This is a genomic window from Gordonia paraffinivorans (genome assembly GCF_900683595.1).
GTDB classification, from domain to species: Bacteria; Actinomycetota; Actinomycetes; order Mycobacteriales; family Mycobacteriaceae; genus Gordonia; species Gordonia paraffinivorans.
The window spans coordinates 1322307-1552992 of record NZ_CAACYD010000007.1 but is presented as its reverse complement, the minus strand read 5'-3'; the positions used below and the strand labels follow the sequence as shown (position 1 = coordinate 1552992).

Sequence of the window (230686 nt, the reverse complement as noted above, 5' to 3'; positions counted from 1 at the left end):
ACCCCCAAGGCCCCGGGCAAGGCCGTCGAGGTCACCGGAGGCCTCCTCGACCGCGCGCAGCGCCTGCAGGCCCCGGCGGTCAAGAAGTACGTGGACTCGTTGCGGCGCAAGTATCCCGACGAGACGCCCGCGCAGATCATCGAACGCCTCGAGAAGCGCTACCTGGCCGCGGTGACGGGTTCGGGAGGGGCGGTCGGCGCCGCGGCGGCGATCCCCGGCGTCGGGACCATGACGGCGTTCGGCGCGCTGACCGGCGACACCGCGTTATTCCTCGAGGCGTCGGCCCTGCTCGCGCTGTCGATCGCCGAGGTCCATGGCATCGCGCTGCACGAGACCGAGCGTCGCAAGGCCCTGGTGCTGACGGTGGCGCTCGGCGAGGAGGGCGTCCTCGCACTCGGCCGGGTGGTCGGCACCCGTGGCGGCCCGCTGCGCCGCCTCGGCGGTGTCGCACTGCCGTCGGGCGCGATGACCAGGCTCAACAAGACCCTGGTCAACAAACTCGTCCGCAAGTACGCGATCCGGCGCGCGCCGCTCATCGTCGGCAAGCTCATGCCCGCGGGGATCGGCGCCGTCATCGGCGGCGCCGGCAGCCGGGCGCTGGGCCGCAAGGTGATCCACAACGCGCGGGAGGCCTTCGGTCCTCCGCCGCCGTTCTGGGTGCTCGACGCCGAGGTCGTGGGCGACTCCGACGGGTTGCCGCCCGGCTCGCGGTGAGATCGGAGCCCACCACGCCCGACGCCGCAGCACCCGACACCACCGTCACCAGCTCGCCCGGTTGGATACGCAAACTGCTGGGCGAGGCCTGGCGGTATCGGCGTATCGCCGTGGTGACCCTGACCGTCACCATGCTCGGAGTGGCCGCCGACGTCGTCCTGCCGCTCCTGGCCAAGGGGGCCATGGACCGGGCGACCGGCGTCGTCGACGACGACCTCGCACTGTCGACCTTCGTCACGGCGCTGGTCGTGTTCGCCGTCGTCCGTTATGCGTGCCACCTCGGTCGGCGCCTCTTCGCGGGCCGACTCGCGGTCAACGTGCAGAACGCGTTGCGACTGCGCCTGCTCGACACCCTCCTGCACCTCGACGGCCGCAGCCAGCACCGCATACGCACCGGCCAGATCGTGTCCCGGTCCATCTCCGACATCCAGGTGGTCCAGGGCCTGCTCGCCATGGCCCCGCTGTCACTCGGCGCCGCGGTGCAGCTGGTGGTCGCGCTGGTGATCATGGCCTACCTGTCGCCGCTGCTGACCGTGGTCGCGCTGGTGATCGCCCCGCTCATCGCGCTCGAGGTGTTCCGCACCCGGCGCCGCCTGTTCGCCGCGACCTGGTCGGCCCAGCAGGCGGCCGCCGACGTCGCCCAGCACGTCGAGGAGACCGTCACCGGGGTCCGCGTCGTGAAGGGCTTCGGGCAGGAGGACCGCGCCGTCGACACCCTCGTCGGCCGCTGCCGCGCGCTGTTCTCCCGACGGATGCGCGCCGCACGCATCAACTCCCGGTTCACCCCGACCCTCGCCGCCATCCCGCAGCTGGGGATGGTCGGCGTCATCGTCCTCGGCGGGCACCTCACGATGACCGGGGCGATCACAGTCGGCACCTTCCTCGCCTTCACCACCTACGTCACGACGATGACCGGCATCGCACGCCTGCTCACCAATCTCATCGTCAACGCCCAACTCGCCCGCGCCGCGGTCGAGCGCGTCTACGACGTCATCGACCATCCCCGCGATCCCGGAGAGGAGGCCACCGGGACCCTGCCCGACGGCCCGCTCGGGGTGGAACTGGCCGACGTGTCGTTCGCCCATCACACCCACGACGCCGACGATCCCCCCGCCGTCCTGCGCGGAATCGACCTGCGGATCGAGCCGGGCGAGTGCGTGGCGATCGTCGGCCCGCCCGGGTCGGGCAAATCGACCATCGCCGACCTCGTCAGCAGGTTCGAGCGGCCCGACCGCGGCACGATCGCGATCGTCGGCCCCGACGCCGAGTACCCGATCGAGGATCTCTCCCCGCGCGCGCTGCACAGTGCACTCGCCGTCGTCTTCGACGAGCCCTTCCTCTTCTCCGACACCATCACCGCGAACATCGCGATGGGCGCCGGAGTGGACACCTCCGATCACTCCCCCGCCGAACGGGCGGCCCTCGACGAGCGGGTGGCCGCGGCGGCCGCGGCCGCAGACGCCGCCGAGTTCGTCGAGGCGCTCCCGCAGGGGTACGACACCGTGGTCGGGGAACGTGGCCTCACCCTCTCGGGCGGGCAGCGCCAGCGCATCGCGCTCGCGCGCGCACTCTTCGCCGATCCGCGCATCCTCGTCCTCGACGACGCGACGTCGGCCGTCGACGCATCGACCGAGTCCCGCATCCTCGGCCGTCTGCGCGAGGAGAGGCGCACGATGCTCGTGCTCGCCCACCGCCGCTCGACGCTGGTCCTCGCCGACCGCGTCGCGGTGCTCGACGAGGGCAGGATCGCGGCGGTGGGCACCGTCGCCGAACTCGAGGCGACGTCCCCTCGCTTCCGCGAGCTGATGTCGTCGGTCACCGTCGACCCGAACGCCGACGACGAGATCCCGACACCGCCGGAGCCCACTCCGAAGGACATCGAGAAACTCTGGCCCACAACGCATCTCGCGACTTCGGACGCGGCCGGTCCGGCCGGCTCCCCCGCCACGCCCCGCCCCGGGGCACGGGGCGGGGGCATGGGCAGCGCGCTGGGCTCCATGCCCGAGACCCCCGAGCTCCGGCAACAACTCGACCTGTTGCCGCCCGCCGACGAGCAACCCCGGGTCGACGTGGCCGAGGTCCGGCGCGAGAACCCCGTGTTCACACTCCGCGGCCTCCTGCGTCCGGTCTCCTGGCTGCTCGCCGCGGCGCTCGTGGCCGTGGGCGTCGACACCCTCGCGGGCCTGGCCTTCCCGAGCATCGCCCGCTCGGTCATCGACGCCGCCGGCCACGAGGACGCGTTCACGCTCTGGTGGGCGGCACTCGGCGGTCTCGCCCTCGTCGGCGTCGGCTGGATCGCCGCCGCCGCACTCACCATGACGTCCACGCGGGCGGGCGAACGGGTCCTGTTCGGACTGCGCATCCGCAGCTACGCCCACATCCAGCGACTCGGCCTCGACTACTACGAGCGCGAGTTGTCCGGTCGCATCATGACGCGCATGACGACCGACATCGACGCGCTGTCGTCATTTCTGCAGACCGGCCTGACCTCGGCGGTGGTCGCGGTCCTCACGCTCGTCGGGGTGATGGCGGCACTGCTGATCACCGGCCCGTCCCTCGGCCTGCTGGTACTGCCGGTCTTCCCGTTCCTCATCGCTGCGACGGTCGCGTTCCGCCGGGTGGCGAGCCGCGCGTACACGCGCGCCCGCGAACTGATCAGCTCGGTCAACGCCGACTTCCAGGAGAACATCGCCGGCATCAAGACCACCCAGTCCTACCTCCGCACCGACGCGGCGCAACGACGCTTCGCGCAGCGGTCGGCGGAGTGGGTGGCCGCCCGCATGGTCTCCCAGCGCGCGATCGCCACCTACTTCCCGCTCATCACGCTGATGTCGGATCTCGCCACCGCCGTCGCGCTCGGCGTCGGCGCCGGCCTGGTGGCCGACGGCTCGCTCTCGGCCGGGACGCTGGTCGCCTTCGTCCTCTACCTGACGATGCTCTTCGGCCCGGTCCAGCAGCTGTCGCAGGTCTTCGACGGTTACCAGCAGGCGTCTGTCGGCCTGCGCCGGATCGGCGACCTGCTCCGGACCCGCAGTTCGTTGCGGACCGATCCGGACGGTGTTCCCGCACCCGCCGGCGGTTTCGCCGGGAAGGTCGACTTCGAGGGTGTCGGATTCCGTTACGAGGGCACCCGGGCCGATGCCCTGAGTGACGTCGATCTACACATCCCGGCGGGCACGTCGCTCGCGCTGGTCGGACGCACCGGCGCCGGCAAGTCGACGATCGTGAAGCTGCTGGCCCGCTTCTACGATCCGACGTCGGGGCGGATTCTCGTCGACGGCACCGACATCGGCGGCATCGTGCTCTCCGACTACCGCCGCCGGCTAGGACTTGTGCCGCAGGAACCGCACCTGTTCACCGGGACGGTGGCCGACAACATCGCCTACGGACGCCCCGACGCGGACCGCGCGACCATCGCCCGGGCCGCCGCCGCGGTCGGCGCGCTGCCGATGATCGCCGCTCTCCCCGGCGGGATGAACCACCCCGTCGGCGAACGCGGCCGCGGCCTCAGCTCCGGACAACGGCAACTGATCGCCCTGGCGCGGGCCGAACTCGTCGACCCCGACATCCTGCTGCTCGACGAGGCGACCGCGACCCTCGACCAGGCGACCGAGGCGAAGGTGCTGGCGGCCGGCCGCGCGATGACCCGGCGGCGGACGTCGGTGATCGTGGCCCACCGTCTGGCCACGGCGGCGCGCGCGGATACCATCGCCGTGGTCGATCGAGGCCGAATCGTCGAACGCGGAACACATGAGCAGTTGCTCGCGTTGGACACGTTGTACCGCGGTTTCTGGGAAGCCGGCGTCAACCCCGACGAAGCCCCCGACGTCGAACTCCCGAACCCGGTACCGCAGCCCGGTGCGGAGGCGTCCACCACCCCGGATCACGGTCCGGACAACAGCACGAGACAACTGGTGGACACCGACCCGCACGCGGGCTTTTGACAGGACGCGCAACGGCGCGCGTCGCCCCTCCACGTACCGAACCCTCTGCGCCGAATCACCCAGATCACGAACTGACTCCGTAGTAGCAGGTCGGTGGGTGTGACGCAGTAGACGACGCGTAGCATCGGCAGTTGGTTCACCGATAGTCTCCACAAGAGACGACAGCGTGGCGAAGAACCCGGCACCTTCAGGGAATTGAGGCGAGATACCGCTGTGAGCAGCAGTTCGACTTCTGACTTCGGACAGAACACCTGGCTGGTCGAGGAAATGTACCAGCAATTCAAGGAAGACCCGAGCTCGGTGGACCCCAGTTGGCACGAGCTCCTCGAGAACTATCAACCCGGCGGCGACTCCGCCTCCAACGGCAAGGCCCCCAGCGCGAAGGCCGCCCCCGCCTCCGCGAACGGGACCCCCGCCCCGAAGGCGGCCCGCCCCGCCCAGGCACCCCAGAGCAAGCAGGTCACTCTCGACCAGACCCCGACGCGGACCGCCTCGCCCCGCAAGCCCGCTCCGGCCAAGGAGTCGACCGCGACGAAGGCCGCGTCCGGCCACAGCATCGCCAGTCGCGACGGCTCGGCTCGATCCGCCTCGAAGCCCGCACCCAAGGCCGATGCGAAGGCCGCGGCCAAGGACGCCCAGGAGCCCGCGGAGACCAACAAGGCCCTCCGCGGCCCGGCCGCCACCATCGCCAAGAACATGGCGATCTCGCTGGAGATCCCCACGGCGACCAGTGTTCGCGCGGTGCCTGCGAAGGCGATGATCGACAACCGCATCGTCCTCAACAACCACCTCGCCCGCACCCGGGGCGGGAAGGTCAGCTTCACCCACATCCTGGGTTACGCGATCGTCCAGGCCATCAAGGCCTTCCCCAACATGAACCGGCACTACGCCGAGATCGACGGCAAGCCCCACGTCGTCACCCCCGCCCACACCAACCTCGGTCTGGCCATCGACCTGGTCGGCAAGGACGGCAACCGCACTCTCGTCGTCGCGGCGATCAAGAAATGCGAGCAGATGGGCTTCGCCGAGTTCTACAACGCCTACCAGGACATCGTCCGGCGGGCGCGTGACGGCAAGCTGACCGCCGACGACTTCACCGGCGTCACCATCTCGCTGACCAACCCCGGCACCATCGGCACCGTGCACTCCGTGCCGCGCCTGATGAAGGGCCAGGGCGCCATCATCGGCGCCGGCGCGATGGAGTACCCGGCCGAGTTCCAGGGCGCCAGCGAGGAGCAGATCGCCGAGCTCGGCGTCGGCAAGCTGATGACCCTGACCTCGACCTACGATCACCGGATCATCCAGGGCGCGGAGTCGGGCGACTTCCTGCGCACCATCCACGAGCTGCTGATCGACGACGCCTTCTACGACGAGATCTTCACGGCGTTCCACGTCCCGTACGAGCCGGTCCGCTGGCGCCGGGACATCCCCGCCGGACTCGTCGACAAGAGCACCCGCGTGCTCGAGCTGATCGCGGCCTACCGCAGCCGCGGCCATCTCATGGCCGACATCGATCCGCTGATGATGAACAGCGACGCCCGCAGCGCGCATCCGGACCTGGACATCGCGACCTACGGCCTGACCCTCTGGGATCTCGATCGCACCTTCAAGGTCGGCGGCTTCCACGGCCAGGAGAAGATGAAGCTGCGCGACGTGCTCGTCGCGATCCTGCGCGACGCGTACTGCCGCCACATCGGCGTCGAGTACACCCACATCCTCGAACCGGAGCAGCAGAAGTGGCTCCAGGAGCGCGTCGAGGTCAAGCACGTCAAGCCGCCGGTGGCCGAGCAGAAGTACATCCTGAGCAAGCTCAACGCCGCCGAGGCCTTCGAGACGTTCCTGCAGACCAAGTACGTCGGCCAGAAGCGCTTCTCGCTCGAGGGCGCCGAGTCGGTGATCCCGATGATGGACGCCGTCATCGACCAGAGCGCCGAGCACGGCCTCAACGAGGTCGTCATCGGCATGCCGCACCGCGGGCGCCTGAACGTGCTCGCCAACATCGTCGGCAAGCCGTACTCGAAGATCTTCACCGAGTTCGAGGGCAACCTGAACCCGTCGCAGGCACACGGCTCCGGTGACGTGAAGTACCACCTCGGTGCCGAGGGCAAGTACTACCAGATGTTCGGCGACAACGAGATCAACGTCTCGTTGACCGCCAACCCGAGCCACCTCGAGGCGGTCGACCCGGTTCTCGAGGGCCTCGTCCGCGCCAAGCAGGACCTGCTCGGCGACGACGACGAGGGCTTCCCCGTGCTGCCGCTGATGCTGCACGGCGACGCCGCGTTCGCCGGTCAGGGCGTGGTCGCCGAGACCCTGAACATGGCGATGCTGCCCGGCTACCGCACCGGCGGCACCGTGCACATCGTGGTCAACAACCAGGTCGGCTTCACCACCGCGCCCGAGCACTCCCGCTCGACCGAGTACTGCACCGACGTCGCGAAGATGATCGGCGCGCCGATCTTCCACGTCAACGGCGACGATCCCGAGGCGTGCGTCTGGGTCGCCAAGCTCGCCGTCGACTACCGCCAGAAGTTCCACAAGGACGTCGTCATCGACCTCGTGTGCTTCCGCCGCCGCGGCCACAACGAGGGCGACGACCCGTCGATGACGCAGCCGGCGATGTACGAGGTCATCGACACCAAGCGCGGTGTCCGCAAGAGCTACACCGAGGCCCTGATCGGTCGCGGTGACATCTCGACCAAGGAGGCCGAGGACGCCCTGCGCGACTACCAGGGCCAACTGGAGCGGGTCTTCAACGAGGTCAAGGAGCTCGAGAAGTACCGTCCCGAGCCCTCGCCGTCGGTCGAGGCCGATCAGACCCTCCCGACCAAGCTCGTCACCGCGGTCGGCAAGGACGTCCTGGAGACCATCGGCAACGCCTTCGTCGACGTGCCCGAGGGCTTCACGCCGCACCCGCGCGTCAAGCCGGTCCTCGAGCGTCGCGCCGAGGCGGCCCGCAACGGCAACATCGACTGGGCCTTCGCCGAGCTCCTCGCCTTCGGCTCGCTGGTCCTCGAGGGACGCACCGTCCGCCTGTCCGGACAGGACTCGCGACGCGGCACGTTCACCCAGCGTCACTCGGTGCTCATCGACCGGCAGAACGGGTCCGAGTACACCCCGCTCAACCACCTGAAGCCCCTCGACGGCAGCGACGACCTCGGCCGCTTCATGGTCTACGACTCCCCGCTGTCGGAGTTCGCGGTCGTGGGCTTCGAGTACGGCTACTCCGTGGGCAACCCGGATGCGCTCGTCCTGTGGGAGGCGCAGTTCGGCGACTTCGTCAACGGCGCGCAGTCGATCATCGACGAGTTCATCTCGTCCGGTGAGGCCAAGTGGGGCCAGCTGTCCGACGTCGTGCTGCTGCTGCCGCACGGCCACGAGGGCCAGGGTCCCGACCACACCTCCGGCCGCATCGAGCGCTTCCTGCAGCTGTGCGCCGAGGGTTCGATGACCGTCGCCCTGCCGTCGACGCCGGCCAACTACTTCCACCTGTTGCGCCGCCACGTCCTCGACGGCATCCGCCGCCCGCTCATCGTCTTCACCCCGAAGTCGATGCTGCGCAACAAGGCCGCGGTCAGCGCGGTCGAGGAGTTCACCGAGGGCAAGTTCCGCTCGGTGATCGACGACCCGCGCTTCGCCAAGGAAGGCGCCGACCGCAGCAAGGTCAAGCGCGTGCTGCTGGTCAGCGGCAAGCTCTTCTACGAGCTCGCCGCCCGCCGCGACAAGGACGGCCGCGAGGACATCGCGATCGTCCGCATCGAGCAGCTCTACCCGGTCCCGCACCGCCGCCTGCGCAAGACGCTGGAGCAGTACGGCAACGCCTCGGAGTTCCGCTGGGTCCAGGAGGAGCCGGCGAACCAGGGTCCGTGGCCGTTCCTCGGCCTGTGGCTGCCGGAGGTCCTGCCGGACATCCTCGGCGGTCTGCGCCGTGTGTCGCGCCGCGCGATGTCGGCTCCGTCGTCGGGCTCGAGCAAGGTGCACGCGGTCGAGCAGCAGGAGATCCTCGACGAGGCATTCGCCGAGTAGTCTCCGCGAGACATGAGAGAGGCCCTGCCGGATCATCCGGCAGGGCCTCTCTTCTTCGTCGTGCACCCGGTGCCGGGTGGGGCTCCGCGTCTACACCGCAGAGGCCGAGGCGCCGACCGCGGCAGTCGCGAGAGCCGGCAGCGCTCCGGTGATCAGGGCGAGCAGTTCCTCGCGGCTCACGGTCGGCTCGGTCAGCCAGCGGATCGCCGTCTCCTCCACGAACGCGATCCACCCGTGCACGCTCAACACGACCGCGGGACTCACCTCGACGCCGAAGCCCGGGGCGTGGTCGAGGACCCGCTGCACCATCACCTCGCGGGTGCGGTCGAAGACGTCGCGCATCGCGGGGTCGGAACTCGACGCACCCCGGATCAACGCCGTGTAGGCGGTCCGGTTCTCGCTCACGAAGTCGACGAACGCCTCCATCGAGGCGGTCAGGATCGCGATGGGGTCCCCGAGCGAGTCGTCTGGCTCGGTGCAGGCCAGCAGCCGGTCGGCCTGGGCCTGGGCGATGGCGACGTGGTAGTCCTGCTTGGACGCGAAATAGTGGAACAACAGCGCCCTCGACACCCCGGCCGCGTCGGCGATGGCGTCGATGGTGATCTCTTCGAGAGGGCGCTCCTTGACCATCTCCAGACCGAACTCGAGGAGCTGATCGCGCCTGGCCTCCGGGCTCATTCGGGTGCGCTTGGAAGGACTCTTGTTCTCCCTCACCGGGGCCTCGGACGTTCCTCTACTGGTCACCGGCCCAGATTACCTCTATTGAGTCTTGTTCAATAGCTATTGACACGTGTTCAGTATCACCCCTATGGTGTCACCATGACAACGAACGATGTAGAGATCGCCATCATCGGCGCCGGCTTCTCGGGGCTGGGTGCCGCCATCCGCCTCAAGCAGAACGGGTTCGACGACTACGTCCTCCTCGACCGCGGTCACGACTTCGGCGGCACGTGGCGCGACAACACCTACCCCGGCGCGGCCTGCGACGTGCCCTCCCAGCTGTACTCCTACTCGTTCGCGAAGAACCCGACCTGGTCGCGGTCGTACTCGCACCAGCCCGAGATCCACGCCTACATCAACGACGTCGCGGAGCAGCACGGCATCCCGGCCAAGGCGCAGTTCGGCACCGAGGTCACCCACGCGGAGTGGAACGAGGCGCAGGGTCGCTGGATCATCGACACCGAGCGCGACGGCGTGAAGGGCCAGGTCCGCGCCAACATCCTCGTCGGCGGCGTCGGCCCCCTCTGCGAGCCGAACCTCCCCGACATCGAGGGCATCGACTCCTTCGAGGGCAAGATCGTCCACTCGGCCCGCTGGGACAACGACTTCGACTACTCCGGCAAGCGCGTCGCGGTGATCGGCACCGGCGCGTCGGCGATCCAGATCGTGCCCGAGCTGGCCAAGATCACCTCGCGTCTCGACGTCTACCAGCGCACCGCCCCGTGGATCGTGCCCCGCACCGAGCGTCCGTACACCAAGCTCGAGCACTGGGCCTACAAGAACATCCCGGGCTACCAGTCCGCCGTCCGCGGAACCATCTATGCGGCCAACGAGGCGACCGCCTTCGGCCTCACCTACTCCCCCGCCGCGCTCAAGCCGGTCGAGTTGCTGTGCCGCGCCAACATCCTGCTCGGCGTCGGCCGCGACGCCGAGCTGCGTCGCAAGGTGACACCCACGTTCCAGGTCGGCTGCAAGCGCATCCTGCGCTCGAACGACTGGTATCCGGCCCTCGCCCGGCCCAACGTCGACCTGGTCACCGACGGCATCGAGCGGATCACGCCGACCGGCGTCGTCGCCAAGGACGGCACCACCCGCGAGGTCGACGTCATCGTCGTCGCCACCGGCTTCCACGTCACCGACTCCCCGGTGTTCGAGAAGATCGTCGGCTCGGGCCGGCGCAGCCTCGCCGACGTGTGGAGCGAGATCGGCATGCAGGGCTACAAGGGCTCGTTCGTCCACGGCTTCCCGAACATGATGCTGATGGTCGGGCCGTCGACGGGCCTGGGGCACACGTCGATGGTCTACATGATCGAATCCCAGCTCAACTACCTCGTCGACTACCTGAAGACCGTTCGGGCGCAGGGCATCACCCGCACCGAGGTGAAGCTGTCGGCCCAGCAGGAGTTCAACTCCGATATCCAGCACAAGCTGCGCAACAGCGTGTGGGTCAACGGTGGCTGCGCCTCCTGGTACAAGGACGCCAACGGCAACATCACCACGCTGTGGCCCGGATTCACCTTCGCCTTCCGCAATGCGACCCGCCACTTCGACATCGCTGCCTACGATGTGGTCCGCGGAGCGCGCCGCCTGCCCGCCCCGGACATCGACGGCACGACGACGAGCGATCAACCCGCGACCGTCACCGCCTGACCGGCACACCGACTCTCTCGATCGAGGAGAAACTCATGAAGGACTTCCGCGGCAAGGTCGTGGTCATCACCGGCGCTGGCTCGGGCATGGGCCGCGACATCGCAGTCAAACTGGCGAAAGAGGGTGCGCGCCTGGCGATCTCCGACGTCACCCCGGACGGGCTCGCCGAGACCGAGCGCCTGGTGAAGGCAGCCGGCGCCGAGGTGCACTCCCAACTGCTCAACGTCGCCGAGCGCGAGGCCGTGCTGACCTACGCCGACACGGTCAAGGACCACTTCGGCGTGGTCAACGTCGTCTTCAACAACGCCGGCATCGCGCATCACGGCGAGGTCGAGAAGATGGAGTTCAAGGACATCGAGCGGGTGATGGACGTCGACTACTGGGGCGTCGTCAACGGCACCAAGGCGTTCCTGCCCCATCTGATCGCCTCGGGCGACGGCCACATCGTCAACACGTCGTCGTTGTTCGGCCTGTTGTCCGAACCCGGTCAGGCCGCATACAACTCGGCGAAGTTCGCCGTCCGCGGCTTCACCGAGGCGCTGCGCCAGGAGATGATCATCGCCAAGCACCCGGTCAAGGTGACCTGCGTGCATCCCGGCGGCATCAAGACCGCGATCGCCCGCAACGCCACCGTGTCGGGTGACCACGACCAGAAGGCCACCGCCGCCTTCTTCGACAAGTACCTCGCGCGCATGTCGAGCGAGGATGCGGCCGACGTGATCATCAACGGCGTCAAGAAGAACAAGGCGCGCGTCCTGGTCGGCGCCGACGCGGTCGTCCTCGACCTCGCGGTCCGTCTCGTCGCGTCCAAGTACCAATGGGTGGCGGCGAAGGCGACCAGCTGGGCGCTGTCGAAGGCCAAGTGACGGGCGCGATCTGAGCTCACACGTCGGCGGGTCGGTCGGGGACCCGCCGACGTGTGTTTCTCTCTGTCCGTTCCGTCTAGAGGCCGTGCTCGGCCAGCCATTCCTGCGCGACCTCGCGCGGATCGCCGCCGGTCTGGACCTCACCTGCCATCGTGGCCAGGTCGGCGGTGGTGATCTCGCCGGCCACCTTGTTCATCGTCTTGACCTGGTCCCGGTTCAGCGCCGCCGTCCGGAACACCGGCACCAGCATCTCCGCTCGCGGTCCGGACACCGCCGCGTCGCGAGGCTTCTCGGCGGACCCGCCGGCGCGCGGCTCGTCGGCGTTCTCCCCCTCTCCCGCCGGGGTGCGAAGCGCCTGCACGTCCGACGACGCGCCCTCGGCGTCCTCACCGGCGATGTCGAGCGGCGCCAGCAACCCGATCGCGTCGCCCTGCGAGGCGCGCACCAGGACCTCCTCGGTGGTCGGGACCGTCTCCACCGGGCCCAGGCGGCAGCCGGCGTCGGCGAACGCCTTCAGCGTCGACGGCTCCGGGTCGGAGGTGACGACGACGGGCAGTCCGGGCGGCAGCAGAGCGCAATCGTCGAGGCCGGACACACCGAGGGTCCCGGCCAGTGTGGTCGAGACGAAGAGCTGCGGGGCATCCGACACCGGCGTCTCGTCGCCCACGGAGACCCCCTGTGGCAACGACCGGTTCAGGTCGACGTACACCTCCTCGGCACCGACCGCGGTCGATGACGGCGCGAGCAGCGACAGCAGTTCGCCGGTGAAGGCCGGGAAGAGATCGATCTCGGCACGGTCCATCTCCTCGAGAAGCGTCGCATCGTCGCCGAGGGGATGGTCGTCGGAGACCACCGACCCGACGTTGCGCAGTGCGCCCGTGTAGATCTCGGCCATCACGCGCATCGCCGGCTGGTCGGCGGAGCCGATCACCAGCGCGCGGGGCGCGCCCGCGTCGTCGCCGCATCCGGTCAGCCCGAGGACGAGCATCGCGACCAGTCCGGTCACCACCGCGAGACGTTTGCCGACGTGACTCTTTCGCACCCTGCCACCGTATCGGTTGCGCGGGCCCGCCCGTGTGCCGGAGCGTCCCCGGTCGGTCACGCCCCCTGGGCGATGAAGCCCATGATCGAGTCGGCGACGAGCTGGACCGCGATCGCCGCGAGCAGCAGACCCGCGATCTTGGCGAGCAGCGTGATGCCCCCGACCCCGAGGACCCGGATCAAGAAGGTCGAGTAGCGCAGGACGAGCATCACCACGATGTGGACGCTGACGATCGCCGCCGCGATCGCCAGATAGCCCGCCGCCTCGCCGTTCACACTGCTGACCTGGACGATGACGGCCGCGATGGCACCGGGACCGGCGAGAAGCGGGGTGCCCAGCGGCACCAGGGCCACGTTGACGTCCTCCGACGCCTTCGGGTTGCCGGCATTGCCCAGGCCGGTGAGCAACTGCAGCGCCACCAGCAGCAACAACAGGCCGCCGGCGCCCTGCAGCGCCGGGATGCCGATGTGCAGGTAGTTCAGGATCGCCTTGCCGCCGATGGCGAAGACGCTGATCACCAGCAGACTCACCATGGGCGCCTGCCACGCGGCGCGGCGCCGGTACTCCGGCGAGCGCTGCCCCACCAGACTCAGGAACAGCGGGATCTGACCGGGCGGGTCCATGATGACGATCAACGTGATCAGCGTCGTCGTGTACACGGTGACGTCGAATGGCACGGACGCGATGCTACTTGCCGTCGTCCTCGCACCGGCGGGGTTGCGGTCTCGACGCGCCCGGCTGTGCTGCCCGCGCGGGTAGCATCGGCAATCGTGGCGTCGATCCCGAGGTCAGGTCCCCGTGGCCTCTCATCGCGCCGGGCCCCGAGCCCGTCGCCCCCGCAGCCCCCGGCCTCGACCGGGGCCGTCGTCGACTGTGCCGTCTACGTCAACGGCCACCGTCAGCCGGGTGAGGTCGGCTATCGCGAGGCCCTGCAGCGGGTCCGCGAATCCGGCGAGGGTTTCGTGTGGGTCGGGCTGCACGCCCCCGACGACGCGCAGATGGCCGATGTGGGACGCACTTTCGGGCTCCACGAGCTCGTCGTCGAGGACGCCGTCCACGCCCATCAGCGCCCGAAGCTCGAGGTCTACGACGACACCCAGTTCCTGGTGCTGCGCACGGTCCAGTACGTCGAGCACGAGTCGATGGCCAAGGCGAGCGAGGTCGTGGAGACCGGCGAGATCATGGTCTTCGCCGGTCCCGACTTCGTGCTCACCGTGCGCCACGGCGAGCACACCGAGTTGTCCGGGATGCGTCGCCGCCTCGAGGCTCGGCCCGAACGCCTCGCACTCGGCCCCACCGCGGTCCTGCACGCCGTCGCCGACAAGGTCGTCGACACCTACCTCGCGGTCACCGAACGCATGGACGTCGACGTCGCGGCCATCGAGGAATCGGTGTTCAGCAGGCAGAACCGATGGCTCGACATCGACCCCGTCTATCTCCTGCGCCGCGAGGTCCTCGAGCTGCGGCGCGCGGTGACACCGCTCGCCGAGCCGCTCCGCATTCTCACCGTCAACGGAAATCCCTTGGTGCCCAAGGAGGTCCGGCGGCACCTACGCGACGTGTCCGATCACCTCACCACCGTGATCGACCGCGTCCTGGAGTACGACGACCTGCTGAACTCGCTGCTCCAGGCCGGGGCGGCCAAGGTCGGCATCCAGCAGACCACCGACATGCGCAAGATCTCCGCGTGGGTCGCGATCGCGGCGGTGCCGACGATGATCGCGGGCATCTACGGGATGAACTTCGAGTACATGCCCGAACTGAACCAGCCCTGGGGTTATCCCCTCGTCCTGGGACTGTTGGTCGCGGTCTGCGCGGTGCTGTTCGTGGTGTTCCGGCGCAGCCACTGGCTGTGAGGGCCGAGGGCGGCCCGGGCCTCGTCAGATGCGCAGACATCGTCGAGGCGGTTCCGAGCCGATCCCCGCAAGCAGCGCTGGTCGCCCGCGGGCACGGGATCGAACGCAGCGTGATTGACGACGGCCGGTGCCGGGTAGCCGACCGACCATGAGTTCCACCGAGATCGACGAGACCGTCGCCGAGCTGCTCGACCGCGCGGGCCGCACCTACGCCGACGAGGCCGGGATCACGCTGAAGAACACCCCGTCTCCCCTGTTCGAATTGCTGGTCCTGTCGTTGTTGCTGTCCACCCGGATCTCGGCCGGCATCGCGGTGGCGGCGGCCCGGGAATTCTTCTCGTCCGGGTACCGCACGCCGCAGACGATGGCGGACGCGTCCTGGCAGGACCTCGTCGACGCACTTGGCCGGGCGCACTACAAGCGCTACGACGAGAGCACCGCGACCCGTCTCGGCGAAGCCGCGCGGAAGGTCCTCGACGACTACCACGCCGACCTGCGGGAGCTCGCCGAACGAGGCGACCACGACCCCGAGCAGGTGGCCGATCTCCTCCAGGAGTTCACCGGCATCGGACCGGTCGGTGCGGACATCTTCCTGCGCGAGGTGCAGTCGGTCTGGACCTGGGCCGCCCCTCGGTTCGACGAGCGGGCACTGCAGGGAGCCGAAGAACTCGGCCTGCCCACCGACCCCGACCAGCTCGCCGCTCTCGCCGGCGGGAGACCCGAACTCCTCGCCGCGGCGCTGGTGCGGGCCTCGCTCGACGACGATCTCGTCGCCGACCTCCGATCGCGCTGACCGGCGTCGCTCTCCGGCCTACGCTGGAAGCACGCCGATCCGCCCGTACGCGCCTACCCGCGCGGCGAGGAGCGACGCGGCCCAGGTGGGGTTTGACCTGCGCCCGTTCGGGTAATCGGAGACGGTTCTGCGACCCGGTCCCCCGGGTCTGGGCGGACCGACCGGGAGGAGTGCTGGTGACAGCGAGTTCGATCATTTCCGACACGACGTCCGAGGTCTTTCGCGTGCCCGTCCTGCCCCGCGCGCGTGGTCCGCTGTCGAAGGCCGTGATCGACCTTCTCCGCAGCGACCCCGAATCCTCGACGGAGGCACCTGGTCTGGGCACCCACGTGATCGACGCCGATCCCAACGGTGAGGACCTGCAGCTGGCGCTCTACCTCTGTTACGAGATGCACTACGTCGGATTCGCCGACGTCGACGTGGCCTGGGAATGGAATCCTGCGCTCCTGTCGCTACGCGCCGCCCTCGAGAGCCGCTTCCGCCACGCCCTGCACCGCGACGTCCCGGCGTCCGACGAGAACGTCGACGACGTCATGGACGACCTGTGCATCGAGGACATCGACGGCGACGGCGCGTCGTATCACCTGCGCGACAACGGGACGTGGGATCAGTACCGGCAGATGTTCGCGCTGCGCTCGCTGTACCACCTGAAGGAGGCCGATCCGCACGCCTGGGCGATCCCGCGGCTGCGCGGACACGCGAAGGCCGCCTATGTCGCAGTCGAATTCGACGAGTACGGCAGTGGTCGGGGCAAGGCCGTCCACCAGGAGCTGTTCGCCGACCTGCTCCGCGCGTCCGACCTGTCGGCCGACTACCTGGGCTACCTCGACACCGTGCCGGGTGTGGCACTGACACCGGTGAACCTGATGTCGCTGTTCGGTCTCCACCGCCGATACCGGGGCGCGGCCGTGGGCCATCTCGCGGCCACCGAGATCACCTCGCCGCCCGGGTCGCAGCGCCTGCTGGCCGGCCTGGAGCGACTCGACGCCCCGGAGGCCTGCCGGCACTTCTACCGCGAGCACGTCGAGGCCGACGCGGTGCACGAGCAGATCCTGCGCACCGACGTCGTCGGCGATCTCGTCCGCTCCGATCCGAGCGCCGAGGCCGACGTGGTCTTCGGCATCCGCGCCTTCCTCTTCGTCGAGGACGCGCTCGGCGCCCACATGATGGATGCGTGGGAGCGCGGCGAGAGCGCGTTCCCCGGGATCTGAGCGCCGGCGACCTGACATACAACGGCTTCGACCCCGACTCGATGAGTCGGGACCGAAGCCGTTGATGTGGTCGGGTCAGGAAGTCTGCCGCCGCCTGCGCTTGCGGTGGCTGGTGTCGCACAGCGGGTAGTTCTTGCTGCGCCCGCAGGCACAGACCGCGACCATGAACCGGTCGGACTGCACGCGGCAGCCGTCGGGTAGTTCGATGTCCACCGGCCCCTCGACGAGCACCGGACCGCCGCGGACGACACGCACCCTCCTGCGCTCGGCGCCCGGCTGCGGGTTCTCGTCCACGGTCGTGCTCCTCACGGTCGACATGTCGGCGACGACGTCCTCGACGGTCATGACGTCTGCTGTTCGGTGTGATCGGTCGCCGGCGTGCGCGCAGCCTCTCCGGTCGCAGCGTCTCCAGGGGCCACGGCGACGATCGCGACGATCCGCTCGACGCGGCATCCCGGTTCGAGCAGTCCGCGCTCCTCCAGCCATCGGGCGCGGGCGGTCATCACCGGGCCGAACGGGATAACCCGCTCGTCGACGATCTCGGCGTGCAGCCCGCCTGCGCGCAGTGCGCGCACCGACTCCTCCTCGTCGGCGAACTCCGAGTGGACGAGCACGAACGCACCGCCGGGGACGAGCAGGTCCGGCACGCGGGCGCACAGTGGGTCGAGCACGGCCCGGCCGTCGATTCCCGCATCCCAGGCATGGGAGGGCCCGTTCAGGTGGTACTCCGGATCGGACACGTCGGGTGTCGGAACATAGGGCGGATTGCAGGTGACCACGTCGTAACGTCCGACGTGACGTCGCAGGTCCCCGAGCCGGACGTCCACGGACACGCCCGCGCGTTCGGCTCCGGCGCGCGCGTACGTCACCGCGTCCGCGGAGGCGTCGACCGCGGTGACCCGTGCCGCGCCGAGACGGGCTGCGGCGATCGCCACCGCGCCGCTACCGGTGCACAGATCGAGGACCGACGCCCCGGTCACGCCGCGCTCGCGCAAGGCGTCGACGAGCAGTTCGGTGTCCTGCTGTGGCAGGTAGACCTTGGCCGCCAGCGGATCGGTCGGGGCCTTGGGCCGGGTCAGTGCAAGTGGGTACACAGAGGTCACCGTCATCGGACCACCGCCGTGCATGCATCGTCTCGCCGTGTCATCTCGTCCGCCTTCCGACCGCGCCGTCACCGGAGAAGGCACTTCGCCTCTGGCTGTCGATACCCCAGCCGTGCCCGGGCCAAACCCGGCGAGTGACAGCGTCAGGCGGGGCTGGCCGACGCGCGGTCGGGCGCGGTGACGTCGATGCCGGCCTCCCGCCACGCCTCGCGCAACGCGTCGGCACCCTTCAGCCGCACCCAGGCGGCCTCGTTCGCGGTGATCGGGATCGCCCGCAGGAAGCGAACGGGGTCCATCGGCTCGGGCAGTGCCACCTCGCCGAGGTCGTCGTCGGCGAGCAGCACCGCGGTACACGACGACCCGTCCCACAGCGGTTCCCCGAGGTCGACCAGCGCGTCCGCGGTCAGGATCAGGCCCTCCACGGCCGGCGCGGCGGCCAGCGTCGCCATCCGCTTGTGCAGACCGGGCAGCGGGCTGTCGGGGCGCAGGCGCACCACCAGTTCGGCGCGGGGTCCGCGGAGCGGGTCGGCGTGCAGGTCGGTCGGATCGGTCATCGGGTGCCGCGCGCAGCCGGAGGTCACGTACACCAGTTCCTCGGGTCCGGCGTCGCCGGTCACGAACCGCAGCACGTCGATCGGCTCGACGCCGAGGAAGGTCACCGACGCACGCTGGGGTTCGACGCCGAGCCGGTCCAACAGGTACTTCCCGACGATGTCGGTCACCGATGCACTCACGTCCGACAGGCTACCGAGAGGCACTCCACGCCCCGGCGTCTCGTCTAGCCTGGGTGACATGGTCCGGGTTCTGGCGGTCGCCGACGAGGTGGTGGAATCCCTCGCCCTCGGCGTCGGCATCGAGGGCCGCCCCGACCTCGTGCTCGGTGCGGGCGACCTGCCGTTCGGCTACCTCGAGACCCTGTCCGAGCTGTGCGAGGCCCCGTGCGTCTACGTGCCCGGCAACCATGATCGCGACCTGCGGGGATACCGGCGGGGACGGACCGGCTGGACCCGCGCCGGTCTCCCGGCCGACGATCCCGGTCCGGCCGGCGCCGTCAACGCCGACGGCCGGACCGTCACCGTCGCAGGTCTCCGCATCTCCGGCCTCGGGGGGTCTCGCCGCTACAACGGCGGGTCGAACCAGTACACCGACGCCCAGCAGCGGCTGCGATCCCTGCGCCTGCGGTGCGGCAACGCCCTGAGCCGCGCGACGTCGAGGTCGGATCGCCCGGGTGTCGACATCCTCCTCACCCACAGCCCGGCCCGCGGCGTCGGCGACCGCGACGACGAGCCGCATCGCGGATTCGAGTGCTTCCACCCGCTCGTGCGGTCGCTACGACCGACGCTGCTGGTGCACGGTCACATCCATCCGTACGGCGACTGCCCCGCCGACCTGCCGATCGGCAAGCACACCACGTCGATGAACGTGGTCGGATACTGTCAGTTCGACATCGATCCCACTACCGGGAGGGTCGAGATCGTGAGGCGCAGACATGGCGCGTGACACCGGTTTCCCCGAGGCGGACGCGGAGAACGACTTCGCACGGTTACGCCGCCAGGCCGAACGTGCCCGTCTCGCACAGTGGTTCACGCGTCAGCCCGCCGACATCAACGCGATCCTGCCGTTCGACGAGGTGTGCGCGGCGCTCGGCGTGACCGGCAAGACCGTGCTCGGACTCCAGGTGGTGGAGGTGTCCTCCATCGTCGGAAGCGTCGACCGCACCAAGGATTTCGACCGCTACTTCCGGCCGACCTCCTCCCGGGTGCGCGAGCGGTGGCAGCGGCTCGCGGCCGCGCAGCGGCGCGGCGAGTCCATGCCACCGGTGCAGCTCTATCGCATCGGCTCGATGCACTTCGTCATCGACGGACATCACCGCGTGTCGATCGCGATCGCCCGCGGATACCGCACCATCGACGCCTACGTCACCGAGATCCACACGCGGATATCGCCGGAGGGCATCAACGCGCCGTCGGACCTGATCCTCAAGGACCACCGGCGGCTCTTCCTGTCCCGCGTGCCGCTCGAGGGCTCCCAAGCCGACGCGATCCGCCTGTCCGATCCCTTCGACTACGCCGAGCTCGCCGAGAACGTGGAGGCGTGGGGGTTCCGGCTCAGCCAGGAGATCGGCGAGTTCCTCAGCCGCACCGAGGTCGCGCGCCGGTGGTTCGGCGAGGAGTTCCTGCCCGTCGTCCGCATGGCGCGTCGGGCCGGCATCCGCGAGGACATCGAGAGCGACGCCGAGCTGTACCTGTGGCTCGCCTGCGAGCGGTACCGCCTGATCCGCCGGCACGTGTGGGACGAGAAGGTGTTCGACGAACTGCGCGACCACTCCCGCCGGCACCGCCGATAGGCCTGTCGGACACGACGAACGCCACCCCGGACTCGCTGGTGATCGCCCGCGAATCCGGGGTGGCGCTCGGCGTGGGTGTCGGTGACGCCGCTCAGCGACGACGCAGCGATTCGCCCGAGTTCTGGTCGAAGACCGCGACCTTCGACGCGTCGTAGAACAGCTCGGCGGTCGACCCGCGGGTGACCTTCGAATCCGGTGACAGGCGCGCGATGAGCTGGCTTCCGCCCAGGTCGGCGCCGGAGTCGGCGGACAGCTCGGCAAGCGCGTCGCTCGACGCCCGCGACCCCGAGCCGATCCCGAAGTAGGCGTAGATGTCCGAGCCCATCGACTCCAGGACGTCGATGTTCGCCGAGAACGTCGCCCCCTGGGCACGCGTGGTCGGGTCGACCAGCGCGGCGTCCTCGATGTGCTCGGGACGGATGCCGACGAGGACCTCGCCGCTGCTGCCGACGTCACCGGCCCGCGAGAGCACCGAACGGAGATCGTCGAGTGCGATCGTGCCGATCGGGGTGTCGATGCCCTCGGTGCTCAGCCGGCCGGGCAGGAAGTTCATCGCGGGTGAACCGATGAAGCCGGCGACGAACACGTTGGCCGGGTTGTTGTAGAGCTCCTGCGGGGTGCCGATCTGCTGGACGTGCCCGCCGCGCAGCACGACGACGCGGTCGCCGAGGGTCATCGCCTCGGTCTGGTCGTGCGTCACGTACACCGTGGTGGTGCCCAGACGCTGCTGCAGCTGCGCGATCTCCGTGCGCATCTGCACACGCAGCTTCGCGTCGAGGTTCGACAGCGGCTCGTCCATCAGGAACGCCTTGGGCGAGCGCACGATCGCGCGGCCCATCGCCACGCGCTGGCGCTGGCCGCCGGACAGGTTCGCCGGCTTGCGGTCGAGGTACTGCCCGAGGTCGAGTATGCGGGCGGCCTCGTCGACCTTCGCCGCGATCTCGTCCTTCGGCAGCTTCTGCAGCGTCAGCGGGAAGGCGATGTTCTCCCGGACGGTCATGTGCGGGTAGAGCGCGTAGCTCTGGAACACCATCGCGATGTCGCGGTCCTTGGGGGCGCGCTCGTTGACGCGCTCGCCGTCGATCCGCAACTCGCCCGAGGTGATGTCCTCGAGGCCCGCGATCATGTTGAGGGTCGTGGACTTTCCGCAGCCCGACGGCCCGACGAGGATCACGAACTCGCCGTCGGCGATCTCGATGTCGACCTCGTGGACCGCGACCGAGCCGTCCGGGTACTTCTTGGTGACCTTGTCCAGAACGATGTCTGCCATGGGTTATCCCTTCACGGCGCCGGATGTCAGGCCGGCCACGATTCGACGTTGGAAGAAGAGAACGAAGATGATGATGGGGATCGTGATCACGACCGCGGCGGCCGAGATCGATCCCGTCGGTTCCTCGAACTGAGAGCTGCCGGTGAAGTTCGCGATCGCCACCGGCGCGGTGATCGCGCGTTCGGTGGAGGTCAGTGACAGCGCCAGCAGCAGGTCGTTCCAGGCGAAGATGAACACCAGGATCGCCGCGGTCACCACACCGGGGGCCGCCAGCGGGGCGATCACCTTGGTGAACGCCTGGAACGGCGTGGCGCCGTCCATCTTCGCGGCCTTCTCGAGTTCCCAGGGGATCTCGCGGAAGAACGCCGACAGCGTGTAGATCGCCAGCGGCAGCGCGAAGGTGATGTACGGCAGGATCAGGCCCGGCCAGGTGTCGAACAGGCCGAGTCGGCGCTCGATGTTGAACAGCGGCGTCACCAGCGAGATCTGCGGGAACATCGCGATGAGCAGCGCCGCGCCGATGAGGACCTTCTTGCCCGGGAACTCCAGTCGCGCCACGGCGTAGGCCGCCATGGTGCCGAGGATGACCGCGATGAGGGTGGTGATCAGGCCGACACCGATCGAGTTGATCAGCGCCGAGGTGAAGGCGCTCGTGTCGAAGATCGACTTGTAGTTGTCGAGGGTCCATTCCTTCGGGATGAAGCTGCCGTCGGTCACGCTCGACGCGGGCTTGAACGACAGGCTGATGATCCACAGCAGCGGGATGAGCGCGTACAGGATCACCAGGATGTTGGCGATGGACCACCAGGCCTTCGATTTACCGCTCGCATTCACCGGCTTACCTCCCCTCGTCGTCGGAACCCGGTGCGGCGGTGCCGAACCCCTTGATGAACACGAATGCGATCAGCGCCACGCACAAGAAGATCAGGATCGAGATCGCCGATCCCACACCGAGGTTGAAGGCCTTGAACAGGTTGTCGTAACCGAGCATCGAGACCGAGTAGGTGCTGTTGGACCCTCGCGTGAGCACGTAGATGTTGTCGAAGACGCGGAACGCGTCGAGCGTGCGGAACAGCAGCGCCACCAGGATGGCCGGCTTCATCAGCGGAAGGATGATGCGCCACAATCGCGTCCACGCCCCCGCACCGTCGACCTGGGCCGCCTTCAGCAGGTCGTCGGGCACCAGGGCCAGACCCGCCAGCAGCAGCAACGCCATGAACGGCGTGGTCTTCCAGACCTCGGCGAGGACGATGATCGCCAGCGACGGCCACTGCTCGGTGAGCGGCGCGCTGCCGTCGGGCAGCAGGTTCGCCAGATAGCCGGTGCCCGGCGTCCAGGCGTAGTACCAGGAGAACGCCGCGGCCACGGTGACGATGCCGTACGGGATCAGGACCACCGTGCGGATCGTCCCCCGCCCGAAGATCGTCCGGTGCATCACCAGCGCGATGGCCATGCCCAGGACGAACTCGATGATCACCGACACGACCGTGATGCCCAGCGTGACCGAGAACGCGGTCCACCAGTAGCCGTCGGAGAGCACTGCCCCGTAGTTGGAGAACCAGACGAACTCGCGTTCACCCGGCGCGGACAGGCTCATCTTGTTCAGCGAGAGCCAGAACGCGTAGATGATCGGGTATCCGGTCACCAGCAGCATCATGATCGCGGCGGGGGCGATCAGCCAATACGCCAGCCGGCGCTCGGCCGATTTGCCCTCGCTCAGCCTGGCCTTCTTGGCCTTCTTCTCCTCGCGGGGACGTTCGGCGAGAGCGGTCGCGGCACCCGTCGCGTCTCCGGCCGGTGTCGCGGCACCCGGGGCGTTCCATCCGCCCGCGGAGCCGGAGGTGTCGGCGGCCTGCTGTTCGTGACGGCCGCCGGGCGGCGGCTTCCACAGTTCGGCGGACTGGACCGGCGGCGGCCCACCGACTATCGGGATGGGGCCGGTCTGCGGGGGCGCATCGTCGGGCAGTGCGTGGCGGCCGGCGCGGAAGCCGGACTCGTTGCCCGGATCCTCGTCGCGGGGCGTGTTCTCGTCGGTCACGGGATCAACCCTTCCCCGTTGATTGCCTTCTGGACGGCGTCGGCCAGCTCATCGACCAGGGTCTCCGGGTCCCAGGCGCCGACCGGACTCAGCTTCGCCTGCAGCAGGGTCGAGATCGCCTGATAGTCGGGCGACTTCGGACGCACCGCGGCGTGTTCGGGCTCCAGCTGCCGCTTGATCTCCTCCCACATCGGGTAGGCGAGCCGGAAATCACGGTCGTCGTAGATGGATTCGATGACCGGCGGCGGACCCGCGTTGAGCGAGAACATCTTCTGCGACGCCTCGTTGGTGATGCACTCGGCCGCCTGCCAGGCCAGATCCTGCTGCTTGGAGGTGCTGGCGACCGCGATGTTGAGACCGCCGAGGGTGGTCTTGGTCGGCAGGCCCTCGAAGCCCGGGTACGGGGCGAAGTCGAAGACCTTCTGCATCTCGCGGTTCACCGGGATGACGTCGCGGTCCGACGGCGGGTTGTTCGGGTCGGCGTACAGGTTGGCGAAGCGCTTCAGGTCGAGGAACGGGACGCTGCCCGCGATCGCGTTCTCGCGCATACCGGGGAACACGAAGGGCCAGTTGACCTCGTAGAGCGCCTTGCCGCTCTCCATGCCGAGCCGCGCGGAGCCCTCGTCGGAGTTGGACAGCGACGGGTCGTGGCCGGGCGCGGTGGCGACCGCCTTCAGCGTGCGCAGCGCGCGCACGGTCGCCGCGCGGTGCTCGGGGGTGTCGTTCAGCGTGACCTTGTCGGGGTCGTCGGGGTCGACGACCTGGCCGCCGGCGCTGACGAGCACCGAGTTGAACCACACCATCAGGCCCTCGTACTGCCGGCCCTGCACCATGATGTAGGTCGGACCGCCGTTGCGGCCGCTGATGAGCGCGTCCTCCAGCATGCCGTCCCAGGTGGAGGCCGGGCGCTTGCGACCGACCTTGTCCTCCAGGACGTCCTTGCGATACCAGAGCAATTGGGTGTTGGTGGAGAACGGGATCGCGTAGAGGCGCTCGTTCTCGTCGTCCTCGGTCTTCCACACCGCCGTGTCGAGCGGGCCGCCCAGGGAACGCTCGGTGACCGCGGCCGCCAACTCGTCGGGAACCGGCACCATCCAACCGGCGTCGGCGAATTCGGCGGTCCACACGACGTCCATGCCCATCAGGTCCAGGCCTGCGTCGTTGCCCGCCAGCCGCCGCGCGAGCTGTAGTCGCTGGTCGTCGGCCCCCTTGGGGAGGGGCGTCGTGACGACCTTGTAGGCGCCGCCCGACTCGGCCGAGCACTTGTCGCCGATCGCGGCGAAGGTGTCGGCGCCGTCGGCCGGCGGATAGAAATTCAGTACGCCCGCTTCGTATCCCGCCCCACAGGCGGAGACGACGGGCAGGATCGCCGCCGCGGCGACCGCGGCCGCGACGACCTTTCGCCTTACGCGGCTTGTGGTTCGGGAATTCTTCGGGCCGCTGCCCGACCGCCCGGCGCTGCCGGGTCGGCCCGATACATCAGTGCTCACCCTGCTCCGCACGCAGCCTCCTCGATGTCGTACGCGGCGCAACACGAGCGGGGTGCTCCGCCGTGAGCGTCCGAGGTGCAACGCTATACGTCACGATTCGTGACATGCAACACATTCGGCATGGGCGTGCCACTCCGTCCGGAATCGTGATCGTGCCGTGTCCGAATGCCGCCGACGGGCTCAGGGCTGCAGGCGCGCGAGCATGTCGCGCGCTTTTTCTGCGGATTTGGGATCGCAGAGGACGTCGTAGCGACCGGCGACCAACTGCATCGTGGACGCGAAGTCGCGCTGGCCCCGGGTCGCGGCGTAGGGAATCGTCGCGGAGATCACACCGAAGACCATGCCGCCGACGAGGCCGACGATGATCGGCCCGAGCGGGTTGCCGGTGAACACCAGGGCGACGAGGCAGCCGAAGAAGAAGCCGAGCCAGGCGCCCGACACCAGGCCGCCGCCGATGACCTTGCCCCAGGTGAGTCGACCGATGACCCGCTCGACCTGCATCAGGTCGACACCCACGATGGTCACGTCCTCGACCGTGAAGTTCTGGTCGGACAGGTAGTCCACCGCGCGCTGGGCCTCGGCGTAGGTCGAATAGGAACCGATCGGCCAACCCTTGGGCGGGGTCGGGAGCCCGGGCGTCTCGCGACTCGGGCGCATGGGATTCGTCATCTCGTCGAACCTTCCCCTTCTACAAGCGTCTCTTCGGGCGTCGACGCCCACGGGAGTCGACGTCGACCATGACGGTCGGGCGGTCGCCTCGACCGTCGGCCGTCGCATTGGCACTACCCTTACTTCCATGTCGTCGGTGAGCAAGGTTTTCGTGGCCAGATTAGTCGGATTGGCCGTCCTTGGTCCCGATGGCGAATCGATCGGGCGCGTCCGCGACGTCGTGCTCTCGATCCGGCTCTCCGGCCAGCAGCCGCGCGCCCTCGGCCTGGCCGTCGAACTGACCACGCGCCGAAGGATTTTCGTCCCGATGCTGCGCGTCACGAACATCGAGCCGCGCGCGGTCACGCTGAACACCGGCACGGTGAGCCTGCGCCGGCTCCACCTCCGCCCCGGCGAGGCGCTGGCGATCGGCCAGGTGCTCGACACGCGTGTGCGCGTCGTCGACCCGGATCTCCCCGAGCTCGCCGACGCCGACGTGACCGTCGTCGACCTCTGCATCGAGCGCACCCGGACCCGCGACTGGGTCGTCTCGCGGGTCGCGGTCCGCGCGGGGCGGCGCGGCCTGCGCCGGCGCCACGAGACCCACGTCGTGGACTGGTCCAGCGTGCACGGCATCACCCAGAGCGCGCTGAACCTGCCGGGACAGGGCGTCGCCCAGGCACTCCTGCAGTTCGAGGGGATGCGCGCGGCCGACGTCGCCAACGCCTTGCGGGAGTTGCCGTCCAAGCGGCGCGGCGAGATCGCCTCGGCGCTCGACGACGAACGGCTCGCCGACGTCCTGCAGGAGCTCCCGCCCGACGACCAGAAGGCGATGCTGGCGATCCTCGGCCGCGACCGCGCGGTCGCCATCCTCGAGGAGATGGACCCCGACGACGCGGCCGACCTCCTCGGCGAGCTGCCCGACACCGAGGCCGAGGCGCTGCTCGAGGAGATGGACCCCGAGGAGTCCGAGCCGGTGCGCCGCCTGCTCCTGCACTCCCCCGACACCGCCGGCGGTGTGATGACCACCGAACCGGTCATCGTCACCCCGTCGACGACGATCGCCGAGGCCCTGGCACGGGTCCGCGACCCGGATCTGACGCCCGCGGCGGCGAGCATCGTCTTCGTCGTGCGCCCGCCCACCTCGACGCCGACCGGCAAGTACCTGGGCTGCGTGCACCTGCAGGCCATGCTGCGCGAACCGCCCGCCCATCTCGTCGGCGGAATCCTCGACACCGACCTGGCCGTCCTGCGTCCGGAGGACTCCCTGGAGACGATGACCCGTTACTTCGCCACCTACAACCTCGTGTGCGGCCCGGTCGTCGACGAGGCGGGACACCTCCTCGGCGCGGTGAGCGTCGACGACCTGCTCGACGAGCTCCTGCCGCGCGACTGGCGCGAGACCGAGCCCGAGGACGTCGCGAATCCCGGCTCCGGCGGGGTGAGGCTCCGATGAGCGAGGGTCGCAAGCTCGACACACCCAGCACGCGGGGACCCCGCTTCTCCTTCAACCTCGACTCCGACGTCGTCGGGATGTACAGCGAGCGGATCGCGCGATTCCTGGGCACCGGTCGCTACCTGGCCATCCAGACCGTCATCGTCGTGGTGTGGATCGTGCTGAACCTCGCGGCCGTGGCGATCCGCTGGGACCCGTATCCGTTCATCCTGCTCAATCTCGCCTTCTCCACCCAGGCGGCCTACGCGGCGCCGCTGATCCTGCTGGCCCAGAACCGCCAGGAGAACCGGGACCGCGTGTCCCTGGAGGAGGACCGGGCCCGCGCGGCGCAGACCAAGGCCGACACCGAGTTCCTGGCGCGCGAGCTCGCGGCCGTCCGCCTGGCGCTCGGCGACACCGTCACCCGCGACTACCTCCGCCGCGAGTTCGACGAGCTGCTCGACGAGCTCACCGAACGGCTCAAGGCGAAGGACGCCGACGACGAAGTCGGCGACGACGCCGCCGAGAAGTCGCACTGACGAGCCCCCGGCGGCCGCATCCGGGAAGTTCACAGCACCGCGAGACCCACTCGGTACGTCACTCCGGTAACTTCTGTCCCATCGCATTCGCGTCGGTAACTTTCCGGGTCCCGTCAGCGAATTCACTGCCGATGATCAAATGTCGGGTTCGCCATTTGGTCATCGGACCCACTATGTATGGTGGGTCACAGTTTGGGCCAGACCGGTCCCACCTCACCGGTTTCCGGCCGGCGCATTCGCTCCCGGCTCACGGGCCGACGGACCCGGGACGTGCATTCACCGCGAATCGGGGGGGCAGACGTGTCGTGTGTTGACAACGGAGTTGATGTGAACGTGCATTCGATGCGGCAGGAACGGACGGCAAACCGTCCGACACGGTCGACGAGGTCGGTGGAGTGCCCAGCGGCGCCCGGGTCCGGGCGCCCCGAGCAGGACGCCGGCCGCCGATGAGCCCGGTGGATCTCGTGCGGCGGCGCCGCGGACCGCGCCGTCCCCGTCGCTTCCCCCGCCGCACCGCGACCGTTGCCGTCGGCGGCGCACTGGTCGGCGCGATGGTGCTCGGCACCACCGCGTCGAGTGCACACGGTGTGCTCGTCGCGTCGCCTGCCGAGCCCGCCGAACCCGTGGCGCTGGCCGAGGTCGTCGCCGGCTCCCCGGCCACGCTCCTCGGTTTCGCACCGCCGCCGGAGAAGCCGGCGCCCATCGCCCCGCAGTTCCGGCTCGCGAGCGACCTCCCGTCGGGTCCGCTCGGCATACCCGGCATCGTGCTGCAGGCCTACAAGCTGGCGGCCAACCGCGTCGGCGCCGAGAGCCCGCAGTGCAAGCTGCCGTGGTTCCTGCTCGCCGGCATCGGCCGCATCGAGTCCAACCATGCGTCCAACGGCTCCGTCGACCAGTACGGCACGACGATCAACCCGATCGCCGGCCCGGTCCTCGACGGTTCGCTGGCGGGCAACGCCGTCATCAAGGACACCGACGGCGGCCGCCTCGACGGCGATCCCGTACACGACCGCGCGATGGGCCCGATGCAGTTCATCCCCAGCACGTGGGCCGCGTGGGGTTCGGACGCCAACGGCGACGGCAAGGCCGACCCGAACAACGTCTTCGACGCCACCTACTCCGCGGGGCGCTACCTGTGCGCCGGGGTCACCGACATCATGGCCGAGGGCACCCGCGTCTCGGCGATCCTGCGCTACAACCGCTCGATGGAGTACGTCGTCAACGTGCTGACCTGGGCCAGTGCGTACGCGACCGGCGTGATGCCGACCAACCCGGTCCCCGAGGCCAAGCGGCTGGCGTCGAGCACGTCGAAGAAGAAGCCGAGCAGCTCGTCGTCGAGCACCTCGAGCTCACCGTCGGCGCCGCCCACCTCCGCGCCGCCGTCGACGCGCCGACCGGGCCCGCCGCCGCAGGACTGCTTCATCGTGTGCCTGCCGACGATCACCCTGCCCGGCCAGCCGGCCCCGCCGCCGACCAAGAAGGCGCCGACGACCCGCCAGGCCCCCGCGAATCAGCCCGGACCTGCGACGACCCCGGTTCCCGCCCGCTGACCTCCCGGCTCGGCGGGCGAGCCGGGACCTCCACCCGGCCCGGTCGTCGTCGCCGGTAGTCTGGATGCGATGACAACTCCAGTCGCGCCCTCCGAATCGGCGGTTCGTGCCGCTCTGGGCAAGGTCAAGGATCCCGAGATCGGCAAGCCCATCACCGACATCGGGATGGTCAAGTCGGTCACCGTCAACGACGATGCCAGCGTCGACGTCGCGGTGTACCTGACGACGTCGGGCTGCCCCATGCGCACCGAGATCTCCCAGCGTGTGGAGACCGCGGTCTCCGACGTGCCGGGTGTCGGAGCGGTCCGCGTGGAACTCGACGTCATGAACGACGAGCAGCGGACCGAGCTGCGCAAGAAACTGCGCGGCGACAAGGCCGAACCGGTGATCCCGTTCGCCCAGCCCGGCTCGCTGACCCGCGTCTACGCGGTGGCATCCGGCAAGGGCGGCGTCGGCAAGTCCAGCGTCACCGTCAATCTCGCGGTCGCCCTGGCCGAACGCGGGCTCAGCGTCGGCGTCCTCGACGCCGACATCTACGGCCACTCGGTGCCGCGCATGCTCGGCAGCGACGCCAAGCCCACCCAGGTCGAGCGGATGATCATGCCGCCGATCAGCCACGGCGTGCGCTTCATCTCGATCGGCCAGTTCACCGACGGCAACACCCCGGTCACGTGGCGCGGCCCGATGCTGCACCGCGCGCTGCAGCAGTTCCTCGCCGACGTCTACTGGGGCGACCTCGACGTGCTGCTGCTCGACCTGCCGCCGGGCACCGGCGACGTCGCGATCTCGATCGCGCAGCTGATCCCGAACGCGGAGATCCTGGTGGTCACCACCCCGCAGCAGGCTGCGGCAGAGGTCGCCGAGCGGGCCGGCGCGATCGCTCTGCAGACCCGGCAGAAGATCCTGGGCGTGGTGGAGAACATGTCGTGGCTCGAACTGCCCGACGGCACCCGGATGGAGCCGTTCGGGTCCGGCGGCGGACAGAAGGTCGCCGACCGGCTCAGCCACATGGTCGGCGCACCGGTGGAACTGCTCGGACAGGTCCCGCTGGAGACCGCGCTGCGCGAGGGCGGCGACGCGGGGGTGCCGGTCGTGCTCTCCGCACCCGACTCGGCGTCGGGATCGGCGCTGCGCGCTATCGCCTCGAAGCTCGCGGTCCGCAAGCGCGGCCTGGCCGGCATGAGCCTCGGCCTCGACACCGTCCGGCACGACTGAGACCCCTACGACGACACCCCGGCCGCCCGTCTGGGTGGCCGGGGTGTCGTCGTAGGTGTCTCGTGTGCGGGAGGGCCTAGGTGGCGTCCCAGTCGGCCACCGACGGGCGTCCGCCCTCCGACCGTCGCGGCGACGCCTCTCCCCCGGTGTTCACCGGGCTCGCAGCGGTCCCGGCTTCGGTCTTCTCCATGGACAGCGGCGCCGACACCGGCTTGATCGGCGGGGCCGGCGAGGTGGTGCGGTCGACCGTCGTGGCGTCCTCCCCGAGCCGGAAGAGCGAATCGTCACCGTCGAGCAGATGCTTGGTGACCAGCGTGCGCGGCGTCATGCCGCGTAGCTCGTTCAGGTCGGCCAGCGGCTTGCGGAGATCCTCGAACTCGGGCCCGAGTTCTTCCTTGAGCTGATTGGTCGCACCGGTCGCGTAGTCGCGGACCTTGCGGATCGACTGCATGGTCCAGGACACGGCACCGGGCAGGCGCTCCGGACCGAGGATCACCAATGCGGCGACCATCAGGATCGCGATCTCGCCCCATCCGATACTGCTGAACATCTACCTCGTCCCGGTCTCACTCACTCGATCGTCACGGCGCTCAGTCGCTCGCGGGAGTGATGGTGCCCTTGAACGTACGCCCGTCCCGCCAGTACTCGAACGGGACCTCCTGACCGATCTTCGCGGTCCGGATCGCCACATTCAACTCGTCGGCACTCTCGATGGCCCGATTGTTGAACGACGTGATGACGTCGTTCTCCCGGACCCCGGCCCGTTCGGCGGGGCCGCCGGCGACCACATTGCGCACCTGGGCGCCGAGGACGCGCTCGTTGCGCACCGAGCTCACGTTGACGCCGATCTGCGGGTGATTCACCTTGCCGTCGCGGATGAGCGCCTCGGCGATCGGCTTGGCGTCGTTGATCGGGATGGCGAATCCCAGGCCGATCGAGCCGCCGCCGGCACCGAGGCGCCCGGCGGTGTTGATGCCCACGACCTTGCCCTCGGCGCTGACCAGCGGACCGCCGGAGTTGCCGGGGTTGATCGCGGCGTCGGTCTGGATGGCGTCGATCACCGCGTCGGTGTCGGACTCGGCGTCCGGCGTGAGCGCCACCGGACGGTTGAGGGCGCTGACGATGCCGTGGGTCACCGTGCGGTTGAGACCGAGCGGCGATCCGAACGCGACGACCTCCTCGCCGATCTGCAGGTCGGCGGAGTTGCCGAGCACCGAGACGGTCGGGTTCTTGACGTTGTCGACCTTCAGCACCGCCAGATCGGTCTTCGGGTCGCGGCCCACGATCCGGGCCGGGACGCGCTGACGGTCGAAGAAGACCACCTCGAGCTTGGCGTTCTTGTCGCTGGCCGCGATCGAGATGACGTGGTTGTTGGTGAGGATGTAGCCGGCCTTGTCGATGACGAAGCCGGAACCCGTCGCGTAGGCGCCCGAGGCGCGGACGTCGATGGCGACCACGGACTCCTCCACCGACTGCGCGACCCCGGCGATCGACGACCGTGGTTCGTCGCCGCGGGTGGAGTCGTCGGTGGCGAGTTCGACCGAGTCCGTGGTGAGCGGCGCGGCCACCTCTGCGGTGTACCTGCCCATGAGCCCGCCGACGATCCCGATCAGCAGCGCGATCACGGCGAGCGTGGCCAGGGCGACCCAGCTGATCCGATTGCCCAGCAACACATCTCGAACGCCGAGCTTGGGGCCCGGGTCGGTCGGCGGTGCCGCCTCGGGCGTGGACAGCGCGGGTTCGGTGAGCCGGGCGGGCGACTCGGGATCGCGCCAGGGGTCCTCGGGACGGGGTTCGTCCTCGGTCTGCCCGTAGGCGGCGAGCGGGTCGCGCTGGAGCGTCTCGTCGGAACCGGGAGGACGCCCGAACGCCTCGGCGAGCACCGGGTCCGGTGGCGCGATCTGGGGTTGCGGCACCGAGTCGGTCCGGGTGTCGGTCGCGAACGAGCCACGCACGCCGGCGGGCCGGCCGAAGACCTGCGCGGTCTCGGGCGAGACCGGCACGTGCCCACGCCGGCCGGGGGTCAGGCGGTGCGAGCCGGGCGGGTTCTCGCGTCGCGCGAACTGCCCGTCGTCCACGGGGAGGTGCATGCCGTGACCGCCTGCCGCGGTCGTGTCGTCTCCGGTGTTCGAGTCCCGCTCGTGCCGCGGTCCGGGTCCGTTGGCCACGTTCACCGGCTCCGGCGACGGAGGTTGCGCCCGCGCCCGGCGTCACGGGCGAAGGGATTGGTGGCCGCCCGCAGCAGGGGGTTGCGGGCGGCGGGGATGTTGTCGGTCGGGGCCTGCGAGCCGAGATCGATCTCGCTGGTGGGGATCTGCGAGAGCTGGCCGAGCAGCGAGGCGGGCACGGACACCTGGCCCGACTCTCGCAGGCGGGTGCGGGCCAGGGACTGGGCCTCGACGGCCGAGACGCATTCCGGACAGAGAGCCAGGTGATGCGACGCGCGGGCATGGGCCGTCATACCGAGTTCGCCGTCGACGAAGGCGGCCACGGCCTCCGGCGCCAGGTGCTCGGTGGGGGCGAAACGGCGTCCACCGGCCCGGCCGGGCTCTCGATAGCCGCGATTGGGGAGGAACGAGGAGGGCGCGGGAGTCCACGCGTCGGTGCCGAGGTTGGATCGACGGCGACGGAGATTGGGGGTCGGGGGTTCGACACCGTTGCCCCGTGTCGCACGCCCGCGATCGCCGTCCGTCATCGTCGGTCACCCCTCTCCACGACGTCTACGCCGCAACTGTCGAAGTCTGCCACTCCTCGCGCCCCCGCCCTGTCGGTGGTCGCGATCGCCGGTCCGATAGCCACGGTACCCATCGACCGCGACCCTTGCCGGGACCCACGACGCGGCACTCGTGCGGCGTGGTGAAGCTTATCCGAGTCTGACAACGACGCCCGGCGCCGTGAGGTTCCCGGCGACGGGCGGTTGTGGTCGAGCTCGTGGGGCCGGTGCCCGGATCAGACCCGGGCGCCGACGACGACCGAGCGGCTGTCGGTGTGGCCCTGCGCGGCGAGGGCGTCGCGGATCGCCTGCCGGCCGCGGTGGATGCGGCTGCGGACCGTGCCCAGCTTCACGCCGAGCGTGGTCGCGATCTCCTCGTAGGACAAGCCCTCGATGTCACACAGCACGACCGCGGCACGGAACTCCGGGGCCAGCGAGTCGAGCGCGCGCTGCAGATCGGGATCGAGGTTCGCGGCGTCGAAGGCCTGCTGCGGATCGGGGGTGTCGGCCGGCACGCGGTCGTACTCCTCGGGCAGCGCCTCCATGCGGATCTTGTTGCGACGGCGGACCATGTCGAGGAACAGGTTGGTCGTGATGCGGTGCAGCCAGCCCTCGAACGTGCCCGGACGGTAGTTCGACAGCGACCGGAACACCCGGATGAAGGTCTCCTGCGTGAGGTCCTCGGCGTCGTGCTGATTCCCCGAGAGCCGGTAGGCCAGGCGATAGACGCGGTCGGCGTGCTCGCGCACGAGCTCCTCCCACGACGGCATGAGCAGTTCGTCGCCGGTGGCGTCGAAGCCTGCGGTGCCGGTGGGGACGGCAGCGACCTCGTCGATGGAATCACGGGGATCGGTCATGTTCGGTGGTCGGTTCCTCTCTCGTGAACACAGCCCGGTGACCAGAGCACTCACCGTTGTCCAACATCTCGACGACGGTTCGGTATTCCCGATTCGCCGGGACTTCACACCGGCCCGCCGGGAACGACCGGAACCGTCGACGCACTCACCCTCTCCCATCGGGGTGTGGTCGCCGTGTGAGCCGCCTGAGTGTTCCCTGAGGAAGTTGGGCGACCGACCGACATGGCCGCCCACCGGACGGGGATCGGCGCAGGTCGGCGTGCCGCGTCGCTGTTCACCGGCGCCGCGGTCTAACCTCGACGCGTGACCGAGTCAACCCCGTCCGACGTCCCCGACCTGATCGCCTACGCCGAGTCGGCCATCGTCGAGGACGACGCCGTCCTGGCCGCCCGCGCCCGCGCCGAGGAACTCGGCACGACGCCGGTCAGCCCGGCGGTCGGCGCGCTGCTGGCCCTGCTCGCCCGGACCGCCGGAGCGAAGGCGGTCGCGGAGATCGGGACCGGCACCGGCGTGAGCGGCCTGTGGTTGTTGAACGGGATGGCCGAGGACGGTGTGCTGACCACCATCGACCCGGAGCCCGAACACCATCGGGCGGCCCGGGCGTCGTTCGCCGGCGCCGACATCTCACCCGGCCGCACCCGGCTCATCAACGGCACGCCCACCGACGTGCTGCCGCGCCTGTCCGACGCGTCCTACGACCTGGTGTTCATCGACGGCCCCCTACTGGACCTGCCCCGCTTCGTCGCCGAGGCGGTCCGCATGCTGCGCGTCGGCGGCGTCGTCGTGGTGCACAACGCGACCGCCGACGGCACCGTCGGCGACCCCTCCCGCACCGAGCCGGCGACCGCCGCGGCCCGCGAGGCGGCGATGCTGATCGCCGACGACGAGTCGCTGCTGCCGGTGGTGATCCCGCTCGGCCCGGGCGTGCTGGCCGCCGTCAAGACCCGCTGAACCGCCGAACCCACCCGCCTTCGGCTCCTCCGCCCCACGCGAGGGCGGGTGTGCCGAAGACGGGTGGGTTCGTCGTCTGGTCTGCTCAGACGTCCGTCGAGAACCGCACGCCGTTGTCCGGGATCTGGATGCCCGGCCACACCCGTGCGCCGCGGAGGAGTTCGCAGCGCGCACCGATGTCGGCCCCGTCGCCGACGACCGTGTCGCGGATCAGTGCTCGCGGACCGATCCGCGCCCCGAAGCCGATGATCGAGCGCTCCACCACGGCGCCGGCCTCGATCACCGCGCCGTCGAAGACCACCGCGCCGTCGAGCCGCGCCCGCGGGCCGACCTCTGCCCCGCGTCCGACGACCGTTCCGCCGATGAGCAGCGCGCCCGGTGCGACGCCCGCACCCTCGTGCACCAGCGACTCGCCGTGCCGGTCGCCGAGCGCCGGGGAAGGGGCGATGCCGCGCACCAGGTCCGCCGACCCGCGGACGAAGTCCTCCGGCGTCCCCATGTCGCGCCAGTACGCGTGGTCGACGTGGGCGTGGACGTGCTTGCCCTCGGCCAGCAGCCGCGGGAACACCTCGCGCTCGACCGAGACCGGCACGCCGAACGGGATCGTCTCGATGATCTCGCGCGTGAAGACGTAGGTGCCGGCGTTGATCTGGTCGGTCGGTGGATCCTGGGTCTTCTCCAGGAAGGCGGTGACGCGACCGTCGTCGTCGGTCGGCACGCAGCCGAAGGCGCGCGGATCGCTGACCCGGACCAGATGGATGGTGACGTCGGCGCCGGCCTCGCGATGGGTCTCGATGACGTCGCGCACGTCGGTGCCGCCGAGCACGTCGCCGTTGAAGACGACGATGGTGCCGGCGGTCAGGTCGTCGAGCACGTTGCGGATACCGCCGCCGGTGCCGAGCGGCTCGTCCTCGGTCACGTACCGGAGGTTCAGACCCAGCTTGGAACCGTCGCCGTAGTACTCGCTGAACACCTCGGCCTTGTACGACGTGCTGAGCACGACGTCGCGGATGCCCGCTGCCCGGATGCGCGACAACAGGTGGGTGAGGAAGGGCAGGCCCGCGGTCGGCAGCATCGGCTTGGGGGCCGAGAGCGTCAGCGGCCGGAGCCGAGTGCCCTGCCCACCGACGAGGACGACGGCCTGGACGTCCTCGATGACCGGATCCGATTCCTCGACGGAATCGCTTTCGCGAACGGTGTGGTTGTCCACGTGGCCCGTCCCTTTCTCATGGTTGCTGGTACTCATCGAACACTCACCGGGTCGAACACTCACCGGCCGCTGTCACCCGCCGCGGCCCGCCGCGCGGCCCTCACGGCCAGGCGGGAGCGCACGGCGAGACCGACGCGAAGCGCGAGACGTATCGGCGCGCGCAGCACACCGGGATTGCGGTCCGCCTGGAATCGGTAGGCGCTCTCGTGGTGCGCGGGCAGCATCTTCTCGGGGTGCCGGCCGGCGCTGTGACCCTTGGTGTGCACGATCTCGGCACTGGGAACGTAGACGTTCTGCCAGCCGGCCTTGCCGAGGCGGTCGCCGAGGTCGACGTCCTCCATGTACATGAAGTAGCGCTCGTCGAATCCGCCTACCTCGTCGAAGGCCTTGCGGCGCACGAGCAGACACGACCCCGACAGCCAACCCACCGGTCGTTCCGACGGGGCGACGTCGTCGGCGAGGTAGGCCGCGGTCCACGGGTTGGACTTCCAGACGGTGCCGAGGATGGCGTGGCCGGTGCCCGAGATCAGGTCGGGAACCCGGCGGGCGGACGGGTACACCGAGCCGTCGGGCTCGCGGATCAGCGGCCCGAGGGAGCCGGCGCGCGGCCAGCGGCGGGCCGCGGCGAGGAGCTCCTCGATCGCACCCGGCTTCCATTCGACGTCGGGGTTGGCGAGCAGGACGAACTCGATGTCGGGATCGAGCTGCGCGACGCCGCGGTTCATCGCCCGGCCGTAGCCGAGGTTGCCGCCGGTGCGGAGCAGGGTGACCGACTCGTACTCCTGCTCGGCGCGCTCGGGCGCACCATCGGTCGACCCGTTGTCGGCGATGATGACCTGCGGCATCTCGTCGGTCACGGCGTCGAGGCTGCGGAGAAAGGTCGCGAGGTGGTCACCGGAGAAGTAGGTCACCGTCACGACGGCTAGCTGAGCGGGCACCGGCTCAGGGTAACGAACCGCCCGCGGACGCCGAATCGGCGATGGCGGCGTGCAGTGCCGCGCGCCACTCGCGCAGCGGGGTCAGTCCCGCGGCCGCCCAGGATCGGCCCGACAGCACCGAGTACGCCGGCCGAGGTGCCGGACGGGGGAACTCCGCGGTCGTGGTCGGGTGCACGCGGGCAGGGTCGGCGCCGATCTCGGCGAAGACCGCGGCGGCGACCTCGAACCAGGTGGCCTGGCCGGCGTTGGTCGCGTGCAGCACCTTCCCGGTCACCGCGTCGCGCGGGCCGGCGAGGACGAGTTCCCACAGTCCGTCGGCGAGGTCGCGGCAGTAGGTCGGCGAGCCGAGCTGGTCGTCGACGACCGAGACGGTGTCACGGGTGGCCTCCAGCCGGCGCATGGTCCCGACGAAGTCCCGGCTCTCCGGCCCACCGGTGTACACCCACGCGGTGCGGACGACGGTGGTGCGCCCGTCGGCCGCGAGTGCGGCACGTTCGCCCGCGAGTTTGGTCGCGCCGTAGACGGTCGCGGGCTCGCCGCGCACGTCGCCGGGTTCGTAACCGTCCGGACGGTCCTCCGCGCAACCGGCGCCCTCCCCGTCGAGGGGCGTGCCGGGGAACACGTAGTCGGTGGAGATGTGGACGAGCCACGCCCCGGCGGCCGCGGTGCGCGCGGCGAGCACCGCGGGTCCGGCGGCATTGACCCGCTCGGCACCCGCGCGGTCGGATTCGGCCCCGTCGACATCGGTGTACGCCGCGCAGTTGATCACGATGTCGGCCGGCCCGAGGTCGCCGAGGGCGGTCGCCACCGACGCCTCGTCGGCGATGTCGATGTCCGCCGAGGTCAACGGTCGCCACAGCACCTGCCCGGCGGCCCGGCCGGCCCGCTCCTGCAGGGCGGTGCCGAGTTGTCCGCCGGCGCCGACGATGTGGACGGTGGGGGTCTCGGGCGTGACGCGCATGCCGACCATCGTGCCGCAGGGCGGCCCGGCCGCACACCTCCGCCACCGTCACGGGTGGGACTGCGAACCGATCGACGGACGTGATGACCACTACTCGACTTCTCGGCGTTGCGTTCTCGAATTCTCGGATCACTTCAGTAGCCTGGCGAGGTACACATCAACTGACCCTGCTTTCACTTCTGTCTCGGAAACCACACGAGTTCAGGTCGGCCCCGTGGTCGCGGCGAGAGCAGGACGACGACTGTGAAAGGGACCGCTTACCAGTGGATTCACCATCCGACGGCGCACCCGGGCGGCCGCGCCCCCGGCGTGCGGGACCGCCGGAGCCCGGCGCCCGACGGTTCCCCGACGCCGACGGCGGCCGTCGACCGGTCCGCGGTGACCGTGGTGAGCGCATCCCTGGTGAGCGCATCCCCCGAGAACCCGTCCGCGGTGAACGCACCGGCGAAACCGGACGGCCCGTGAGCGGCGGACGGCCCCGCGGTGTGCCGCAGGAGGCCCCGGGCCCCCGCCGCCGTGTGCTCCGTACCGCCCCGGACGCCGATCCGCGGGCACAGGCACGCGTGCGGAGGCAACCGCCGCCCGAGCACCGCCGCCGTGACGCCGATGCGGCAGCCGCCGACCCGCGCCGTCGGGTCCCGCCGGGCAACCCCGAGGACCGGCGCCGGCGGGCGATGCCGGAGCAGGCGGAGCCGGGACGCCCCCGCCGCGGCGGCACCCCCATGGGCCGGCGCGCCTCGGGCGAGATCCACACCCGGTCGGCACCGGCTGATCCGGCACGTCGCCGACGCCCCGGCGCCGACGACCGCAGCGGCGCTCCCGAGCGCGCGGACAGGCCCGCCGACGACAAGCGGGTGAAGGGCGCCGAGGCGGACGCGACCAGGCGTGCCGCCGCGAAGAAGGCCGCGCCGAAGAAGGCGAAGCCGACCGGCGGTGCGGGGCCGAAAGTCGGCACGAAGGCGTCAGGTGCGAAACCGACGGGCTCGAAGCCGTCAAATGCAAAACCGTCAGGCTCGAAACCGGCAGGGGCGAAGCCGACGGGCTCGAAGCCCGGCAAGACCCCCTCGGACAAGACCCCGTCGTCGAAGGACACCACCCGGAAGAAGGCACCCGGCACCCCGGCAGGCCACGAGACGCCGAGGAAGCGCCGGCTTCGCGCCGGTGCGGCAGCCGCGAGCGCAGTGTCGGCCGCCGATCTTCCGGCCGACACGTCGGCCGGCGACTCGACGACCCCGCCGACCGGCACGGACATGCACACCCGCCGAGGGTGGGCGTCGGGCGCCGGCTGGGGCCGCGCCCTGATCGCGCTCGCCTCGGTCGCGGTCCTGCTGTGCACCGGCTACGCGTGGAACACGATGTCCGACCTCGAGTCGAGCATCACGCAGCTCGGCGGGCTCGGCCTCGGCGGCGCCGAGGACGGCGCCGTCGACATCCTCCTGGTCGGCACCGACTCCCGCACCGACGCGCAGGGCAACCCACTCTCCCCCGAGGAGATGAAGCTGCTCCGTTCCGGCGACGAGGTCGCCACCAACACCGACACCATCCTGCTGATCCGAATCCCGGAGGACGGCTCGTCGGCCACCGCCATCTCCATCCCGCGCGACTCCTACGTCGACGTGCCCGGGATCGGGATGAGCAAGATCAACGCGGCCTACGGCACCACCCGCGAGGGGGTGCGCGCCCGCGCCGTCGAGGCCGGCAAGTCCCCCGAGGAGGCGGAGAAGGAGGGCACGCTCGCCGGCCGGAAGGCGCTGGTGGACACCGTCGCCAAGCTCACCGGCGTCCACGTGGACCACTACGCCGAGGTCGGCCTGCTCGGTTTCGTCCTGCTGACCAACGCGGCCGGCGGCGTCGACGTCTGCCTCAAGGCCCCGGTCCGCGATCCGTACAGCGGCGCCCGCTTCCGCGCCGGGGTCCAGACCCTGGACGGCCCCAAGGCACTCAGCTTCGTCCGCCAACGCCACGGACTCCCCCGCGGCGACCTCGATCGCATCACCCGCCAGCAGGCGTTCATGGCGTCGCTGACGCAGAAGATGCTGTCGGCGGGCACCCTCACCGACCCCGGCAAGCTCCGGGAGCTGCAGGATGCGGTGGCCCGCACGATCGTCATCGACGACGGCTGGAACATCCTCGACTTCGCCGACCAGCTCAAGGACCTCAGTGGCGGCAAGGTGAAGTTCGCGACCATCCCGATCGTCACCGAGCAGGGCTGGAGCGAGGACGGGCAGCAGAGCGTCGTCGAGGTCGACCCGCAGGCGGTGAAGGTGTTCACCGACGAGCTGCTCACCCCCAAGAAGGACAACGACGTCGCCCGCGGCGACTACAAGGTGGACGTGGTCAACGCCGGCACCATCGACGGCCTGGGCGCGAACGTCTCGAACATCTTGACCAACAAGGGATTCCAGCCCGGCACCACGTCGAGCGGCAAGGCCGACACCAAGGACTCGGTGGTCTTCGCGAAGGAGAACAACGACGCCGCGCGGGTCCTCGCGAAGGACCTCGGCGGCGTGAAGATCGTCGCCGACGACTCGCTCGCCGACGACCAGCTCAAGGTGGTCCTCACCAACACCTACGACGGACCCGGCTCGATCAACGACACCGGCGATCAGGCCGACAACGTCCCGGCCAGCGAGCGCGTCGGCAACAAGCAACCCCCGATCACCGCGGGCACGAAGGGGCCGATGTGCGTGAACTGACCCCGAACACCGTCACCGACGCCGTCTTCGGCGCGGTCGCCGACCACTCGCGTCCGATGCTGACCTTCTACGACGACGCGACCGGCGAGCGGACCGAGCTCTCGGCGGCGACGCTGGGCAACTGGGCGGCCAAGACCGGCAACTACCTGCTCGACGAGATCGGCCTGGCCACCGGGGACATCGTCGTGGTCGACCTGCCCGAGCACTGGCAGACCGCCGGCATCCTGCTCGGCGCATTGTGGGCGGGCGCCGATGTGCACTGTGGCGGAAGCGATTCCGATCTCGACGCCGCCGTCGTGTTCACCTCGCTCGCCCGCCTCGACGATCATCCGGACGCCGACGAGGTCGTCGTCGCCTCGCTCGATCCGTTCGCGCTCCCGCTGCGCGACCTCCCGCCCGGCGTGGGTGACTACGGGTCCGCGGTCCGGGTGCACGGCGACCAGTTCGTCTCCCGCTCCCCCGCTGCGGCCGCCCTCCACGGCACGCCGACCGCCGAGGTGATCGCCGCGGCCCGCGCGGCCGCGGAGGCCGACGGCATCTCGCCGGGAACCCGGGTGGTCTCGGCCCGTCCCTGGCACACCGCGGACGGCGTCCGCGACCATCTGCTCGCCCCGCTGGTCGCCGGCGGCAGCCTGGTCCACGTGGCGGCCGGCACGCCGGAACGCCTCGCCGCCGTCGCCGAGGTCGAGAAGGCCGCACTCGTACTCTGATCCGTCCGGTTCGTCGCTCTCGCCCGACCCGATCGGCGACGTTCGCCCCACGGGCGCGCGTCTCGTGCGGCACAGTGGGGACATGCGACTGCCGAAAGCCCTCGCCCGATTCAACAAGGTCGTCACCAACCCGATCCAGAGACAGTGGGCCCCGCACCTGCCGCCGTTCGCCATGGTCGAGCACGTCGGCCGCAAGACCGGGAAGAAGTACTCGATCCCGGTGCTGGCCTTCGTCGAGCGCGACAAGGTGACCATCATCCTGACCTACGGCAGGCACACCGACTGGGTGCGCAACGTCCAGCTCGCCGGATCGTTCGGCCTGATCCGCAAGGACCGGCACTACCGGGTGACCGGCCCGCGCGTCGTGCCGTCCGATTCCCCCGACCTCGCGCGCGCGGCGAAGATCCCCGCGCTGCTGTTCGAATCGGCGCTCCTGGGCACCCTCATCGAGGACTGATCCGCGATGGCCGACGACCCGCTCGACGATTTCGCCTCCGAGGACGTGACCCTTCTCGGCCGGACACGACGCGTGCACCGCAAGGGCAGCGGTCCCGCGGTCATCGTCATCGCCGAGATGCCCGGCATCAGCCCGAAGGTCGCGAACGTCGCCCGACGCATCGCCGATCGCGGCGCGACCGCGATCATGCCGTCGCTGTTCGGCGTCGACGGCCGCGACCCTCGCCCGGACAACCTCGGCGTGGTGGGCGGGGTGACCAACATGCTCGGCACCATGGCCAGGGCGTGCATCTCCCGCGAGTTCACCGTCCTCGCAACGGGAAAGACCTCACCCGTCGCAGACTGGCTGCGGGAGCTGGCCGCCCGCGAGCACGACCGCTGCGGCGGCCCCGGGGTCGGCGCGGTCGGCATGTGCTTCACCGGCGGATTCGCGCTGGCGATGGCGACCGACGAGCTGATGGTGGCGCCGGTCCTCTCCCAGCCGTCGTTGCCGTTCGCCCTGCTCCCGGGACGCGGCCGCAGCATCGACGTCTCCGACGCCGATCTCGCCGTCGTGCAGGCGCGATGCGCACGGGGACTGCAGGTGATGGGCCTGCGTTTCGCCGGCGACCGCCTGTCCCCGGGGTCGCGTTTCGAGCACCTGCGCGAACTCCTCGGCGACGCCTTCCTCGCCATCGAACTGCCCGACGACTCGGCGAACCCGGATTCGTTCCTCCCGCAACCGCATTCGGTGCTGACCGAGGACCTCGTCGACGAGCCCGGCCAGCCCACCCGGGAGGCCTTCGACCGGGTTCTCGACTTCTTCGCCGACAAGCTCGACCTGTCCGGGCCGGGCGGCGACGACGCTGCCGACCGGGGCGGCGGCGTCCCGCCCTCGCGGTGAGGGCGGTGCCGACAGGTCTAGGCTACTCCCCGAGCAGCTTCTGCTGCAGCGCGGCGTCCTTCTCGAGCACCATCTGCTCGAGCCCCTTCTGGAAGGACACCATCCGTTCGCGCAGTGCGGCATCCGACGAGGCGAGGATGCGGACCGCGAGCAGGCCGGCGTTGCGCGCGCCGCCCACCGACACGGTGGCGACCGGGACGCCGGCGGGCATCTGCACGATCGACAGCAGCGAGTCGAGGCCGTCGAGATGACGCAGCGGCACCGGCACGCCGATCACCGGCAACGGCGTCGCCGAGGCGACCATGCCCGGGAGATGGGCCGCGCCGCCGGCTCCGGCGATGATGACCTCGATGCCGTTGTCCGCGGCGCCGGCCGCGTAGTCGAGCATGCGCTGCGGGGTGCGGTGCGCCGAGATCACGCCGACCTCGAACGGCACATCGAACTCGGCGAGGGCCTCGGCCGCCGCCTGCATCGTCGGCCAGTCGGAGTCGCTGCCCATGATCAGGCCCACACGCGGACCGGCCTTGAATTCCGTTGTCTCACTCATGAATGCACATCCCATCCATCGGTCCACGTCCCATGCGACATCCAGGTCGCCGCACGCTCGGCGCGCTCGCGCACCGCCTCCACCGTCTCACCCTCGCGGCCGACGATGTTCACGTGGCCGATCTTGCGGTCCTTGCGCTCGCCCTTGCCGTAGAGGTGCACCTTGGCCTCCGGCATGCGCGCCATGAGGTGGTGCAGGCGCTCGTCCATCGACATCTCGGGCGCTTCCGGCGCGCCGAGGATGTTGGCCATCACGGTGAGCGGCGCGCTCGGCGCCGGGCTGCCCAGCGGGTAGTCGAGGACGGCCCGCAGGTGCTGCTCGAACTGCGAGGTGACCGCACCGTCCATGGTCCAGTGCCCGCTGTTGTGCGGACGCATCGCGAGCTCGTTGACGACGAGCGCGCCGTCGACGGTCTCGAAGAGCTCCATCGCCATCACGCCGACCACACCGAGGTCGTCGGCGAGCCCCATCGCCATCTGCTGGGCGCGCGCGGCGACCTCGTCGTCGAGCTCCGGTGCCGGGGCGAGCACGACGGCGCATTGCCCGTTGCGCTGGATGGTCTCCACGACCGGCCATGCCGCACCCTGGCCGAACGGCGACCGCGCGATCATCGCCGACAGCTCGCGGCGCATCGGCACCTTCTGCTCGGCGAGAAGCGCAGGCGCGTCGGCCGGGTAGTCGTCGAAGACGGCCAGTGCCTGCTCGCGTCCGTCGACGAGCCAGACGCCGCGACCGTCGTATCCGCCGCGCACGGCCTTGATCACGATCGCCCAGTCGTTGGCCTCGCCGAACTCGACCAGCCGGGCGCGGGCGGCCTCGCGGTCGCCGGACAGGTCGGCGAAGGCCGGTACCGGCAGGCCGAGTTCGGCCAGCCGCGTCCGCATCGCGAGCTTGTCCTGGGCGTAGTGCAGGGCCTTCGACGGCGGGAGGACGGCGACGCCCTCGGCCTCGAGCGCCTGCAGGTGGTGCAGCGGAACACCCTCGTGGTCGAACGTCAGCCCGGCCGAACCGGCGGCGGCGCGACGCAGGTCGTCGAGTTCGTCGTGGGAGCCCAGCACGATGTCGGCGCTCACCTGCGCGGCCGGGTCGTCCTCCGACGCGGCGAGCACGCGCAGGCACTGACCGAGCGCGATCGCGGCCTGATGGGTCATGCGCGCGAGCTGGCCGCCGCCGATCATCGTGACCGTCGGCATCCCCGACGCCGACTTCTTCGCCCGGCCCGCCTCCGGGGCGGGCGGTACCGGAGAAGTCGAGGTCACGGGTGCTGCGTCCGACTCGGGTGAATTCACGCGAACCATCGTGGCATGCCCGCCGCGGCATGCGCACAGCCGCCCGCAGAACGGGTGCCGGGATTTTGTTTCGTACACTCGGATCTTGTGCCATTGATCGACGAGTTGATCGCTCGCCTCCCAGCGCCGGTCCGACGTCTCGTCCTACGGCACCACGAACTGATCAAGTTCGCGATGGTCGGCGGCACCACGTTCGTCTTCGACCTCGCGGTCTTCTACTCGTTGAGCCTGACGATCCTCGAGTCGAAGCCGGTGATCGCGAAGGTCATCGCGGGCGTGCTGGCGACCATCCTGAGCTACATCCTCAACCGCGAGTGGGCGTTCAAGAACCGCGGCGGCCGTGAGCGCCATCACGAGGCCCTGCTGTTCTTCCTCATCAGCGGCATCGGCGTCATCCTGCAGGCCGCGCCGCTGTACATCGGCAACAACGTCTTCGACATGCGCGCGAACCTCAGCGTCTCCGAGGTCGTGGTCGTCGACTTCGTCCTCGGCTACATCATCGGCAACCTGCTGCAGATGGCGTTCCGGTTCTGGGCCCTGCGGAAGTTCGCGTTCCCCGAGGAGCTGTTGCACGGCGGCGAGGCCGGATCGACCGATCTGCACCCGAGCATCGCCGACCTCAACGATGAGGAACTCGGTCACGCCTGAGGCCGTCCGGCCCGGCGCCGTCGGGAGCCGCGCCCGGCCCTGACTCGTCGCCGTCAGTGTCGTCGTCGTCCGTGTCGTCGCCGTATCCGCTCACATCCCGGGACGGCACGACGATGGCGAACACCGGCGGACGACGCTCGGTGAGCTCGAGCCGGCCGCCGTCGGCCTCGATCAGGGCACGTGCCAGCGACAGTCCCACGCCGCTGCGGCCGGCGCCCTGGCCGGCCGAGAAGCCGCGCCGGAAGATGTGCGCGGAGATCTCGTCGGGCACCCCGGGCCCCTCGTCGGAGACGGTGATGCGCACCAGGTCGCCCGACTGCAGGGTGCTCACGGCGATGCGGCAGGTGCCCTGCCCGTGTTGCAGCGCGTTGTCGACGAGGACGCTGACCGCCTCGCGCAGGCGACCCGACTGCGTGGTGAACGCCTGCGGAGACCCCTCGTAGGACACGGTCAGCTCCCGCCCCTGCGCCTCGAACGCCTGCCGGAAGTCCTCGGCGAGCGTCGTCAGCATGTCCCCCACGTCGACGATGTGGGGTTCGACGTCGGAGTCGTCGGCGCGGGAGGCCTCGACCAGCTCGTCGAGCTCGGTGGCGAGTCTCTCGACCTGGTCGAGCGCCGCCTCCGCCTCGGCGACGACGGCCGGGTCGTCGTGCAGGGTGAGTTCGTCGAGCCGCAGCTGGATCGCCGTGAGACGGCTGCGCACCTGATGCGACGCGTCGCCGGCGATCTCGCGCTCCCGTTCCAGCCGTAGCGCCAGCGCGGTGTTGGCGTCGGCGAGCGCCCTCGACACCCGGTCGAGTTCGGCGATGCCGTACATCTTCCACTTCGTCCGGAAGTCGGGGCGGGTGAGCGTGGCGGCCCGGTCGGCGAGGTGGGTCAGCGGTTCGATGATCCTGCCGGCGCTCACCGCCGCCACGACGGAGCCGCCGATGATCGACGCGACGGCCACCAGGATCACAGTGCCGGACGCGGTGACCTGGTCGTCGAGCACCTGGTCGCGCGGTATCGACAGCGCGATCGTGCCCGCGCCGCCGAGACCGATCGACTCCGTGACCGCGGGGCCGTCGAAGTCGTCGCCGATGACGGTGCGGTGGACCGTGCCCTGATCGTCGGGGTAGGTGATGACCAGGCGCTCGTCGGGCGGCAACAGCAACTCGAAGGACTCGCGGTCGACCGACTCGGGGGTGAGCGTGCCGTCGGCCCCCTCCTGGCGGATGAGCTGATCGGCGATCACCTTGAGCCGCCCGTCGAGCTCCTCCTGGGCGATGTCCGACACCCACCACCAGGCGACGACGCTGAGCGGGATGCCCAGCAGGCACCCGACCGCGACCAGGACCGTGATCATGGTCGTGATCAGGCGACCGCGCATCGAGCTCTGTCGCTTCACGGTGTCGGCCTCATCCCGGCGTCGGTGTCATCAGGGCGTCAGGCGTCGTCGGTGCCTGGAGGGCCGCCGGTGCCTCGAGTGCCGTCAGGGCGTCAGGGGTCATCACGGGCTCAGGGGTCGAACCGGAACCCGACGCCGCGCACGGTGACGATGTGCCGGGGCCGGTGACGGCGGTCGTCGCCGATCTTCCGGCGCAACCACGAGATGTGCATGTCGAGGGTCTTCGACGACCGGAGATCGGCCGAGCCCCACACCTCGGTGAGGATCTCCTCGCGGGTGACGACCTGGCCGGCCCGTTCCATCAGGAAGCGCAACAGGTCGAACTCCCGATTGGCCAGGGTGAGGTCCTCCCCGTCGACGACGACGCGGCGGGCCCGGGCGTCGAGCCGGATCGACCCGCCCTCGAGCACGAGATCGCCGTCGACCGGCTGTCGCCTGCGCAGCAGGGCCCGAACCCGGGCGAGCAGTTCGGCCAACCGGAACGGTTTGCCGACGTAGTCGTCGGCGCCGGCGTCGAGGCCGACGACGAAATCGACCTCGTCGGTGCGGGCGGTCAGCATGAGCACCGCGAGCGACGGGCGTCGGGCGCGGACCCGGCGGCAGACCTCGAGGCCGTCGAGGTTCGGCAGCCCGAGATCGAGGATGAGCAGTCCGTACCGCGGGTCGAGGGCCTTGTCCAGTGCATCGGTGCCGGTGGCCACCACGTCGCACTCGTAGCCCTCGCGTGTCAGGGCGCGCGCGAGCGGCTCGGCGATCGCGGCGTCGTCCTCGGCCAGCAGTACGTTCCTCATCGCTCGCGTACCCCACGCTCCCCGCGCTCGTCGGGCCGGCCGGCGACGCGGCCCGGGGGATCGTCGCGCGGGTCGTCGAAGCGGTCGTCGTCCTCGCCGTACATCTCGAGAACCTCGTGGTAGAGCAGGGCGTGGACCTTCTCCACCTGCGGGATGTCGTCGAAGGACAGCGGTTCGTCGGACGCCGACTCGATGACGAGCGTGCCCGTCCGCAGCATCCGGTCGACGAGGCCGTGCCGGAACTCGACGGTGTTGATCCGCCGGATCGGGATGTCGATGCCGGACCGGGTGAGGATTCCGTTGCGGAACATCACGCGTCGGTCGGTGAGGACGAAGTGGGTCGTCTTCCACGAGAGCAGCGGCCGCGCGAAGTACCAGATGAAGCCCAGCGCCCACATCAGGCCGACGATGATGCCGAGCACCGTCTTCGGGGTCTGCCCCAGCGACGACCCGACGATGACGCCCGCCAGGACGCCGCCCGCCGCGGTGATGACCGCGAACACCAGGAGCGGCGCCAGCAGACACTTCCAGTGGGGGTGCCGGTGGAGGACGACCCGTTCCCCAGGCGCCAGGTTCTCCCGCGGGTATGCCATGCGGCCCAGCTTAATCGGCACGGGCCCGCACCGGGCTGTGCTGAGTAGACTGCGAGACGACCGGTACCGATCGACCGCCGAGCACGTGGGCGGTCGGCGAGGAGAGTGGAATGAGCTACCAGGACCCGCGCGGCCCGCACCGGGATCCCGATCCCCGGACAGCCCGATACGAGCCCGGTTACAACCCGGATTCACGTGCGTACGGCCAGCAGGGCGACCCGTACGGAGGGGCGTACCAGGCCCCCTACCCGGGCGACCCCTACCCCGCCGACACCCGCGGGGCCGCTCCCTACCGCGCCGCGGACGGCTACGCCGAGAAGCCTCCGGCTCGCCGCGGCCCCCAGGTGAACCCGGCGACCTTCGCCGGCGGCGTGGTGATGACCGGCGTCGTCACCGGTCTGGCGGCGTGGCTGGTCGCCTGGATCATCTCCGCGTTCGTGGAGAAGGTGAACGAGTCCGGCAAGCTCGGCGTGTGGAATCCCGTTGCGAACAGCGAGATCTGGTTCGGCGTCGTCGGATTCCTCTGCGCGCTGGCCGCGGGGGCGCTCTGGTACGTGCTGCAGCTGATCACCCCGGCGCCCAACCAGTTCTATCGCTGGATCGTGGCGCTGCTGCTGATCGCGGCCGTTGTCATCCCGATCCTGACCTACCGTCAGGTGTCGGTGGGCATCGAGACCGCGATCGTGCATCTGGTCATCGGCCTGCCGTCGCTGACGATCATCCCCGCGATGGGGAACAAGAGCCTGCAGCGGTAGCGCCGCGGGCGGAGCGGCTAGACGGGCCGCAGGTGGGTGACGTCGCCCGCCGCAGCCACCACTTGACGCCCGTCCGCGTCGACGACGATCCGGCCCGACGCGTCCACCCCGGTCGCTGTCCCGATCACCTCGTCGTCGCCCGGGAGCACCAGCCGGACCCGGCGCCCGATCGTGTCGCTGTCCTCCCGATACCGCTCGGCGAGCCCGTCGACGTCGTGCGGCCAGAGGTCGAGCAGCTCGGAGAGCGCGCGCAGGTAGGCCGCGGCGAGCTCGGTCGTCGGCACGTCCTTGCCGGTCGCCAGCCGCAACGACGTGGCGGTGGGCACCGGCAGTTCGTCGGCGGCCATCGTCGTGTTGAGCCCGGTGCCGATCACCGCCACCCCTCCGTCTCCTCCGCGGGTGTGGGGCGAGCGGGTGTACTCCGACAGGATCCCGGCGGTCTTGCGTCCGTCGATCAGCACGTCGTTGGGCCACTTGAGGGCAGGGCGCACCCCGCACACCTCGGCGATGCCCTGCACGGCGGCCAGCCCGGCCAGCAGCGACAGCCAGCCGAGGTATTCGGTGTGGTCGCCGACGTCCACCGCCGCCGACATCGCCAGTTGCGTCCCGCGCGGCGCGGTCCACGTCCGCGCGTGCCGGCCGCGGCCCGCGGTCTGGTCGGTGGTCAGACGGACCGTTCCGTCGATCTCCTCGGTGGCCGCCCGGGTCACCAGGTCGGCGTTGGTCGACCCCGTCGCGTCGACCACCTCGATCCGGTGCCAGCGCGTGTCGGCGAGTCGTCTCCGGAGCAGGTCGGCGTCGAGCGTCATGTCTGAAGAACCTACCCCGGCCGCCCCGGGAGCAGACGACGGCGGACTCGGGACGGGCACACCCCCGCCGACCTGCGAAACCACCGCTGACCAGGGCACCGACCGATCGCTCGGGAACCTGAGGGATATCTCACGTTGATCCGGTTGACGTGGCTCACATCCGGGTCGTTAGCATCGTTGGTCATGACCACAGCTTCACGCGACGACTCCGCCGCTCCTGACATCCACACGACTGCGGGGAAGCTCGCAGATCTGCGTAATCGTCTCGAAGAGGCGAAGCACCCCGTGGGCGAGGCCGCCGTCGAGAAGGTGCATGCCAAGGGCAAGCTGACCGCCCGCGAGCGGATCACCCATCTGCTCGACGAGGGGTCGTTCGTGGAGCTCGACGCCCTCGCCCGGCACCGGAGCACCAACTTCGGTCTCGCCGAGCGTCGTCCGGTCGGCGACGGTGTGGTCACCGGCTACGGCACCATCGACGGCCGCGAGGTCTGCGTCTTCTCGCAGGACTCCACCGTCTTCGGCGGCAGCCTCGGCGAGGTCTACGGCGAGAAGATCGTCAAGGTCATGGATCTCGCGGTCAAGACCGGTCGCCCGCTGATCGGCATCAACGACGGCGCCGGCGCCCGCATCCAGGAGGGCGTGGTCTCGCTCGGTCTGTACGGCGAGATCTTCTACCGCAACGTCCGCGCCTCGGGCGTCATCCCGCAGATCTCGCTGATCATGGGCGCCGCGGCCGGCGGTCACGTGTACTCCCCCGCGCTCACCGACTTCATCGTCATGGTCGACCAGACCAGCCAGATGTTCATCACCGGCCCCGACGTCATCAAGACCGTCACCGGCGAGGAGGTGACGATGGAGGAGCTCGGCGGCGCGAACACCCACATGGCGAAGTCGGGCACCGCGACCTACGTCGCCTCCGACGAGGAGGACGCGCTTGAGTACGTCAAGGAGCTGCTGAGCTACCTGCCGAGCAACAACCGCGCCGAGCCGCCGCGACTTCCGGTCGCACAGCCGGCCGCCGGGTCGATCGAGGACACCCTCACCGAGGAGGACCTCGAGCTCGACACGCTGATCCCGGACTCGCCGAACCAGCCGTACGACATGCACGAGGTCATCCGTCGCATCCTCGACGACGACGAGTTCCTCGAGGTCCAGGCCGAGTACGCGACCAACATCATCGTCGGCTACGGCCGCGTCGACGGCCGCAGCGTGGGCATCGTCGCCAACCAGCCGACCCAGTTCGCCGGCTGCCTCGACATCAACGCCTCGGAGAAGGCCGCCCGGTTCGTCCGCACCTGCGACGCCTTCAACATCCCGATCGTCACCCTCGTGGACGTCCCGGGCTTCCTGCCGGGCACCGACCAGGAGTACAACGGCATCATCCGCCGCGGCGCCAAGCTGCTCTACGCCTACGGCGAGGCGACGGTCGGCAAGATCACCGTCATCACCCGCAAGGCCTACGGCGGCGCCTACGACGTCATGGGCTCCAAGCACATGGGCGCCGACGTCAACCTCGCCTGGCCGACCGCCCAGATCGCGGTCATGGGCGCCTCGGGCGCGGTCGGCTTCGTCTACCGCAGCCGCCTGAAGGAGGCCGAGCAGAAGGGCGAGGACGTCGACGCGCTGCGCCTCGAGTTGCAGCAGGAGTACGAGGACACCCTCGTCAACCCGTACGTCGCGGCCGCCCGCGGTTACGTCGACGCGGTCATCCCGCCGAGCCACACCCGCGGCCAGATCGCGACCGCGCTGAGGCTCCTCGACCGCAAGGTGGTCAACGTGCCGCCGAAGAAGCACGGGAACATCCCGCTGTGACCGGGACCCCCACGAACGAGGCAACTGTGAGCGACAAGAGCGAAAACGCTTCGGAGAAGCCGTTTCTGACGATCGTCAAGGGCAACCCGACCGACGAGGACGTCGCCGTGCTGGTGACCGTCCTCGCCGGTGCGGCCTCGGCCGGCGGCGATCAGCAGCCGCAGCCGCGTGACGACTGGGGTCGGCCGATCGACAAGCTGCGTCCCGCGCTGTGGGGCCAGCCGACGAGCTTCACCAACCTCCGCTGGTGACGGTGAACGACACGACAGGTGGGATCGGGCCGGATTCGTCCGGCCCGATCTTCGTTCTCGGGTCCGCCTCCCCCGCCCGGCTGAGGGTGCTGCGCTCGGCCGGCGTGGAACCGGTCGTCCGGGTGTCGGAGGTCGACGAGGACGCGGTGCTCGCCGCGCTGCCGCCGGACACCCCGGCCGACGTCGTCGTCGCCGAACTCGCGCGCGCGAAGGCCGAATCGGTGGCCGAGCTCGACGAGCTCGCCACGGCCGCCGCCGGCGGCCGGACGGTGGTCGTCATCGGGTGCGACTCGATGCTGCTCCTCGGCGACCGCCTGCTCGGCAAGCCGCACACCCGCGAACGAGCACTCGAGCAGTGGGCCGAGATGCGCGGCGGCAGCGCGGATCTGCTGACCGGCCACCATCTCATCCGGCTGGGCGGCGAGGACGGTCCCGTCACCGCCACCGGCACCAGCTCCACGCGGATCGATTTCGCCGATGCCGACGACGAGCTCGTCTCCCGCTACGTGGACAGCGGCGAACCGCTGAAGGTCGCCGGCGCGTTCACCCTCGACGGTCTCGGCGCCTGGCTCGTCGAGGGCATCGAGGGCGACCCGTCCTCGGTGATCGGCATCGGCCTGCCGCTGGTCCGACGACTGCTGAACGAGGTCGGGTTGTCGGTCGGCGACTTCTGGCCGCACTGATCGTCGGACCGGACCGGACCGGACCGAGACGAGCCCCGAGCCGCACCCCGGACGACGAGGGTCCGGCGGTGTCACCTCACGGAGTAGAACTCGGGCCAGTACTTCGTCAGGCAGTCCGACGGCTGTCCCTGCCGGTTGAACTGCGGACCGGTCAGCCCGATCGTCAGCGCCTTGGCGCGCTCGACCGCGGAGCCGTGCCCGGTCGCCCCGCCGGTGTCGCCGATGATCGGCAGCAGCGTCGCGACCTGCAGGATCTCCTTGGGTCCGAGCGCATCTCGCTTGTACGCGGTGGACGCCCAGTTCGACGCGAGGCAGTCGGCGAGCAGTTCGCTGTTCTTGCCCTGCGGAAGCCGTACCGCCGGGATGTCGAATCTCTCCGCCATCCGGTGGACGACGTTGTGACCGTACTCGTGGGCCACCACGATCGCGGCGGTGAAGTCGCCGACGATCGGCGACGGCACCCCGAAGACGTCGCCGTCCCAGATGGCGGCGAACGTGTCGACCGGCAGCACGACGCTGCCGACCGTGGACCGTCCGTCGCCGTCGGGTGCGCGGTCCACGCTGCAGAAGAAGGCGTTCGCCTCGTCCGACCGGATCCGCGGCGAGACCCCGTCCTCGTCGGTGCAGTCGGTGCGGTACGCCGTCCCCGACCGGATCAGGACCCGTCCCGGTGCCGGGTCGCCCCAACCGAGCTCGGTGAACCATCCTCCCCACGTCTCGTCGAGGTCGTCGAGCAGCGTCGTCAGGTAGCGCGGGACGGCCGTTCGCGCGTTGGAGCCGTCGACCCCGCTCCGCATCAACGACGTCGCCGGCGTCGCGAGCTTCGGGCAGTCGTCCGGGCGGCACCGGGTGGGATCGGCCTCGGACGATGACGGCGTCGGGGTCGGGATGCGCGAGCGTGACGCCGAACCCGGCGACGTCGATGTCGACGACGCGGTCGGCACCCGCGACGACTCGGCCGGCGAGGCCTGGTCGTCGGCGGGGATCAACGAGCACGCGCTCGTCGCGGCGAGCACCGCCACGACGCCCGCCGACAACAACCAACGCAGCGTCCCTGCGCCTCGCCGACGCGGCGCCGCGACGACGTCCCGGCGATCCGCGCGGGGTCCACTTCCTCGAGCCACCCGGCGAATCTAGCAGCCGGAGACCGTGTGACCTGCAGTTCGTCATCCGACCGAAGCACGTCCGCACCCTGGCCGGAGACCCGGAGCCGATCGGCAACCGGTCGGTAGGCGCGCCGATGCCCTACCCTTTGTATCCGGGACCGACGACCGGTCCGCGCGAGAGCGCAGAGACGTCCGTACAGCAAGCTGGAGAACAGACCTGTGAGTGTTGAAACCGACCCGAACCCGGCCTTCGCCGACTACGCCCATCCCGAGCGGTTGGTGTCAACGCAGTGGCTGTCGGCTCATCTCGGCGCCAAGGGCCTGAAGATCATCGAGTCCGACGAGGACGTGCTGCTCTACGACATCGGCCACATCCCGACCGCGCAGAAGATCGACTGGCATCTGCACCTCAACGACCCGGTCACCCGCGACTACATCAACGGCGAGCAGTTCGCAGAGCTGATGCGCAGCAAGGGGATCGAGCGCGACGACACCATCGTCATCTACGGCGACAAGTCCAATTGGTGGGCCGCGTACGCACTCTGGGTGTTCACGCTCTTCGGCCACGAGGACGTGCGCCTGCTCGACGGCGGCCGCGACGCGTGGATGGCCGAGGACCGGGAGACCTCCTTCGACGTCCCCGAGTACCCGCGTTCGGACTACCCGGTCGTCGAGCGCGACGACTCGCTGATCCGCGCGTTCAAGCCGCAGGTCCTCGACGCGATCGGCAAGGAGCCGCTGGTCGACGTCCGCTCGCCGCAGGAGTACACCGGCGAGCGCACCCACATGCCGGACTACCCGGAGGAGGGCGCGCTCCGCGGCGGCCACATCCCCACCGCGATCTCGATCCCGTGGGCCAAGGCGGCCGCGCCGGACGGCCGGTTCCGTCCGCGTGCCGAACTCGACGAGATCTACCGCGACCTCGATCCGGACACCCCGACGATCGCCTACTGCCGCATCGGCGAGCGTTCGTCGCACACCTGGTTCGTGCTGACCTACCTGCTGGGCTTCACGAAGGTCCGCAACTACGACGGTTCGTGGACCGAGTGGGGCAACGCCGTGCGCGTGCCGATCGCGGTCGGCGAAGAGCCGGGTGCCGCACCCGGCGTCGAGTAGGGCCGGCGACCGACGATGACCTTGCCCCCAGCCCTGGCAGAGATCGTCGAAGACTTTGCCGCACTTGGCGATTCCGACAAGATCACCTTGCTCCTGGAATTCGCCGCGGAGCTTCCCGACCTCCCCGAGCACCTGCAGCAGGAGGCGATGGAACCGGTACCGGAGTGCCAGTCGCCGGTGTTCCTGTCCGTCGACGCCGGTGACCCGGAATCGGTACGGCTGTACTTCACCGCGCCGACCGAGGCACCCACGACGCGCGGTTTCGCGGCGATCCTGCACCAAGGACTCGACACCGCGTCGGCGCAGGAGATCCTCGACGTCCCGTCCGACTTCTATTACGAACTCGGACTGGGCAGCGCGGTGAGTCCACTGCGCCTGCGCGGGATGGCGGGCATGCTGGCCCGGATCAAGGCGCAGGTGCGCACCCAGACCGGCATCGGCGGGTCCGCACCTCCCGGGTCAGGCCGACCCGGCGCATGAAGTTCATCCAGATCCGCGACGAACCGATCGCGCCGGGCGGTCTGGTGGAGTGGACGCCGTACGTTCCCGGCGAACTGAATTCGTGGGAGCCGGATCCCCGACTCACCTCGCACAATCACGAGGAGCACCTGCGGGCGGCGTCGGAGTACCGTGCGCGCACCCAGCGCGAGGGCGGGCGCGAGGCCTGGCTGGGCCTGTCGATCGAGTTCGACGAACCCCTGTCGATCCCCGCCATTCGCAAGGTGCTGACGCAGTGGATCGACCGGCACGAGGTCCTGCGCAGCCACGTCGTGGTCAAGGGGTCGGGCCTGCAGCGGCTGACGACGCCGCCGGGCACCGTGAAGCTCAAGATGGGCCGGATCGGGTGGTACTCCGAGCCCGGTCCGCTCGTCGAGCAGCTCGGCGGCGCCTTCGACCGCGCGACGGCGCCGCTGCACTGGCCCGCCTACCTGTTCGCCACCGTCGGCCGCGCGGACTCGTTCACCCTGTTGTTCGCCGCCGATCACTCGCTCGTGGACGGGTATTCGCTGATCATGGCCCAGCAGGAGTTGGTCACCCTCTACCGCGCCGCCCGCGAGCACCGCAACCCCAACCTCCCCGAGGTCGGCAGCTACGTCGATTTCAGCGCCGAGGAGCGGTGCCTGGCCGATCAGACCGGCGCCGACCACCCGGCCGTCGCGATGTGGTCGGAGTTCCTGCGGTCCGGCGGCGGCGACATGCCGGCGTTGTTGCGTTCCTCACAGACCTCCGCCGAGCAGGCCCGCGAGGAGCAGCAGTACATCGACGAGACGACCATCCCCCAGGAGTCCCTGTGGGGCGTCATCGCCGACGACGCGACCGCCAATCGGTTCACCGCGGTGTGTTCGGAGGCGGGCGGGACCCTCACCGCCGGAATCCTGGCCGCCTTCGCGATGGTCCACCACGAGATGACCGGCGACCCCGAGTTCCGCTGCGTGCTGCCGCGCCACACCCGCAACGACACCCGGTGGCTGGCCGCGCTGGGCTGGTTCGTGGGGCTGGCGCCGTTCTGGATCGACATGTCCGACTCCCCGACCTTCGACCAGGCGGTCGCGCGGTCCACCGAGATGCTCAAACGCGGGCGTCAGGGCGCCTCTCTGCCCTTCGAGCGGGTGGCCCAGCTGATCGGGTACAAGGGAGCCCCGCGGTTCGTGATCTCGTTCATCGACACCCGGTACGCGCCGGGCGCGGGTGCCGCCGACGCCGGGCGCGCGAAGGTCATCCGCAGCCACAGCTACTCGCCGCACGAGGTCTACATCTGGATCAACCGCACGCCGTCGGGGTTGCGGTACTCCGCTCGTTTCCCACGCGAGTCGCCACTGCACGCGTACGGCGTCGACGAGTCCTCGGCGGAGTTCCGGGCGACGGCAGGCCTCGACGGCGATCCTTCGCGGCCCCTGCCCGACGCCGACGCGGCCGACATCGACCCGACCCTCGGGCCCGTGCACGCCTACCTGCACGCTTTCGCCTTACTCGTGAGTCAGCTCGGTGATGCGAGCACATTCTCGCGCGCGATGTGACCCACGGCTCCACCGAACGATTGCTCGGTGGGCTAGGGTATTGGCCGGAAGGTCGCGATGCTGGACTCCCGGCGTCGTCCATCGCCCGAGCCGTCCGCATCCCGGTCGAGGAGGGTGTACCCCCGACTTGATCGTTGTCCGACAACCGTGTCGCACGCGCCACCGCGCGCCGCGAGCACCTGAGTACGAGTAAGGCCCAGGAGAACAAGTGCCCAGTACCTCAATCAGCAAGGTCCTCATCGCCAATCGCGGCGAGATCGCTGTTCGCGTCATCCGCGCAGCCCGGGATGCGGGCATCGCCAGTGTCGCGGTGTACGCCGAGCCGGACGCGAACGCGCTGTTCGTGAAGCTCGCCGACGAGGCATTTGCGCTGGGCGGCCAGACCTCGGCCGAGTCGTACCTGGTCTTCGACAAGATCCTGGACGCCGCGAAGAAGTCGGGCGCGGACGCCATTCACCCGGGCTACGGCTTCCTGTCGGAGAACGCCGATTTCGCCCAGGCCGTCATCGACGCCGGGCTGATCTGGATCGGGCCGTCGCCGCAGTCCATCCGCGACCTCGGTGACAAGGTCACCGCACGCCACATCGCGCTGAAGGCCAACGCCCCGATGGCCCCCGGCACCAAGGACCCGGTCAAGGACGCCGACGAGGTCGTCGCGTTCGCCAAGGAGCACGGCGTGCCGGTCGCCATCAAGGCCGCCTTCGGCGGCGGTGGCCGCGGCATGAAGGTCGCCTACACCATCGAGGAGATCCCTGAGCTGTTCGAGTCGGCGACCCGCGAGGCCGTCGCCGCCTTCGGTCGCGGCGAGTGCTTCGTCGAGCGCTACCTCGACAAGGCCCGCCACGTCGAGGCCCAGGTCCTCGCCGACCAGCACGGCAACGTCATCGTCGCCGGCACGCGCGACTGCTCGCTGCAGCGTCGCTTCCAGAAGCTCGTCGAGGAGGCCCCCGCGCCGTTCCTGACCGACGAGCAGCGCACCCGTATCCACGAGTCCGCCAAGGCCATCTGCCGCGAGGCCGGCTACTACGGCGCGGGCACCGTCGAGTTCCTGGTCGGCAACGACGGCCTGGTCTCCTTCCTCGAGGTCAACACCCGCCTGCAGGTCGAGCACCCGGTCACCGAGGAGACCGCCGGCATCGACCTCGTCCGCCAGCAGTTCCGCATCGCCAACGGCGAGAAGCTCGAGATCACCGAGGACCCGACCCCGCGCGGCCACGCCTTCGAGTTCCGCATCAACGGCGAGGACGCCGGCCGCAACTTCCTGCCGGCCCCCGGCCCCATCACCGTCTACCGCGAGCCGTCGGGCCCCGGTGTGCGCGTCGACTCCGGTGTGGTCGAGGGTGACGTCATCGGCGGCCAGTTCGACTCGATGCTCGCCAAGCTGATCGTGACCGGCGAGACCCGCCAGCAGGCCCTCGAGCGTGCCCGCCGCGCCCTGGCCGAGTTCCAGGTCGAGGGCCTGGCCACGGTCATCCCGTTCCACCGCCACATCGTGGAGAACCCCGCCTTCATCGGCGACGGCGAGAAGTTCGACGTCTACACCAAGTGGATCGAGACCGATTGGGAGAACCCGATCGAGCCGTACACCGGTGGCGAGGCCATCGAGGAGGACGAGAGCGCACCGCGCCAGAAGGTCGTCGTCGAGGTCGGCGGACGCCGCGTCGAGGTGTCGCTGCCGGGCGATCTCGCCCTTGGTGGCGGAGCGTCGGCCAACGGGGTCGTCCGCAAGAAGCCGAAGGCCCGCTCGCGCAAGAAGGGTGGCGGCGCCGCCGTTTCCGGCGACGCCGTGGCCGCACCGATGCAGGGCACCGTCGTGAAGGTCGCCGTGGAGGAGGGCCAGGAGGTCTCCGCGGGCGATCTGGTGGTCGTGCTCGAGGCCATGAAGATGGAGAACCCGGTCACCGCCCACAAGGACGGCGTGGTCACCGGCCTGTCCGTCGAGGCCGGCGCCGCGGTCACCCAGGGCACCGTGCTGCTGGAGATCAAGTAGTCCCCTGCGCCACTGCAGGCGCGAGGAGTGAACGCTGCGAGCCACGAAGGCCGGTGACCTGACGTCGCCGGCCTTCGTGGCTCGTCTCGCTTCCCCACATCTGCCCCGAGGACGTCGTGCAAGCAGTCGAGATCAACGCCGGGACGTGGTACCTGCGCGCGCTACGTGCGGACGACCGGATCACCGACGTGCCGGCGTTGACCGATCTCGGGGTCGCCTCCCCTGCCGGTTACGTGTCGGCCGCCGAGGCGGGCTGGGCATCGGAGACCCGCTTCGTGTGGGCGGTCTGCATCCCCACCACCGGCGAACTCGTCGCGCTCGTCGGCGTGACTCCGGAGGGCGGAGAAGGCCGGCTCTGGGGCCGGGCCCGCGAGGGCTACGACGAGGCGCTGGACGCCGCGGTCGGACCCGTGTCGAGGTTCGCCGAGGGCGCGCTGGGGTTGAGTGTGTCGGACGAGTTCGCGCGCGATATCCGCTGACGGCCCCGGCTGCCCGTCGCGGCCGTGCTGGGGCCAGGGGATGTCGCACGCGACATCACCTCGGATCGGCGACCTCGGTCGATGTCGCCGATCCTGATCCTGTCGCATGCGACATCGGTCCGTGGAATAGCGCGCGGTCTGCGACGCGGGTCGTGACGCCCAGAACGAGCAGCCTGCCGACGATCAGGATCGCCGACAGGCCGGCGACAGCCCGAGGCCCGGCGGAACCTGTCCGCCGGGCCTCGGGATTCGCTCGAGATCAGTTGTCGCGCATTCGCGCTCCGCCGGCAACACCCGGCGAGGGGATCCGCTACACCGTCGCGTTGGCGAACGACTCGAGGGTGCTGGTGGCCTCGATGTACTCGCTCACCCAGCGCTCGATGACCGCGGAGGTCTTCTCGACCTTCTTGAACTGCCCGACCACCTGGCCGACCGGGTTGAAGGCGACGTCGATGCTCTCGTCGGGGTACTTGTGCGTCGCCGCGACCGCCATGCCGGACACCATGTACTGCAACGGCATTCCCAGCGGATCCGGGTTGTTGGGGTCCTCCCACGCCTCGGTCCAGTCGTTGCGCAGCATGCGGCACGGCTTGCCGGTGAACGAGCGACTGCGCACGGTGTCGCGGCTCGACGCGTTGATGTAGGTCTGCTGCTGGACCGGGGTGTTCTCGGCCTCCTCGACCATCAGCCACTGCGAGCCGCTCCAGGCGCCCTGCGCGCCGAGCGCGAGCGCGGCCGCGATCTGCTCACCGCTGCCGATGCCGCCGGCGGCCAGAACCGGCCGCGGCGCAACCTCTTTCACGACCTGCGGCCACAGCACGATCGAGCCGACCTCGCCGCAGTGGCCGCCGCCCTCGCCACCCTGGGCGATGATGATGTCGACACCGGCGTCGGCGTGCTTGCGGGCCTGCTTGGGCGATCCGCACAGCGCCGCGACCTTGCGGCCGGTGGCCTGGATCTTCTCGATCATGTCCTTCGGCGGCGTGCCGAGCGCGTTGGCGATCAGGGTGACCTTGGGGTGCTGCAGCGCGATCTCGACCTGCGGGGTCGCGGTCGCCTCGGTCCAGCCGAGCAGCTGCAGCGAGTTGTCGTCCTCCTCGTTGAGCGGGACGCCGTGGTCGACGAGCAGCTTGCGACCGAACTCCAGCGTCTCCTGGGGAACCATCGACTGGAGCATCTTGGTGAGCTCCTCGGCCGACATGTTCGCGTCCATGCCCTCGTACTTGTTCGGGATCACGATGTCGACGCCGTACGGGTGGTCGCCGATGTGCTCGTCGATCCAGTTCAGCTCGATCTCGAGTTGCTCGGGCGTGAATCCGACCGCGCCGAGCACGCCGTAGCCGCCGGCCTTGCTCACCGCGACGACCACGTCGCGGCAGTGCGTGAACGCGAAGATCGGGAACTCGATGCCGAGCTCGTCGCAGATCGGGGTGTGCATACAGACTCCTCGCCGGTAGGAATTAGAACGTGTTCTAATCTGGATACCAGGCCGGGCAACCACGGACAACCGTTTCGCCGAACGCTCTGTGATCTCGGCACCAGACTTGTCGGACCCCTGTCCTATCCTGCAGTTGTCAGGTGATCCTCCCGGTTCCGGTGAGGCGCCTCCCGCCCCACCTCGGGGCAGCGCAGTTCCGCCCCCGCTCGGGGCACCCCACAGTTCCGCCCCGGCCTCGGGGCGCTCAGAGCCGGCCCGTGTGCCGCGCCGGGTCCACCCGGTGCCGGGATGCCGGCTCGGAAAGGGGAACGTCATGTCCGACAACCACTTCGACCCCCCGTCCTTCGACGGCCCCGGCCTCGACAGCGCGGTCGAGAACGCCTGGCGCGAGTTCGAGGCTCGGCTCGCGCGGCGGCTGGCGACGCTCGGGGACTGCGAGATGGTCTTCATCACGCCGTCCGCCGAGATCGCGAACGACCGGCGGTTCGCGATCCGCGCAGGACGGCCGGGCGGAGTCCGGGTCACCGTCGCCTGCCCGGTCGACGAACCGCGGCGACTCGTCGAACTCGGCTGGAGATCCACCGCGGACGGCCGACTCATCCGCGAGGAGCCGCCGAGCCGGGCCGACGTGATCGCCGGACTCGTCGAGCGGACACTGCGCGAGCACTGGTCGATGCCCGCGCCGGCGTTCCTCGCCGACACCGGCCGTCCGCACCCGGATCGGTGCCCGATCGTCGCCGCCGAGGAGATGGGACCCGATGCCGTACGCGACCTGGTGAAGCACGACATCGAGACCTGGTTCGGCGGGCACCTCCCGCTCCGCGCCGACGGCACCCTGCAGCTGCCGACCGGACCGGTCGAGGCGTCCATCGGCGTCAGCCACGAGGAGCCGCGGATCGACGTCTTCGCTCGGGTCGCGACCGACATGCACCCGCGCTTCGACCACTACGCGACAGGCGCACCGCTGCACGGCGAATCCCCTCGCGCGGCGCACGACTCGTCAACCGCGTGCCGTCCTTGCGGCCGCCGGCAAGCGCACATTGAGACCCCCACGTCAGACCCGACAGGAAAGGCGACGATGACCGACAACGTGCACAGCCAACCGCGCAAGAAGATCCTCTACGTCGACATGGACAACACCCTGGTCGACTTCCGCTCCGGCATCGACAAGCTCAGCGAGGCCGAACGCAAGCGCTTCGACGGCAGCCTCGACGAGGTGCCCGGCATCTTCTCTCTCATGGACCCGATGCCCGGCGCGATCGCGGCCTACCGCGAACTGGCAACGCTCTTCGACACCTACATCCTCTCGACCGCGCCGTGGGACAACCCGATGGCGTGGACCGAGAAACTGCTCTGGGTCAAGATGCACTTCGGTCGCGACGAGAGTTCACCGGCCTACAAGCGGGTGATCCTGTCGCACCACAAGAACCTCAACCACGGCGACTTCATCATCGACGACCGGACCGCGCGCGGGGTCGACGCTTTCGTGGGCGAGCACATCCACTTCGGTCAGGCGCCCTTCGAGGACTGGGAGAAGGTCCTGGAGTACCTGCGCGGCAAGGCCTGAGCGCCGGCACATCCCGGGATGAGGGCCGCGGATGGGCCGCGGTGTGCCGTGTCCGCGGCGATGGGTGGTCGCGTCTACCTCTCCCAGTGCCCGTAGGGCGTACGCGCTGTCTCGGTGTCGCCGTAGATGATCGCGCGCTCACGTCGTGAGCCCGTCAGCAGCGTGGCGCTCCAGTTCATCACGGTGCCCATCCGGTTGCGGGCACCGGCCAGGAACGCGATGTGGATCACGCCCCACGCCAGCCATCCCGGAAGGCCCCGCATGTGGAGCCGGCCGGACTGCACGACGGCGTGACGCCGCGCGATGTAGGCGGCGGTGCCGAGGTCCCGGTACTTGAACGGCGCCCTGTTCGCCTTCCCCGCAACCTCATCGGCGATCACGCGACCCGCGTGATGCCCGCTCTGCATGGCGACCTCGGCGACCCCGGGCAGATTGTCGTAGGCCATCATGTCCCCGCAGACGAAGACCTCCGGGTGCCCGGGCACGGACATGTCGTCGGTGACGGGGATACGGCCCGACCGGTCCTGCTCGACGCCGAGCGCCCGCGCCAGGGTGGCCGCGAACGGCACCGCCTCGACGCCGGTCGTCCACAGCGTGGTGCGTGCCGGGTAGATCTCCTTGTGCTTGTCGGATTTCCGCGTCGTCTCGACGAAGTCGTCACCGACGCCGGTCACGTGCACGCCGAGGACCGTCTCCACCCCGAGCTTGTCGAGGGCCTTCTGCGCACTCGACGACAGGTGCTCGTCGAACGACGGCAGCACCCGGTCCCCGCCGTGCAGGAGCAGCACCCGCGCCCGCGACGGGTCGATGGAGTCGTACTCGCGTTCCAGCGCCCGGGTGGCCAGCTCCCGGATCTGACCGGCCAGTTCGACCCCGGTCGGCCCGCCGCCGGCCACGGCGAAGGTCAGCCACGCCGACTGCTCCTCCGGGTCGTCGATCGTCTCGGCCATCTCGAAGGCGGTCATGATCTTGCGCCGGATGACGTGGGCGTCGTCGAGGGTCTTCATGCCCGGCGCGAACCTGGCGAACCGGTCGTTGCCGCGGTAGGCGGTGCGCATGCCCGCGCCCACGACGAGATAGTCGTACGGCACCCGGAACCTCGACAGGTCCAGCCGGTCGACGACGACCTCCCGCGCGTCGACGTCGATGTCCGCCGCCTCGCCGAGCACCACGTCGAGGTTGCGGTGGCGTCGTGTCAGATGCCGGATCGGCGACGAGATCGCGCCCTCCGACAGCAGGCCCGTGGCGCACTGGTACAGCAACGGCTGGAAGACATGACTCGTGCTGCGGTCGATCAGCGTGACATCGACCTGCGCCTTCTTGAGCCTCCGGGCGCAGTGGATGCCGGCGAATCCTGCACCGATGATCACGACTCTGGGTCTCGCGTGGGCCATGCGCAGATTGTTACAGACAGGCCGGTCGGGCCGCCGGACATCGCGCCCCGATTCGACGCCGTGGCCGACCGCGTGGTTTGGACGGGGGCATGCCGGGTACCCACGCGAACGTGGAAGCCACGGTTTCGCTCTCCGTCGACGGCGTACAACGCGACGTCACGGTCGACACACGCACCACCCTGCTGGACTGCCTGCGCGACCGGCTCGGCGTCTTCTCCCCGAAGAAGGGCTGCGATCACGGTCAGTGCGGCTCGTGCACCGTGCTCGTCGACGGCCGGCGGATCATCAGCTGCCTGTCGTTCGCGGTCATGTACGACGGCGCCACGATCGTGACCGCCGACGGACTCGCCGACGGCGGACTTCATCCGGTTCAAGAGGCGTTCATCGACGCCGATGCCTTCCAGTGCGGTTACTGCACGCCGGGCCAGGTCTGTTCGGTGGTCGGCATGATCGACGAGGCGAAGGGCGGCCACGCCAGCCACGCCACCGAGGACCTGGACCCCGACGCGTCCTCCGAGCCTCTGACGGACGACGAGATCCGGGAGCGGATGAGCGGCAACCTGTGCCGCTGCGCCGCGTATCCGAACATCCTGGCCGCGATCCGACAGGTGGTCGGCGGATGAGACCGTTCGCCTACGAACGCGCCACCGACGTCGCCGGGGCCGTCGCCTTCCTCGCCGACCATCCGGGCGCCCGGGCGATCGCGGGTGGCACCAACCTCGTCGACCACATGAAACTCGGCGTCGCCGATCCTCCGGCGCTCGTGGACATCTCGCACCTCGACCTGGATCGGATCTCCGAGAACCCCGACGGCTCCCTGCGTCTCGGCGCCACCGCCCGCAACGCCGACACCGCCGCCCATCCCCTCGTCCGCCGCCGCCATCCGATGCTCGCCCGCGCCTTGCTGTCCGGCGCGTCACCCCAGTTGCGCAACCTGGCGACCAACGGCGGAAATCTGCTGCAACGCACGCGGTGTGTCTACTTCCAGGACGTGACGACGCCCTGCAACAAGCGCGAACCCGGCACCGGCTGTTCGGCTCTCGGCGGGCACACGCGCCAACACGCCATTCTCGGCGCCTCCGACGACTGCGTCGCCACCCACCCGTCGGACATGGCCGTCGCGCTCGCCGCACTCGACGCGCGGGTGGTGGTCCACGGCACCGACGGCGAGCGCAGGCTCGACCTGCGCGCGCTGTACCGGCTTCCGGGCGCCCATCCCGACCGTGACACAGTCCTCGAACCGACCGACGTGATCGTCGCCATCGAGGTGCCCGCGCCGCGCCCGGGTTCGGCGTCGACGTACCGCAAGGTCCGCGACCGCGCGTCGTACGCGTTCGCCCTCGTGTCGGTCGCCGCAGAGGTCAGCACCGACGACGGCGAGGTGATTCGCGACGCCCGCATCGCCTTCGGGGGTGTCGCACACACGCCGTGGCGGGCCGAACGAGCCGAGGCCGTCCTGCGCGGCAACCGCCCGTCGGCCGAGCTGTTCGCCGCCGCTGCTGACGCCGAACTCGCCGACGCGCGTCCCCTGGACGGCAACGCCTTCAAGATCCCGTTGCTGCGGCGCACCCTCGCGTCGGTGCTGAGGGACCTCTGCCAGACCGAGGAGCAGCCGAGATGAGCACGATCGGCACCTCCAGTCCCCGAATCGACGGCGCCGGCAAGGTCCGCGGCACCGCCCCCTACGCGTTCGAGCACGTCTCCGACGCCCTGTACCTGTGGCCGATCACCGCGACGGTGGCCCGCGGCCGGGTCACGTCCGTCGACTCCTCCGTCGCCGTCGCCACCGATGGCGTCGAACTGGTCCTCACGGTGTTCGACGCGCCGCGCCTGGCCGACACCTCGGACGGAGATCTCACCATCCTCCAGTCCCCCGAGATCTCCTATCGCGGTCAGCTGATCGGCGCCGTGGTCGCCCGGACTCCCGAGATCGCCCGAGAGGCAGCGGCATCGGTGCTCGTCGAACATCTCTCCGAGGACCACGACACCGTCTTCCGCGCCGACCACCCCGATTCCCATCGCCCGCAGAAGGTCAACGGCGGATTCGAGACCACCTCTCGGACAGGCGAACCCGACCGTATCCTCGACGACCCGCCGGCGGACACCGTCGTCGTCGACGAGTGGTATTCGACTCCCGAAGAACACAACAACCCCATGGAACCGCACACCGTCGTCGCGATCTGGGCACCGGCGGAGCAGGTCCTCACCCTGTACGACTCCACCCAGTCGACGCAGGGCGTGGTGTCGTCTCTGGCACCGGTCCTCGGACTCGAACCCGAGCAGATGCGCGTCATCGCACCGCATGTCGGGGGCGGTTTCGGCTCCAAGGGATCACCGCACTCCCACGACGTCCTCGCCGCGATGGCCGCCATGCGACTACCCGGGCGGGCCGTCAAGTTCGCGGTGCCGCGGCAGCACATGTTCGCCTACGTCGGCCATCGCGCATCGACTCGCTCGCGCATCCGCCTCGCTGCCGGACTCGACGGCCGAGTCTCCGCGCTCGTCCACGAGGCGTGGGTCCACAGCGCACGGGCCAAGGAGTTCGCCGAGCAGGCGGCCGTCTCGTCGCGGATGATGTACACCGCCGACCACCGCCGCACCGACCACCACGTGGTCCCGCTCGACGTGCCCCCTCCGTTCTGGATGCGGGCCCCGGGCGAGGCGCCCGGCATGTTCGCCGGCGAGGTGGCGATGGACGAACTCGCCGAGCGGCTGGGCATGGACCCGATCGAACTGCGGGTCCGCAACGAGCCGGCCGACGACCCGGAGTCCGGCAAGCCGTGGTCGTCGCGGCGTCTCGTCGATTGTCTTCGTCTCGGAGCAGACAGGTTCGGCTGGGATCGACGCCCTGCGCCCGCGGCCCATCGGGACGGACGATGGCTGGTCGGGTACGGCGTCGCGTCGTCGACCTACCCGCACATGGTGAATCCCGGCAACGAGGCGGCGATCTCCCACCGCAGCGGACGCTTCTCGGTCAGGATCGCGGCCACCGACATCGGAACCGGCGCCTGGACCGCGCTGACCCTGATCGCGGCCGACGCACTCGGTGTCGCCGCGGACCGGATCGACCTGCAGATCGGCGACAGCGTGCTTCCGAAGGCCACCGTCGCGGGCGGATCGTCGGGCACGTCGTCGTGGGGTTCGGCGATCGTGTCGGCGGCCCGGCGATTCCGCGAGCGATACGGCGAGAACCCACCTGAGGCGGCGGAGGTCACGGCCACGACGGAGCAGAACCCCGACACCGAGAGGTTTCGGATCTCCTCGTTCGGTGCGCATTTCGTCGAGGCGCACGTCGACGCCGACACCGGCGAGATCCGTATCCCGCGCATGCTCGGCGTGTTCTCGATAGGACGCGTCATCAACCCGCGGACCGTGCGGTCACAGCTGATCGGCGGCATGACCTTCGGCATCTCGATGGCCCTGCACGAGGAGAGCGTCCGGGACCCGCGGTTCGGTCACGTCGTCACCCAGGACCTCGCCGAATACCACATCCCGGTGCACGCCGACATCGCCGACGTGGACGCCGTCTGGCTCGACGACGCGGACGAGCACGCGACTCCGATGGGTTCGCGCGGCGCAGGCGAGATCGGGATCGTCGGCAGCGCCGCCGCGGTGGTCAACGCGGTCCACGACGCGACCGGTGTGCGGGTCCGCGATCTCCCGGTCCGTCTCGACGACCTTCTGTACGGTCTCCCCGACCGGTAGCGCCGGCGCTCTTCGCCCGTGCGAAGTCCGTGCCCAGCTCGAGCGTTGGCATGTTGCCCGGCCGCCGGGCCCTCGTGGCCGACAGACCCTCTCGGTGGACGGAGACCTGTCGGCGGATGCCTGCCTGGATGATCGACGGCCCCTCAGACCGCTCCAGGGTATGCCGACCATCCCGGCACCGACGGCGCCGTCGGCCACGGTTGGTCGCCCTCCGTGGGCAGCCACCGCGGCAGGGCCGCCGGAGTCGTTGCGTCGCACGCCTTCTGATCCGCAGTCGGCGTCGGGTAGAGCGCGGCGAAATCGTAGCGCGAGGTGTACCAGCCGCCGAACACATCGGTGCCCGGAGTACGTTCCCCACCTCGGGGAGCGGCACTCGGTTCATCGCCGACCCGCCGGATGTCGATCTCCACCGGTCGGGGTGTGTCGAACCCGATGGCCCATCGCCCGGCGTGCTGTACCGACCGATACCCATGGCGGCACAGGATGATCCGCGTCCTGTCGACGTCGTCGCCCCGGCGCAGCCCGGTGTAGAACGCGGTGCCGACCTGACGTCGGTCCGGCGTCACCTCCGTCGGGTACGCCGTGATCATCTGGTCGATGTTCGACGGTGCCGCCTCGACGAATCCCGGGTATCCCCAGGCCGGAGATGCGCCCGCGGTGGCGAGTTCGAAGGATTCCACCCAGGCGCGGACGAACGTCCCTTCCGAGGACTGCGGGTCCAGGACCGGCGTCGACGGCCACCGGAAGGTGATGTCGAGGCCGGGTGGCATGTGTTCGTCCTGCACCGAGTGCGCCGAGTGGCGGGTGTCCGGCTCGGACGATCCGACGAGCACTGTCAGCCCCAGCCCGCCTACGACCGCGGCGGCCACCACCATGAGGAGTCGACGGCGGTGCGCTCGCGTCATGCTGATCACCTTCTTCGGTGACGGGGCCTTCCGATGACCACATTTCTCGTGCTCACCCGATTCTTTTCTGCACCCTATTCATCGTCGTGCGACAGATATGCCTTCTACAGGCAGCGGATCGGCGACGAGAAGGTCTCGAATCGGCAAAGGCGACGGGAGCGCTGACAGATTTCTCGTCGAACGACGCCGCAATTCCCTGACACGAGTCCCCAGGCACCGGAGGCAACCGACGACGGGAATACGGATGTTCGCGACGAAGCGGAACGGCCGCACGGCTCCCGATAAGCCCTCCGAGATCTTGTGGATGAGCTCTGCGGGGCTCCTGGCCCCCATCTGCAATCGAACATGCATTCGATATACAGAGCTTTGGGGGTGAGCGTCGTGACCGACACCGTTGCAGTTGACATTTCCGTTCATTCCGACGGACCCGCCGACGCCGCCGAAATTCTCGATTCGATTCACGGGCTCATCGACAGGCTTCTGCAGGCCGAGCTGACCCCGCTGACCGATGCGTGGAGTTTGTGGCCGCCGAAAACCGAGCGCGCCAGAAACCGTTTGGCGTTCGCCGGGGATCAGCAGGTGGTGGAGGTCGCCGACGGCGTGCCGCAGCCGGCAGACATCAGGACCGCGATTCGTCATACTGATTATTCGTCATACCGAATTGTCTCGATGTCCCGCGAAAGGACGCCATGGTCCCCGCCGCCGCGATCTTCGTCGGCTTCCTCCTCTCCAACATGGCCAGTCCGGTGTACCCGCTGTGGCAGGACGAACTCGGGTACTCGGCCGCGTTCACGACGGTGATCTTCTCCGGCTACCCCGCCGGCGTGTTCGTGGGACTGCTGGGCCTCGGCCGACTCATCGACCGAATCGGGTGGGCGCGTGCGCTCGCCGCCGCGCTCGCCTGCTGCGTGATCGGGGCGTCGATCTTCGCCGCCGCGCCCAGCCCGTGGTGGCTGCTGGCCGCGCGGTTCGTCAGCGGCATCGCCGCGGGAATCTGCGCATCGTGCGGGGCGGCCGCGGTGACCGAGAGTTTCGAGCGCCGGGGCAGCAGGGCCGGCCCGTCCGTCGCCGGGCTGAGCATCTCCGCCGGTCTGGCCTGCGGTCCACTGTTGGGCGGCATCTTCGCGGACCTGCCGCTGTGGCCGACGCAGCTGATCTTCGTCATGGAAGCCGCGCTGGCCGCCGTGATCGGAGTCCTCGTGATCACCATGACGCGGTCGGGCGGGTCGGCCTCGCCGCGCCACCACGACGGCCACGCGCGCATACCCGACGACACCCCCGCCGATCCCGAACGGCGTCGGCAGGTGTTGACCGCCGCGTGTGCACTCGCATTCTCCTCCGGCATCACGTGCGCGATCTACATGTCGATCGGTTCGGGATTCCTGCGCGACACGCTCGGCACCACGAGCACGACGGCCGCCGGACTTCTCGTCTTCCTGGTGTTCGCCTCGGCGGTCTCCGGGCAGCTGCTGTTCGCCCGCGCATCGTGGACAGCACAGGGCGGGACGGCGCTGGCCGTCGGAGCTATCGCCGCGGCCGCTCTTGTCGTCGGCGTGGCGACGTCGACCGCATGGGTGCTGTTCGTGTCCGCGTCGTTCTCCGGCGCGGCCCAGGGGCTGGCTCAGATCGCCGGTCTCTCGATGGTCCGTTCGGTGACGAACCTTGCGCGACTTCGCGGCGGGTACGCGCTCTTCAACGCCGCGTCGTATCTCGGAGGCGGCGGGAGCGTGCTCGTCGCCGGCGGTCTGCTGACCTTCACCGCGATGGGCACGACGATGGTGATCCTCGCGGTGTCCGTCGGCGTGCTGACGGCGATGTCGGCGGTCATGCTCGCCACGCTCGTCAGGACGCGGAATCAGTCCGGGACGTCGATGTCGATCCCCGACGCGAGGTCGGAACACTCGACCTCGCGCACCTCATGACCCCGCAGATACGGCTGCGCTCCCACGTCTCCCCCGATGACCTCGACCGCCGGCCGCAGATGATCGGCACCGAGGTACACCGGGTGCCCGGGCCTGCCGTCGAAGACTGCCCGGACCAGCGCATCCGCACGATGCCCGGCAGCGTCGAGAACCCGGCTCACCACCGCGCCGCCGACGTCCGGCGTGTCAACGGTGTGTAACAGGACGCTGTACCTCCCAGACCTCGCCAAAGCCTCACCGAGCATCGCAGCCACCGAGTGCCCGACCCCCTTCGACCAGTCCTCGACGATCAGAGCAGAGGCCCCGCGGGGCGGCTCGACGATGGCCGCGCCCATCGCGACGACCACCTCGTCGCATCCGCCATCCCGCAGCGCCGCGACCGCCAGACCCAACCAATCACCGTCATGGGCAAGGATTTTCGGTTCTCCATAACGGCTGCCCGCGCCCGCGGCGAGGACCGCGCCCAGCACCTTGGCCCCGGGGGCTTCACCGCTCGTCGAGTGGTCGATCGCGTCGTCGTGCACGGACCCACTCTTCCCTACCCGCGTCCACCGACGCCAGGTAAACGCTTGTGAAATCTTCGGTCCCCGACGAGCGGACCGCGCCGCACGGCGCCACCATTTACCCTGCCGGGCCGACTCGGAAACGAGTCGCGGAATCGAGCCGCACCGACCGGGACGGTCGGTGGGGAGGGGATGAGGCAGCGATGGCCACCGACGCAGCATCCGCGGGTCAGCAGCGGAAGAAGAAGGTCCACCCCGTCGACCAGGTGCCCCCGGTCGGCAAGATGATCACGCTCGGCGTGCAGCACGTCGTGGCGTTCTACGCCGGCGCGGTGCTGGTGCCGCTGCTCATCGCCCGGGCCATCGACCTCGATTCCGAGGCGCTGACGATGCTCATCACCGCCGACCTGTTCACCTGCGGCATCGCGTCGCTGTTGCAGGCGGTCGGCATCTGGAAGATCGGCGTCCGGCTCCCCCTTCTCCAGGGCATCACGTTCGCCACCCTCGCACCGGTCATCAAGATCGCCAACGACCACGGCGGCGGCCGCGTCGGCCTGCAGACCGTCTACGGCGCGGTCATCGCCGCGGGCCTGTTCACGTTCCTGATCGCGCCGTTCTTCGCGAAGCTCATCCGCTTCCTGCCGCCGGTGGTGACCGGCACCCTCATCGCGATCATCGGCATCTGCCTCTTCCCGGTGGGCGCGGGCGACGCCGTCAGCGACCCGGACACCCACATCCATGACAGCTCCAACCCGAGGTGGGTCCTCTACGCGCTCGGCACCATCGTGCTCATCGTGCTCATGCAACGGTTCCTACGTGGATTCATGGGCACGATCGCGGTACTGCTGGGTCTGGTCATCGGCACCGCCGTGGCGTGGCTCCTGGGCGACACCGGGTTCGAGATCGTCGGCGAGGCGTCCTGGGTCGGCTTCACCCCGCCGTTCGCGTTCGGCTGGCCCCGCTTCGACATCGTCGCCATCGTCTCGCTGATCGTGGTGCTGCTGGTGGTGGCCGTGGAGTCGACCGGATCGGTGTTCGCGACCGGAGAGATCGTCGGCAAGCGCATCAAGAAGGAGGACATCGCCGCCACCGTCCGCGCCGACGGTCTGGCCACGATGATCGGCGGCTCGTTCAACTCGTTCCCGTACACCGCGTTCTCCGAGAACGTCGGCCTGGTCCGGCTGACGGGGGTCAAGAGCCGCTGGGTGGTCGCCGCAGCCGGCGTCATCATGATCCTGCTCGGTCTGCTGCCGAAGGCCGCCAAGATCGTCGAGTGCATCCCCGCGCCGGTGCTCGGCGGCGCCGCGTTGATCATGTTCGCGACCGTCGCCGTCGTCGGCATCCAGATGCTGACCTCGGTCGACTTCACCGACCACCGCAACCTGATCATCGCGGCCACCTCCCTGGCGGTGGCGCTGTACGTCCAGTTCTCGCAGTCGTCGGGCCCCTCGCAGGTCATCGACGTCGACGGCAACGTCGTCGACACCCCGGCCACCCCGGGCGTCGACCAGGCGATACCGAACATCTTCCTGCAGATCCCGTTCTCGACGGGCATCACGATGGGTGCGATCACCGCGATCCTGTTGAACCTCTTGTTCTTCCACGTCGGAAGAAGGGGTCCGGCCGTTGCCGGCGCGGGGTCGATCACCCTCGACGAGGTGAACGAGATGTCGCTGGAGAAGTTCCGCGAGACCTTCGGCCATGTCGTGCAGGACGTCGACTGGGTCCTCGACCGCGCCTACGCGCAGCGGCCGTTCGAGGATGTGCACGATCTGCGCAGCGCCTTCCAGGAGGCGATGCTCACCGGCAACGACGCCGAGCAGCTCGAGCTCATCCAGGCCTTCCCGGATCTCGGGGCGGAGGACGAGTCGGGCGAGATGGCCGCCGTCGACCATGTGGCGCTCTCGCAGCTCGACGAGGCCGAGCACCAGAACGTCGTCGATCTCGCGACCGCATATCGCGAGCACTTCGGTTTCCCGCTCGTCATCTGCGCCCGCGAGGCCGAACGCTACGACCGCGTGCTGCGCAACGGCTGGTCACGCATGGACAACTCGGAGAGCAGCGAGAAGTCGTTCGCGCTCATCGAGATCGCGAAGATCGCGAACCACCGGTTCGACGATCTCGTCGCCGACGCCAACCCGCTCACGTCCGCCCGGTTCGGCCGCCGGCCGGAACTCTCCTAGGCTGAGCGCGTGCGACGAGTCGACTGGCGTGGAGTCCCCAGCTTCAACGAGCTGACCGAGAAGCAGGCGATCGCAGCGCTGTACGAGTGCTGCAGTTCGACGATCTGGGCACTACGCGTCGCCCGGGCCCGGCCTTTCGCCGACGAGGAAGCCGTCCTCGAATACGCCGACCTCATCCTCGCCGAGCTCACCGAGTCCGACCTCGACGAGGCGCTCGCCGGGCACCCCCGCATCGGGGACCGCCCGGACAACGCGTCGTCGGCGCGCGAGCAGTCGGGAGTGACCGGCGCGGACGCCGCCGTCCTCGAGGACCTGAAGAAGTACAACAAGGAGTACGAGGACAAGTTCGGGCACGTCTATCTCGTCTTCGCCAACGGCCGCCCGGCCGAAGAACTCCTCGCAATCCTCGAGGAACGCCTGCGCAACGACCCCGAGACCGAACGCCGGGTGATGCGGATGGAGCTCGCCAAGATCAACCGCAGCCGCCTGAAACGTATGCTGGCACCGGCAGTACGAACCGACGAACCCGACGCCGGAGGTGCCCGCGGATGACCGGTCTGTCCACCCATGTACTCGACGCGACGTCGGGCTCGCCCGCGGTCGGGGTCGAGGTCTCGCTCCAGGACGCATCCGGCACCGAACTGTCCTCGGGCCGAACGGATTCGGACGGACGGATCGGGCAGGTCAACGACGAGCCCCTCGTCCCCGGCATCTACCACCTGGTCTTCGACACCGGCAACTGGTTCGCCGACAACGACGTCAAGGGCTTCTACCCCGAGGTGGACATCTGCTTCGAGGTCGACGATCCGGATGGGCACTATCACGTCCCGGTCCTGCTGAGCCCGTTTGCGTATTCGACGTATCGGGGCAGCTGAGCGGCGTGTCCGTCGCCGACGCGATCGATTCGCTGCTCGCCGGGACCGACGCCCGCGTGATCGTCGGCATCACCGGGCCACCCGGCGCCGGCAAGACGACGCTCGCGCGATCCCTCGTCGAGGACTTCTCGACGCGACTCGGCGACGCCGGGGTCGGATACGTCCCGATGGACGGGTTCCACCTGTCGAACGCGATACTCGAAAGGCTCGGCCGCCGGCACCGGAAGGGCGCGCCCGACACCTTCGACGCCGCCGGTTTCGTCGCGGTCCTGCGTCGGGTGGCCGATGCCGATCACGATGTCTACGCGCCCGACTTCGACCACACGGCCGGCGAACCGATCGCCGGGTCGCTCCTCGTCCCGGCCTCCGCGCGGCTCGTCGTCGTCGAGGGCAACTATCTCGGACTCGACGCTCCCCACTGGCGTGAGGTGCGGCCCCTCCTGGACCTGCTGGTCCACGTCGACGCCGACACCGAGATCCGCGGCGAGCGACTACTGAGGCGACACGTGGCGGCCGGGAAGACCGGGGCGCAGGCGCGTGCGTGGATCGAGTCGGTCGACGAGCCGAACGCGGCGCTCGTCGCGCAGACCCGCGTACGGGCCGATGTCGTCGTCGAGAACAGCTAGGCAGCAGCCGTTTCCGACGACGCCGGCTTCCAGCCGCTGATCGGGTCCGAGGAGCGGAAGACAAGCCTCGCCGCGGGAACCGAACCGTCTCAGCCGATCTCGATCAGCAGATCTCCCGGCGCGACCTGCGTGACGGGTCCGATGGCGACGCGCGTGACCTTTCCTGCGACCGGCGCGGTGATCGCGGCCTCCATCTTCATGGCCTCGATGGTGCCGATGGCGGCGCCCGCCGCGACCTCGTCGCCGACGCCGACCGACAGCGAGACGACGCCCGCGAACGGCGCACCCACGTGGTGCGGGTTGGAACGGTCGGCCTTCTCGGCGGAGGCGACCGTCGAATCGACGCTGCGGTCGCGGACCGCGATCGGACGCAACTGGCCGTTGAGCACGCACATCACGGTGCGCATGCCCTTCTCGTCGGCGTCGCTGATCGCCTGGAGACCGATCATCAACTCGACCCCGGGCTCGAGCGACACCCGGTGTTCCTCGCCGTACCGCAGGCCGTAGAAGAACTGGTTGGCCGTCAGCCTCGAGGTGTCGCCGTACGTCTCGAAGTGCTCCTCGAATTCCTTTGTGGGACCGGGGAACAGCAGATGGTTGAGCCGGACCTGCCGTTCACGGCCGGGCTTGTCGAGGATCGCCTCGTCGTCGGCGGTCAGCTCGGCGACCGGCGGGGCCGCCGCCCGCCCCTTCAGCGCGAGGCTGCGCAGCGGTTCCGGCCAGCCGCCCGGCGGGTCGCCGAGTTCGCCGCGCAGGAAGCCGATGACCGAGTCGGGGATGTCGTAGGCCGACGGGTCGGCGGCGAAGTCGGCGGCGGTGATCCCGCGGCCGACCAGCGCCAGGGCGAGGTCGCCGACGACCTTCGACGACGGGGTGACCTTGACCAGGCGTCCCAGGATGCGGTCGGCGTCGGCATACGCCTGCTCGACGGCCTCGAAGCGGTTGCCCAGCCCCAGGGCGATCGCCTGCTGGCGCAGGTTCGACAGCTGTCCGCCCGGGATCTCGTGGGAGTACACGCGCCCGGTCGGCGCCGGAATCCCGGATTCGAAGGGCGCGTACACCTTTCGCAGGGCTTCCCAGTAGGGCTCGAGGTCGCAGACCCTCCCCAGGTCCAGGCCGGTGTCGCGGTCGGTGTGCGCGGCGGCGGCGACGATGGCCGACAGCGGCGGCTGGCTGGTGGTTCCGGCGAGCGCGGCCGACGCACCGTCGACCGCATCCGCGCCGGCCTCCCAGGCGGCGAGGTACGTCGCCAGCTGCCCACCCGGCGTGTCGTGGGTGTGCACGTGGATCGGGAGGTCGAAGTTCTTCCGCAGAGCCGACACCAGCTTCGACGCCGCCGGCGCGCGCAGCAGGCCGGCCATGTCCTTGATCGCCAGGACATGCGCACCGGCGGAGACGATCTCCTCCGCCAGCCGCAGGTAGTAGTCGAGGGTGTAGAGATCCTCCGCCGGGTCCATCAGATCGCCCGTGTAGCTCATGGCCACCTCGGCCACCGCCCGACCGGTCTCGCGGACCGCGTCGATCGCCGGTCGCATCGCGTCGACGTTGTTGAGCGCGTCGAAGATGCGGAAGATGTCGATGCCCACGTCGGTCGCCTCCGCCACGAACGCGGTGGTCACCTTCGTCGGATACGGCGTGTACCCGACCGTGTTGGCGCCGCGCAGCAGCATCTGCAGGCAGATGTTCGGGATGGCCTCGCGCAACTGCGCCAACCGATCCCACGGGTCCTCCTTCAGGAACCGCAGCGCCACATCGTAGGTCGCGCCACCCCAGCACTCCACCGACAGCAGCTCGGGCGTCAGCGCGGCGACATACGGCGCCACCGTGACCAATCCGGTCGTGCGGACCCGGGTGGCCAGCAACGACTGATGCGCGTCACGGAATGTGGTGTCGGTGATGCCCAGGCGCGGGTTCTCCCGAAGATCACGCGCGAAACCCTCCGGGCCGAGCGCCAGCAGACGCTGCCGCGACCCGTCCGGCGGCGACGCCAGCAACGCCCTCTCCACCAGGGGCAGCTTGTCGCGCGGATAGACGGTGGTCGGACGCTCGCCGTGCGGCTTGTTGACCGTCACGTCGGCCAGGTAGGCGAGGATCTTGGAGCCGCGGTCGGCCGAGGACCGCGACGTCAGCAGCCCGGGACGCTCGTCGATGAACGACGTGGTGATGCGCCCGGCCCGGAAGTCCGGGTCGTCGAGCACCGCCTGCAGGAACGGGATGTTCGTGGCCACGCCCCGGATGCGGAACTCCGCCACCGCTCGACGCGCCCGTCGCACCGCCGTCGGGAAATCCCGTCCGCGACAGGTCAGCTTCACCAGCATCGAGTCGAAGTGCCCGCTGACCTCCGCGCCGAGGTTCGCGCCGCCGTCCAGGCGCACGCCCGCGCCGCCCGGGCTGCGGTAGCCGGTGATCCGGCCGACGTCGGGCCGGAATCCGTTCGCCGGGTCCTCGGTGGTGATGCGGCATTGGAGGGCCGCACCGCGAATCCGGATCGACTCCTGCGACAGTCCCAGGTCCGCCAACGTCTCACCGGCCGCGATGCGCAGCTGCGAGCTGACCAGGTCGACGTCGGTGATCTCCTCGGTCACCGTGTGCTCCACCTGGATGCGCGGGTTCATCTCGATGAACACGTGCCTGCCCTGGTGGTCGAGGAGGAACTCGACGGTGCCCGCACACGAGTAGCCGATGTGTTTCGCGAAGGCGACGGCATCCGCGCAGATCTTCTCGCGCAGCTCGTCCGGCAGGTTCGGCGCGGGCGCCAGCTCGATCACCTTCTGGTGGCGACGCTGCAGACTGCAGTCGCGCTCGTACAGGTGGATGACGTCGCCGTCATCGTCGGCGAGGATCTGCACCTCGATGTGCCGCGGATCGACCACCGCCTGTTCCAGGAACACCGTCGGGTCGCCGAAGGCGGCGTCGGCCTCGCGCGACGCCGCGGCGATCGCCTCGGGCAGATCGGCCGGCTCGTCGACCCTGCGCATGCCGCGGCCGCCCCCGCCGGCGACGGCCTTCACGAACACGGGGAACCGCATGTCGGCCGCCGCGGCGAGGAGCTCGGCGGGATCGGCCGACGGCTCCGACGACGCCAGCACCGGGATCCCCGCCTCGCGGGCGGCGGCCACCGCAGTCGCCTTGTTGCCGGTCAGGTCGAGCACCTCCGCGCTCGGGCCGACGAAGGTGATGCCGTTCTCGGCACAGGCACGCGCCAGCCCCGGGTTCTCCGACAGGAACCCGTAGCCCGGATAGATCGCGTCGGCACCGCAACGCACGGCGGCCGACACGATCTCGTCGATCGAGAGGTACGCCCGCACCGGATGCCCCGGCACACCGATCTGATACGACTCGTCGGCCTTGAGCCGGTGCGTCGAGTTGCGGTCCTCGTACGGGTAGACGGCCACCGTGCGCGCGCCGAGCTCGTACGCGGCGCGGAACGCGCGGATCGCGATCTCGCCCCGGTTGGCAACCAGAACCTTCTCGAACATGGGGCGCTCCCCTTTTCCCGCTTCGACGGAATCGGCGTGTTCCCGGTGCCGCCGGATCGACGGACCAGTGCAGTACATCACGTGATCCTACTCACGCCGCAGCCCGCCCGACCCGACGCCCGACACCCGCCGCAGCACGCCTCGATGCAACTTCCGATCGCCCACAGCCATTGGGTGTCAACAACTCTCGACAGAAGCGCAACCCGCCACCGAACGCCGACACACCTACACGCCCGCCGGCCTCAGAGCTCCGGCGCCACACACCCCCGACCCCGACCGGCCGATCCCGTCGGGATCCACGGCCCGGCCGCCGCACGACCCGACCCCTCGGCCGTTCGCACCGCCCCTCACCGGTGACCCACGCCGCAGACTTTGGCTCGTCGCGTCGGCGCGAACTACTGTTCTCAACCGGTCGGCTCTAAGCCGATCGTCATAGTCGACCAGGAGGACCAGCATCGTGGGCTTCACCCGCTACGTCGCGTTGGGCGACTCGTTCACCGAGGGAGTCGGAGACGCGGACCCGACCCGCCCCAACGGGCTGCGCGGCTGGGCCGACCGGGTCGCCGAACAGCTCGCCCGGCACGACGAGGGCTTCGCCTACGCCAATCTCGCGATCCGCGGGCGCCTGCTCGACGCCGTCATCGCCGAGCAGCTCGAGCCGGCCGTCGCGATGAACCCCGACCTGGTGACGATCTACGCCGGCGGCAACGACCTCATGCGGCCCGGGCTCGACGTCGATGCGCTCGTCGACCGGTACGACACCGCCATCGGCAAGCTCGCCGCCACCGGTGCGACGGTCGTCGTCTTCACCGCCTACGACACCGGGTGGGCGCCGGTGTTCCGCAAGCTCCGCGGCCGCATCGCCATCTACAACGAGCTGGTCCGCGAGGTCGCCGACCGCCACGGCGTCATGGTCCTCGACTACTGGCGCCTGAAGGGCTTCGACGACTACCGCATGTGGGACACAGACCGGCTGCACATGTCCTCGCTCGGCCACACCCGCATGGCCGCCGAGGTCCTCGACCTGCTCGGCGTCGACCACGACATCACCCGCGTGGAACTCGAGGCCGCGGCCGAGCTGTCGCGGCGCGAACAACGTCGGCAGAACGCCGAATGGGCCCGCACATTCCTGGCGCCGTGGGTGATGCGACGCATCCGCGGGGTGTCCTCGGGCGACGGGATCACCCCGCGCTGGCCACAGCCGGTGTCGGCGGCCGAGCTTCTCGCACTCTGAACCCCGTGACCCCGGCTCCCTCCGACCGGGGTCTGGACTCGTCCGTTCGGACGGGATTCGCGCACGCCGACGTACTCGAACGACGCGGCACCGATACCCTGATCGTTCGGAGGTGTGAACGATCATGTGTACGACGAGCCGGACGGTCTCGTGACCAGGAGCACGGGGACCGGCGGGGTGTCCGGCGAGGAGACCCCCGACGCCGTCGAATCAGCGCTGGAGTCCCGTCCCGATTCCCACGAGGACGAGAAGCCCCACCCGCGTGCCGCGGTCGTGGTGCTGTGTCTCGCCGGCATCGTCGTGGCGGTGATGCAGACGATCATCGTCCCGCTCATCCCCGAACTGCCGACCCTGCTGAACGCCGAGCCCTCCAACACCACCTGGGCGATCACGATCACGCTGCTCGTCGCCGCGGTCGCGACGCCGATCGGCGGCCGCATCGGCGACATGTACGGCAAGCGCCGGGCGATCCTCGGCAGCCTCGGTTTCGTGGCCCTCGGGTCGGTGGTCTGCGCACTGGCCACGTCGTTGCCGCTGTTCATCCTCGGCCGGGGGCTACAGGGCCTCGGCTTCGGCATCGTCGCCCTCGGCATCAGCGTGATGCGCGACATCGTTCCGCCCAGACACCTCGGCACCGCCGTCGGAACCATGAGCGCGTCACTGGGCATCGGCGGCGCCCTCGGCCTGCCGATCGCGGCGGCGATCGCCCAGCACGTCAGCTGGCACGCGCTGTTCTGGGTGTGCGGGCTCACCGCGGCACTCGCGGCGCTCGGCGTCCTGCTGACCGTCCCGTCGAACACCGTGACCGCGGGCGGACGCTTCGACGCGATCGGCGCGCTCGGGCTCGGCGCGTTCCTGATGTGCCTGCTCCTGCCGCTCTCGAAGGGCGCGTCGTGGGGCTGGGGCAGCCCGCTCACCCTCGGGCTGCTCGGCGGCTTCGTCGTCCTGCTCGCTCTGTGGGCGGTCATCGAACTCCGTCGCGACAACCCGCTGATCGACCTCCGGATCCTGAGGACCAGGCCGCTCTTCCTGACCAACCTCGCGTCGATCGCCACCGGGTTCGCCTTCTACGCGATGCAGTTGATCCCCATCCAGCTGCTGATGGCCCCGACGTTCACCCCGGACGGCCTCGGCTACGACATGGTCCATGCGAGCCTCATCCTCGCGCCCAGCGGCCTGGTGATGTTCGCGATGTCCAATGTCAGCGGCCGGATGAACGCCGCCCTCGGCGCGCGCGTGTCGCTGGCCCTCGGCGGCGTGGTCATCGGGATCGGCTACCTCATCTTCATCGTCGGCGTCGCGGGACCGTGGGGCATCTCCTGGATTCACATGCTCGTCCTCAGCTGCTGTATCGGCGCCGGCCTCGGCATCGCCTACTCGGCGATGCCGGCCCTCATCATGCAGGTGGTCAGCGTCGAGCAGACCGGTGAGTCCAACGGCGTCAACGCCCTGATGCGGATCATCGGCACCTCCACCGCCTCGGCGGTCGTCGGCATGCTGCTGACGTGGTCGATGACGTCGTTCACGGGCCCGGACGGCGCGGCCGCCGCGGTCCCCACGACCGACGGGTACCTCTGGGCGTCGGTGATCGGCCTCGGCGCGTGTGCGGTCGCGGCGCTGGTCGCCTTCGCCATCCCGGCGCACAAGGGCATCACCGAGACCTCCGTCTGAGCCCGAGATGCCGGATGGGAGCCCGCTTCCCATCCGGACGTCGGGCTTCGTGACACGAGATGCGCGCGGGGTCGGATGCACGTAGCGTGACGCCGTGGCCCCCGCGATCCTGATCGAGAACACCCACGTGCTGACGCTCGACGCGCAGCGCCGGGAACTGCCCGGGGCGTCGGTGCTCGTGGACGGAACCCGGATCGCGGCGGTGTCCGCCGAGCCGATCCCGGCGGCATCGGTCGACGGCGACGTGGTGCGGGTCGACGGTCGCGGATGCGTCCTTACCCCGGGTCTGGTGAACACGCATCACCACCTCTACCAATGGATCACGCGCGGTCTCGCCGCCGACCACACGCTGTTCGCGTGGCTGCAGACCCTCTACCCGATCTGGGCCGGGATCGACGAGGAGGCGCTGCACGCGGCGGCCCTCGGCGGGCTGACCCAACTGGCGCTGTCCGGATGCACCACGACGACCGACCACCACTACGTTTTCCCCCGCGAGGGCGGTGACCTGCTCGGTGCCGAGATCGCCGCGGCGGGCGAGATCGGCCTGCGGTTCCACCCGACCCGCGGTTCGATGGACCTCTCGGAGAAGGACGGCGGCCTCCCCCCGGACTCGGTGGTCCAGACCATCGACGAGATCCTCGCCGCCAGTGCCGACGCCGTCGCCCGCTGGCACGACCCGGAACCCGGCGCGATGCTGCGGATCGCACTCGCCCCCTGTTCACCGTTCTCCGTCACGACCGACCTCTTGCGCGAGTCCGCCGTGCTGGCACGCGATCTCGGCGTCCGCATGCACACGCATCTCGCGGAATCGGTCGACGAGGACGCCTACTGCGCCGAGCACTTCGGCTGCGCCCCCTTGGAGTACATGGAGTCGGTCGGCTGGGTGGGCGACGACGTCTGGTACGCCCACGGCGTGGAGTTCGACGACGCCGCGATCGCCCGCCTGGCCGCGACGCAGACTGGTGTGGCCCACTGCCCCACCTCGAACGCCCGCCTGGGCAACGGGATCTGCCGAACCCGCGATCTCGTCGACGCGGGCGTCCCGGTGGGTCTCGGCGTCGACGGCGCGGCGTCGAACGAATCGGCCCGGCTCCTCGAGGAGGCCCACCAGGCCGTCCTGATGGCGCGTGCCCGCGGCGGCCCCACCGCCCTGACCACCCGCACCGCGCTCGAACTCGCCACCCGCGGCGGCGCACGCGTGCTCGGCCGGGAAGACGAGATCGGCTCCATCGAACCGGGCAAGTTCGCCGACCTCGTGCTCTGGGACCTGTCCACGGTGGCCCACCGCGACATCGACGACCCGGTCGCCGCGCTGGTGCTCGGAGCGATCCCGCCGATCAAGGCGTCGTGGGTGCACGGGCGCCGGGTGGTCGCCGACGGAGAAATCCTCACCATCGACACCGCCGCCATGACCGAGTCCGTCGCGGTCGCACACCGCCGCCTGATGGACAAGGCGCGCTGATGGACCTCGCCGCCGTCACCCGCTACCGGTTCGCACGCTCGCGCGAGGAGGTCTTCCCCGAACCCGGCGAGCAGATCGTCGCCGGCGGGACCTGGGTGTTCTCCGAGCCGCAACCCGCGACGACCGGCCTGGTCGATCTCAGCGAGATGGGCTGGCCGTCGTTCGAGGAGCTCTCCGACGGCGGCCTGCGCGTCGGCGCCACCTGCACTGTCGCCGAACTCGCCGCCCTCCCGCTACGTCCCGGCCTCCGCGCCCACCCCCTGTTCGCGCAGTGCGCGAACGCCCTCCTCGCCTCGTTCAAGATCTGGAACATGGCCACCGTCGGCGGGAACATCTGCCGCTCGTTCTCCGCCGCGTCGATGGTGTCGCTGGCCGTCGGCCTCGACGCGACCGCCCACATCTGGCATCGCGACGGCGCCGACCGCGACCTGCCGGTGGCCGATCTGGTGATCGGCAACGGCATCAACGTCCTCGGGCCGGGCGAGGTCCTGCGCGCCGTCGACTTCCCCGGGCACGCGCTGGCCGCGCGCACCGGGTTCCGGAAGATCGCCCTCGCCGAACTCGGCCGCTCGGGCGCGGTGGTCACCGGGCGCATCGACCCGGACGGCACCACGGTGTACGGGATCACCGCGGCCACCGAATGGCCCACGGTCCTGCGGTACCCCTCACCGCCGAGCGCCGACCGGCTGCGGCACGACATCTCCGCCGCGCCCGGCTACCACACCGACCCGCTCGGCTCGGCGGACTGGCGGCGGGCCGTCTCCGCGGTGCTCGCCGAGGAGATCCGTCTCGAACTCGAAGGGACGGCGTGACGATGGAATTCGAGATCAACGGAGAGCGCGTCGACGCCGAACCCGCACCGGGACAGTGCCTTCGGACGCTGCTGCGGCAACACGCCCACTTCGAGGTGAAGAAGGGGTGCGACGCGGGAGACTGCGGCGCCTGCTCGGTCCTCGTCGACGGCAAGCCGGTGCACTCCTGCATCTTCCCGGCGCAGCGCGCCGCCGGGCGGGCGGTCACCACGGTGGCGGGCCTCGGCACCCCCGAGGATCTCCACCCCGTGCAACACTCCTTCGTCGACCGCTTCGGATTCCAGTGCGGGTTCTGCACCGCCGGGATGATCGTCACCTCGTCGACGCTGACCCCCGCCGACCTCGACGACCTGCCGCGGCGGATGAAGGGAAACCTGTGTCGCTGCACGGGATATCGCTCCATCCGGGAGGCGATCGCCGGCGCCGTCACCGGCGAGTCGGGCCGGGCCGGCGCGCCCGACGCCTCCCCGGCCGTCACTCGACAGGCGGTGGGCACCTCGGTGACCCCGCCGGCGGCGCGCCGGGTGGTGACCGGGACCGAGCCCTACACCTTCGACGTGCCGCTGACCGACGCCCTGCACATCCACGTCCTCGGGTCGCCGCATCCGCATGCGCGCATCGTCGCCATCGACACCGCCGACGCCTCGGCCCTGCCCGGCGTCGAGCTGATCCTCACCCACGAGAACGTCTCCACGCCAAGGTTTTCCACCGCCCGCCACGAGAACCGCCTCGAGGACCCCGACGACACGCTGGTCTTCGACCCGGTCGTGCGATTCGTCGGCCAGCGGGTGGCCGCGGTGGTCGCGACCACGCCGGGCGTCGCCGAACGGGCGGCGCGACTGATCCGCGTCACCTACGACGTCCTGCCCGCGGTCTTCGACCCCGAGGAGGCACGCTCGCCCGGAGCGCCGCTCCTGCATCCCGACCGCACCCCCGAGGAGCGGGTCGCCGAACCCGAGCGCAATGTCGTGGCGACCTTCCACGAGGGCTTCGGCGGCGACATCGACGTGGCCCTGGCCGGGTCGTCGACGACGGTGCGCGGAACCTGGCAGACCCAGCGGGTGTCCCACGCGCAGTTGGAGACACACGGCTCGGTGGCATGGCTGGACGCCCAGGGTCGCCTGGTGGTGCGCACGTCCACGCAGGTCCCGTACCTGGTGCGTGACGAACTGGCCCGCATCCTCGACCTGCCGGTCGAGAGGGTGCGGGTGTTCAGCGGCCGCGTGGGCGGCGGATTCGGCGGCAAGCAGGAACTCCTCACCGAGGACCTCGCCGCCATCGCCACCCTGCGCACCGGCCGGCCCTGCGTCTACGAGATGACCCGCACCGACGAGATGACCCGCACCACCTACCGGCATCCCATGCGGGTGACGGTCGAACTCGGCGCCGACGACGACGGTCGGCTGGCCGCCCTGCGCGTGGAGGTCCTCTCGGACACCGGCGCCTACGGCAACCACGCGATCGGCGTCATGTTCCACGCCTGCGCGGAGTCGGTGTCGATCTACAACTGCCCCGTCAAGCGGATCGACGCCGAGGCCGTCTACACCAACAACCCGCCGTCGGGAGCCTTCCGCGGATACGGCCTCGGCCAGGTGATCTTCGCGGTCGAGTCCGCGATGGACGAGCTCGCCCTCCGCCTCGGCATCGACCCCTTCGAGCTGCGCCGCCGCAACGCGGTCGCCGACGGCGACCCGCTGCTGATCGCCCGGCCCGCACCCGAGGTCGACCTGGTGTACGGCAGTTACGGGCTCGACCAGTGTCTCGACGCCGCCGAGGCCGCGCTGCGGCGCGGCAACGGGGTCGCCCCGCCGCCCGGGCCGCGGTGGCGCGTCGGTGAGGGCATGGCCATCGCCGCGATCGCCACGATGGCCCCGCGCGGACACATCTCCGAGGTCACCGTCTCCGTCGATACCGGCGGGACCTACCACGTCGGCGTCGGGACGTGCGAGTTCGGCAACGGCACCACCACGGTGCACACGCAGATCGTCGCCACCGCACTGGCGACGGACGTCTCGCGGGTGTCCCTGCACCACGGCGACACCGACGCCGCGGCATATGACACCGGTGCGTTCGCGTCGGCCGGGACCACCGTCGCGGGCAAGGCGGTGCATGCCGCGAGCCTCGCGCTGCGCGACGCCCTCGTCGATGCGGCCGGCCGGCTCACCGGAGCCGATCCGGCGGAGATCCGGATGGGCCCGGACGGGGCGATCGTCGGCGAGGGTCTCATCGGCTTCGGCGACCTCATCGCCGCCGTGGACAGCCGCCACCGCCTCGACCTGCCCGACGGCGCCCGCGCCTACGCCGCCGGCGAGGAACGCGGCGAGATGCGCTCGATCGCGTTCAACGTGCAGGCATTCCGCGTGGCCGTGGACACCGATACCGGCAAGGTCGTGATCCTGCAGTCGGTCCACGCCGCCGACGCGGGCACCGTGATGAATCCCGAGCAGTGCCGGGGACAGGTGGAAGGCGGAGTGGCGCAAGGTATCGGGTCTGCGCTCTACGAGGAGATCATGCTCGACGAGGGGGTGCCCGTGACCAAGGTCTTCCGCACGTACCGGGTGCCGCAGATGGCCGACATCCCCTACACCGAGGTCTATTTCGCCGACACCGCCGACGAGCTCGGGCCGTTCGGCGCCAAGTCGATGTCGGAGTCGCCGTTCAACCCGGTCGCGCCCGCGCTGGCCAATGCCATCCGCCGCGCGATCGGCGTGCGGCCCCACGAGACCCCGATGTCGCGGGATCGGGTCTGGCGGCTGGCTCAGGCCGCGACCCCATAGCCCGAAGCCGCGCGGGGCGCGGCTCCAGGCCATGGAGCCAACGGCTCAGCCGCGCAACAGCCCCTTGGCGACGTGGGTCACCTGGATCTCGTTGCTGCCCGCGTAGATCATGAGCGACTTCGCATCCCGGGCGAGTTGCTCCACCCGGTACTCCGCCATGTAGCCGTTGCCGCCGAACAGCTGGACCGCCTCCATGGCGACATCGGTCGCCGCCCGCGACGAGTACAGCTTCATCGCCGACGCCTCGGCCAGGCTCAGCGGCTTGCCGGCCTTGGCGCGCTCGATCGCGTTGAACAGCATGTTCTGCACGTTGATCCGCGCGATCTCCATCTCGGCGAGCTTGAGCTGGATGAGCTGGAAGTCGCCGATCGGCTGGCCCCACAGCTTGCGGTTCTTGGCGTAGTCGACCGACAGGCGCTGCGCCTCGTTGATGATGCCCAGCGACAGGGCGGCGATGCCGATGCGCTCGGCGACGAACCCGGCCTTGGCGCCCTCGGCGCCGCGGGCGTCGGAGCCGGTGTCCTCGGTCTCGCCGAGCAGGCGGTCCTTGCCGAGGCGGACGTTGTCGAAGAACAGCTCACCGGTCGGCGAGCTCATCATGCCCATCTTCTTGAACGGCTTACCCTGCGTGAGACCGGGCATGCCCTTGTCGAGGACGAAGGTGAGCACCTTGCGGTCGCGGATCGGGGTGTCGCTGCCGTCGTCGAGCTTGGCGAACACGACGATGGTGTCGGCGTACGGGCCGTTGGTGATGAAGGTCTTCTGACCGTTGAGGATGTAACCGTCGCCGTCGCGGCGCACGGTTGTCTTCATGCCGCCCAGCGCATCCGAGCCCGAGTCGGGTTCGGTGATGGCCCAGGCGCCGATCTTCTCCATCGTCACCAGTTCCGGCAACCAGCGCTTCTTCTGTGCGAGGGTGCCGCGGCTGCGGATCGTCGACGCGGTCAGGCCCATGCTCACGCCCAGCGAGGCGACGAGGCCGAGACACACGCCGGCCAGTTCGATGTTGACCATCATGAACATCGAGCCGCCCATGGCGCCGCCACCGCCGCCGGACGACTCCTTCTTCTCCCCGGCGGCCTCGGCCGCGAGTTCCTTCTCCAGCGCGTCCTTGGCCATCTGGTCGACGCCGAAGGTCTGCAGCAGCTTGCGGGTGATGTCGTAGGGCGGGAGCTGGCCGGACTCGAGCTCGTCGACATGTGGCCGGATCTCCTTGTCGATGAACGCGCGCAGCGCATCCCGAACCATCAGGTCTTCTTCGGACCACTCGAACATCGTCACTCTCCCAGACCGGTAGCCACCGAGGTGGAACACGTTTCACTTTGCCGGTTCAACTGTGTCAGGAGTCACTGTCGATGTCTAGGCACATCACGGCGATTCCGTCTCTTCGTGTCTTCGCCGTGCGTCGTCTCACCCGCCGGTACGGTCCCGGGGCCACCGGTACACGGCCGCCGGCCGGACCTCGGTCCGGAAGTAGTCGGAGGCCTCTCGGCACAGCAGGGCCTGGGCGACGGGCATGGCCACGACGACCGCACGGCCGGCGATCTCGTCCATCATGTGGTCCCGCCAGGCGTGGAGGCGATCGACGAGGCCGGCGATGCTCTCCCCTCCGTGCGGTGTCGCGCCGGGGTCGGCGAACCAGGCCGCGAGGTGGTGCGGCGGGACCTGTTCCGGCGCGAGGCCGGCCCATGCGCCCACGTCCAGGGTGCGCAGCGCGTCGTCGACGATCTGCTCGACGGGTGCGCCGAGGAGACGGGCGCTCTCGAGGGTCGCCGGCTCGGGCCCACAGGCGACGACGGGTTCGATGCCGCCTGCCACCGCGACGACGTCCCGGCGCCCCCGGTCGTCCAGCGGCGCCTCACCGCCGAAGCGCACCGACCTGTTGGGGCCGGTGCGCCCGGCGGTGATGATCTGCATCAGCGGTGAGTGCACCCGGCCGCGCTCACCTCGAACCGGCGCCGACGACGGTCCGCCCGTCGCTCCTCGAACGCGACATCGCGCCGAGGGCCACCGCGAAGGTCAGCGTCAGGACGGTCCAGAGGATGACCTGGTTGGCGATCGCGTACACGCGGAAATCGCCCACCACGTCGGCCGGGAATCCCGGGAACACGATCTGCCCGGCGTCGTCGCGCAGGGGTTCGGGGACCTCGTGGAACGACGGCAGCACCGCGATGGTGACGCCCACGGCGACCAGATACGCCGCCGTGCCGACGATCCCCGAGACGAGCCCGCCGATCCGCGGTCGCAGCCACAGCGCGAGCACCACGGCCGCGATGGCGAGCACCACAGACGCCACGGTGATCGTCAGGAACGCCGCGGTCCGCTCGCCGATGGTCTCGTCGTCGCCGACCGCGGGCGGATTGCCCGGGTAGGCGAAGAACGGCACGCCGAAGACGGCGACGAACCCGATCACGCCGAGCGCGCCCGCGACCGCGCGCGGGTCGGTCGCCGGGTACCGCCTGCCGACGTAGGACCACAGGACCGTGAACGCGACCGCGAAGAACGCTCCCATGCAGAGTGCGAACACCAGAGTGCCGACACCGGCCCCGAGGTTCTCCTGCATGGCGCGGGTGAAGACCTCACCCTCCTCGCCGTGGTGGTGGTGTCCGCCCGCGGCGTGTTCGAGGGTCTCCTCGGCCTCCGAACGCGCGCCCTCGTAGTCGATGGCCTTGCCCACGACCGGTTCGATGAACATCCGGGCGAAGACGAACGAGATGATGCCGGCGATCAGACCCGACAGCAGGCCCGCGCCGATGAACTTCTTCTCCATGTGAACTTGTCCCCTTCCGCCGGTCGCTCAGTGGCAGGGGAAGCCGAGGAAGTGGCGTGCGTCGTGCACGAACTCGTGCACGTAGGTGTTCTCGCCGAACACCGACACCACGCCCTGGTCGTACCCGAGGAAGTAGTAGGCCAGTGCGGCGAGCAGCACGGTGAGGCTCAGCCAGAGCGCGGCGCTCGCCGCGGAGAGGTTCGGCACCGCGATGGCCCGCGGTGCGGCCGCGGCCGCTGTCGTGCCGGATACGGGGATTCCCTGATCAGGGGTTCCGATGGTCATGTGTCGGTGTCCTTTCGCCGATCTCGCGTCGGAGAGTTGTGGATCTCATCCGCCGGCACGGCATCCTGGCTCGCGTCGACATCGGACACCGTCGAGATACTCCCGACCGCGTCCGGTTGTCGTCGCTCACAGTGGCGCGACCGCTCCGGATTCTCACCGGATTCCCCGTACAGGCGTACGTCGACCTTATACGCACGCGATACGGCCGTCTGTCGCACCGGTGAGACATAGTGGAGAGATGCCCCGCCCCTCGGTGCTCGACCGCTTCACCGCCCCCACCCGGCGGTGGTTCACCAGCGCCTTCACCAAGCCCACCGCCGCGCAGAAGGGCGCGTGGACCTCCATCGCCGACGGCGCGAACACCCTCGTCATCGCACCGACGGGCTCCGGCAAGACCCTCGCGGCATTCCTGTGGGCCCTCGACCGGCTCGCCGCCGAGGCCGCCGGGCGGGCCGCCGAGCCGAGACGGACCGGTACCCGCGTCGTCTACATCTCGCCGCTGAAGGCGCTCGCGGTCGACGTCGAGCGCAACCTCCGCGCCCCGCTGACCGGCATCACGCGCGCCGCGCAGGAGCTGAACCTGCCCGAGCCGAACATCACCGTCGGCGTCCGCTCCGGCGACACCCCGGCGGCCGAGCGCCGCAGTTTGATCAAGTCGCCGCCGGACATCCTGATCACCACGCCGGAGTCGCTCTACCTGATGCTTACGTCGGCGGCGCGCGAGACGCTCACCGACGTCGAGGCGGTCATCGTCGACGAGGTGCACGCCGTCGCCTCGACCAAGCGCGGCACCCATCTCGCGCTCACCCTCGAACGTCTCGACGAGCTGCTCGAGAAGCCGGCGCAGCGCATCGGCCTGTCGGCGACGGTGCGGCCGCCCGAGGTGGTGGCCGGCTTCCTGTCCGGGGCCGCCCCGTGCACCGTCGTGAAGCCGAAGGCCGAGAAGACCTTCGACCTGCGCGTCGACGTGCCCGTCGAGGACATGGCGAACATCCCGCCGCCTCCGGGTCCCGAGGGTGCCGGCGCAGAACTCGACGACGCGTTCTCGCCGACCGCGGGATCGCTGTGGCCCTACGTCGAGGCCGCCATCGTCGACCAGATCGAGGCAAACCGCGCGACCATCGTGTTCGCGAACTCGCGCCGGCTCGCCGAGAAGCTGACCGCCCGTCTCAACGAGATCCACGCCGAACGTCACGGCTCGCCCGCCGAGCAGAAGGCCAACCCGTCGGTCGCCGGGGGCGCACCGGCGCTGGTGATGGGAAGCGGTGCCAGTTCGGGAGCCGAGCCCGTACTCGCGCGCGCCCACCACGGCTCGGTCAGCAAGGAACAACGCGCGCAGATCGAGGACGACCTCAAGTCGGGCCGCCTGCGATGCGTGGTCGCCACGAGTTCGCTCGAACTCGGCATCGACATGGGCTCGGTGGATCTCGTCATCCAGGTGGAGGCCCCGCCGTCGGTGGCCAGCGGCCTGCAGCGCATCGGTCGCGCCGGCCACCAGGTCGGCGAGATCAGCCAGGGCATCCTGTTCCCCAAGCACCGCACCGACCTGCTGCACTGCACGGTGACCGTCGAGCGCATGCTCGACGGTCAGATCGAGCAGATCAGCGTGCCGCAGAACCCGCTCGACATCCTCGCCCAGCAGACGATCGCGGCGGCCGCCGTCGACGACCTCGACGTCGACCACTGGTACGAGGTGGTGCGCCGCGCCGCGCCGTACCGGGAACTCGGTCGCGGGGTCTACGAGGCCACGCTCGACCTCATCGCGGGCCGGTTCCCGTCCGACGAGTTCGCCGAACTGCGGCCCCGCGTGAACTGGGATCGCGACGCCGGAGTCCTCACCGGACGCCGGGGCGCGCAACGGCTCGCGGTCACCTCGGGCGGCTCCATCCCCGACCGCGGCCTGTTCGGCGTCTTCATGGTCGGCGAGAAGGCCACGCGCGTGGGCGAACTCGACGAGGAGATGGTCTACGAGTCCCGCGTCGGCGACGTCTTCGCGCTCGGCGCGACGAGCTGGCGGATCGAGGACATCACCCACGACCGCGTGCTGGTGTCGCCGGCGTTCGGCCAACCCGGCCGGCTCCCCTTCTGGATCGGCGACGCGGTGGGCCGCCCCGCCGAACTGGGCGCGGCCATCGGCGCGTTCACCGGCGCGATCGCCGACGCCGAGAAGCTCGACGCCCACGTCGAACGGCTCGGCCTCACCGACAACGCCCGCACCAACCTCGCGAACCTGATCGCCGAACAGCGCGAGGCCACCGGGCACCTGCCCACCGACAAGACACTGGTGGTCGAGCGGTTCCGCGACGAACTCGGCGACTGGCGGGTGATCCTGCACTCCCCCTACGGCCTCCGCGTGCACGCCCCGTGGGCCAGCGCCATCTCCCAGCGCCTTCTGGCCACCCTCGGCATCGAGGGCGCCACCACCGCCTCCGACGACGGCATCATCATCCGCCTCCCCGACACCGACGACGACCCGCCGGGGGCCGGCGTCTTCCTGCTCGACCCCGACGAGGTGGAGCAACTCGTCACCGACGGCCTGGCCGATTCCTCGCTGTTCGCCTCCCGCTTCCGCGAATGCGCCTCGCGCGCACTGCTTCTGCCGCGGCGCGACCCAGGCCGACGGGCGCCGTTGTGGCAGCAGCGGCAGCGCAGCGCGCAGCTGCTGTCCGTGGCGTCGAAGTTCCCGGACTTCCCGATCGTGCTCGAGGCGGTGCGGGAGTGCCTCCAGGACGTCTACGACCTGCCCGCCCTGCTCGACCTGCTGGCTCGCATCCGGGCACGCCGCATCCGGGTGGTGGAGACCGAGACACCCAGTCCCTCGCCGTTCGCCGCATCGCTGCTGTTCGGCTACGTCGGCGCCTTCATGTACGCCGACGACGCCCCGCTCGCCGAACGCCGGGCCGCCGCCCTCTCCCTGGACACCAATCTGCTCGCCCAGCTGCTCGGGCGCGTCGACCTGCGCGAACTGCTCGACCCGGGAGTGATAGCCGACGTGATCGCCCGGCTGCAGCGGCTCGCGCCGGAGCGCCAGGCGCGTGACGCCGAGGACGTCGTCGACCTGCTGCGCTGGCTCGGACCGCTGACCACCGAGGAGGTCGAGGCACGCTATCGCGGCGAGGAGCCCGTCGCCGCCGTCCTGGCCGACCTGCATCGCAGCGGCCAGATCATCTCCGTCAACCACAACGGCCGCGCGCTGTGGGCGTCGATCGACGACACCGCGCGCCTGCGCGACGCCCTCGGGGTCCCGGCGCCGATGGGCGTGCCCGCCGCCTACCTCGAGCCGGTGCCCGACCCGGTCGGCGACCTCGTCGGGCGGTACGCGCGCACCCACGGCCCGTTCACCGTCGCCGAAGCCGCCGGCGCGCTCGGCATCGCGACCGCCGTCGTGCGCGACACCCTCGCCCGGCTCGCCGGCGAGCGACGCGTCGTCGAGGGAGACTTCCTGCCCGAGAACCGGACCGGTGATCCGGCAACCGATTCCGTCTCGCCCGCGGCGACGCAGTGGTGCCACACCGATGTGCTGGGCCAGATCCGCCGCGGGTCGCTGGCCGCTAGCCGGGCCGAGGTGGCGCCCGTCGGACCCGAGGTCCTCACCCGCTTCCTGCTCGACTGGCAGCACGCCTCCCCCGAGACCGCCCTCCGCGGCGTCGACGGGGTCGCGACGGTCATCGACCAGCTCGCCGGTTTCCCGTTGCCGGCGTCCGCCTGGGAGTCGCTGATCCTGCCCGCCCGGGTGTCGGACTATGCGCCGTCCATGCTCGACGAGTTGCTGAGCACGGGTGAAGTGGTCTGGTCGGGGCACGGCCGGATCGGCAACGCGGACGGCTGGATCGCGCTGCACCCCGCCGACGTCGCCGCGTTCACGCTGCCCGCTCCCGACCCGATCGACACCACCGCGGTCCACGAGGCGATCCACACCGCTCTGGAACCCGGTGGCGCGCTCCGTTTTCCGCAGTTCGCCTCCGGCATCACCACCGGCACGACCACCCCGTCGGCCGATGTCGAGAGCGCGCTCTGGGATCTGGTGTGGGCCGGGCAGGTCTCGAACGACACCTTCGCGCCGGTCCGCGCCCTGCTCCATCCGCGGAGAAGTCCGTCGGCCCCGCGGTCGGCCCCCGCCCACCGGGCCCGCGGCCGGGCGCCGCGACTCCGCGCAGGGCGGCTGTCCGCGCGGTACCTGGCCGGGCACGCCGAGGCGCCCTCGGTGTCCCCGACCGCGGCCGGCCGCTGGTTCGCCCTCGACCGCGCCGAGATCGACCCGACGGTCGCGACTCAGGCCCTGTGCGATCAGCTCCTCGCGCGGTACGGGGTGATCACCCGCGGCAGCGTCATGACCGAGGAGGTGGCGGGCGGGTTCGCGCGGGTCTACAAGGCGCTCAACGTCTTCGAGGACAGCGGACAGGTACGTCGCGGGTACTACGTCGACGGACTCGGCGGCGCGCAGTTCGCCTCCCCCGCCACCGTCGACGAGCTGCGCCGCCACGCCCTGCCCGACCGCAAACCGCCGCGCGAGGCGATCGTGCTCGCGGCCACCGACCCGGCGAATCCGTTCGGCGCGGCGCTGGAGTGGCCGCGCTCCCGCGACGCCGACGCCGGTCATCGGCCCGGCCGCAAACCCGGTGCGCTCGTGGTGATCGTCGACGGTGAGCTCGTGTGTTTCGTCGAGCGCGGGGGCAAGACGTTGCTGACGTTCACCGATGCCATCCCCGCCCTGGAGTCGGCGGCCGGCGCGCTGGTCGCGCTCGTGCGGGCGGGGCGGGTGTCGCGGCTGACCATCGACCAGATCGACTCGGAGCCGGTGCGCGCCACCGACTTCGGCAAGGTCCTCGTCGAGGCCGGTTTCGCGACCACGCCGCGCGGCATCCGGCTAAGGTACGGCACCCATGCCTGAGGGCGATACCGTCTACGCGGCCGCGTCCCGGCTCCGCGCGGTGCTCGAGGGGCGTCGACTCGTCTCGTCGCAGTTCCGCATCCCGTCGCTGGCCACCGCCGACCTGTCCGGACGCGACGTGGTGGCGGTCCGGTCGAGGGGCAAGCACCTGCTCATCGACGTCGACGAGAGCACGCCGGGCGCGGGTGACGCGGTGAGCGTCCACTCGCACCTGAAGATGGAGGGGGTCTGGCACGTCCACCCCATCGGACGCCGCTGGCGCCGCCCCGCCTACCAGGCCCGGGTCGTGCTGCGCACCGAGACCCACGAGGCCGTCGGCTTCGACCTCGGCATCCTCGAACTCCTGGCCGACCCCGACGCCGCACTCGCCTACCTCGGCCCGGACCTGCTGGCCGACGACTTCGACCGCGACGAGGCGATCCGGCGGCTCGCCGACGACCCGGACCAGCCCGTGGGAGCCGCGTTGCTCGACCAGCGGCTCATGGCCGGTGTCGGCAACGTCTTCCGCAGCGAGATCTGCTACCTGCGGAAGGTCCTGCCCACCCGGCCGGTGCGCGAGGTCGACCTGGGACCGATGGTCGACCTGAGCCGACGCCTGTTGTGGGCCAACAGGTTACGGTCCGCACGCACGACGACCGGCAACACCTCGCCCAATGGCCGGATGTGGGTGTACGGCCGCCAGGGCCAGCTGTGCCGGCGCTGCGCGACCCTCATCACACGCGGCGAGCTGGCGTCGACCGGTGGCGAGCGGTCGATCTACTGGTGCCCGCGCTGCCAGACGTGACACCACACCCACCCCTTTCGGCATATCCCCCGCACAGGGCTGCGGGTTCACCGAAAGGGGTGGGTGTGCGTGGCTCAGACCGGGTACCGCTCCGGCTCGGGACCGAATTCGAAACGGCGCGCGGAGATCTCGTCAACGGCGATCTCGACGTAGTTGTACTTCAGCGTCGGGATCCTCGGGCGTAACGGTAGCTTGTCGGCTTCCTCGATCTCGCCCAACCCGGTCAGGATCCGCGCCTCGCCCTTGGCTATGACGCTCCACCCGCCGGCATCGGTGTAGGCGTCGGTCTCGAACGCGACGCGGCCGTTGACCGCCAGCTCCGCGAGTTTCGTGCCCTCGCCGGAGCGGAAGGTGATCTTGCCGTCCGCGGCGTGGTAGTTCACCGGGAAGATGTCGGGAACACCGTCCACGCACGTCGCCAGGCGGCCCAGCTCGCCCGAGCCGAGAAGTTCCCAGGCCTCGTCGGAGCCGAGTACCTGAACCGGAGTCTCTGTCATGATCCGTCCCTTCTCTCCCCCCTGTTCCCGATGGTGCTCCCAGAACCGCTGTCGGAAAAGAGACCTAGGTCCCGCAGGTGACCGGTGTCAGTCGGGGACCGGAACCGGTTCGAGGATCTCCTTGCGGGCCTCGGGGGCCGCGGCCCGCAGGGCGTCGGCCGAGTCGTCGTCGGGCTGCTGCTGCGAGGCGACCTCGGCCTCGACGCGCGCCCGGTAGTTGGCGATCTCGAAGTCGCGTTGCTCGGGCGTCCAGTCGAGGATCGGCGCCAGCAGGTCGGCGACCTCCTCTGCGCAGTCGACGCCGCGGTGCGAGTACTCGATGGCAATCCGGGTCCGGCGGGCCAGGACGTCCTCGAGGTGCAGGGCCGCCTCGTCGATCGCCGCGTAGACCACCTCGACGCGCAGGTACTGCGGCGCGGCCGCGAGCGGCGCGAGCAGCGACCTGTCCTCCTGTGCGTAATAGAGGACGTCGTCGATGAGCGACCCGTACCGGTTGAGCAGGCGCCGGACGCGGTAGGGATGGAGCCCGTACCGTTGCCCCAGGTGCTCGCACTGGTTGATCAGCGCGTAGTAGCCGTCGGCGCCGAGCAGCGGCACGCGCTCGGTGATCGACGGCGCCACGCGGGTGGGGATGAAGTCGTTGCACGCGTCCACCGCGTCAGCGGCCATGACGCGGTAGGTCGTGTACTTGCCGCCCGCGATGGACACCAGGCCCGGCGCGACGGTGGCCACCGCGTGCTCGCGCGACAGCTTCGACGTCTCGTCGTCCTCCCCCGCCAGCAGCGGACGCAGACCCGCGTAGACGCCCTCGATGTCGTCGTGGGTCAGCGGCGTGACGAGCACCTCGTTGACCCGCTCCAGGATGTAGTCGATGTCCTTGCGGGTGGCCGCCGGATGCGCGAGATCGAGGTTCCAGTCGGTGTCGGTGGTGCCGATGATCCAGTGGGTCTCCCACGGGATGACGAACAGCACCGAGTTGGCCGTGCGGAGGATGATCGCGGTCTCGCTCACGATGCGGTCGCGCGGGACCACGATGTGGACGCCCTTCGACGCGCGGACCCGGAAGTGGCCGCGCTGCTTCGACAGCGCCTGCACCTCGTCGGTCCACACCCCCGCGGCGTTGATGACGCAGTGCGCCCGCACCTCGGTCATCTCGCCGGTCTCGGTGTCGCGCACACGGACGCCGAGCACGCGGCCGGCCTCGCGCAGGAAGTCGACCACCTGCGTCGAGGTCCGGATCACCGCGCCGTACTGCGCCGCGGTGCGCGCCACCGTGAGACTGTGCCGCGCGTCGTCGACAACGGTGTCGTAGTAACGGATTCCGCCGATCAGGGAGTTGCGTTTGAGCGCGGGGGCCACGCGCAACGCACCCGACCGCGTCACGTGGCGCTGCCCGGGAACAGATTTCGCCCCGCCCATGCGGTCGTAGAGGAACAGGCCGGCCGCCACGTACGGGCGCTCCCAGACGCGCCGGGTCAGCGGATAGAGGAACGGCAGCGGCTTGACCAGGTGCGGCGCCAGGAACCGCAGCGAGAGCTCACGTTCCTTGAGAGCCTCACGGACGAGGCCGAATTCGAGTTGCTCGAGGTACCGGAGTCCGCCGTGGAACATCTTCGACGACCGGCTCGACGTGCCGGAGGCGATGTCGCGGGCCTCGACCAGCGCGACCCGCAGGCCACGGGTCGCCGCGTCGAGCGCGCATCCCACACCGACCACACCACCGCCGATCACCACGACGTCGAACTGTTCCTCGCCGAACCGGCGCCACGCCTCGGCGCGGTACAGCGGCCCCATGTCGGCGGGCCGGTCCGGGTTGAACTCGGTGTTCATACTCGCCGAGCCTAATTGATCTCGGGCCGCACCACAACGTGCGACACTGACCGCGTGGGTAGTGCAGGGAAATACGTGGCGGCCATCGACCAGGGCACCACCTCGACCCGGGCGATGATCTTCGACCACGCCGGACGGGTCGTCGGCGTCGAACAGATCGAACACGAGCAGATCTTCCCCCGCGCGGGCTGGGTGGAGCACGACGCCGCCGAGATCTGGCGCAACACGCGCCGCGCCGGCGCCGCCGCGCTGGCCTCGGCCGAGCTGACCGCCGCCGACATCGCCGCGTGCGGCATCACCAATCAGCGCGAGACCACGGTGATCTGGGACCGCGAGACCGGCCGCCCGGTGCACAACGCGATCGTCTGGCAGGACACCAGGACCAACGAGCTGTGTGCGGAACTCGCAGGCGACGCCGGGGTCGACCGCTACCGAGACCGCACCGGACTGGCGTTGTCGACCTATTTCGCCGGACCGAAGATCCGCTGGCTGCTCGATCACGTCGACGGCCTGCGCGACAAGGCCGAGGCCGGCCAACTGTGTTTCGGCACAATGGATTCCTGGCTCGCCTGGAACATGACCGGCGGCGTGGACGGCGGTGTGCACGTCACCGACGTGACCAACGCGTCGCGCACCATGCTCATGAACCTCCACACCCTGGACTGGGACGAGGAGATCTGCGCCGAGATGGGCATACCGATGTCCATGCTGCCGGAGATCCGCAGCTCCTCAGGGCATTTCGGATATCTGCGCGGACAGGGCCCGCTGCCGGGTGTCCCGCTGTCCGGCATCCTCGGCGACCAGCAGGCCGCCACCTTCGGCCAGGCGTGCCTGGCCCCCGGCGAGGCGAAGAACACCTACGGCACCGGCAACTTCCTGCTGCTCAACACCGGCACCGAACCGGTGTTCAGCGACCACGGCCTGCTGACCACGGTCTGCTACCGCATCGGCGACCAGCCGGCCCGCTACGCGCTCGAGGGGTCGATCGCGGTGACCGGCTCACTCATCCAGTGGTTGCGCGACAACCTCGGGATCATCCGGACCGCCGCCGAGGTGGAAGAGCTCGCAGCCGGGGTCGACGACAACGGCGGCGCCTACTTCGTCCCCGCCTTCTCGGGCCTGTTCGCACCGCGCTGGCGGTCCGATGCCCGGGGCGTGATCGTCGGCCTGACGCGGTTCGTCAACAAGGGGCACCTGGCACGGGCGGCCTTGGAGGCCAGCGCATTCCAGACGCGTGAGGTCATCGAGGCGATGCAGGCCGACTCCGGGATGGAGTTGTCGACCCTCAAGGTCGACGGCGGGATGGTCGTCAACGAGCTGCTGATGCAGTTCCAGGCCGACATCCTCGACGTCCCGGTGGTGCGCCCGGTGGTCAACGAGACCACCGCACTCGGCGCGGCCTACGCCGCCAGGCTCGCCGTCGGCTACTGGGAGGGCGAGGACGAGATCCGCGCCAACTGGGCCGAGGACAAGCGGTGGAATCCGGCGATGGATCCCGGTGAGCGCGAACGCCTCTACCGGGAATGGAACCGGGCCGTGGAGCACAGCTTCGACCTCGCGTGAGGCCACCGGCGGCCGGGCTTTCTCAGACCACGAAGTCGGCGAGGACGCCCACCACGCCCGCTGTCCCACCCAGGGCTGCAGAGGCCTCGTAGGCGGCCTCCCGCAGTGCCGTGCGCGGGGCCTCCGCGGCGGTCGCGATCGACATGGCGGCGAGGACGCAGTCGATCGCCCGGGCGCGCCGGAAGCTGTCGCGCTGGGCGTCGACGTCGCCGCGCCGTTGATGGGCGAAGCCGTCGAAGTCGTGATGGGCGGACACGGCGCGCAGCGAGCCCACCCCGGCCTGATCGACGCTCCCGTGCTGACGCCACCGGCGGATCACCTCGCGCACCTCGGGCGTCGACGCGCCGGTCACGTCCATGACGGTGGCGACCAACAGCTGCAGGCACCGCACCACGTCCTCGTCCGGCACCTCGGAGACGAGTCGGGCGACCCCGCCCGGCAGGCGGTCCACTCGATTCGGCACTTCCCCTCCTCCGGGGTGCGGGCCGTGCCCGGACATCACGCGTCGTCCGATCGTCGGCTCGGTCGCGGCCCCGTCCCGGGGGTGTCGTCCACCGCGGCCGCGTCCTCGGGCGCCCCGTCCCTTCCGGTGGCGGGTTCGGGTCCCATGCCGGTTCGTCCCGGCGTGACCGTCGGGTCCTGCGGCGACGGAGCGGGTTCCCGGGCCGTGGCCGGGTCGGCGTATGGACCCGTCGCGGTGGTCGCGACGGGCAGCCAGTCCCCGACCACCGGCGGACCCACCAGCGGGAGGGCCCCGACGATCTCTGCGCCGTGCTCGCGGTTGTGCAGATACGGTGCGGTCTTGTGGCGCTCGTCGTCGGAGCCGCCGCGACGCCCCACCGGCGGTGCTCCCAGCGGCCCCGCAGCCGGGGTGATCGGCCGTGGTCCCGGTATGCCCGGCGATGCGGACGACGCGGCCGCACCGGCGGGCGGCGACGCCCAGGGCGGGACCATCGGCATGGGTGCCATCGCTCCCGGCAGCCCCTCGGCGCGTGGATCGTCCCCGAGGCCGCCGGCGCCGCCGTCGATCGCGCCCGCGCCGCCGACGCCCTCGGTGGACGGACCACCCGACGACGCGCGCTCGCCGGCGCCCTCGGGAGTGGCGCGGCCACCGCGCTGCAGGCCGTCCGGGTCGTCGCCCTGACCGCGGCCGCCGGACGTCGACGATCCGGGCGGGGTCGGCACCAGGGGGGTGGCCGGTCCCGGTGGCGGCCCGCCCGTACCAGGCGCAGGAGTCGGCACGGCCGCCGGGGCGGCCGGTGACCCTCGCCGACCGAAGTCGCCGGCGTCGACGGTGTTGGCCGCCTGGCCACGGGCGGAATCGGCGCCGGAGGACCCGGCGAACACCGAACCGCCTGCGCCGCCGAGACCCACGACGGTGGCGGCCGGGCCGTCGGATGTGGTCGAGATACGGTGCTGGACCCGCTGCATCGGGGACGAGTAGGTGGAGCCCATCAGCCGGTCGGCCTCGTACCGGACGCCGGGTGCGTCCTCCGGGCGCTCGCGGAGACGCCGCCGCAGCTCCTGCAGATGGCCTTCCTGGCCCCGCGCCGCTCCGACGACGGCCACCGCGTCGCCGAGCGCATCGCCGACGAGGGTGGCCGAGTCGAGCGTCGAGTGCATCGCGGCGGAGAGCTCCTGCCCGGCCTGCACCGCGGCGTCGGCGGCCCGGCCGCGCAGGCCGTCGTCGGCGAACAACCCCTCCAGCCGGTCAGCGGCGCGACGCACCGCCTCGATCGCCTGGAGGATGGTGTTGACGTCGCCGGCGGCGCTGCCGGGATCCATGGTGTGCAGGATGTCGATGATCTCGTCGATCCCCAGCCCGGCCCAGTCGGTCCGGCCGCCGCCGAAGGAGACCTCGCCGGGACCTCCGCGGCCGAGAGCCTGATACAGGCTGCTGTGCGGCTCCGTCACGACGCCTCCCCCGATCCCGTGTGCGCCCTCCCCCGAGCAGCTCTTGAGGACGGGTTGCCCGACCCTACCGCGCCCGGGGCCCGCGCCGAGCCGGGGAACGTCCGTTGTGGACAGCTCGCGGGACGACTCGGCCCGACGAACGCGACGGCGTCGTGTGTTCGTTCGTCGTGTGTTGGTTCGTCGTGTGCTCCTAGTCCAGGTCGTCGTGGCGGACGAGCTGGCGGGCGGCCTCGGTGATGGAACCGGACAGCGAGGGGTACACCGAGAACGTCTGCGCGAGATCGCCGACGGTCAGCTTGTTCTGCACGGCGAGCGCGATCGGGAGGATCAGCTCGGAGGCGTTGGGGGCGACCGCGACCCCGCCGATGACCACGCCGGTCGCCGGGCGGCAGAAGATTTTCACGAAGCCGCGGCGCAGGCCGCTCATCTTGGCGCGCGCGTTGGTCGCGAGGGGCAGCATCACGGTGCGGGCGGGGTACTCGCCGGCGTCGATCGCCTTCTGCGAGACGCCGACGCTCGCGATCTCCGGACGCGTGAAGATCGCGGACGCAACGGTTTTCAGCTTGATCGGGCTGACACCCTCGCCGAGGGCGTGGTAGACGGCGATACGCCCCTGCATCGCGGCCACGGACGCCAGCGGCAACAGACCCGTGCAGTCGCCGGCGGCGTAGATCCCGGGAACCGAGGTGCGCGAGACGCGGTCGACGCGGATGTAGCCGCCCTTGTCGACCTCGACGCCGGCACGATCGAGCTGCAGGTTCGCGGTGTTGGGGACCGAACCCACGGTCATCAGGACGTGGCTGCCGGTGACCGAGCGCCCGTCGGCGAGGTGCACGGTGACCGTGTCGCCGTCGCGCTCCACCTTGTCGGCACGGGCGTGCTTGACCAGTTCGACGCCGCGCTCGGCGAGTGCGTCCTCGAGGACCAGTGCGGCGTCCTCGTCCTCGTGCGGCAGCATCCGGTCGCGGCTCGACACCAGGGTCACCTTCACGCCGAGTTCGGTGTAGGCGTGGACGAACTCGGCGCCGGTGACGCCGGAACCGATGACGACGAGGTGCTCGGGCAGTTCCTCGAGGTCGTAGAGCTGGCGCCAGGTGAGGATGCGTTCGCCGTCGGGCCGGGCGTCGGGCAGGATCCGGGGCGACGCGCCGGTCGCGATCAGCACCACGTCGCCCTCGTAGCGCTCGGTGCTGCCGTCGGCGAGGGTGGCGATCACGCCGTGGGTCGCGACGCCGACCTGCGTCTCGTCGAGCACCGCGGTGCCCGACACCAGCTTCACGCCCTCGCTGACGAGGCGCGACCGGATGTCGGCGGACTGGGCGAAGGCGAGGTCGCGGACGCGCTGGTGGATCTGCGGAAGGCTGACCAGGGTGTCATCGGTCTTGATGTTGATGCCGAGGTCGACGGCCTTGCGGACCTCGGTGCGGATGCCGGTGGAGGCGATGAAGGTCTTCGACGGGACGCAGTCCCAGAGCACGCAGGCGCCACCGATGCCGTCGGAGTCGATCACCGTGATGTCGGCGCCGTAGGCCGCCGCGGCCAGTGCCGCCTCGTAGCCCGCCGGTCCGCCGCCGATGATGACGATTCTGGTCACTGTGCACTCCTGTCCTGCAACCGGTCTCGTCGCGGCGTCCTCGTGAGACACCGTGCGCCCCGGCGTACGTGTTGATCGGTGGGCGAACTGGTGTCGGACCGGGTCGGTGCCGACACCGTGGTGCCGGACCACCGGTCCGGGTCGAGCCGCGCGGGGTGGTGCGTGCTCTCCCGGGCGACCGTGGCATGGGGCCGCGCCTGATACAAACCTAGTCCCGCGGGGTGGCGGGCCTCCACGCGGATCGTGCCATATGCGGCACATGCCATACCCCTCGGCGCGCGGGCCACCTTCCGGACGGGCCGTCGACACACTAGGCTCCACCCGTGCCGATTTATGCAGCCTACGGATCGAACATGGATCCCGAGCAGATGGCGCAACGCGCGCCGCACTCGCCGATGTCGGGTACCGGATGGCTCAACGGGTGGCGTCTGACCTTCGCCGGCGAGGACATCGGCTGGGAGGGTTCCCTGGCCACCGTCACCGAGGACCGCGACGACCCGAACGCCCGTGTCTTCGTGGTGTTGTACGACGTCACGCCCGAGGACGAGGAGCTCCTCGACCGGTGGGAGGGCTCCGAACTCGGCATCCACCGCAAGATCCGGGCGCGTGTCGACACCGCGGACGGTCCGGTCCTGGCCTGGTTGTACGTGCTCGACGCCTATGAGGGCGGCCTTCCCTCGGCCCGGTATCTCGGTGTGATGGCCGACGCCGCCGAGGTCGCGGGCGCCCCGGCCGACTACGTGCAGGACCTCCGTCTCCGAGAGGCCCGCAACGTGGGCCCCGGCCCCGGCCCCATCGAGCCCTGACCCGCAGCAGACGGACGGCCGGCGCTGTCGTCCATGCGATGTGCGCCGGCCGCCCTCCATCGTTCTAGGCGCTCTCCGCCGCGTTCTTGGCGCCGAGCACCACTCCGGCGAGGGTGCGCACGCCGATCGCGAGAGCCCGCTCGTCGAGATCGAAGTTGGGTGCGTGCAGGTCGACCTGGGGTCCGATCCCGTCCCACACCCCCAGGCGCGCCATCGCGCCGGGAACGTGCTCGAGGTACCAGGAGAAGTCCTCGCCGCCCGGTGACTGCGGCGTGTCGGCGATGGCGTCGGGACCGATCGCGGCGACCGACCGCTTGAGCATCCGGAACGCCACCTCGTCGTTCACCACCGGCGGCACCCCGCGGATGTAGGAGAGGTCGTACCGGACGCCGAGGGGCGCGACGAGTTCGCCGACGATGCTGCGCACCAGCGGCTCCAGTGACGCCCAGGTCCCGTGGTCGCCGGTCCGCACCGTGCCGCGGAGCCTGCCTTCCTGGGGAATCGCGTTCGGGGCGCTGCCCGCGTTGGCCGCACCCCAGACCATGACCGTCCCCGAGCGCGGGTCGACGCGGCGCGACAGCACGCCGGGCAGCCCGGTGATGACGGTGCCCATCGCGTAGACGAGGTCGCCGGTGAGATGCGGCCGGGAGGTGTGGCCGCCGGCGGAGTGGAGTTGCAGGTCGATGTGGTCGGCCGCGGATGTGAGCGGTCCCTGCCGCAGGCCGACGGTGCCCACCGGCAGACGGGGGTCGCAGTGGAGGGCGAAGATCCGTCCGAGACCGCTGGTGACGCCGGCGTCGATGGCGTCGAGCGCACCGCCCGGCATCACCTCTTCGGCGGCCTGGAAGATGAGCCGCACACCCACCGGGAGCGGCTGCGACCCGGCCAGCAGCTTGGCGACGCCGAGCAGGATCGCGGTGTGGGCGTCGTGGCCGCAGGAATGGGACACTCCTTCGACCGTCGACGTGAACGCCAGGCCGGTGTGCTCGGTGACCGGCAACGCGTCCATGTCGGCACGCAGGCCGATGCGGGGCTCGTCGCCAGGGCCGATGTCGCAGACCACGCCGGTGCCCAGGGGCAGGCGGCGCGGCTGCAGGCCGGCCTCGGTCAGTTCGCGCATCACCAGTTCGGTGGTGCGGATCTCCTGCCGGGACAGTTCGGGATGGGCGTGGATGTCGCGGCGCCAGGCGACCAACTCGTCCCAGTGGGCGGCGAGCCACTCGTCGATGGGACCGCCGCCCTCGACCGCGATGGCCGGCTCCGTCCCCGTCATGCCAGCACCCCGGCCGGCGTCGGGATGGCGAGGTCGGCCAGCAGCGGGCCGCGCAGGCCGCGCTTGATGAGCGTCAGGTTCGCCCCGACGGTCGCGGCACGGCCGGCGGCCAGCTCGGCCGCGCGGGCGGCGAGGTCCTCGACGGGGACCGCCTCGTCGACGATCCCGGCGGCCACCGCGTCGTCGGCGCCGTACCGGCGGCTGCTGTACATCGCCTCGGTCGCGGTGCGGTCGGGCAGCCTGGTGCGCAACAGAGTCGCCATCCCGCGGGTGAACGGCATGTTCAGCGCGGCCTCGGGAAGCGACCAGAAGCCGCGCTCGGTGCGCATGACGACCTGGTCGGCGCACAGCGCCAGCATCGCGCCGGCGCCGAAGGCGTGACCGTTGATCGCGGCCACGGTCGGCACCGGGAGGGTGAGGATCGTCGTGTAGAGCGCATGCACGCGATCGAGGTAGGCCGGCAACTGGTCCGGCGCGGCGAAGATGTGGTCGGTGTCGAGGCCGTTGGTGAAGAACTTGCCGGTCGCGGTCACGACCAGCGGGCGCTTCGGGTCCGCGGTCACCTCACCGAGCAGCCGCTCCACCTCGTCGAGCCAATCCAGGCGGAAGCGGTTCTCCGGGTTCGTCTCGTCGAGCTCGGCGCCCGGCGCACCGAGGTGGAGTTCGACGACGTCGCCGGTCTCGTTGAGATATGGCATGACCTGACCTTATCGCCCCCTGCTGCCCGCGACCGGCACGACCGCCGACGTTCCGCGCCGCGCCCGGGGCCGTTGATTAGGGTTGGCGCATGGATCCGACCGTTGACGCCGACGCCGCGGCCATCGCCGCGGCCGCCACCATCGCCGCCGAGACCGACGCCGCCGCACACGAAGTCGCGGTCATCCTCGGCTCCGGCTGGGCACCCGCGGCCGACGCCTTCGGCACCCCGATCCGGTCGTTGCCGATGTCGTCGATCCCCGGTTTCACCCCGCCCAGCGCCGCCGGACACGGCGGGGTGATCCACTCCGTCCACATCGGCACCCGCCGGGTCCTGTTGATGCTCGGCCGGATTCACGCCTACGAGGGCCACGATCTCGCGCGGGTGGTGCACCCGGTGCGGACCGCCGCGGCGGCCGGCGCTCACACGGTCATCCTCACCAACGCGGCCGGCGGCCTGCGCGAGGACATGTCGGTGGGCCGGCCGGTCCTGATCTCCGATCACCTCAACCTGACCGCCCGGTCCCCGCTCGTCGGCGCGCAGTTCGTCGATCTCGTCGACGCCTACTCCCCCCGGTTGCGCGAGGTCGCTCGTCGGGTCGATCCGTCCCTCGCCGAGGGGGTGTACGCGGGGCTGCCGGGGCCGCACTACGAGACCCCCGCCGAGATCCGCATGCTGCGAACCCTCGGCGCCGACCTCGTCGGCATGTCGACGGTGCACGAGACCATCGCCGCGCGCGCCGCCGGTCTCGAGGTCCTCGGCGTCTCCCTGGTGACCAACCTGGCCGCCGGGATGACCGGCGAGCACCTCAGCCACGCCGAGGTCCTCGAGGCTGGCCGGGCGTCGGCGACACATATGGGCGAACTCCTCGCCGAGATCATCGGCGAGCTGTAGAACCATCTGACGTGTGTAGACCCACCCGAGGAGCACGATGACCTACCCACCCGACGGATCCGGCGGCTACGGCCCCGGCGGATACCCCCAGAACCCGGACCCCTACTCGCAGGGCGGCTACCAGCCCGGGTACGGACCCGCCGGTTACCCGCAGGGCCCGCCGCCGCGGTCGCCGTGGTCGTCTCCGGCCGTCCTCGTGGCCATCGTCGCCGGTGTCCTGTTGGTGGCCGTGGGCGTGCTCGCCGCGTTCCTGCTCATCCCCGCCGACGACGACTCCGAGGAGAAGTCGGCCGCGAGCAGCACGCAGGCCACGCCGGAGACCGTGACGAACACCGTCACGCAGACCCCGGCCCCCGTGAATCCGACCACGACCACGACCACCACGACGGTTCCGAATCGTCCGCTGCCGACGGTGCCGGGTGCGGACTGGCAGGGATTCACCAGCGGCCCGCGCTGCAACGCGTCCGACGATCCGGCGGTCGCCATCGGCATGACCTCGCGATCGCGGGTCGTCATCTGCCAGGTCGGCAACCAGACCGGACGCTGGTACTACAAGGGCGCGGCCCCGAACGGCACCATCGAGCTGCAGTACCCGACGCTGACCGGCGACACGTTCGAGGCCCGCAACGGCTCGGTGCGCTACCTGGTGTCGCCGTCGAGCCTGACCATCGTCGACGGCGGCCGGGTGCTGTCCGACGAACCGATGATCGCCTACTGGTCGCGCGGCTGAGGACTCGCAGGGACCGCCCGTCGGCGTGCGGCTGAGGAATCGCGGGGACCGCCCGTCGGCGCGCGGAACGAGGCGTCAGTCGGCCGCGGAGGTCCAGCGCGGGCCGAACTGCCGGTCGCCGGCGTCTCCGAGACCCGGGACGATGTAGTTCGCCTCGTCGAGCCCCTCGTCGATCGCGGCGACGACCAGGCGGCACGGGTGGCCCGAGCGCTCCAGCGCCTCCACGCCCTGCGGCGCCGCGACGACGCACACCGCCGTGATGTCGGTGGCGTTGCGGGCGACCAGCAACTCCATGGTGTGCAGCATCGAACCGCCGGTGGCGAGCATCGGATCCAGCACGAACACCGGGTGCCCCGAGAGATCGTCGGGCAGCGACTCGAGGTACGGGACGGGCTGGGCGGTCCGCTCGTCGCGGGCAATCCCGACGAACCCGACCTGCGCCTCGGGAACCATCGCGTGCGCCTGCTCGACCATGCCCAGGCCCGCACGCAGCACCGGCACCAGCAGCGGCGGCTTGGCCAGCCGCGATCCGGTGAACGGGGTCAACGGCGTCTTGATCCGGACGTCGGCCTTCGGCGCCCCCGCCAGGGCCTCGTAGACCAGCATCTGGGTGAGGTCCGAGAGCGCCGCGCGGAACCCGGCGTTGTCGGTGGTCTCGTCACGCATCGTGGTGAGTCGGGCGGCCGCGAGGGGGTGGTCGACGATCAGGCGTTCCATGCCGATCACCCTATTTCGTGGGCGTCACCGATGTGCGGGTTGGGAGGGGCCGGGGCCCCGCCGCCGACCGATGGAACCGGATCGGCCCGCGGCGCGTCGAAATCCCATGAGCCCGCACACCCCCGGCCCACGGTCCAATCCCTCGTCGACCGGTTCCACCGACGACGCCCGCCTGATGGTGGATTCCGCAGCGCTGCACCGGTTCTCGCAGACCCAACGCCACAGCGCGGCACTCGTGGGCGCCCATGCACCGGGCCACGACGACGCCATGACCGGCCTCGCCACCACGTTCGGCCTGATCGGCTTCGAGTTCCTCGGCGCCGCCGCCGAGTTCCTGCACCTCCACCAACGGACGCTGGAGGCCACCGCCCGGCGCCAGGAGGACCTGGCCACCACGACGCTGCGCGCCGACGCGGCCTACAGCTCGGGCGACTCCACCGCAGAGAAGGGGCTGAGCCTCTGATGTCGGGTGCCGAACTCCTCGTGGAGCCACTGCGCGCCCTGCTCACCGCCCTGGGCACCGGCGTCCTGGCACCGGGCAACCCGGCCGAGCGCCTGCACACCGCCGCGTCCGCGGTCGACGCCGCGCGTGCGGACTCACAGGCGGCGACGCGGGCGGCCCGCGACGGCTGGGCGGGCACCGGCGGCGCGGCCGCGTTCGCCACGGCCGAGTCGGTGCATCGCGGCATGACCGTGGTCACCGCCGACGCCGCCGAGTTCTCCCGACTGGTGCAGACGGCCGCCCACAAGGTGCACTCCGCGTCGACCCGCCTGCACGCACTGGTGGACTCGCTGGAGCGCAGCGCCGCCGCGCTCGGCGACCGGCTGTTCACGCCGGCGGGTCTCATGGCCCTCGTCCCGATCGCCGCCGACCACCTCGGGCGCGGCGTCGACATCGTCGCCCGCACCCGGGCGGAGCTGCAGGCCGACACCGAGGCGATGGCCGCACTCGGCCGCCGCACCGCACCCGCGGCTTCCGGGGCACCGGCCGACGCTGGGCGACTGTCGTCTGCGCCCGTGCCCGGCGGCGTCGCGGTGACGCTCCCCGACGGTTCGGTCGCCTACGCCCCGAACGAGCGCGCGGCGACGGCGGTTCGTGCCGCCCTCAGCCAGCGCGGGGTGCCCTACGTGTGGGGAGGGACCACGCCCGACGGCTTCGACTGCAGCGGCTTCACCCAGTGGGCCTACCGGCAGGCCGGGGTCGAACTGCCGCGCCTCGCCCAGGACCAGGACACCGCCGGGTACCCGGTGTCGCAGGCAGACCTGCAGCCGGGCGATCTCGCGGTGTGGTCGGGACATGTCGCGATGTACATCGGCAACGGCCAGCTCATCGAGGCGGGCGACCCGGTGGGGGTGTCGCCACTGCGGACCACCAATCTGGACCAGACCTTCGAAGGCTTCTACCGACCCCGATGACACCGCAGGTGAAGGGCGGCCGAGCGACGCCGAGGAGCGGGCCGTCGCCCTCAGTGCGGCCCACTACTGGATCCGGCGCCATCTATCGCTAGGCTGTGTCCCCATGGCCGGAGACATCGTCCCGATTGAGCTCGGACTCACCGACGGAAACAGCTTCACCCTGTGGGCACCCCGCTGGCGCGAGGGTGACGACGAGTGGGAGGCGTTCCTCGGACTCGACGAGGATCTCTACGTCCTGCCGGGCGTCGCCGAACTCGCGGCCTTCGTGCGCACCAACAACGACAACGACCTCGTCGAACACCCGGCCTGGCCGACCCTGGTCCAGGTGCAGGCCGAGGAACTCATCCCCGACGAGCGCCACACCTACGACCTCGTCGGCGTGCCGGAACTCGCGGCCGAGGACCCGACCCCCGAGGTCATCGCCGAGCTCGAGGACGCTCTCGAGATCGTGCGCATCCTGGGTGAGGTCTGCGAACTGGTCCCCATCACCAAGTTCTTCAACGGCAATCCGATCCTGGGCGCCGTGACCACCGGCACCCGTAACTTCGAGGGCCGCGAGGGCCTCGACCTCTGGGTCCGGATCGGCAGGCTCATCGCCAAGCACTGGGACGACGTCCTCGACGCCATCGACGAGGTCATCACCGTTCCCGAGGTCGACCCTAAGGCGGTCGAGACCGCCGAGGCCGAACTCGAGGCGGCCGCGTCCGCCGAGGACGAGGACGAGCCGACCGACGACGAGGACATCGAGATCGTCGAGACCCTCGACGCCGAGGACGACGATGAAGAAGACGACGACGACCTCGACGACGAGTACGACGACGACGATTTCTGGGCGTCCGTCGGTATCGACCCCATCAAGATCGTCACCCGCGGCGACGAGTACCTGACCCTGCGGTGCTACCTGGGTGACGACCCGGTCTTCCTCGGCGCCGACGGGAAGATCTTCGTGTTCACCTCCGCCCGCGCCCTGTCGCGGTTCCTCGCCGAGGAGAACGACCACGACCTGGCCGATCTCTCGACCTTCGAGGACGTCCGCGCGGAGGCGACCGACGGCTCGCTGGAGTTCGACGTCATCGACGACAACGTGTACGTCCTGCCCGGCATCTCCGAGGACATCGCCGACGGCCCGCGCCGGATCGATCGCGACCAGCTCGACCTCGCCGTCGAACTGCTCACCGACGCCGCCGACTACGCCGACGACGACACCGTCTCCGAGGCGCTGGGGTCGACCACTCCCCTCGGTTGGTTCATCGACTACGCGCTCAACCCCGACCCGAAGCGCATGGCCCCGAGCGGGCCGTTCGACAACGAGGCCGAGGCCTGGCGCGCACTCGAGCACGACTTCGAGGCCCGGCTGGTCAAGAAGGGCTAGCCGTACCGCCCGGGCAGCCGTACCGCCCGGGCGCCGGGCGCCGCGACCTAGCCCAGCAGCACCGCGTAGCCGGGCTTGATCACGTCGTCGATGAACCGCAGCCGTTCGTCGAAGTGGATGAACGCCGACTTCATGGCGTTCACGGTGAAGCGCTCGAAGTCGGCCCACCCGTAGCCGAAGTGCTCGGCCAGCAGGGCGAACTCCTTGGTCATCGAGGTGTCGCCCATGAGCCGGTTGTCGGTGTTGACCGTGACGCGGAACCGCAGTCGCGCCAGCACGTTGAACGGATGCTCCGCGAGTGAGGCGACCGCGCCGGTCTGCACGTTGGAGCTCGGGCACAGTTCGAGCGGAATCCGCTTGTCGCGCACCACGTTTGCGATCAGGCCGAGCTTCGCGCCGGTGAACGACCGATCGGCGGGATGCGCCCCCTCCGGCAGCTCGATGTCGTCGATGACCCGCACCCCGTGACCGAGCCGGTCGGCGCCGCAGAAGCCGATCGCCTCGTGGATCGACGGCAGTCCGAAGGCCTCGCCGGCGTGGATCGTGAACGGCGCCGAATTGGCCCGCATGTACTCGAAGGCGCCGAGGTGGCGGGTCGGCGGGTGGCCGGCCTCGGCACCGGCGATGTCGAACCCGACGACGCCGCGGTCGCGATACCTGACCGCGAGTTCGGCGATCTCGAGTGACCGCGCCGCGTGGCGCATCGCGGTCACCAGGCACCGGACGGTGATCTGCTTGCCGCGCTCGGCGGCGAGCCGCACCCCGTCGGCGAAGCCGCGCAGCACTGCCTCGACCACCTCGTCGAGGGTCAGCCCCTGCTCGAGGTGTTGTTCGGGGGCGTAGCGCACCTCGGCGTAGACGACGTTGTCGTCGGCGAGGTCCTCGACGCATTCGCGCGCCACCCGCTCGAGCGCGCCGACGGTCTGCATCACCGCGACGGTGTGCTCGAAGGTCTCCAGGTAGCGCACGAGCGAACCGCTGTCGGCGGCCTCGCGGAACCAGCGCGCAAGGCCCTCGACGTCGTCGGCCGGCAGCCGGTCGTAACCGGTCTCGGCGGCGAGCTCGAGCACCGTCGCGGGGCGCAGCCCGCCGTCGAGGTGGTCGTGTAGGAGCACCTTCGGTGCGAGCTTCAGGTGTGCGGCATCGAGCGTCGTCATCATCCGAACCTAACGCGGTCGATGATCAGCGGCCGGGTGTGCGCGGTGGCGGCGTCCGACGCCGCCGCGCCACCCGTGGCGATCCGCGCCGCTCGACGCAGGCAGGCCCGCACGGCCGGGATCCGGTCGTCGTCCTGCGTGTGCAGCGTGAACAGGGCCTGTCCGGCGCGAACCCGGTCTCCGGGCCGGACGTGGACGATCACGCCGGCCTCGGCGGCGACCGCCTCGCCCGGCTTCGACCGGCCGCCACCCGCCAGCCAGGCGGCGTCGCCGACGGCGCGGGCGTCCACCTCGACCACGACGCCGGCGGACTCGGCGGCGACGTCGTCGGTGTGCCGCGCGACGGGCAGGGGCGCGTCCGGGTCGCCGCCCTGCGCGGCGATCATCGCCCGCCAGGAGTCCATGGCCCGGCCGTTGGCCAGGTGCTCGGCCGGGTCGGCGTCGGGCAGCCCGGCCGCGTCGAGCATCTCGCGTGCCAGGGCGAGGGTGAGTTCCACGACGTCGTCGGGTCCGCCGCCGGCCAGGACCTCGAGCGACTCGGCGACCTCGACGGCGTTGCCGACCGCCCGCCCCAGCGGGACGCTCATGTCGGTGATCAGCGCACGGGTGTCCACACCGGCATCGACACCCAGTTCGACCATCGTCGACGCGAGTTCCCGGGCATCGGACTCGTCCGGCAGGAATGCGCCCGAGCCGGTCTTGACGTCGAGGACGAGCGCGGCGGTTCCCTCGGCGATCTTCTTGCTCATGATCGAGCTGGCCAGCAGCGGGATGGACTCGACGGTGCCGGTGACGTCGCGCAGAGCGTACAGCTTGCGGTCGGCGGGGGCGAGATCGGCGCCGGCGGCGCAGATGACCGCGCCGACGCGTTCGAGCTGGTCGAACATCTCCGTCGTGCTCAGCTCGGCCCGCCAGCCCGGGATCGACTCCAGTTTGTCCAGCGTGCCGCCGGTGTGCCCCAGGCCTCGGCCGGACAGCTGCGGGACGGCCACACCGAACGACGCCACCAGCGGTGTCAGCGGCAGGGTGATCTTGTCCCCGACTCCGCCGGTGGAATGCTTGTCGACGGTCGCGAGCGGCCGGCCGTCGCGACGCAGGCCCGACAGATCCATTCGCCGCCCGCTGTCGATCATCGCCTGCGTCCAGGTCGCGATCTCGCGTCGCGTCATCCCGCGCAGGTAGATCGCCATGAGAAGCGACGACATCTGCTCGGGGGCGACCTCGCCGCGGGTGTAGCCGTCGAGCATCCAGGCGATCTGCGCGTCGCCGAGCTCGTTCCCGCCGCGTTTGGTGGCGATCACCGAGACCGCGTTGATGACCTCGTCGGCGCCGGCCGAGATGCCGCGGGTGCCGGCGCTCACGGGACCACCTCGGCGATGTCGCCGGGCCCGAACGCGTCGGGAAGCAGGTCGGCGAGGGTTCGGGATCCGGAGGGATGATCGACGAGGAGACCGCGTCCGCCGTGCTCGAGGAGAACCTGCCGGCACCGCCCGCACGGCATGAGGACCTTCCCGTTGGCATCGGTGACCGAAACGGCCCGCAGCGTCCCCCGTCCGTGGGCGACCAATTGCGCGATCAGCGACACCTCGGCGCAGATACCGAGTCCGTATGAGACATTTTCCACATTGCAGCCTCCGAGGATTTCGCCCTCGGATGTGATCCCGGCCGCGCCCACCGGATAGCGCGAATACGGGGCATAGGCCCGCGACAACATTTCACTTGCTTTGTGGCGCAGGACATTCCAATCGATCACCGTATCCACGCCCACCTCCTCGCAAAAGCGTCGATCCGCCCGGATGCCGGGATTTCACCGGCGCCAGATCTTGGGTAAGGCAAACCTAAGTCGGAATCTCTTGTGTCTCAGTTTGGTTCGGGCAATTTATCACCGGTTCCGGCATGGGTTTAGAGTCTCTTGTCATGGGTCCATGGTCGAGTCGGAGCATGCCGATTCGACGCGTCCATCGACGATGTTGGAGGCCACTTTTCCGATGAGCACCTCGACCGAAGTCGCACCTGACCCGGTGCGTCGACGTTCTCTGTACCGCGGCGACCCAGGCATGTGGTCCTGGGTGCTTCACCGCATAACCGGCGTAACCATCTTCTTCTTCCTGTTCGTGCACGTGCTGGACACCGCGGTCATCCGCGTCGATCCGAACCAGTACGACGCGATCATCGAGACCTACAAGACCCCCATCATCGGTCTGATGGAGATCGCCCTCGTGGCGTGCGTCCTGTTCCACGCCTTCAACGGCGTGCGCCTGATCCTGGTGGACTTCTGGTCCAACGGCCCCAAGTACCAGCGGCAGATGCTGTGGGTCGCCCTGACCCTGTTCGTCGTCGTCTTCGCCGCCGGCGCCGTGCGCCTGCTGCAGATCCTGATCGACCACCTGTAGGAGCCACCAGAGATGACCACCTCGGAAGCCACGGGTGTCGCCAAGACCCTCGGCACACAGCACGACCGCCCCGCGAGCCTGGACAACCCGCGCTCGCCCCGCAAGCCCAAGGGCAACAACTTCGAGAAGTACGCATGGCTGTTCATGCGGTTCTCCGGCCTGATCCTCGTCTTCCTGACGATCGGCCACATGTTCATCATGCTCGCCTGGGACGGCGGCGTGCATCGCATCGACGCCTCGTTCGTCGCCGCTCGCTGGAGCTCGCCGGGCTGGCAGATCTGGGATCTGACCATGCTGTGGCTGGCCGAGCTGCACGGCGGCAACGGCGTGCGCACCGTCATCGCCGACTACTCGCGCAAGGACTCGACCCGCTTCTGGCTCAACACCCTGCTGCTGGTGTCGATCATCCTGACCCTCGCGCTCGGCACGTACGCGATCCTCACCTTCGACGTCAACAGCGTCGGCTAAAGGAGACCAGAAACCATGCAGGAACACCGCTACGACGTCGTCATCGTGGGTGCCGGTGGCGCCGGAATGCGTGCGGCCATCGAGTCCGCCCCGCGTGCACGCACCGCAGTTCTCACCAAGCTCTACCCCACTCGCAGCCACACCGGCGCGGCACAGGGCGGCATGTGCGCCGCACTGGCCAACGTCGAGGAGGACAACTGGGAGTGGCACACCTTCGACACCGTCAAGGGCGGTGACTACCTCGCCGACCAGGACGCCGTGGAGATCATGGCCAAGGAGGCCATCGACGCGGTCCTCGACCTCGAGAAGATGGGTCTGCCGTTCAACCGGACCCCGGAGGGCAAGATCGACCAGCGTCGCTTCGGCGGCCACACCCGCGACCACGGCAAGTCGCCCGTGCGTCGTGCGTGCTACGCCGCCGACCGCACCGGTCACATGATCCTGCAGACCCTCTACCAGAACTGCGTCAAACACGACGTCGAGTTCTTCAACGAGTTCTACGCGCTGGACATCTGCCTCGCGGAGAACGAGGACGGCGAGCTGGTCGCCAACGGCGTCGTCGCCTACGAGCTGGCCACCGGCGAGATCCACGTCTTCCACGCCAAGTCGATCATCTTCGCGACCGGCGGCTCGGGCCGCATGTACAAGACCACGTCCAACGCCCACACCCTCACCGGTGACGGCATGGGCATCATCTTCCGCAAGGGCCTGCCGCTGGAGGACATGGAGTTCCACCAGTTCCACCCGACGGGCCTGGCCGGCCTCGGCATCCTCATCTCGGAGGCCGTGCGCGGCGAGGGCGGCATCCTCCGCAACGCCGACGGCGAGCGCTTCATGGAGCGTTACGCCCCCACCATCAAGGACCTCGCGCCGCGTGACATCGTCGCCCGCTCGATGGTGCTCGAGGTGCTCGAGGGCCGCGGCGCCGGACCGAACAAGGACTACGTCTACATCGACGTGACCCACCTCGGCGAGGATGTCCTCAACGAGAAGCTGCCGGACATCACCGAGTTCGCGCGCACCTACCTCGGCGTCGACCCGGTCACCGAGTACGTCCCGGTCTTCCCGACCTGCCACTACGTCATGGGCGGCATCCCGACCAACGTCAACGGTCAGGTGCTGCGCAACAACGACGAGATCGTGCACGGCCTCTACGCCGCCGGCGAGTGCGCCTGCGTGTCGGTGCACGGCGCGAACCGCCTGGGCACCAACTCGCTGCTCGACATCAACGTCTTCGGCCGTCGTGCCGGCATCGCCGCCGCGGAGTACGCCAACAACGCGGACTTCGTCGATCTGCCGGAGCGCCCGACCGAGATGGTCGACAAATGGCTCGAGCTGCTGCTCAGCGAGCACGGCCACGAGCGCGTCGCCGACATCCGCTCCGAGCTGCAGGCGTCGATGGATGCGAACGCGTCGGTGTTCCGCACCGAGGAGACCCTCAAGCAGGCTCTCACCGACATCCACGCGCTCAAGGAGCGCTACGCCCACATCCGCGTCCACGACAAGGGCAAGCGCTACAACAGCGACCTGCTCGAGGCCATCGAGCTCGGCTTCCTGCTCGAGATGGCCGAGGTGACCGTCGTCGGCGCCCTCAACCGCAAGGAGTCGCGCGGCGGCCATGCGCGCGAGGACTACCCCGATCGTGACGATGTGAACTACATGCGCCACACCATGGCCTACAAGAAGGGCACCGACCTACTCGCGGACATCGAGCTGGACTACAAGCCCGTGGTGCAGACCCGTTACGAGCCGATGGAGCGTAAGTACTGATGACATCTGTTCTGGACAAGCCCACGCCCTCCTCCGACGAGCCGCCGCTGCCCCCGGTGCCCCCGGAGGCCCACATGGTGACGCTGAAGATCTACCGGTTCAACCCGGAGAATCCCGACGCCCAGGGCTTCGAGAGCTTCCGTGTCCCGGCGCTGCCGACCGACCGTCTGCTCAACCTGCTGCTGTACGTGAAGGGCTACCTCGACGGCACCCTCACGTTCCGCCGCAGCTGCGCGCACGGCGTGTGCGGCTCGGACGCGATGCGCATCAACGGCGTCAACCGCCTCGCCTGCAAGCTCCTGATGAAGGACCTGCTCCCCAAGGACAAGTCCAAGGAGATCACCATCACCGTCGAGCCGATCCGCGGCCTGCCGGTGGAGAAGGATCTCGTGGTCGACATGGAGCCGTTCTTCGACGCGTACCGCGCGATCAAGCCGTTCCTGATCACCACGGGCACCGAGCCGACCCGCGAGCGCATCCAGAGCCAGGCCGACCGCGCCCGCTTCGACGACACCACCAAGTGCATCCTGTGTGCGTGCTGCACCACGAGCTGCCCGGTGTTCTGGACCGAGGGCTCGTACTTCGGCCCGGCCGCGATCGTCAACGCGCACCGCTTCATCTTCGACAGCCGTGACGAGGGTGCCGTCGAGCGTCTCGACATCCTCAATGACGTCGACGGTGTGTGGCGCTGCCGCACGACCTTCAACTGCACCGACGCATGCCCTCGCGGCATCCAGGTCACGCAGGCCATCTCGGAGGTCAAGCGCGCACTGATGTTCTCGCGCTAGTTCCACGCTTTCTCTGCAGCCCGGCGACGGCCCGCACCGGTTCTCGGTGCGGGCCGTCGCTCTTTTCCCCGATGCAGCAGACCGTGACGGGGGGGGCGACACGAGCCGCTACATCTCGCGGGCGCCCGAGGCCCCGCCCCGGAAGATCCCCGCGATGATCGAGTCCACCAGCGCCGTCTCCTCCTCGGGGGCCGCCGGCCAGAGCAGCATGGTCAACACCGACCGGATCGCGAACCGTGCGGCGACGACGTCGTCGGGGTCGATGCCGATCAGTTCCGCGGCGACGGCCGACACGGTCGGTGAAGCGAGCACCGTCGGCGTCGTGGCGACGAGGCTTCCCGGCCGGAGGAACTGACGGATCACCCGGTCCGCGCGCAGCGCGCCGACCGCCGTGGTGATCGCGATCCGCGCGCGCTCCTCCCCCGTCGTGCCGGCGACCGCCGCGCGGATCGAGTCCAGGACCGGGGCGGCGGTCGCCGACAGCACCGCCTCGATCAACTGGGCACGGCCACCGGCATGTCGGTAGATCGTCGCCCGCGAGCAGTGCGCCCGGGCGGCCAGTTCCTCGACGCTGAACGCGTCGAGTCCACGCGAGGCGATCAGCGCCGCGGCCTGGGAGACGAGGCGCCTCCGTGCCGCGTCCCTCCGGTCGCCACCCACGAGCCAGTCGACCATGCGTACCCCTCCGTCGTCTGGTCTCATGATGAGACAGCCCCCGGACCTAAATGGCCGTTTTCTCGCAGTACAGAAGGCATCGGTGAGACTCCGATGGCGGAGGCCACCGTCCGCTGGTATCGACTTCGGAGCGAACCGTTGTCCCGGCTGCCCCGGTCGGCGACGCTGGACGCATGCTCACCCTCGACGACCCCGCGTTCCTCGCCCGCTTCCACCGCGGCCACCCGGTGCAGCGGCTCGGCGACTCGCCGTTCTACGCCGTCGGCACCTGGGATCTGATCGCCGAGGTCGTTCGTCGCCCGGCCGAGTTCTCGTCGAACCTCACCGCGACGATGATCTGCCACGACGACGGGTCGATCAGCGAGTTCCCGGTCGCGGGACCGGGTGACGCGATGCACGTGCTGGCCACGGCCGACGGTGCCCGTCACCGCCTCCACCGATCTCTGGTGATGCCCTCGCTGACACCGGCACGCATCCGCGAGCTCGAACCGCGTGTCGCGGAGGTCGTCGACACCGCGTGGTCCGAGGGGGTCGACGGAGACCAGCTCGACTGGTCCACCGCGGTGGCACGGCGGGTTCCGGTCACCGTGGTCACCGAGCTGCTCGGCCTGCCGGCCAGGGACGTCGACGACCTGTCCCGCTGGGCCCACGCCACCAACGTCCTCATCGACGGCGTGATCACCGGCGCCGAGTTGTCCACGGCGACCACCGCCGTCGCCGAGCTCACCGCCTATCTCGACGACGCCCTCGCGAGGACCCTGGGCGATCCCGGCGCCGGCGCCGGTGTGCTCGGCGACATCGCCACCGCCGTCTCCCGCGGCGACCTCGACCGCGCTGCCGCGGTGATGATGCTGCTGCAGCTCGTCGCGGCCGGTTCCGACTCGACGACGAGCCTGCTCGACAGCGCGGCCCGGCTGCTCGTCGAACACCCGGAGGTCACCGGACGCCTGCGCGGAGAACCCGAGGCCGTGCCGGCCTTCGTCGACGAGGCGCTGCGCCTGGAATCGCCGTTCCGCGGGCACTTCCGACACGTCGTCGAGGACACGGTGCTCGGCGACACACGTCTGCCCGCCGGCTCCCACCTGTACCTGATGTGGCGTGCGGCCAACCGGGATCCCGGGCAGTTCGACGACCCCTACCGCCTCGACCTCGATCGAGGGCGCGACGCCGGGGCCCGACGACCGGCCCGCTCCGCCCACGTCGCCTTCGGCAAGGGGATCCATCTGTGCGTCGGTTCCGGCCTCGCCCGCCTGCAGGGTCGGCTGACGGTGGAAAAACTCCTCGGTGAGACAACGGATTTCGCCGCCGAGGAATCGTCAGGGGCGCTGACGCTGACGCTCACCCGCTGAACTGCCCCACCGCTGCCGCGGAACCGGACACGGCGCGGATGCGTCCAAGAGACACATGCCGCCCACCGTCGTCGAACGGAGAATCCGTGATCCGGCCCCTGGCGTTCCGCCTTCTGCTCACCGTCGCCCTCGGCATCCTCGGGTGCCTGATCGTCTTCGTCCCCGCCACCGCACGATCGACTCCTCCGGCCTCTCCGACGCCGGTTCGGACGCCGAGCACGCCGCCTCCGCAGTCCGGTCCGGAGGCCGAAGATCGCGTGAGCATCACCTTCGTCTCCGACCGGCAGCACAACGGCGCCGCCGCATGGTCCGACGCGACCGGGAACCTGCGAACCCAGACGCATGTCCCACTCCTCCAGCGGGATTCGCAGAGCGGACTCTGGTCGGCCGCCCTCGTCTTCACACGGCACTCCCCGGACGCCCCGCTCCACGCGGTGTTCCGGTCCGGCGGGAGGTTCGCCCGCTGCGAGGTCCGGGTGAACGATCGGCTGGTGGCCGAGGACTCCGCGCACGGCGACCACCCGACCAGCACGTGTCAGCCGAACACGAATGAAATATGACCCGAACTTCCCACTTGGAGGGAGGAATCGGGGCGCCGACCGTACTCTGTCTCTCGTCATGAGCACATGAGCGGAGACCAGCATGGCGGAACACAGCGACTCCGGGGCCGCAAACCCTTCGGGAGCAGACCATTCCGGAGCGGGTGCGTCCACCGTGCTGCACGACCCCGGCGACAAGGGCCTGCGGATCGGCTCGATCGGCCTGCTCGGCAACGTGATCATCGGCCTGGCCGCGGTCGCCCCGGCGTACAGCCTCGCGGCGACCCTGGGCTTCGTCGTGGACAGTGTCGGCGAGAAGGCGCCGTCGATGTTCGTCCTCGCGTCCCTGCCGATGCTGCTGGTGGCCTTCGCCTATCGTGAGCTGTCCACCGACACCCCCGACTGTGGGACGACGTTCACCTGGGCCACAAAGGCATTCGGCCCGTGGATCGGGTGGATCGGCGGCTGGGGCGTGGCCGTCTCGGCGATCATCGTGCTGGCCAACGTCTCCGAGATCTCCGCGCTCTACCTGTTCCAGTTTCTCGGGCTCGACGCCCTCGCCGACAGCCTGTTGGCCCGGGTGTTGCTCGGGAGCTTCTTCATCATCACGATGACCTGGATCAGCATCCGCGGCATCGTCATCAGCGAGCGGATGCAGATGATCCTCATGTTCATCCAGTTCGCCGTGTTGATCGTCGCGAGTCTGATCGCCCTGGTCAAGGTGGGTCTCGACCGCGCCGGGCCGCAGGCGATCGATCCCGAGTGGTCGTGGCTGTGGCCCGGGGGCCTCGACCAGTCGCAGATCGCCGCGGCGGTCATCCTGTGCATCTTCATCTACTGGGGCTGGGATGCGTGCCTGGCCGTCAACGAGGAGACCAGGGATCCAGAGAAGACCCCGGGTCGCGCGGCCCTGCTCACCTGCCTCATCCTGGTCGCGACCTACGTCCTGGTCACCTACGCCATCCAGTCGTTCGCCGGGTTCGGCGACACCGGCATCGGCCTCGGGAACGACGCCAACGACGAGGACGTGCTGACCATCCTCGGTGAACCGGTGGCGGGCGCGGTCATGGCGTCGGCGCTGCTGCTGACCGTCTGCGTCTCCGCCCTGTCGTCGACGCAGTCCACGATCCTGCCGACGGCGCGCGGCAGCCTGTCGATGGCGGTGTACAAGGCGCTGCCCGAGAAGTTCGCGTCGATCCACCCCCGCTACATGACGCCGGCATTCGGCACCGCGGTGATGGGCGGCGCCGCACTCACCTTCTATCTGGTGTTGTCGCTGGTCAGCCAGGACACCCTCGCCGACTCGATCGCCTCGCTCGGACTGGCGGTGGCGTTCTACTACGGCATCACCGCGTTCGCGTGCGTCTGGTATTTCCGGTCGACGCTCCTCACCTCGGCACGCAACTTCTTCTTCCGAGGCCTCTTCCCGCTCGTCGGCGGCCTGGCCATGACCGCGGCCTTCGTCAGGTCGGCGTACGACATGATCTCCCCGGACTACGGCGCGACCTCGATCGGCGGGATCGGCGGCGTCTTCGTCATGGGTGTGGGCATGCTGGTACTCGGCATCCCGTTGATGCTGGCCTGCTTCGCGTACAACAGCGAGTTCTTCCGCGGGAAGACGCTGACCGCCGACACCGAGGTGAAGGTTCCCGATGTCTACTGACTCCCTCGCCGCCACACCCGACGACACCGCCGGCGACGCGCCGGTCCCCCGGCTCACCGTCGGCTACCTGGCGACGCGGTCGGGCGCCGACGGCATCGCCCTGGCTGTCGCCCTGGCCCGCGTGACCGGCGCAGACCTCGACCTCGTGTGCGTGGTGCGTCCGGTCCCCTACGACGGCTCGCCCGGCATCGCGCAGTACCAGAGACGCCTCGAAGACCAAGCCGCCGAATGGCTTCGCGAGGGCGCCGCCCTCATTCCGCCCGGCTTCCGGTACCGCACCATCGTCACCGTCAACGATTCCTTCGCCGACGGGCTGATCTCCCACGCCGTGGAGACGGGCGCGAAGATGATCGTCGTCGGCGGCACCGGCGACGGCCTGTTGCGGCGCCACACGCTCGGCACGGTCAGCAACGAACTCGTGCATTCCTCGCCGGTTCCGGTCGCGCTGGCGCCCCGCGGGTACTCCGACCGGGTCGACACCGTCCTCGGCACGGTGACCGTCGCGGTGCCCGTCGAGCCCGACGCCGACAACCCGCTGCCGTTCGCCGAGAAGCTCGTCGAACGCGCCAAACTGAACCTCAGGCTGCTGTCGCTGGTGTCGCTCGAATCCCCCTTCGACGACGACTCGTCGCGCGATGCCCGTCGAGCACAGATCGCCGTGGCCCGCGAACTCCTCGACAGGACCCGCGCCGAGGTGTCTCCCGAACTCGAGGTCGGGGTCGTCGTCGCCGACGGCGACACGCTCGACGAGGCCCTGGCCAACCTTCCGTGGGGCGACGACGACATCGTCGCGGTCGGGTCCGGCCACCTCGCGCCACCCCATCGGGTCTTCCTGGGCAGCACCGCGGCCCGAATCCTGCGCTGGACGACATCCCCAGTCATCGTCGTGCCCAGAAGCCGCTGAGCCCGGGACCGCCGTCCCCACGACCGAACCCCTGCCGACCGAACCGAGACACGTGGAGCCGCAATCGCCGTGAGCATCGATCCAGTGCGCGTGCTGGAGATCCGGCATGCCGAGACCGAGCCGCCCGGTTCCTACGGCCCCGCGCTCGACGAACTCGCCGACGTGACGACGCTGCGCATCTGGCGCGAGGACGTCCCCGACGACCTATCCGACGTCGAGGCGATCGTCACCCTGGGCGGCGCGATGGGCGTCGACGACGCACCCGCCATCGGCTGGATCGACCACGAGATCGTATTGCTGCGCCGCGCACTCGAACTCGGCATCCCGGTGTGGGGTGTCTGCCTGGGCTCGCAGATGCTGGCGGCGGCGCTCGGCGCGCAGGTGTACCGCGGCGACACCCCGGAGATCGGCGTCCACACCGTCACGCTGGACCCACACGCCATCGACGATCCGATCTGGGGCGTCGACCCCGGCGAACCGGATGCGGTGCCGACCGAATTCCGCGTGGTGCAATGGCATTTCGACACCTTCGACCTGCCCGCGGGCGCCACCCGACTCGCCTCGTCACCGTGGTGCGCCAATCAGCTGTTCCGCCACGGCGATTCGTACGGCGTGCAGTTCCATCTCGAGGCCGACGGTGGACTCGTCGGGGAATGGCTGGGATCACCGGAATCCCGCAACCTCGTCCGCGAGGCCATCGGCGCCGCGGCCACCGACCGGTTCGCGACCGACGCCACGGCCGCAGAAGTCGTCGCGGTGCCCCTGGCCCACACCGTGATGCGCCGATGGCTGCGCGGGATCGCCGAACGTCGTTGACGCGCAGCGGGTCAGCTGTCGAATCCCAGACCCGTGCGGTCCAGCAGGGACAGCCACGGTCCGCGGCGGCCCCCGCGCAGCTCGCTGCGGGCGATCTCCCGCCGGGTGAGTGTGATGCCGAGCCATCGGATCGGTTCGGGCGGGAAAGGCAGCGGCTTGCGTCGCACCATGTCCAGTTCGGTGCGCTCGGTGCGCAGGCCGTCGACGAGGTCGAGCGCGGTCGCCGCGGCGAAGTGCGAGGCCCCGACCCCAAGTCCGGTGAAGCCGACCGAGGTGACCACCCGGCCCCGGTGAGAGGAGTCCCAGAACGCGCAGAACCGCGAGCAGGTGTCGATGACCCCGCCCCAGGTGTGGGTCGCGTGAATCCCCTCCAGTTGCGGGAACATCTGCAGGAGATGTTCGCCGAGCAGCGCCCACTCCTCCGGGCGTCGTTCGTGTCGCGGGTCGTCGTCGGAACCGAAGTGGTACGGCGCGTCCCATCCGCCCCACAGCAAGCGGTTGTCGGCGGTGAGCCGGAAGTAGTGGAATCGCGGGCCGCTGTCGGCGAGGCCCTCGCGCCCCGACCAGCCCAGCGAGGACAACTGGTCGTCGGTGAGCGGCTCGGTCATCAGCGCGTAGTCCCACACGGGAACCGTGTAGAGCCGCAGCCGGCGCACGAGCGCACGACTCGCCGAGGTCGCCACGACCGCCCGCTCCGCTCTCACCTGCCCGTATCCCGCCCGCGCGCCGACCCCCTCGCCATCGGAGGTGAGTTCGAGGACCTCGGTGCCCTCGAAGATCCGCACCCCGAGTCGCTCCGCCGCGTCGGCGAGTCCGAAGGCGAGCCTGGCCGGGTCGATCATCATCACGTCGGGGTCGTAGAGGGCGCCACGGACCATCGGCGAGTCCACCCGCTCGCGGGCGGCGTCCTCGTCGAGAAGGTCCAGATGCGCTCCGATCGCCGTTCCCGCCTCGAAGGTCTCGGCGAGGGCCTCGAACTGCCAGTCGGTGATCGCGAGGTCGAGTTCGCCGGTGCGCTCGGCGTCGGCGTCGATGCCGAGCCGGTCCAGCGTCGCCTCGATCGCGTCGAGCGTCTCCCGGCCCATCCGCAGCAGCGCAGGCATCTCGTCGCCGAACCGGCTGATGCCGTTGGGGATTCCGTGGGTGAGGCTGGCCGCGCAGAAGCCGCCGTTGCGTCCGGACGCGTGCTCGGCGATCCGGTCGCGCTCGACGAGCACCACCGAGCGTGACGGGTCGCGTTCGGCGGCCTGCACCGCCGTCCACAGGCCCGTGAACCCGCCGCCGATCACCAGCAGGTCGGCGGTGACGTCATCGGCGAGTCGCGGACGCGGCGCGGGACGCAGGTCGCGGTCGAGCCAGTACGGCCGGGCAGCGGCCCGCGCGACCAGATCGATTCCCCGGTCGGTCGGCTGTTCCGCCCACGGCCGCGGGCTCACCCCTGGTCACTCCCGAGCCCGAACACCGTTCGGTGCCATTCCTTTTCGACCACGCCGTGCAGATCGCTCATCACGTGCTTGATCAGCAGGTACTCCTCGAGCGAGTACGTCGACATGTCCTTACCGAAGCCCGAGGCCTTGAACCCGCCGTGCGGCATCTCGCTGATGATGGGGATGTGGTCGTTGATCCACACGCAGCCGGCGTGGATCTCCCGCGAAGCCCGCTGTGCCCGATAGACGTCCCGGGTCCACGCCGAGGCGGCGAGCCCGTAGGGCGTGTCGTTGGCGCGGCGGATCGCGTCGTCGTCGTCGGTGAAGCGGCTGACCGTGAGCACGGGGCCGAAGACCTCGTCACGGTAGATCTCGGAATCCTCCGCGACATCGGCGACGAGGGTCGGCGGGTAGAACGCCCCGGGCCCGTCGGGGATCGTGCCGCCGGTGACGATGCGCGCGCCGGACGCGCGGGCACGGTCGACCATCCCGGCGACCTTGTCGCGATGCGCGTGGGAGATGAGCGAACCGAGATCGGTTGCCGGATCGGTCGGATCGCCGATGACGACCTTCGACATGAGTTCGGCGACGCCGGCGACGAAGTCGTCGTAGAGCGCCGGGGCGACGATCGCACGGGTCGCCGCGGTGCAGTCCTGGCCGCCGTTGATCAGCGATCCCGCGACCGCGCCGTGGATCGCCGCGTCGAGGTCGGCGTCGTCGAAGACCACGAAGGGCGCCTTGCCGCCGAGCTCGAGCTGGATGCGGGCACCGGTGGTGGCGGCCTGCGCCATGACCTGCCGGCCGACGGCCGACGAGCCGGTGAAGGTGACCATGTCCACGCCCGGATGGCCGGCCAGATGTGCACCGACCTCGGGGCCGGTCCCGACCACGATGTTGAGCACGCCGTCGGGCAGCCCGGCCTCCGAGGCCAGGCGCGCGAGGGTCAGGGTGGTCAGCGGGGTGATCTCGGCGGGCTTGAGGACCACCGCGCACCCGGCGGCCAGAGCCGGGATGACCTTCCACACCGCCATCTGCAGCGGGTAGTTCCACGGCGTGATGGTCCCGACCACGCCGACCGGTTCGCGACGGATGCTCGAGGTGTGGTCGGCCGAGTACTCGGCGGTGGCCTTGCCCTCCAGATTGCGTGCGACACCGGCGAAGAACTCGACGTTGTCGATCGAGCCCGGCACGTCGAACTCGGTCGCCAGACGCACCGCCTTGCCGGTGTGGGCCACCTCCTCGGAGATGAGCGTCTCGGACTCGGCGGCCATCGCGCGGGCCAGCGCGAGCAGCACCGAGGCGCGCTCTGCCGGGGTCGCGCGCCCCCAGGCCGGCTGGGCCGCCCGGGCGCCGGCGACCGCGGCGTCGACATCTGCCCGACCGGCGAGTTTCACGGTGGCCACCGGCTCATCCGTGGCAGGATTGACGACGATGTGATCGGCGCCGGTCGCATGATGGGGTTCACCGTCGATCCAGCCGGACGGAATGCTGGTGGAGGAGGCCATGCCCCCGGATACTACCGCCGCCGTTGCGGATTCACGCGCCGAAAACCCGAACAATTGCGGATTCCGTCGAATCTGTTGCTTTCAGTTGCGGAATCCGTCACGATCGTAGGGTGGCTGATCCTGCGTCCGCACCACTCGACGCCACCGCGAAGAAGATCATCGAACTCCTCCAGACCGATGGTCGGAGCAGTTATGCCTCGATCGGCAAGGCCGTCGGCCTGTCCGAGGCGGCCGTCCGCAACCGCGTGCAGAAGCTCAGCGAGAGCGGCCTCATGCAGATCGTGGCCGTCACCGATCCGCTGAAACTCGGCTTCGCCCGGCAGGCGATGATCGGCATCCGATGCGTCGGTGACACCCAGGCCCTCGCCGACCGCCTCGCCGAACACCGCGAGATCGACTACGTCCTGCTCACCGCAGGGTCTTTCGACATCCTCATCGAGGTCGTGTGCGAGGACGACGACCACCTGCTCGACATCCTCAACAAGAAGGTGCGCTCCAACCCCGAGGTCGTCGGTACCGAGACGCTCGTCTACCTGAAACTCGTCAAACAGCAATACAACTGGGGAACACGATGACACCGAACACACCCTCGACGTCCCCGCACTCCGGCGGCTCCCTCGGAGCCCGCAGTGCCGCCCACCTATGGGGCCACTTCGCCCGGCACGGCGAGGGCATCACGCCGCCGGTCATCACCCGCGGCGAGGGGGTGCGGATCTTCGACGACGCCGGCCGCAGCTATCTCGACGGCCTGGCCGGCCTCTTCGTCGTCCAGGTCGGCCACGGCCGCGAGGAACTCGCCCGGGCCGCCGCGAAGCAGGCCGAGCAGCTCGCCTTCTTCCCCCTGTGGTCGTACGCCACGCCACCGGCGATCGAACTGGCCGAGCGCCTCGCCGCATACGCCCCGGGCGACCTCAACCGCGTCTTCTTCACCACCGGCGGCGGCGAGGCGGTGGAGAGCGCGTGGAAACTCGCCAAGCAGTACTTCAAGCTCGTCGGGAAACCCGGTAAGCACAAGGTGATCTCGCGGGCGGTCGCCTACCACGGAACCCCGCAGGGCGCACTGGCCATCACGGGTGTGCCGGCGCTGAAGGAGGCCTTCGAGCCGCTGACGCCCGGCGCGTTCCGGGTGCCGAACACCAACATCTACCGCGCGGCCGAGGACCTCGCCGACGACCCGAAGAAGTTCGGCCGCTGGGCGGCCGACCGGATCGCCGAGGCCATCGAGTTCGAGGGACCCGACACGGTGGCCGCGGTCTTCCTCGAACCCGTGCAGAACGCCGGCGGATGCTTCCCGCCGCCGCCCGGATACTTCGAGCGGGTCCGCGAGATCTGCGACGAGTACGACGTGCTGCTCGTCTCCGACGAGGTCATCTGCGCCTTCGGACGCATCGGGTCGATGTTCGCGTGCGATGACTTCGGCTACGTGCCCGACATCATCACGTGCGCCAAGGGCATGACCTCCGGCTACTCCCCGATCGGCGCGATGATCGCCGACGACCGGCTGTTCGAGCCGTTCCGCGACGGCACGACGACCTTCGCCCACGGTTACACGTTCGGCGGTCATCCCGTGTCGGCGGCGGTCGCGCTGGCCAACCTCGACATCTTCGAGCGCGAGGGACTCAACGACCACGTCAAGACCATGGCGCCGGCCTTCCGGTCGACGCTCGAGCGCCTCGACGACCTGCCGATCGTCGGCGACGTGCGCGGCGAGGGCTTCTTCTACGGCATCGAACTCGTCAAGGACAAGTCCACCAAGGAGACGTTCACCGCGGACGAGTCCGAGCGCATCCTGCGCGGCTTCCTGTCGAGCGCGTTGTTCGACGCCGGGCTGTACTGCCGCGCCGACGACCGCGGCGACCCGGTCATCCAGCTCGCGCCACCGCTCATCGCCGGGCAGGCGGAGTTCGACGAGATCGAACAGATCCTGCGGTCGGTCCTCACCGAGGCCTACACGCTGCTCTGATACATCCGCCGGACACGCCTGCGCACGCCCTGATGAGGCCCGGCCGCGCTGGTAACGTGCGGGCGGTGACCTCGGGGTGGACGCGCCGGACCGTCGGCGCACTCGCTGCAGCGATCGTCGGGGTGTCCGTCGTCGCGGCCGCACCGGTGCTGCCCGGGTCGCTCATCGCGGGTTCGGCGACCGCCGACCCGCTCGCGCCGACCGGCCGGTCGGCCACCGTCACCACGCCGGTCACCGATCACTGCCCCCACCGGGTCGGGACTCCCCCGGCCGTCGACGAGTCGGAGGTCGTCCCACCGGGATCGCCGACACCGACGCCGCTACCGGTCCCGACGCCCGCTGTCGGCGGCGAGGACCTCGCCTACTGCGGTGTGGTCGCCGATCCCGAGGCCGGGCCGGTCCCGCCGGGTCTCACCTCGGCCGGGTGGCTGGTCGCCGACCTCGACTCCGGCCGCGTCATCGCCGCGAAGGACCCGCACGGCCGCTATCGGCCGGCGTCGACGATCAAGATCCTGCTGGCCCTCGTCGCCCTCGACGAACTCGACCTCGACGCGACGGTCGTCCCCACACCCGAGGACTGGAGCGCCGAGGGCGACTCCTGCGGCATGGGTCCCGGCGGGCACTACACGGTCCGGGACCTGCTGACCGGTCTCCTGGTGGTGTCGGGCAACGACTGCGCCAATGCCCTCGCCCGCGAACTCGGCGGGGTCGACGCCACGCTGGCCAAGATGAACGAACGCGCCCGCGAACTCGGCGCCACCGACACCCGGGCGGCCTCCCCGTCCGGGCTGGACGCGCCCGGGATGTCCTCCTCGCCCTACGATCTCGCACTCTTCTTCCGCGCCGCGATGGCGAACGACACCTTCCGGGAGATGATCTCGCTGCCGACCTACCGGTTCCCCGGGTATCCGCGCCGACCCGACGTGCCCGGCGACACCGACCATCCCGCCTACGAGATGTACAGCAGCAATCGGCTTCTGCTGGACGGATATCCGGGCATGCTCGGCGGCAAGACCGGTTACACCGACGACGCGCGCAAGACCTTTGTCGCCGCCGCCGAACGCGACGGCCGCCGGATCATGATCGTGAAGATGTACGGCCTGGCCATGGAGGGCAACCCCTACTGGGATCAGGCGAAGGCGCTGTTCGAGTACGGTTTCGCCACACCCGAGGACGTCGAGGTCGGACGCCTCGTCGACCCCGCCGGAGCTGCCGATCCGTCGCGGGATCCCGCGGCGTCGGCCGACCCCGACCTTGTGAGCACCGGTTCCGATTCGGCATCGCCGATGTCGGTGCGCGTTCTCGTCGGCCTGCTCGCGGCCCTGGCCGCCGTCGTGCTGCTCATGCTCGGCGTGCGCCTGTCCCGGCGCCGATGACCACGCGCCGGGAACCCGTCACCGGCGCCGGACGACCCCCATCAGGGCGGCAATTGCGGCCCCGGCACCCGCCGCGGCCGCCAAAGCCGCCGGACGCGGGGTCGGGTTCACGTCGACGGTCGGCGAGATGACCACCGGCCGTAGGAGTTCCGCGTCGGGCTCCTCGACTATCTGGTACTCGGCGTTGATCGGGTCGGTCGCGCACCAGGCGGCGGCGTACAGGACGATCCGCGAGGCCAGGTAGGCGAACACCATCACGCCGAGGACGGGACCGAACGCCACACCGGCCGGGCTTCGGAGAACCGACTCCAGGTAGATCCCGCCGACGGTCTTGACGACCTCGAACGCGACGGCGGTGATCAGTCCCGCTTTGAGGGTGTTGCGAAATGGCAGACGCACCAACGGGAGTCGCGCCATGACGAACGTGAACAGCCCCCAGGTGGCGAGCACCGACACCACCAGCGACACCAACCGCACCAGGATCGGCGCCCATGACGCGCCGTCGAGCCTGACCCAGCCGAGCACGGTCTCGGTCAGCCCCGAGTTCCCGAGCGCGGTGATGGCCATGGTCAGTGCGAACGCGATCCCCAGGCCGGCGAAGGCGACGAGATCCCAGACCTTCGACATCACCGCATTGCGCCGGACCCGGCCGCCCCACATCTCGGTCATGCCCGTACGGACGCCGGAGATCCAGCCGATCCCGGTGAACGCCGCGCCGATCAGGCCGACCACGCCCACCGTCGTGCGGGAGTCGATCGCCGAGGTGATGATGTCGGAGACCTGGTCACCGAGCTGTCCCGGCATCTTCCGCACGACGGTGTCCTGGATGTCCTGCAACACCTCGGGCTGCCGCGCGAGCACGAAGCCGGCGATCGCGAAGGCGACCATGATGATCGGGACGAGCGCCAGGATGCCGTTGAAGCTGATGCTGGCGGCGTACAGGTTCCCGCGCCGGTCGTTGTAGCGCTCCAGCGTCCGCAACAGGTGATCGAGCCAGGCCCAGCGCTCGCGCCGGTCCTCGTACGCCGACTTCGCCCGGGCCACCAGCCGTTTCGCCGACTCGCCCACCGTACTCACCGCCCCTCCTCGTCCGGGCCACCGCGAAGCGACCCATGCGGCATCAGACGTGCGGCATCAGGCCCTCGGTGGCAGGAATCCCACCTTGTCATAGACGGACCGCAGCGTCGCCGATGCCACCGTCCGCGCGCGCTCGGCGCCGCGGGCGAGGATCGCGTCGAGCTCGGCGGGATCGTCCATGTACTCGGCGACGCGCCCGCGCAGCGGGGTGACGAACTCGGTGAGCACGTCCGCGGTGTCGACCTTGAGGTCGCCGTACCCCTTGCCCTGATACTTGTCGACGAGCACGTCGATCGGGGTGCCGCTCAACGCCGACTGGATCGTCAGGAGGTTGCTGACGCCGGGCTTGTTCTCCGGATCGAACCGGATCTCGGTGTCGGTGTCGGTGACCGCGGACCGGATCTTCTTGGCCGACTTCTTCGGTTCGTCGAGCAGGTTGATGAGACCCTTGTCGGTCTCGGCCGACTTGCTCATCTTCGCGGTCGGGTTCTGCAGATCGTAGATCTTGGCGAATTCCTTGACGATGTGGGCCTGCGGGATCTTGAAGGTCTTGCCGAAGCGCGAGTTGAAGCGCTGGGCGAGGTCGCGGGTGAGCTCGAGGTGCTGGCGCTGGTCCTCGCCGACCGGGACCCGGTCGACCTGGAACGCCAGGATGTCGGCCGCCATCAGGATCGGGTAGGTGAACAGCCCGACGCCGGCCGCGTCGACGCCCTGCTTGGCCGACTTGTCCTTGAACTGGGTCATGCGGCTGGCCTCGCCGAAGCCGGTGATGCACTGCAGCACCCAGGTCAGCTCGGCGATCTCCGGGATGTGCGACTGCACATAGATGGTCGAGCGCTCGGGGTCGACCCCGACGGCCAGCAGCTGCGCGACCGAGCGGCGCGTGCGTTCGGCGAGGGTCTTCGGATCGTGCGGCACGGTGATCGCGTGCATGTCCGGGATGAAGTAGTACGCCTCGAAATCCTCCTGCAGCGCCACCCACTGTCGTACGGCGCCCAGGTAGTTGCCGAGATGGAACGAGTCGCTGGTGGGCTGGATGCCCGAGAGCACGCGGGCGCGGGACGCGCCGGACTCGGACGCGCGGGCAGAGCCGGATTCGGAGACGTCAGAACTCATTGCCCCATTTTCGCAGACCTCGAAAGCACGAGGTCCGCGGTGGGTCCCCTACCGCGTTGCAGCCGGGCCTCACTCGTAGATGACGGTCACCGGCGCGTGATCGGACCACCGCAGGTCGTAGGCCGCCGCCCGGTCGACCGTCGACTTCACGGCGCGCTCGGCGAGGGAACGGTTGGTCAGCTGGTAGTCGATCCGCCAGCCGGAGTCGTTGTCGAACGCCTTGCCGCGCCACGACCACCACGAGTAGGGGCCGGTCTCGTCCGGGTAGAGCTCGCGGGTGACGTCGCGCCAGCCATTGGCGAGCAGGTCGCCCACCCACGCCCGCTCGTGCGGGAGGAAGCCCGGGTTCTTGAGGTTGCCCTTCCAGTTCTTGATGTCGGCCTCGGCGTGGGCGATGTTCCAGTCGCCGCCGACGACCACGTGGCGGCGGCGGCGCACCAGGTTGCCGAGGTAATCGCCGAACTCGTCGAGGAACCGCTTCTTCTCCTCGTACTTGGCGGCGTCCTTGGGGTCCTCGGTGAGCGCGGCGCCCTTCGGGAGATAGAGGCTCGCGGCCGTGACCGGACCGAGGTCGGTCTCGAGGTCGACCTCGAGGTAGCGACCCAGTTCGTCGAACTCGTCGCTACCGAAGCCGATCCGGACGGTCACCGGGGCCGAGCGGGTCAGCACGCCGACGCCCGCGTGGCCCTTGACGGTGGATTCGCTCATCGTCAGGTGCCACCCGGCGTCGAGCGCCGGGGCGAGCGCCTCACGCGCCAGCTTCTCGCCGGCGCGGACCTCCTGCATCAGCACGACATCCGCGGTCGTGGCGTCGAGCCAGGGCAGGAAACCGCGGTTGTTCTCCGAGCGCTGCTTGACCGCGGCCCGGATTCCGTTGACGTTGACGGTCGTGATCTCGAGTGGCACGGGGCCACATCCTACGGTTCGTCGCCGACGCCGCGCGCGGTGAGGCGAGGTCGTCACATGCGACCCGAAAAAAGGTAAGGCAAGCCTTGCGAAGGGTGCCCTACTTATGTGAGCATTGCCTGACAGGTACGAGGTTAGGTTCACCAATGTTCGTTTGCATTTGCCGCGCGGTCACCGAGGACGAGGTGCACGAGCACTGCAACAACGGTGCGTACACGATCGACGACATCGCCGATCGATGCGGCGCCGGCGAGGGCTGCGGCACCTGCTTGGAACGCCTCGACGACATCCTGAGCGAAAGGGCGGGCATCGCCACGACCGCTGCATGACCTGACAACCGCCATCCACCTCGCGCGAGCCCACGCGCGAGGGGTTTCCTCGTGTTACCGTCGTCACACAGCACCACTCGGCGACGGAAGGCTGTCACATGCGTGGCGACGATGAGGTCATTGCACTGCTCAACGAGCAGCTCACCAGCGAACTGACCGCGATCAACCAGTACTTTCTCCACGCGAAGATGCAGGAGAGCTGGGGTCTCACCGAGATCGCGGCGAAGACCCGTGCGGAGTCCATCGAGGAGATGACCCACGCGGAGATCCTCACCGACCGCATCCTCTTCCTCGAGGCCCTGCCCAATTTCCAGCGCCTGCTGCCCCTCCGCATCGGACAGTCGATCCGTGAGCAGTTCGAGTCCGACATGGCCATCGAGGTCGAGGTCGTCGAACGTCTCCGGCCGGGCATCGCGATGTGCCGCGAGAAGGGCGACATCACCAGCGCGAACCTCCTCGAGAAGATCCTCGCCGACGAGGAAGAGCACATCGACTACCTCGAGACCCAGCTCGAGCTGATCAATCGGCTCGGGGAGCCGCTCTACCTGTCGAAGACGATCGCGACGCCGCCGACGAACCAGGCGTAGCCCCCACCCGTCCGGAGCTCAGACGGCGAGCCGGTCGCGGCGCCGCGCGCTGACGATGGCCACCGCGGCGACGCCGAGGCCCGCGACGGCGAGCACGGCTCCGACTGCTGCCGGTGCGCGAAATCCCCAGCCGGCGGCGACGACGACGCCGCCGAGGAACGCGCCGATCGCATTGGCGACGTTGAGGGCCGAGTGGTTGAGCGCTGCCGCCAGGGTCTGTGCGTCGGCGGCCACGTCCATGAGTCGCGTCTGCAGGGCCGGCAGCATCGTGGTGCCGGTGAGCGCCACGAAGTAGGTGAGGATCAGGGCCGCCCAGCCGTTCTGCGCGAGCAGAGCGAACGCCGTGAGCGCGACCGTGCTGCTGATGAGTCCGGCGAGGACCGCGAACGACACGTTGCGGTCGGCCATGTGACCGCCGACGAAGTTGCCGGTGACCATGCCCAGGCCGTAGAGCATGAGTGCGAACGGCACCACCGAGACCGACAGCCCGGACACCGACGTCAGTGCCGAGTTGAGATACGTGTAGAACGCGAACATCCCGCCGAAGCCGACGGTGCCGATCACGAGCGTGAACCAGACCTGCGACCGTTTCAGCGCGCCGAGCTCGGTCAGCGGATCGGTGATCGTCATGCCGGACAGGCTCGGCAGGACGCGCATCAGGGTGACCACGGTTGCCATTCCGATGACCACCACGATCGCGAACGCGGTCCGCCATCCGAAGGTCTCCCCCAGCCACGCCGCAGCCGGCACCCCGACGACGTTCGCGACCGAGAGCCCGAGCATCACCTGTCCGACCGCCTTCGCCCGGTCACCCGGCCCGGCGAGATGGGCGGCGACGAGTGCCGCGACGCCGAAGTAGGCCCCATGCGGAAGCCCCGCGACAAAGCGTGCGACCAGCAGCATTCCGTACGACGGCGCCAGGACCGTGGCGAGATTGCCGATGGTGAACGCCACCATGAGGGCGATCAGCAGGGCTCGACGCGGGATGCGGGCGGTGAGCGCGGCGATGACCGGCGCACCCACGACGACACCGAGCGCATACGCCGAGACGACGTGTCCGGCCGTGGGTTCGGACACCCCCAACGAGCCGGCGATGTTGGGCAGCAGGCCCATCGCGACGAACTCGGTGGTGCCGATGCCGAAGCCACCGAGCGCGAGCGCGAGGATGGTCGCGCGCCGGACCCCGGGCGACACCCGCGGGGAGGCCGCGTGCGCCGTCGGTCCGGGGTTCTCCCCGGTCGTCGGTTTCAGGTCGTCCGGTACACCGGCGGTAGTCGTGAGGGCGTCAGACACGCCTCATGCCAACCCCTCCGCCGCGGTGGCGATTCCCCCGGCAGAGGTGAGTTCGTTCACATCGCGAACGAACCCCGCGTCGTCGCCCCCCAAGGCGTCGCGCCGTGCGCGGCACCGGTCACCCCGCGCGGGTCATCGTGCCGGAGCGATCACTCCGAGTCTGCGTCCGAGCCGGAACCCGAGCTCGCACCCGAATCCCGGTCACGGCCCGACGTCGCCCCGCTGGTGCTCTTCTCACCGCTGTTGTTGTCACCGCTGCCGGTGTCGCCCCCGGTGTTGTCGGCCCCGGTGTTGTCGTCTCCGCCGGACGCACCGCCGCCGGTGGTGCCGGTCTCGCCTCCGGTGCTCTGGCCGCTGCCGTTCCCGCCACCGTTGCTCGTACCACCGGAGTTCGGCGCGCCGCCGCCACTGCCCTGGTCGCCGGCGGCAGGAGACGACCCGTTCTCGTCCTCGTCCTCGTTCTCCGGATCGGAGGTCGGTCCCGGATTCGACGGCGTGGTGACCACGGGAGCCCCGGTCTCCGGTGCCGGAGTGGACTCGGCGGGCGACTCGTTCGACTCGGACTCGGCGGAGGGGGCCGCCGCCGAGGCGAGGACGGCCTTCCCGTCCGACCCGTCGCCGGACTTGGTGTCGGGGTCTTCGGACGTGGGAGCGGAGTCGTCCGACGCGTCCTCGTCGGCGGCGTCGTCGACGTCCTCGATCAGGGCCAGGGTCTTGCCGAACGCCCGCAGCTCGGCCGGCGCCGGAGTGTCGTCGTCCGCCGTCGACGTCAGCGTCGCCTGCTGCGGAGTGACGGCCGGTCCGACGATCGCGCCGGCCCAGTGCCGCACGAAGTTGACCGGCGCCAGGATGATGCTGCGCACACTCTGCGCGAGCGCCGTCACGCCACGCACGAAACGAGCCGGCGAGAGTGTGATGATGCCCTGGAGGATGTCCTCGAAGACGAACAGGTCCGGCAGGTAGGCGCCGTAGCCGAGCTGAGGCAGCGGCGGCGCGAAGCCCTGGACCAGCCGGACGATCGGCTGCAGGTTGGACAGCTGGATGCCCAGCGGCAGGCCGATCGTGGGCCGCTTCGCCAGGAAGTCGCCGATCTCGCCGGTGTAGCCGATGTCGGTCGCCCATCCCTGGACGAGTTCGGCGAAGGCCGACTTCGCCGAGACGAGGCAGACGCCGTCATCGCAGCTCACCGAACGACCTTCCCACGTGTAGGGCTCCGTGCTGCTGAACGGATCCCTCCCCATCTCCGCGGGGTAGAGGAAGTGCTTCGTGAAGTAGCCGAGAATCCCGTCGACGGCGCCGATCGGGTCGTACAGCGGATCCGGCAGGTCGCAGATGGGGTCGCCGTCGACGCAGACCGACACCACACGATCGGAAACGACACCGAATCCCGTCGGGTCCTCGGCGTTTCCACGCGGTCCCGTCATCGTGAGGCCGGGAATGATGCCGATCAGCGACAACTCGATGCCTCGACCGGTCTTGTCGCCCGCCCGCCGCGGATCGGAGTAGAGCTCGCCGGAGATGAGGTCGGGATCGATCTCGAGATCGTCGTCCGGGTTGTCCGGCGTGCCGTTGACGTCGAACTTCTTGCCGTTGGCGTTTCCGATCTCGGCGAGGACGTCGCCCGCGATGCGGGCGCCCTGCGAGTACCCGACCACGACCACCGGCTTGTCCTGACAATCCTGCTGATAGCTCGCGATCTCCCGGATCGCCGAGTCGTGGCCCTGGCGGGTGCTGCTGTCGTATCCGGTCGCGCCCAGTGGCCACAGCGTGGTCGGGTACTCGGTGTTGACGGCGATGTAGCCCTGTTGCTCGTAGCGCTGCTTGACCTGTTCCAGGTCTCGCGCGGTGGGGTCGTTCGAGCCGGCGACGATCACCACGGCACCGTTTCCGCATTCCTGGGCAGAGGCCTCTGGGACGCCACCGATGAAACCGAACGACGCGGCCGTCGCCAGCCCCGTCGTCGAGGCGATCAGGAACGCAGCTCGCCGTGACCGCAGGTACGCCATCGCCCGCATGAGGTCTCCTCTACTCACCCGAAACCCTTCGCAAACGAGGGGCCTTCCCCGACCAGGGGTTTCGGACAGACAGTAGAGGCAGCGACTGTGACCTGCAGAACACTGAGTCTTGCTAAGAAACGGTGAACTGGGAATTCACCTGAGTGAAGGCGGGAATTCGTCTGCTCGGACTACAGCCCACTACACGTTTCGGAGGCCGGATGAGGGGTTGGATTCGGGCTGACCGGGAGGGTTCTCAGGCGCGTCCAGACGTGTTATATCCTTGTCGCCAGGTCATGAGTATCAGCGTCAAGCCCCGGCTGGCTGATCGGCAACCCTCCAACCGCGGTGGGGTGCTCCGGGTGATGACCGGGTTGAGGGATCGCGAGAGCGAAACCCCGGCAAGCGCGGGTCCGAAGGTCGGACCCCATCAGGGTCTGTGAGGCCCTGCCGACCGTAGAAAGTGATTCAATCGCCATGTCTGATGCCACTGAAGGCACCAATCCCGTAGACAACTGGAGCTTCGAGACCAAGCAGATCCACGTCGGACAGTCGGCCGACGCCGCGACGAACGCGCGGGCGCTCCCGATCTACCAGACGACGTCGTACGTCTTCAACGACACCCAGCACGCGGCGAACCTGTTCGGCCTGGCCGAGCCGGGCAACATCTACACCCGCATCATGAACCCGACCCAGGACGCGGTCGAGCAGCGCATCGCGGCACTGGAAGGCGGTGTGGCGGCACTGCTGCTGGCGTCCGGTCAGGCCGCGGAGACCTACGCCATCCTCAACGTCGTCGAGTCCGGCGGTCACGTGGTGTCGAGCCCGCGCCTGTACGGCGGCACCTACAACCTCTTCCACTACACCCTGCCCAAGCTGGGTGTCGAGGTGACCTTCGTCGAGGATCCCGAGGATCTCGATTCCTGGCAGGCCGCGATCAAGGACAACACCCGCGCCCTGTACGGCGAGTCGATCTCCAACCCCAACAACGAGATCCTCGACATCAAGGGCATCTCCGAGGTCGCCCATCGCAACGGCCTGCCGCTGATCGTCGACAACACCGTCGCGACGCCGTACCTGATCAACCCGCTGGCCCACGGCGCCGACATCGTCGTCCACTCGGCCACCAAGTACATCGGCGGCCACGGCACCGCCATCGGCGGCGTGATCGTCGACGGCGGCACGTTCGACTGGCGCGTCCAGCGCGACGGCAAGGACCTGTTCCCCGGCTTCACCACCCCGGACCCGAGCTACCACGGCGCGGTGTTCGCCGATCTCGGTGCACCGGCCTACGCGCTCAAGGCCCGTGTCCAGTGGCTGCGTGACACCGGTGCGGCGATCTCGCCGTTCAACGCCTTCCTGCTCGCCCAGGGCCTCGAGACCCTGAGCCTGCGCGTCGAGCGTCACGTCTCCAACGCGCAGAAGGTCGCCAAGTTCCTGGAGAACCACCCGCAGGTCGAGTCGGTCGCCTACGCCGGCCTCGAGTCCTCGCCGTGGTACAAGCGCGGCCAGGAGCTGGCCCCGCGCGGCCAGGGCGCCATCGTCGCCTTCGAGATCGCCGGCGGCGTGGACGCGGGCAAGAAGTTCGTCGACGCCCTGACCCTGCACAGCCATGTGGCCAACATCGGCGACGTCCGCTCGCTGGTGATCCACCCGGCCTCGACCACCCACAGCCAGCTGGTCCCCGAGGAGCAGCTCGCCGCGGGTGTCACCCCCGGTCTCGTCCGACTGGCCGTGGGCATCGAGGGAATCGACGACATCCTGGCCGACCTCGAGCAGGGTTTCGCGGCGGCCAAGTGAGACAGGTGAGGCAGCTTTGTCGGTGAGTATCGACCTGAACGCGACAGCGTCTGATCAGCCCGACTGGGAATCACTCCCAGACGGGAAGCTCGTCGGCATGAAGATCGGATCGCTGCCTCTCGACAGCGGTGAACGGCTCGACGACGTCACCCTGGCGTTCCAGCGCTGGGGGACGTTGTCGCCGTCCCGCGACAACGTGATCGTCACGTTGCATGCCCTGACCGGCGACTCGCACGTCACCGGTCCCGCGGACGACGAGCACGAGACCCCCGGCTGGTGGGACGGCCTCGTCGGTCCGGGCAAGGCCATCGACACCGACGAGTGGTGTGTCATCTCGGCCAACGTGCTCGGCGGTTGCAAGGGCTCGACCGGACCGTCGTCGCTCGCACCCGACGGCCGTCCCTACGGATCGCGGTTCCCGCAGATCACCGTGCTGGACCAGGTGCGCGCCGAGGTCGCACTGCTCGATCGCCTCGGAATCCCCAGCGTCGGCGCCGTTCTCGGCGGTTCGATGGGTGGCGCCCGTGCGCTCGAGTGGGCCATCGCGTACCCGGAGCGCGTGCGCAGCGCCCTGGTGCTCGCCGTCGGCGCACGGGCCACCGCAGACCAGATCGGCATCCAGAACACGCAGATCGCGGCCATCAAGGCAGATCCGGCGTGGAACAACGGCGACTACCACGGCACCGGACGGATTCCGTTGGCCGGCATGGGCATCGCCCGGCAGATCGCCCATCTGACCTACCGCACCGAACACGAGCTCGACGAGCGGTTCGGCAATCAGCCTCAGGGCGACGAGAACCCGCTTCTCGGCGGGCGGTACGCCGTCCAGAGCTACCTCGAGTACCAGGCGAAGAAGCTGCAGCAGCGGTTCGACCCGGGTAGCTACGTCGTGCTCACCGAGGTCCTCAACCATCACGACGTCGGCCGCAACCGCGGCGGGGTGAAGAAGGCCCTCAACGACTGCAAGGTGCCGGTGATCGTGGGCGGTATCGACTCCGACCGGCTGTACCCGTTGCGACTTCAGGCCGAACTGGCCGAGGAGCTCGGCAACTGCGTCGGCGGGTTGCACGTCGTGCACTCCGACACCGGCCACGACGGCTTCCTGACCGAGTTCGACGCGATCGCCGACCTCCTCAAGCAGACGGTCGAACTGGCGCGCCTGCAGTAGGCCTCCCCCACTCCCCGCTCCTCGTCCCGGCGCGCTCCTCGACCCGGCCGAGACCGGACGGGTCGCTACGGAGCGGGAACGGGTACGCCCTCGGTCGATTCCGCGCCGGGTGACTCCCCATCGGGTGACTTCGTTGCCGGAGACCGTGTATCCGGAGACCTCGTGTCCGGAGATTCCGTGTCCGGCGCTGCCGGATCGGCTCCCGGCGCAGACGTGGCCGAACCCGGTGCCGCCCCACCTGATCGGGGCAGCGCCGACCTCGGCGCCGGCGAGGCATCCTGGTCCGACGAGCCGGGCGCCGGCGCGGTGGTCGGACGCAGCTCCGACGGGAGAAGTTCCGGCGGGATCGGCGCCGTCGTCCCGGGAGGGAACGGCAGACCCGGCAACGGGAACGGCAACAGGGTACGGGTCGTCGTGGAGGTCGACGGCGCAGTCGGCGGGAGCTCCGTGGTGGCCCACCCCGGTTGTCCACCCCACTCCGTCTGCGGGATCTGTTGCGGCGCTTCGGTGGTCGGAGCGAGAGTGAGCGGCACCGACGGACCGGCGCTCGGCGCCGGCGGATCCTGTGACGAGACCTCGGCACTCGACTCCTGCTCCCCGGTGGTCGCGACCGCGGGTACGTTGCCGATCGACGGCGGCGCCTCGGTCCCCTGCCGGTCGGCGAACGAGGAACTCACCGCATAGATGGTGAACAGGGTGGCGGCGAGGATCGCGCCGGCGACCGCGAGCGGGGTCGCCGACAGCCACTCGCGCTGTCGGCCACCGCCGATGAACGCCAGACCTGTTGTGGCGGAGTGTCTCTGATGCGTCAGCAGGGCAGCGCCGGTGGCCGCCACGAGTTCGGGCGACGCGGGGCACACCGCGTCGAGGTCGTGACCGCGTGCGATGTCACGGACGGCCGGGAGATTGGCGAGGCCCCCGACGAACACCACCGCGTCCGGGGCGATCCCGCGGGCCTCGATCTCGGCCATGTACCGGGCGAACACCTCGCGGGCCCGGGTGACCATGGGCGCGATCGCCTCGGCCACATGGGATTCGGTGAGGGTCACCCGCCCGGAACCACCCGGCAGCGTCACCGACGAACCGGCCGGGTCGTCGGAACCGCTGCGCCCGTAGGAGATCTCCTCCTTGGCGGTGCGGCAGGCACTGAGCAGCTCACTGCGGCCGGGCCGCGTCCGGGCCGACTCGGCCAGGGACGGGTTGTCGGCTGTGAGCTTGTCCGCAATGGCCCGGTCGAGACCCCGCCCGCTGATCGCGGAACTGCGTTCGACGAAACCGACGCGACCGTCGGAGGGGTCCACGGTGTAGATCGACATACCGGTGTCGCCGCAGTCGACGACGACGGGCCTGGTGAACCTGTCGATCTCGCCGGTATCGCAGAGGTAGGCGGCCACCGCGGCGTCCTCGGCGACCAGACGGATCTGCCGCCGCGGTCCGCTCCCCCGGGATCGGATGCGACGGCGCTGCGTGGCGGTGCGGGCGGCGACGCCGATGGCGCCGACCCTGGTCCCGGCCTCGCGGGACGCGGAGAGCATGACGTCGAGGCCGGCATTGACCCGGCCGGCGTCGTCGAGCCCATCGGTCGGGTCCACGTCGATCACGCGGGAATCCACCACACTGCGGCCGAGGTCGTCACGCGTGAGCAGGACGTAGTGGATCATGCCGGCGCCTGCCGACACGCCCATCGATGTCAGTTCGTTCGCGGTGCGGTCGTCGGTCGGTGTTGCAGTGATACGTACTCCAGCGGTCGGTCTGTCTGCCGCGGCATTCGCGCATCAGGTGCGCAGGGGCAGACAGATGGCCTGTTCAATGCGCGACCTCATGGTCTGAAGATCACGCTCAGGTCTCATTGTAATCAATCCGTGCCCAAAGAGTCGATCGACGTGGCCAGCCAGAGCATCACCGCACCGACCGTGGTCATCACCGCGACGTCGAAGAACTTGCCTCTGACCTGCAGTAGCCCCGCCTTCGACGACGGGATGAACGCCCTCAGAAGCGCGCCGATCAGAAGTGCGGCCCCGAAGACGAACGAACCGCGACGCCAGCGGTCGAAGAGGACGATGAGCGCGGCGGCCAGCACACCGAGCATCACCAGCAGATACGGGATCTGGACGAGGACCGCGCGCACCCCGCGAACCCGCTCGGGGGCGAGCTCGGCACCGTGATGCTCGTCCGGGCTCACGCCGTGCCGCCGCCCTCGGTGCCGGCCAGGCGGGCGGCGAGCTGCTGCTCGGCCCGCTCGACGACGTTGACGAGCAGGAACGCGCGGGTCAGCGGTCCGACGCCGCCGGGGTTCGGCGAGACGTGCCCGGCGACCTCCCACACATCCGGGTGGACGTCGCCGACCAGACCGGCGTCGGTTCGGCTGACGCCCACGTCGATCACCGCGGCACCGGGCTTGACCATGTCCTTGGTGATGAGGTGCGGCACACCCGCGGCAGCGACGACGATGTCGGCGCGCTCGACCTCGGACTTGAGATCGGCGGTACCGGTGTGGCAGAGCGTGACCGTGGCGTTCTCGCTACGGCGGGTGAGCAACAGGCCGATGGGGCGACCGATGGTCACACCGCGCCCGACGACGGTGACACGGGCACCGGCGATCGGGACGTCGTAGCGGCGCAGCAGGTGGATGACGCCGCGCGGGGTGCAGGGCAGCGTCGACTCCTTGCCCAGCACGAGACGTCCGAGGTTGATCGGGTGCAGGCCGTCGGCATCCTTTTCAGGGAGAATCCGCTCGAGCGCCTCGTTCTCGTCGAGGTGCTTCGGCAGCGGCAGCTGCACGATGTACCCGGTGCATGCCGGGTCCTCGTTGAGCTCGTCGATGGCCGCGTTCAGTTCCTCCTGCGTGATGTCGGCGGGGAGGTCCTTGCGGATGGAGGCGACGCCGACCTTCGCGCAGTCGGCGTGCTTGCCCTTGACGTAGGAGTGGGAGCCGGGGTCGTCACCGACCAATACGGTGCCCAGCCCGGGGGTGATGCCGGCCTCCTTGAGCTTCTGCACCCGCTCGGTGAGATCGGCGAAGATCTCGTCGCGCGTCGTCTTGCCATCCAGTCGTATCGCGGTCACGGGGGCCATTCTTCCATTGCCGCGTCCGACCCCGTGCGAGCACTAGTCTCGTGGTGATGTCCGAAGCGCTGACCGACCTCCGGCGAGCCGCCGCCACCATCGCCCCGCACCTGCGGCGCACCCCGATCCTGCGCAGTTCGATCGACACCGTCGACGGACCGCGCGAGGTGGTGTTCAAACTCGAATACCTGCAGCTGGGAGGCTGTTTCAAGGTCCGCGGCAGCCTGTGGGCGACGCTGCACGCCCGCGCGCGGGGCGAGCTGTCGGACGCGGGCGTCCTGGTCGCGTCGGGCGGCAACGCCGCGATCGGTGCGGCGTGGGCGGCCCGCATCGCGGGAGTGCCGTGTGCCGTCGTGGTCCCGGAGAACGCGCCGGTGGTGAAGGTCGAGACGTTGCGGGGCCTCGGTGCCACCGTGCATCTGGTCGGCCGTCGGTATCAGGACGCGGCCGACGCGGCGGTGGAATTGGCCGCGTCGTCGGGTGCGCTGTTGCTGCACGCCTACGACCTCCCCGACGTCGTGACCGGCGCCGGCACGATCGGTCTCGAACTCGCCGAGGACGTTCCCGGCCCCCTCACGACCGTCGCGTGTGTCGGCGGCGGAGGCCTTCTGGCCGGCCTGGCCGCCGCACTGCGTCCCGGCGACCGTGCGATCGGCGCCGAGCCGGTCGGGGCCTCGTGTCTGCATCAGGCGCTCGCGGCGGGCGAACCGGTCACCGTCGAGCTCAACTCTGTGGCCGCCGATTCACTCGGCGCCACCCGCGTCGGCGACATCTGCTGGAACGCCGTCGCCGGCAACCCGGCCGTCGAGAGTGTGACGGTGACCGACGACGACCTGATCGCGGCGCGTCGGATGCTGTGGGATTCCCACCGCATCCTCGTCGAGCACGGCACCGCCGCCGCTCTCGCCGCGGTCACCACCGGAGCGGTTCCGGTGCACGAGGGTTCGACGCTGTGCGTCGTGCTGTGCGGGGCGAACACCGGGTTGGGGATCTGACGGTCAACGCTCCGCCGCGCGGTTGCCGGCGTTGCGGGCCGGCGCCGCGATCCGGATGTCGATCGCGACCGTGATCACCGGCGTGGCGGTCCACACCACGCGAGGGGTGCGTTCGGCGTCGCAGGGCTCGCGCCCGTATCACCGTGAGTCCTCGGTCGTTTGTCGCGTCGGCAGGAATGCGTACAGGGCTTGGTCACCCCCGGGGCACCAGTGGGGGCTCGCGCGCGTCGACGTCGCGTCGTCCACAGCCTGGACCGGCGACTACGCTGGGCCCATCATGTTCCGGATCATGTTCTTCCAGCCCTGCATCCCGCCGAACACCGGCAACGCGATCCGGCTGGCCGCCAACACGGGGTGCGAACTCCACCTCATCGAACCGCTCGGATTCTCCATGTCCGACGCCCAGGTCAAGCGGGCCGGGCTCGATTACCACGAGATGGCCCACGTCACCGTGCATCCCAACCTCGTGACGGCGTGGCACGAGCTGAAGCCCGAGCGCGTGTTCGCCTTCACCGCGCACGCCGATCGCTTCTACACCGACGTCGACTACCGCCCCGGCGACGTGCTGCTGTTCGGCCCGGAACCGACGGGACTGCCCGACGAGGTGCTGGCCGAACCGGAGGTCACCGACCGCATCCGGATCCCGATGCTCGCCGGACGCCGGTCGCACAACCTGGCCAACTCCGCCAGCATCGTCGTGTACGAGGCCTGGCGGCAGAACGGATTCGCCGGAGCCGTGTGATCCCCGACCGGGTCCGGCTATCCGACCCGGAAGCGCTTGGTGCGGGCGGTTGCGCCGCCGATCAGCGCGACCTTGCTCTTCGGGACCCCGAGGTGCTTGGCCAGCAACTCGGCCACGGCCTTGTTGGCGCGGCCCTCGATGGCGGGCTCCCGGACGTAGACGGTGAGGGCACCGTCGGGGCCTGCCTCCACGAGCGGCCCCTTGGCACTCTTCGGCTTGACGGTCACCACGACCTGCTCTGACATAGCTCCCTGCGATTCGTCGTCGACCCGGACACACTACGTGGGGTCACTGCCAGTCCCTGGATCTGGTCCCCACCCGAAGATCCATGCGCTGCAACCGATCTGCAACGACGGTCACAGCCCCCTCCGCGTTCTGCACCCGACCGCGCACGATCAGCGCCGGTGCGGTCTGCGCCAGTACACGGTACCGCGTCCAGAGACCCACGGAACACACCACATTGACCATGCCGGTCTCGTCCTCGAGATTGATGAAGGTCACCCCCGACGCCGTCGCCGGCCGCTGCCGGTGGGTCACCGCTCCCCCGACCAGAACCCGGGCGCCGTCGCGCACCGACAGCAGCCGGTCGGCCGGCAGGACCCCCATCGCGTCCAGGCGCGGACGCAGGAACTGCGTCGGATACGACTTCGGGGTGATGCCGGTGGCCCAGGCGTCGGTGGCGGACAGTTCGACGTCGGACAATCCGGGCAGCGTGGGAGTCGATGTCGCGGGCCGCAACCCGAGCTGGTCGTCGCGCACGGTGGCGGCGGCCCCGGCCTCCCACAGCGCCTGGCGCCGGCTGAGGCCGAAACAGTCGAAGGCGCCGGCACCGGCCAGTCCTTCGAGTTCTTTGGCGGTCAGCCCGGCGCGGCGGGAGACATCGGAGATATCGGTGTACGGCCCGTCGGCACGGCGGTCGACGATGCGCTGTGCCACCTCCGCACCGACCCCGCGCACCTCGTCGAGCCCGAGCCTCACATCGAGGCCCTCGTTCTCCAGGGTCGCGTGGGCGAGGGAGGCGTTGATGTCGGGCCGGTGGACGGCCACCCCATGCCGCCGGGCATCGGCGACCAGCGTCTGCGGCGAGTAGAAGCCCATGGGCTGCGCCCGCAGCAGCGCGGCGCAGAACGCGGCCGGATGGTGCAACTTGAACCACGACGAGTAGAAGACCAGTGACGCGAAGCTCTGCGAATGGCTCTCCGGGAAGCCGAAGTTCGCGAATGCGGCCATCTTCTCGAAGATGCGGTCGGCGGTGTCGCCGGTGATCCCGTGCAACCGTTCCATGCCCTCGTAGAAGCGCTTGCGCAGCCGCTCCATCTTCTCCGGCGACCGCTTGGAGCCCATCGCCCGGCGCAGCTGGTCGGCCTCCGATGCGTCGAAGCCGGCGACGTCGACGGCCAGCTGCATCAGCTGTTCCTGGAACAGCGGCACGCCCAGCGTGCGTTCGAGGGCCTTGTGCATCGACGGGTGTTCGACGGTCGGCGGCTCCTGCCCGTTGCGCCGTTTGATGTACGGGTGCACCGAGCCGCCCTGGATGGGACCGGGGCGGATGAGGGCCACCTCGACGACGAGGTCGTAGAAACAGCGCGGCTTCAGTCGCGGGAGGGTCGCCATCTGCGCCCGCGACTCCACCTGGAACACCCCCACCGAGTCGGCGCGGCAGAGCATCTCGTAGACGGCGGGTTCGGAGAGGTCCAGGGTCGCCAGGTCGACCTCGATCCCCTTGTGTTCGGCGACCAGGTCGATCGCGTAGTGCAGCGCCGACAGCATGCCCAGGCCCAGGAGGTCGAACTTCACCAGACCGATGGCCGCGCAGTCGTCCTTGTCCCACTGCAACACGCTGCGGTTCTCCATCCGCGCCCACTCGGTGGGGCAGACGTCGGCGATGGGCCGGTCGCAGATCACCATCCCGCCGGAGTGGATTCCCAGATGCCGTGGCATGCCGAGGATCTCGCCGGCGAGTTCGGCGACGTCGTCGGGTGCGGTGTCCGGCGATTTCGACCAGGCGTCCTGCTGACCGGGCGCGTAGCCGAGCGCACGCGCCATGTCGCGGATGGCCGACCGGCCGCGGTAGGTGATGACGTTGGCCACCTGCGCGCTGCGATCGCGCCCGTACCGGCGGTAGACGTACTGGATCGCCTCCTCGCGCCGGTCGGATTCGATGTCCACGTCGATGTCCGGGGGCCCGTCGCGCTCCGGGGCGAGGAACCGTTCGAACAGCAGCCCGTTGGCGACCGGGTCGACGTTGGTGATGCCGAGCGCGTAACAGACCGCGGAATTGGCCGCGCTCCCCCGGCCCTGGCACAGGATGTCGTTGGCCTTGCAGAAGTCGACGATGTCGGCGACGACGAGGAAGTAGCCGGGGAACGAGAGCGCCTCGATGATGACGAGTTCGTGTTCGATCTGCTGGTAGGCCTGCGGATGTTCGGCCGGCGTCCCGTATCGGCGACGTGCGCGCGTCATGGTCAGTTCTCGCAGCCAACTCGCCTCGGTGTGCCCCTCCGGGACGTCGAACGGCGGCAGCTGCGGTGCGATGAGGCCCAGCCGGAAGGCGCAGTCCGAGGCGATGCCGACCGCGTTGTCGATCGCGTCGAGGTGCGCGGGCATCAGCCGCGCCATCTCGTCGCCGCTGCGCAGGTGGGCACCGGCCACCCCGGGCATCCAGCCGCCGATGGTGTCGATGTCGGTGCGTGCGCGGACCGCGGCCATCGCCATCGCGAGCCGGCGGCGTCGGGGTGCGGCGAAGTGTGCGCCGGTGGTGGCCACGGTCGGTATGCCGGCACGGGCCGCGAGACCGGCGAGCACGGCGTTGCGCTCGTCGTCGTCGGGCAGCCCCTGCGCGGTGAGTTCGCAGACGACGTTGTCGCGACCGTAGATCTCGAGCATCTCCCGCAGCGCGATCTCCGCCGCCTGCTCCCCGCCGCGGTCGAGGGCGCGCCGGACCGCCCCCTTGCGGCATCCGGTGAGGATCAGCCAGTGCCCGTCACCGGCGCCGGCCAATGCGTCGCGGTCGTATCGCAGCAGCCCCTTCTCCCCTGCGACCATGTGCGCGTCGGCGATCGCGCGCGACAACCGCCGGTAGCCCTCGCCGTCGCGCGCGAGCACCAGCAGGTGCTCGCCCGGCGGATCGTTGTGCCCGGTCCGGGCGGCGTCGGGCTCCAGCGACAGCTCCGACCCGAATACCGTCGGCATCCCGAATTCCCTTGCCGCCTCGGCGAATCGGACGATGCCGTAGAAACCGTCGTGGTCGGTGATGGCCAGCGCCTCCAGACCGAGTCGCTGCGCCTCCTCCACCATCTCCTCCGGCATCGACGCGCCGTCGAGGAAGCTGTAGGCACTGTGCGCATGCAGTTCGGCGTAGGCCACCGACGACGCGCCGCGCGAGATGTCGGCGGCCTGGTAGGCGCCGCGCTTGCGCGACCACGCCGGGCTGTCGCTGCCGTCGCCCGGAAACATCGCGTGGTCGCTGTCGTCGGGGCCGAACTCCGTCCCCGGCCGACCGCCGCCGGGCGCCCGACCGGAGAGCACCCGCTCCATCTCCGACCACGTCGGAGGCCCCTGATCCCAGCCCACACCGACAGTCTATCGAACATGAGTTCGAATGGATATTCTCACCGAACCCATTGCACTGGCCCGATTTAGGTGTCACTCTGAGTACCAGACAGATTCCATCTCCTTCGGGGGGAGGGGACATCGAGCGGGACCTGGCGCCCGCGCATCACGATGGGATCACCATGACCAGCTACTTCATCACCGGAGGCAGCGGATTCATCGGTCGGCGTGTCATCGAGCGTCTTCTGACCGTCGACCCCGATGCGACCGTTCACGCACTCGTGCGCGAGTCGTCGCGGTCCGCCTTCACCGCCATGCTCGACGAACTCGGCGCGGGTGAGCGCGTGACACCCGTCGTCGGCGACCTGACCAGTCCGGGCCTCGGCATCGACCCGGCCGGGCTGCCCGACATCGACCACGTCGTCCACCTCGCCGCGATCTACGACATGGCCGCCGACGCCGAGTCGCAGCGAGAGGCCAACGTGCTCGGCACCTCGCGGGTCGCCGACTTCGCGATCGCCCGCGACGCACTCATGCACCACGTGTCGTCGATCGCAGTGGCCGGCGACCACCGCGGACGCTTCACCGAGGCCGATTTCGAGGTCGGCCAGGGTTTTCCGACGGCGTATCACCGCACGAAGTTCGAGGCCGAACGCGTCGTGCGCGAACGCGAGGGGCTGCGGTGGCGCGTGTACCGCCCGTCGATCGTGGTCGGCGACTCGCGGACCGGCGAGATGGACAAGATCGACGGCCCCTACTACTTCTTCGGGCATCTGGCGATGCTCGGCCGGCTGCCTCGTGTGCTGCGCCTGCCGATGCCGGATCTCGGCCGGCTCAACATGGTGCCGGTCGATTACGTCGCCGCCGCGATGGTCGCGCTGATCGCCGTGCAGCCGGATCGCAGCGGACTGGTGTTCCACCTCGGCGACACCCGGTCGTTGACGACCACCGAGATGTACAACGCCCTCGCCCCGGCGTTCGGCGCCCCCAAGGGATTCGACGCGGTCCCGCACCGCCTGGTCGAGCCCGTGCTGAACCTCTCCGGCATGGGGGCGGCCAAGGTGGGGCGCGATCTGATCGCCGCACAACAGGGCATCCCCGCCGCGGTGCTCGACGCGGTCTCGCTGCCGGTGGAGTTCTCTTCCGACGCCACGATCGCCGTCCTGCACGATCACGGCATCAGCGTGCCGGACTTCACCGAATACGCGCCCGGGCTGTGGCATTACTGGTCCCACCATCTCGACCGTTCGCGCAACCGGCGTCGCGATCCCCGCGGACCGCTGGTGGGCAAGAACATCCTCATCACCGGGGGTTCGAGCGGCATCGGCAAGGCGACCGCCCGCATGTGCGTCGCCCGCGGCGCCAACGTGATCATCGTGGCCCGCAACGCCGACGAACTCGACGCGGCGGTGGACGAACTGAATTCGACGACCAGCAAGCAGGGCATCCCGCCCGGGCGCGCGGTCGCCTACCGGTGCGACATCACCGACGAGGAGTCGGTCAACGCACTCGTCAAATCGGTGCTCGCCGAACACGATCACGTGGACGTGCTCGTCAACAATGCCGGGCGGTCGATCCGCCGCGCCGCGATCAACTCGGTGGACCGCGCCCACGACCACCACCGGGTCATGGCGGTCAACTACTTCGGGGCGGTGAATCTCACCCTCGGCCTGCTGCCGCACATGGTGGAACGCCAGTCCGGCCACATCGTGAACGTCACCTCGATTGCGGTGCAGTCCCGCGGGCCGCGGTTCGGCGCGTACGCGGCGTCGAAGGCGGCGCTGGAGGCGTTCGGCGACGTCACCGGGACCGAGACCGTGTCCGATCACGTGACGTTCAGCAATGTTCGTCTGCCGCTGGTCAAGACGCGGATGATCGAGCCGACCGAGGCCTACCGCGACCAGCCCGGGACCTGGGACGTCGACAAGGCCGCGGCACGCGTGCTGCACGCGATCGTCCACCGGCCCAAGCGCGTGAGTTCGGTGTTGGGTACGATCGCCGAGATCGGTCATCGGCTGACCCCGGAGCTGACCACCCGCATCCTGCACCAGGAGTACCTGCTGGTCGGCGAGTCGGCCGCGGCGATGGGCCGCCGCACCCGCACGGGTGGTCGCGACGCGTGATCGACACCCCGTACCTGGAGGTCGACGTCGACCGCCTGGACCGCAACCTCGCCGCGCTCGCGGCGTCGGCCCGCCGGGCCGGGGTCGACGTCCGGCCTCACGCCAAGACCCACAAGTGCGCCGAGATCGCACGCAGGCAGATCGATGCCGGCGCGGTCGGGCTGACGGTCGCGACCGTCGGGGAGGCCGAGGCCTTCGCCGACGCCGCAGGCATCACCGGCTGCACCGACCTGTTCATCGCATTCCCGCTGTGGGCCGGAGCGGAGAAGTCCGCCCGGCTCCGTGCACTGGCCGAGCGCGTGTCGCTGCGCATCGGCGTCGACTCCGTCGAGGGCGCACGGCATCTCGCCGGGTCGCTGGACTCGGCGCCGGTGCAGGTCCTCGTCGAGGTGGACTCCGGACAGCACCGCACCGGCACGGCGCCCGATCGGGCCGGCGAGGTCGCGGCCGCGGCGTCGGCCGCGGGACTCGACGTCATCGGGGTCTTCACCTTCCCCGGCCATTCGTACGGACCCGGCCAGACACGCCGCGCCGCGGCGGTCGCCGAGGTGGAGGCGCTGGCCGTCGCGGCCGAAAGCCTGCGCCGGGCCGGTGTCGAAGCGCGGGTGCGCAGCGGCGGCTCGACCCCCACGGTCGGCCTGCTCGGTGAGGTGGGGTCGGGTGTCCTCACCGAGATCCGGCCCGGGGTGTATCCCTTCAACGACGCCCAGCAGGTCGAGATCGGCTCCTGCGGTTTCGACGACGTCGCCCTCACCGCGGTGGCCACCGTCGTCCGACGCGACTGCCGGCGGATCGTCCTCGATTCGGGCAGCAAGATCCTCGGCGCGGACCGGGCCGCCTGGGCGACCGGGTACGGCCGGCTCCTCGACCACCCCGACGCCCGCATCGTGCAGCTGTCCGAGCATCATGCGGTGGTGGAGTTCGGGCCGGACACCCCGACCGACGACATCCCGCGTGTCGGGAGCCTCGTGCGAGTGGTGCCGAACCACGTCTGCAATGCGGTCAACCTGGTCGACGAGCTGATTGCGATCGACGGCGAGGACACCCGCTGGCCGGTGATCGCGCGGGGCCGCAACAGCTGACGCGGTATCGGCGGGGCGGTTCACTCGTACACCCCCTCGACGATCCACTCCCCTCCCCGATAACACAGCAGCAGCGCCCGAGAGTCGTCGAGCAGGACCTGTGCGCGTGCGACGAGACCGCCGGCCGCCGATCGATCGAGGTCGGCCGGCCACGGTCCCGCCCACCAGCTCAGACCCCAGCAGGCCGGGCGGCCACGCCCGGCGGACTCCGGCAGGCGGACGGTCACCGGCTCGGCCGAGAACGCGCCCCGCTCGGTCACCGTCACCGGACCGCCGGACGCGTCGAGCACGCAGATGGCGGTCTCCACCAGCACCGCCGGGGTGGGTTGCGGCAGGCTTCCCGGCCAGGGCGCCGACGGGTCGCGTTGCGGCGTGGGCTCGTCGCCGAGGGCGACCATGGTGATCCGCTCGGCGGGTCCGCGACCGCCGCTGAGCACCGGGATGCGGACCGCGTCGCCGCCCAGCAGGCCCTGGATGCGGACCAGGGAGCGTCGGGCGCGTTCCTCGGTGTCCGGGTCGTCGGCCCGGCCGTCGGAGATCTGATGGTGCAGGGCCCCGGCCTCGACGACCTCCACCGGTTCCAGCCGTAGCCGCACGATCGGGGAATCCGGCCGATCCTGCGTCCGCCTGCACCGCCCGCCGGTCAGCCAGCCCTCCAGCTGCCACCGGATGCGGTCCGCGGTCGACTCCGGCGTCAGCGGCTGTGCGCAGTGCCAGGTCCGCGAATGGTGTTGTCCGCGTTCGGTGGTCGCCTCGATGGTCAGACGCGTGCAGGCGACCGCGGCGTCACGCAATCGCCGGTGCAGTCTCTCCGCGAGCGTGCGGCCGATGAACGCGGCGACGTCGATCCGGTCGACCGGCGGGTCACAGGCGTGGTCGACGGTCAGCTCGGTGGGGACGTACCGGCCCGACGGCACGCGGCCGGGCAGCGCGTTGGCCAGCCGGTGCGCGACGACCGCATCCCGCGCGAATCGGGTCGCCACGTCGGTGATGTCCATGTCGGCGAAGGCGCCGATGGTGGAGATGCCCAGCCGCCGCAGCAGGTCGACCAGTTCCGTCCTGGACGGATCGGCGAGGCTCGGTTCGAGAGCGAGGTCGGCAATGGGCCGGTCGGCGAGGTAGGCCCGGTCACCGCCCGGGGGCACCTGGTGTCCGTGCCGGGCGGCGAGGACCGCGGTGAACACCTCGTCGGCGATGCCCACCTGCGATTCGATGCCGCAGGCCGACACCACGTCGACGAGTTCCTCGGCCAGCGCCTCGACGCCGCCGAAGTAGCGGGCCGCGCGATCACCGGGGATCACCACGAGCCCGGGTCGCAACACCTCGAGGGTCGGGATCAGCTCGGCCACCGCGGCCACCACCGGTTCGAACAGGCGGCGGTCGCGCCCCTCGTCGGCGGCCACGACGGTCATCTCCGGGCACACCGCCTGGGCCTGCCGCTTGCGCATGCCGCGCCGGACCCCGACCGCCCGTGCCGACGCCGAACAGGCGACGACCCGGTTGGCCGACAGCACCGCCACCGGATGCAGCGGCGGCAGGTCGGATTCCGCGGCCGCGGCCATGGCCGGCCAGTCCGGGCACCAGAGCGCGAGGGTGCGTCTGCTCATCGTCGTCATCCCGCTAGTTCGCGACGGCCAGAACCGGGCGGACGGCGGTCGTCGAGACCATCTCGACGGTGCGATCCGCCCCCTGTCCACGGACGACGAGCTCGACCTCGGTGCTCTGCGACTGCCGCCCCCGTCCCGATGCGGTGACCTGAAGGCGCATCCCGCCGATGCGCCCGTAGCCGCTGCGCGCCGAGTCGAGATCGGTGGGCGCCGACACCAGCGGCGCGTGCCGGTAGGTGAGCACGCGCGCGGAGATGCTCAGCTGCGCACCCGGCCATCCGGCGCCGGCGACCAGCAGGACCGACGACTGCTTGCGGACACGGCCGGCCACGACCCGGGCCCGCGACGGGGCGACCGAGTCCGTCCCCGAGCCCGTCGGCCCGAGCCGTCCGAGGACCACCAGGTCCATGCCGTCGAGCAGCACCGCGGCGACCTCGACCGGATCGGCCCCGGGCTCCGGGACGGTCGCGATGCGCGAGAGGTCGGCCCCCATCTCCACCGCCGACAGCAGGCTCAGCCGCGGCATCCCGACGATCCCGACCCTGCCACCGGCGCGGGTCACCGACGCGACGAGCGCCACCAGCAGCGAGTTGGCACCGTCGAACCGCGCGACGATGCCTCGCGGAATGCCGTTGTGCGGCAACACCTCCGACAGGGCTTCCGGGATCGGCAACACCCCTGCGGACGGATCACGGACCTCCACCGAGGACTGGTCGGGGCGTCCGGACATCGCCGCCAGGCGGCGACGCAGAACCGTCAGTTCATCGGCACGATCCGACACATCCATGACACTCTCCAGTCGCGTGGTGACACTCGAGCGAGCCGGGAAGTTGCTGCGCCATCTGCGTTGAACAGGTCGAACAGGTCTGGAAACGACCGTCGAGACCGAGGTCTCGCCGCAACGATCATTCGAACACCTTTTCGATACCCAGAGAGTAGGACCACCCACCGACAAGCGTCAAACATCGAGGACAGGACATCGGAGAACACGCGTAACATGTTGCACGGGAGCCTCTTTCGCCACATCCGACCCGCAGGGAGCACGAAATCGCGGGTTGTGGACGGGATCGCCGTTCGACGGCCGACGCCGCCCCAACCCGCAATCGGCCCCAAGCCCATACGGCCGGCAGGACTCAGAACAAGGTGAGCGCGTGCTGCAGTTCGGGAACGGCCACCGGGCCGAGCCGACCCGAATCCGGATCACCGCCCGCCTGCCGCAGACCACCCGATCCGGCGAGCCCGTGCTTGCGCACCAGCGGCTGCATGCGTTCGCGCAACCACGACGAGTACTCGGGGGTGACGTACGCCCCGCGGCCGTACAGCCCCCGATACCGGCGGATCAGCGCGGGATGCTCCTCGGCCAGCCACTCGAGGAACCACGGTTTCGTCGACGACCGCAGGTGAAGGGGAAACGCGGTCACCCCCGTCGCGCCGGCCTCGGCGAGCGCGCCGAGCAGTTCGTCGAGGTGCGCCTTCGAATCGGTCAGGTACGGCATGACAGGTGCGACCATCACATGCGGCGCGAGCCCGGCGTCGGCGAGATCACGGATGAGCGACAGCCGCGCCCGCGGCGACGGCGTCCCCGGCTCGATCCTCTTCTGCAGATCCGGGTCGACGATGGCCAGCGAGATCCCCACGCTCACCGGGACCTGCCCCGCGGCCTGCCGCAGCAGGGGCAGGTCACGCCGGATCAGGGTGCCCTTGGTGAGTATCGAGAACGGGGTCCGCGACTCGGCCAGCGCCCCGATCACCCCCGGCATGAGCCGGTAGCGACCCTCGGCTCGCTGGTAGGGGTCGGTGTTGGTGCCGAGCGCGACGGTCTCCCGCGTCCACGAGCGACGCCTGAGCTCCTTGCGCAACACCGCGGCCACGTTGAGCTTCACGACCACCTGCGAGTCGAAGTCCTCACCGGCGTCGAGATCGAGGTATTCGTGCGTGGGACGGGCGAAGCAGTACCGACACGCATGCGTACACCCTCGAAAGGTGTTGACGGTGAACCGAAACGGGAGATGCGATGCCTCCGGGACACGATTGAGCGCGCTCTTTGCCAGCACCTCGTGGAACGTGACACCCTCGAAATCCGGGGTCCGCACCGACCGCACGAGGCCGGAGCGGCTCAACCCGGGAAGCGCCCCGTCGTCGACCTCGACCGCCTGTTCGGACCATCGCATGAAACGAGTCGAACACATGTGCGAGAGAGCTGTCAAGCGCGCTGCCCGCCGGAACGGCCGCGCGGTTATCATCGCCGTATGCCACCGTCCCCCGGAGCCCACCACACGCCAGGTCCGCAGTACCTGGTGGCCGGCCGATACCGCCTGAAGTCGCGGATCGGCGGCGGCGGGATGGGCACGGTGTGGCTGGCCAGGGACCAGCTCCTCGACCGCGACGTCGCGGTCAAGCAGGTCGTCTCCACCGAGGGACTCACCGAGGACACCGCCGACAACATCCGCCGGCGCGCGATGCGCGAGGGTCGCATCGCGGCCAAGCTCTCCCACCGCAACGCGATCGCCATGCACGACGTCGCGCTCGACCGGGGCGAGCCCTGGCTGGTGATGGAGTACCTGCCGTCGCGCAGCGTCGCCCAGATCCTGCACGCCACAACGACCCTCACCCCCACCGAAGCCGCCCAGATCGGCGCGCAGGTGGCCGACGCGATGGTCGAGGCGCACGCCGCCGGCATCGTGCACCGCGACATCAAGCCGGGCAACATCCTCATCGCCGAGGGCGGGCGCAACGCGGGCCTGGTCAAGATCACCGACTTCGGCATCTCCCGGGCCAAGGACGACGTGTCGCTCACACAGACCGGCGTGATCACCGGCACACCTGCGTATTTCGCACCCGAGGTGGCCCGCGGCGCCGAGCCCTCGGAGGCCTCCGACGTCTACTCGCTGGGTGCCACGATCTACACGATGGTCGAGGGTCAACCGCCGTTCGGGGTCGACGACAACTCGATCGCGTTGCTGCACAAGGTCGCCAGGGCGCGCATCAACCCGATGAAGAACGCCGGAGAACTCGAGCCGGTCCTGCTGCGACTCCTCGAGCCGAGCCCCACCAAGCGGCCCACGATGGCCGAGGCCCGCGACATGCTGGCGTCCGTGGCCGCCGGCACGCGCGGCACTCGCGAGCAGGTGTTGACCGGGCTCATCACGCGGCCCGGCGCCGGCACCCCGGTGTGGGCGCAGCGCAGCGGCAACCGCTCGTCGACCACCGGCGGTCACCGCCCGGTCGGCGCGGCGACCCTGCTGCCCGACTCCCCGGCCGGCGACGCCGACCGCGCCTCGCGCGACATCCCGCAGACGCGCGAGGCGCACGCGCCGACGCTGATGTCGACCCCGCAGCCCTACTCGGTCCGGCAGCCGTACCCGGCGCCGCAGTATTCGACGCCCCGACCGCCCGCATACCCCGACCAGTCCCAGGGATGGGTGCGCCAGGCACGCGACACCGCCACGTCGAGCACGGCTCTGGCGGTGTCGATATTCGTGTTCTTCGCGGTGCTGGCCGTGCTGGTGGTGCTGCTGATCGCGCTCTGGCGGTGATCCCGGGGTGAGGTCGCCCCGGGGTCTCACACCAGGAACGAGCGCATTGCGCGCCGACTGCCCTCGGCAGTGGCGTCAGCCGATGTGACGCGTTGCGGCCCAACGTGTCAGCGCGTTGCGGTTGGACTGCTGGGTCTTGCGCAACACGTTGGAGGCGTGGGTCTCGACGGTCTTGATCGAGATGAACAGCTCCTCGGCGATCTCGCGGTAGGTGTACCCACGGGCGAGCAACCGCAGGACCTCGAGTTCGCGCCGTGTCAGCGAGTCGAGTTCGGGGTCGAGCGGCGGCTCGGGTGCCGTCGACTTGCCGGTGAACGAATCGAGCACGAACCCTGCCAGGCGCGGGCTGAACACCGCATCGCCCTCGGCGACGCGACGGACCGCGTCGGCCAGTTCCGAGCCGTCGATGGTCTTGGTGACGTAGCCGCGGGCGCCGGCACGGATCGTCGCGATGACGTCCTCGGCGGCGTCGGACACGCTGAGCGCCAGGAAGACCGGGGTTCTCTCCGAGTCGGGTCCCACGCGGTCGAGGACCCCGCGCAGCACCGCCACGCCGCCGCCGGCGGGCATGTGGACGTCGAGCAGCACCACGTCCGGACGTGCGGCGACGATGCCGTCGATCGCCTCGCCGACCGTGCCGGCCTCGCCGATCACGCGCAGCCCGGCCTCGTCGGCGAGTTCGGCGCGCACGCCGGAACGGAACACGGCGTGGTCGTCGACGAGGAACACCGTGTACATCGGCGGCGCGTCGGCCTCGGCGTCCGTGTGCGACGTGCTCGTGGGGAACTGTTCTCCGGTCATCTCACCTTCCGGTTGTCCGCTGGTTGTCGATCCGCCTGCGACTGCTCGGCCGTCCCCGCCCCGTCCTCGCCGGTCCCGGCAGGGACATCCGCGGCACGGGCACCCTCGGCGGGGGTCTCGAAGGCACTGCTCTCCTCGACCGGGACGCCGTCGCCGCGCGGCATCGTAAGCGCGACATTCGTCCCGCGGCCGGGGGTCGAGGTGATTCGCGACCGCCCGCCGACGCGTTCCATGCGTGCACGGATCGACTTGTCGATGCCCTGGCGGTCCTCGTCGACCAGCTCGGGGTCGAAGCCCTTCCCGCGGTCGCGCACGTAGACCTCGACCTGCTCGTCGGTGACCTCGCAGTAGACGTCGACACTGCGCTCGCCGGAATGCTTGGCGGCGTTCACGAGCGCCTCGCGCGTCGCACCCGCGAGCGCGGACCAGCGTTTCGCGTCGCGGGCGTCGCTGGGCCTCAGGTCGCCGACGGTGATGACCTCGACCTCGATGCCGTAGGCGTCCTCGACCTCGGCGCCCACGCTGCGGATCGCGGCGGCGAGCGAGCCACGCTGCTGTGCCGGGTCACCGAACAGCCAGGCGCGCAACTCGCGCTCCTGGCTGCGGGCGAGCCGGGCCACCTCCTCGGGCCGATGCGCCTTCTTCTGGATCAGCGCGAGCGTCTGCAGCACCGAATCATGAAGGTGCGAGGCGATCTCCTCGCGTTCGGCGTTGCGGATCCGGGCCGCCCGCTCCTCGTTGAGGGTGCGCCACATACGCATCCACAGCGGAACGGTCAGCAGGACGACGCCGATCAGCGTCGCCACCACCGCCAGGATCGTCGTGTTGAGCCCGCCGAAGCTGCGGTCGCCGGCGACGACGATCACCACCAGTCCGCCGACGACGAGCACGACGCCGCCCACCAGCCGCGTCCACGTCAGCAGCGGCGTGCGCGGGGTCCGGTGGGAACTGTCGAACTCGCGCCAGACCAGGCTCGCGCCGATGGCGACGAACACGAACGGGACCAGGTATTCCGCCGGCGTCCCCGACGCGGCGAAACCGACCACCGACATCGCCACCAGGCCCAGCACCGCCAGGCCGAGCGACTGGCGACGCTCCCCCGGCGCAGGCGGTTCGGTGTCCTTTCCGGGCGGGCAGAAGAACCACAGCAGACCGTAGGCCGCCACGCCCGCGCCGGCGAGCGCCGCGAGGACGACGAAGACGATCCGGACCCGGAAGACGTCGACTCCCAGATGGTCGGCTATACCGCCCGCCACACCGGCGATCACGCGGCCGCCGTCCCTGCGCACCAGGCGCGGGACAGGCTCCACCTCCGTTCGAGTCACACCTCGATGTTCCCATGTTCGTCAGAGCGCGGCATCGGGGTTCACCCCCGATTCCCCGCCGCGGCCCTCAGGGTCGCCGGCCTGCCCCCGACCCCGGATCGGTGCAAAATCAGGGATTCTCCCCGATGTGCCCGGGGTGTGGGAGAGAGCACGATGACTGGCATGGACACCAAGGAGTTCCAGAGTCAGCTCACACAGATGTGGGCAACCCGCCCCGTCCGGCCGGAGAACCGCACCGTCGCCGGCGTGTGCAGCGGCATCGCCGCCCGTTACCGCGTCGATCCCACCCTCGTGAAGGTCGCGTTCGTGGTGTCCGCGCTCTTCGGCGGCAGCGGTCTGATCCTCTACCTCGCGGGCTGGGTCGCCTTCCCCAGCGCCAACCGCGCCCGCAACCAGGCCCTGCGCGAGCCGGCGTCGACCGGGCGGCAGGACGGGGGCCGCGGTCGCGGGCTCCACAATCCGCAGGTCCTTTTGCTCATCGTGCTCGCGATCGTCGTGATCACCTCGATCGGCCCCAACCGCACGTGGGGCTCGGGCGGGATAGTCGGCGCGATCCTGATGCTCGGCGGGTGGTTCCTGCTGTACCAGCGCACGCCCCGGCCGCCGGCCGGCACCAGCATCGACACGGTGACCGCCCTCGCCGACGTCGTGGTCCCGCCGCCGACGGCGGGCCAGTTCGAACGCTGGGTGCCGCGCGCCATGAGCGGCACGGCCGCCGTCAGCCCCGCCGCGACGGGTGCGGGTTCGCCCACCGTCGACATGCGGAAGGCCTCCGCGGCGTCGGGCACCGGCACGCCGAACGCCGATTCATCACCCGAGACCCCCTCTGACACGGCCACTTCGAAGGAGAACGGCGTGACGGACAACCCGACGAGCAGGATCGATCTGCACAAGAGCACGGCCGACGCCCCCGGTGCGTCGACGACCGGCATCTCGACCGCCGACCGCTGGACGCCGCCGGCGACACCGACCCCGGCCTACGACGAGATCGACGCCAAGCCGCCGTCGTGGGACCCGCTGGGCGCCGCTCCGTTCGCATGGGATCTCCCCGAGCCCTCATCCCCGGAACCGCCGCCCGTGCCGACCCGGCGCCGCCGGTCACCGCTCACGCTGGTGGTGCTCGGTCTCGCGGTGATCGTCGGCGCCATCGGCGCCGCCCTCAACCAGAGCGGAGTCGACTGGTTCACCGTCCCGCGCATCCTGTCGATGTGCCTCGCCGTGGTCGGCGTCGGTCTGGTCGTCGCCTCGCTGATGCGCCGCCGCACCGGTGAACACAGCACCGGGCTGGTGCCGGTCGCCATCCTGCTGGGCATCGCGACGATCGTCACCACGGCCGCGAGCGGGATCGCCGTCCCCGAGGGCGGGGTCGGCGACCGCACGTGGAAGCCGTTGACGGAGAACGACATCCAATCCGAGTACCGCCTCGGGGTCGGGGAGATGACGCTGGACCTGCGGGAGGTCGATCTCACCTCGGACCGGCGCGTGGAGCTGCGCAACGGCATGGGCGTGATCGAGGTGCTCGTCGGAGACGACATGAACGTCCGCGCCAGCTGCAACACGGGGATCGGCAACATCACCTGCCCGAGCGGTCTCGACGGCGGACGTGACGGCACCGACGGCCCGGTCCTGGAGATCGACGCACACACCGGAATGGGAGAGGTCAAGGTCCTGCGATGAACGACGGCACCCACGACGAGACCATGAACCGCGAATCCACCCACCGCGCACCGGGCCTGGGAATCCTCGGAGTCATCGCGCTCGCGGTGGCCGCTTGGGGCCTCGCGGGCGGCCCGTCACTCCCCGACGCCGCCGACCTCGGCTGGATCGCCGTCGGCGTCGGCGTCCTGATCGGCCTGGTCCTCATCGTCTCCGGGGCACGGGCGCGCTGCTGATCGAGGCTCCCGACGACTCGGCGAGGGGAAACGGAAAAGCGTCAGGGCCGGCGAGATCTCGCCGGCCCTGACGCTTTCGTCATGCGGAGCGCGTCACTCCCACTCGATGGTGCCCGGCGGCTTGCTCGTCACGTCGAGAACGACTCGGTTGACGTCGGGGACCTCGTTGGTGATGCGCGTGGAGATGGTCTCGAGCACCTCGTAGGGCACCCGGGTCCAGTCCGCGGTCATGGCGTCCTCGCTGGAGACCGGGCGCAACACAATCGGGTGGCCGTAGGTGCGGCCGTCGCCCTGCACGCCCACGCTGCGGACGTCGGCGAGCAGCACCACGGGGCACTGCCAGATCTGGCTGTCGAGACCGGCCGCGGTGAGCTCCTCGCGGGCGATGAGGTCGGCCTTGCGGAGCGTCTCCAGACGGTCCGCGGTCACCTCGCCGACGATGCGGATCGCCAGGCCCGGCCCCGGGAACGGCTGGCGGGCGACGATCTCCTCGGGCAGGCCGAGCTCGCGGCCCACCGCGCGGACCTCGTCCTTGAACAGCAGGCGCAGCGGCTCGACGAGCGTGAACTCGAGGTCCTCGGGCAGTCCGCCGACGTTGTGGTGGCTCTTGATGTTCGCGGTGCCGCTGCCGCCGCCGGACTCCACCACGTCCGGGTACAGCGTGCCCTGGACGAGGAACTCGACCTTCTCGCCGGCCTCGGCCTCTTCGCCGAGCACCTCGCTCACCGCACCCTCGAAGGCGCGGATGAACTCGCGGCCGATGATCTTGCGCTTGGCCTCGGGGTCGGTGACGCCCGACAGCTCGCGCAGGAAGGTCTCCTCGGCGTCGACGGTGACGAGCTTGGCGCCGGTCGCGTTGACGAAGTCGTGCTGGACCTGTTCGCGCTCACCGGCCCGCAGCAGGCCGTGGTCGACGAAGACACAGGTCAGCCGGTCGCCGATGGCCCGCTGGACCAGTGCGGCCGCCACCGCGGAGTCGACACCGCCGGACAGGCCGCAGATGGCCCGGCCGTCGCCGATCTGGTCGGCGACGGCGTCGATGAGCGCGTCGGCGATGTTGGCGGCGGTCCAGGTGGCCTCCAGGCCTGCGACCTCGTAGAGGAAGCGCGTGAGGACCTGCTGGCCGTGCGGGGTGTGCAGCACCTCGGGGTGGTACTGGACTCCGGCCATCCGGCGCTCGAGGTTCTCGAAGGCCGCGACCGGCGCCCCCGGCGTCGAACCGGTGACGGTGAAGCCTTCCGGGGGACGCTGCACGGCGTCGTTGTGGCTCATCCAGACCGGCTGGGTGTCGGAGAGACCCTGGTGCAGGATGCCCTCACCGTTGAGGCTCAGTGTGGTCCGGCCGAACTCGCGGCCGCCGGTGTTGGCGACCTCGCCGCCGAGCTTTGCGGCCATCGCCTGAAAGCCGTAGCAGATGCCGAACACGGGGACGTCGAGGTCGAGGAGTTCCGCGTCGAGGCCGGGCGCGTCCTCGGCGTACACCGACGCCGGTCCGCCCGAGAGGATGATCGCGACCGGATCCTTCGCCTTGATCTCCTCGATCGGGGCGTCGTGCGGGACCACCTCGGAGTAGATCCGGGCCTCACGCACTCTCCGGGCGATCAGCTGCGCGTACTGCGCTCCGAAGTCGACTACGAGAACGGGCCGGGGGCCCTCGAGGAAATCCTCTGCTGAAGAATCTGTCACCCGGTCGAGTCTAACGGGCGCCACGACGTGAAATACTTCGACACCGACATGACTGAATCCGCCAGCACCCCCGCCCGGTCGTCGGCGATCGCCGACCTCGCCCAGGTCGCCGTCTTCGCCGCCCTGATCGCCGCCCTGGGCCTGCCCGGGACCATCAACATCGGCACCAGCGGCGTGCCGATCACCTTCCAGACGCTCGGCGTGATGCTGGCCGGCGCGATCCTCGGACCGCGCAAGGGCACCCTCGCGGTGGTGCTGTTCATGGTTCTCGCGATCGCCGGCCTGCCGATCCTCTCCGGCGGCCGCAACGGACTGACCGCGCTCTCCTCTCCCACCGCCGGATACTTCGTCGGCTTCCTGCCCGCCGTCATCGTGATCGGCGTGCTCACCGCGCTGATGCTCGGCGTCGGCTCCCGGCCCCGCTACCACGTGCTGTGGGGCATCGCGATCAACGCCGTGGGCGGCATGGCGGTGATCTACCTGTGCGGTGTCATCGGCCTGGTCATCCGCACCGACCTGACCGTCTGGGCGGCGATCACCTCCAACGGCCCGTTCATCATCGGCGACGTCATCAAGGTCGTGGTGGCCGCGCTCGTCGCCGCGCAGGTCCATCGCGGACGGCCCGGACTCATCGAGCCGTGGCGTCTGCAACGCGCCCGCGGCTGATCGCGCCCGGTCCGCGCCGATGATCGAGTTCCGCAACGTCTCGCACTCCTACAACGATCGCGTCGTGCTGCGTGACGTCTCGTTGTCTCTCGCCGAGCGCCGCATCGGCATCGTCGGGGCCAACGGCAGCGGCAAGTCGACGCTGGCACGGATGATCAACGCGCTCGTGGTGCCCGAATCGGGCACGGTCGTCGTCGACGGGATCGACGTGGCCCGACACAAGCGCGAGGTCCGGCGACGCGTCGGGTTCATCTTCTCCGACCCCGACCGGCAGATCATCATGCCGACGGTCATCGAGGACATCGAGCTGTCGTTGCGCCGCACCGACCTCGGCAAGAAGGAGCGTGCCGCCCGCGCCCGCGAGGTGCTGGCCCGCTTCGGACTCGACGAGCACGCCGACCATCCCGCGCAGCGTTTGTCCGGCGGGCAGAAGCAGTTGCTGGCGCTCGCGTCGATCTTCGTGACCGACCCGTCGATCATCGTCGCCGACGAGCCGACGACGCTGCTGGACCTGCGCAACACCCGGATGCTGACCGACGTCTTCGCGACGCTCGACGAGCAGCTGATCGTCGTCAGCCACGATCTCGACATCCTCGACGACTTCGACCGCGTCCTCGTGATCGACGACGGACGCGTGGTCGCCGACGACGCACCGGCCCCGGCGCTCCGCTTCTACCGGGAGCTGATGTCGTGAATGTCCTCGGCGTCTACCGTCCGGGCAACACGCTGCTCCACCGGTTGTCGCCGGGCGTGAAGTTCGTCGCCATGGGCGTGATCATCCTGGTCATGTCGCTGACCGTGCGCACCCTGCCCGCCCTCGGTGCGGCCACGGCCGGCGTCGCGGCGATCTTCGCACTCGGCGGCATCGGACCGCTCGAGGCCTGGCGCCAGTTGCGGCCGCTGCTGTGGATGCTGGCGTTCATCTTCGTCTTCCAGGTGATCTTCACCGACTGGCAGCGCGCGCTCGTGGTGTGCGGGCTGCTGGCGCTGTCGGTCGCCCTGGCGACCGTCGTCACGCTGACGACGCGCACCACCGACATGCTCGACGCGATCGTCCGCGGGCTGCGTCCGCTCGGCCGTCTGGGCGTCCGGACCGATCTCGTCGCCCTCGCGATGGCCCTCACGATCCGTTCCATCCCGTTGATGGTCGAGGTGGTGCGCGAGGTCGACGAGGCGCGCAAGGCCCGCGGGCTCCGACCGGGTCCGCGCATCCTCGTCGCGCCCGTGGTGCTCGCCGCGCTGCGCACCGCCGACGGGTTCGCCGACACCCTCACCGCGCGCGGCCTGGACTAGCGATTCGTAGAAGAAGTGCGCGCCATGTCCCCACTTCTTCTACGAAATCCCGTCAGGCGGGCCGGTTCACCGGGGTGATCGGCAGCCGCAGCGCGCCGGGCGCGTCCGCCGGGACGACCGGCGCGACGGGCGCGCTGGGTGCGATGCGCCGGTAGGCCTCCCCCTGCGCGGGCCGACGATCCTGCTCACCCTTGTTGGGCCACAACGCGATCGCGCGCTCGGCCTGGGCGCAGATCGTCAGCGACGGGTTCACGCCGAGGTTCGCCGAGACCGAGGCGCCGTCGGTGACGTGCAGGGTCGGGTAGTTCCACACGCGGTGGTAGGGATCGATGACGCCGTCGGCCGGGTTGTCGGAGATCGCGCAGCCACCGAGGTAGTGGGCGGTCAGCGGCATGTTGAGGATGTCGCCCCACGTGCCGCCGGCGATGCCGCGGTTCATCTTGGCCGCGATGCGACGGGTCGCCTCGTTGCCCTTGGGAATCCACGTCGGGTTGGGTTCACCGTGCCCCTGCTTGCTGGTGACGAAGCGCAGCGGGCCCAACTTCTTCACGTAGGTGGTCAGCGAGTTGTTGTTGTTCTGCATCACCAGGGCGATGACGGTGCGCTCGCTCCACCGGCGCACGACGAGCAGACGCACGAGCAGGAACGGGTTCTTCGCGACCTGCCTGAGGAACTGCCCGAACCGGTTGCGCCGGGTGCCGCCGTCGGTCAGCAGCGTCTGCAGGTAGGCGATCGCGTTGGAGCCCTTGCCATATCGCACCGGTTCGATGTGCGTGTTGGGTTCCGGGTAGAACGACGACGTGATCGCCACACCGCGCGAGTAGTCGTGCTCGGGATCGACGCGCGAACCCATGGCACCGAGGATCGACTCGGAGTTGGTGCGCGTCAGCCGGCCCATCGCGTCCGAGATGTGCGGCAGCGTCGTGCATTTCGCATGATGCAGCAGACGCTGGGTGTTGAACGTGCCCGCGGCGAGGATCACCTGGTCGGCGGTGAACACCCGGCGCCGGCGCCCGATCGGTCCCCACGACGACGAGTGGTGGGCGCCGACCTCCCACGAGCCGTCGGGACGCTGGACCAGCGAGTCCACGGTGGTGCGGTCGATGATGGTGGCGCCGTTGCGTTCTGCGAGACCGAGGTAGTTCTTCATCAGGGTGTTCTTGGCGCCGACGCGGCATCCGGTCATGCAGGCACCGCACTCGGTACACGCCGTGCGCTCCGGACCGGCGCCGCCGAAGTACGGGTCGGGCACCGTCTCGCCCGGTTGCCCCTGCAGGCCGGTCTTGGCGCCGAAGAAGACGCCGACCGGCGTGGGGGTCACGGTGTCTCCGACGCCCATCTGCTCGGCGACCTCGGCGATTATGCGGTCGGAGTCGGTCACCGTCGGGTTGGTGACCACGCCCAGCATCCGGCGTGCCTGGTCGTAGTACGGGCCGAGCTCGTCCTCCCAGTCGGTGATGTGGCTCCACTGCGGGTCGGTGAAGAACGGCGTCGGCGGCTTGTAGAGCGTGTTGGCGTAGTTGAGCGAGCCCCCGCCCACGCCGGCGCCCGCCAGGATCATCACGTCCTTGAGGGCGTGGATGCGCTGGATGCCGTACAGCCCGAGCTTGGGCGCCCACAGCCAACGATTGAGACGCCAGCTGGTCTTGGCGAACTCGTCGTCCTCGAAGCGACGGCCCGCCTCGATCACCCCGACGCGGTACCCCTTCTCCACCAGACGCAGCGCACTGACGCTGCCGCCGAAACCGGAGCCCACGATGAGGACGTCGAAGTCCGTGGCACTGGATCGCTTCTTCGCACGCATGACGACCATACTAATGGCCATTGTCACAAAGGATGACGCCGGTCACCCTTCGGCGCGCATACGCGTCGTCCCGACTCCGCGGGACGCCGGTGGAGGCGCTCAGGCGCGGACCGACAGCCCGACCTTCTGGAACTCCTTGAGGTCACAGTAACCCGCCTTGGCCATCGCGCGACGCAGGGCGCCGACGTAGTTGAGCTCGCCGAACGGATCGTCGGACGGACCGACGAGGACGCGCTCGAGGCTCGGGCGGTCGTCGTCGACCGCGACCTGCAGGAGCGAGCCGCGCGGAGTGTCGGGATGCGCGGCCGCCGACGGCCAGTACCAGCCGCGGCCCGGTGCCGACGCGCACGCCGCCAGCGGAGTGCCGAGCACCGCGGCGTCGGCACCGCAGGCGATGGCCTTCACCAGGTCGCCCGAGGTGTGGATGTCGCCGTCGGCGATCACGTGCACATAGCGGCCGCCGGTCTCGTCGAGGTAGTCGCGACGTGCCGCCGCAGCGTCGGCGATCGCCGTGGCCATCGGCACGCCGATGCCCAGGACCTCGCCGGTGGTGGTCGCGCCGGCCGCCGAGCCGTAGCCGACGATCACGCCGGCCGCACCGGTGCGCATCAGGTGCAGCGCGGTGCGATGGTCGTGGACGCCGCCGGCGATCACCGGGATGTCGAGCTCGGCGATGAACGTCTTGAGGTTGAGCGGCTCGCGCGGGCTGCCGTCGCCCTGCGCCACATGCTCGGCCGAGATGATCGTGCCGTGCACGACGAGGATCTCGACGCCGGCCGAGAGCAACGCCGGGGTGAGCTCCGGGGCGTGCTGCGGGCTGACCCGCACCGCGGTGGTGACACCGGCCTCGCGCACCTGTGCGACCGCCTGGCCGAGCAGCTCGGGATCGAGCGGCGCGGCGTGCAGCTTCTGCAGGTGGCGCACGGCCGCATACGGGTCCGGGTCGTCGGCTGCGATGGCGACCAGCTCGGCGAGCTTGTCCTCGACGTCGCGGTGCCGCGCCCACAGGCCCTCGCCGTTGATGACACCGAGTGCGCCGAGCTTGCCGAGCTCGACGGCGACCGCCGGCGACACCAGCGCATCGGTCGGGTGACTCAGGATCGGCGACTCGAACCGGTAGGCGTCGATCTGCCAGGCCGTCGAGACATCCTTGGACGAGCGGGTCCGACGGGACGGGACGATGCTGATGTCGTCCAGCTCGTAGGTCCGTCGGGCCGTCCGGCCCATGCCGATTTCGACGAGGTCACGCACCACTGCGCCTTTCTGCGGAGTTCAGCTGCACATCGACCCTACGGCGTTCCCGGTCGGCGGATGCGACCGGGAACCCCGCGGGAGACGTCAGCGGGAATAGTAGTTGGGTGCCTCGGTGGTCAGGGTGATGTCGTGCGGATGCGACTCCTTGAGCCCCGCGGCCGTGATCTGGACGAAGCGGGCCTTCTGCAGTTCGGTGATCGTCGACGACCCGGTGTACCCCATCGCCGCACGCAGGCCGCCGACGAGCTGGTGGATCACCTCGTTGAGCGCGCCGCGGAACGGCACCCGTCCCTCGATACCCTCCGGGACGAGCTTCTCCTCCTTGAGGACGTCGTCCTGGAAGTAGCGGTCCTTGGAGTACGACTTGCCCTGTCCGCGGCCCTGCATCGCGCCGAGCGAACCCATGCCGCGGTAGCTCTTGTACTGCTTGCCGTTGACGAGGACCAGCTCGCCCGGGGCCTCGGCGGTGCCGGCGAGCAGCGAGCCGAGCATCGCGGTCGACGCACCGGCCGCGAGCGCCTTGGCGATGTCGCCGGAGTACTGCAGGCCGCCGTCGGCGATCACCGGCACACCGGCCTTGTGGCACACCGCCGCGGCCTCGAGGATCGCGGTGATCTGCGGGGCGCCCACACCGGCGACGACGCGGGTGGTGCAGATCGAGCCGGGACCGACACCGACCTTCACCGCGTCCGCGCCGGCATCGACGAGCGCCTGGGCGGCCTCGCGGGTGGCGACGTTGCCGCCGACCACGTCGACGCGGTCGCCGACCTCGGCCTTGAGCTTGGCGACCATGTCGAGCACGAGCCGGTTGTGGGCGTGCGCGGTGTCGACGATGATCACGTCGACACCGGCGTCGACGAGCGCCATCGCACGGTCCCATTGCGGGCCGCCGGTGCCCACGGCCGCGGCGACGAGCAGACGGCCGTCGGAGTCCTTGGTGGCGTTCGGGTGCTGCTCGGTCTTGACGAAGTCCTTGACGGTGATCAGACCGGTCAGGCGGCCGTTGCCGTCGACGATCGGGAGCTTCTCGATCTTGTTGCGGCGCAACAGTCCCAGTGCGGCCTCGGCCGAGACGCCCTCCTGGGCGGTGATCAGCGGGGCCTTGGTCATCACCTCGGCGACCGGACGGTTCTGGTCGACCTCGAAACGCATGTCCCGGTTGGTGATGATGCCGACCAGCTCGCCCTTGTCGTCGACGACGGGCAGGCCGGAGATCCGGTAACGCGCACACATCGCGTCGACCTCGGCGAGAGTGTGGGTCGGCGAGCAGGTGACCGGGTCGGTGACCATGCCGGCCTCGGACCGCTTGACGGTCTCGACCTGCGAGGCCTGCGCCTCGATGGAGAGGTTGCGGTGCAGCACGCCCATGCCGCCGGCGCGCGCCATCGCGATCGCCATGCGAGACTCGGTGACGGTGTCCATAGCAGAGCTCACCAGGGGCACCTTCAGGGTCACGTTCTTCGTCACCCGCGAGGAGGTGTCCACCTCACTCGGGATCACGTCCGAGGCCGAGGGCAGCAACAGGACGTCGTCGAAGGTCAGGCCGAGCATCGCGACCTTGCCGGGATCGTCTCCACCGGTACGAACATGCGTCATCGGTCCATCGTATCGACTCGGCCGATGCGGCGATCGTCACACGTGCCGAAGGCCTCCGACGAGACGGGTTCCCCCTGGTTCTCGCCGCGTCGTGACACCGTCCGCACGCGCGTCGTCCACACGTCGGCTCCCTGGCGGATGCCTGCGGCGCGACACGGGTGATATCGGCTACCGTGGTGGTGTGCGTGACCACCTGCCACCCGGCCTCCCGCCGGACCCGTTCGCCGACGACCCGAGCGATCCCGCTGCCGCACTCGACAGTGTGGAGCCGGGTATCCCGTTGGACGAGAACGAGCGGCTGGCGGTCGAGGAGGACCTCGCCGATCTCGCGGTCTACGAGGCGCTGCTCGCCCATCGCGGCGTCCGCGGCCTGGTCGTCATGTGCGACGACTGCCACGAGGACCACTACCACGACTGGGACATGCTCCGGGCGAATCTCATCCAACTGCTGATCGACGGCACCGTGCGCCCGCACGAGCCCGCGGTCGACCCGAAGCCCGAGCACTACGTCACCTGGGACTACTGCCGCGGCTACGCCGACGCGCGCAACCACTTCGACGAAGGACGCTGACCGCACCGGTCCCGCGCGACCGGCACCAAACAAGACGACTGTGCCCGTACCTATCCGGTACGGGCACAGTCGTCTGGTTCGTAGCAGCGCGCGATCAGCCGGGCTTGCGCTTGGAGGCGTCGACGCCGGGGGGCGGCGACCACGGGAACGTGGGGAACTGCGCAGGTGTCCGACTCGCCGACGACGTGCTGGGCAACGACGGCTTGTCGGCCTTGGACTGACTCGGGGGCGACGTCGGCTGCGGCTCCTCGGACGTACCGGGCTCGTCGACCGGGCCGCCGGGCACCTCTTCGTCGCTCGACGGCGGGGCCGGCCGGTCGGACGGCGAGGGCACGGTGCTCTGGATACGCAGGTCCGGCTTGTCACTGGCGTCGGGCGAAGTCGCCGACGCACGCGACGGTTCGGTGCTCGTGTCCGTGGCCGGCATGCCGGCACCACCCCGGAGACGGCCGACCCACTCCGACATCTCCCGACGGGTGCCCTCGTCGCGCATCGGCCCCATCTTCTCCTCGGCCTTCTGGATGTAGACGACCGCGGCGGAGGTGTCGCCGGCCGCGATCGCGGCCTCGGCACGCTCGAGGTTGCTGCGGACGTCGTAGGCCGCCTGGGTCTCGGAGGCCTGCTCGGAGAACACGACCTCCTTGACCGCCCACAACGGGTCGCCCGGCTTGGAGCCCTCGGAGAGGACCGTGAGGCCGGCGGCGGCGACGATGACGATCGCGGCCGCACCCGACACGACTCGCAAGTGGCGGACCATCCGGCGTCCCCGGCTCGCGCGCTCGGTGTGGGCGATGGCCCGCTCGACGTCGTCGACCGACACCAGCGGGGCGGTCGGGGTCGAGACGGCCTCGCTACGCCAGCCCGACAGCAGCTCGGCGAGCTGGTACTCGGTGGTGTCGCGCGTGGGCACCGGCACGCCGCTCACGAGCGCGTCGAGGAAGTTCTCGTCGAAGGCGACCTCGGACAGGTCCGGCGCCTCGTCGGCGGAATCAGCCGCGACGCCGCCGGGCACGAGCAGCCCCGGGTCGTCGGCAGGTGTGTTGGGGTCCGGTCGTTCGGACCCGGACGCACGGTTGGTCAATGGTTCCCCCACTCGGCCGAGCTGTTCGCGCCCGTGGATCGAACGGCGGCGGCGCCAGTCGGACTCCCCGCTCATCGTGATCCTCCCGCTCGTTTCAGCTCTTCCTTCAACTTCGCCAGTGCCCGATGCTGGGCGACGCGCACCGCCCCCGCGGTGCTACCGATCATCTGGGCCGTCTCCTCCGCGGACATCCCGACGACGAGTCGCAGGACCAGGACCTCGCGCTGCTTCTCGGGGAGAATCTCCAAGAGCGCGCGCATCCGTCTGCTGGCGTCGGCGTCGAGCGCGGATTGCTCCGGCCCGTCCGTCACCAGACCCACCTCGGGAATGTCCTCGACCGGATCGGACTTCACTCGTGCCGCCACCCGCATGGCGTCGGCCACCTTGTGCGAGGTGATGCCGTAGACGAAGGCCATGAACGGCTTGCCCTGATCCCGATAACGGGGCAGAGCGGTCATGACCGCCATCAAAGCCTCCTGCGCGATGTCGTCCGCGGAGAACAGGTGCCGTTCTCCCACTCCGATTCGCCCTCGGCAGTACCGCAGGATCGGCTCCTGCACACTCTCGAGGACTGCGGTGAGAGCTGCACGATCGCCCCGACCCGCGGCCCGCACAGCGTCGTCCAACTCACCACCTGACAGCTTCATCGCGCGTAGGAAACCCCGTGTTACAGATCGGTTGACCGCCCGCTGGCCGGTCCTGTTACGGGCCCCCGCGCCTCCGGCGTCGACGACGACGCCGCCGAGGCAGACCCTCAAACACCTTAGCCATCATCACCCGACCGCAACGGCATGCCCTTGCCGACGAGCGTGGCGCGCAGGTGGCCGTACCTCTGTTCTTCCTGCGGCGAGACGTCGCCGAGTCCGGAAAGCAGGCTCCAGGCCGCCCATTCGAGCGGCAAGAGCCCCTCCTGACCTGCGGTGACGACAACATGCCGGGCCCGTGCCACCGCGTCCTCGCGACGGCCCATGCCCGCCTCGGCCGCAGCCAGGATGAGTTCGGTCTTGACGCGATGGCGGACGGGCACCGTCGAATGCTCCGACAGACGGCCGACCAGCCCCGCGCCCGCCTCCGCATGGACCAGGCCGGCCGCGACGTCCCCCGAGTAGAGGCCGAGCTCGGCGCTGACCCACTCCCAGCGCAGCCGGCAGCGCGAGAACGTGAGCCAGTTCTCGTCCTCGTTGCCGGTGTCCCCGGCGAACAACCCGCGCGCACGTTCCAGCAGGCGCCGCGACGCACCGAACCGCAACAGCCCGAGATTGTCGGCCGCGAGACCCACCAGCGCGTCGGCGACGGCGGCGCGTGACGGGTCGAACCGCCTCCGGCCGGACTCCGGGTCGGGCCACATGTCGGCCACCACTGCCAGGGCACGCCCGTCGACCCCGATCGCGCGATCGTGCCGGCCGCCCTGCCGTAGCAACGACGCCCGCGTGCTCAGACACAGCGAGAGCACCGCGGCGTCGACGCCCCGGGGCGCGGCGGAACCGTGGGCGGCTCGGATGCCGGCGACGACACCGTCGAGAGCGGCGAGCGCAGCTGCGTAGTCGCCTCGGCCGCCTTTCTCCACCGCGTCGGTCCACCACCCCAACCGTGCGTCGACGCCGGCGCGGGCGATGTCCCGAGTCCCGCCAGACGGGCCCGGACCAGCGGTTTCACGGGGTCGGCAAGTGGCCTGGATCACTGGATCCTTATTGGTTTGCATGAATTTAACGAACGATTCCCAACGTTAATCCCGGGACAAGATCACCGGCAGATAATAAGGAGATTTCCACGATGTTAACCGTTGACAAGCCGCCGCCGCCCCCATTCGCCGCCTCACCTCACCTTCCCTCTCGTACACAGAGACAATTTCCGCAGTTCAGGACGGATTTTTATGGTCTGAACGAAGGCATTCGACCCTCCCACGATCCCTCGTGATATCACCGTCAGGCCGTCTAACCTGCCGTTAACATCGACGAGACTTTTTGTTCTTCTGAGGCCATTCCGAGCGATGTTGACTGCATTTCTCAGGCCCGCTTAATGTGTGCTCACGCGTTGCAGGAATCGACGTTTCGCCACCGGAGAACCCGGAGCGGCCCTAGACAAGGAGAAGCTGCCATGCCTCAGCCAAACCACCTCCCCGGCCCCAATGCAGACGTCTGGGACTGGCAGATGCACGGGCTCTGCCGCGGAGTCGACTCGTCGATGTTCTTCCATCCTGACGGAGAACGCGGCCGGGCGCGCGCCCAGCGCGAGCGCCGCGCCAAGGAGATGTGCCACCAGTGCCCGGTGATCGCCCAATGCCGCGAGCATGCGCTGGCCGTCGCCGAACCCTACGGCATCTGGGGCGGACTCTCGGAGTCCGAGCGCAGCATGCTGATGAAGCGGGGCGTCGGGCGCCGGATGGCGAGCTGACCAACGCCGGCGACCGGCGACGATCGCACCGACCGTGACCCTCGAGCCCCTGTGACCCTCGAGGAACGCCGAACCATTCGAACCGAAGCACCGAGGAGCCGCACATCCCCTACGGGGGATGCGCGGCTCTTCTGCTCTCGGTTCTGCCGTCGCCGACGCATCGGCCCCACCGCGGCGCGACGACCTCCGGCGCGTGGCCGCCCTGCGAAAGCCGAACCGGCTGTCACCCACGGGTGGTGGATGACAGCCGGTTCGTCAGCGAGACGCCGAGGGTGTCCGCGTCAGTGCGCGTGGCCGTGTCCGGCGTGCGCGTCGGCGGCCTCTTCCTCGGGCTTGTCGGTGACCGCGGTCTCGGTGGTCAGGACCATCCGGGCGACCGAGGCGGCGTTGACGACCGCCGAACGGGTCACCTTGACCGGGTCGATGACGCCGTCGGCGACCAGATCGCCGTAGCTGAGGGTCGCGGCGTTGAAGCCGTGGCCCTTCTCCGCCTCGGCGACCTTCTGCACGATCACGGCGCCGTCGAGGCCGGCGTTGGTGGCGATCCAGTACAGCGGGGCCTTCGCGGCGTCGCGGACCACCCGCACGCCGAGTGCCTCGTCCCCGTCGAGCGAGTCGGCGAGGTCGTCGAGCACCTTGGCCGCCTGGACGATGGCCGAACCGCCACCGGGGATGATGCCCTCCTCGACCGCGGCCTTGGCAGCGGCGACCGCGTCCTCGACACGGTGCTTGCGCTCCTTGAGCTCGGTCTCGGTGGCCGCACCCACGCGGATGACGGCGACGCCGCCGGCCAGCTTGGCCAGTCGCTCGCTGAGCTTCTCGCGATCCCAGTCGGAGTCCGACTGCTCGATCTCGCGGCGGATCTGCGCCGCCCGCGCGGCGATCTCGTCCTTGGTGCCCGCACCCTCGACGATCGTGGTCGAGTCCTTGGTCACGACGACGCGACGCGCGGTGCCCAGCAGCTCGAGGCCGGCGCCCGCCAGGGTGACACCGATGTCGTTGGAGATCACGGTGCCGCCGGTGACGACCGCGAGGTCCTGCATGAACGCCTTGCGGCGGTCACCGAAGAACGGCGACTTGACCGCGACGGCCTTCAGGGTCTTGCGGATCGAGTTGACCACCAGGGTCGACAGCGGCTCGCCCTCGACGTCCTCGGCGATGACGACCAGCGGCTTGCCGGTCTCGACGACCTTCTCCAGCACCGGAAGGAAGTCGGGCAGCGAGGTGATCTTGTCGCGGTAGAGCAGGATGTAGGCGTCCTCGAGGACGGCCTCCTGGCTGTCGACGTCGGTGACGAAGTACGGCGACAGGTAGCCCTTGTCGAACTGGACGCCCTCGGTGACGTCGAGCTCGGTGTGCAGGCCCGATCCCTCTTCGACGGTGACGACACCGTCGGCGCCGACCGCGGTCATCGCCTTGCCGACCATCGCGCCGATCTCCTCGTCGCGCGAGGAGACGGTGGCGATCTGGGCGATCCCCTGCTCGCCGTCGACCGGGGTCGCGGCGGCCAGGAGGGCCTCGCTCAGGGCGTCGGCGGCCTTGCTGATGCCCGCACCGAGCGCCATCGGGTTGGCACCGGCCGCGACGTTGCGCAGGCCGGCCTTGACCATCGCCTGCGCGAGCACGGTGGCGGTGGTGGTGCCGTCGCCGGCGACGTCGTTGGTCTTGGTGGCCACCGACTTCACCAGCTGCGCGCCGAGGTTCTCGAACGGGTCCTCGAGGTCGATGTCACGCGCGATGGTCACACCGTCGTTGGTGACGCTCGGGCCGCCGAAGGCCTTCGCGAGCACGACGTGCCGACCGCGCGGGCCGAGGGTGACCTTCACCGTGTCGGCGAGCTGGTCGATGCCGCGCTCGAGCGCCTTGCGCGCTGTTTCGTTGAATTCAATCTGCTTGGCCATGAATCTCTTTCTTCACTGAGTAGGTCTTCACGGGAGCCGCCCGGCGTCAACGGCGACCGCCCCGGGACCCCTGGACGGGGAGCCGGGGCGGCGCGTCAGACGTTCAGACGACTCGCGGGGAGAGATCCCTCGCCCGAGTCTTACTTGCCGATGACGGCGAGCACGTCGCGCGCCGACAGGATCAGGTACTCCTCGCCGTTGTACTTGATCTCGGTGCCGCCGTACTTGCTGTAGATGACGGTGTCGCCTTCCTTGACGTCGACCGGAATGCGATTGCCCTGCTCGGTGACCCGACCCTCGCCGACGGCGATGACGGTGCCTTCCTGCGGCTTCTCCTTGGCGGAGTCCGGGATGACCAGGCCCGAGGCGGTGGTCGTCTCGGCCTCGACGGCCTGCACCAGGATCTTGTCCTCAAGCGGCTTGATGTTCACGCTCGCCACGATGTGAGTCCTCAACTTTCGTACTGAGAAAGAATCTGCACGTTCATGGCCCTGGGACAAAACCTCGTCGTCGCGGGTGTCCGAGGCTTCACTCAGTGCCAACTAGCACTCTATACATGCGAGTGCCAGCACTCAAGGGAGGTGGGTGCGAAATGCCGGAGTTTCGCCCGCGGCGATCGCAGACGGGCGGCCAGACACCCCGAACCCGCCCGCGCGGACGCCTCAGAGCTGGCTGACCCGCACCGACATCGCCGGGTCGGAGGCCACGGTGAGCGGCGACGGCGCGGCGCCGCCGGCGATCACGTGGGCTCCGAGGGTGGCGATCATCGCGCCGTTGTCGGTGCACAGCCGGGGTCTGGGGACGCGCAGCGTGATCCCCGCCGCCGCACACCGCTCCTCGGCCAGCGAGCGGATCCGCGAGTTGGCGGTCGCGCCGCCGCCGAGCACGAGGGTCGTCACGCCCAGGTCCTCGCATGCGCGCACCGCCTTCATGGTGAGCACGTCGGCGACCGCCTCCTGGAACGACGCCGCGACATCGGCGACGGGGACCGGCACGCCGTCACGTTCGCACTTCTCGACGTAGCGGGCGACAGCGGTCTTGAGCCCGCTGAAGGAGAAGTCGTGGCGGGCATCGCGGGGCCCGGTCATGCCGCGCGGGAAGGCGATCGCGTTCGGGTCGCCGTCGCGGGCGACGCGGTCGAGCGCGGGACCGCCCGGGAACCCCAGGTCGAGCAGCCGAGCCACCTTGTCGAAGGCCTCCCCCGCCGCGTCGTCGACGGTCGTGCCGAGCTCGACGATCGGCTGCGCGAGATCCTTCACGTGCAGCAGGTGGGTGTGTCCGCCCGAGACGAGCAGCGCGACGCACTCGGGCATGGGCCCGTGTTCGAGCGTGTCCACCGCGACGTGCCCGCCGAGGTGGTTCATCGCGTAGAGCGGCACGTCCCACGCGAGTGCGTAGGCCTTGGCCGCGGCGACGCCGACGAGCAGCGCACCCGCCAGGCCGGGGCCGATGGTCACCGCGATCGCATCCGGCTTGTCGATGCCGGCGGCCTCGCGGGCGCGTCGCATGGTGGGGACGATGGCCTCGAGGTGTGCGCGCGAGGCGATCTCGGGCACCACGCCGCCGAAGCGCGCGTGCTCGTCGACGCTGCTGGCCACCTCGTCGGCGAGCAGGGTGGCGTATCCGGGGGTGTCCCCGTCGCCGGGTGTCCAGCGCACGATCCCGACACCGGTCTCGTCGCAGGAACTCTCGATGCCCATGACGATCACGCCGGGCCCTCCTCCGGTTCGATCGGCCGTCCCGAACTCGGGGCCCGCAGCATCGTGTAGGCGTCCGCGCCGGACGGTTGGTAATAGCCGCGACGCAACCCGACGGTGGTGAAGCCGTGCCGGGAGTACAGCGCGATCGCGGGGTCGTTGTCGGTGCGAACCTCGAGATAGACGGGTGCGTCGACCTCGTCGGCGACCGCGAGCATCGCCTCGAGCAGGGCCTTGCCGATGCCCTTGCCCTGGTGGCGCGGATCGACCGAGATGGTGTGGATCTCGCACTCGTAGGCCTCGGGCTGACCGAGCGTCGAGATCCCGGCGTAGCCGATGATCTCGCCGCCGGGCTCCTCCCGGGCCGCGAAGTAGGTGTTGTACGGGGCGTTCAGCTCGGCCCGGAAGGCCGACGCCGGCCACGGTGAGTCGTCGCCGTAGATCACCTTCTCGAGCATCGCGCAGCGCGGGATGTCGTCGTAGGTGAGCGCGTCGATGACGGGCTCGGAAGCGGTCACGGCACGACCTCGGAGGCCTGCGCCTGCTGCGCTTCGCGCTCCTTCCTCGCCTTGCGCTCCTTCAATTCCTTCTGCTCGACGGCGTCGGGCCGGCGGAGGTAGAGCGGGACGAGGGGTTCGGCGGGATCACCGGCGACGATGCGGCCCGCGGCCGCCGCGACGAGGCCGCGGGGCGTCGGGACCGTGACCTCGGGCGGCGTACCCGTCCAGCCGACGAGTTCGAGGTGCGGCGCCGAGCCGGCCGCCACGGCGTAGGTCCCGGCGGCGAGATCGGCCGCGAGGTCCTCGGCGAGGAGCGCGGGCGCGATGACCCCCGGGCCGTCGGTGCGCCGACCGTCGGCGTAGGCCGCCCAGTACACCTCGCGGCGCCGGGCGTCGGTGACGACGAGCACGCCTGCTCCCTCGGGCGCGGCGTCGAGCGCGAGCGCATCCAGCGAGCACACCCCGTACGCCGGGATCCCGAGCGCATCGGCGAAGGCGGCACCGGTCGCCATCCCGACCCGCAGGCCGGTGAACGGTCCGGGTCCGCAGCCGACGACCACCGCGTCGACGGCGTCACGCGACACCCCCGCCTCGGCGAGGCACTCGGCGACGAGGGTCGTCAGCAGTTCGGCGTGCCGACGATGATCCGAGATCACCCGTTCGGCGAGAACCGCGGTGTCGCCGAACGATTCGCCGACCACCTCGACGACGCCGGTCACGACCGAGTCGGTGGCGGTGTCGATCGCGAGGACCTTGTACGCGCGCTGCCCGGAACTCATTCCTCGCTCACCCATTCCCACTCCGCATGCCGCACATCGGTGTCGGGGTCTCGCCGCAACCGCACGACGAGATACCGCTGCGCCAGTCTCTCGGCCACACCCTCACCCCATTCGACCACGACCACCGCATCCTCGAGATCGGTGTCCAGGTCGAGCGCGTCCAGCTCGTCGAGGACCACGCGGGCGGGCCGCCCGTCGGGGCCCGGCTCGTGCAGGCCGAGACGGTAGGCGTCGACGTGGACCATGGCCAGGCCGCCGGGACGGCCGGCGCGGTGCTCGCGGGCGATGATGAACGTCGGCGACGTGACCCGTCCTTCCACCCCGAGCCCCCGGCCGATCCCGCGGGCGAGCGCGGTCTTCCCGGCACCGAGCGGGCCGTCGAGGATGACGAGGTCGCCCGCCGAGAGGGTCGTGGCGAGTTCGGCGCCGAAGGCCTCGGTGTCGGCGACGTCGGGCAACTCGCGGGTGCCCGCGCGATCGGTGATCGGGCTCGGCTGCGTAGCGTCCGGCGTCCCGGGTGTGTTGCTCATGCGCGCTTCCGATTCCACCAGCGACGACGAGGCCGTGGCAGCGCCACCCGCGCCCGGTCGACGAGATCGACGATCGCGTCGGTCACGATCTCCGGTTCCTCCATCTGGACCATGTGCCCGGCTCCCTTGATGACCACGAGGCGTGAATCCGTTCCGAGCTGCGAGTACATCCGAACCGAGTTCGGCAGCGGCGTGAGTCGGTCCTTGTCGCCGCAGACGACGGTCGAGGGCACCTGGGCCAGCACCGGCAGCGCGGTGGACTCGTCGTGGATCTCCAGCGCGTGCAGGAAGTTCACGATCGTCTCGATCGGCGTGTTCTGGATCATCTTCTCCACCGCGCGGCCGAGTGCCGGGCTGAAGAAGGTGGGGCCGAAGCTGGCCGCGACCAGTACTGGCTCGAGCGCGGACCTGGTGATACCGCGGCCGGCCTGCACCAGCCGCGGGGCGCGGCGGACGCTGAGCCGGAACGCGTCGACGATCGGGTTCTGCAGCCCCTCGCCGAGTCCGGCCTCGGTGAGTCCGCGCGCGGCGGTGGCGACGAGCGCGACACCGGCCACCCGCCCCTCCGCGGAGAACAGCGCCGGGTGACGGCGCGCGAGGCCCATGAGGGTCATGCCGCCCATCGAATGCCCCACCAGTACGACGTGACCGGTGGGCGCGGTGGACCGGAGCACCGCCGCCGCGTCGTCGGCGAGTTGCGCGATGGTGCAGGTCTCCGCGGGCGCGGCGTCGCTGCGGCCGTGACCGCGGTGATCGTAGAAGACGAGCCGATAGTTGCGGTCGGCCCACTCCCGGGCGAGCTGCTGCCACTGGAAGTGCCAGCTCGCCATGCGCAGGCTGAAGCCGTGCACGAAGACGATGGTCAGCTCGGGCGCCTCACCGTGGGCGACGTTCCCCAGATCGAGTGTGCGCACCGCGAGCTCGAGACCGTCGTCGGTGGTGACCGTGCTCGCCGGGAGGTCGTACATCGCGGTCAGGTCGATGCCGTGGTACGGGTCGGGCCGGCCCACGACGCTCTTGCGCGCGGCATTGCGGGCCGCACCGATCGCCGCCCGTCCGCCGAGGGCCGCGACGCCGGCGACACCGGCCAACAGGCCCGCGCGTTCGTAGTCCTCCATCTCGCTCACCCCCCTCATCTACGGCTCACCGTCCCAATCGTCAGGCCGACGCGCATCTCCTTGACCGCCACCCGCAGCACGTCGCGGGTCGCCGGTCGAGTCGTCATCGGCTGCCGGGTCCGGGGCCTGCGGGTCCACGTAGCGCCGGACCACCCGGTTGCCGATCTGCGACACGATCTCGTAGTCGATGGTGCCGATCGCATCGGCCCAGTCCCTGGCGGTCGGGCCGCCGTGACGGCCCGTGCCGAACAACTCGACCTCGTCTCCCTCGCGCACGCCTGCCCCGTCGGGTCCCAGATCGATGACCAGCTGGTCCATGCAGATCCGCCCGATCCCGTCGAAGAGCCGCTCGCCGATGCGGACGCGCAGGTGACCCGACAGCAGGCGCGGCACACCGTCGGCGTATCCCGCCGGCACCACCGCGACGACGGTGTCCCGGGGCGCGATCCACGTCTGACTGTAGGAGACGCCCTCTCCGGCTGCCACGTTCTTGACCAGCGCCACCTGCGCCGACAGGGTCATGGCGGGGATGAGCCCGAAGTCGCCGCGCTCGGGTATCGGGGTGCGCCCGTACAGCGCGATGCCGGGGCGGACCATGTCCCTGGCGAGGTCGGGCCGGGTCAGCGCCGCAGGCGAGTTCGCCATGTGCACCACCTCGGGGGCCACCCCGGCACGGGTGAGATCGTCCACCGCCCGGTCCAGGCGCCCGGCCTGCTCGTCGTTGAGCGGATGCCCCGGTTCGTCGCCACGCGCCAGGTGGCACATCACCCCGCGCAGCACCACGGACTCCTCGGCGTGTGCCTTCGCGATCTCCCGCACGAACACGTCCCACTCGTCGACGGCGACGCCGCTGCGGTTGAGGCCGGTGTCGACCTTCACCGTGACCGACGCCCGGACCCCCGCACGACGCGCGGCGGCCACCACGGCCTCGAGCTGGCGGGGCGAGGACAGTGCCACCTCGATGTCGTTCGCGATCGCCGCGTCGAAGTCTGCGCCGGGTGTGTGCAGCCACGCCGTGATCGGCGCGTCGATCCCCGCGGCGCGCAGTGCGATCCCCTCGGTGATGTGGGCCACTCCGAGTTCGGCGGCGCCGGCGGCCAGCACCGCCCTCGCCACCGGCACGGCGCCGTGCCCGTAGGCGTCGGCCTTGACGACCGCCATGACGGGAGCGTGGGAGGCGTTCCGCAGAACGTCGAGGTTGTGGGCGACCGCGCCGAGGTCGACGGTCGCGGTCAGGGCAGGAGAAGTCATCGGCGACCATTCTCCCAGATCGTCGCGACCCGATTGGCTCACACCGGGCGTGACCAGGGATACGGCACGCGATGGCGGACATGAGTAATCACACCGATGCGCGCGGCCGGCGCCTGCGGTTGGCTGGAACGCGACCCCGAAGCCCGCGAGAGCACGAGACGTCGGAGCATGATGAACCCCACCATGAACCAGCAGCCCGGACCACGCGACCCGGTCTTCACCGAACCGGCCTTCCCGGACGAGTTCGTCCCGGTCGACCTTCGCGGGACGCCCCTCCGACCGGCGGCATACGTGTACCCGACGCCACCGCTGACCGGCGGCCGCACGCCTGGCCTGCGCGAGTCGCTGCTCGCCTGGGCGTCGAACGCCGTCGCCTGGGCGTCGCTCGTCGGCAGCGCGGTCCTGTTGGTCATCTCCTTCGCCCGAACCCTCGCAGATCAGGATTCCGACGGCTACTTCCTCGCCGGGTTGGGACTGTGGCTGGTCGGGAGCGTCGCCGCGGTCTGCGCGGTCGTGCTGCTAATGACGTCGTTCGTCGCACGCCTGCGCGCCGGTGAACTCCGGCGCGCGGCGCCGGTCGTGGACCTCGTCTTCCTCGCCGTGGTCACCGCGGCGTCGGTGCTCACCGCGGCGTTCCCGGTACTCGCGTTCTCCTGAGAGTGCTCACCCTCTGACGAACTCGCGGATCGCCGGACGCAGGGCCGCCAGGAGGGTCGACGCCCCGATGGGCGCTCCCCGGCTGGCGAGCAGCGCGGCGCGGGCATGGACGCGCGCCGCCCAGGCCCCCGCCGTCTGCGGCGTGTGTCCCGCGGCCAGCAGCGAACCGGCGATGCCGGCGAGCACGTCGCCCGCCCCGGCGGTGGCCGCCCACGACGACCCGGCGTCGTTGCCGGCGACCGAACCCGTCGGGTCGGCGACCAGGGTGATGCGCCCCTTGAGCAGGACGGTCACATTCCATTCGGCCGCGAGGCCCGCGACCGCGGACAGCCGGTCGGCCCCGAGCGCCGTGCCGGTGAGCCGGGCGAACTCGCCGGCGTGCGGCGTCAGCAGCGTGGGTGCGGTTCGGCCGGCGACCAGCTCGGGGCGTCGGGCGACGATGGTGAGCGCGTCGGCGTCGACGAGCACCGGGAGATCAGTGTCGAGCACGGTGCGCAGCGTGGCCTCCGCCGCGTCGTCGGTTCCCATCCCGGGACCGACCGTCCAGGCCTGGACGCGTCCGGCCTCCGCGAGGTCCGGCACCGCGACGACCTCAGGGAAATGCGAGACCACCTCGGCGTGGGCCGATCCCACGTAGCGCGTCATACCGGACGTCGCGGTGACCGCCGCGCCCGACGCCAGGATCGCCGCGCCCGGGTAACGGTGCGAACCCGCGATGACCCCGACCACACCCTGGGTGTACTTGTCGTCGGCGGGACCCGGAACCGGCCAGTCGATGTCCTCGTCGGAGAACGAGAACAACCGCGGCGCAACACGTTCCGACGGTTTGCCGATGCCGATGTCGACGACCGCGAGCCGCCCGCAGCGCGGAGCGGCGAGCAGGTGGACGCGTCGCGGGTGTCCGAACGTGACGGTGATGTCGGCACGGACCGACGGGTCGTGGACCTCGCCGGTGTCACAGTCCACGCCGGACGGCAGGTCGACCGCGACGACGGTGGTCTCGGGGGCCAGCGCGGCGAACACCGCGGCCGCCGCCGGGCGCAGCGGCCCCTTGCCGCCGATGCCGACCACGCCGTCGACGACGATGTCGAGACCGGCCGGCAGCGCGGCGCCACCGCCCGTCGTCGGGACGACCCGGCCGCCGGCGGCGCGGAAGGCGGCGAGTCCCGCGGGATGCGCCTTGTCCGGGGCGAGCAGGACCGCGTGGACCGCGACGCCGCGGCGAGCGAGTTCGGCCCCGGCGAACAGCGCGTCGCCGCCGTTGTCACCCGCGCCGACCACGATGCCGACGCGGCGCCCGTAACAGCCGCCGGTCCGGTTCAGTTCGGCCGCCACCACCCGGGCGACGCCGTGGGACGCCCGACGCATCAGCGTCCCGTTCGCGAGCAGATCCCCCGACGCCCGTTCGGCGTCGCGCACCTCGTCGGCGGTCAGGTACTGCATCGGCATGGGGAGGCCCCTACTCGACGGTCACCGACTTGGCGAGGTTGCGCGGCTTGTCGACGTCGTAGCCGCGGGCCTGCGCCACGCTCGCGGCGAACACCTGCAACGGCACCGTGGACACCAGCGGCTGCAACAGCGTCGGCGTCTTCGGGATGGGGATGAACTCGTCGGCGACCGCCCGCGCGGCGTCGTCGTCGGCCTCGGCGATCACGATCGTGCGCGCGCCGCGGGCCTGGATCTCGCGGATGTTGCTCACCATCTTGGAGTGCAGGACCGCACGGCCGTCCGGCGACGGCATGATCGTGATGACCGGCAGGCCGTCCTCGATGAGCGCGATCGGGCCGTGCTTGAGCTCGCCGGCGGCGAATCCCTCGGCGTGCATGTAGGCGAGTTCCTTGAGCTTCAGCGCCCCCTCGAGCGCCACCGGGTAACCGACGTGGCGGCCGATGAACAGCACGGTGTTGTGCTCGGCCAGCGAGTGCGCGAGGTCGCGGACCGGCCCCATGGTCTCGAGGACCTCGGAGACCGAGTCGGCCATGGCCTCGATGGCCTCGAACTCCCGCACCACCTCGTCGGAGTACTTGGTGCCGCGGGCCTGCGCGAGCGCCAGGCCGACCAGGTAGGCGGCGACGATCTGCGCCAGGAAGCACTTGGTCGACGCGACGCCGATCTCCGGTCCGGCGTGCGTGTACAGCACCGCGTCGGACTCGCGCGGGATCTGTGCGCCGTTGGTGTTGCAGATCGCCAGCACGCGCGCTTTCTGGTCCTTGGCGTGGCGCACGGCCTCGAGGGTGTCGGCGGTCTCGCCCGACTGCGAGATCGCCAGGACCAGCGTCGACCGGTCCAGGACCGGGTCGCGGTAGCGGAACTCGCTGGCGAGCTCGATCTCGACGGGCAGGCGCGTCCAGTGCTCGATCGCGTACTTGGCGAGCAGGCCGGCGTGGTAGGCGGTGCCGCAGGCGACGACGAAGACCTTGTCCACGTCGCGCAGGTCGTCATCGGTCAGGCGCTGCTCGTCGAGGACGATGCGGCCGTCCTGCAGGTGGCCCAGGAGGGTGTCGGCGATCGCGCGGGGCTGCTCGGCGATCTCCTTGAGCATGAAGAAGTCGTAGCCGCCCTTCTCCGCGGCCGCGAGATCCCAGTCGATGTGGAACGGCTTGCCGGGGCGTTCGTTGCGGTCGAAGTCGGTGATCGAGTACGAGTCGGCGGTGATGACCACGACCTCGTCCTGACCGAGCTCGACCGCCTCGCGGGTGTGCTCGATGAAGGCGGTCACATCGGAGGCGACGAACATCTCGCCCTCGCCGACGCCGACGACCAGCGGCGTCGACCGGCGGGCGGCGACGATGGTGTCCGGGTGGTCGGCGTGGGTGAACACGAGGGTGAATGCGCCCTCGAGGCGACGCAGCGCGGCGTAGGCGCTGGCCACGAAATCTCCGGCGGTCGGGCCGAGCGCGTAGTACTTGGAGACGAGGTGGACCGCGGTCTCGGTGTCGGTCTCCGACTCGAACTCGACGCCGTCCTCCTCGAGTTCGGCGCGCAGCTCGGCGTAGTTCTCGATGATGCCGTTGTGGACGACCGCGATCTTGCGGTCGCTGCTGGCGTGCGGATGCGCGTTCTTGTCGGTGGGCTTGCCGTGGGTCGCCCAGCGGGTGTGACCCATGCCCGTCGTCCCCGACAGCGCCTCGCGTCCGACCGTCGCGATCTGCTTCTCGAGGTTCTCCATCCGGAGCGCCTGCTTCTGGATCGCGGTGTTACCCGCGCCGTCGAGGATCGCGACACCGGCCGAGTCGTATCCGCGGTACTCCATCCGCCGCAATGCCTCGACGACGATGTCCAGGGCGTCACGACGCCCCACGTATCCGACGATTCCACACATAGTCAGTCAGCGTACCTGCGCGCGGTCGCATCGACGCGCCCGCGCAGGGCCAACGCCGTGTCCGGAAACGGACATCGCCGCATCCGCCGAGGACGGCGTCACTCGATGGTGTCGGGGACCACTGCGTTCGGGAGCCCGGAGGGCACGGGAGTGCCTGCGCGACGGCGCTTGCGCTCCTTGGCGCCGAGCAGTTTGGAGATCCGGTCCTGGGCCTCGGGCGGGTCGTCGGGATCGACGGCGGGCACCTTCCCGAGGACGGTGTCGGGGTCGGCGAACGCCGCGTACTCCGGGTCCTCGTTGAGCGTGTGGAGAAAGAACCCGGTCATCAGCGCTCGGACCGCCCGGTGCGTCTTCTTGTCCGCGCCGTTGCTCCCCCACAGCGATCCGATGCCGCGGTGTTCCAGCAGGCCCTTCGACGTCGCGCCCGGCGGCGTCCGCAGGACCGCTCCCGGCGAGTCGGCGTCGGCGCCCCAGGCGCGCGCCAGCGGCAGGGCGTTGCCGTCGACGGTGTCGAGTTCCCCGATCGACGAGACGACCAGGCCGGGCACGCCCAGGCGCCGTGCGGCGGGCAACAGCAACCCGGTGGTCGGTGCGGGGAAGATCGCGGCGACGCCGCGCACGGCGGGCTGCGGCTGGCCGTGCAGCACGCCGTCGGAGGCGGCGAGGACGGCGGCCGACGCCCCGAAACCGTGTCCGGCCAACCCGATCCGGGCCGGGTCGACGGTGATCTCGCCGAAGCCGAGGCGGACGCGGGTGACGATCGACAACGCCGAGCGCAGCTGCGCGGCCATCGCGTCGTCGGAGGCGAACACACCGCTCTGCCCGGCGGGCACGGCCACCACGATGCCCCAGGAGGCGAGGTGCTGACACAGGTCGCGGTAGCGCTCGGTCGAGGTCAGCCAGCCGTGACCGAAGGCGATCGCGGGCAGCCGCTCCCCCGACGCCGGGGTGTACACCTCGCCGCGCGTGCCGACGATCCCGAGGTCACCGCGCAGGACGCGGTTCGGCCCGCGACGACCGAGCGCGGCCATCAGCTTGTCGGGCGGTTGCGGTTTCGAACGCTTCTTGCGTGCCACAGCAGACAGCCTAGGCGCTGCCTACCGCGCGGGTGGCGGCAGATGCGGACTCGCGTCGGCGACGTCGGCGGGCAGCATGATGCTCGGCAACGCGTCGGCGGCATCGGCCTGGTGTTCGAGGTCCTCGCGGAGGAGTTCGGTCCGGGACCGCGGCGCCGTCCGTCGGTGTTCGGCCATGGTCGCCGCGAGGTCGCGTTGCGCCCCGGTGAAGCGGTGCGAGGCGTCGGCGACCTGCGCGGTGGCCGACCGCGCGAGGGCCTCGATCTGATCGGCGAGGTTCACTGGTCACCTGCCAGGGCCAGGTCGCCGGCGGACCGCTCAGGTTCGGGCGACGGATCGGTTGCGGAGGACGAGACCGGTTGCGGGCCATCGGGTCCCGAGATTTCGGGGTCCGGCCGCTCGGGGTCTGGCCGCTCTGGGTCCGGCCGCCCGAATTCTGCGCGCTCGGGGTCCGGGCGCTCGCTGTCTGGTCCGCCCGACTCGAGGGCTCCCGATCCCGGGTCGGCGCCTCCGGACTCCGGATGCGCGGGCACGTCCTGCGGGACGCCGGTGTCGGGAGCGGTCACGGCGTCGTCGCCGTGCGTCCCGACCGCTCCCCCGAGTTGGAACGGCACGTCCTCGCCGCGCCCGGGCTCCCCGCCCCCGGGCACCGGCTCCTCGCGCCCGGGCACCGGCTCCTCACCGGGCACGGGGACGGCAACTGCGGATGCCGTCTCACCCACCACGGAGTCGACTGCCGCGAGATCGGCGGGGCCGACCGGAACAGACCGCGGCACAGAGTGTTCCGTCGACCCTGCGCTTTCCGTCGACCCCGTGACGCCCTCCCCGCCCGGGTAGGGCTCCGCATCGATCCCGTCGAGGGACCGGTTGAGGATCTCCAGGATGCCGGTGATCCCACGCACCGTCGCGTCGACGCAGGAGGTGAACAGCTCCACCCGCGACCTCAGGTCCTCGGCGACGACGCCGAGCGGCACGCGGCCGCCCAGCACGGCCTCGGGCAACTCCGCCGGCGGCGTCTCCGCCGCGATCGGGGTGCCCAGGCGGGCGACGGCCAGGTAGAACGACCGCATCAGCCGGTCGATCCCGGACGCGGCGGCCGCCGTGGCGTCGGTGAGGGTGTGCAGCACGTACAGGTCGCTCTCGGCACGGCGCTGATGACCGATGACGGCGTCGACGGCCCGCGTCGCCGCTGCGCTGCGCCACCCGTCGTCGAGCCGCACACGCTGCTCGGGCAGGTGATGCAGTTGATCGGAGACGGCCCGGTGAGCCGCGACGAGGGCCCGCGCGTCGGCCGAGAGCGCGGCGATGTCGAAGGCGTCGACCATCTGCAGGCCCGTACGAATCGTCGCGTCCTCCGGCCCGGCCAACCCCATCAGGCGGCCGGCACCGAGGAACTCGATCAGCTCCGCGACACCGGCGTGCGCATCCTGTCGGAGCGTCGACAGGGAGTCCACACCGCGTCTCATCCGCGACTCACCTCGTCTCCCCGGCCACCCCGGCAGCCGCGTCGGCGTCACCAGCGGACACGGTCTCGGCCGACAACCGGAGGCGATCGGCCAGCGCCGCCGCGGCGCGCGACTGCTCGCGCAACCGCCGGGACAGCGTCGCGCTCATCTCGGCATAGGCGGATGCCAGGCCCGAGAGCACCGGGTCCGGCTCGGCGCTCGGATCGACCAGGTCACTGCGCGCCCAACGCCCGAAGTCACGGGCGGCGAGATCGTCGGCGACCGCATTCACCACGAGGGAGGAACGCCGATAGAACGAGGCGACGGCCGCCACCTGCTCGGCATCCATGGCGATGCGTCCCGCATCGGTGCCCGCGGCAATGCGTCCCCCATCGGTGCCCGCGGCAATGCGTCCCGCATCGGTGCCCGCGGCGACGCGTCCCGCATCGGAGTCTCCGGCGCCGTCCACCCTGCTCACCCCCTACGGCAGATCCCCGCGATGGTAACCAGCACCGCGCCACCTTGGACGCACTCGATCCACCGATCGGTTCCCGCACCGCGGCGGATTCGCCGACCACGCGTCCCGACCCGGCCGCGAGCCGCCTTGGGATTTCCGACAACTGCCGCGACGACGCCCCCTTCCGGTACCCCCGGCGAATCCCCGAGAGTGACCTCGACCACACTGTTCGGCGAGAGGATCTGCAATGAACGCGTCCACTGTGAGCTTCGGTCTCTGGTACGACTTCCGCAACCCGGACTCCGGCGATCGCGGATTCGGGGACTTCTATCGCGCCACCCTCGATCAGATCGCATGGGCGGAGTCCATCGGGATCGACTCGGTCTGGCTGACCGAGCATCACTTCATGGACGACGGCTACACCCCGTCCCCGTTCCTCCTCGCCTCGGCGATCGGCGATCGCACCACCACCATGCACATCGGCACCAATCTCGTCGTGTCGCCGCTGCACAACCCCATCCGCCTCGCCGAGGACTCGGCGACCCTCTCCCTGCTGACCGGTGGGCGCTTCTCGCTCGGCGTCGGCCAGGGGTACTGGGAGCCGGAGTTCAACGCGTTCGACCGCCGGCTGGTGAACCGTCCCAGCCTCCTCGAGGAGGGCGTGGAGATCGTGCGGCGCTGCTGGTCCGGATCTGCCGAGCCCTTCGACGGCAAGCGGCTGCGCAAGCCCGCCCTTCCGGTCACCCCGACCCCGGAAGTGGCCCCCGACATCCTCGTCGGCGCGATGGCCGACCCCGCCATCGAGCGGGCCGCGCGCATCGGCGACGGCTTCCTGTCCACCCAGAACGCCCACCACGCCTCCTACCTCGACGCACTCGAGCGGGTCGGCAAGTCGCGCGCGGAGGGCCGGATCTTCGCCGGGCAGTGGACCATCATCGCCGAGGACCCCGAACGCGAGTGGGCCCAGATCGGCTCGCACGCGCTCTACCAGATCAACAAGTACATCGAGATGGGCGCCTTCGGCGACGTCCCGCAGTTCACCGAGCCCGGACAGCTCATCGACGCCGGGTCGTTCACCCTGTGGGACCCCGAGACCGCCGTCGACGAGCTGACGGCGATGCTGCGCGCCACCCCGCAGATACAGGACGTGCACTTCTGGGCACAGCTGCCCGGCGAGTCGGTCGAGAGCGGAAGCGCCCGAATCGAATTGCTGGCCACCAAGGTCGCGCCGCAGGTGCGCGCCCGTCTGGCCGCCGAGGAATCCGTGGAGGTCCCTGCATGAACGACACCCCGACGCCTGCCGATCATCCGCTGCTCATCACCGACTTCCTGTACCGGGCGCGGGACATGTTCGGCGACAAGGAGATCGTCGACCACATCGACGGCGAGGAGGTGTTCCGCTACACCTACCGCGACTACGCCGAGCGCGTCCTGCGGCTGGCGTCGGCACTGGTCGAGGCCGGCGTGCGCCCGGGTGACCGGGTGGGCACGCTGGCCTGGAACCACCGGCGCCACCTCGAGTTGTATCTCGCCGTGCCCCTGGCGGGCGCCGTGCTCCACACGATCAACATCCGGCTCTCCCCCGACGAGATCGCCTACATCGTCGACCACGCCGACGACGCGATGATCTTCGCCGACCCTTCCCTCGCCGACCTGCTGTCGGTGGCGCGCGAACGGCGCCCGGACATGCCGGTGGTGCTCATCGATCCCGAGGGCGAGAGCCTCGACGCCGAGCGCACCCTCGACTCGATGGTCGCCTCGGCGGCGCCCCTCGCCTCACCGGTCCCGCGGCGCGACGACGACCTCGCCGTCCTGTGCTACACCTCGGGCACCACCGGGTCCCCGAAGGGCGTTGGGTATCTCCACAAATCGCTGTACCTGCACACGATGGCGGCGTGCCTGGCCGACGGCCACGCGATCTCCGAGCGCGACCGCGCCCTGCTGGTGGTCCCCATGTTCCACGCCAACGCGTGGGGCGTCCCCTTCGCGGCCCTGATGACCGGCGCGTCGCAGATCCTGCCGGGTCCCCATCCCACCCCCGCGCACATCGCGGCCCTCATCGAGAAGGAACGCGTCACCTACACCGGCATGGTGCCGACCGTGGCCGTCGACCTCCTCGCCCACGTCCGCGGCGCCGGCACCGACCTGAGCAGCCTGCGCGCGCTCGTCCTCGGCGGTTCCACTCCGGCCATCTCCCTGATCCGCGACCTCGAGGAACTCGGCGTGCCGGTCTTCCAGGGCTGGGGCATGACCGAGATCTCCCCGATGGCCACGTTCTCGAGGCCGCCGGCGGCGACCGACGACGACCCGCAGCGTCGCTGGGAGCTCATCCGCAAGCAGGGACGGCTGCTGCCGGGCCTGCAGTGGAAGCTGGTGGACGACGACGGCAACGTCATGCCGCACGACGGGATCAGCCGGGGCGAGGTCCTCATCCGCGGCCCCTGGGTGGCGACGAGCTACTACAACGCCGACCACCCGGACAAGTTCGCCGACGGCTGGCTGCGCACCGGCGACATCGGCGTCATCGACGAGCACGGCTACCTCACGATCGTCGACCGCACCAAGGACCTCATCAAGTCCGGCGGCGAGTGGATCAGCTCCGTCGCGCTCGAGGAGGCCCTGCTCGAGGACCCCGCGGTGCACGAGGCCGCCGTGGTCTCCGTGCCGCATCCGCGTTGGCAGGAGCGCCCGGTTGCGTACGTGGTCGGCGACGCCGACATCGACGTCGAGGCGGTCGGGGCGCGCCTCGCCGAGCGCGTTCCGCGCTGGTGGCTGCCGGAGAAGATCGTCGTCGTGGACGAGCTGCCGCGCACCAGCGTCGGAAAACTCGACAAACGACGGCTGCGCGAACAGGCCGCCGGGACCGCGGATTTGTGGGAAGCCACAACGCCGAAGAATTCTCCCGTTCCCGTTCCGCACCGCGATTCATAACGTCAGCAGTGTGAAATTCAGCCTGTTCTACGTGTTGGAGAGTCCGGACCGGGACTTCCGGCGGGCCTACGAGGAGATGCTCTCGCAGGTCGAGATCGCCGAGCGTCTCGGTTTCGACGGGGTGTGGCTCGCCGAACACCATGGCAGCGCGTACGGATCGATGCCGTCGCCGCAGGTCGCGGCGGCGGCCATCGCATCCCGGACCTCGCGGATCCGCATCGGCATCGCGGTCAGCAACCTGACGCTGGCCTGGCCGGTGCGGATCGCCGAGGACTACGCGATGGTCGACGTCATCTCGGGCGGACGCCTCGACTTCGGTGTGGGACGCGGGTACCAACCGCACGAGTTCCGGGCGATGGGCGTCGCCGACAAGCAGGACGTCAGTCGCGAGGTCTTCAACGAGGCGTTCCAGATCGTCACCGGACTCTGGACGAAGGCGGTCGGCGAGCCGTACACCTTCCACGGCAAGCACTTCCACATCGACGGCGTCGACTGCCGGCCCACCCCGGTCCAGAAGCCCACACCGCCGATCTACGTGGCCTCCATCAGCCCCGAGACCTTCGACCTGGTCGCCGACCACGGGCACGACATGCTCGTGACCCCGACCCTGATGACACTGCCCGAGTTGAACGGGTTCGTCGTCAACGCCAAGCGCACCCTGATGCACCGCGGACGCGACCCACTGTCCCTGGACTTCCCGATGAACTGGCAGATCCACCTGGCCGACGACGACGCGCAGGCCGTCGCCGAGGCCCGTCCGTGCCTCGAGTGGTACTTCGAGAACGTCATGTCGGCGGTGCCCCAGGGCGAGTCGACGCCGGCCGGCTACGAGCGCTACGCCGCGCTGGCCGAGGCCGCCGCCGAGGGTGCCATGTCGCTGACCGGCCTGCGCGAGGGCGGCGTCTGCTACGTCGGCGATCCCGACGGCCTCATCCGCGAGATCGAGATCCTCAGGGAGGAAACAGGGCTCGACCATCTCATCTGCTGGATGAGGTTCGGCGGGATGGCGCACGAGCACGTCGTCAAGTCGATGGAACTGCTGGCCGAGCACGTGATGCCGCACTTCGCCGACGCACCTCCCCTGATCCCGCGAGCGCTGCGCGAAGAAGAGCCGGCGATCGCCAACGACAGATTTCTGGAAATCGAATTCCCCCACGAAGAAGGAGAAACCCATGAGCTATCTCGCGGTTGAGAACGATCGCCGGATCTACTTCGAGCACCACCGCGGCGAGGGCCGCCCGATCGTGCTGATCCACGGCTGGGGCGCCAACACCCGCTGCTGGGACAACACCGCACCCGCGCTGAAGGCAGAAGGCCACGAGGTGGTGCTCGTCGACCTGCGCGCATGCGGCCGCTCGGACAAGGATTTCGAGGACGTCTCCATCGCCACGCTGGCCGATGACGTCGTCAAGCTCGTCGACCACCTGGGCCTGTCGTCGCCGGTCATCAACGGGTGGTCCCTCGGCGGCGCCGTGGCGACCGCGGCCGCGGCGGCGCTCGGTTCGCGGGCCGGCGGCCTGGTGCTGACCGGCGGCGCGTCGCCCCGGTACACCGCCACCGACGACTGGCCCTACGGCGGGACCACCGAAGACGTGGAGGGCGTGCTCGCCGGGGCCGCGGCGAATCGCGCCGACACCTTCCGCGGCGTCGCCGGCGCGGTCTGCGCGACCCCGCCGAGCGACGATGTCCTGAACTGGATCTGGGGCATGTTCATGGAGATGGGCCCGGTCGGTGACGAGTCGCTGCGCGACCTCGCCCGCACCGACCTGCGCAAGGAGATCGGCAACCTCGAGGTCCCGATCCTGCTGCTGCACGGCCGCGACGACGCCTTCGTGCCGTTCGCCGGCGCCGAGGCCGCCCTCGGGCTCAACTCCCGCGCCCGGCTTGTGCCTTTCGACAACTGCGGCCACGCGCCGTTCCTCGAGGACCGCGATCGCTACCTCGCCGAGTTGACGGGGTTCCTGAAGTCATGAGCACCCGGCCGCGAGTGTGGATCGTCACCGGCGGGTCCCGGGGGATCGGGCGGGCGGTGGTCGAAAATCTCACCGCCCGTGGGGATTCCGTGGTCTCCCTGGCCCGCGGGGTGGCGACCACCCCGTTCACGCACCCCGCACAGGTGCTCGAGCTCAAGACCGACATCACCGACTCGTCCTCGGTCGCACGGGCACTGGCCACGGTCACCGAGGAACACGGCGGGGTCGACGGCCTCATCAACGTGGCCGGCGTACACCGTGGTGGACGGGTCGAGGACCTGAGCCGGCAGGACTGGGACCTGGTCCTGAACACCAATCTCACCGGCGCCTTCGAGATGTGCAAGGCCACCGTCCCGATCCTCCGGCCGGGTTCGGCGATCGTGAACGTCGGAGCGGTGGTCGGTTTCCGCGGATTCCCCGGGGATGTCGCGTACGGGTCGGCGAAGGCCGGCCTCAGCGGCCTCACCCAGGTCCTGGCGGCCGAGCTGGCGCCGCGCAACATCCGCGTCAACCTGGTGATCCCGGGATTTGTGGACACCGACATGACGTCCGGTCTCAGCGACCGGGCACGCGCACGGGTGGTCTCGTCGATCCCGGCCGGGCGAACCGGCCAACCGGAAGAGATCGCGCAGGTCGTGGTGGACGTGGCCCTGGCCACCTACATGTACGGCGCCATCGTGCCCGTCGACGGCGGCCTGATGAACACCTTCAGCGGCGGCGGTCGGTGACCGTGCGCCACGGGTGAGCACCCGGTGTTGTGACAACCCACAAGAGCGCGCGAACAACTTGGTGACTCACGCCACACTGGCTCATAGATTCGTTGTTGCACACAGTTTCTCACCCGAAACCCCGACCAACCGTCAAGGAGGAAATCGGTGTCATCCAGCACAGCCGAGGTCAGCATCGAGCAGGAGAACAAGGCTCTCGTCTCGGAGTTCATGGAGGTGTTCTCCCGCGGCGACGTGGAGGCCATCCTGTCGTTCCTGGCGCCGACGGCCACCTGGTGGGTGGGCGGAACCATCGAGGGCATCTCCGGCACCAAGAACAAGGAGGAGTTCGGCGCGATGCTGTCCGGGCTCTCGGCCACCACCAAGACCGGTGCCATCGCCCTCAAGCCGCTCGCATTCACCGCCGAGGGCGAGCGGGTCGCGGTCGAGACCGAGTCCTACTCGGAGATGAGCAACGGCAAGGTCTACAACAACCTCTACCACTTCGTCTTCATCGTCCGCGACGGCAAGATCCACGAGGTCAAGGAGTACCTCGACACCGAACACACCCGCGCGGTCTTCCTCGGCTGACGCGGAGAACCCCGGCCGCCGGCGGCCCCGTCCCCCGATCTCCCCGCCGGCGGCCACTCCCCCTCATCGAGAACCTCCCCACCAGGACCTCGATGCCCCCGAACCCCAGAAGTAAAAGGAGTCAATGACATGGACGTCGGCGTACTGCTCGTCTTCCAGAACTACCACGAGAACGTGAGCGACGAAGAGGTCTTCCGCCACGACCTCGAGCTCGGCGTGCTCGCCGAGAAGGCCGGGTTCGACTCGGTCTGGTCGGCCGAACACCACTTCGACGACTACTCGATGTGCCCGGACAACTTCGCCATCATGTCCTACCTCGCCGGTAAGACCTCGAAGATCAAGCTGGGCATCGGCGCGACGATCCTGCCGTGGAACGACCCGCTGCGCGTCGTCGAGAAGGCGATCATGCTCGACCAGATGTCCGGCAACCGTGTGCTTCTCGGCATGGGTCGCGGCCTGGCGAAGATGGAGTACGAGGCCTTCGGCATCCCGATGGAGGAGGCCCGCCCGCGCTTCAACGAGGCCGCCGAGATGGTCCTGCGCGGCCTGCGGACCGGCGTCGTGTCCGGCGACGGACCGATGTACCCCCAGCCGGAGATCGCGCTGCGCCCGGCACCGAACCCCGACGTCTCCTGGGACGGAAGGCTTTTCGCGGCCGCCATGTCCCCGGACTCGGTGCCGATCGTCGCCGAGCTCGGCGTCCAGATGATGACCTTCATGCAGTTCCCGTTCGAGCAGCACGCCGAGGCCATCAACGGCTGGAAGCAGCTGTTCCGCGAGGCCAACGGCACCGAGCCCGGCCCGCCGGTCATCCAGGACTTCGTCATCTGCCACGAGGACGAGGAGGAGGCCCGGCGCCTGGCCTACGAGCACATCAACCGGTACTTCCTGTCGGTCATCAAGCACTACGACTTCGCCGGCAAGCACTGGCGTGAGACGCCCGGCTACGAGACCTACCAGGCCGGTGCCGACATGATCCGCGAGGCCGGCATGGAGGCCGCCGCCGACGCCTACGTCGAGGCGAACATCTACGGCACGCCCGAGCAGTGCATCGAGAAGTACGCCTACCGGCACGAGCTCATCGGCGACTTCCTGCCGAACGCGGCATTCTCCTTCGGCGGCATCCCCTTCGAGACCGCCGAGAAGAGCCTCAAGCTCTTCGGCGAGAAGGTCGTGCCCGAGGTCCACAAGATGAAGGCCAAGGCCCCGGTAGCGGTCTGATCCTCATCCCGTGAAACCCGCTGCGGCGCCGGCGAACCCCCGGCGCCGCAGCGCTCCACAACCCCCAGGCCGGCGTCTCGCGCGGCGGCCGCACCGATCCCCTCAGGAGGAGCCGTGAGCGAATCCGTCATCGACCAGGTCGCCGTCGAGTTCCGCGAGGTCATGGCCCGGGTCTGCACCCCGGTCGCCGTCATCACCGCCTTCGACGACGCCCGTCCCCACGGGACCACGGTCAGCGCCTTCACGTCGTTGTCGATGGGCCCGCCGATGATCCTGGTCTCGCTCGACCGCGGCTCCGACCTCCTCGCGATCGTCCGTCGCACCGGCGAGTTCGGCGTCAACGTCCTCGCCCACGACCAGGCCGACGTCGCGATGCGGTTCGCCCGCAAGGGCGCCGACAAGTTCGACGGCATCGGGTGGACAGAATCCGCGCGGGTTCCGCGCATCTCCGGCTCCGCCGGCTGGCTGGCGTGCACCACCGAAACGCTGGTCGACGGCGGCGACCACGTCGTCGTCCTCGGCAACATCGTCGAAACCGGGCTGACCCCCGCCGCCCCCCTGACCTATCACGACCGGGTGTTCGGCACCCACCGAGCATTCGAGGCCGCCTCATGAACGCCACCGACGTCACCCCCATCGCCACCGAGGCCGCAACACAGGCCGTCGCCCACGCGGTCGCCGCGATCGCCGCCGGCGGGTTCGTCGTCGTGGTCGACGACGCCGACCGGGAGAACGAGGGCGACCTCATCTGCTCGGCGTCGACGATCACCGACGACCAGATGGCGTTCTTGATCCGCCACACCACCGGCATCATCTGCGCCCCGATGACCGCCGAGCGCGCGCGTCGGCTCGAACTCCCCCAGATGGTCACCGACAACCGCGACGCCCACGGCACCGCGTTCACCGTCACCGTCGACCACTACGAGGCGGGCACCGGCGTGTCCGCGCACGACCGCGCCCTCACCGTCCGGGCGTTGGCCTCCGACGACACCCGCGCATCCGACCTCCGTCGCCCCGGGCACGTCTTCCCCCTCCAGGCCCGCGACGGCGGCGTCCTCACCCGGGCCGGCCACACCGAGGCCGCCGTCGACCTGGTCACCATGGCCGGCGCCGGCGAGGTCGGGGTGATCGGCGAGATCATCGCCGACGACGGCACGATGCGGCGCGGGGACGACCTCCTCGACTTCGCGCGTCGCCACGGCATCCCGGTGCTGCGCATCGCCGACCTCGTCGCGCACCGCAGCGCGTCGGGATCGTTCGTCCACCAGATCGCCTCCGCCGCGATGCCGACGCTGTTCGGGGACTTCCGCGCCGTCGCCTATCGCTCCGACATCGACGACACCGAACACCTCGCGCTGGTCATGGGCGACGTCGCCACCGCCGGGGCCACCGAGCAGGGGGTCCTCGTCCGCGTCCACAGCGAATGTCTCACCGGTGACATCGTCGGCTCGCTGCGCTGCGACTGCGGCGCGCAGCTCGAACAGGCCCTGGCCGCCATCGCCGAGGAGGGCTGCGGCGCCGTCGTCTACCTGCGCGGCCACGAGGGACGCGGGATCGGGCTCGGCCACAAGATCCGCGCCTACGCGCTGCAGGAGCAGGGCCTCGACACCGTCGACGCCAACACCGCACTCGGCCTGCCCGTCGACTCCCGGACCTACGGCACCGGCGCGGCGATCCTCGCCGACCTGGGGATACGTCGGGCCCGCCTCATCACCAACAACCCCGCCAAGTACGGCGGACTCGGCGGATACGACCTCGAGATCGTCGGCCGGGTCGGCCTGCCGACCGTGCCGACCCCCCACAACGTCCGCTACCTGCGCACGAAGAAGGAGCGGATGGGGCACGCGCTCGCCGCCGACGGCCTGGGTTCGGCCCCCGCGGGCGGCGACGCCCTCACCGGGACGACCGGGGCCTAGGGGGCGACGATGGTCGATGAGCCACACCACTTCGCTTTGCTAATGTGGCGTACGCCATCCTGAATTGTCCAGAGGAATTGGTGACGAGGAGGCCGAACGGATGACGTCCGTCGTGGACCCGGCGGTCGCGCAGGTATCTCGGGCCGCCGCCGAGACCGACCCGGTGGCAGATGCCGTCGGGTCATCTCCGCGTGCGCGCGGCACCGGCCGCGAGCGTGACGTCATCGCGGCGTTCTCCGAGATCACCACCGAGGCGATCACCGACACCAGGCTCGAGGACCTGCTGAGCCTCGTCGGCCAGAAGCTCTGCGGCCTGCTCGGTGTCACCCGGTGTTCGGTATACCTGCGGCACGCGAACGGCGCCTACCGGGGCGCGGCGGGGTTCTGCCAGGAGGCCGGCGACATCACCGAGGCCGTCAAACGGCAGGTGTCCGGCGTCGACGGCGACCTGTTCAGCCAGGAGGTCATCAGCACCAAGGCGCCGGTCGTGATCGCCGATGCGCTCAACGACCCGCGCCCCCACCGGCGCACGATGACCCACTGGGACGTCCGTGCGATGCTCGGCGTCCCGCTCATCTTCGACGACAACGTCATCGGCCTGATCTTCGTGGACAGCCGCGGGCGCGAGCACCACTTCACCCCCGACGACATCGAGGTGGCCGAACTCTTCGCCCGGCTGTCCGCGCTGTTCATCAGCCAGGCGATGCTCAACACCCGGCTCCGCGGGCAGGCGGCCGAGATCGCCCGGAACAACTCGACCCTCGCCTACCTCGCCGACGTCCACCAGCGGCTCACCAACGCGGTCCTCGAGGGCGCCAACATCCACCGGGTCGTCGAGCTGCTCTCCGAGTTGTCGGCCAAGCCCGTTGTGCTCTACAACAACTCGTTCGACGTCCTCGCCTGGGCCGCGCCGGAGGCGCTGAAACTGACTGCTCCGCCGGTCATGAGCGAGAAGGTCCGCAACACCGCCTCGGTGCGCGACGCGCTGTCGGAGCTGTCGGCGTCCACCCCCTCGGCGATCGTGCCGGCACAGCTGGCCGTCGGGCTCGGACGCCGACACCTCATGTGCCGCATGGTGATCGAGGGCAAACCTGCCGGCTTCCTCGGTATCGTCGAGGTCGGCCGGAGCCTCGAGCCGCTCGACGCGAACATCGCCGAGCGCGGCGCGACCGTCCTCGCCCTGCAGATGCTCTCCGAACGCAGGCAGATCGAGACCGAGGGCCAGGCCCGCGACGACTACCTGTCGGATCTGCTGCGCAACAGCCGCGACAAGGAGCACCTGGTGCGCCGCGGCCCGCAGTTCGGCATCGACCTCACCAATCCCCATGTGCTGGTGCGCCTCACCGTCGACGACACCGCCGGCCGGCTCACCGCCTCGGCGATCCAGAACATGGTCACCCGGACCTTCGCGCAGGTCATGTCGACCTCTCCGCCGCCCGCGGTCCGCTTGCCGGGCGCGGTGATCGTGATGGTCCGTCTCGGGGCCGACGACCCCGACGAGGTGACACGCGTGCGCGACCACGTGACCACGATCCGCGATCGCCTCGCCGGTGAGCTCTCGCTCGGCGCGACCCTGATCTCCGGGATCTGCCGGAGTCCGGTCGACTATCCCCACGCCCACCGCGACCTGCGCGAGATGGGCAATGTGGCGAAGTCCTTCGGCTGGGACGAGCAGGTCATGACACTCGACGAACTCGGCCTGTTCCGGGTGGTGGTGTCGAGCGGGCACGTGAAGGAGGCCCTGCACTTCGCGCATTCCTTCGTCGCCCCGGTCCGCGAACACGACGACGGCACCCTGCTCGCCACCTGGCGCGCCTTTGTGGGAAACGACGGCAAGGTCCAGGCCACCGCATCCGCGCTGGCGGTGCACGAGAACACGATCCGCTATCGCCTGGGCCGCATCAAGGAGATCGCCCGCCGCGATCCCACCTCCCTGGACAGTCTGCTGTCGGCGAAGATGGCCTTCCAGGTGCTCGACCTCGCCGGTCAGTGACCGGGGCCGCCGAGACTTTCCGACCCCTTGTGGTTTCCTCCAAAAGCCGAGTACACAGGCGGTTCTCGCGGGGCCCCGAGCGCCATAGGTTCGACTCATGACAGGCAGCACCATTCCCGACGCGCCCGCCGCGACGGCCCCGGTCGACGTCGAGGCCCTCTCGGACTGGATGGACGCACAGGGACTCCCCGGCGGAACGGTCACGCTCAGTCCGCTGTCCGGCGGGACGCAGAACATCATGCTGATCGTCGATCGCGGCGGGCGCCGCTATGTGTTGCGGCGCGGCCCGCGCCATCTCCGTCCCGGCTCCAATACCGCGATGGCCCGGGAGATGCGTCTGCTCTCCGCACTCGGCGGCACCGACGTCGCGCATCCCCGATTCGTGGCCGGCACCACCGACACCGACGTCCTGGGCGCGACCTTCTACCTGATGGAGCCCGTGGACGGGTTCAACGCGGCCGACGGTCTCCCCGCCGGCTACGCAGCGACCGCCGCGGGACGTGCGGCGATGGGCTTCGCCCTGATCGACGCGCTGGCGGGCCTCGGCGCCGTGGATCACCGCGCGATCGGGCTCGAGGACTTCGGCAAGCCCGAGGGCTTCCTGGAGCGTCAGGTCCCGCGGTGGCTGGCCGAGTACGAGCGCTACGCGGCGAACCCGACATACCCGGGCGGCACCTTCGCCGACCTCGACCACGTCGCGGGCTGGCTCGACGAGCACCGTCCTGCCGATTTCCGACCCGGACTGCTGCACGGCGACTACCACGTGGCGAACGTCCTCTACGACCATCACACGCCGAAGGTGGCGGCGATCGTCGACTGGGAGATGGCCACGATCGGCGACCCGTTGCTGGATCTCGGCGTGCTGCTGGCGATCTGGCCCGACGATCCGCGCCGGCCGGATCTCTACGAGAGCGCGCTCGGACGGGCGGGCGACCTGCCGGGACGGGACGCGATCGTCGAGCGATACGCCGAGAGGTCCGACCGCGACCTGAGCGCCCTGGACTGGTACACGGTGATGGCGGCATTCAAGCTCGGCATCATCCTCGAGGGCACCTACGCCCGCGCCTGCGACGGCAAGGCGCCCCGCGAGGTCGGCGATCGCCTGCACCGCTACGCCGTCGGCCTGTTCGACCGCGCCCGGCAGATCATCGCCGGCGCCTGAAACCGCGGCGGTCCCGGAACCGCTCCACGCGCACATCCCTCTCCCCCGAATCTCTCCCGACCCCATCACTAGAAACGGAGCACCATCACATGGCCTGGGATTTCTCCACCGAACCCGAGTTCCAGAAGAAGCTCGACTGGATGAAGGATTTCGTCCGCACCGAGATCTTCCCGCTTGAGACGCTCGATCTCGACTGGGATCAGCTGCGCACGGCGATCGCCCCGCTGCAGGAGGAGGTCAAGGCGAACGACCTCTGGGCAGCGCACCTCGATCCCGAACTCGGCGGCCAGGGATACGGTCAGGTGAAACTCGGCCTCATGCAGGAGATCCTGGGTGCAAGCCCCTACGGTCCCCTCGTCTTCGGTTGTCAGGCACCGGATTCCGGCAACGCGGAGATCCTTGCCGCATACGGCACCGACGAGCAGAAGCGACGGTGGCTCGACCCGCTGCTCGCCGGCGAGTACTACTCGTCGTTCGCGCTGACCGAACCCGACAACGCCGGCGCGGATCCCACCAACCTCACCACCACCGCCGTCCGCGACGGAGACCAGTGGGTCATCAACGGCCACAAGTGGTTCATCAGCAACGCCGCCACGGCCGACTTCATGATCGTCGTCGCCGTCACCGATCCCGACGCCGAGCGGCATCGTCGGACCACCCAGTTCATCATCCCGATCGACGCGCCCGGCCTCGAGGTGGTGCGCGACATCGGTTCGATCGAGAACCCGCGCCCGCGCCCGTACACCTACGGCTCGCACTGCGAGGTGCTGCTCCGCGATGTCCGCGTCGACGACTCCGCGGTGCTGGGAGGCCGAGGGGACGGCTTCCTCGTCGCCCAGAAGCGCCTGGGACCCGGCCGGATTCACCACTGCATGCGCTGGATCGGCCAGGCGAGCCGCGCCTTCGACATGATGTGCGAACGCGCCACCTACCGCTACGCCCACGGGTCGGTGCTGGCCGACAAGCAGACCATCCGCAACTTCATCGCCGATTCGGCCGCCGAGATCCAGGCGCTGCGCCTGATGACGCTGCATGCGGCATGGCGGATCGACGAGGAGGGCACCGCAGCGGCACGCAAGGACATCGCCCTCATCAAGTTCTTCGGGGCCAAGATCCTGCACGACGTGATCGACCGCGCGGTGCAGGTCCACGGCTCGCTGGGCTACAGCGCCGACCTGCCGCTGGAGTCCATGTACCGCGCCGCACGCGCCGCACGCCTCTACGACGGCCCCGACGAGGTCCATCGCGACAGCGTCGCCCGCCAGTACCTGAAGGCCTACGACCGTCCCGCCGACGACCGTCCGAGCGAGCACATCCCCACCCGCCGCGAGGCCGCCCGGCGCCGGTTCGCCGACCTGCTGGCCGAGCAGCCCTGATCTCCCTCCCCCAGGGAGAACCCCACCCCCTCACAGGAAGCGAGTGAACATGTCTCTCAAGGGAAAGACCGCGATCGTCACCGGTGCCGCGCAGGGCATCGGCCAGGCCACCGCCCTGCGCCTCGCCGAGGACGGCGCGCACGTCGTGGCCGCCGACATCCAGGACTGCGATGTCACGCTCAAGCAGATCTCCGAGGCCGGCGGCTCGGCCGAGTACGTCCGCCTCGACGTCCGGGTCGCCGACGACTGGGCGGCCGCCGTGGACAAGGTCACCGCGTCGCGCGGCGCGATCGACTGTCTGGCCAACGTCGCCGGCGTGGTCAACATGATCAGCGAGGACACCGTCGTCGGCCTCACCGAAGAGGCCTGGGACAACGTGATCGGCACCGACCTCAAGGGCGTGTGGCTGGGCATGCGGGCCGTCATCCCGGGCATGATCGCCAACGGCGGCGGCCGCATCGTGAACATCTCGTCGATGGCCGCGCTGCGCGGGCTGCCCAACCTCGCCTCGTACTCCGCGGCGAAGGGCGGCGTCGTGGGCCTCACCAAGCAGGCCGCATTCGAGTACGGCGAGCACAACATCCTGATCAACGCCATCGCGCCGGGCACCATCGACACCCCGATCCTGGCCGACATCACCGAGGAGATGCGTCAGGCCAACGCCAACGCCCACATCGTGCGACGGCTGGGACGCCCCTCCGAGATCGCCTCGATGGTTGCCTACCTCATGCGCGAGGGCGACTTCCTGACCGGCGAGATCTACCCGGTCGACGGCGGCTGGGCCGCGAAGGGCAACTTCTGAGCGGACGGATTCACACGCCGAGCGCGATGCCGTGAGCGGTCACGGCATCGAGCAACGCGGTGGGACGATGGGCCGGCGGCACGTCGTGCACCTGGGCGAAGGCGCAGCCGAGCTCGCGTGCACCGCCGTCGGCCTTCTCGCTGTCACCGACCATGAGGACGTGCTCGGCGGGCACGCCGATCGGATCGAGAGCGGCCCGGAACAGCCGCGCGTCGGGTTTGATCGCCCCGACCTCGTACGACAGCGCGTATGCCTGCACGAGGTCGTCCACCCCGTGCAGGGCGAGCACCTTCCGCAGGTCGAAGGCGATGTTGCTGACGATGCCGATCGGAATCCCGGCGGCCGAGAGCCGGCGCAGCACCTCGACGGTGTCGGCGAAGGGCGTCCACGACTCCGGTTCGAGAACCCGGTCGTAGAGCGAATTGGCGTGCACGGGATCACTCAAGCCCAGCGTGCGCAGCAGCGCCAGGTAACCCTGCCGATGGAGTCGAGAGTCGAGATCCCTGCGCTCCCAGGCGATTCGTTCCTCGCCCACCACGCCGTCGGGTGTTCCGACCGGTGCCACCATGCGGCGGATGATCTCGTCCTGCCGCTCCGGCGAGAAGCCCTGCCCCGCGTCGTCGAGGAGACCGGCGAACCACTCGTCGCGCGGCTCGAACCGGAACAGGGTGCCGGAGAAGTCGAACAGGACGGCCTGTGTCGTCTCCCGGACGGATCCGCCCGCCCGGCTCATGCGCCGGCGGTCTCGACCACGCCGGCGAGGCGACGGGCGATCGCGTCGGCCTCCTCGGCGGTGGCGGCCTCGACCATCACGCGTACGAGCTGCTCGGTTCCCGAGGGACGCAACAGCACCCGGCCCGAATCGCCCAGTTCGGCCTCGGCGGCCGCCACGGCCTCCTTGACCGCCGGGGACTCGGCAACCGCGTGCTTATCGGCGACGCGCACGTTGATCAGTTCCTGCGGCAGCACCGTCACGATGCCGGCGAGATCGGCCAGTCGCGAGCGGGTGGCGGCCATCCGCGCCATCAGCAGCAGGCCGGTCAGGAGGCCGTCACCGGTGGTCCCGACACCCGGGACCACGATGTGGCCGGACTGCTCGCCGCCGAGCGAGTAGCCGCCGCGACGCAGCTCCTCGAGCACGTAGCGGTCGCCGACGGCCGTGGTGCGCACGGTGATGCCGGCCTCGCGCATGGCGATGTGCAGGCCGAGGTTGCTCATGACCGTCGCGACGAGCACGTTGTCGTGGAGCCTGCCCTTCGCGGCCAGCGCGGTCGCGAGGATCGCCATGATGGCGTCGCCGTCGACGATGGCGCCGGTGGAATCGACTGCGAGACAACGATCCGCGTCGCCGTCGTGGGCGAGACCGAGGTCGGCGCCGTGTTCGAGGACGGCCGCCTGCAGCTTGCCCATGTGGGTCGAACCGCAGTCGTCGTTGATGTTCAGGCCGTCGGGCTCGGCGTGGATCGTGATGACGTTCGCCCCGGCGTCGGCGTAGACGAGCGGGGCCAGCTCGGATGCGGCACCGTGCGCACAGTCCACGACGACGGTCAGCCCGTCGAGCCGTTCCTCGATCGCCTCGGTCAGGTGATGGCGATAGCGGTCGCCGGCATCCGGCGCGTCGATGACGCGGCCGACCGCAGCGCCGATGGGACGGATGTGATCCTCGTCCATCGCCGCCTCGATGCGGTCCTCGACCTCGTCGTCGAGCTTGTGCCCGCCGGCGGAGAAGAATTTGATGCCGTTGTCCGGCATGGGGTTGTGCGACGCCGAGATCATCACGCCGAAGTCGGCGCGGTAGTCGGCGGTCAGGAAGGCGACCGCAGGGGTCGGCACGGTCCCGACCCGGATGGCGTCGACGCCGGCGGCGGCGAGGCCCGCGCAGACGGCGGCCTCGAGCATCTCGCCGGACGCCCGCGGGTCGCGGCCGACCACCGCACGCGGGCGGCGTGTGTGGCGGGTCGGATCCGACCCGGCCTGATCCGACCCGGAGGAGATGTCGGTGAAAACGACCGCAGCGGCCGAGGCCAGGCGCAACGCGAGCTCGGGAGTGAGCTCTGCGTTGGCCAGGCCTCGGACGCCGTCGGTTCCGAAAAGGCGTGCCAAGATCAGCGCTTGGAGTACTGCGACGCCTTGCGGGCCTTCTTCAGGCCGTACTTCTTGCGCTCGACCGCACGCGGGTCACGGGTGAGGAAGCCGGCCTTCTTGAGGGCGGGGCGATCCTCCGGGGTGACCTCGATGAGCGCGCGGGCGATGGCGAGGCGCAGCGCACCGGCCTGGCCCGAGGGGCCGCCGCCGACGAGCTTGGCATAGATGTCGAACGACTCGGTGCGATCGACGGTGACCAGCGGGGCCTTGATCAGCTGCTGGTGCACCTTGTTGGGGAAGTAGTCCTCCAGGGTGCGGCCGTTCAGGGTGAACTGGCCGGTGCCCGGCAGCAGGCGCACGCGGACGACGGCCTCCTTGCGGCGGCCGACGGTCTGGATCGGGCGGTCGATGACGACCGGCTCGCGCACCTCTTCGACGACGGCAACGGCCTCGTAGTCGTCGCCGGCGACCTCGACGGCCTCAACGACCTCGACAGCCTCTTCGACGGCCTCCACGGCCTCGTTGATGTTCTCGTTGGTCACTGGGCCACCTGCTTGATCTCGAAGGGGACGGGGCGCTGGGCCGCGTGCGGATGGTTCGGGCCTGCGTAGACCTTCAGCTTCGAGGCCATCGCACGACCGAGCTTGTTCGAGGGCAGCATGCCCTTGACGGCCTTCTCGATGACGCGCTCGGGGAAGGTCTCGAGCAGCTCGGCGGTGGTGCGGGACTTGAGCCCACCGGGGTGCCCCGAGTGGGTGTAGTTCAGCTTGCGCTCGGCCTTGTTGCTGGTCAGCGCGACCTTCTCGGCATTGACGATGATGACGAAGTCACCGCCGTCGACATGCGGGGCGTAGGTCGGCTTGTGCTTGCCGCGGAGCAGGTTCGCGGCCTGCACGGCCAGCCGGCCGAGCACCACGTCGCTGGCGTCGATGACATGCCACGTACGCGTGATGTCACCGGCCTTCGGGGTGTAGGTAGGCACAGTTGGTCCTCAACTCTTGTCTTGTGGGTGCTGGTCCGGTGCTCACGGCGGAGGTTGTTCCCGGCGACCAGTGGGGACCCGGGCCTCCGGCTGCCCGGGAGAACACTGCGAACACACGTGTACTCCAGGCGCCGTGCACCAGCGATCCAGGTTACGCGACCGCGCTGGTCAGGGTCAAAACGCCCGCCCAGGCGCTCGCACGGGTACCGCGGTCAGCCCACCCGGACCGACCCGACGGCCCGTGCGCACTCGTCGTCCAGGGGTTCGGCCGCGATGCCGGGCTGGCACCCGATGGACACCTGCAGTCCGTCGTCGACGATCACATACCAGCGTATGGCGCTGCCCGAGGCGGGCGCCTCCCGGTAGCTGATGACCTCGCGCCCGCCGTAGCTGGTCGACGCGGAGAACTCGGTGACGACGTCGTCGCCGCGCTGTTCGATGCGGTTGCGCAGGCTGGCGGCGACGCTCTCGGGGGTCGATCCCGCACGGAGCTCGGTGAGGACGGCGATGATGCGCCGCCCGTCGTCGGAGGACACGAACACCGTCCTGCTGGTGGTCGGGTCGTCGGTGTCGTCGGTCGGGGTGTCCTGCCCGGCCGCGCGCCAGTCCCCGGGCACGGTCAGCGTCACACGCCCCAGGGCCACCTCGGCGGCATCCGGGGCCGGTTCGTCCCGCTGCCACCAGCCCACCGCGAGCGCGACGAGGACCACCACGACCGCCACGGCCGTTGCGGCGACCAGGGTCCGGCGCCCGTGCCACGGGGTGTCCGCCGCGAGCACGTCGTCGGTCTCCGGTCCCCCGGGCCGGCCGGCGGACGGCGCATCGTCGAGATGCCCGCCCATGCGATGCCCGAGGCGCACGACGAGGTCGCGATCCACGTCGACCACGCGACCCGCGACGGCGTGCGAGGTGACCATCTCGATCGCCTCGGCGACCTCGTCCGGGTCGTCGCCGTCGACATACACCGCCTCGACGGTGTCATCGATGATCTCCAGCCCCGGCGCCGCCGGGCCGCCGGCGGTTCCCTCGATCAGGCCGCACCGTTCGACACCCCAGCCGTCGGGGAACCGGCGCAGGATGTGCACATCCCAGAACCTGGCCGGGGGTCGTGCCGGATCGGCCGGCGGATCCGGGACGTGCGTCGTCTCGACGACGGCGCAGCGTTGCACTGTGACGTCGGCATGACTGCGTGCGATGAGGACCGCGCGGGGCACCAGGGTCACCGGGGCACGGCCTCCGCCGACCTCGGCCAGCGTGGCCGCCCGGCGTCGGCCCCACGTGCTCGGATGCCCGACGATCAGCGGGCGTGCCCCGCCTCCTCCACCGGCATCCGGGACGGGCAGGCCCCACCGGGCGAACACCTGCTGCCAGGCCTGCCGGAGGTGGAGACGCCGGCCGTCGTGCAGGACGGACATCGCGTCGACGGCGTCGAGCAGGTCGCGTGTCGCGGGTTCGGGGCTCCGCGTGCCGGTGACCGGGTCGAAGATCCGGGCACGACCGAAGGCGAGGTCGACGACCGTCGGCCGGTTCCGCCCTGCCTCCCCCATGTGCCCCATCGCTACTCGCTCGTCGGCGCCAGCGCGACCTGGATCATCTCCTGCGGCCGTACGCGCGACACCAGCTCGCCGCGACCCGGCACGAGTCGCTGCAGCCGGCTGCGCCCGGTGATGAAGCCCTCGTCGCGGTCGCCGCTCATCAGCAGCATGTCGCACGACAGGTCCTTCAGCCGCGCGATCAGCGGATCGAACAGCGCCCGGCCCAGACCGCCGGAGCGGCGGGCCAGGACGATGTGCAGGCCGATGTCGCGCGCGTGCGAGGCGAGGTCGACGATCGGCATCAGCGGGTTGCCGGAAGCGGTCGCGACCATGTCGTAGTCGTCGACCACAAGATAGATCTCCGGCTGGCCCCGCAGCCAGCTGCGCTCCTTCAGCTGCGCGACCGTCACGTCCTCCGGCGGCATCCGGGACTTCAGGTAGGTCGCGAGATCGCTCATCAACTTCGCGGCCCGGTCCGGGGAGCTGGCGTAGCCGGCGAGGTGGTCGCCGTCGACGACGCCGAGCATCGTCCGCCGGTAGTCCACGAACACGATGCGGACCTCGTCCGGCGTCCCGCCGGCGACCAGCCCGGTGACGATCGTCCGCAGCAGGTTCGTCTTGCCGTGCTCGACATCGGCGAAGGCCATGAAGTGGGGCGAGACGGTGAAGTCGAGGACGACCGGGGCGAGTTCCTGCTCGCCGACCCCGATCGCCACCTGATCGGGTCCGAGGGCGACCCCGGCGCCCGCGAGCGCGTTCTGCACGGCCTCGTGGGTGATCTCGGTGCTGAGCTTGCGGACGGCCATCGCCGACCGGCCCGGGTACGCGGCGACGAGCTTCTCCACCGACGCCGCGACACCCGCCGGCAACGACTCGGCGCTGCCGACCTCGTCGAGGCGCGGCAACGCGACGAGCATGTGGAGCTCGTCGGGGGTGAGTCCGCGGCCCGGACGGTTCTGCGGGACCCCGCGGCGGCGCGACGGCTCATCTCCGAATCCGTCGGATCGCCCAGGCGCAGCTCGATCCGGGTCCCGAGGAGGTCGCGGACCGCCGGCCGGATCTCCGCCCACCGCGTCGCGGTGATGATGATGTGCACGCCGAACGACAGGCCCTGTGAGGCGATCGCCGTGAACTGCTCCTCGAGCGCCTCGAGCTCGCCGCGCAGGACGTTGATGCCGTCGAGGACGAGGAAGACGTCGCCGAAGCGGTCCTCGGCGAGCGGATCGTCCGGTGCGATCTCGCCGGTGGCGAACCACCCGGCGCGACGGGCGCGGTAGTCGCGCATGGATTCCAGACCGAGCCGGGCGAACAGCAGTTCGCGTCCGCGGACGATCGAGGCCACCTCGGCCACGGTGCGCCGGACCGCGTCCAGGTCGCCACGCGACGCGACCGATCCGACGTGCGGGAGTCCGGCCATGCCGGCGAGGCTGCCGCCGCCGAAGTCGAGGCAGTAGAACTGCACCTGCTCGGGGGTGTGGGTCGCGGCCATCGCCGTCATGATCGTCCGCAGGGTCGTCGACTTGCCCGACTGCGGGCCGCCGACCACCGCGACGTTGCCCGCCGCACCCGACAGGTCGATCATCAGGGGATCGCGGCGCTGGTCGTACGGGCGGGCGGTCGACCCAGCCGATCGGCACGGCGAGGTTGCCCGGCACCGTCGGTTGCGTCCAGTCGCGCCGGCCGAGGAGATGCTGGACGGTCGGCGACTCGTCGAGCGGGTCCAGCCACACCTTGTGCGCGGGCGGTCCGGCATCCTCGATGCGGGAAACGATGGTCTCCATGAGCGTCGGCACGCTCACCGAGGCCGGCTCGAAGTCGGCGTCGGTCGAGGACTCCGGCGCCGGCGGTTCCTCGTCGAGCAGGCTCTCCGCCCGGTCGAGCAACGACCGCGGGGCGCCGTCGTCGAGTGGCACCGGCAACGCAGTGAACACCTTCAGCCTGCCGAGCCTCGGCATGGACCCGGCGTCGATCAGTTCGGGGTCGTCGGAGGCCGCCGGCGGATGGTACGGCCCCGACACGTACGAGGTGTTGAAGCGCACGGGGTCGTCGGAGTCGCACTTGAGGTAGGCCGACCCCGGGACGCTCGGCAGGTGATAGGCGTCCGGCACACCGAGGACCGACCGGGATTCGTTGGCGGAGAACGTCTTCAGGCCGATCCGATAAGACAGGTGGGAGTCCAGACCGCGGAGCTTGCCTTCCTCGAGCCGCTGCGAGGCGAGCAGCAGGTGGATGTGCAACGACCGGCCGAGCCGACCGATCGCGACGAACAGTTCGGCGAAATCGGGCTTCTGCGAGAGGAGTTCGGAGAACTCGTCGACGACGATGAACAGCGCCGGCATGGGTTCCAGGCGCACGCCGGAGGCGCGGGCCCGCTCGTAGTCGCCCACGTTGGCGTAGTTGCCCGCGGCGCGCAGGACCTCCTGACGGCGGTTCATCTCGCCCGACAGCGCGTCCTTCATGCGGTCGACCATCGCCAGTTCCTGTTCGAGGTTGGTGATGATCGCCGCCACATGCGGCGCCGACTCCAGCCCGAGGAAGGTGGCGCCGCCCTTGAAGTCGACGAGGACGAGGTTGAGCTCGGTCGGCGAATGCGTCGCCAGCATCGCGGTGACCAGCGTCCGCAGGAACTCGGACTTGCCCGAGCCGGTGGCCCCGATGCACAGGCCGTGCGGCCCCATGCCACCGTGTGCGCTCTCCTTGATGTCGAGCTCGACGGGCGCACCGCTCGGCGTGTACCCGATCGGCACCCGCAGGCGGTCGCGGCCGGTGCGTCCGCGCCAGGCGGTCGCCGGGTCGAACCGCGAGGCGTCGTCGATGCCGAGGAGTGCGGGCAGGCCCGGATCGGTGGAGGTGGCCTCGGATTCCAGGTTCGCCAGGGTCGCGGCGGTGGCGAGGCGGTAGCGCGCCATCCGGCGGGCGATGGCCTCCGCCTCCGGAATCGTCAGCGAGTCCATGTCGGCGAACTCCTCCACGCCCGACGCGCTGCGCGCCGACACCTTACCGCCGCGCACCACCAGCTGCAGGCCGCGGCGGGCCGCGAGACCGTCCGGCGGCGCGGTGAGGTCGAGGACGGTCACGCCCTCCATGCCCGAGGAGCTCAGCACCCGTTCGTCTCCGGCGACATACCCGTCGTCGATGACGATGACCAGGTGGGCGCGAGTGCCGTTCGGCGGCGCCGACCGGCTGAAGCGTCCGCGTTCGAGGAGATCGGAGGCCAGCGAGTTCTCCAGGTCGGCCAGGGTCGGATAGATCATCCGCATCGGCCCGATGCCGTCGCGAAGAGTCGGATGCCCTACGTGCGGAAGCCATTTCGCCCAGTCCCAGGCCTCGCCGGCCGGGTCGCCGGTGACGATGCCGATGTGCAGGTGGTCGGGGCCGTGGAAGGCGCACAGCTCGACGAGCATCGCGCGGACGAGTTCGCGGGTCTCCTGCCGGGCGCCCTCGATGTTGATCGCCGGGAAGCCGCGCAGCGAGATCGAGCGCGGCAGGCGGTAAACCGCCGAGTGCGTGCGGACGAACCGGCGCAGCGCCACCATCGACACCGGCTCGATGTCCTCGAGCGGTCCGGTCTCCGGCGGCATCAGGCGGGTGGCGAGCCGCTGGACCCCGACGCCCACGCGTACATGGGCGAAGTCGTTGTCGGCGGGGCGCCGCTCCCACATGCGCCGGCTGCCGATCACGTCGAGCAGCGCGTGGGGGTCGGGATGGCTCCAGGTGCGGGCCGCCCGCTGGTTCTCCACTGTCTCGACGACCTGCCCCCGCAACTGGCCGAGGTAGCGGAAATAGTCCTTGCGTTCCTCGTTGAGCTCGGCGGCCCGCTTGCCCCCGCCTCGGCCCCCGGCGGCGAACATGCCGAACATCGACATGAGCATCATGAGCGGGAACATCATGAACAGCGGGTTGGTCAGGATGTTGCGGCCGCCGGTGACCATCATCAACGCGATCATGCCCACGACGGCGACGATCATCACCACCGGCAAGAGCTTCACGAGCAGGTTGCCCGGGACCACGCGCGGGACGTCCGGAGGTGCCTGGATGTTGACCTCGCCACCCGGCATGCGAGGCGGCGTGACGCGTGGCCGACGCACGAATCCCTCAGTGGTCGCGACCACCCGATCCCCCTGACCCCTTGGCTGTGAATCCCCCGACGGCGAGGCCGCCCGAGTTGGCTATGTTAGCGGGGCAACCCTGGGGGAGGATTGATCTGATGGCGCCTGTGGACGGTTTCACGCCGGCATTCCCGTCGCCCACCGTGGACACCGCCGCCGGTGACCGCCGGTCCGCCGACACCTCGATCGAGCCGCAACTCGTCCGCGTGTCGGTGCTGGGCGGCAACACACAGCTCGACGTGGGCCTGCCGGCCGGCATTCCGATCGCCGGACTCATCGGCGATCTCGTCGCGCAAATCGAGTCGCGCAACACCGCGCGTCCCGATCCCGACGATCCCGACGCCGACTCCCACTCCGGCGGCCGCCCCCACGACCGCCAGAACCGGTGGACGCTCGCCCTCGTCGGCCAGGAACCGCTCCCCCTGCACCGGTCGCTGTCCGAGTCGGGGATCCGCGACGGCGACCTCCTCCTGCTGACCTCGGTTCGCACGGGTGAGTCGCCGGTCCTGTTCGACGACGTGGTCGACGCCGTCGCCCGTCTCAACGAGTCGCAGTTCGTGGGTTGGACGGCCGCCTCCGCCCGCCACGTCGGCCACGCGCTGGCACTGGTCGCCGCGGTCGCCGGTGGCGCGGCACTCGCCGCCTCCCGCCTCGACTCGGGCGCCGTCTGGCCCGCCGCGCTGTCGGGGCTCGCCGTGATCGGCCTGATCACCGCGGCGACCATCGTCGCGCGCCACTACCGCGACGAGTCGACCTCCACCATCCTGTCCGTCTGCGCCGCCCCCATGGCGTTCGTGACCGGCATGGTCCTCACCCCGGGTTCGTACGGCGCCGCGCACCTCACGACGGGGTTCGCGCTCGTCCTGGTCACCGCCGTTCTGACCTACCGCCTCACCGCGTTCGGCGCCACCGCGCACAGCGCCGTCACCGGTGCCGCCCTCCTCGGCGCGCTCGGATGCGGGTCACGGCTGCTCGTCGACGCCCCGGTGCCCGATACCGCGGCGGTGGTGGCCGCCGTCGGGCTGCTGTTCATCGGCCTCGCACCCCGGATGACGATCCTGCTCGCGAAGCTCCCGCTGCCGCCGGTGCCGACCGCCGGCGCCGCGATCGACGTCGCCGACATCGAGCCGACCCCGTCGATCGAGGGCATCGGCGCGATCGGCGCCACTGCACTCCCGAAAGCCGATGCGCTGGAACGCCGTTCCTACCTCGCCAACTCTTATCTGACCGGGATCGTGGGCGGGCTCACCGCCGTCACCGCGGTCGCCGCAGTGCTCGCCGCCTCCCCGCTCGCCGGATTCGAGTGGAAGGCCGCCGCGTACGCGGCCATCATCGGTGTGGTGCTGTGCCTTCGCGGCCGCTCGCATAGCGACCTGTTCCAGGCGGCGACCCTCATCATCGGCGGTTCGCTCGTGGTGATCGCCCTGCTCACCGGACTGGCCTTCGGCGATTCCCGGTGGCCGGTCATCGGTTTCGCGCTCGGGATGGTGGTCGTGGTCGCCGCGCTGGTCTTCGGTGTGGTCGCTCCCCACCAGGACTTCTCGCCGGTGATGCGGCGCTGGGCCGAGATCGGCGAGTACATCCTCGTCGCGCTCATCGTCCCGCTGCTGCTGTGGCTGCTCGACCTGTACCGCATCGTCCGGGAGATCTGATGCGCCGAGCCCGATCCCGGCTCGTCGGCCCGCTCGCGGCGGTCGTGGCCGCGACGCTGCTCGGAGTGTCGTCCGCACCGGCGTCGGCGGTGTCGCCGCCGGCCGTGAACCCCGGCGCGCTCATCCGCTCGGCACCGGTCGCCCCGCCGGAGCCCACCGAGCAGAAACTCCTGTGCGCCGACACGGTGCTGACCCGGAGCACCGCGAAACCGTCTGCGGCCCAGGAGATGATGAACCTCGACGAGGCCTGGCGGTTCAGCCGGGGCAACGGCCAGCGGGTGGCGGTCATCGACACCGGCGTGACCCCGCACCCGCGATTGGGGAAGGTGATCGCGGGCGGCGACTACGTCTCCGGCGGAACCGGACTCGACGACTGCGACGCCCACGGGACCCTGGTGGCCGGCATCATCGCGGCGCGTCCGAGCACCTCCGACGGCTTCGCCGGGGTCTCGCCCGGGGCGTCGATCATCTCCATCCGCCAGCACAGCGCGGCGTTCGCCGCGAAGAACAACCGCCGCGGCGACGACCGCCCGAAGGTCGGCACCGGATACGGCACCGTCCGGACCATGGCGCATGCGGTCGTCCGCGCGGTGGATCTGGGCGCCACGGTCGTCAACATCTCGATGGTCGCCTGCGCATCGGACCCGAAACAGATCGACGACCCCGCACTCGGCGCGGCGATCCGCCACGCCTACGACCGCGATGTCGTCGTCGTGGTCGCGGCCGGCAACGATTCCAACTGTCCGGGCCAGAACCCGGAGCCCGCGGGCGGCGACCCGCAGAGCTGGCAATCGTTGACGACCTTCGCGACCCCCGCCTGGTATGCCCCGTACGTCCTCACCGTCGGCTCGATCGACACCGCAACCGGCGCTCCGAGCGCGACGAGCATGCACGGACCGTGGGTGGGCGTCGCCGCGCCGGGCACCGACATCGTCAGCCTCGACAGCAAGCGCGGGTCCACCCGGCTCGCATCGGCACAGCGCGGTGAGGACGGCTCGGCACCGCTGAACGGCACCAGTTTCGCGGCTCCGTTCGTGGCGGGCACCGCGGCCCTGGTGCGGGCGCGGTTCCCGGAGTTGTCCGCGCGTCAGGTCATGGACCGCATCATCGCGACCGCACACGCGCCGGGCACCGGCCACGACCAGAAGGTCGGGCACGGCGTCGTCGATCCGGTGGCGGCACTGACCGCCGAGCTGCCTGCCGAGGACTCGCCGCGTCCGCAATCTGCCCCGATCGCCGCGCCGCCCGCACAGACCCCTCCGGATCACACGGCGCGCAACGTCGCGATTGCCGGGGCCGTCGTCAGCGCGGCCGTGATCGTCGCGGTCCTCGCCATCTCGCTACCGCACCGCCGGGTGCGCATGCTCGATCCCGACGAGTTCTAGGGGAACGGGGCCGCCGGACGAGACCGGTCGCGGTCGGTCAGCGTGCGGTGCGTGCGGGACGCAGCTCGCGCGGCAGCGCGAAGGTCAGCGTCTCGTTGGCGGTGTTGACCGTCTCGACGGTGTCGTAACCGCGCTCGGCGAGCCAGTCGAGCACGCCGCGCACGAGGACCTCGGGCACGGACGCACCGGAGGTCACGCCGACCGTGCGGACCCCCTCCAGCCAGGCGTCGTCGATCTCGCGCGCGTAGTCGACCAGGTGACCGGCCTTCGCGCCGGCCTGCAACGCCACCTCGACCAGGCGCACCGAGTTGGACGAGTTCTTGGAGCCGACGACGATGACGAGGTCGCACTCGGGTGCCATGGCCTTCACCGCGACCTGGCGGTTCTGCGTGGCGTAGCAGATGTCGTCGCTCGGCGGGTCGGCCAGCAGCGGGAACCGCTCGCGCAGGCGCTTGACCGTCTCCATGGTCTCGTCGACCGAGAGCGTGGTCTGCGACAGCCAGATGACCTTCGACTCGTCACGCACGGTCACGTTGTCGACAGCGTCGGGACCGTCGACGAGCTGGATGTGCTCGGGCGCCTCACCCGCGGTGCCCTCCACCTCCTCGTGGCCCTCGTGACCGATGAGCAGGATGTCGTAGTCGTCGCGCGCGAACCGCTTGGCCTCTTGGTGCACCTTGGTGACCAGCGGACAGGTCGCGTCGATCGTCTTGAGATTGCGCTCGGCGGCGGAGGCGTGCACCTGCGGGGAGACCCCGTGGGCGCTGAACACCACGATCGCACCCTCGGGTACCTCGTCGGTCTCCCCCACGAAGACGGCGCCGCGCTCGGCCAGGGTCTCGACCACGTGCCGGTTGTGCACGATCTCCTTGCGGACGTAGACGGGCGCGCCGTGCTTGTCCAGGGCGCGCTCGACCGTCTCCACCGCGCGGTCGACGCCCGCGCAGTAGCCACGGGGCTCGGCGAGCAGGACACGTTTGGTCTCAGACATGTCTCCAGGGTACGGGTTACGGACGACCGCCCGGAATGGCAGAGTGTTGGCATGGATCGCGCACCCTACCCGGCCCGTATCGCCGCAGGTCTGATCGTCACGGCCATCGAGGAGACCCGGAAGCTGCCGTCTCTTCTCGTCACCCTGCCGATGACGGCGATCAGCCAGACCCTGCAGGCGGGCATGCGGGCACAGCAGAACATCGCCGAACTCGCCATCAAGGGCGACGCCGCCCTGGAGATGCTGTTCGACAAGCCGACCGAGCAACCCGCGTGGGCCGTCTTCGACGAGGACGAGACGCCCGGACCGGACGCCGACGCGCACCTGGCCGGCGACGCACCGATCGAATCCTCGCGTGCCACTGCGACCGCCACCGAGAACGAGAGCGCCGAGAACAAGAGCTCCGAGAACAAGAGCTCTGCTACGAAGAGCACCGAGAAGAAGAGCACCGAGGGTGAGCAGCCGGTGGCCGCCGCGAGCACCACCCCTGCCGAGACCGAGGTCGACGCGGAGGCGTCCGACGCCGAACTCGCCGCGCCGCCGCGCGCGGACGCCGGCCGGTTCGCGCTGTACAGCTCCGCCCCCGAAGAGGTCGTGGAGAAGGCGGAGAAGAAGGTGACGCCGGCAGCGCCGAAGCCCGCGTCGTCGAACGGTTCGGCGCCGGAGATCGTGGTGATGATCGACTACGACTCCCTCACGCTGGCCCAGCTGCGCGCGCGCCTGCGCTCGGTCGGCGTCGACGACCTGACCGCGCTCGTCGACTACGAGAAGGCCAACCGCGGCCGCGCACCGTTCATCACGATGCTCGAGAACCGGATCGCCTCGCAGAACAAGCGTTCCTCCGAGGCGTGAGCGGCTCCTCACCGAACTCGGCCGAGAACCCGTGGCCGGTCCGCACGGTCAACACCAAGATCGCCGACTGGATCCACCGGCTCGGCCAGATCTGGGTGGAGGGCCAGGTCACCCAGATCAGCAGGCGTCCCGGCACCCGCACCGCGTTCCTCACCCTGCGCGACCCGGCCGCCGACATCTCGATCTCGGTGACCTGCAGCCCGGATCTCTTGGCGCGCACCGAGGTTCCGTTGCACGACGGCAGCCACGTGGTGGTGCTGGGACGGCCGAGCTTCTACACCGGCCGGGGCACGGTGTCGTTGCGCATCAGCGACATCCGCCCGGTGGGCATCGGCGAACTGCTGCTGCGCATCGAACGGCTGCGCCAGCTCCTCGCCGCCGAGGGGCTGTTCGACCCGCGGCTCAAGCGGCCCCTGCCGTTCCTGCCGCGCACGATCGGGCTGATCAGCGGCCGCGCCAGCGCCGCCCAGCGCGACGTGGTCTCCGTCGCCACCGAGCGCTGGTCGGCCGTGCGATTCGACATCCGGGAGGCACCGGTCCAGGGACCCACCGCGGTCTCGCGGATACTGGCGCACCTCGCCGAGCTCGACGCCCATCCCGAGGTCGAGGTGATCATCATCGCCCGCGGCGGCGGCAGCGTCGAGGATCTCCTGCCGTTCTCCGACGAGGCGCTGCTGCGCGCGGTGGCGCGGTGCACGACGCCGGTCGTCAGCGCGATCGGGCACGAGCCCGACAATCCGCTGCTCGACCTCGTGGCGGACCTGCGTGCCGCCACCCCGACCGACGCCGCCAAGCGCGTCGTGCCCGACGTCGAGGCCGAGCTCGCGGGCATCGACGAGCTTCGTCGGCGCAGTGCGCAGGCGCTGCGCAACTGGGTCCGCCGCGAGTCCGCGGTCGTCGAGTCGCTGCGCCGCCGCCCGGTGCTGGCACGGCCCGAGCTCATCGTCGACGCCGAGGATCGACGGGTGTCCGAGCTCCGGCGCGCCCTGCGCCGCGATGTGCTGCGCCACGTGGACGCCGAAGAGCGGCGGCACGAGCATCTCGCGGCCCGTCTCTCGACCCTCGGCCCCGCCCAGACCCTGGCCCGCGGCTACGCCGTCGTGCAGCGCACCGACACCGAGACGACGCGCGTCGTCGGCAACCTCGACGACCTGCCGGTCGGCGCGCAGCTGCGTATCCGCGTCGCCGACGGCGCGGCGCACGCGACGGTGACCGCACGCGCGCAGCCGGCATCCACCCCCACCGACCCACGAGGAGAACCGTGACCGACGACTTCGACGACGACTTCGAAATCGACCGCGAGACAGGCGACTCGGACGACGAGGAATCCGACGGCCAGTTCACCCCGGTCGCCGAACTCGGCTACGAAAAGGCACGCGACGAACTCGCCGAAATCGTCGGCACGCTCGAGCACGGCGGCCTCGACCTCGACACGTCGCTGGCGCTGTGGGAGCGGGGCGAGGCGCTCGCCACCCGATGCGAGGAGCACCTGCGCGGCGCGCGTGAGCGTATCGAATCGACCATCGCGCGCAAGGACGGCGCAGGCGAGGACGAGTCGGACTGACGGGGGCCGCCCGACAGGGCCGGCCTCGCGGGGAACGAGGGTCAGTCCTTGGGCAGCGGCTTCTGCGCGACGACCGAGGACGCGATGGTCTCGATGTCGGACTCGGGACCGCGGGTGAGCACCCCGATCCGGACCTTGCCGAGGTCGGTGATCCAGAACTGCTTGTCCCCGGCCGTCCGGTAGGTCACCCACTTGTGGCCGGCGAGTTCACGGGTTCCGGTCGCGGCGAGGTCGTTCAACGTCGTGTCCTCCCCCGCCAGGTAGGGCACCAGCGCGTCCTCGACGGCGTCGGTCTGACTCAGCTGCACGTAGGCACCGCTCGACGACAGCCACCCGACCGTGCTGACGCGGTGGCCCTCGAGGGACGGCGACGACCCCGAGTTCGGCTTCCAGCCCTCCGGCGTGGGCGGTTGCCGGACGGGGAACGGCATCTCGCGCGCATCCGCCTTCAGCGCCGCGTCGATGTCGAACTCCTTGACCTTGTTCGACGACGGGTTCTTGTCGACGCCGACCGAGCAGTTCCCGGACGCGATCGCCACCAGTGCGACGAGCGCGAGCAACGGCACGAGCGTCCAGAACATGTCCTTGCCGTTGACGAGAAAGCGCGGTTTGTCAGCCATGCCGCCGAGTATCGCACCCGCAGGGTCAGTGGCCGAACGGCCGGTATGACATGCAAGGATGTTGTCTGAGATCACCGCCACAACGTCCATGAGGAGTGCAAGCCCATGACTTCAAGCCACCGAGCGCCCGATCGCAATCTCGCGATGGAGTTGGTCCGTGTGACCGAGGCGGCAGCGCTCGCCGCCGGCCGCTGGGTGGGACGCGGCGACAAGAACTCCGGTGACGGCGCGGCCGTCGACGCCATGCGCCAGCTGCTGTCGACGGTGTCGATGCGCGGCGTCGTGGTGATCGGCGAGGGCGAGAAGGACGAGGCGCCGATGCTGTACAACGGCGAGGAGGTCGGCAACGGCGAGGGTCCCGAGTGCGACGTCGCCGTCGACCCGATCGACGGCACCACCCTGATGGCCGAGGGCCGCCCGAACTCGATCTCGGTGATCGCCGTCAGCGAGCGCGGCACCATGTACGACCCGTCCGCGGTGTTCTACATGGAGAAGATCGCCGTCGGCCCGGAGGCCAAGGGCGCCATCGACATCAACGCCTCGGTCGAGTGGAACATCAACTCGGTGGCCAAGGCCAAGGGCATCGACGTCTCCGACCTGACCGTCGTGATCCTCGACCGTCCCCGTCATGCCGACCTGATCGCCGAGATCCGCGCCGCGGGCGCCAAGATCCGCCTCATCTCCGACGGCGACGTCGCCGGCGCGGTCGCCGCGGCCGACGACTACTCCACCGTGGACATGCTGATGGGCATCGGCGGCACCCCCGAGGGCATCATCGCGGCCGTCGCGATGAAGTGCATGGGCGGCGAGATCCAGGGCAAGCTGTGGCCCCGCAACGAGGAGGAGCGGCAGAAGGCGATCGACGCCGGCCACGACCTCGACCGGGCCCTGACCACCGAGGACCTGGTCCGCGGCGAGAACTGCTTCTTCTGCGCGACCGGCGTGACCAACGGCGACATGCTGCGCGGCGTCACCTACCGCCCGAACGGCGCCACCACCCGTTCGCTGGTCATGCGCTCGAAGTCGGGCACCGTCCGCCGCATCGAGTCCGTGCATCGTCCGGAGAAGCTGCGCGGCTACGCCGGCATCCAGCGCTGAGACGCGGCATCGCGTCGACCTGCCGAATCAGGCCCCGCGCCCGTTCGTGACCCACCTCACCGGTGGGACCACCTACGGCGCGGGGCCTTTTCGTGCGGGCGATACGATGCGGGTTGTGAGCAAAGCAGCCCCAGCCCCCGAGTTTCTCTACTCTGACCTGCTGCCGATCGGCGCCGACGAGACCCCCTACCGGCTCATCACGACCGAGGGCGTCTCGACCTTCGAGGTCGACGGCCGCACCTTCCTCAAGGTGGAGCCGGAGGCCATCCGCAGGCTCACCGCAGAGGCGATGCACGACATCAGCCACTTCCTGCGCCCGGCGCACCTCGCCCAGCTGCGCAGGATCATCGACGATCCCGAGGCGTCGGGCAACGACCGCTTCGTCGCCCTCGACCTGCTCAAGAACGTCAACATCTCCGCCGGCGGCGTGCTGCCGATGTGCCAGGACACCGGCACCGCGATCGTGATGGGCAAGAAGAGCGAGGGCGTGCTGACCGGCGTCGACGACGCCGAGGTGATCTCGAAGGGCGTCTACGACGCCTACACGCAGCTCAACCTGCGGTACTCGCAGCTCGCGCCGCTGACCACCTACGAGGAGAAGAACACCGGCACCAACCTCCCCGCCCAGGTGGAGATCTACGCCACCGAGCAGGGCCCGAAGGGCCCGGAGTACAAGTTCCTGTTCATGGCCAAGGGCGGCGGCAGCGCCAACAAGTCGTTCCTGTTCCAGGAGACCAAGGCGATCCTCAACCCGAAGTCGATCCTGAAGTTCCTCGACGAGAAGATCCGCTCGCTCGGCACCGCGGCCTGCCCGCCGTACCACCTCGCCGTGGTGATCGGCGGCACCTCCGCCGAGTTCGCGCTGAAGACCGCCAAGTACGCCTCGGCGCACTACCTCGACAACCTGCCCACCGAGGGCTCGATGTCGGCGCACGGCTTCCGCGACCTCGAACTCGAAGAAGAGGTCTTCAAGCTCACCCAGTCCTTCGGCATCGGCGCCCAGTTCGGCGGCAAGTACTTCTGCCACGACGTCCGCGTCGTGCGCCTGCCGCGTCACGGCGCGTCGTGCCCGGTGGCGATCGCCGTCTCGTGCTCGGCCGACCGGCAGGCACTCGGCAAGATCACCCCCGAGGGCGTGTTCCTCGAGCAGCTCGAGACCGATCCCGCCAAGTACATGCCGGCCGCGGGCGTGGCCGAGGACATCGCCGGCGGGGAGGTCGTCGAGGTCGATCTCAACCGACCGATGCCCGAGATCCTCGCGCAGCTGTCGCAGTACCCGGTCAAGACGCGCCTGTCGCTGACCGGTCCGCTGGTCGTCGCGCGTGACATCGCGCACGCCAAGATCAAGGAGCGCCTCGACGCCGGCGAGCCGATGCCGGAGTACATGCGCGATCACCCGGTCTACTACGCGGGCCCGGCGAAGACCCCGGAGGGCATGGCGTCGGGTTCGTTCGGCCCCACCACCGCCGGGCGCATGGACTCCTACGTCGAGCAGTTCCAGGCCGCGGGCGGCTCGATGATCATGCTCGCCAAGGGCAATCGCTCCAAGCAGGTCACCGACGCGTGCAAGACGCACGGCGGCTTCTACCTGGGCTCCATCGGCGGCCCGGCGGCCCGTCTCGCCCTCGACTGCATCAAGAGCCAGGAGGTCATCGAGTACCCCGAACTCGGCATGGAGGCGGTCTGGAAGATCGAGGTGGAGAATTTCCCGGCCTTCATCGTTGTTGACGACAAGGGCAACGACTTTTTCACCGACCCGAGTGGGACCGTGAGCGTCCCGCTGAGCGGCATAAGGATCCGATCGAAGGAGTAAGCGATGGCCGAACCACAGGGCACGACGGAATACCGCATCGAACGCGACACCATGGGCGAGGTGCAGGTCCCCGTCGATGCCCTGTGGCGAGCGCAGACGCAGCGGGCGGTGGAGAACTTCCCCATCAGCCACCGCCCGCTCGAACGGGCGCAGATCCGCGCCCTGGGCCTGTTGAAGGCCGCGTGTGCGACGGTCAACAAGGATCTCGGGCTCCTCGACGCCGAGCGGGCCGACGCGATCATCGCCGCCGCCGGTGAGATCGCCGAGGGCCGCCACGACGACCAGTTCCCCATCGACGTGTTCCAGACCGGCTCGGGGACGAGCTCGAACATGAACGCCAACGAGGTCATCGCCTCGCTCGCGAAGGCCCGCGGCGTGGACGTGCATCCCAACGACCACGTCAACATGTCGCAATCGTCCAACGACACCTTCCCGACCGCCACCCACGTCGCGGCAACCGAGGCCGTCGTCACCGACCTCGTCCCGGCGCTCGAGCACCTCCGAAAGACACTGGCCGACAAAGCATCCGAGTGGCGTGAAGTGGTCAAGTCCGGCCGCACGCATCTCATGGACGCAGTGCCGGTCACCCTGGGACAAGAGTTCTCCGGCTACGCGCGTCAGGTCGAGGCCGGCATCGAGCGGGTCACCGCGACCCTGCCCCGGGTGGGCGAGTTGCCGATCGGCGGCACCGCGGTGGGCACCGGCCTCAACGCGCCTCCCGGCTTCGGCACCCGGGTTGTCGCCGAACTCGTCCGGATGACCGGCGTCACCGACCTGCGACTGGCCAAGGACAACTTCGAGGCCCAGGCCGCGCGTGACGGGCTCGTCGAGCTGTCCGGCCAGCTCAAGACGGTTGCCGTATCGCTCACCAAGATCGCCAACGACGTGCGGTGGATGGGGTCGGGCCCGCTCACCGGGCTCGGCGAGATCCTGCTCCCCGACCTCCAGCCGGGCAGCTCGATCATGCCGGGCAAGGTGAATCCCGTTCTGCCCGAGGCGGTCACGCAGGTGGCGGCGCAGGTGATCGGCAACGACGCCGCGGTCACCTGGGGCGGCGGCAACGGCGCCTTCGAGCTCAACGTCTACATCCCGATGATGGCGCGCAACGTGCTGGAGTCGATCACGTTGCTGTCCAACGTGTCCCGGCTGTTCGCCGACCGCTGTATCGCCGGGCTGAAGGCCAACGTGGAGCGGCTGCGCACCCTGGCCGAGAGCTCGCCGTCGATCGTCACGCCGCTGAACTCGGCCATCGGCTACGAGGAGGCGGCCGCGGTCGCGAAACAGGCGCTCAAGGAGGGCAAGACGATCCGTCAGACGGTGATCGATCGCGGTCTCGTCGGCGACAAGCTGAGCGAGGCCGAACTCGACGAGCGGCTCGACGTCCTCAAGATGGCCAATCTGGATCGCGAACGCTGAACCACCACCGACGCGGTCTGCCGGGGCCGGGACGATCCGACCCCGGCAGACGGGTCATCACGGCAGCCGCGGAAGAAGACCGGCGACCTGCTTCACCAGGGCGTCGGCATCGAGCCCGCCGGGCACGACCACGTCGGTCGATGCTGCGGAACCGGTCGTACCTCCGATGGACCCGGTGTCTGCCGATCCCGACGAGGAGCCGCCGTCGGCCGAACCGGAGCCGGACAAGGAGCCGCTCCCCGGCGATCCGGTGGACCACCCCGGGATGGTCCCCAGTCCGGGAACCACGAAGTCTCCCACCGAGATCTCCGGGATGATCCCGGCGTCGCTCGACCCGATCCGCGGCAGGCCGAGGTAGTTCACGGAGGAGTTGTTCCCCAGGAACCCGGCGGTGTTCTTGGTCGTGGGGAACAGGCCGATCTCGGTGCCGAGCCAGGACAGTTCGATGGCCGCGCCGTTCTTCGAGATCGGCTCGAAGCCGTAGTCGCTGGTGAGCGCGACGATATCGGGACCGCCCAGCGTCAGCCGGGAGATGTCCTTGCTCAGCAGCGAGTCTCCCGAGGTCAGCGCGGCCATGAGGTCGGACGCGCTCAGGCCGTCGCTGAGCAGCGAGAAGGGGTTCTTCAGCGCCAGGCTGACGGTGCCGCCGGGCTTGTCGTGAGTGCCCTCGAGGAGGCCCAGGACGCCGACGCAGTCACCGGCCGTGGACGAGTGGGCGTAGGCGAAGACCCCGACGCAGGTGACCTGCCCGGAGTTCAGGCCGCCGAGGCTGAGAGTGGGCGCCGACGCGGCCGCGATCCCCAGCACCGACACTGCCGTCGCGGTCCGGTTGATACCCGCCGTGGAGACCGCGATGCCGGGGCCGATGGCGGTCGCCGAGGCGCCGGCCCCGAGCGAGAGGGCCACGCCTCCCAGAACCCCTCCTTGCGGCAACAGGTCCGAGGACCCGGAGGAAGAGCCGAACATCGAAGAGCCCCCGGAGGATCCGGCCGATCCGGTGTCGGCCGCCGCCGCTCCGGCGTCCAGGGTTGCTCCGGCGACCACGGCCGCAGCCATCCCGATGGCCGTCGCCCAGGTTCGGGTGCGAGTGAGAAGTCGAGGTGTCATCAACGAACACCGCCCCTTTCATGAGATAGATCACCACGTGAACGTGGTCTACTCACCATCTCCCGCGATCCGCTGTCCGGCCGATCATTCGACGGGCATTTGTGTGACGTGTCGCGGGGCACATTCGCGCCACATGAGGCCTCGACTCTTGTCGTGCACCGACCCGGCTCAGGATTTCGCACAACGCTGCGCCGTCGGACCGACACCTGCGCGGCATCGATCCGACGCGGCGCCCGCGGAACCCGGTCGGCCTACCGGACGGTTGTGTCCGAACCGTGTCGGGTGGGCGCCTCGTCCTCGATCACCTCAAGGATTCCCAGGTCCGCCAGTCTCTCCTGCTCCTCCACCGAGAGGGTCTGGATGGTGCCCACCCGGTCGGCGATCTCGGGACGGTTGTGGCGCAGGTGGGCGTACCAGCCCAGGCCGAGCGCGAGGATGCCGAGGAACACGAACGGCAGGATGTTGTACGGGTACTCCGGCACCGGGTAGACGTTGCTCACGATCACGTATCCGAGGGCGAGGAGCGTGAGCCCGGAGACGATGGCGCGGAAGGGCGTCAGCGCCTTGATCCGGTACAGCCAGATCGGGGTGGCGATGACCACGAGCAGATAGCTCACCAGGAATCCCCAGGTGGCGACGTAGCCGCCGTACACGTCGAACACCAGGCGTCCGGCCGAGCTGAAGGTCGCGGCGACGGAGAAGACCAGCGCCAGCAGACCGACGAAGACCATCCCGATCCAGGGCGTCTTGTGCTGCGGGTGCACCCGGGCGAAGACGGCCGGCAGGGCGCCCTCGTGCGCGAGAGTGAACAGCGAACGCGCGGCGGAGGTGGTGACCGCGGTGACGAAGACGATGAAGGCCACCGCGACCGTCGCGCTCACCACCGGGTTGATCCAGGAGACGTTCGACGAATCGGCCAGCTGCGGCAGGACGGCCTGGTCGCCGTCGATGTCGCCGAAGTGGAGCACCTGCGGGTAGGTTGCAAGGATGTAGAGCACACCGAGGATCAGCACCACCCGCAGCAGCGCCCGTGCGATGGTGCGGTGCGCGTCGCGCGCCTCGGCGCCCAACGACGCGACGCTCTCGAACCCCGCATACGACCCGACGGCGGTGACCGCGGCGACGAAGGTGGCGCTGTTGCCCAGGTTGGACAGCTGCCACTGCTCGGTGTCGATGCGGAATCCGTACGTCCAATAGGACGCCACGATGATCACGAAGATCGATGCGACGGCGACGACCTCGAAGGCGAGTTCGTACTTCGCCGCGAGCGAGGCGCCGCGCACGGGCAGGTAGATCGCGACCGCGACCACCACGACGACGAGCAGCAGCTTGAACCAGGTGGCGTCGGATCCGAGGCCGATCTCGTGCAGGAACGCGTCGACGTACAGCACGCCGCCGAGCGTGCCGGTGGTGGCGAAGCCGATGTAACCGAGGAGCAGGCTGAGTCCCGCCGCGAATGCGAAGCCGGGGCCCAAACCGTTTCCGGCGTAGGTTCCGAGCGAACCGGACGACACCGTCCGGCGGGCCTGGAAGCCGATGGTGGTGGCCAGCAGCGCGGCGATCGCCAAGCCGACGACAGCGGCCCAGGCGGCGCCCTTGCCGGCAGCGGTGAACAGGGCGAACGGAACGGAGGCGATCGCCACGCTGGGCGCGGCGGCCGCCAGCCCCTGCGCGAAGACACCCCAGTGCCCCAGCGCATTTCGCTGCAGTCCCGTGTCCTCGGCCGCGCTGAGTCGGCGTCCGCCGAGGGCGATCGATCGCGCCGCGGCCGTCGGGACGTGCCCGCCGGCGCCGTCGCCGGACTGCGCCGGCGTGTCGGTCGACGTGGGAGTCGACGTGGTCATCGAAACCACCTTCCAGGGATTTGTCGTGGGAGTGTGCCCACGGGAGAGGAGAGGAAGAAGAGAGTGCCGCGCGGACCCGGCCGGTCATCGCCTGGCGGCCGTTCGAGTATCGCAGCCCGTCTGCAGATCCACCCCGGTTAGACGCCTGTTGGTTCTAAGTCGTTGGAAGCGAGCCGATTTCGTCGCCGACCAGGACGCGGCACACTCACCACAGCGGCGCCGACGCCGCAGCTGCCTCGAAATGCCCTCGCAGAGTGTCGGTTTCGTACTCGTGGCGATAGAGCCCGCGTTTGCGGAGGATCGGCACGACCTCGTCGACGATCACCTGCAAACCGTCCACGAGGACGTCGGGCTGCAGATTGAACCCGTCGACCGCACCCGCGTGGAACCAGTCCTCGATGCGGTCGGCGAGTTGCTCCGGCGTCCCGACGAAGCCGGCATGTCCCGATCCGGTGTAGCGGGTCTGCTTCAGATACTCCCGAACCGTCGGGTTGGTCCGGCGGATCTGCGCCACGATCGATTCGCGGAAACCCACACTGCCGGTGAAGGTCTGGAGATCGTCGGGAGCGGCGAGCACCTCCTCGGGGAACGGCGCGTCGAGATCGAGTTTGCCCGCGTCGATGCCCATGGACTGCGAGAGCCATTCGATGGAGTACGACGCCGGACCGCGATCGTGCAGGTCGTCGTTGCGTCGGCGTGCCTCCTCCTCGGTGCTGCCGATCGTCGTCAGCAGGCCGGGGACGATCTTGACCGAGTCGGGTGAGCGTCCGTGCTCGACGGCGCGCCGTTTCACCTGCCGGTAGTGTTCGACCGCCTGGTCGCGGGTCAGCTCGGCGGCGAAGACCCCGTCGGCGACCCGCGCGGCCAGCTCGCGCCCCTTGGCCGACCCGCCGGCCTGGAAGAGCACCGGTGCCGAGTCCGCGAACGGCGGCACCGACAGGCGTCCGTCGATCTCGAAGTACTCGCCCCGGTGGTGTACCCGTTCGCCGGTCACCGCCGAATCCCACAGCGCGCGAACGACATCGACGAACTCCGCGGCCCGGTCGTACCGGTCGTCGCGCGGCGGCACATCGCCGAAGCCGAAGTTGCGCGCGGGTGCGGCGCCTCGCGAGGTGACGATGTTCCACGCCGCGCGTCCACGGGTCACGTGATCGAACGACAACCATCGTTCGGCCAGGTCGAAGGGGTCGTTGAAGGTCGTCGACGCGGTGGCGACCACGCCGAGGCGATCGGTGACGCCGGCGACGTAGGACCAGTTCACCGTCGGTTCCATGTGGGCGGGGTTGGCGTCGTGGGCCGGGTCGCCCAATGCCGGGATGTCGGCGAGGAACACCGCGTCGAGGGTGCCGCGTTCTGCGGTCCGCCCGATGTTCTCCCAGTACGCCGGGTCGACGAACGAACCCGGGGTGAGCTCGGGGCTCTGCCAGGAGGCCGGCAGGTAGCCGAGTACGAGGGCGTTGATGCCGAGGATCACGTGGCCGGATCGGCGTTCGGTCATCGGATGTCTCCTGTCGAGGTCACCGGGACGGACCCGGATCGATCGCGGTCAGAGGACCGCATGGGGTTGGGGCTGGGGAAAGGCGGCCCGGCCGACGGCGGGCCGGGACGGGACGGACAGGTCCAGGACCTGCCGCAACGGCCCGTCTCCCACCGGGCGCGTCCGGCCGGCCAGCGACTCGGCCGCGTCGAGCAGTTCCGCGAGCGTGGAGCCGGGACGCCCCCGCAGCAGCAGTCCCCCGCCGTCGGACGCCTCCCCCGACCACGCCTCGGCGGCGTCGGCGTCGACGATGCGCACCGCGCCGCCGGCGCCGATCACCAGGTCCGTCTCGTCCCCGGGGATCGCCGGGACGCGGTCGGTCGCGAGCCAGGCGGTGACCGAGGCCCCGGTCGGGGGCTCGGGCACCGTCAGCGGACCGGCGGTCCGATGCAGGCCGTCGTGGTCGACGTGGCGGATGAGGTTCGACTGCACGAAGATCCCGGTCTCCAGGTCGCCGACGACCGACTCGTACGGCCAGCTCTGTTCCAGCGCCCGCACGGCGCGCAGGGCATCGGCGATCTGCTCGCCGCGCGTGAATCCGACGTCGGTCGTGGTCCACGGGTCGCCGGCGGGCGCATACGGGTCGTGGTCGCCGAATATCACCCCGGACCGGCCGCGGGACAGGTGGCCGAGCGAGGCGATGCGCCGCGCGAGGTTGTAGGGATGGTCCCTCGTCGGTGAGGCCGCGACGAGGAAGCGTGCGCGTGTGGTCCGGCCGGCGAGGATCGCCGCCGCGACACTCGCGTCGACGGTGGCCTCGCGCGCACCGGAGCCGTCGACGCGCTCCACGCCGAGCACGCTGAACGCCGACGGGAGTTCATCCCAGCGGCGGATCGCCGCGTCATCGGCGAGGAGTTCCACCAATTGCGGCCCGTCGAGCGCGAGCGAGAGGAACGGGATGCTCAATTTCCCTGACCTCCGCGTCCGAACAGGCCGAGGTCCGGCACCGGGTCGGTGCCGTTGACCAGCCAGTCCCCGATGATGCGGGCCTTGTAGACCCGCGGGTTGTGGGACGCCAGGGTCCGGGCGTTGCGCCAGTGACGGTCGAGCAGCCGGTCGGTGGAGACCCCGGAGGCGCCCAGTGCGTCGAAGACGGTGGTGGTCGCCGTGAGCGCCGCCTCGATGATGACGAGCTGCGCGTGGTCGGTGGCGACCTGCGCGTCGGTCACCGCGCGCCCTCGCGCGGTGAGGTCGCCCGCGGCCTGCGCCGCGGCCACCGCGTCGAGGGACCGGGCGACGGTGCGCAGAGCGGATTCGGCGGCGAACACCTGCGCGGACACCTCGCCGATCACCTGGAGCACCTGGGCATCTCGGACCGGCACCGGGTCGAGGCCCTGCGGATAGTTGCGTCCGCGCTCGCGCAGGGCGGTGATCCCGTCCCGCAGCGCGGCCTGCGTGATCCCGGTGAGCACGGCGAGGATCGCGGTCTGGTAGAAGTGCCCCTGGTAGACGAACCGCTCCGACGCCGGGAACACGTCGTCGGGGTCGGCCGGGACGTCGGTGTAGGTCGCCGAGCCGCTGGCGGTGGTCTGCTGGCCGAAGCCGGTCCAGTCGTCGACGAGTTCCACTCCGGGGTCGTCGCGGCGGACCAGTGCGGTGTACAGCGAGCCGTCGTCGTCCTTGCCGATCACATCGAGCCAGTCGGCGTAGAGGCTGCCGGTGGCGTAGTACTTGGCGCCGGTCACGCGGTAGGCGTCGCCGACCCGCCGCACGGTGGTCGCGATGTTCGCGAACGTGCCGTTGTTGGCCTCGGTCCACCCGCCGCCGACGAACTCGCCGTCGAGGAAGCGGGCAATCCAGCGCGCGTTGCCCTCCGAGGGGGCCGCATTCAGGCGGTCCTCGACGAAGGCGAGGTGGTTGCGCCAGACGTGGGCGACGTTCGCGTCGGCCGCGCCGAGACGGGCCAACAGGACGAAGGTCTGCTCCAGCGAGGCGCCGAATCCCCCGAGTTCCACCGGGATGCGGATGCGCCCGAACCCGGCGCGGTTGAGTTCGTCCACCTCCTCGAACGGGAACTTCCGGTGGCGTTCTCGTTCGGTGTTTCCTGCCGCGATGCGTTCGAAGACGGGAGCGAACCGGGCGAGGAGGTCGTCCTCGTCGGCGACCGGGTCGCTCAGATGGCTCGGTGCGAGTGTGGGGGCGATGTTGGTCATGCGGGGTCCTTTCGTCAGAAGGCGGTGCCGGAGAACGGGAGGCGGTCCACGCCGAACAGGACGTCGAGGCGTGAGATGACCTCGGCTCGTCCGGGATCGACGCGGCCGGCGGCGGCGAGCTGCCGCCATCGGGTTCCGCCGAGGTAGGCCGTCGCCAGGGTGGCGACGTCCACGGTGAGGTCGGGGGTGGCGGCCGACCGGCGAACAGCGTCCGGACCGACCTCGAAAGCGGCGTTGTTGGAGTCGATCTGGGCGTCGACCACGGCCAGGACCACCGGTTCGGCCCGCCCGTAGGTCCGGCCGGCGAGCGCACGTTCGACGTCGACCAGGCGCAGCCAGGTCTCGTCATGTGCGGGGCCGAGTTCGAGCGCGCGTTCGTCGGTGACGGCGAGCTGCAACGGATCATCGAGCGCGACCGCCTCGAAGACGATCCGGTCGACGAGGTCCAGCGAGAACAGGTGCCGCCACAATCCGGCTCGCGCCGTGTCGTTCGTGGCGATGAAATCGGTGACGGTGATCGTCTTCTCGCGATCGGTGAACCAGGTCTGCGTGTTCTCGGGGCGATAGACGACGTAGCCGTCGTCGACCCCGCCGGTGCTGTGCACGGCGACGAGGTGGCGGGTGGGATCCGCCTGCGTGGCGAGCCGCCGCAGGGTCCACCAGCCGGCCGGTCGCGCGATCGCCCCCGGCCAGTCGGCCTGGTCGGCAATCGATCTCAGCAGGTCGGTGTCGGCGCTCCCGTCGACCAGCCGGACCTTGCCGCCCGCCGGCACGCCGTCGCGCAGCCGGATACGACGCCGGTGTGCGACGACACTGCGGCCGGCACTCGCGATCCCGTAACCGAACCGCTCGTAGATCACCGCCTCCGAGGCCCGCAGCGTCGCCACGATCTCGCCCCGGGCGGCGATGTCGTGGAGCTGGCGGGTGATCAGGTTGCGGACGACGCCCTTGCGGCGGTGCGTCGGCAGGACGCCGACGTGGGTCACGGCCGCGTGCGGGATCCTCGCCCCGCCGGGGACGGCGAGCCATCCGCTGTAGGAGTCCACGCCGCCGACCACCGCGTCGCCCTCGAAAGCTGCGATGTAGCGGCCATTTTCGGTGATGGTCGAGGCGTCCACGACGGGCAGGTCGAGTCCGATCATCGACCTCAGGAAGACCTCGAACGCCGCCTGCACCTCGTCGGGCCCGGCCGGCGGCCGATAGTCGATGGTCACGTGTGTTCACCTCCGGATCAGTGGCTTCAACAGTTGTTGAACGCGCTCGGTGAATCACTATCTGCCTGCCGGGCAGAGGGCTCAACACAAGAATCAGCCCGATTCTGATTTGCCCGTCGCACCGACGATCCGATAGGCACGCCGCCCGCGCTTCTGCGGTGTGCAACCGAGATCCCGCCTGTGACAAGGGCAATTCGGTTTATGGTCGAGACATGTCGACGAACCTTCTCCCCTTTCCGACGGACTGGCAGACCGGGCTCGTCCTCGTCGCCCATCCCGATGACCCCGAGTACGGCATGGCGGCCGCGGTCGCACGATGGACCGGCGAGGGCCGGCGCGTCGTCTACGCGCTGGCCTCCAGCGGCGAACGCGGCATCGAGGGGATGATCCCCGCCGAGTGCGGTCCGCTCCGCGAGGCCGAGCAACGCGCCTCGGCCCGGATCGTGGGGGTCGACGAGGTCGAATTCTGGGGCTTTCCGGACAGCGGCATCCGCAACACCCCGGAGCTGCGGGCAAAGATCACCGAGACGGTCGAGCGCATCGCGCCGCAGGTGATCCTGTCGCTCTACGGCGGACCCGAGTGGGCCCCCGGGCAACCCAACCAACGTGACCACATGGAGTTCTCCGCCGCCGTGCTCGACGCCTACGACCAGCTGGCCGCGTCGCGCCCGGACGTCGCACCGTTCTGGCTGTTCGAGAACGGCCCGGCGGCCACCCACGCCGTCGAGGTCGACGACCAGTTCGAGACGGCCGTCCGGTCGCTGGCCGCGCACGACCGGTACCTGTCGGTCCTCGATCCGAACACCCCTGTCTCGGATCAGGCGCGCGCGCAGATCGACCGGGCGACCGCGCCCCGGGACGGGTCGCCCCGGCGGGTGACCGGCTTTGAACTCAAGCGGTCACGGTGACGGGCGACCAAGTCCCCTCGCCCGTGTGACCTTCGTCCCTCCCGCCCGACGGCGGCGACGCGAGATGGTGGGGACACCCCGCCCGCGCTCCCTCCCCCGGAGCGGCACTCAGCCATCAGAGGTGATCGCCATCTCGCTCTCAGGTGTTCTCGTCACGTGCCTGGCGGCCTTCGTCGTCAGCGCCGCCGTCGGCCTGTCGGTATGGATCGTGGTCTTTTTCGGACTCCTCAGCGGTTTACAGTCGGTCGCCTGGCTCGCGGACCGGACCTCGGTCTGGCGGGCCTGATCCGTTCGGCACCCCGCGGTATCCGGCATCCGGACGACTGAAAATCGCTTGAATGTCGCGAGACCCGACGCGTCGAAGGGGGTTGACAACGCAATCCGGAACAGCTCGGACAAAAGGTGGGAAATTCGCGATTTTCCCCTGCCAATCAGTTCTCGTCGAACGAGACGAATCACGTCGTCGACAGCCGGACCGACACCGCGCTGCTCGACCACCCGATGCACGGAATCGCCGATACCGGCAGTCCACGGCACCCACGGCCACCCGCTGGACCACACCGGTGAATCAGCCCGATCGACCCGTGCATGAATC

Annotated in this window: 202 protein-coding genes, 2 pseudogenes and 2 riboswitches (2 of these 206 only partly in view); of the genes and pseudogenes, 105 read left to right on the top strand and 99 right to left on the bottom strand. The window is 70.1% G+C overall.

Going from position 1 to position 230686, the window contains the following annotated elements; genetic code table 11:
* The 3 genes from E1P53_RS20100 to E1P53_RS20090 all read left to right on the top strand — a co-directional run.
* On the top strand, positions 1 to 714 hold the 3' portion of the coding sequence (locus E1P53_RS20100; protein WP_131735300.1) for a hypothetical protein. The gene continues 12 nt to the left of window position 1, outside the view; the window shows 714 of its 726 coding nt (coding positions 13-726); its start codon lies off the left edge, out of view; the stop codon is at positions 712 to 714.
* Positions 711 to 4658 carry an ABC transporter ATP-binding protein gene (locus E1P53_RS20095; RefSeq protein ID WP_131735299.1) on the top strand — a complete coding sequence of 1316 codons (3948 nt, stop codon included), beginning with the start codon at positions 711 to 713 and terminating at the stop codon, positions 4656 to 4658. The genes E1P53_RS20100 and E1P53_RS20095 overlap by 4 nt, the downstream gene beginning before the upstream one ends.
* Positions 4659 to 4871: 213 nt before the next feature.
* Positions 4872 to 8684, top strand: a complete 3813-nt coding sequence (locus E1P53_RS20090; RefSeq protein ID WP_131735298.1) for a multifunctional oxoglutarate decarboxylase/oxoglutarate dehydrogenase thiamine pyrophosphate-binding subunit/dihydrolipoyllysine-residue succinyltransferase subunit — start codon at positions 4872 to 4874, stop codon at positions 8682 to 8684.
* A 90-nt stretch (positions 8685 to 8774) separates the two neighbouring features.
* Here the strand turns inward: E1P53_RS20090 and E1P53_RS20085 are convergent, their stop codons facing one another.
* A complete protein-coding gene (locus E1P53_RS20085) occupies positions 8775 to 9428 on the bottom strand; it encodes a TetR/AcrR family transcriptional regulator (RefSeq protein ID WP_006901290.1) in 654 nt (217 codons plus the stop codon).
* A gap of 75 nt (positions 9429 to 9503) precedes the next feature.
* On the opposite strand from E1P53_RS20085, the gene E1P53_RS20080 reads away from it, so the two are divergent.
* Both E1P53_RS20080 and E1P53_RS20075 read left to right on the top strand, forming a co-directional pair.
* Positions 9504 to 11054: a flavin-containing monooxygenase gene (locus E1P53_RS20080; protein ID WP_109238883.1), complete on the top strand. Its 1551-nt coding sequence runs from the start codon at positions 9504 to 9506 to the stop codon at positions 11052 to 11054.
* A gap of 35 nt (positions 11055 to 11089) precedes the next feature.
* Positions 11090 to 11920, top strand: coding sequence for an SDR family NAD(P)-dependent oxidoreductase (locus E1P53_RS20075; protein WP_006901288.1), 831 nt, complete (start codon positions 11090 to 11092; stop codon positions 11918 to 11920).
* Between the two features lie 76 nt (positions 11921 to 11996).
* Here the strand turns inward: E1P53_RS20075 and E1P53_RS20070 are convergent, their stop codons facing one another.
* On the bottom strand, positions 11997 to 12962 hold the full coding sequence (locus E1P53_RS20070) for a glycine betaine ABC transporter substrate-binding protein (RefSeq protein ID WP_131735297.1): 966 nt from the start codon (positions 12960 to 12962) through the stop codon (positions 11997 to 11999).
* Positions 12963 to 13018: 56 nt separating this feature from the next.
* Positions 13019 to 13639: a MarC family protein gene (locus E1P53_RS20065; RefSeq protein WP_006901286.1), complete on the bottom strand. Its 621-nt coding sequence runs from the start codon at positions 13637 to 13639 to the stop codon at positions 13019 to 13021.
* Positions 13640 to 13732: 93 nt separating this feature from the next.
* On the opposite strand from E1P53_RS20065, the gene E1P53_RS20060 reads away from it, so the two are divergent.
* The 3 genes from E1P53_RS20060 (at position 13733) to E1P53_RS20050 (ending at position 16822) form a co-directional block, all read left to right on the top strand.
* Positions 13733 to 14818 (top strand): magnesium and cobalt transport protein CorA, encoded by a 1086-nt coding sequence (locus E1P53_RS20060; RefSeq protein ID WP_131735296.1) that lies wholly within the window; start codon positions 13733 to 13735, stop codon positions 14816 to 14818.
* Between the two features lie 148 nt (positions 14819 to 14966).
* Positions 14967 to 15611 carry an HhH-GDP family DNA glycosylase gene (locus E1P53_RS20055; protein WP_131735295.1) on the top strand — a complete coding sequence of 215 codons (645 nt, stop codon included), beginning with the start codon at positions 14967 to 14969 and terminating at the stop codon, positions 15609 to 15611.
* Positions 15612 to 15787: 176 nt separating this feature from the next.
* The gene (locus tag E1P53_RS20050; protein ID WP_371831012.1) at positions 15788 to 16822 is read left to right on the top strand and encodes an iron-containing redox enzyme family protein; all 1035 of its coding nucleotides are present in this window, start codon (positions 15788 to 15790) and stop codon (positions 16820 to 16822) included.
* 75 nt (positions 16823 to 16897) lie between these two features.
* Here the strand turns inward: E1P53_RS20050 and E1P53_RS20045 are convergent, their stop codons facing one another.
* The 3 genes from E1P53_RS20045 to E1P53_RS20035 form a co-directional block, all read right to left on the bottom strand.
* On the bottom strand, positions 16898 to 17140 hold the full coding sequence (locus E1P53_RS20045) for a CDGSH iron-sulfur domain-containing protein (protein ID WP_051997234.1): 243 nt from the start codon (positions 17138 to 17140) through the stop codon (positions 16898 to 16900).
* A gap of 23 nt (positions 17141 to 17163) precedes the next feature.
* Positions 17164 to 17931 (bottom strand): HemK2/MTQ2 family protein methyltransferase, encoded by a 768-nt coding sequence (locus E1P53_RS20040; RefSeq protein WP_006901281.1) that lies wholly within the window; start codon positions 17929 to 17931, stop codon positions 17164 to 17166.
* A 137-nt stretch (positions 17932 to 18068) separates the two neighbouring features.
* The gene (locus E1P53_RS20035; protein WP_040527129.1) at positions 18069 to 18659 is read right to left on the bottom strand and encodes a suppressor of fused domain protein; all 591 of its coding nucleotides are present in this window, start codon (positions 18657 to 18659) and stop codon (positions 18069 to 18071) included.
* A gap of 58 nt (positions 18660 to 18717) precedes the next feature.
* Here E1P53_RS20035 and E1P53_RS20030 point away from each other — a divergent pair, with 58 nt between their 5' ends.
* Positions 18718 to 19425 (top strand): metallophosphoesterase family protein, encoded by a 708-nt coding sequence (locus tag E1P53_RS20030; protein WP_040527127.1) that lies wholly within the window; start codon positions 18718 to 18720, stop codon positions 19423 to 19425.
* Positions 19415 to 20272, top strand: coding sequence for a hypothetical protein (locus E1P53_RS20025; protein WP_006901278.1), 858 nt, complete (start codon positions 19415 to 19417; stop codon positions 20270 to 20272). The genes E1P53_RS20030 and E1P53_RS20025 overlap by 11 nt, the downstream gene beginning before the upstream one ends.
* Positions 20273 to 20363: 91 nt before the next feature.
* Here E1P53_RS20025 and E1P53_RS20020 read toward each other — a convergent pair whose 3' ends face one another.
* The 5 genes from E1P53_RS20020 to E1P53_RS20000 form a co-directional block, all read right to left on the bottom strand.
* A complete protein-coding gene (locus E1P53_RS20020) occupies positions 20364 to 21542 on the bottom strand; it encodes an ABC transporter ATP-binding protein (protein WP_131735293.1) in 1179 nt (392 codons plus the stop codon).
* A 3-nt stretch (positions 21543 to 21545) separates the two neighbouring features.
* Complete coding sequence (locus E1P53_RS20015; RefSeq protein WP_006901276.1) at positions 21546 to 22376, bottom strand: carbohydrate ABC transporter permease; 831 nt, start codon at positions 22374 to 22376, stop codon at positions 21546 to 21548.
* Positions 22377 to 22380: 4 nt separating this feature from the next.
* Positions 22381 to 23580: a carbohydrate ABC transporter permease gene (locus E1P53_RS20010; protein ID WP_131735292.1), complete on the bottom strand. Its 1200-nt coding sequence runs from the start codon at positions 23578 to 23580 to the stop codon at positions 22381 to 22383.
* Complete coding sequence (locus tag E1P53_RS20005; RefSeq protein ID WP_230824551.1) at positions 23577 to 24947, bottom strand: extracellular solute-binding protein; 1371 nt, start codon at positions 24945 to 24947, stop codon at positions 23577 to 23579. Before E1P53_RS20005 ends, E1P53_RS20010 begins: the two co-directional genes overlap by 4 nt.
* A gap of 303 nt (positions 24948 to 25250) precedes the next feature.
* Positions 25251 to 25739 carry a YflT domain-containing protein gene (locus E1P53_RS20000; protein ID WP_006901273.1) on the bottom strand — a complete coding sequence of 163 codons (489 nt, stop codon included), beginning with the start codon at positions 25737 to 25739 and terminating at the stop codon, positions 25251 to 25253.
* Between the two features lie 127 nt (positions 25740 to 25866).
* Here E1P53_RS20000 and E1P53_RS19995 point away from each other — a divergent pair, with 127 nt between their 5' ends.
* The 4 genes from E1P53_RS19995 to E1P53_RS19980 all read left to right on the top strand — a co-directional run bounded on the left by E1P53_RS19995 (position 25867) and on the right by E1P53_RS19980 (position 30457).
* Positions 25867 to 27174 (top strand): magnesium transporter MgtE N-terminal domain-containing protein, encoded by a 1308-nt coding sequence (locus E1P53_RS19995; protein WP_109238874.1) that lies wholly within the window; start codon positions 25867 to 25869, stop codon positions 27172 to 27174.
* Positions 27171 to 27692 carry a DUF1003 domain-containing protein gene (locus E1P53_RS19990; RefSeq protein WP_006901271.1) on the top strand — a complete coding sequence of 174 codons (522 nt, stop codon included), beginning with the start codon at positions 27171 to 27173 and terminating at the stop codon, positions 27690 to 27692. Before E1P53_RS19995 ends, E1P53_RS19990 begins: the two co-directional genes overlap by 4 nt.
* A 446-nt stretch (positions 27693 to 28138) precedes the next feature.
* Complete coding sequence (locus E1P53_RS19985; RefSeq protein WP_131735291.1) at positions 28139 to 29242, top strand: lytic transglycosylase domain-containing protein; 1104 nt, start codon at positions 28139 to 28141, stop codon at positions 29240 to 29242.
* 69 nt (positions 29243 to 29311) lie between these two features.
* Positions 29312 to 30457 carry an Mrp/NBP35 family ATP-binding protein gene (locus tag E1P53_RS19980; protein WP_006901269.1) on the top strand — a complete coding sequence of 382 codons (1146 nt, stop codon included), beginning with the start codon at positions 29312 to 29314 and terminating at the stop codon, positions 30455 to 30457.
* Between the two features lie 76 nt (positions 30458 to 30533).
* Here E1P53_RS19980 and tatB read toward each other — a convergent pair whose 3' ends face one another.
* From tatB to sigE, 4 genes are all read right to left on the bottom strand, one after another.
* Positions 30534 to 31007, bottom strand: a complete 474-nt coding sequence (gene tatB, locus E1P53_RS19975) for a Sec-independent protein translocase protein TatB (RefSeq protein WP_131735290.1) — start codon at positions 31005 to 31007, stop codon at positions 30534 to 30536.
* Positions 31008 to 31047: 40 nt separating this feature from the next.
* On the bottom strand, positions 31048 to 32625 hold the full coding sequence (locus E1P53_RS19970) for a S1C family serine protease (protein ID WP_371831011.1): 1578 nt from the start codon (positions 32623 to 32625) through the stop codon (positions 31048 to 31050).
* 2 nt (positions 32626 to 32627) lie between these two features.
* Positions 32628 to 33152, bottom strand: coding sequence for a hypothetical protein (locus E1P53_RS19965; protein WP_131735289.1), 525 nt, complete (start codon positions 33150 to 33152; stop codon positions 32628 to 32630).
* A gap of 254 nt (positions 33153 to 33406) precedes the next feature.
* The gene (gene sigE / locus E1P53_RS19960; RefSeq protein ID WP_006901265.1) at positions 33407 to 34027 is read right to left on the bottom strand and encodes an RNA polymerase sigma factor SigE; all 621 of its coding nucleotides are present in this window, start codon (positions 34025 to 34027) and stop codon (positions 33407 to 33409) included.
* A 303-nt stretch (positions 34028 to 34330) separates the two neighbouring features.
* On the opposite strand from sigE, the gene E1P53_RS19955 reads away from it, so the two are divergent.
* The gene (locus tag E1P53_RS19955) at positions 34331 to 34978 is read left to right on the top strand and encodes an O-methyltransferase (RefSeq protein ID WP_006901264.1); all 648 of its coding nucleotides are present in this window, start codon (positions 34331 to 34333) and stop codon (positions 34976 to 34978) included.
* An 85-nt stretch (positions 34979 to 35063) separates the two neighbouring features.
* Here E1P53_RS19955 and manB read toward each other — a convergent pair whose 3' ends face one another.
* The 3 genes from manB to rfbD are packed head-to-tail and all read right to left on the bottom strand — an operon-like array spanning position 35064 to position 38096.
* On the bottom strand, positions 35064 to 36188 hold the full coding sequence (gene manB, locus E1P53_RS19950) for a mannose-1-phosphate guanylyltransferase ManB (RefSeq protein ID WP_040527122.1): 1125 nt from the start codon (positions 36186 to 36188) through the stop codon (positions 35064 to 35066).
* A 59-nt stretch (positions 36189 to 36247) separates the two neighbouring features.
* Positions 36248 to 37126 carry a glycosyltransferase family 2 protein gene (locus E1P53_RS19945; protein ID WP_131735288.1) on the bottom strand — a complete coding sequence of 293 codons (879 nt, stop codon included), beginning with the start codon at positions 37124 to 37126 and terminating at the stop codon, positions 36248 to 36250.
* Positions 37127 to 37130: 4 nt separating this feature from the next.
* The gene (gene rfbD / locus E1P53_RS19940; RefSeq protein WP_131735287.1) at positions 37131 to 38096 is read right to left on the bottom strand and encodes a dTDP-4-dehydrorhamnose reductase; all 966 of its coding nucleotides are present in this window, start codon (positions 38094 to 38096) and stop codon (positions 37131 to 37133) included.
* A 234-nt stretch (positions 38097 to 38330) separates the two neighbouring features.
* On the opposite strand from rfbD, the gene E1P53_RS19935 reads away from it, so the two are divergent.
* The 5 genes from E1P53_RS19935 to E1P53_RS19915 all read left to right on the top strand — a co-directional run bounded on the left by E1P53_RS19935 (position 38331) and on the right by E1P53_RS19915 (position 42832).
* Entirely contained in the window at positions 38331 to 38552 is a 222-nt protein-coding gene (locus E1P53_RS19935) for a hypothetical protein (RefSeq protein ID WP_131735286.1), read from the top strand.
* 209 nt (positions 38553 to 38761) lie between these two features.
* Positions 38762 to 40783 (top strand): LCP family protein, encoded by a 2022-nt coding sequence (locus E1P53_RS20890; protein ID WP_371831019.1) that lies wholly within the window; start codon positions 38762 to 38764, stop codon positions 40781 to 40783.
* Complete coding sequence (locus tag E1P53_RS19925; protein ID WP_131735285.1) at positions 40771 to 41493, top strand: TIGR03089 family protein; 723 nt, start codon at positions 40771 to 40773, stop codon at positions 41491 to 41493. The genes E1P53_RS20890 and E1P53_RS19925 overlap by 13 nt, the downstream gene beginning before the upstream one ends.
* An 82-nt stretch (positions 41494 to 41575) precedes the next feature.
* The gene (locus tag E1P53_RS19920) at positions 41576 to 41950 is read left to right on the top strand and encodes a nitroreductase family deazaflavin-dependent oxidoreductase (protein ID WP_131735284.1); all 375 of its coding nucleotides are present in this window, start codon (positions 41576 to 41578) and stop codon (positions 41948 to 41950) included.
* Between the two features lie 6 nt (positions 41951 to 41956).
* Positions 41957 to 42832, top strand: coding sequence for a dienelactone hydrolase family protein (locus E1P53_RS19915; RefSeq protein WP_131735283.1), 876 nt, complete (start codon positions 41957 to 41959; stop codon positions 42830 to 42832).
* 22 nt (positions 42833 to 42854) lie between these two features.
* Here E1P53_RS19915 and purE read toward each other — a convergent pair whose 3' ends face one another.
* Both purE and E1P53_RS19905 read right to left on the bottom strand, forming a co-directional pair.
* Positions 42855 to 43379, bottom strand: coding sequence for a 5-(carboxyamino)imidazole ribonucleotide mutase (gene purE, locus E1P53_RS19910; protein WP_006901796.1), 525 nt, complete (start codon positions 43377 to 43379; stop codon positions 42855 to 42857).
* Positions 43376 to 44677 (bottom strand): 5-(carboxyamino)imidazole ribonucleotide synthase, encoded by a 1302-nt coding sequence (locus tag E1P53_RS19905; protein WP_131735282.1) that lies wholly within the window; start codon positions 44675 to 44677, stop codon positions 43376 to 43378. Before E1P53_RS19905 ends, purE begins: the two co-directional genes overlap by 4 nt.
* A gap of 78 nt (positions 44678 to 44755) precedes the next feature.
* Here E1P53_RS19905 and E1P53_RS19900 point away from each other — a divergent pair, with 78 nt between their 5' ends.
* The gene (locus E1P53_RS19900; protein ID WP_109238864.1) at positions 44756 to 45316 is read left to right on the top strand and encodes a GtrA family protein; all 561 of its coding nucleotides are present in this window, start codon (positions 44756 to 44758) and stop codon (positions 45314 to 45316) included.
* Here the strand turns inward: E1P53_RS19900 and E1P53_RS19895 are convergent.
* From E1P53_RS19895 to E1P53_RS19885, 3 genes are all read right to left on the bottom strand, one after another.
* Positions 45288 to 46685, bottom strand: a complete 1398-nt coding sequence (locus E1P53_RS19895) for a sensor histidine kinase (RefSeq protein WP_131735401.1) — start codon at positions 46683 to 46685, stop codon at positions 45288 to 45290. The genes E1P53_RS19900 and E1P53_RS19895 overlap by 29 nt on opposite strands.
* A 128-nt stretch (positions 46686 to 46813) precedes the next feature.
* A complete protein-coding gene (locus E1P53_RS19890) occupies positions 46814 to 47494 on the bottom strand; it encodes a response regulator transcription factor (RefSeq protein ID WP_131735281.1) in 681 nt (226 codons plus the stop codon).
* A complete protein-coding gene (locus tag E1P53_RS19885) occupies positions 47491 to 48087 on the bottom strand; it encodes a PH domain-containing protein (RefSeq protein ID WP_006901801.1) in 597 nt (198 codons plus the stop codon). Before E1P53_RS19885 ends, E1P53_RS19890 begins: the two co-directional genes overlap by 4 nt.
* A gap of 110 nt (positions 48088 to 48197) precedes the next feature.
* On the opposite strand from E1P53_RS19885, the gene E1P53_RS19880 reads away from it, so the two are divergent.
* Positions 48198 to 48842 (top strand): hypothetical protein, encoded by a 645-nt coding sequence (locus tag E1P53_RS19880; RefSeq protein WP_109238862.1) that lies wholly within the window; start codon positions 48198 to 48200, stop codon positions 48840 to 48842.
* Between the two features lie 17 nt (positions 48843 to 48859).
* Here E1P53_RS19880 and E1P53_RS19875 read toward each other — a convergent pair whose 3' ends face one another.
* Positions 48860 to 49651, bottom strand: a complete 792-nt coding sequence (locus tag E1P53_RS19875; RefSeq protein ID WP_131735280.1) for a biotin--[acetyl-CoA-carboxylase] ligase — start codon at positions 49649 to 49651, stop codon at positions 48860 to 48862.
* A 183-nt stretch (positions 49652 to 49834) separates the two neighbouring features.
* Here E1P53_RS19875 and E1P53_RS19870 point away from each other — a divergent pair, with 183 nt between their 5' ends.
* The 3 genes from E1P53_RS19870 to E1P53_RS19860 are packed head-to-tail and all read left to right on the top strand — an operon-like array spanning position 49835 to position 52397.
* The gene (locus E1P53_RS19870) at positions 49835 to 51463 is read left to right on the top strand and encodes an acyl-CoA carboxylase subunit beta (protein ID WP_006901804.1); all 1629 of its coding nucleotides are present in this window, start codon (positions 49835 to 49837) and stop codon (positions 51461 to 51463) included.
* Positions 51460 to 51714, top strand: a complete 255-nt coding sequence (locus E1P53_RS19865) for an acyl-CoA carboxylase subunit epsilon (RefSeq protein ID WP_006901805.1) — start codon at positions 51460 to 51462, stop codon at positions 51712 to 51714. The genes E1P53_RS19870 and E1P53_RS19865 overlap by 4 nt, the downstream gene beginning before the upstream one ends.
* Before the next feature lie 2 nt (positions 51715 to 51716).
* Positions 51717 to 52397, top strand: a complete 681-nt coding sequence (locus E1P53_RS19860) for a Maf family protein (protein ID WP_131735279.1) — start codon at positions 51717 to 51719, stop codon at positions 52395 to 52397.
* A 71-nt stretch (positions 52398 to 52468) separates the two neighbouring features.
* Here E1P53_RS19860 and E1P53_RS19855 read toward each other — a convergent pair whose 3' ends face one another.
* Positions 52469 to 53521, bottom strand: a complete 1053-nt coding sequence (locus E1P53_RS19855) for a neutral zinc metallopeptidase (protein WP_230824515.1) — start codon at positions 53519 to 53521, stop codon at positions 52469 to 52471.
* A gap of 201 nt (positions 53522 to 53722) precedes the next feature.
* Between E1P53_RS19855 and E1P53_RS19850 the strand changes: the two genes are divergently transcribed.
* From E1P53_RS19850 to E1P53_RS19830, 5 genes are all read left to right on the top strand, one after another.
* On the top strand, positions 53723 to 54619 hold the full coding sequence (locus tag E1P53_RS19850) for a sulfurtransferase (RefSeq protein ID WP_131735278.1): 897 nt from the start codon (positions 53723 to 53725) through the stop codon (positions 54617 to 54619).
* A gap of 15 nt (positions 54620 to 54634) precedes the next feature.
* The gene (locus E1P53_RS19845) at positions 54635 to 55099 is read left to right on the top strand and encodes a SufE family protein (RefSeq protein ID WP_131735277.1); all 465 of its coding nucleotides are present in this window, start codon (positions 54635 to 54637) and stop codon (positions 55097 to 55099) included.
* Entirely contained in the window at positions 55096 to 56637 is a 1542-nt protein-coding gene (locus E1P53_RS19840) for a condensation domain-containing protein (protein ID WP_131735276.1), read from the top strand. The genes E1P53_RS19845 and E1P53_RS19840 overlap by 4 nt, the downstream gene beginning before the upstream one ends.
* Positions 56638 to 56845: 208 nt before the next feature.
* Positions 56846 to 58627 carry an acetyl/propionyl/methylcrotonyl-CoA carboxylase subunit alpha gene (locus tag E1P53_RS19835; RefSeq protein ID WP_109238854.1) on the top strand — a complete coding sequence of 594 codons (1782 nt, stop codon included), beginning with the start codon at positions 56846 to 56848 and terminating at the stop codon, positions 58625 to 58627.
* Positions 58628 to 58743: 116 nt separating this feature from the next.
* The gene (locus E1P53_RS19830) at positions 58744 to 59106 is read left to right on the top strand and encodes a hypothetical protein (RefSeq protein WP_131735275.1); all 363 of its coding nucleotides are present in this window, start codon (positions 58744 to 58746) and stop codon (positions 59104 to 59106) included.
* A 310-nt stretch (positions 59107 to 59416) separates the two neighbouring features.
* On the opposite strand, the gene E1P53_RS19825 is transcribed toward E1P53_RS19830, so the two are convergent.
* Positions 59417 to 60544, bottom strand: a complete 1128-nt coding sequence (locus E1P53_RS19825; protein ID WP_006901814.1) for a nitronate monooxygenase — start codon at positions 60542 to 60544, stop codon at positions 59417 to 59419.
* 313 nt (positions 60545 to 60857) lie between these two features.
* Here E1P53_RS19825 and E1P53_RS21155 point away from each other — a divergent pair.
* Positions 60858 to 61235: pseudogene (locus E1P53_RS21155) on the top strand (TY-Chap domain-containing protein); the annotation flags it as partial.
* Between the two features lie 387 nt (positions 61236 to 61622).
* Positions 61623 to 62111 carry a 5' nucleotidase, NT5C type gene (locus E1P53_RS19820; RefSeq protein WP_006901816.1) on the top strand — a complete coding sequence of 163 codons (489 nt, stop codon included), beginning with the start codon at positions 61623 to 61625 and terminating at the stop codon, positions 62109 to 62111.
* A 74-nt stretch (positions 62112 to 62185) separates the two neighbouring features.
* Here the strand turns inward: E1P53_RS19820 and E1P53_RS19815 are convergent, their stop codons facing one another.
* A complete protein-coding gene (locus tag E1P53_RS19815; RefSeq protein ID WP_131735274.1) occupies positions 62186 to 63505 on the bottom strand; it encodes an NAD(P)/FAD-dependent oxidoreductase in 1320 nt (439 codons plus the stop codon).
* Between the two features lie 110 nt (positions 63506 to 63615).
* On the opposite strand from E1P53_RS19815, the gene E1P53_RS19810 reads away from it, so the two are divergent.
* From E1P53_RS19810 to E1P53_RS19800, 3 genes are read left to right on the top strand one after another with little or no spacing between them, the layout of a single operon-like run.
* Positions 63616 to 64128, top strand: a complete 513-nt coding sequence (locus tag E1P53_RS19810; RefSeq protein ID WP_131735273.1) for a 2Fe-2S iron-sulfur cluster-binding protein — start codon at positions 63616 to 63618, stop codon at positions 64126 to 64128.
* On the top strand, positions 64125 to 65126 hold the full coding sequence (locus tag E1P53_RS19805; RefSeq protein WP_131735272.1) for an FAD binding domain-containing protein: 1002 nt from the start codon (positions 64125 to 64127) through the stop codon (positions 65124 to 65126). The genes E1P53_RS19810 and E1P53_RS19805 overlap by 4 nt, the downstream gene beginning before the upstream one ends.
* Positions 65123 to 67210: a xanthine dehydrogenase family protein molybdopterin-binding subunit gene (locus tag E1P53_RS19800; RefSeq protein ID WP_131735271.1), complete on the top strand. Its 2088-nt coding sequence runs from the start codon at positions 65123 to 65125 to the stop codon at positions 67208 to 67210. The genes E1P53_RS19805 and E1P53_RS19800 overlap by 4 nt, the downstream gene beginning before the upstream one ends.
* A 143-nt stretch (positions 67211 to 67353) precedes the next feature.
* Here E1P53_RS19800 and E1P53_RS19795 read toward each other — a convergent pair whose 3' ends face one another.
* A complete protein-coding gene (locus tag E1P53_RS19795; RefSeq protein ID WP_181954865.1) occupies positions 67354 to 68115 on the bottom strand; it encodes a hypothetical protein in 762 nt (253 codons plus the stop codon).
* A gap of 689 nt (positions 68116 to 68804) precedes the next feature.
* Here E1P53_RS19795 and E1P53_RS19790 point away from each other — a divergent pair.
* Complete coding sequence (locus E1P53_RS19790) at positions 68805 to 70037, top strand: MFS transporter (protein WP_131735269.1); 1233 nt, start codon at positions 68805 to 68807, stop codon at positions 70035 to 70037.
* Here the strand turns inward: E1P53_RS19790 and E1P53_RS19785 are convergent.
* Positions 69971 to 70561, bottom strand: coding sequence for a nucleotidyltransferase family protein (locus tag E1P53_RS19785; RefSeq protein ID WP_131735268.1), 591 nt, complete (start codon positions 70559 to 70561; stop codon positions 69971 to 69973). The two genes, E1P53_RS19790 and E1P53_RS19785, sit on opposite strands and share 67 nt — an antisense overlap.
* A gap of 182 nt (positions 70562 to 70743) precedes the next feature.
* Here E1P53_RS19785 and E1P53_RS19780 point away from each other — a divergent pair, with 182 nt between their 5' ends.
* Genes E1P53_RS19780 through E1P53_RS19765 form a run of 4 tightly spaced genes read left to right on the top strand, consistent with a single transcriptional unit; the run spans position 70744 to position 74224 of the window.
* A complete protein-coding gene (locus E1P53_RS19780) occupies positions 70744 to 72723 on the top strand; it encodes a solute carrier family 23 protein (RefSeq protein ID WP_131735267.1) in 1980 nt (659 codons plus the stop codon).
* A gap of 9 nt (positions 72724 to 72732) precedes the next feature.
* Complete coding sequence (uraD, locus tag E1P53_RS19775) at positions 72733 to 73275, top strand: 2-oxo-4-hydroxy-4-carboxy-5-ureidoimidazoline decarboxylase (protein WP_109238845.1); 543 nt, start codon at positions 72733 to 72735, stop codon at positions 73273 to 73275.
* Positions 73272 to 73598, top strand: a complete 327-nt coding sequence (uraH, locus tag E1P53_RS19770) for a hydroxyisourate hydrolase (protein WP_006901826.1) — start codon at positions 73272 to 73274, stop codon at positions 73596 to 73598. Before uraD ends, uraH begins: the two co-directional genes overlap by 4 nt.
* Positions 73599 to 73603: 5 nt before the next feature.
* The gene (locus E1P53_RS19765) at positions 73604 to 74224 is read left to right on the top strand and encodes a nucleoside/nucleotide kinase family protein (protein ID WP_131735266.1); all 621 of its coding nucleotides are present in this window, start codon (positions 73604 to 73606) and stop codon (positions 74222 to 74224) included.
* An 89-nt stretch (positions 74225 to 74313) separates the two neighbouring features.
* Here E1P53_RS19765 and E1P53_RS19760 read toward each other — a convergent pair whose 3' ends face one another.
* Positions 74314 to 77703, bottom strand: coding sequence for a pyruvate carboxylase (locus E1P53_RS19760; RefSeq protein WP_131735265.1), 3390 nt, complete (start codon positions 77701 to 77703; stop codon positions 74314 to 74316).
* A 457-nt stretch (positions 77704 to 78160) separates the two neighbouring features.
* Here E1P53_RS19760 and E1P53_RS19755 point away from each other — a divergent pair, with 457 nt between their 5' ends.
* The 5 genes from E1P53_RS19755 to E1P53_RS19735 all read left to right on the top strand — a co-directional run bounded on the left by E1P53_RS19755 (position 78161) and on the right by E1P53_RS19735 (position 85659).
* Positions 78161 to 78937 (top strand): SGNH/GDSL hydrolase family protein, encoded by a 777-nt coding sequence (locus E1P53_RS19755; protein ID WP_006901829.1) that lies wholly within the window; start codon positions 78161 to 78163, stop codon positions 78935 to 78937.
* 150 nt (positions 78938 to 79087) lie between these two features.
* Positions 79088 to 80608 carry an MFS transporter gene (locus E1P53_RS19750; RefSeq protein ID WP_371831018.1) on the top strand — a complete coding sequence of 507 codons (1521 nt, stop codon included), beginning with the start codon at positions 79088 to 79090 and terminating at the stop codon, positions 80606 to 80608.
* A 94-nt stretch (positions 80609 to 80702) separates the two neighbouring features.
* Positions 80703 to 82070 carry an 8-oxoguanine deaminase gene (locus tag E1P53_RS19745; protein ID WP_131735264.1) on the top strand — a complete coding sequence of 456 codons (1368 nt, stop codon included), beginning with the start codon at positions 80703 to 80705 and terminating at the stop codon, positions 82068 to 82070.
* On the top strand, positions 82070 to 82882 hold the full coding sequence (locus tag E1P53_RS19740; RefSeq protein ID WP_131735263.1) for an FAD binding domain-containing protein: 813 nt from the start codon (positions 82070 to 82072) through the stop codon (positions 82880 to 82882). The genes E1P53_RS19745 and E1P53_RS19740 overlap by 1 nt, the downstream gene beginning before the upstream one ends.
* Positions 82883 to 82884: 2 nt before the next feature.
* A complete protein-coding gene (locus E1P53_RS19735; RefSeq protein ID WP_131735398.1) occupies positions 82885 to 85659 on the top strand; it encodes a molybdopterin-dependent oxidoreductase in 2775 nt (924 codons plus the stop codon).
* A gap of 45 nt (positions 85660 to 85704) precedes the next feature.
* Here the strand turns inward: E1P53_RS19735 and E1P53_RS19730 are convergent, their stop codons facing one another.
* From E1P53_RS19730 to E1P53_RS19715, 4 genes are all read right to left on the bottom strand, one after another.
* Positions 85705 to 86934, bottom strand: coding sequence for an acyl-CoA dehydrogenase family protein (locus E1P53_RS19730; RefSeq protein ID WP_131735262.1), 1230 nt, complete (start codon positions 86932 to 86934; stop codon positions 85705 to 85707).
* A gap of 135 nt (positions 86935 to 87069) precedes the next feature.
* Positions 87070 to 87576, bottom strand: coding sequence for a histidine phosphatase family protein (locus E1P53_RS19725; RefSeq protein WP_131735397.1), 507 nt, complete (start codon positions 87574 to 87576; stop codon positions 87070 to 87072).
* A 25-nt stretch (positions 87577 to 87601) separates the two neighbouring features.
* On the bottom strand, positions 87602 to 88429 hold the full coding sequence (locus tag E1P53_RS19720; protein ID WP_131735261.1) for a CbtA family protein: 828 nt from the start codon (positions 88427 to 88429) through the stop codon (positions 87602 to 87604).
* 27 nt (positions 88430 to 88456) lie between these two features.
* A complete protein-coding gene (locus tag E1P53_RS19715) occupies positions 88457 to 88714 on the bottom strand; it encodes a CbtB domain-containing protein (RefSeq protein WP_006901837.1) in 258 nt (85 codons plus the stop codon).
* Between the two features lie 37 nt (positions 88715 to 88751).
* Positions 88752 to 88939: riboswitch (cobalamin riboswitch) on the bottom strand.
* 13 nt (positions 88940 to 88952) lie between these two features.
* On the opposite strand from E1P53_RS19715, the gene E1P53_RS19710 reads away from it, so the two are divergent.
* Positions 88953 to 93605 carry an ATP-dependent helicase gene (locus tag E1P53_RS19710; protein WP_131735260.1) on the top strand — a complete coding sequence of 1551 codons (4653 nt, stop codon included), beginning with the start codon at positions 88953 to 88955 and terminating at the stop codon, positions 93603 to 93605.
* Positions 93598 to 94389 carry a DNA-formamidopyrimidine glycosylase family protein gene (locus E1P53_RS19705; protein ID WP_131735259.1) on the top strand — a complete coding sequence of 264 codons (792 nt, stop codon included), beginning with the start codon at positions 93598 to 93600 and terminating at the stop codon, positions 94387 to 94389. The genes E1P53_RS19710 and E1P53_RS19705 overlap by 8 nt, the downstream gene beginning before the upstream one ends.
* A 74-nt stretch (positions 94390 to 94463) precedes the next feature.
* Here the strand turns inward: E1P53_RS19705 and E1P53_RS19700 are convergent, their stop codons facing one another.
* Positions 94464 to 94886 carry a pyridoxamine 5'-phosphate oxidase family protein gene (locus tag E1P53_RS19700; RefSeq protein WP_131735258.1) on the bottom strand — a complete coding sequence of 141 codons (423 nt, stop codon included), beginning with the start codon at positions 94884 to 94886 and terminating at the stop codon, positions 94464 to 94466.
* Positions 94887 to 94973: 87 nt separating this feature from the next.
* Entirely contained in the window at positions 94974 to 96716 is a 1743-nt protein-coding gene (gene glpD, locus E1P53_RS19695; protein WP_131735257.1) for a glycerol-3-phosphate dehydrogenase, read from the bottom strand.
* Positions 96717 to 96791: 75 nt separating this feature from the next.
* Here glpD and glpK point away from each other — a divergent pair, with 75 nt between their 5' ends.
* Complete coding sequence (glpK, locus tag E1P53_RS19690) at positions 96792 to 98279, top strand: glycerol kinase GlpK (RefSeq protein WP_131735396.1); 1488 nt, start codon at positions 96792 to 96794, stop codon at positions 98277 to 98279.
* 22 nt (positions 98280 to 98301) lie between these two features.
* Here the strand turns inward: glpK and E1P53_RS19685 are convergent, their stop codons facing one another.
* The 3 genes from E1P53_RS19685 to E1P53_RS19675 form a co-directional block, all read right to left on the bottom strand.
* A complete protein-coding gene (locus tag E1P53_RS19685; RefSeq protein ID WP_131735256.1) occupies positions 98302 to 98742 on the bottom strand; it encodes a hypothetical protein in 441 nt (146 codons plus the stop codon).
* A gap of 35 nt (positions 98743 to 98777) precedes the next feature.
* Entirely contained in the window at positions 98778 to 100193 is a 1416-nt protein-coding gene (locus E1P53_RS19680) for a hypothetical protein (protein WP_131735255.1), read from the bottom strand.
* A gap of 190 nt (positions 100194 to 100383) precedes the next feature.
* Positions 100384 to 101787 (bottom strand): NAD(P)H-quinone dehydrogenase, encoded by a 1404-nt coding sequence (locus E1P53_RS19675; protein WP_006902554.1) that lies wholly within the window; start codon positions 101785 to 101787, stop codon positions 100384 to 100386.
* Positions 101788 to 102110: 323 nt separating this feature from the next.
* Between E1P53_RS19675 and E1P53_RS19670 the strand changes: the two genes are divergently transcribed.
* On the top strand, positions 102111 to 102593 hold the full coding sequence (locus E1P53_RS19670; protein ID WP_040527621.1) for a gamma-glutamylcyclotransferase family protein: 483 nt from the start codon (positions 102111 to 102113) through the stop codon (positions 102591 to 102593).
* A 64-nt stretch (positions 102594 to 102657) separates the two neighbouring features.
* Here the strand turns inward: E1P53_RS19670 and E1P53_RS19665 are convergent, their stop codons facing one another.
* Both E1P53_RS19665 and E1P53_RS19660 read right to left on the bottom strand, forming a co-directional pair.
* Complete coding sequence (locus E1P53_RS19665) at positions 102658 to 103866, bottom strand: amidohydrolase (protein WP_131735254.1); 1209 nt, start codon at positions 103864 to 103866, stop codon at positions 102658 to 102660.
* The gene (locus E1P53_RS19660; RefSeq protein WP_006902551.1) at positions 103863 to 104564 is read right to left on the bottom strand and encodes an enoyl-CoA hydratase/isomerase family protein; all 702 of its coding nucleotides are present in this window, start codon (positions 104562 to 104564) and stop codon (positions 103863 to 103865) included. The genes E1P53_RS19665 and E1P53_RS19660 overlap by 4 nt, the downstream gene beginning before the upstream one ends.
* Before the next feature lie 89 nt (positions 104565 to 104653).
* Here E1P53_RS19660 and E1P53_RS19655 point away from each other — a divergent pair, with 89 nt between their 5' ends.
* Together E1P53_RS19655 and E1P53_RS19650 are read left to right on the top strand one after the other, a co-directional pair.
* A complete protein-coding gene (locus E1P53_RS19655) occupies positions 104654 to 105457 on the top strand; it encodes a purine-nucleoside phosphorylase (protein ID WP_006902550.1) in 804 nt (267 codons plus the stop codon).
* Positions 105458 to 105494: 37 nt separating this feature from the next.
* On the top strand, positions 105495 to 106187 hold the full coding sequence (locus E1P53_RS19650; RefSeq protein WP_006902548.1) for a hypothetical protein: 693 nt from the start codon (positions 105495 to 105497) through the stop codon (positions 106185 to 106187).
* Between the two features lie 75 nt (positions 106188 to 106262).
* On the opposite strand, the gene upp is transcribed toward E1P53_RS19650, so the two are convergent.
* Positions 106263 to 106904: a uracil phosphoribosyltransferase gene (upp, locus tag E1P53_RS19645; RefSeq protein ID WP_131735253.1), complete on the bottom strand. Its 642-nt coding sequence runs from the start codon at positions 106902 to 106904 to the stop codon at positions 106263 to 106265.
* Between the two features lie 106 nt (positions 106905 to 107010).
* On the opposite strand from upp, the gene E1P53_RS19640 reads away from it, so the two are divergent.
* From E1P53_RS19640 to E1P53_RS19630, 3 genes are all read left to right on the top strand, one after another.
* Positions 107011 to 107367, top strand: a complete 357-nt coding sequence (locus E1P53_RS19640) for a type VII secretion target (RefSeq protein ID WP_165484450.1) — start codon at positions 107011 to 107013, stop codon at positions 107365 to 107367.
* On the top strand, positions 107367 to 108320 hold the full coding sequence (locus tag E1P53_RS19635; RefSeq protein WP_131735251.1) for a C40 family peptidase: 954 nt from the start codon (positions 107367 to 107369) through the stop codon (positions 108318 to 108320). Before E1P53_RS19640 ends, E1P53_RS19635 begins: the two co-directional genes overlap by 1 nt.
* Positions 108321 to 108423: 103 nt before the next feature.
* The gene (locus E1P53_RS19630; protein ID WP_109238823.1) at positions 108424 to 109692 is read left to right on the top strand and encodes a SatS C-terminal domain-containing protein; all 1269 of its coding nucleotides are present in this window, start codon (positions 108424 to 108426) and stop codon (positions 109690 to 109692) included.
* A 47-nt stretch (positions 109693 to 109739) separates the two neighbouring features.
* On the opposite strand, the gene E1P53_RS19625 is transcribed toward E1P53_RS19630, so the two are convergent.
* The 3 genes from E1P53_RS19625 to E1P53_RS19615 are packed head-to-tail and all read right to left on the bottom strand — an operon-like array spanning position 109740 to position 112611.
* The gene (locus E1P53_RS19625; protein ID WP_131735250.1) at positions 109740 to 110849 is read right to left on the bottom strand and encodes an adenosine deaminase; all 1110 of its coding nucleotides are present in this window, start codon (positions 110847 to 110849) and stop codon (positions 109740 to 109742) included.
* Positions 110849 to 112210: a thymidine phosphorylase gene (locus E1P53_RS19620; RefSeq protein WP_181954864.1), complete on the bottom strand. Its 1362-nt coding sequence runs from the start codon at positions 112208 to 112210 to the stop codon at positions 110849 to 110851. The genes E1P53_RS19625 and E1P53_RS19620 overlap by 1 nt, the downstream gene beginning before the upstream one ends.
* Positions 112207 to 112611: a cytidine deaminase gene (locus E1P53_RS19615; protein ID WP_131735249.1), complete on the bottom strand. Its 405-nt coding sequence runs from the start codon at positions 112609 to 112611 to the stop codon at positions 112207 to 112209. The genes E1P53_RS19620 and E1P53_RS19615 overlap by 4 nt, the downstream gene beginning before the upstream one ends.
* A 226-nt stretch (positions 112612 to 112837) precedes the next feature.
* Here E1P53_RS19615 and sdhC point away from each other — a divergent pair, with 226 nt between their 5' ends.
* From sdhC to E1P53_RS19595, 4 genes are read left to right on the top strand one after another with little or no spacing between them, the layout of a single operon-like run.
* Positions 112838 to 113242, top strand: a complete 405-nt coding sequence (gene sdhC, locus E1P53_RS19610) for a succinate dehydrogenase, cytochrome b556 subunit (RefSeq protein ID WP_131735248.1) — start codon at positions 112838 to 112840, stop codon at positions 113240 to 113242.
* Between the two features lie 12 nt (positions 113243 to 113254).
* Positions 113255 to 113710, top strand: a complete 456-nt coding sequence (locus E1P53_RS19605) for a succinate dehydrogenase hydrophobic membrane anchor subunit (RefSeq protein ID WP_006899999.1) — start codon at positions 113255 to 113257, stop codon at positions 113708 to 113710.
* 15 nt (positions 113711 to 113725) lie between these two features.
* Positions 113726 to 115480, top strand: coding sequence for a succinate dehydrogenase flavoprotein subunit (gene sdhA / locus E1P53_RS19600; protein WP_006900000.1), 1755 nt, complete (start codon positions 113726 to 113728; stop codon positions 115478 to 115480).
* A complete protein-coding gene (locus tag E1P53_RS19595; protein WP_006900001.1) occupies positions 115480 to 116268 on the top strand; it encodes a succinate dehydrogenase iron-sulfur subunit in 789 nt (262 codons plus the stop codon). Before sdhA ends, E1P53_RS19595 begins: the two co-directional genes overlap by 1 nt.
* A gap of 108 nt (positions 116269 to 116376) precedes the next feature.
* Here the strand turns inward: E1P53_RS19595 and E1P53_RS19590 are convergent, their stop codons facing one another.
* Positions 116377 to 116943, bottom strand: coding sequence for a TetR/AcrR family transcriptional regulator (locus E1P53_RS19590; RefSeq protein ID WP_131735247.1), 567 nt, complete (start codon positions 116941 to 116943; stop codon positions 116377 to 116379).
* 173 nt (positions 116944 to 117116) lie between these two features.
* On the opposite strand from E1P53_RS19590, the gene E1P53_RS19585 reads away from it, so the two are divergent.
* From E1P53_RS19585 to E1P53_RS19565, 5 genes are all read left to right on the top strand, one after another.
* Positions 117117 to 118292 carry a cytochrome P450 gene (locus E1P53_RS19585; protein WP_131735246.1) on the top strand — a complete coding sequence of 392 codons (1176 nt, stop codon included), beginning with the start codon at positions 117117 to 117119 and terminating at the stop codon, positions 118290 to 118292.
* An 86-nt stretch (positions 118293 to 118378) separates the two neighbouring features.
* Positions 118379 to 118852, top strand: coding sequence for a hypothetical protein (locus E1P53_RS19580; RefSeq protein ID WP_131735245.1), 474 nt, complete (start codon positions 118379 to 118381; stop codon positions 118850 to 118852).
* An 82-nt stretch (positions 118853 to 118934) separates the two neighbouring features.
* Positions 118935 to 120494, top strand: coding sequence for an APC family permease (locus E1P53_RS19575; protein WP_131735244.1), 1560 nt, complete (start codon positions 118935 to 118937; stop codon positions 120492 to 120494).
* Positions 120484 to 121398: a universal stress protein gene (locus tag E1P53_RS19570; protein ID WP_131735243.1), complete on the top strand. Its 915-nt coding sequence runs from the start codon at positions 120484 to 120486 to the stop codon at positions 121396 to 121398. The genes E1P53_RS19575 and E1P53_RS19570 overlap by 11 nt, the downstream gene beginning before the upstream one ends.
* A gap of 69 nt (positions 121399 to 121467) precedes the next feature.
* Positions 121468 to 122214 (top strand): type 1 glutamine amidotransferase, encoded by a 747-nt coding sequence (locus tag E1P53_RS19565; RefSeq protein WP_131735242.1) that lies wholly within the window; start codon positions 121468 to 121470, stop codon positions 122212 to 122214.
* An 11-nt stretch (positions 122215 to 122225) separates the two neighbouring features.
* On the opposite strand, the gene E1P53_RS19560 is transcribed toward E1P53_RS19565, so the two are convergent.
* Together E1P53_RS19560 and E1P53_RS19555 are read right to left on the bottom strand one after the other, a co-directional pair.
* The gene (locus E1P53_RS19560; protein ID WP_131735241.1) at positions 122226 to 123650 is read right to left on the bottom strand and encodes an NAD(P)/FAD-dependent oxidoreductase; all 1425 of its coding nucleotides are present in this window, start codon (positions 123648 to 123650) and stop codon (positions 122226 to 122228) included.
* The gene (locus tag E1P53_RS19555; RefSeq protein ID WP_131735240.1) at positions 123647 to 125146 is read right to left on the bottom strand and encodes a gamma-aminobutyraldehyde dehydrogenase; all 1500 of its coding nucleotides are present in this window, start codon (positions 125144 to 125146) and stop codon (positions 123647 to 123649) included. The genes E1P53_RS19560 and E1P53_RS19555 overlap by 4 nt, the downstream gene beginning before the upstream one ends.
* A gap of 110 nt (positions 125147 to 125256) precedes the next feature.
* Here E1P53_RS19555 and E1P53_RS19550 point away from each other — a divergent pair, with 110 nt between their 5' ends.
* From E1P53_RS19550 to E1P53_RS19540, 3 genes are all read left to right on the top strand, one after another.
* Positions 125257 to 125721, top strand: coding sequence for an Lrp/AsnC family transcriptional regulator (locus E1P53_RS19550; RefSeq protein ID WP_006900010.1), 465 nt, complete (start codon positions 125257 to 125259; stop codon positions 125719 to 125721).
* Positions 125718 to 127109, top strand: a complete 1392-nt coding sequence (locus tag E1P53_RS19545) for an aspartate aminotransferase family protein (RefSeq protein WP_131735239.1) — start codon at positions 125718 to 125720, stop codon at positions 127107 to 127109. The genes E1P53_RS19550 and E1P53_RS19545 overlap by 4 nt, the downstream gene beginning before the upstream one ends.
* 65 nt (positions 127110 to 127174) lie before the next feature.
* On the top strand, positions 127175 to 128485 hold the full coding sequence (locus E1P53_RS19540; protein WP_131735238.1) for a D-alanyl-D-alanine carboxypeptidase family protein: 1311 nt from the start codon (positions 127175 to 127177) through the stop codon (positions 128483 to 128485).
* 18 nt (positions 128486 to 128503) lie between these two features.
* Here the strand turns inward: E1P53_RS19540 and E1P53_RS19535 are convergent, their stop codons facing one another.
* The 3 genes from E1P53_RS19535 to E1P53_RS19525 all read right to left on the bottom strand — a co-directional run bounded on the left by E1P53_RS19535 (position 128504) and on the right by E1P53_RS19525 (position 131584).
* Positions 128504 to 129562 carry a YhjD/YihY/BrkB family envelope integrity protein gene (locus E1P53_RS19535; protein WP_131735237.1) on the bottom strand — a complete coding sequence of 353 codons (1059 nt, stop codon included), beginning with the start codon at positions 129560 to 129562 and terminating at the stop codon, positions 128504 to 128506.
* Positions 129563 to 129619: 57 nt separating this feature from the next.
* Positions 129620 to 130678 carry a tryptophan--tRNA ligase gene (gene trpS, locus E1P53_RS19530; protein ID WP_131735236.1) on the bottom strand — a complete coding sequence of 353 codons (1059 nt, stop codon included), beginning with the start codon at positions 130676 to 130678 and terminating at the stop codon, positions 129620 to 129622.
* Between the two features lie 69 nt (positions 130679 to 130747).
* Positions 130748 to 131584, bottom strand: a complete 837-nt coding sequence (locus tag E1P53_RS19525; RefSeq protein WP_131735235.1) for an exodeoxyribonuclease III — start codon at positions 131582 to 131584, stop codon at positions 130748 to 130750.
* Between the two features lie 146 nt (positions 131585 to 131730).
* Between E1P53_RS19525 and E1P53_RS19520 the strand changes: the two genes are divergently transcribed.
* Complete coding sequence (locus tag E1P53_RS19520; protein ID WP_006900016.1) at positions 131731 to 131913, top strand: (2Fe-2S)-binding protein; 183 nt, start codon at positions 131731 to 131733, stop codon at positions 131911 to 131913.
* Positions 131914 to 132011: 98 nt separating this feature from the next.
* A complete protein-coding gene (gene bfr / locus E1P53_RS19515; protein ID WP_006900017.1) occupies positions 132012 to 132500 on the top strand; it encodes a bacterioferritin in 489 nt (162 codons plus the stop codon).
* A gap of 18 nt (positions 132501 to 132518) precedes the next feature.
* Here bfr and E1P53_RS19510 read toward each other — a convergent pair whose 3' ends face one another.
* Positions 132519 to 133793 (bottom strand): MFS transporter, encoded by a 1275-nt coding sequence (locus E1P53_RS19510; RefSeq protein ID WP_131735234.1) that lies wholly within the window; start codon positions 133791 to 133793, stop codon positions 132519 to 132521.
* A 149-nt stretch (positions 133794 to 133942) separates the two neighbouring features.
* Positions 133943 to 135826 (bottom strand): cutinase family protein, encoded by a 1884-nt coding sequence (locus E1P53_RS19505; protein WP_312029257.1) that lies wholly within the window; start codon positions 135824 to 135826, stop codon positions 133943 to 133945.
* A 253-nt stretch (positions 135827 to 136079) separates the two neighbouring features.
* Positions 136080 to 136201, top strand: a riboswitch (SAM riboswitch).
* 63 nt (positions 136202 to 136264) lie between these two features.
* On the opposite strand from E1P53_RS19505, the gene E1P53_RS19500 reads away from it, so the two are divergent.
* Together E1P53_RS19500 and metX are read left to right on the top strand one after the other, a co-directional pair.
* Positions 136265 to 137587: a bifunctional o-acetylhomoserine/o-acetylserine sulfhydrylase gene (locus E1P53_RS19500; RefSeq protein WP_109238806.1), complete on the top strand. Its 1323-nt coding sequence runs from the start codon at positions 136265 to 136267 to the stop codon at positions 137585 to 137587.
* A gap of 16 nt (positions 137588 to 137603) precedes the next feature.
* On the top strand, positions 137604 to 138755 hold the full coding sequence (metX, locus tag E1P53_RS19495) for a homoserine O-acetyltransferase MetX (protein ID WP_006900021.1): 1152 nt from the start codon (positions 137604 to 137606) through the stop codon (positions 138753 to 138755).
* Between the two features lie 65 nt (positions 138756 to 138820).
* Here the strand turns inward: metX and E1P53_RS19490 are convergent, their stop codons facing one another.
* The 3 genes from E1P53_RS19490 to E1P53_RS19480 form a co-directional block, all read right to left on the bottom strand.
* Positions 138821 to 140440, bottom strand: coding sequence for an Hsp70 family protein (locus E1P53_RS19490; protein WP_131735233.1), 1620 nt, complete (start codon positions 140438 to 140440; stop codon positions 138821 to 138823).
* 170 nt (positions 140441 to 140610) lie between these two features.
* Complete coding sequence (locus tag E1P53_RS19485) at positions 140611 to 140844, bottom strand: DUF3017 domain-containing protein (protein WP_342353783.1); 234 nt, start codon at positions 140842 to 140844, stop codon at positions 140611 to 140613.
* 89 nt (positions 140845 to 140933) lie between these two features.
* The gene (locus tag E1P53_RS19480) at positions 140934 to 141821 is read right to left on the bottom strand and encodes a bifunctional methylenetetrahydrofolate dehydrogenase/methenyltetrahydrofolate cyclohydrolase (RefSeq protein WP_181371784.1); all 888 of its coding nucleotides are present in this window, start codon (positions 141819 to 141821) and stop codon (positions 140934 to 140936) included.
* 56 nt (positions 141822 to 141877) lie between these two features.
* Between E1P53_RS19480 and E1P53_RS19475 the strand changes: the two genes are divergently transcribed.
* Together E1P53_RS19475 and E1P53_RS19470 are read left to right on the top strand one after the other, a co-directional pair.
* Positions 141878 to 142816 carry a serine/threonine dehydratase gene (locus E1P53_RS19475; protein WP_131735231.1) on the top strand — a complete coding sequence of 313 codons (939 nt, stop codon included), beginning with the start codon at positions 141878 to 141880 and terminating at the stop codon, positions 142814 to 142816.
* A 277-nt stretch (positions 142817 to 143093) separates the two neighbouring features.
* Positions 143094 to 143558, top strand: a complete 465-nt coding sequence (locus E1P53_RS19470; RefSeq protein WP_006900026.1) for a tRNA (cytidine(34)-2'-O)-methyltransferase — start codon at positions 143094 to 143096, stop codon at positions 143556 to 143558.
* A gap of 17 nt (positions 143559 to 143575) precedes the next feature.
* On the opposite strand, the gene E1P53_RS19465 is transcribed toward E1P53_RS19470, so the two are convergent.
* On the bottom strand, positions 143576 to 143803 hold the full coding sequence (locus tag E1P53_RS19465; RefSeq protein ID WP_006900027.1) for a DUF167 domain-containing protein: 228 nt from the start codon (positions 143801 to 143803) through the stop codon (positions 143576 to 143578).
* A gap of 43 nt (positions 143804 to 143846) precedes the next feature.
* The gene (locus E1P53_RS19460; RefSeq protein WP_131735230.1) at positions 143847 to 147131 is read right to left on the bottom strand and encodes an error-prone DNA polymerase; all 3285 of its coding nucleotides are present in this window, start codon (positions 147129 to 147131) and stop codon (positions 143847 to 143849) included.
* Between the two features lie 161 nt (positions 147132 to 147292).
* On the opposite strand from E1P53_RS19460, the gene E1P53_RS19455 reads away from it, so the two are divergent.
* Together E1P53_RS19455 and E1P53_RS19450 are read left to right on the top strand one after the other, a co-directional pair.
* Entirely contained in the window at positions 147293 to 149233 is a 1941-nt protein-coding gene (locus tag E1P53_RS19455; RefSeq protein WP_131735229.1) for an SDR family oxidoreductase, read from the top strand.
* Positions 149230 to 150315: an alanine racemase gene (locus E1P53_RS19450; RefSeq protein ID WP_131735228.1), complete on the top strand. Its 1086-nt coding sequence runs from the start codon at positions 149230 to 149232 to the stop codon at positions 150313 to 150315. The genes E1P53_RS19455 and E1P53_RS19450 overlap by 4 nt, the downstream gene beginning before the upstream one ends.
* A gap of 20 nt (positions 150316 to 150335) precedes the next feature.
* Here E1P53_RS19450 and E1P53_RS19445 read toward each other — a convergent pair whose 3' ends face one another.
* The 3 genes from E1P53_RS19445 to E1P53_RS19435 all read right to left on the bottom strand — a co-directional run bounded on the left by E1P53_RS19445 (position 150336) and on the right by E1P53_RS19435 (position 154093).
* Positions 150336 to 151922 (bottom strand): DNA polymerase Y family protein, encoded by a 1587-nt coding sequence (locus E1P53_RS19445; protein ID WP_131735227.1) that lies wholly within the window; start codon positions 151920 to 151922, stop codon positions 150336 to 150338.
* Between the two features lie 13 nt (positions 151923 to 151935).
* On the bottom strand, positions 151936 to 152709 hold the full coding sequence (gene imuA' / locus E1P53_RS19440; RefSeq protein WP_131735226.1) for a DnaE2-dependent mutagenesis accessory factor ImuA': 774 nt from the start codon (positions 152707 to 152709) through the stop codon (positions 151936 to 151938).
* A 346-nt stretch (positions 152710 to 153055) separates the two neighbouring features.
* Positions 153056 to 154093 (bottom strand): Rv2578c family radical SAM protein, encoded by a 1038-nt coding sequence (locus E1P53_RS19435; RefSeq protein WP_131735225.1) that lies wholly within the window; start codon positions 154091 to 154093, stop codon positions 153056 to 153058.
* A gap of 78 nt (positions 154094 to 154171) precedes the next feature.
* Here E1P53_RS19435 and E1P53_RS19430 point away from each other — a divergent pair, with 78 nt between their 5' ends.
* Complete coding sequence (locus E1P53_RS19430) at positions 154172 to 155458, top strand: serine/threonine-protein kinase (protein ID WP_006900034.1); 1287 nt, start codon at positions 154172 to 154174, stop codon at positions 155456 to 155458.
* Positions 155459 to 155533: 75 nt separating this feature from the next.
* On the opposite strand, the gene E1P53_RS19425 is transcribed toward E1P53_RS19430, so the two are convergent.
* Complete coding sequence (locus E1P53_RS19425; RefSeq protein ID WP_006900035.1) at positions 155534 to 156259, bottom strand: LuxR C-terminal-related transcriptional regulator; 726 nt, start codon at positions 156257 to 156259, stop codon at positions 155534 to 155536.
* Positions 156256 to 157569, bottom strand: coding sequence for an ATP-binding protein (locus E1P53_RS19420; RefSeq protein WP_181954876.1), 1314 nt, complete (start codon positions 157567 to 157569; stop codon positions 156256 to 156258). The genes E1P53_RS19425 and E1P53_RS19420 overlap by 4 nt, the downstream gene beginning before the upstream one ends.
* Before the next feature lie 168 nt (positions 157570 to 157737).
* Here E1P53_RS19420 and E1P53_RS19415 point away from each other — a divergent pair, with 168 nt between their 5' ends.
* Together E1P53_RS19415 and E1P53_RS19410 are read left to right on the top strand one after the other, a co-directional pair.
* Positions 157738 to 159261, top strand: coding sequence for a PspC domain-containing protein (locus E1P53_RS19415; RefSeq protein WP_131735223.1), 1524 nt, complete (start codon positions 157738 to 157740; stop codon positions 159259 to 159261).
* Complete coding sequence (locus E1P53_RS19410) at positions 159258 to 159476, top strand: hypothetical protein (protein ID WP_006900038.1); 219 nt, start codon at positions 159258 to 159260, stop codon at positions 159474 to 159476. The genes E1P53_RS19415 and E1P53_RS19410 overlap by 4 nt, the downstream gene beginning before the upstream one ends.
* A 93-nt stretch (positions 159477 to 159569) precedes the next feature.
* Here the strand turns inward: E1P53_RS19410 and guaA are convergent, their stop codons facing one another.
* Positions 159570 to 161162, bottom strand: a complete 1593-nt coding sequence (gene guaA, locus E1P53_RS19405) for a glutamine-hydrolyzing GMP synthase (protein ID WP_131735222.1) — start codon at positions 161160 to 161162, stop codon at positions 159570 to 159572.
* 48 nt (positions 161163 to 161210) lie between these two features.
* Between guaA and E1P53_RS19400 the strand changes: the two genes are divergently transcribed.
* From E1P53_RS19400 to E1P53_RS19390, 3 genes are read left to right on the top strand one after another with little or no spacing between them, the layout of a single operon-like run.
* Positions 161211 to 161828 carry a biotin transporter BioY gene (locus E1P53_RS19400; protein ID WP_131735221.1) on the top strand — a complete coding sequence of 206 codons (618 nt, stop codon included), beginning with the start codon at positions 161211 to 161213 and terminating at the stop codon, positions 161826 to 161828.
* A gap of 19 nt (positions 161829 to 161847) precedes the next feature.
* The gene (locus E1P53_RS19395; RefSeq protein ID WP_131735220.1) at positions 161848 to 162522 is read left to right on the top strand and encodes an energy-coupling factor ABC transporter ATP-binding protein; all 675 of its coding nucleotides are present in this window, start codon (positions 161848 to 161850) and stop codon (positions 162520 to 162522) included.
* A complete protein-coding gene (locus tag E1P53_RS19390) occupies positions 162519 to 163121 on the top strand; it encodes an energy-coupling factor transporter transmembrane component T family protein (protein ID WP_006900042.1) in 603 nt (200 codons plus the stop codon). The genes E1P53_RS19395 and E1P53_RS19390 overlap by 4 nt, the downstream gene beginning before the upstream one ends.
* A gap of 52 nt (positions 163122 to 163173) precedes the next feature.
* Here the strand turns inward: E1P53_RS19390 and E1P53_RS19385 are convergent, their stop codons facing one another.
* The 3 genes from E1P53_RS19385 to guaB form a co-directional block, all read right to left on the bottom strand.
* Positions 163174 to 164925: a GMC family oxidoreductase gene (locus E1P53_RS19385; protein WP_131735219.1), complete on the bottom strand. Its 1752-nt coding sequence runs from the start codon at positions 164923 to 164925 to the stop codon at positions 163174 to 163176.
* A 99-nt stretch (positions 164926 to 165024) separates the two neighbouring features.
* Entirely contained in the window at positions 165025 to 166176 is a 1152-nt protein-coding gene (locus E1P53_RS19380; protein ID WP_040526650.1) for a GuaB3 family IMP dehydrogenase-related protein, read from the bottom strand.
* Positions 166177 to 166263: 87 nt separating this feature from the next.
* Positions 166264 to 167775, bottom strand: coding sequence for an IMP dehydrogenase (gene guaB, locus E1P53_RS19375; protein ID WP_109238791.1), 1512 nt, complete (start codon positions 167773 to 167775; stop codon positions 166264 to 166266).
* Positions 167776 to 167956: 181 nt separating this feature from the next.
* Here guaB and E1P53_RS19370 point away from each other — a divergent pair, with 181 nt between their 5' ends.
* Entirely contained in the window at positions 167957 to 168346 is a 390-nt protein-coding gene (locus E1P53_RS19370; protein ID WP_006900046.1) for a DUF5319 domain-containing protein, read from the top strand.
* A gap of 94 nt (positions 168347 to 168440) precedes the next feature.
* Here E1P53_RS19370 and E1P53_RS19365 read toward each other — a convergent pair whose 3' ends face one another.
* From E1P53_RS19365 to E1P53_RS19355, 3 genes are all read right to left on the bottom strand, one after another.
* Positions 168441 to 169502: an anti-sigma-D factor RsdA gene (locus tag E1P53_RS19365; protein WP_131735218.1), complete on the bottom strand. Its 1062-nt coding sequence runs from the start codon at positions 169500 to 169502 to the stop codon at positions 168441 to 168443.
* Positions 169499 to 170074, bottom strand: coding sequence for a sigma-70 family RNA polymerase sigma factor (locus E1P53_RS19360; protein WP_006900048.1), 576 nt, complete (start codon positions 170072 to 170074; stop codon positions 169499 to 169501). The genes E1P53_RS19365 and E1P53_RS19360 overlap by 4 nt, the downstream gene beginning before the upstream one ends.
* 116 nt (positions 170075 to 170190) lie before the next feature.
* On the bottom strand, positions 170191 to 170994 hold the full coding sequence (locus E1P53_RS19355) for a hypothetical protein (RefSeq protein ID WP_244941229.1): 804 nt from the start codon (positions 170992 to 170994) through the stop codon (positions 170191 to 170193).
* A 530-nt stretch (positions 170995 to 171524) separates the two neighbouring features.
* Here E1P53_RS19355 and E1P53_RS19350 point away from each other — a divergent pair.
* On the top strand, positions 171525 to 171821 hold the full coding sequence (locus E1P53_RS19350; RefSeq protein WP_006900050.1) for a WhiB family transcriptional regulator: 297 nt from the start codon (positions 171525 to 171527) through the stop codon (positions 171819 to 171821).
* 281 nt (positions 171822 to 172102) lie between these two features.
* Here the strand turns inward: E1P53_RS19350 and groL are convergent, their stop codons facing one another.
* The 8 genes from groL to alr form a co-directional block, all read right to left on the bottom strand.
* Entirely contained in the window at positions 172103 to 173722 is a 1620-nt protein-coding gene (gene groL, locus E1P53_RS19345; protein WP_006900051.1) for a chaperonin GroEL, read from the bottom strand.
* A gap of 140 nt (positions 173723 to 173862) precedes the next feature.
* The gene (gene groES, locus E1P53_RS19340; RefSeq protein WP_006900052.1) at positions 173863 to 174162 is read right to left on the bottom strand and encodes a co-chaperone GroES; all 300 of its coding nucleotides are present in this window, start codon (positions 174160 to 174162) and stop codon (positions 173863 to 173865) included.
* 222 nt (positions 174163 to 174384) lie between these two features.
* Positions 174385 to 175431 (bottom strand): tRNA (adenosine(37)-N6)-threonylcarbamoyltransferase complex transferase subunit TsaD, encoded by a 1047-nt coding sequence (gene tsaD / locus E1P53_RS19335; RefSeq protein ID WP_006900053.1) that lies wholly within the window; start codon positions 175429 to 175431, stop codon positions 174385 to 174387.
* The gene (rimI, locus tag E1P53_RS19330; protein WP_006900054.1) at positions 175428 to 175937 is read right to left on the bottom strand and encodes a ribosomal protein S18-alanine N-acetyltransferase; all 510 of its coding nucleotides are present in this window, start codon (positions 175935 to 175937) and stop codon (positions 175428 to 175430) included. Before rimI ends, tsaD begins: the two co-directional genes overlap by 4 nt.
* On the bottom strand, positions 175934 to 176698 hold the full coding sequence (gene tsaB, locus E1P53_RS19325) for a tRNA (adenosine(37)-N6)-threonylcarbamoyltransferase complex dimerization subunit type 1 TsaB (protein WP_131735393.1): 765 nt from the start codon (positions 176696 to 176698) through the stop codon (positions 175934 to 175936). The genes rimI and tsaB overlap by 4 nt, the downstream gene beginning before the upstream one ends.
* On the bottom strand, positions 176695 to 177228 hold the full coding sequence (gene tsaE / locus E1P53_RS19320) for a tRNA (adenosine(37)-N6)-threonylcarbamoyltransferase complex ATPase subunit type 1 TsaE (protein ID WP_109238786.1): 534 nt from the start codon (positions 177226 to 177228) through the stop codon (positions 176695 to 176697). Before tsaE ends, tsaB begins: the two co-directional genes overlap by 4 nt.
* Positions 177225 to 178364, bottom strand: a complete 1140-nt coding sequence (locus tag E1P53_RS19315) for an alpha/beta fold hydrolase (RefSeq protein WP_131735216.1) — start codon at positions 178362 to 178364, stop codon at positions 177225 to 177227. Before E1P53_RS19315 ends, tsaE begins: the two co-directional genes overlap by 4 nt.
* The gene (alr, locus tag E1P53_RS19310) at positions 178365 to 179597 is read right to left on the bottom strand and encodes an alanine racemase (protein WP_131735215.1); all 1233 of its coding nucleotides are present in this window, start codon (positions 179595 to 179597) and stop codon (positions 178365 to 178367) included.
* A gap of 168 nt (positions 179598 to 179765) precedes the next feature.
* On the opposite strand from alr, the gene E1P53_RS19305 reads away from it, so the two are divergent.
* Complete coding sequence (locus E1P53_RS19305; RefSeq protein ID WP_131735214.1) at positions 179766 to 180254, top strand: hypothetical protein; 489 nt, start codon at positions 179766 to 179768, stop codon at positions 180252 to 180254.
* A gap of 6 nt (positions 180255 to 180260) precedes the next feature.
* Here E1P53_RS19305 and E1P53_RS19300 read toward each other — a convergent pair whose 3' ends face one another.
* From E1P53_RS19300 to E1P53_RS19275, 6 genes are all read right to left on the bottom strand, one after another.
* A complete protein-coding gene (locus E1P53_RS19300) occupies positions 180261 to 181703 on the bottom strand; it encodes a bifunctional ADP-dependent NAD(P)H-hydrate dehydratase/NAD(P)H-hydrate epimerase (protein ID WP_006900060.1) in 1443 nt (480 codons plus the stop codon).
* Positions 181704 to 181713: 10 nt separating this feature from the next.
* Positions 181714 to 183576, bottom strand: a complete 1863-nt coding sequence (glmS, locus tag E1P53_RS19295) for a glutamine--fructose-6-phosphate transaminase (isomerizing) (protein ID WP_131735213.1) — start codon at positions 183574 to 183576, stop codon at positions 181714 to 181716.
* A 98-nt stretch (positions 183577 to 183674) separates the two neighbouring features.
* Positions 183675 to 184652: a dienelactone hydrolase family protein gene (locus E1P53_RS19290; RefSeq protein ID WP_131735212.1), complete on the bottom strand. Its 978-nt coding sequence runs from the start codon at positions 184650 to 184652 to the stop codon at positions 183675 to 183677.
* A gap of 21 nt (positions 184653 to 184673) precedes the next feature.
* Positions 184674 to 184934, bottom strand: a complete 261-nt coding sequence (locus E1P53_RS19285) for a hypothetical protein (RefSeq protein ID WP_006900063.1) — start codon at positions 184932 to 184934, stop codon at positions 184674 to 184676.
* Positions 184931 to 186118 (bottom strand): hypothetical protein, encoded by a 1188-nt coding sequence (locus E1P53_RS19280; protein WP_131735211.1) that lies wholly within the window; start codon positions 186116 to 186118, stop codon positions 184931 to 184933. Before E1P53_RS19280 ends, E1P53_RS19285 begins: the two co-directional genes overlap by 4 nt.
* Positions 186119 to 186125: 7 nt before the next feature.
* Positions 186126 to 186575: a hypothetical protein gene (locus E1P53_RS19275; RefSeq protein ID WP_342353781.1), complete on the bottom strand. Its 450-nt coding sequence runs from the start codon at positions 186573 to 186575 to the stop codon at positions 186126 to 186128.
* Between the two features lie 226 nt (positions 186576 to 186801).
* Between E1P53_RS19275 and E1P53_RS19270 the strand changes: the two genes are divergently transcribed.
* From E1P53_RS19270 to E1P53_RS19210, 13 genes are all read left to right on the top strand, one after another.
* Positions 186802 to 187836, top strand: a complete 1035-nt coding sequence (locus tag E1P53_RS19270) for an LLM class flavin-dependent oxidoreductase (protein WP_131735210.1) — start codon at positions 186802 to 186804, stop codon at positions 187834 to 187836.
* Complete coding sequence (locus E1P53_RS19265; RefSeq protein WP_131735209.1) at positions 187833 to 189485, top strand: long-chain fatty acid--CoA ligase; 1653 nt, start codon at positions 187833 to 187835, stop codon at positions 189483 to 189485. The genes E1P53_RS19270 and E1P53_RS19265 overlap by 4 nt, the downstream gene beginning before the upstream one ends.
* Before the next feature lie 10 nt (positions 189486 to 189495).
* On the top strand, positions 189496 to 190677 hold the full coding sequence (locus E1P53_RS19260) for an LLM class flavin-dependent oxidoreductase (RefSeq protein ID WP_131735208.1): 1182 nt from the start codon (positions 189496 to 189498) through the stop codon (positions 190675 to 190677).
* Positions 190658 to 191458 (top strand): alpha/beta fold hydrolase, encoded by an 801-nt coding sequence (locus E1P53_RS19255; RefSeq protein ID WP_131735207.1) that lies wholly within the window; start codon positions 190658 to 190660, stop codon positions 191456 to 191458. Before E1P53_RS19260 ends, E1P53_RS19255 begins: the two co-directional genes overlap by 20 nt.
* Complete coding sequence (locus E1P53_RS19250; protein WP_131735206.1) at positions 191455 to 192186, top strand: SDR family oxidoreductase; 732 nt, start codon at positions 191455 to 191457, stop codon at positions 192184 to 192186. Before E1P53_RS19255 ends, E1P53_RS19250 begins: the two co-directional genes overlap by 4 nt.
* A 147-nt stretch (positions 192187 to 192333) precedes the next feature.
* On the top strand, positions 192334 to 192756 hold the full coding sequence (locus E1P53_RS19245; RefSeq protein WP_109238775.1) for a nuclear transport factor 2 family protein: 423 nt from the start codon (positions 192334 to 192336) through the stop codon (positions 192754 to 192756).
* Positions 192757 to 192885: 129 nt separating this feature from the next.
* The gene (locus tag E1P53_RS19240) at positions 192886 to 193977 is read left to right on the top strand and encodes an LLM class flavin-dependent oxidoreductase (protein WP_131735205.1); all 1092 of its coding nucleotides are present in this window, start codon (positions 192886 to 192888) and stop codon (positions 193975 to 193977) included.
* 114 nt (positions 193978 to 194091) lie between these two features.
* Positions 194092 to 194592, top strand: coding sequence for a flavin reductase family protein (locus E1P53_RS19235; RefSeq protein WP_006900073.1), 501 nt, complete (start codon positions 194092 to 194094; stop codon positions 194590 to 194592).
* Positions 194589 to 195893 carry a bifunctional 3,4-dihydroxy-2-butanone-4-phosphate synthase/GTP cyclohydrolase II gene (locus tag E1P53_RS19230; RefSeq protein WP_131735204.1) on the top strand — a complete coding sequence of 435 codons (1305 nt, stop codon included), beginning with the start codon at positions 194589 to 194591 and terminating at the stop codon, positions 195891 to 195893. Before E1P53_RS19235 ends, E1P53_RS19230 begins: the two co-directional genes overlap by 4 nt.
* Before the next feature lie 100 nt (positions 195894 to 195993).
* Entirely contained in the window at positions 195994 to 197886 is a 1893-nt protein-coding gene (locus E1P53_RS19225) for a GAF domain-containing protein (protein ID WP_244941228.1), read from the top strand.
* A 97-nt stretch (positions 197887 to 197983) separates the two neighbouring features.
* Complete coding sequence (locus tag E1P53_RS19220; protein ID WP_131735203.1) at positions 197984 to 199048, top strand: phosphotransferase family protein; 1065 nt, start codon at positions 197984 to 197986, stop codon at positions 199046 to 199048.
* 89 nt (positions 199049 to 199137) lie between these two features.
* Complete coding sequence (locus tag E1P53_RS19215) at positions 199138 to 200424, top strand: acyl-CoA dehydrogenase family protein (protein WP_131735202.1); 1287 nt, start codon at positions 199138 to 199140, stop codon at positions 200422 to 200424.
* A gap of 49 nt (positions 200425 to 200473) precedes the next feature.
* The gene (locus E1P53_RS19210; RefSeq protein ID WP_131735201.1) at positions 200474 to 201226 is read left to right on the top strand and encodes an SDR family NAD(P)-dependent oxidoreductase; all 753 of its coding nucleotides are present in this window, start codon (positions 200474 to 200476) and stop codon (positions 201224 to 201226) included.
* Between the two features lie 10 nt (positions 201227 to 201236).
* Here E1P53_RS19210 and E1P53_RS19205 read toward each other — a convergent pair whose 3' ends face one another.
* The 6 genes and pseudogenes from E1P53_RS19205 to eccCa form a co-directional block, all read right to left on the bottom strand.
* Positions 201237 to 201959 carry an HAD family hydrolase gene (locus E1P53_RS19205; protein WP_131735200.1) on the bottom strand — a complete coding sequence of 241 codons (723 nt, stop codon included), beginning with the start codon at positions 201957 to 201959 and terminating at the stop codon, positions 201237 to 201239.
* The gene (gene glmM, locus E1P53_RS19200; RefSeq protein WP_131735199.1) at positions 201956 to 203329 is read right to left on the bottom strand and encodes a phosphoglucosamine mutase; all 1374 of its coding nucleotides are present in this window, start codon (positions 203327 to 203329) and stop codon (positions 201956 to 201958) included. The genes E1P53_RS19205 and glmM overlap by 4 nt, the downstream gene beginning before the upstream one ends.
* A gap of 2 nt (positions 203330 to 203331) precedes the next feature.
* Positions 203332 to 203853, bottom strand: a complete 522-nt coding sequence (gene rpsI, locus E1P53_RS19195) for a 30S ribosomal protein S9 (protein WP_006900081.1) — start codon at positions 203851 to 203853, stop codon at positions 203332 to 203334.
* On the bottom strand, positions 203850 to 204293 hold the full coding sequence (rplM, locus tag E1P53_RS19190; protein ID WP_006900082.1) for a 50S ribosomal protein L13: 444 nt from the start codon (positions 204291 to 204293) through the stop codon (positions 203850 to 203852). The genes rpsI and rplM overlap by 4 nt, the downstream gene beginning before the upstream one ends.
* Positions 204294 to 204505: 212 nt before the next feature.
* A complete protein-coding gene (locus tag E1P53_RS19185; protein WP_131735198.1) occupies positions 204506 to 205849 on the bottom strand; it encodes a type VII secretion-associated protein in 1344 nt (447 codons plus the stop codon).
* 2 nt (positions 205850 to 205851) lie between these two features.
* Positions 205852 to 209940 (bottom strand): annotated as a pseudogene (gene eccCa / locus E1P53_RS19180) (type VII secretion protein EccCa).
* Between the two features lie 95 nt (positions 209941 to 210035).
* Here eccCa and eccD point away from each other — a divergent pair.
* On the top strand, positions 210036 to 211589 hold the full coding sequence (gene eccD / locus E1P53_RS19175) for a type VII secretion integral membrane protein EccD (RefSeq protein ID WP_006900085.1): 1554 nt from the start codon (positions 210036 to 210038) through the stop codon (positions 211587 to 211589).
* Entirely contained in the window at positions 211589 to 212974 is a 1386-nt protein-coding gene (gene mycP, locus E1P53_RS19170) for a type VII secretion-associated serine protease mycosin (RefSeq protein WP_131735197.1), read from the top strand. The genes eccD and mycP overlap by 1 nt, the downstream gene beginning before the upstream one ends.
* Before the next feature lie 37 nt (positions 212975 to 213011).
* Here the strand turns inward: mycP and E1P53_RS19165 are convergent, their stop codons facing one another.
* The gene (locus E1P53_RS19165; RefSeq protein ID WP_109238764.1) at positions 213012 to 213965 is read right to left on the bottom strand and encodes a 4-hydroxy-3-methylbut-2-enyl diphosphate reductase; all 954 of its coding nucleotides are present in this window, start codon (positions 213963 to 213965) and stop codon (positions 213012 to 213014) included.
* A gap of 51 nt (positions 213966 to 214016) precedes the next feature.
* On the opposite strand from E1P53_RS19165, the gene E1P53_RS19160 reads away from it, so the two are divergent.
* From E1P53_RS19160 to E1P53_RS19150, 3 genes are read left to right on the top strand one after another with little or no spacing between them, the layout of a single operon-like run.
* Positions 214017 to 214817, top strand: coding sequence for a lipid droplet-associated protein (locus E1P53_RS19160; protein WP_131735196.1), 801 nt, complete (start codon positions 214017 to 214019; stop codon positions 214815 to 214817).
* Positions 214814 to 216082, top strand: coding sequence for an exodeoxyribonuclease VII large subunit (gene xseA, locus E1P53_RS19155; protein ID WP_006900089.1), 1269 nt, complete (start codon positions 214814 to 214816; stop codon positions 216080 to 216082). Before E1P53_RS19160 ends, xseA begins: the two co-directional genes overlap by 4 nt.
* 26 nt (positions 216083 to 216108) lie before the next feature.
* Positions 216109 to 216381 carry an exodeoxyribonuclease VII small subunit gene (locus E1P53_RS19150; RefSeq protein ID WP_131735390.1) on the top strand — a complete coding sequence of 91 codons (273 nt, stop codon included), beginning with the start codon at positions 216109 to 216111 and terminating at the stop codon, positions 216379 to 216381.
* A 41-nt stretch (positions 216382 to 216422) separates the two neighbouring features.
* Here E1P53_RS19150 and E1P53_RS19145 read toward each other — a convergent pair whose 3' ends face one another.
* Positions 216423 to 217001, bottom strand: a complete 579-nt coding sequence (locus E1P53_RS19145; RefSeq protein WP_006900091.1) for a DUF4245 domain-containing protein — start codon at positions 216999 to 217001, stop codon at positions 216423 to 216425.
* 105 nt (positions 217002 to 217106) lie between these two features.
* Between E1P53_RS19145 and glpX the strand changes: the two genes are divergently transcribed.
* The 3 genes from glpX to E1P53_RS19130 all read left to right on the top strand — a co-directional run bounded on the left by glpX (position 217107) and on the right by E1P53_RS19130 (position 221328).
* A complete protein-coding gene (gene glpX / locus E1P53_RS19140) occupies positions 217107 to 218099 on the top strand; it encodes a class II fructose-bisphosphatase (protein ID WP_006900092.1) in 993 nt (330 codons plus the stop codon).
* Positions 218100 to 218214: 115 nt separating this feature from the next.
* Complete coding sequence (locus tag E1P53_RS19135; RefSeq protein WP_006900093.1) at positions 218215 to 219912, top strand: fumarate hydratase; 1698 nt, start codon at positions 218215 to 218217, stop codon at positions 219910 to 219912.
* Between the two features lie 3 nt (positions 219913 to 219915).
* Positions 219916 to 221328, top strand: a complete 1413-nt coding sequence (locus tag E1P53_RS19130) for a class II fumarate hydratase (RefSeq protein WP_006900094.1) — start codon at positions 219916 to 219918, stop codon at positions 221326 to 221328.
* A 57-nt stretch (positions 221329 to 221385) separates the two neighbouring features.
* Here E1P53_RS19130 and E1P53_RS19125 read toward each other — a convergent pair whose 3' ends face one another.
* From E1P53_RS19125 to E1P53_RS19100, 6 genes are all read right to left on the bottom strand, one after another.
* On the bottom strand, positions 221386 to 222234 hold the full coding sequence (locus E1P53_RS19125; RefSeq protein ID WP_131735195.1) for a hypothetical protein: 849 nt from the start codon (positions 222232 to 222234) through the stop codon (positions 221386 to 221388).
* Between the two features lie 452 nt (positions 222235 to 222686).
* Complete coding sequence (locus E1P53_RS19120) at positions 222687 to 224279, bottom strand: APC family permease (RefSeq protein ID WP_244941227.1); 1593 nt, start codon at positions 224277 to 224279, stop codon at positions 222687 to 222689.
* Positions 224280 to 224484: 205 nt separating this feature from the next.
* Complete coding sequence (locus E1P53_RS19115) at positions 224485 to 225777, bottom strand: NtaA/DmoA family FMN-dependent monooxygenase (RefSeq protein ID WP_131735194.1); 1293 nt, start codon at positions 225775 to 225777, stop codon at positions 224485 to 224487.
* Positions 225778 to 225825: 48 nt separating this feature from the next.
* Positions 225826 to 226722 carry an LLM class flavin-dependent oxidoreductase gene (locus E1P53_RS19110; RefSeq protein ID WP_131735193.1) on the bottom strand — a complete coding sequence of 299 codons (897 nt, stop codon included), beginning with the start codon at positions 226720 to 226722 and terminating at the stop codon, positions 225826 to 225828.
* Positions 226719 to 227969: an acyl-CoA dehydrogenase family protein gene (locus E1P53_RS19105; protein WP_131735192.1), complete on the bottom strand. Its 1251-nt coding sequence runs from the start codon at positions 227967 to 227969 to the stop codon at positions 226719 to 226721. The genes E1P53_RS19110 and E1P53_RS19105 overlap by 4 nt, the downstream gene beginning before the upstream one ends.
* A 14-nt stretch (positions 227970 to 227983) precedes the next feature.
* Positions 227984 to 229183, bottom strand: coding sequence for a GNAT family N-acetyltransferase (locus E1P53_RS19100; protein WP_006900100.1), 1200 nt, complete (start codon positions 229181 to 229183; stop codon positions 227984 to 227986).
* Positions 229184 to 229395: 212 nt separating this feature from the next.
* On the opposite strand from E1P53_RS19100, the gene E1P53_RS19095 reads away from it, so the two are divergent.
* Positions 229396 to 230091, top strand: a complete 696-nt coding sequence (locus E1P53_RS19095; protein ID WP_006900101.1) for a PIG-L deacetylase family protein — start codon at positions 229396 to 229398, stop codon at positions 230089 to 230091.
* A gap of 108 nt (positions 230092 to 230199) precedes the next feature.
* On the opposite strand, the gene E1P53_RS20525 is transcribed toward E1P53_RS19095, so the two are convergent.
* Positions 230200 to 230686: the 3' portion of a hypothetical protein gene (locus E1P53_RS20525; protein ID WP_165484449.1), read on the bottom strand. 161 nt of this gene lie beyond the right edge of the window; 487 of the gene's 648 nt are visible here — the last part of the coding sequence; its start codon lies off the right edge, out of view; its stop codon occupies positions 230200 to 230202.

Excerpts from the sequence above, each read along its gene's own strand:
- E1P53_RS20080 (WP_109238883.1), top strand. The coding sequence starts at position 9,504 with ATGACAACGAACGATGTAGAGATCGCCATCATCGGCGCCGGCTTCTCG.
- E1P53_RS20075 (WP_006901288.1), top strand. The coding sequence starts at position 11,090 with ATGAAGGACTTCCGCGGCAAGGTCGTGGTCATCACCGGCGCTGGCTCG.
- E1P53_RS20055 (WP_131735295.1), top strand. The coding sequence starts at position 14,967 with ATGAGTTCCACCGAGATCGACGAGACCGTCGCCGAGCTGCTCGACCGC.
- E1P53_RS20045 (WP_051997234.1), bottom strand. The coding sequence starts at position 17,140 with ATGTCGACCGTGAGGAGCACGACCGTGGACGAGAACCCGCAGCCGGGC.
- E1P53_RS20040 (WP_006901281.1), bottom strand. The coding sequence starts at position 17,931 with ATGACGGTGACCTCTGTGTACCCACTTGCACTGACCCGGCCCAAGGCC.
- E1P53_RS20030 (WP_040527127.1), top strand. The coding sequence starts at position 18,718 with ATGGTCCGGGTTCTGGCGGTCGCCGACGAGGTGGTGGAATCCCTCGCC.
- E1P53_RS20025 (WP_006901278.1), top strand. The coding sequence starts at position 19,415 with ATGGCGCGTGACACCGGTTTCCCCGAGGCGGACGCGGAGAACGACTTC.
- E1P53_RS20020 (WP_131735293.1), bottom strand. The coding sequence starts at position 21,542 with ATGGCAGACATCGTTCTGGACAAGGTCACCAAGAAGTACCCGGACGGC.
- E1P53_RS20000 (WP_006901273.1), bottom strand. The coding sequence starts at position 25,739 with ATGACGAATCCCATGCGCCCGAGTCGCGAGACGCCCGGGCTCCCGACC.
- E1P53_RS19995 (WP_109238874.1), top strand. The coding sequence starts at position 25,867 with ATGTCGTCGGTGAGCAAGGTTTTCGTGGCCAGATTAGTCGGATTGGCC.
- E1P53_RS19990 (WP_006901271.1), top strand. The coding sequence starts at position 27,171 with ATGAGCGAGGGTCGCAAGCTCGACACACCCAGCACGCGGGGACCCCGC.
- E1P53_RS19985 (WP_131735291.1), top strand. The coding sequence starts at position 28,139 with ATGAGCCCGGTGGATCTCGTGCGGCGGCGCCGCGGACCGCGCCGTCCC.
- E1P53_RS19980 (WP_006901269.1), top strand. The coding sequence starts at position 29,312 with ATGACAACTCCAGTCGCGCCCTCCGAATCGGCGGTTCGTGCCGCTCTG.
- tatB (WP_131735290.1), bottom strand. The coding sequence starts at position 31,007 with ATGTTCAGCAGTATCGGATGGGGCGAGATCGCGATCCTGATGGTCGCC.
- E1P53_RS19965 (WP_131735289.1), bottom strand. The coding sequence starts at position 33,152 with ATGACGGACGGCGATCGCGGGCGTGCGACACGGGGCAACGGTGTCGAA.
- sigE (WP_006901265.1), bottom strand. The coding sequence starts at position 34,027 with ATGACCGATCCCCGTGATTCCATCGACGAGGTCGCTGCCGTCCCCACC.
- rfbD (WP_131735287.1), bottom strand. The coding sequence starts at position 38,096 with ATGGTCGGCATGCGCGTCACGCCCGAGACCCCCACCGTCCACATCGTC.
- E1P53_RS20890 (WP_371831019.1), top strand. The coding sequence starts at position 38,762 with ATGCCGGAGCAGGCGGAGCCGGGACGCCCCCGCCGCGGCGGCACCCCC.
- E1P53_RS19920 (WP_131735284.1), top strand. The coding sequence starts at position 41,576 with ATGCGACTGCCGAAAGCCCTCGCCCGATTCAACAAGGTCGTCACCAAC.
- E1P53_RS19915 (WP_131735283.1), top strand. The coding sequence starts at position 41,957 with ATGGCCGACGACCCGCTCGACGATTTCGCCTCCGAGGACGTGACCCTT.
- purE (WP_006901796.1), bottom strand. The coding sequence starts at position 43,379 with ATGAGTGAGACAACGGAATTCAAGGCCGGTCCGCGTGTGGGCCTGATC.
- E1P53_RS19905 (WP_131735282.1), bottom strand. The coding sequence starts at position 44,677 with ATGGTTCGCGTGAATTCACCCGAGTCGGACGCAGCACCCGTGACCTCG.
- E1P53_RS19895 (WP_131735401.1), bottom strand. The coding sequence starts at position 46,685 with ATGCGCGGTCGCCTGATCACGACCATGATCACGGTCCTGGTCGCGGTC.
- E1P53_RS19890 (WP_131735281.1), bottom strand. The coding sequence starts at position 47,494 with ATGAGGAACGTACTGCTGGCCGAGGACGACGCCGCGATCGCCGAGCCG.
- E1P53_RS19885 (WP_006901801.1), bottom strand. The coding sequence starts at position 48,087 with ATGGCATACCCGCGGGAGAACCTGGCGCCTGGGGAACGGGTCGTCCTC.
- E1P53_RS19880 (WP_109238862.1), top strand. The coding sequence starts at position 48,198 with ATGAGCTACCAGGACCCGCGCGGCCCGCACCGGGATCCCGATCCCCGG.
- E1P53_RS19875 (WP_131735280.1), bottom strand. The coding sequence starts at position 49,651 with ATGACGCTCGACGCCGACCTGCTCCGGAGACGACTCGCCGACACGCGC.
- E1P53_RS19870 (WP_006901804.1), top strand. The coding sequence starts at position 49,835 with ATGACCACAGCTTCACGCGACGACTCCGCCGCTCCTGACATCCACACG.
- E1P53_RS19845 (WP_131735277.1), top strand. The coding sequence starts at position 54,635 with ATGACCTTGCCCCCAGCCCTGGCAGAGATCGTCGAAGACTTTGCCGCA.
- E1P53_RS19840 (WP_131735276.1), top strand. The coding sequence starts at position 55,096 with ATGAAGTTCATCCAGATCCGCGACGAACCGATCGCGCCGGGCGGTCTG.
- E1P53_RS19825 (WP_006901814.1), bottom strand. The coding sequence starts at position 60,544 with ATGCACACCCCGATCTGCGACGAGCTCGGCATCGAGTTCCCGATCTTC.
- E1P53_RS19820 (WP_006901816.1), top strand. The coding sequence starts at position 61,623 with ATGACCGACAACGTGCACAGCCAACCGCGCAAGAAGATCCTCTACGTC.
- E1P53_RS19815 (WP_131735274.1), bottom strand. The coding sequence starts at position 63,505 with ATGGCCCACGCGAGACCCAGAGTCGTGATCATCGGTGCAGGATTCGCC.
- E1P53_RS19805 (WP_131735272.1), top strand. The coding sequence starts at position 64,125 with ATGAGACCGTTCGCCTACGAACGCGCCACCGACGTCGCCGGGGCCGTC.
- E1P53_RS19800 (WP_131735271.1), top strand. The coding sequence starts at position 65,123 with ATGAGCACGATCGGCACCTCCAGTCCCCGAATCGACGGCGCCGGCAAG.
- E1P53_RS19795 (WP_181954865.1), bottom strand. The coding sequence starts at position 68,115 with ATGACGCGAGCGCACCGCCGTCGACTCCTCATGGTGGTGGCCGCCGCG.
- E1P53_RS19790 (WP_131735269.1), top strand. The coding sequence starts at position 68,805 with ATGGTCCCCGCCGCCGCGATCTTCGTCGGCTTCCTCCTCTCCAACATG.
- E1P53_RS19780 (WP_131735267.1), top strand. The coding sequence starts at position 70,744 with ATGGCCACCGACGCAGCATCCGCGGGTCAGCAGCGGAAGAAGAAGGTC.
- uraH (WP_006901826.1), top strand. The coding sequence starts at position 73,272 with ATGACCGGTCTGTCCACCCATGTACTCGACGCGACGTCGGGCTCGCCC.
- E1P53_RS19760 (WP_131735265.1), bottom strand. The coding sequence starts at position 77,703 with ATGTTCGAGAAGGTTCTGGTTGCCAACCGGGGCGAGATCGCGATCCGC.
- E1P53_RS19740 (WP_131735263.1), top strand. The coding sequence starts at position 82,070 with ATGGACCTCGCCGCCGTCACCCGCTACCGGTTCGCACGCTCGCGCGAG.
- E1P53_RS19735 (WP_131735398.1), top strand. The coding sequence starts at position 82,885 with ATGGAATTCGAGATCAACGGAGAGCGCGTCGACGCCGAACCCGCACCG.
- E1P53_RS19730 (WP_131735262.1), bottom strand. The coding sequence starts at position 86,934 with ATGTTCGAGTGGTCCGAAGAAGACCTGATGGTTCGGGATGCGCTGCGC.
- E1P53_RS19725 (WP_131735397.1), bottom strand. The coding sequence starts at position 87,576 with ATGCAGATCATCACCGCCGGGCGCACCGGCCCCAACAGGTCGGTGCGC.
- E1P53_RS19720 (WP_131735261.1), bottom strand. The coding sequence starts at position 88,429 with ATGGAGAAGAAGTTCATCGGCGCGGGCCTGCTGTCGGGTCTGATCGCC.
- E1P53_RS19715 (WP_006901837.1), bottom strand. The coding sequence starts at position 88,714 with ATGACCATCGGAACCCCTGATCAGGGAATCCCCGTATCCGGCACGACA.
- E1P53_RS19710 (WP_131735260.1), top strand. The coding sequence starts at position 88,953 with ATGCCCCGCCCCTCGGTGCTCGACCGCTTCACCGCCCCCACCCGGCGG.
- E1P53_RS19705 (WP_131735259.1), top strand. The coding sequence starts at position 93,598 with ATGCCTGAGGGCGATACCGTCTACGCGGCCGCGTCCCGGCTCCGCGCG.
- E1P53_RS19700 (WP_131735258.1), bottom strand. The coding sequence starts at position 94,886 with ATGACAGAGACTCCGGTTCAGGTACTCGGCTCCGACGAGGCCTGGGAA.
- glpD (WP_131735257.1), bottom strand. The coding sequence starts at position 96,716 with ATGAACACCGAGTTCAACCCGGACCGGCCCGCCGACATGGGGCCGCTG.
- E1P53_RS19665 (WP_131735254.1), bottom strand. The coding sequence starts at position 103,866 with ATGACGGGGACGGAGCCGGCCATCGCGGTCGAGGGCGGCGGTCCCATC.
- E1P53_RS19660 (WP_006902551.1), bottom strand. The coding sequence starts at position 104,564 with ATGCCATATCTCAACGAGACCGGCGACGTCGTCGAACTCCACCTCGGT.
- E1P53_RS19655 (WP_006902550.1), top strand. The coding sequence starts at position 104,654 with ATGGATCCGACCGTTGACGCCGACGCCGCGGCCATCGCCGCGGCCGCC.
- E1P53_RS19650 (WP_006902548.1), top strand. The coding sequence starts at position 105,495 with ATGACCTACCCACCCGACGGATCCGGCGGCTACGGCCCCGGCGGATAC.
- upp (WP_131735253.1), bottom strand. The coding sequence starts at position 106,904 with ATGGAACGCCTGATCGTCGACCACCCCCTCGCGGCCGCCCGACTCACC.
- E1P53_RS19640 (WP_165484450.1), top strand. The coding sequence starts at position 107,011 with ATGAGCCCGCACACCCCCGGCCCACGGTCCAATCCCTCGTCGACCGGT.
- E1P53_RS19635 (WP_131735251.1), top strand. The coding sequence starts at position 107,367 with ATGTCGGGTGCCGAACTCCTCGTGGAGCCACTGCGCGCCCTGCTCACC.
- E1P53_RS19630 (WP_109238823.1), top strand. The coding sequence starts at position 108,424 with ATGGCCGGAGACATCGTCCCGATTGAGCTCGGACTCACCGACGGAAAC.
- E1P53_RS19625 (WP_131735250.1), bottom strand. The coding sequence starts at position 110,849 with ATGACGACGCTCGATGCCGCACACCTGAAGCTCGCACCGAAGGTGCTC.
- sdhC (WP_131735248.1), top strand. The coding sequence starts at position 112,838 with ATGAGCACCTCGACCGAAGTCGCACCTGACCCGGTGCGTCGACGTTCT.
- E1P53_RS19605 (WP_006899999.1), top strand. The coding sequence starts at position 113,255 with ATGACCACCTCGGAAGCCACGGGTGTCGCCAAGACCCTCGGCACACAG.
- sdhA (WP_006900000.1), top strand. The coding sequence starts at position 113,726 with ATGCAGGAACACCGCTACGACGTCGTCATCGTGGGTGCCGGTGGCGCC.
- E1P53_RS19595 (WP_006900001.1), top strand. The coding sequence starts at position 115,480 with ATGACATCTGTTCTGGACAAGCCCACGCCCTCCTCCGACGAGCCGCCG.
- E1P53_RS19590 (WP_131735247.1), bottom strand. The coding sequence starts at position 116,943 with ATGGTCGACTGGCTCGTGGGTGGCGACCGGAGGGACGCGGCACGGAGG.
- E1P53_RS19585 (WP_131735246.1), top strand. The coding sequence starts at position 117,117 with ATGCTCACCCTCGACGACCCCGCGTTCCTCGCCCGCTTCCACCGCGGC.
- E1P53_RS19575 (WP_131735244.1), top strand. The coding sequence starts at position 118,935 with ATGGCGGAACACAGCGACTCCGGGGCCGCAAACCCTTCGGGAGCAGAC.
- E1P53_RS19570 (WP_131735243.1), top strand. The coding sequence starts at position 120,484 with ATGTCTACTGACTCCCTCGCCGCCACACCCGACGACACCGCCGGCGAC.
- E1P53_RS19555 (WP_131735240.1), bottom strand. The coding sequence starts at position 125,146 with ATGGCCTCCTCCACCAGCATTCCGTCCGGCTGGATCGACGGTGAACCC.
- E1P53_RS19545 (WP_131735239.1), top strand. The coding sequence starts at position 125,718 with ATGACACCGAACACACCCTCGACGTCCCCGCACTCCGGCGGCTCCCTC.
- trpS (WP_131735236.1), bottom strand. The coding sequence starts at position 130,678 with ATGAGTTCTGACGTCTCCGAATCCGGCTCTGCCCGCGCGTCCGAGTCC.
- E1P53_RS19520 (WP_006900016.1), top strand. The coding sequence starts at position 131,731 with ATGTTCGTTTGCATTTGCCGCGCGGTCACCGAGGACGAGGTGCACGAG.
- bfr (WP_006900017.1), top strand. The coding sequence starts at position 132,012 with ATGCGTGGCGACGATGAGGTCATTGCACTGCTCAACGAGCAGCTCACC.
- E1P53_RS19500 (WP_109238806.1), top strand. The coding sequence starts at position 136,265 with ATGTCTGATGCCACTGAAGGCACCAATCCCGTAGACAACTGGAGCTTC.
- E1P53_RS19490 (WP_131735233.1), bottom strand. The coding sequence starts at position 140,440 with ATGGGCGTGTCGGCAGGCGCCGGCATGATCCACTACGTCCTGCTCACG.
- E1P53_RS19485 (WP_342353783.1), bottom strand. The coding sequence starts at position 140,844 with ATGCTCGGTGTGCTGGCCGCCGCGCTCATCGTCCTCTTCGACCGCTGG.
- E1P53_RS19475 (WP_131735231.1), top strand. The coding sequence starts at position 141,878 with ATGTCCGAAGCGCTGACCGACCTCCGGCGAGCCGCCGCCACCATCGCC.
- E1P53_RS19470 (WP_006900026.1), top strand. The coding sequence starts at position 143,094 with ATGTTCCGGATCATGTTCTTCCAGCCCTGCATCCCGCCGAACACCGGC.
- E1P53_RS19465 (WP_006900027.1), bottom strand. The coding sequence starts at position 143,803 with ATGTCAGAGCAGGTCGTGGTGACCGTCAAGCCGAAGAGTGCCAAGGGG.
- E1P53_RS19455 (WP_131735229.1), top strand. The coding sequence starts at position 147,293 with ATGACCAGCTACTTCATCACCGGAGGCAGCGGATTCATCGGTCGGCGT.
- E1P53_RS19445 (WP_131735227.1), bottom strand. The coding sequence starts at position 151,922 with ATGAGCAGACGCACCCTCGCGCTCTGGTGCCCGGACTGGCCGGCCATG.
- imuA' (WP_131735226.1), bottom strand. The coding sequence starts at position 152,709 with ATGGATGTGTCGGATCGTGCCGATGAACTGACGGTTCTGCGTCGCCGC.
- E1P53_RS19435 (WP_131735225.1), bottom strand. The coding sequence starts at position 154,093 with ATGCGATGGTCCGAACAGGCGGTCGAGGTCGACGACGGGGCGCTTCCC.
- E1P53_RS19430 (WP_006900034.1), top strand. The coding sequence starts at position 154,172 with ATGCCACCGTCCCCCGGAGCCCACCACACGCCAGGTCCGCAGTACCTG.
- E1P53_RS19425 (WP_006900035.1), bottom strand. The coding sequence starts at position 156,259 with ATGACCGGAGAACAGTTCCCCACGAGCACGTCGCACACGGACGCCGAG.
- E1P53_RS19415 (WP_131735223.1), top strand. The coding sequence starts at position 157,738 with ATGACTGGCATGGACACCAAGGAGTTCCAGAGTCAGCTCACACAGATG.
- E1P53_RS19410 (WP_006900038.1), top strand. The coding sequence starts at position 159,258 with ATGAACGACGGCACCCACGACGAGACCATGAACCGCGAATCCACCCAC.
- E1P53_RS19400 (WP_131735221.1), top strand. The coding sequence starts at position 161,211 with ATGACTGAATCCGCCAGCACCCCCGCCCGGTCGTCGGCGATCGCCGAC.
- E1P53_RS19395 (WP_131735220.1), top strand. The coding sequence starts at position 161,848 with ATGATCGAGTTCCGCAACGTCTCGCACTCCTACAACGATCGCGTCGTG.
- E1P53_RS19385 (WP_131735219.1), bottom strand. The coding sequence starts at position 164,925 with ATGCGTGCGAAGAAGCGATCCAGTGCCACGGACTTCGACGTCCTCATC.
- guaB (WP_109238791.1), bottom strand. The coding sequence starts at position 167,775 with ATGACGCATGTTCGTACCGGTGGAGACGATCCCGGCAAGGTCGCGATG.
- E1P53_RS19365 (WP_131735218.1), bottom strand. The coding sequence starts at position 169,502 with ATGAGCGGGGAGTCCGACTGGCGCCGCCGCCGTTCGATCCACGGGCGC.
- E1P53_RS19360 (WP_006900048.1), bottom strand. The coding sequence starts at position 170,074 with ATGAAGCTGTCAGGTGGTGAGTTGGACGACGCTGTGCGGGCCGCGGGT.
- E1P53_RS19350 (WP_006900050.1), top strand. The coding sequence starts at position 171,525 with ATGCCTCAGCCAAACCACCTCCCCGGCCCCAATGCAGACGTCTGGGAC.
- groL (WP_006900051.1), bottom strand. The coding sequence starts at position 173,722 with ATGGCCAAGCAGATTGAATTCAACGAAACAGCGCGCAAGGCGCTCGAG.
- tsaB (WP_131735393.1), bottom strand. The coding sequence starts at position 176,698 with ATGAGTTCCGGGCAGCGCGCGTACAAGGTCCTCGCGATCGACACCGCC.
- tsaE (WP_109238786.1), bottom strand. The coding sequence starts at position 177,228 with ATGAGCAACACACCCGGGACGCCGGACGCTACGCAGCCGAGCCCGATC.
- E1P53_RS19315 (WP_131735216.1), bottom strand. The coding sequence starts at position 178,364 with ATGAGGGGGGTGAGCGAGATGGAGGACTACGAACGCGCGGGCCTGTTG.
- alr (WP_131735215.1), bottom strand. The coding sequence starts at position 179,597 with ATGACTTCTCCTGCCCTGACCGCGACCGTCGACCTCGGCGCGGTCGCC.
- E1P53_RS19305 (WP_131735214.1), top strand. The coding sequence starts at position 179,766 with ATGATGAACCCCACCATGAACCAGCAGCCCGGACCACGCGACCCGGTC.
- E1P53_RS19300 (WP_006900060.1), bottom strand. The coding sequence starts at position 181,703 with ATGCCGATGCAGTACCTGACCGCCGACGAGGTGCGCGACGCCGAACGG.
- glmS (WP_131735213.1), bottom strand. The coding sequence starts at position 183,576 with ATGTGTGGAATCGTCGGATACGTGGGGCGTCGTGACGCCCTGGACATC.
- E1P53_RS19280 (WP_131735211.1), bottom strand. The coding sequence starts at position 186,118 with ATGAGACGCGGTGTGGACTCCCTGTCGACGCTCCGACAGGATGCGCAC.
- E1P53_RS19270 (WP_131735210.1), top strand. The coding sequence starts at position 186,802 with ATGAACGCGTCCACTGTGAGCTTCGGTCTCTGGTACGACTTCCGCAAC.
- E1P53_RS19265 (WP_131735209.1), top strand. The coding sequence starts at position 187,833 with ATGAACGACACCCCGACGCCTGCCGATCATCCGCTGCTCATCACCGAC.
- E1P53_RS19255 (WP_131735207.1), top strand. The coding sequence starts at position 190,658 with ATGAGCTATCTCGCGGTTGAGAACGATCGCCGGATCTACTTCGAGCAC.
- E1P53_RS19250 (WP_131735206.1), top strand. The coding sequence starts at position 191,455 with ATGAGCACCCGGCCGCGAGTGTGGATCGTCACCGGCGGGTCCCGGGGG.
- E1P53_RS19240 (WP_131735205.1), top strand. The coding sequence starts at position 192,886 with ATGGACGTCGGCGTACTGCTCGTCTTCCAGAACTACCACGAGAACGTG.
- E1P53_RS19230 (WP_131735204.1), top strand. The coding sequence starts at position 194,589 with ATGAACGCCACCGACGTCACCCCCATCGCCACCGAGGCCGCAACACAG.
- E1P53_RS19225 (WP_244941228.1), top strand. The coding sequence starts at position 195,994 with ATGACGTCCGTCGTGGACCCGGCGGTCGCGCAGGTATCTCGGGCCGCC.
- E1P53_RS19220 (WP_131735203.1), top strand. The coding sequence starts at position 197,984 with ATGACAGGCAGCACCATTCCCGACGCGCCCGCCGCGACGGCCCCGGTC.
- E1P53_RS19215 (WP_131735202.1), top strand. The coding sequence starts at position 199,138 with ATGGCCTGGGATTTCTCCACCGAACCCGAGTTCCAGAAGAAGCTCGAC.
- E1P53_RS19210 (WP_131735201.1), top strand. The coding sequence starts at position 200,474 with ATGTCTCTCAAGGGAAAGACCGCGATCGTCACCGGTGCCGCGCAGGGC.
- E1P53_RS19205 (WP_131735200.1), bottom strand. The coding sequence starts at position 201,959 with ATGAGCCGGGCGGGCGGATCCGTCCGGGAGACGACACAGGCCGTCCTG.
- E1P53_RS19185 (WP_131735198.1), bottom strand. The coding sequence starts at position 205,849 with ATGGGGCACATGGGGGAGGCAGGGCGGAACCGGCCGACGGTCGTCGAC.
- eccD (WP_006900085.1), top strand. The coding sequence starts at position 210,036 with ATGGCGCCTGTGGACGGTTTCACGCCGGCATTCCCGTCGCCCACCGTG.
- mycP (WP_131735197.1), top strand. The coding sequence starts at position 211,589 with ATGCGCCGAGCCCGATCCCGGCTCGTCGGCCCGCTCGCGGCGGTCGTG.
- E1P53_RS19165 (WP_109238764.1), bottom strand. The coding sequence starts at position 213,965 with ATGTCTGAGACCAAACGTGTCCTGCTCGCCGAGCCCCGTGGCTACTGC.
- E1P53_RS19160 (WP_131735196.1), top strand. The coding sequence starts at position 214,017 with ATGGATCGCGCACCCTACCCGGCCCGTATCGCCGCAGGTCTGATCGTC.
- E1P53_RS19145 (WP_006900091.1), bottom strand. The coding sequence starts at position 217,001 with ATGGCTGACAAACCGCGCTTTCTCGTCAACGGCAAGGACATGTTCTGG.
- glpX (WP_006900092.1), top strand. The coding sequence starts at position 217,107 with ATGACTTCAAGCCACCGAGCGCCCGATCGCAATCTCGCGATGGAGTTG.
- E1P53_RS19130 (WP_006900094.1), top strand. The coding sequence starts at position 219,916 with ATGGCCGAACCACAGGGCACGACGGAATACCGCATCGAACGCGACACC.
- E1P53_RS19120 (WP_244941227.1), bottom strand. The coding sequence starts at position 224,279 with ATGACCACGTCGACTCCCACGTCGACCGACACGCCGGCGCAGTCCGGC.
- E1P53_RS19115 (WP_131735194.1), bottom strand. The coding sequence starts at position 225,777 with ATGACCGAACGCCGATCCGGCCACGTGATCCTCGGCATCAACGCCCTC.
- E1P53_RS19105 (WP_131735192.1), bottom strand. The coding sequence starts at position 227,969 with ATGACCAACATCGCCCCCACACTCGCACCGAGCCATCTGAGCGACCCG.
- E1P53_RS19095 (WP_006900101.1), top strand. The coding sequence starts at position 229,396 with ATGTCGACGAACCTTCTCCCCTTTCCGACGGACTGGCAGACCGGGCTC.